Origin of the sequence: Streptomyces griseoviridis (assembly GCF_005222485.1) — a bacterium.
GTDB classification, from domain to species: domain Bacteria; phylum Actinomycetota; class Actinomycetes; order Streptomycetales; family Streptomycetaceae; genus Streptomyces; species Streptomyces hintoniae.
In genome coordinates, this window is the sequence record NZ_CP029078.1 from 8,453,705 (window position 1) to 8,680,207 (window position 226,503).

200 protein-coding genes and 3 pseudogenes (1 of these 203 running past the window's edge) are annotated in these 226,503 nt (G+C 73.4%); 90 read left to right on the forward strand and 113 right to left on the reverse strand.

Annotated elements, in window-relative coordinates:
* Window positions 1-117: 117 nt before the first annotated feature.
* From DDJ31_RS36455 to aceA, 4 genes are all read right to left on the reverse strand, one after another.
* Entirely contained in the window at window positions 118-609 is a 492-nt protein-coding gene (locus tag DDJ31_RS36455; RefSeq protein WP_127176150.1) for a hypothetical protein, read from the reverse strand.
* 58 nt (window positions 610-667) lie between these two features.
* On the reverse strand, window positions 668-1,084 hold the full coding sequence (locus DDJ31_RS36460) for a DUF1761 domain-containing protein (protein WP_127176149.1): 417 nt from the start codon (window positions 1,082-1,084) through the stop codon (window positions 668-670).
* Between the two features lie 199 nt (window positions 1,085-1,283).
* On the reverse strand, window positions 1,284-2,885 hold the full coding sequence (locus DDJ31_RS36465; protein ID WP_127176148.1) for a malate synthase: 1,602 nt from the start codon (window positions 2,883-2,885) through the stop codon (window positions 1,284-1,286).
* Between the two features lie 211 nt (window positions 2,886-3,096).
* Complete coding sequence (gene aceA, locus DDJ31_RS36470; RefSeq protein ID WP_127176147.1) at window positions 3,097-4,380, reverse strand: isocitrate lyase; 1,284 nt, start codon at window positions 4,378-4,380, stop codon at window positions 3,097-3,099.
* A gap of 570 nt (window positions 4,381-4,950) precedes the next feature.
* On the opposite strand from aceA, the gene DDJ31_RS36475 reads away from it, so the two are divergent.
* Window positions 4,951-6,363, forward strand: coding sequence for a short-chain fatty acyl-CoA regulator family protein (locus DDJ31_RS36475; RefSeq protein ID WP_127176146.1), 1,413 nt, complete (start codon window positions 4,951-4,953; stop codon window positions 6,361-6,363).
* 9 nt (window positions 6,364-6,372) lie between these two features.
* Here the strand turns inward: DDJ31_RS36475 and DDJ31_RS36480 are convergent, their stop codons facing one another.
* The 3 genes from DDJ31_RS36480 to DDJ31_RS36490 form a co-directional block, all read right to left on the reverse strand.
* Complete coding sequence (locus DDJ31_RS36480; RefSeq protein ID WP_127176145.1) at window positions 6,373-6,654, reverse strand: hypothetical protein; 282 nt, start codon at window positions 6,652-6,654, stop codon at window positions 6,373-6,375.
* 124 nt (window positions 6,655-6,778) lie between these two features.
* Entirely contained in the window at window positions 6,779-8,347 is a 1,569-nt protein-coding gene (locus DDJ31_RS36485; protein ID WP_127176144.1) for a glycerol-3-phosphate dehydrogenase/oxidase, read from the reverse strand.
* The gene (locus tag DDJ31_RS36490) at window positions 8,344-8,976 is read right to left on the reverse strand and encodes a TetR/AcrR family transcriptional regulator (protein ID WP_127176143.1); all 633 of its coding nucleotides are present in this window, start codon (window positions 8,974-8,976) and stop codon (window positions 8,344-8,346) included. The genes DDJ31_RS36485 and DDJ31_RS36490 overlap by 4 nt, the downstream gene beginning before the upstream one ends.
* A 72-nt stretch (window positions 8,977-9,048) precedes the next feature.
* Here DDJ31_RS36490 and DDJ31_RS36495 point away from each other — a divergent pair, with 72 nt between their 5' ends.
* The 7 genes from DDJ31_RS36495 to DDJ31_RS36525 all read left to right on the forward strand — a co-directional run bounded on the left by DDJ31_RS36495 (window position 9,049) and on the right by DDJ31_RS36525 (window position 17,798).
* Window positions 9,049-10,644 carry an FAD-binding oxidoreductase gene (locus DDJ31_RS36495; RefSeq protein ID WP_127182426.1) on the forward strand — a complete coding sequence of 532 codons (1,596 nt, stop codon included), beginning with the start codon at window positions 9,049-9,051 and terminating at the stop codon, window positions 10,642-10,644.
* Between the two features lie 53 nt (window positions 10,645-10,697).
* A complete protein-coding gene (locus DDJ31_RS36500) occupies window positions 10,698-11,630 on the forward strand; it encodes a YegS/Rv2252/BmrU family lipid kinase (protein ID WP_127176142.1) in 933 nt (310 codons plus the stop codon).
* A gap of 15 nt (window positions 11,631-11,645) precedes the next feature.
* Complete coding sequence (locus DDJ31_RS36505) at window positions 11,646-12,098, forward strand: flavodoxin family protein (protein ID WP_127176141.1); 453 nt, start codon at window positions 11,646-11,648, stop codon at window positions 12,096-12,098.
* 87 nt (window positions 12,099-12,185) lie between these two features.
* Entirely contained in the window at window positions 12,186-13,904 is a 1,719-nt protein-coding gene (locus tag DDJ31_RS36510) for a serine/threonine-protein kinase (protein WP_127176140.1), read from the forward strand.
* Between the two features lie 163 nt (window positions 13,905-14,067).
* The gene (pgm, locus tag DDJ31_RS36515; RefSeq protein WP_127176139.1) at window positions 14,068-15,708 is read left to right on the forward strand and encodes a phosphoglucomutase (alpha-D-glucose-1,6-bisphosphate-dependent); all 1,641 of its coding nucleotides are present in this window, start codon (window positions 14,068-14,070) and stop codon (window positions 15,706-15,708) included.
* 108 nt (window positions 15,709-15,816) lie between these two features.
* The gene (locus DDJ31_RS36520; RefSeq protein ID WP_127176138.1) at window positions 15,817-16,653 is read left to right on the forward strand and encodes a PP2C family protein-serine/threonine phosphatase; all 837 of its coding nucleotides are present in this window, start codon (window positions 15,817-15,819) and stop codon (window positions 16,651-16,653) included.
* A gap of 149 nt (window positions 16,654-16,802) precedes the next feature.
* On the forward strand, window positions 16,803-17,798 hold the full coding sequence (locus tag DDJ31_RS36525) for an MASE1 domain-containing protein (protein WP_171480950.1): 996 nt from the start codon (window positions 16,803-16,805) through the stop codon (window positions 17,796-17,798).
* 36 nt (window positions 17,799-17,834) lie between these two features.
* On the opposite strand, the gene DDJ31_RS36530 is transcribed toward DDJ31_RS36525, so the two are convergent.
* Window positions 17,835-18,296, reverse strand: coding sequence for a hypothetical protein (locus DDJ31_RS36530; RefSeq protein ID WP_346656263.1), 462 nt, complete (start codon window positions 18,294-18,296; stop codon window positions 17,835-17,837).
* Between the two features lie 409 nt (window positions 18,297-18,705).
* The gene (locus DDJ31_RS36535) at window positions 18,706-19,080 is read right to left on the reverse strand and encodes a hypothetical protein (protein ID WP_127176136.1); all 375 of its coding nucleotides are present in this window, start codon (window positions 19,078-19,080) and stop codon (window positions 18,706-18,708) included.
* 540 nt (window positions 19,081-19,620) lie between these two features.
* On the opposite strand from DDJ31_RS36535, the gene DDJ31_RS36540 reads away from it, so the two are divergent.
* Window positions 19,621-21,888 carry a M4 family metallopeptidase gene (locus DDJ31_RS36540; RefSeq protein WP_127176135.1) on the forward strand — a complete coding sequence of 756 codons (2,268 nt, stop codon included), beginning with the start codon at window positions 19,621-19,623 and terminating at the stop codon, window positions 21,886-21,888.
* 100 nt (window positions 21,889-21,988) lie between these two features.
* On the opposite strand, the gene DDJ31_RS36545 is transcribed toward DDJ31_RS36540, so the two are convergent.
* Genes DDJ31_RS36545 through DDJ31_RS36565 form a run of 5 tightly spaced genes read right to left on the reverse strand, consistent with a single transcriptional unit; the run spans window position 21,989 to window position 27,447 of the window.
* Complete coding sequence (locus DDJ31_RS36545) at window positions 21,989-23,458, reverse strand: HAD-IA family hydrolase (protein ID WP_127176134.1); 1,470 nt, start codon at window positions 23,456-23,458, stop codon at window positions 21,989-21,991.
* 58 nt (window positions 23,459-23,516) lie between these two features.
* Entirely contained in the window at window positions 23,517-24,593 is a 1,077-nt protein-coding gene (locus DDJ31_RS36550) for an ABC transporter ATP-binding protein (RefSeq protein ID WP_127176133.1), read from the reverse strand.
* Between the two features lie 6 nt (window positions 24,594-24,599).
* Window positions 24,600-25,415 (reverse strand): ABC transporter permease, encoded by an 816-nt coding sequence (locus DDJ31_RS36555; RefSeq protein WP_127176132.1) that lies wholly within the window; start codon window positions 25,413-25,415, stop codon window positions 24,600-24,602.
* On the reverse strand, window positions 25,400-26,299 hold the full coding sequence (locus DDJ31_RS36560; RefSeq protein WP_127176131.1) for an ABC transporter permease: 900 nt from the start codon (window positions 26,297-26,299) through the stop codon (window positions 25,400-25,402). The genes DDJ31_RS36555 and DDJ31_RS36560 overlap by 16 nt, the downstream gene beginning before the upstream one ends.
* Window positions 26,296-27,447, reverse strand: coding sequence for an ABC transporter substrate-binding protein (locus DDJ31_RS36565; protein WP_240677950.1), 1,152 nt, complete (start codon window positions 27,445-27,447; stop codon window positions 26,296-26,298). Before DDJ31_RS36565 ends, DDJ31_RS36560 begins: the two co-directional genes overlap by 4 nt.
* Before the next feature lie 242 nt (window positions 27,448-27,689).
* Here DDJ31_RS36565 and DDJ31_RS36570 point away from each other — a divergent pair, with 242 nt between their 5' ends.
* Window positions 27,690-28,430 carry a GntR family transcriptional regulator gene (locus DDJ31_RS36570; RefSeq protein ID WP_127176129.1) on the forward strand — a complete coding sequence of 247 codons (741 nt, stop codon included), beginning with the start codon at window positions 27,690-27,692 and terminating at the stop codon, window positions 28,428-28,430.
* Between the two features lie 30 nt (window positions 28,431-28,460).
* A complete protein-coding gene (locus DDJ31_RS36575) occupies window positions 28,461-28,991 on the forward strand; it encodes an adenylate kinase (RefSeq protein ID WP_127176128.1) in 531 nt (176 codons plus the stop codon).
* 66 nt (window positions 28,992-29,057) lie between these two features.
* Here the strand turns inward: DDJ31_RS36575 and DDJ31_RS36580 are convergent, their stop codons facing one another.
* The 3 genes from DDJ31_RS36580 to DDJ31_RS39945 all read right to left on the reverse strand — a co-directional run bounded on the left by DDJ31_RS36580 (window position 29,058) and on the right by DDJ31_RS39945 (window position 33,299).
* Window positions 29,058-31,502 (reverse strand): GH92 family glycosyl hydrolase, encoded by a 2,445-nt coding sequence (locus DDJ31_RS36580; RefSeq protein ID WP_127176127.1) that lies wholly within the window; start codon window positions 31,500-31,502, stop codon window positions 29,058-29,060.
* Window positions 31,503-31,584: 82 nt separating this feature from the next.
* Window positions 31,585-32,262: a hypothetical protein gene (locus DDJ31_RS36585; protein ID WP_240677949.1), complete on the reverse strand. Its 678-nt coding sequence runs from the start codon at window positions 32,260-32,262 to the stop codon at window positions 31,585-31,587.
* 155 nt (window positions 32,263-32,417) lie between these two features.
* A complete protein-coding gene (locus tag DDJ31_RS39945; protein ID WP_346656262.1) occupies window positions 32,418-33,299 on the reverse strand; it encodes a hypothetical protein in 882 nt (293 codons plus the stop codon).
* Window positions 33,300-33,584: 285 nt separating this feature from the next.
* On the opposite strand from DDJ31_RS39945, the gene DDJ31_RS36595 reads away from it, so the two are divergent.
* The 3 genes from DDJ31_RS36595 (at window position 33,585) to DDJ31_RS36605 (ending at window position 37,887) form a co-directional block, all read left to right on the forward strand.
* Entirely contained in the window at window positions 33,585-35,057 is a 1,473-nt protein-coding gene (locus DDJ31_RS36595; RefSeq protein ID WP_127176126.1) for a hypothetical protein, read from the forward strand.
* Window positions 35,058-35,140: 83 nt separating this feature from the next.
* Window positions 35,141-36,385 carry an AAA family ATPase gene (locus DDJ31_RS36600; RefSeq protein WP_127176125.1) on the forward strand — a complete coding sequence of 415 codons (1,245 nt, stop codon included), beginning with the start codon at window positions 35,141-35,143 and terminating at the stop codon, window positions 36,383-36,385.
* 221 nt (window positions 36,386-36,606) lie between these two features.
* Window positions 36,607-37,887 carry a vWA domain-containing protein gene (locus DDJ31_RS36605; protein WP_240677948.1) on the forward strand — a complete coding sequence of 427 codons (1,281 nt, stop codon included), beginning with the start codon at window positions 36,607-36,609 and terminating at the stop codon, window positions 37,885-37,887.
* Between the two features lie 77 nt (window positions 37,888-37,964).
* Here DDJ31_RS36605 and DDJ31_RS36610 read toward each other — a convergent pair whose 3' ends face one another.
* From DDJ31_RS36610 to DDJ31_RS36620, 3 genes and pseudogenes are all read right to left on the reverse strand, one after another.
* Window positions 37,965-38,306 carry a phosphotransferase gene (locus DDJ31_RS36610; RefSeq protein WP_240677947.1) on the reverse strand — a complete coding sequence of 114 codons (342 nt, stop codon included), beginning with the start codon at window positions 38,304-38,306 and terminating at the stop codon, window positions 37,965-37,967.
* A 113-nt stretch (window positions 38,307-38,419) separates the two neighbouring features.
* Window positions 38,420-38,761: pseudogene (locus tag DDJ31_RS36615) on the reverse strand (hypothetical protein); the annotation flags it as partial.
* 42 nt (window positions 38,762-38,803) lie between these two features.
* Window positions 38,804-39,553 (reverse strand): SDR family oxidoreductase, encoded by a 750-nt coding sequence (locus DDJ31_RS36620; protein ID WP_127176123.1) that lies wholly within the window; start codon window positions 39,551-39,553, stop codon window positions 38,804-38,806.
* A gap of 119 nt (window positions 39,554-39,672) precedes the next feature.
* On the opposite strand from DDJ31_RS36620, the gene DDJ31_RS36625 reads away from it, so the two are divergent.
* On the forward strand, window positions 39,673-40,437 hold the full coding sequence (locus tag DDJ31_RS36625) for a TetR/AcrR family transcriptional regulator (protein ID WP_127176122.1): 765 nt from the start codon (window positions 39,673-39,675) through the stop codon (window positions 40,435-40,437).
* Window positions 40,438-40,686: 249 nt separating this feature from the next.
* Here DDJ31_RS36625 and DDJ31_RS36630 read toward each other — a convergent pair whose 3' ends face one another.
* Window positions 40,687-42,156: an MFS transporter gene (locus DDJ31_RS36630; RefSeq protein WP_127176121.1), complete on the reverse strand. Its 1,470-nt coding sequence runs from the start codon at window positions 42,154-42,156 to the stop codon at window positions 40,687-40,689.
* Between the two features lie 348 nt (window positions 42,157-42,504).
* Between DDJ31_RS36630 and DDJ31_RS36635 the strand changes: the two genes are divergently transcribed.
* The 9 genes from DDJ31_RS36635 to DDJ31_RS36675 all read left to right on the forward strand — a co-directional run bounded on the left by DDJ31_RS36635 (window position 42,505) and on the right by DDJ31_RS36675 (window position 51,508).
* Window positions 42,505-43,227, forward strand: coding sequence for a TetR/AcrR family transcriptional regulator (locus DDJ31_RS36635; protein ID WP_127176120.1), 723 nt, complete (start codon window positions 42,505-42,507; stop codon window positions 43,225-43,227).
* A 380-nt stretch (window positions 43,228-43,607) separates the two neighbouring features.
* On the forward strand, window positions 43,608-44,360 hold the full coding sequence (locus DDJ31_RS36640; RefSeq protein ID WP_127176119.1) for a response regulator transcription factor: 753 nt from the start codon (window positions 43,608-43,610) through the stop codon (window positions 44,358-44,360).
* A 297-nt stretch (window positions 44,361-44,657) separates the two neighbouring features.
* Window positions 44,658-45,872: a cytochrome P450 gene (locus DDJ31_RS36645; protein ID WP_127176118.1), complete on the forward strand. Its 1,215-nt coding sequence runs from the start codon at window positions 44,658-44,660 to the stop codon at window positions 45,870-45,872.
* A gap of 73 nt (window positions 45,873-45,945) precedes the next feature.
* The gene (locus DDJ31_RS36650) at window positions 45,946-46,143 is read left to right on the forward strand and encodes a ferredoxin (protein ID WP_127176117.1); all 198 of its coding nucleotides are present in this window, start codon (window positions 45,946-45,948) and stop codon (window positions 46,141-46,143) included.
* A complete protein-coding gene (locus DDJ31_RS36655) occupies window positions 46,140-47,324 on the forward strand; it encodes an NAD(P)/FAD-dependent oxidoreductase (RefSeq protein WP_127176116.1) in 1,185 nt (394 codons plus the stop codon). Before DDJ31_RS36650 ends, DDJ31_RS36655 begins: the two co-directional genes overlap by 4 nt.
* A 333-nt stretch (window positions 47,325-47,657) precedes the next feature.
* Window positions 47,658-48,215, forward strand: coding sequence for a MarR family winged helix-turn-helix transcriptional regulator (locus DDJ31_RS36660; RefSeq protein WP_127176115.1), 558 nt, complete (start codon window positions 47,658-47,660; stop codon window positions 48,213-48,215).
* 31 nt (window positions 48,216-48,246) lie between these two features.
* Window positions 48,247-48,627, forward strand: a complete 381-nt coding sequence (locus tag DDJ31_RS36665; protein ID WP_127176114.1) for a DoxX family protein — start codon at window positions 48,247-48,249, stop codon at window positions 48,625-48,627.
* A complete protein-coding gene (locus DDJ31_RS36670) occupies window positions 48,624-49,091 on the forward strand; it encodes a peroxiredoxin (protein ID WP_127176113.1) in 468 nt (155 codons plus the stop codon). The genes DDJ31_RS36665 and DDJ31_RS36670 overlap by 4 nt, the downstream gene beginning before the upstream one ends.
* Window positions 49,092-49,168: 77 nt before the next feature.
* Window positions 49,169-51,508: a SpoIIE family protein phosphatase gene (locus tag DDJ31_RS36675; protein WP_127176112.1), complete on the forward strand. Its 2,340-nt coding sequence runs from the start codon at window positions 49,169-49,171 to the stop codon at window positions 51,506-51,508.
* Window positions 51,509-51,526: 18 nt separating this feature from the next.
* On the opposite strand, the gene DDJ31_RS36680 is transcribed toward DDJ31_RS36675, so the two are convergent.
* A complete protein-coding gene (locus DDJ31_RS36680; RefSeq protein WP_127176111.1) occupies window positions 51,527-52,357 on the reverse strand; it encodes an aldo/keto reductase in 831 nt (276 codons plus the stop codon).
* Between the two features lie 104 nt (window positions 52,358-52,461).
* Between DDJ31_RS36680 and DDJ31_RS36685 the strand changes: the two genes are divergently transcribed.
* The gene (locus tag DDJ31_RS36685) at window positions 52,462-53,427 is read left to right on the forward strand and encodes a TauD/TfdA dioxygenase family protein (RefSeq protein WP_127176110.1); all 966 of its coding nucleotides are present in this window, start codon (window positions 52,462-52,464) and stop codon (window positions 53,425-53,427) included.
* Between the two features lie 4 nt (window positions 53,428-53,431).
* On the opposite strand, the gene DDJ31_RS36690 is transcribed toward DDJ31_RS36685, so the two are convergent.
* Together DDJ31_RS36690 and DDJ31_RS36695 are read right to left on the reverse strand one after the other, a co-directional pair.
* Window positions 53,432-54,463 (reverse strand): LLM class flavin-dependent oxidoreductase, encoded by a 1,032-nt coding sequence (locus DDJ31_RS36690; protein WP_127176109.1) that lies wholly within the window; start codon window positions 54,461-54,463, stop codon window positions 53,432-53,434.
* Window positions 54,464-54,534: 71 nt separating this feature from the next.
* Window positions 54,535-56,046: a metallophosphoesterase family protein gene (locus DDJ31_RS36695; protein WP_127176108.1), complete on the reverse strand. Its 1,512-nt coding sequence runs from the start codon at window positions 56,044-56,046 to the stop codon at window positions 54,535-54,537.
* A gap of 272 nt (window positions 56,047-56,318) precedes the next feature.
* On the opposite strand from DDJ31_RS36695, the gene DDJ31_RS36700 reads away from it, so the two are divergent.
* The gene (locus DDJ31_RS36700; RefSeq protein ID WP_127176107.1) at window positions 56,319-58,715 is read left to right on the forward strand and encodes a M4 family metallopeptidase; all 2,397 of its coding nucleotides are present in this window, start codon (window positions 56,319-56,321) and stop codon (window positions 58,713-58,715) included.
* Window positions 58,716-58,783: 68 nt separating this feature from the next.
* Here the strand turns inward: DDJ31_RS36700 and DDJ31_RS36705 are convergent, their stop codons facing one another.
* From DDJ31_RS36705 to DDJ31_RS36715, 3 genes are all read right to left on the reverse strand, one after another.
* Window positions 58,784-59,983 carry a glycoside hydrolase family 64 protein gene (locus DDJ31_RS36705; protein ID WP_127176106.1) on the reverse strand — a complete coding sequence of 400 codons (1,200 nt, stop codon included), beginning with the start codon at window positions 59,981-59,983 and terminating at the stop codon, window positions 58,784-58,786.
* A 167-nt stretch (window positions 59,984-60,150) separates the two neighbouring features.
* Window positions 60,151-60,906, reverse strand: coding sequence for a dienelactone hydrolase family protein (locus DDJ31_RS36710; RefSeq protein ID WP_127176105.1), 756 nt, complete (start codon window positions 60,904-60,906; stop codon window positions 60,151-60,153).
* 127 nt (window positions 60,907-61,033) lie between these two features.
* Window positions 61,034-61,654, reverse strand: coding sequence for an L-threonylcarbamoyladenylate synthase (locus DDJ31_RS36715; RefSeq protein WP_164784819.1), 621 nt, complete (start codon window positions 61,652-61,654; stop codon window positions 61,034-61,036).
* Window positions 61,655-61,795: 141 nt separating this feature from the next.
* On the opposite strand from DDJ31_RS36715, the gene DDJ31_RS36720 reads away from it, so the two are divergent.
* Window positions 61,796-63,316: a helix-turn-helix domain-containing protein gene (locus tag DDJ31_RS36720; RefSeq protein WP_127176104.1), complete on the forward strand. Its 1,521-nt coding sequence runs from the start codon at window positions 61,796-61,798 to the stop codon at window positions 63,314-63,316.
* 112 nt (window positions 63,317-63,428) lie between these two features.
* Here the strand turns inward: DDJ31_RS36720 and DDJ31_RS36725 are convergent, their stop codons facing one another.
* The 9 genes from DDJ31_RS36725 to DDJ31_RS36765 form a co-directional block, all read right to left on the reverse strand.
* Window positions 63,429-64,661 carry a cytochrome P450 family protein gene (locus DDJ31_RS36725; protein ID WP_127176103.1) on the reverse strand — a complete coding sequence of 411 codons (1,233 nt, stop codon included), beginning with the start codon at window positions 64,659-64,661 and terminating at the stop codon, window positions 63,429-63,431.
* Entirely contained in the window at window positions 64,658-65,896 is a 1,239-nt protein-coding gene (locus DDJ31_RS36730) for a cytochrome P450 (protein ID WP_127176102.1), read from the reverse strand. The genes DDJ31_RS36725 and DDJ31_RS36730 overlap by 4 nt, the downstream gene beginning before the upstream one ends.
* On the reverse strand, window positions 65,893-66,498 hold the full coding sequence (locus DDJ31_RS36735; protein ID WP_127176101.1) for a GTP-binding protein: 606 nt from the start codon (window positions 66,496-66,498) through the stop codon (window positions 65,893-65,895). The genes DDJ31_RS36730 and DDJ31_RS36735 overlap by 4 nt, the downstream gene beginning before the upstream one ends.
* The gene (locus tag DDJ31_RS36740; RefSeq protein ID WP_127176100.1) at window positions 66,473-66,835 is read right to left on the reverse strand and encodes a DUF742 domain-containing protein; all 363 of its coding nucleotides are present in this window, start codon (window positions 66,833-66,835) and stop codon (window positions 66,473-66,475) included. Before DDJ31_RS36740 ends, DDJ31_RS36735 begins: the two co-directional genes overlap by 26 nt.
* Window positions 66,832-67,254 carry a roadblock/LC7 domain-containing protein gene (locus tag DDJ31_RS36745; RefSeq protein ID WP_127176099.1) on the reverse strand — a complete coding sequence of 141 codons (423 nt, stop codon included), beginning with the start codon at window positions 67,252-67,254 and terminating at the stop codon, window positions 66,832-66,834. Before DDJ31_RS36745 ends, DDJ31_RS36740 begins: the two co-directional genes overlap by 4 nt.
* Window positions 67,251-68,930, reverse strand: a complete 1,680-nt coding sequence (locus tag DDJ31_RS39545) for an ATP-binding protein (protein ID WP_240677946.1) — start codon at window positions 68,928-68,930, stop codon at window positions 67,251-67,253. The genes DDJ31_RS36745 and DDJ31_RS39545 overlap by 4 nt, the downstream gene beginning before the upstream one ends.
* 272 nt (window positions 68,931-69,202) lie before the next feature.
* Window positions 69,203-70,243, reverse strand: coding sequence for an NAD(P)-dependent alcohol dehydrogenase (locus DDJ31_RS36755; protein WP_127176098.1), 1,041 nt, complete (start codon window positions 70,241-70,243; stop codon window positions 69,203-69,205).
* 23 nt (window positions 70,244-70,266) lie between these two features.
* Window positions 70,267-71,049, reverse strand: a complete 783-nt coding sequence (locus DDJ31_RS36760) for an SDR family NAD(P)-dependent oxidoreductase (protein WP_127176097.1) — start codon at window positions 71,047-71,049, stop codon at window positions 70,267-70,269.
* 7 nt (window positions 71,050-71,056) lie between these two features.
* Window positions 71,057-71,725, reverse strand: a complete 669-nt coding sequence (locus DDJ31_RS36765) for a TetR family transcriptional regulator (protein WP_127176096.1) — start codon at window positions 71,723-71,725, stop codon at window positions 71,057-71,059.
* A gap of 182 nt (window positions 71,726-71,907) precedes the next feature.
* Between DDJ31_RS36765 and DDJ31_RS36770 the strand changes: the two genes are divergently transcribed.
* The 3 genes from DDJ31_RS36770 (at window position 71,908) to DDJ31_RS36780 (ending at window position 75,297) form a co-directional block, all read left to right on the forward strand.
* Window positions 71,908-73,257 carry a transaminase gene (locus DDJ31_RS36770; protein ID WP_127176095.1) on the forward strand — a complete coding sequence of 450 codons (1,350 nt, stop codon included), beginning with the start codon at window positions 71,908-71,910 and terminating at the stop codon, window positions 73,255-73,257.
* 50 nt (window positions 73,258-73,307) lie between these two features.
* Window positions 73,308-73,748 (forward strand): Lrp/AsnC family transcriptional regulator, encoded by a 441-nt coding sequence (locus DDJ31_RS36775; RefSeq protein WP_127176094.1) that lies wholly within the window; start codon window positions 73,308-73,310, stop codon window positions 73,746-73,748.
* A 298-nt stretch (window positions 73,749-74,046) separates the two neighbouring features.
* Window positions 74,047-75,297 (forward strand): cation:proton antiporter, encoded by a 1,251-nt coding sequence (locus tag DDJ31_RS36780; protein WP_240677945.1) that lies wholly within the window; start codon window positions 74,047-74,049, stop codon window positions 75,295-75,297.
* Window positions 75,298-75,351: 54 nt separating this feature from the next.
* Here DDJ31_RS36780 and DDJ31_RS36785 read toward each other — a convergent pair whose 3' ends face one another.
* Both DDJ31_RS36785 and DDJ31_RS36790 read right to left on the reverse strand, forming a co-directional pair.
* The gene (locus DDJ31_RS36785; protein WP_127176093.1) at window positions 75,352-76,011 is read right to left on the reverse strand and encodes a response regulator; all 660 of its coding nucleotides are present in this window, start codon (window positions 76,009-76,011) and stop codon (window positions 75,352-75,354) included.
* The gene (locus tag DDJ31_RS36790; protein WP_127176092.1) at window positions 75,971-76,966 is read right to left on the reverse strand and encodes a HAMP domain-containing sensor histidine kinase; all 996 of its coding nucleotides are present in this window, start codon (window positions 76,964-76,966) and stop codon (window positions 75,971-75,973) included. Before DDJ31_RS36790 ends, DDJ31_RS36785 begins: the two co-directional genes overlap by 41 nt.
* A gap of 221 nt (window positions 76,967-77,187) precedes the next feature.
* Here DDJ31_RS36790 and DDJ31_RS36795 point away from each other — a divergent pair, with 221 nt between their 5' ends.
* Window positions 77,188-77,457 carry a DUF3040 domain-containing protein gene (locus DDJ31_RS36795; RefSeq protein WP_240677944.1) on the forward strand — a complete coding sequence of 90 codons (270 nt, stop codon included), beginning with the start codon at window positions 77,188-77,190 and terminating at the stop codon, window positions 77,455-77,457.
* A 120-nt stretch (window positions 77,458-77,577) separates the two neighbouring features.
* Complete coding sequence (locus tag DDJ31_RS36800; protein ID WP_127176091.1) at window positions 77,578-78,021, forward strand: hypothetical protein; 444 nt, start codon at window positions 77,578-77,580, stop codon at window positions 78,019-78,021.
* Window positions 78,022-78,031: 10 nt separating this feature from the next.
* Here DDJ31_RS36800 and DDJ31_RS36805 read toward each other — a convergent pair whose 3' ends face one another.
* Window positions 78,032-79,468 carry a lamin tail domain-containing protein gene (locus DDJ31_RS36805; protein ID WP_127176090.1) on the reverse strand — a complete coding sequence of 479 codons (1,437 nt, stop codon included), beginning with the start codon at window positions 79,466-79,468 and terminating at the stop codon, window positions 78,032-78,034.
* Between the two features lie 131 nt (window positions 79,469-79,599).
* The gene (locus tag DDJ31_RS36810) at window positions 79,600-80,175 is read right to left on the reverse strand and encodes a MarR family winged helix-turn-helix transcriptional regulator (RefSeq protein ID WP_127176089.1); all 576 of its coding nucleotides are present in this window, start codon (window positions 80,173-80,175) and stop codon (window positions 79,600-79,602) included.
* 135 nt (window positions 80,176-80,310) lie between these two features.
* Between DDJ31_RS36810 and DDJ31_RS36815 the strand changes: the two genes are divergently transcribed.
* Window positions 80,311-81,516, forward strand: coding sequence for an FAD-dependent monooxygenase (locus DDJ31_RS36815; RefSeq protein WP_127176088.1), 1,206 nt, complete (start codon window positions 80,311-80,313; stop codon window positions 81,514-81,516).
* Between the two features lie 15 nt (window positions 81,517-81,531).
* Here the strand turns inward: DDJ31_RS36815 and DDJ31_RS36820 are convergent, their stop codons facing one another.
* Entirely contained in the window at window positions 81,532-82,530 is a 999-nt protein-coding gene (locus DDJ31_RS36820) for an aldo/keto reductase family protein (protein WP_127176087.1), read from the reverse strand.
* Window positions 82,531-82,925: 395 nt separating this feature from the next.
* Here DDJ31_RS36820 and DDJ31_RS36825 point away from each other — a divergent pair, with 395 nt between their 5' ends.
* Together DDJ31_RS36825 and DDJ31_RS36830 are read left to right on the forward strand one after the other, a co-directional pair.
* Entirely contained in the window at window positions 82,926-84,473 is a 1,548-nt protein-coding gene (locus tag DDJ31_RS36825) for an MFS transporter (protein WP_206280781.1), read from the forward strand.
* Window positions 84,474-84,571: 98 nt separating this feature from the next.
* Entirely contained in the window at window positions 84,572-85,552 is a 981-nt protein-coding gene (locus DDJ31_RS36830) for an Lrp/AsnC family transcriptional regulator (RefSeq protein WP_127176085.1), read from the forward strand.
* A gap of 40 nt (window positions 85,553-85,592) precedes the next feature.
* Here DDJ31_RS36830 and DDJ31_RS36835 read toward each other — a convergent pair whose 3' ends face one another.
* The 3 genes from DDJ31_RS36835 to DDJ31_RS36845 form a co-directional block, all read right to left on the reverse strand.
* A complete protein-coding gene (locus DDJ31_RS36835; RefSeq protein WP_093830152.1) occupies window positions 85,593-85,967 on the reverse strand; it encodes a roadblock/LC7 domain-containing protein in 375 nt (124 codons plus the stop codon).
* 159 nt (window positions 85,968-86,126) lie between these two features.
* Window positions 86,127-86,978, reverse strand: coding sequence for a hypothetical protein (locus tag DDJ31_RS36840; protein ID WP_127176084.1), 852 nt, complete (start codon window positions 86,976-86,978; stop codon window positions 86,127-86,129).
* The gene (locus DDJ31_RS36845) at window positions 86,975-87,325 is read right to left on the reverse strand and encodes a hypothetical protein (protein WP_127176083.1); all 351 of its coding nucleotides are present in this window, start codon (window positions 87,323-87,325) and stop codon (window positions 86,975-86,977) included. Before DDJ31_RS36845 ends, DDJ31_RS36840 begins: the two co-directional genes overlap by 4 nt.
* Before the next feature lie 162 nt (window positions 87,326-87,487).
* On the opposite strand from DDJ31_RS36845, the gene DDJ31_RS36850 reads away from it, so the two are divergent.
* From DDJ31_RS36850 to DDJ31_RS36860, 4 genes are all read left to right on the forward strand, one after another.
* Window positions 87,488-87,853, forward strand: a complete 366-nt coding sequence (locus DDJ31_RS36850; RefSeq protein WP_127176082.1) for a hypothetical protein — start codon at window positions 87,488-87,490, stop codon at window positions 87,851-87,853.
* Between the two features lie 149 nt (window positions 87,854-88,002).
* Window positions 88,003-88,926 (forward strand): SGNH/GDSL hydrolase family protein, encoded by a 924-nt coding sequence (locus DDJ31_RS36855; RefSeq protein ID WP_127176081.1) that lies wholly within the window; start codon window positions 88,003-88,005, stop codon window positions 88,924-88,926.
* A 191-nt stretch (window positions 88,927-89,117) separates the two neighbouring features.
* Entirely contained in the window at window positions 89,118-89,198 is an 81-nt protein-coding gene (locus DDJ31_RS39950) for a tryptorubin family RiPP precursor (protein ID WP_359624953.1), read from the forward strand.
* Window positions 89,199-89,349: 151 nt separating this feature from the next.
* Window positions 89,350-90,408: a cytochrome P450 gene (locus DDJ31_RS36860; RefSeq protein WP_127176079.1), complete on the forward strand. Its 1,059-nt coding sequence runs from the start codon at window positions 89,350-89,352 to the stop codon at window positions 90,406-90,408.
* Window positions 90,409-90,420: 12 nt separating this feature from the next.
* On the opposite strand, the gene DDJ31_RS36865 is transcribed toward DDJ31_RS36860, so the two are convergent.
* The gene (locus tag DDJ31_RS36865) at window positions 90,421-91,347 is read right to left on the reverse strand and encodes a PfkB family carbohydrate kinase (RefSeq protein ID WP_240677943.1); all 927 of its coding nucleotides are present in this window, start codon (window positions 91,345-91,347) and stop codon (window positions 90,421-90,423) included.
* A 78-nt stretch (window positions 91,348-91,425) separates the two neighbouring features.
* Window positions 91,426-91,827 (reverse strand): winged helix-turn-helix transcriptional regulator, encoded by a 402-nt coding sequence (locus DDJ31_RS36870; protein WP_240677942.1) that lies wholly within the window; start codon window positions 91,825-91,827, stop codon window positions 91,426-91,428.
* 82 nt (window positions 91,828-91,909) lie between these two features.
* Here DDJ31_RS36870 and DDJ31_RS36875 point away from each other — a divergent pair, with 82 nt between their 5' ends.
* The 7 genes from DDJ31_RS36875 to DDJ31_RS36905 all read left to right on the forward strand — a co-directional run bounded on the left by DDJ31_RS36875 (window position 91,910) and on the right by DDJ31_RS36905 (window position 97,400).
* Window positions 91,910-92,275: a DoxX family protein gene (locus tag DDJ31_RS36875; protein WP_127176078.1), complete on the forward strand. Its 366-nt coding sequence runs from the start codon at window positions 91,910-91,912 to the stop codon at window positions 92,273-92,275.
* Window positions 92,276-92,329: 54 nt separating this feature from the next.
* Window positions 92,330-92,488, forward strand: coding sequence for a hypothetical protein (locus DDJ31_RS36880; RefSeq protein WP_164784818.1), 159 nt, complete (start codon window positions 92,330-92,332; stop codon window positions 92,486-92,488).
* 371 nt (window positions 92,489-92,859) lie between these two features.
* Complete coding sequence (locus tag DDJ31_RS36885) at window positions 92,860-94,644, forward strand: sensor histidine kinase (protein WP_127176077.1); 1,785 nt, start codon at window positions 92,860-92,862, stop codon at window positions 94,642-94,644.
* Between the two features lie 123 nt (window positions 94,645-94,767).
* Complete coding sequence (locus tag DDJ31_RS36890; protein WP_127176076.1) at window positions 94,768-95,187, forward strand: roadblock/LC7 domain-containing protein; 420 nt, start codon at window positions 94,768-94,770, stop codon at window positions 95,185-95,187.
* The gene (locus tag DDJ31_RS36895) at window positions 95,184-95,540 is read left to right on the forward strand and encodes a DUF742 domain-containing protein (RefSeq protein ID WP_127176075.1); all 357 of its coding nucleotides are present in this window, start codon (window positions 95,184-95,186) and stop codon (window positions 95,538-95,540) included. Before DDJ31_RS36890 ends, DDJ31_RS36895 begins: the two co-directional genes overlap by 4 nt.
* Window positions 95,521-96,138, forward strand: a complete 618-nt coding sequence (locus tag DDJ31_RS36900) for a GTP-binding protein (RefSeq protein ID WP_127176074.1) — start codon at window positions 95,521-95,523, stop codon at window positions 96,136-96,138. Before DDJ31_RS36895 ends, DDJ31_RS36900 begins: the two co-directional genes overlap by 20 nt.
* Window positions 96,135-97,400: a cytochrome P450 gene (locus DDJ31_RS36905; protein WP_127176073.1), complete on the forward strand. Its 1,266-nt coding sequence runs from the start codon at window positions 96,135-96,137 to the stop codon at window positions 97,398-97,400. The genes DDJ31_RS36900 and DDJ31_RS36905 overlap by 4 nt, the downstream gene beginning before the upstream one ends.
* A gap of 84 nt (window positions 97,401-97,484) precedes the next feature.
* Here the strand turns inward: DDJ31_RS36905 and DDJ31_RS36910 are convergent, their stop codons facing one another.
* Window positions 97,485-98,711, reverse strand: a complete 1,227-nt coding sequence (locus DDJ31_RS36910) for a cytochrome P450 (RefSeq protein ID WP_127176072.1) — start codon at window positions 98,709-98,711, stop codon at window positions 97,485-97,487.
* 319 nt (window positions 98,712-99,030) lie between these two features.
* Between DDJ31_RS36910 and DDJ31_RS36915 the strand changes: the two genes are divergently transcribed.
* Window positions 99,031-100,167 (forward strand): sugar ABC transporter substrate-binding protein, encoded by a 1,137-nt coding sequence (locus DDJ31_RS36915; RefSeq protein ID WP_240677941.1) that lies wholly within the window; start codon window positions 99,031-99,033, stop codon window positions 100,165-100,167.
* A 115-nt stretch (window positions 100,168-100,282) separates the two neighbouring features.
* On the opposite strand, the gene DDJ31_RS36920 is transcribed toward DDJ31_RS36915, so the two are convergent.
* Complete coding sequence (locus tag DDJ31_RS36920; protein ID WP_127176070.1) at window positions 100,283-101,074, reverse strand: SAM-dependent methyltransferase; 792 nt, start codon at window positions 101,072-101,074, stop codon at window positions 100,283-100,285.
* A 226-nt stretch (window positions 101,075-101,300) separates the two neighbouring features.
* Window positions 101,301-101,894, reverse strand: coding sequence for a TetR/AcrR family transcriptional regulator (locus tag DDJ31_RS36925; protein WP_164784817.1), 594 nt, complete (start codon window positions 101,892-101,894; stop codon window positions 101,301-101,303).
* Here DDJ31_RS36925 and DDJ31_RS36930 point away from each other — a divergent pair, their 5' ends adjacent.
* Complete coding sequence (locus tag DDJ31_RS36930) at window positions 101,895-102,611, forward strand: hypothetical protein (protein WP_164784816.1); 717 nt, start codon at window positions 101,895-101,897, stop codon at window positions 102,609-102,611.
* A 194-nt stretch (window positions 102,612-102,805) separates the two neighbouring features.
* On the opposite strand, the gene DDJ31_RS36935 is transcribed toward DDJ31_RS36930, so the two are convergent.
* The 3 genes from DDJ31_RS36935 to DDJ31_RS36945 form a co-directional block, all read right to left on the reverse strand.
* Complete coding sequence (locus tag DDJ31_RS36935) at window positions 102,806-103,216, reverse strand: hypothetical protein (RefSeq protein WP_127176068.1); 411 nt, start codon at window positions 103,214-103,216, stop codon at window positions 102,806-102,808.
* Between the two features lie 410 nt (window positions 103,217-103,626).
* On the reverse strand, window positions 103,627-103,806 hold the full coding sequence (locus tag DDJ31_RS36940; protein ID WP_240677940.1) for a hypothetical protein: 180 nt from the start codon (window positions 103,804-103,806) through the stop codon (window positions 103,627-103,629).
* 366 nt (window positions 103,807-104,172) lie between these two features.
* Window positions 104,173-105,246, reverse strand: a complete 1,074-nt coding sequence (locus DDJ31_RS36945; protein ID WP_127176067.1) for a hypothetical protein — start codon at window positions 105,244-105,246, stop codon at window positions 104,173-104,175.
* Window positions 105,247-105,556: 310 nt separating this feature from the next.
* Here DDJ31_RS36945 and DDJ31_RS36950 point away from each other — a divergent pair, with 310 nt between their 5' ends.
* Window positions 105,557-106,030, forward strand: a complete 474-nt coding sequence (locus DDJ31_RS36950) for a carboxymuconolactone decarboxylase family protein (RefSeq protein ID WP_127176066.1) — start codon at window positions 105,557-105,559, stop codon at window positions 106,028-106,030.
* 107 nt (window positions 106,031-106,137) lie between these two features.
* Here the strand turns inward: DDJ31_RS36950 and DDJ31_RS36955 are convergent, their stop codons facing one another.
* Window positions 106,138-106,863 carry an alpha/beta fold hydrolase gene (locus DDJ31_RS36955; RefSeq protein WP_127176065.1) on the reverse strand — a complete coding sequence of 242 codons (726 nt, stop codon included), beginning with the start codon at window positions 106,861-106,863 and terminating at the stop codon, window positions 106,138-106,140.
* 17 nt (window positions 106,864-106,880) lie between these two features.
* Window positions 106,881-107,849 carry an alpha/beta hydrolase gene (locus DDJ31_RS36960; protein WP_127176064.1) on the reverse strand — a complete coding sequence of 323 codons (969 nt, stop codon included), beginning with the start codon at window positions 107,847-107,849 and terminating at the stop codon, window positions 106,881-106,883.
* Window positions 107,850-108,106: 257 nt separating this feature from the next.
* Between DDJ31_RS36960 and DDJ31_RS36965 the strand changes: the two genes are divergently transcribed.
* Window positions 108,107-110,404, forward strand: coding sequence for an ATP-binding protein (locus DDJ31_RS36965; RefSeq protein WP_164784815.1), 2,298 nt, complete (start codon window positions 108,107-108,109; stop codon window positions 110,402-110,404).
* A 185-nt stretch (window positions 110,405-110,589) separates the two neighbouring features.
* On the opposite strand, the gene DDJ31_RS36970 is transcribed toward DDJ31_RS36965, so the two are convergent.
* Complete coding sequence (locus tag DDJ31_RS36970; protein WP_164784814.1) at window positions 110,590-111,897, reverse strand: helix-turn-helix domain-containing protein; 1,308 nt, start codon at window positions 111,895-111,897, stop codon at window positions 110,590-110,592.
* A 377-nt stretch (window positions 111,898-112,274) separates the two neighbouring features.
* On the opposite strand from DDJ31_RS36970, the gene DDJ31_RS36975 reads away from it, so the two are divergent.
* Window positions 112,275-113,228, forward strand: coding sequence for a helix-turn-helix domain-containing protein (locus DDJ31_RS36975; protein ID WP_127176061.1), 954 nt, complete (start codon window positions 112,275-112,277; stop codon window positions 113,226-113,228).
* A gap of 211 nt (window positions 113,229-113,439) precedes the next feature.
* Here DDJ31_RS36975 and eno read toward each other — a convergent pair whose 3' ends face one another.
* Window positions 113,440-114,777: a phosphopyruvate hydratase gene (eno, locus tag DDJ31_RS36980; RefSeq protein ID WP_127176060.1), complete on the reverse strand. Its 1,338-nt coding sequence runs from the start codon at window positions 114,775-114,777 to the stop codon at window positions 113,440-113,442.
* A 73-nt stretch (window positions 114,778-114,850) separates the two neighbouring features.
* Here eno and DDJ31_RS36985 point away from each other — a divergent pair, with 73 nt between their 5' ends.
* The 3 genes from DDJ31_RS36985 (at window position 114,851) to DDJ31_RS36995 (ending at window position 118,128) form a co-directional block, all read left to right on the forward strand.
* Window positions 114,851-115,720, forward strand: coding sequence for a winged helix-turn-helix transcriptional regulator (locus DDJ31_RS36985; protein WP_127176059.1), 870 nt, complete (start codon window positions 114,851-114,853; stop codon window positions 115,718-115,720).
* A gap of 68 nt (window positions 115,721-115,788) precedes the next feature.
* Complete coding sequence (locus DDJ31_RS36990) at window positions 115,789-117,822, forward strand: ATP-binding protein (protein ID WP_206280608.1); 2,034 nt, start codon at window positions 115,789-115,791, stop codon at window positions 117,820-117,822.
* A 129-nt stretch (window positions 117,823-117,951) separates the two neighbouring features.
* A complete protein-coding gene (locus DDJ31_RS36995; protein WP_164784813.1) occupies window positions 117,952-118,128 on the forward strand; it encodes a hypothetical protein in 177 nt (58 codons plus the stop codon).
* A 41-nt stretch (window positions 118,129-118,169) separates the two neighbouring features.
* On the opposite strand, the gene DDJ31_RS37000 is transcribed toward DDJ31_RS36995, so the two are convergent.
* Window positions 118,170-118,862, reverse strand: a complete 693-nt coding sequence (locus DDJ31_RS37000) for a GAF and ANTAR domain-containing protein (RefSeq protein ID WP_127176058.1) — start codon at window positions 118,860-118,862, stop codon at window positions 118,170-118,172.
* A gap of 174 nt (window positions 118,863-119,036) precedes the next feature.
* Between DDJ31_RS37000 and DDJ31_RS37005 the strand changes: the two genes are divergently transcribed.
* The 5 genes from DDJ31_RS37005 to DDJ31_RS37025 all read left to right on the forward strand — a co-directional run bounded on the left by DDJ31_RS37005 (window position 119,037) and on the right by DDJ31_RS37025 (window position 124,006).
* Window positions 119,037-119,873: a SigB/SigF/SigG family RNA polymerase sigma factor gene (locus DDJ31_RS37005; RefSeq protein ID WP_127176057.1), complete on the forward strand. Its 837-nt coding sequence runs from the start codon at window positions 119,037-119,039 to the stop codon at window positions 119,871-119,873.
* Between the two features lie 210 nt (window positions 119,874-120,083).
* On the forward strand, window positions 120,084-121,322 hold the full coding sequence (locus tag DDJ31_RS37010) for a PP2C family protein-serine/threonine phosphatase (protein ID WP_127176056.1): 1,239 nt from the start codon (window positions 120,084-120,086) through the stop codon (window positions 121,320-121,322).
* Between the two features lie 98 nt (window positions 121,323-121,420).
* Window positions 121,421-123,001, forward strand: coding sequence for a sensor histidine kinase (locus tag DDJ31_RS37015; protein WP_240678361.1), 1,581 nt, complete (start codon window positions 121,421-121,423; stop codon window positions 122,999-123,001).
* Window positions 122,998-123,447, forward strand: coding sequence for a response regulator (locus tag DDJ31_RS37020; RefSeq protein ID WP_127176054.1), 450 nt, complete (start codon window positions 122,998-123,000; stop codon window positions 123,445-123,447). The genes DDJ31_RS37015 and DDJ31_RS37020 overlap by 4 nt, the downstream gene beginning before the upstream one ends.
* Before the next feature lie 169 nt (window positions 123,448-123,616).
* Window positions 123,617-124,006 (forward strand): ATP-binding protein, encoded by a 390-nt coding sequence (locus DDJ31_RS37025; protein ID WP_253302961.1) that lies wholly within the window; start codon window positions 123,617-123,619, stop codon window positions 124,004-124,006.
* A gap of 69 nt (window positions 124,007-124,075) precedes the next feature.
* On the opposite strand, the gene DDJ31_RS37030 is transcribed toward DDJ31_RS37025, so the two are convergent.
* The 9 genes from DDJ31_RS37030 to DDJ31_RS37070 all read right to left on the reverse strand — a co-directional run bounded on the left by DDJ31_RS37030 (window position 124,076) and on the right by DDJ31_RS37070 (window position 132,150).
* Complete coding sequence (locus DDJ31_RS37030) at window positions 124,076-125,140, reverse strand: LLM class flavin-dependent oxidoreductase (protein ID WP_127176053.1); 1,065 nt, start codon at window positions 125,138-125,140, stop codon at window positions 124,076-124,078.
* A 65-nt stretch (window positions 125,141-125,205) separates the two neighbouring features.
* On the reverse strand, window positions 125,206-125,718 hold the full coding sequence (locus tag DDJ31_RS37035; protein WP_127176052.1) for a GNAT family N-acetyltransferase: 513 nt from the start codon (window positions 125,716-125,718) through the stop codon (window positions 125,206-125,208).
* A 112-nt stretch (window positions 125,719-125,830) separates the two neighbouring features.
* Complete coding sequence (locus DDJ31_RS37040) at window positions 125,831-126,553, reverse strand: 3-keto-5-aminohexanoate cleavage protein (RefSeq protein ID WP_127176051.1); 723 nt, start codon at window positions 126,551-126,553, stop codon at window positions 125,831-125,833.
* A gap of 70 nt (window positions 126,554-126,623) precedes the next feature.
* Window positions 126,624-127,316, reverse strand: coding sequence for an RraA family protein (locus DDJ31_RS37045; RefSeq protein WP_127176050.1), 693 nt, complete (start codon window positions 127,314-127,316; stop codon window positions 126,624-126,626).
* A gap of 5 nt (window positions 127,317-127,321) precedes the next feature.
* Window positions 127,322-128,113 carry a carbon-nitrogen hydrolase family protein gene (locus DDJ31_RS37050; RefSeq protein WP_127176049.1) on the reverse strand — a complete coding sequence of 264 codons (792 nt, stop codon included), beginning with the start codon at window positions 128,111-128,113 and terminating at the stop codon, window positions 127,322-127,324.
* Between the two features lie 88 nt (window positions 128,114-128,201).
* Complete coding sequence (locus tag DDJ31_RS37055; protein ID WP_127176048.1) at window positions 128,202-129,278, reverse strand: ABC transporter ATP-binding protein; 1,077 nt, start codon at window positions 129,276-129,278, stop codon at window positions 128,202-128,204.
* Between the two features lies 1 nt (window position 129,279).
* On the reverse strand, window positions 129,280-130,365 hold the full coding sequence (locus DDJ31_RS37060) for an ABC transporter substrate-binding protein (protein ID WP_127176047.1): 1,086 nt from the start codon (window positions 130,363-130,365) through the stop codon (window positions 129,280-129,282).
* Window positions 130,366-130,423: 58 nt separating this feature from the next.
* A complete protein-coding gene (locus DDJ31_RS37065; RefSeq protein ID WP_127176046.1) occupies window positions 130,424-131,242 on the reverse strand; it encodes an ABC transporter permease in 819 nt (272 codons plus the stop codon).
* On the reverse strand, window positions 131,239-132,150 hold the full coding sequence (locus DDJ31_RS37070) for an ABC transporter permease (protein WP_127176045.1): 912 nt from the start codon (window positions 132,148-132,150) through the stop codon (window positions 131,239-131,241). Before DDJ31_RS37070 ends, DDJ31_RS37065 begins: the two co-directional genes overlap by 4 nt.
* A 246-nt stretch (window positions 132,151-132,396) precedes the next feature.
* Between DDJ31_RS37070 and DDJ31_RS37075 the strand changes: the two genes are divergently transcribed.
* The gene (locus tag DDJ31_RS37075) at window positions 132,397-132,882 is read left to right on the forward strand and encodes an Lrp/AsnC family transcriptional regulator (protein WP_171480951.1); all 486 of its coding nucleotides are present in this window, start codon (window positions 132,397-132,399) and stop codon (window positions 132,880-132,882) included.
* A gap of 21 nt (window positions 132,883-132,903) precedes the next feature.
* Here DDJ31_RS37075 and DDJ31_RS37080 read toward each other — a convergent pair whose 3' ends face one another.
* The 4 genes from DDJ31_RS37080 to DDJ31_RS37095 all read right to left on the reverse strand — a co-directional run bounded on the left by DDJ31_RS37080 (window position 132,904) and on the right by DDJ31_RS37095 (window position 136,151).
* Window positions 132,904-133,374: an Lrp/AsnC family transcriptional regulator gene (locus tag DDJ31_RS37080; protein ID WP_127176043.1), complete on the reverse strand. Its 471-nt coding sequence runs from the start codon at window positions 133,372-133,374 to the stop codon at window positions 132,904-132,906.
* Window positions 133,375-133,440: 66 nt separating this feature from the next.
* Window positions 133,441-134,565 carry a PP2C family protein-serine/threonine phosphatase gene (locus tag DDJ31_RS37085; RefSeq protein WP_127176042.1) on the reverse strand — a complete coding sequence of 375 codons (1,125 nt, stop codon included), beginning with the start codon at window positions 134,563-134,565 and terminating at the stop codon, window positions 133,441-133,443.
* 124 nt (window positions 134,566-134,689) lie between these two features.
* The gene (locus tag DDJ31_RS37090; protein WP_127176041.1) at window positions 134,690-134,887 is read right to left on the reverse strand and encodes a ferredoxin; all 198 of its coding nucleotides are present in this window, start codon (window positions 134,885-134,887) and stop codon (window positions 134,690-134,692) included.
* Between the two features lie 43 nt (window positions 134,888-134,930).
* Window positions 134,931-136,151, reverse strand: a complete 1,221-nt coding sequence (locus DDJ31_RS37095; protein WP_127176040.1) for a cytochrome P450 — start codon at window positions 136,149-136,151, stop codon at window positions 134,931-134,933.
* Between the two features lie 196 nt (window positions 136,152-136,347).
* Here DDJ31_RS37095 and DDJ31_RS37100 point away from each other — a divergent pair, with 196 nt between their 5' ends.
* The 3 genes from DDJ31_RS37100 (at window position 136,348) to DDJ31_RS37110 (ending at window position 139,012) form a co-directional block, all read left to right on the forward strand.
* On the forward strand, window positions 136,348-137,022 hold the full coding sequence (locus tag DDJ31_RS37100; protein ID WP_127176039.1) for a TetR/AcrR family transcriptional regulator: 675 nt from the start codon (window positions 136,348-136,350) through the stop codon (window positions 137,020-137,022).
* On the forward strand, window positions 137,015-138,079 hold the full coding sequence (locus tag DDJ31_RS37105; RefSeq protein ID WP_127176038.1) for a threonine aldolase family protein: 1,065 nt from the start codon (window positions 137,015-137,017) through the stop codon (window positions 138,077-138,079). The genes DDJ31_RS37100 and DDJ31_RS37105 overlap by 8 nt, the downstream gene beginning before the upstream one ends.
* A gap of 279 nt (window positions 138,080-138,358) precedes the next feature.
* Window positions 138,359-139,012, forward strand: coding sequence for a TetR/AcrR family transcriptional regulator (locus tag DDJ31_RS37110; RefSeq protein ID WP_127176037.1), 654 nt, complete (start codon window positions 138,359-138,361; stop codon window positions 139,010-139,012).
* A 23-nt stretch (window positions 139,013-139,035) separates the two neighbouring features.
* Here the strand turns inward: DDJ31_RS37110 and DDJ31_RS37115 are convergent, their stop codons facing one another.
* The 4 genes from DDJ31_RS37115 to DDJ31_RS40130 all read right to left on the reverse strand — a co-directional run bounded on the left by DDJ31_RS37115 (window position 139,036) and on the right by DDJ31_RS40130 (window position 142,843).
* On the reverse strand, window positions 139,036-139,935 hold the full coding sequence (locus DDJ31_RS37115; RefSeq protein WP_127176036.1) for an expansin EXLX1 family cellulose-binding protein: 900 nt from the start codon (window positions 139,933-139,935) through the stop codon (window positions 139,036-139,038).
* A 137-nt stretch (window positions 139,936-140,072) separates the two neighbouring features.
* A complete protein-coding gene (locus tag DDJ31_RS37120) occupies window positions 140,073-141,233 on the reverse strand; it encodes an oxygenase MpaB family protein (protein WP_127176035.1) in 1,161 nt (386 codons plus the stop codon).
* 118 nt (window positions 141,234-141,351) lie between these two features.
* A complete protein-coding gene (locus DDJ31_RS37125) occupies window positions 141,352-142,407 on the reverse strand; it encodes a polyprenyl synthetase family protein (RefSeq protein ID WP_127176034.1) in 1,056 nt (351 codons plus the stop codon).
* Window positions 142,397-142,843 carry a hypothetical protein gene (locus DDJ31_RS40130; protein WP_431026685.1) on the reverse strand — a complete coding sequence of 149 codons (447 nt, stop codon included), beginning with the start codon at window positions 142,841-142,843 and terminating at the stop codon, window positions 142,397-142,399. Before DDJ31_RS40130 ends, DDJ31_RS37125 begins: the two co-directional genes overlap by 11 nt.
* 291 nt (window positions 142,844-143,134) lie before the next feature.
* Here DDJ31_RS40130 and DDJ31_RS37135 point away from each other — a divergent pair, with 291 nt between their 5' ends.
* The 3 genes from DDJ31_RS37135 to DDJ31_RS37145 all read left to right on the forward strand — a co-directional run bounded on the left by DDJ31_RS37135 (window position 143,135) and on the right by DDJ31_RS37145 (window position 144,766).
* Window positions 143,135-143,398, forward strand: a complete 264-nt coding sequence (locus DDJ31_RS37135) for a DUF5133 domain-containing protein (RefSeq protein WP_127176033.1) — start codon at window positions 143,135-143,137, stop codon at window positions 143,396-143,398.
* A gap of 74 nt (window positions 143,399-143,472) precedes the next feature.
* Window positions 143,473-144,312, forward strand: coding sequence for a DUF1206 domain-containing protein (locus DDJ31_RS37140; RefSeq protein WP_127176032.1), 840 nt, complete (start codon window positions 143,473-143,475; stop codon window positions 144,310-144,312).
* 28 nt (window positions 144,313-144,340) lie between these two features.
* Complete coding sequence (locus DDJ31_RS37145; protein WP_127176031.1) at window positions 144,341-144,766, forward strand: hypothetical protein; 426 nt, start codon at window positions 144,341-144,343, stop codon at window positions 144,764-144,766.
* A gap of 248 nt (window positions 144,767-145,014) precedes the next feature.
* Here DDJ31_RS37145 and DDJ31_RS37150 read toward each other — a convergent pair whose 3' ends face one another.
* From DDJ31_RS37150 to DDJ31_RS37170, 5 genes are all read right to left on the reverse strand, one after another.
* The gene (locus DDJ31_RS37150) at window positions 145,015-147,006 is read right to left on the reverse strand and encodes a hypothetical protein (protein ID WP_127176030.1); all 1,992 of its coding nucleotides are present in this window, start codon (window positions 147,004-147,006) and stop codon (window positions 145,015-145,017) included.
* The gene (locus tag DDJ31_RS37155) at window positions 147,003-150,647 is read right to left on the reverse strand and encodes a vWA domain-containing protein (protein ID WP_127176029.1); all 3,645 of its coding nucleotides are present in this window, start codon (window positions 150,645-150,647) and stop codon (window positions 147,003-147,005) included. The genes DDJ31_RS37150 and DDJ31_RS37155 overlap by 4 nt, the downstream gene beginning before the upstream one ends.
* Window positions 150,644-151,804, reverse strand: coding sequence for an ATP-binding protein (locus DDJ31_RS37160; protein WP_127176028.1), 1,161 nt, complete (start codon window positions 151,802-151,804; stop codon window positions 150,644-150,646). The genes DDJ31_RS37155 and DDJ31_RS37160 overlap by 4 nt, the downstream gene beginning before the upstream one ends.
* A gap of 234 nt (window positions 151,805-152,038) precedes the next feature.
* Window positions 152,039-156,949 carry a DNA-binding protein gene (locus DDJ31_RS37165; RefSeq protein ID WP_171480952.1) on the reverse strand — a complete coding sequence of 1,637 codons (4,911 nt, stop codon included), beginning with the start codon at window positions 156,947-156,949 and terminating at the stop codon, window positions 152,039-152,041.
* Entirely contained in the window at window positions 156,946-157,812 is an 867-nt protein-coding gene (locus tag DDJ31_RS37170) for a DUF4132 domain-containing protein (protein ID WP_127176027.1), read from the reverse strand. The genes DDJ31_RS37165 and DDJ31_RS37170 overlap by 4 nt, the downstream gene beginning before the upstream one ends.
* Window positions 157,813-158,363: 551 nt before the next feature.
* Here DDJ31_RS37170 and DDJ31_RS37175 point away from each other — a divergent pair.
* Window positions 158,364-160,553 carry a CASTOR/POLLUX-related putative ion channel gene (locus tag DDJ31_RS37175; protein WP_240677938.1) on the forward strand — a complete coding sequence of 730 codons (2,190 nt, stop codon included), beginning with the start codon at window positions 158,364-158,366 and terminating at the stop codon, window positions 160,551-160,553.
* A gap of 109 nt (window positions 160,554-160,662) precedes the next feature.
* The gene (locus DDJ31_RS37180; RefSeq protein ID WP_127176026.1) at window positions 160,663-161,670 is read left to right on the forward strand and encodes an ABC transporter substrate-binding protein; all 1,008 of its coding nucleotides are present in this window, start codon (window positions 160,663-160,665) and stop codon (window positions 161,668-161,670) included.
* 235 nt (window positions 161,671-161,905) lie between these two features.
* On the opposite strand, the gene DDJ31_RS37185 is transcribed toward DDJ31_RS37180, so the two are convergent.
* A complete protein-coding gene (locus tag DDJ31_RS37185; RefSeq protein WP_127182415.1) occupies window positions 161,906-164,914 on the reverse strand; it encodes a glycoside hydrolase family 2 TIM barrel-domain containing protein in 3,009 nt (1,002 codons plus the stop codon).
* A 307-nt stretch (window positions 164,915-165,221) separates the two neighbouring features.
* Between DDJ31_RS37185 and DDJ31_RS37190 the strand changes: the two genes are divergently transcribed.
* Window positions 165,222-166,196 carry a right-handed parallel beta-helix repeat-containing protein gene (locus tag DDJ31_RS37190; RefSeq protein WP_127176025.1) on the forward strand — a complete coding sequence of 325 codons (975 nt, stop codon included), beginning with the start codon at window positions 165,222-165,224 and terminating at the stop codon, window positions 166,194-166,196.
* A 43-nt stretch (window positions 166,197-166,239) separates the two neighbouring features.
* Window positions 166,240-169,671, forward strand: coding sequence for a BTAD domain-containing putative transcriptional regulator (locus DDJ31_RS37195; RefSeq protein ID WP_127176024.1), 3,432 nt, complete (start codon window positions 166,240-166,242; stop codon window positions 169,669-169,671).
* Between the two features lie 103 nt (window positions 169,672-169,774).
* On the opposite strand, the gene DDJ31_RS37200 is transcribed toward DDJ31_RS37195, so the two are convergent.
* From DDJ31_RS37200 to DDJ31_RS37210, 3 genes are all read right to left on the reverse strand, one after another.
* Complete coding sequence (locus tag DDJ31_RS37200) at window positions 169,775-171,079, reverse strand: serine hydrolase domain-containing protein (protein ID WP_127176023.1); 1,305 nt, start codon at window positions 171,077-171,079, stop codon at window positions 169,775-169,777.
* A 74-nt stretch (window positions 171,080-171,153) separates the two neighbouring features.
* Window positions 171,154-171,717 (reverse strand): GNAT family N-acetyltransferase, encoded by a 564-nt coding sequence (locus DDJ31_RS37205; RefSeq protein WP_127176022.1) that lies wholly within the window; start codon window positions 171,715-171,717, stop codon window positions 171,154-171,156.
* A 164-nt stretch (window positions 171,718-171,881) separates the two neighbouring features.
* Window positions 171,882-172,481 carry a TetR/AcrR family transcriptional regulator gene (locus tag DDJ31_RS37210; protein ID WP_127182414.1) on the reverse strand — a complete coding sequence of 200 codons (600 nt, stop codon included), beginning with the start codon at window positions 172,479-172,481 and terminating at the stop codon, window positions 171,882-171,884.
* 169 nt (window positions 172,482-172,650) lie between these two features.
* Here DDJ31_RS37210 and DDJ31_RS37215 point away from each other — a divergent pair, with 169 nt between their 5' ends.
* Together DDJ31_RS37215 and DDJ31_RS37220 are read left to right on the forward strand one after the other, a co-directional pair.
* Entirely contained in the window at window positions 172,651-173,583 is a 933-nt protein-coding gene (locus DDJ31_RS37215) for an NAD(P)-dependent oxidoreductase (RefSeq protein WP_276319291.1), read from the forward strand.
* A 53-nt stretch (window positions 173,584-173,636) separates the two neighbouring features.
* Window positions 173,637-174,407, forward strand: a complete 771-nt coding sequence (locus tag DDJ31_RS37220) for a GNAT family N-acetyltransferase (RefSeq protein WP_127182413.1) — start codon at window positions 173,637-173,639, stop codon at window positions 174,405-174,407.
* 33 nt (window positions 174,408-174,440) lie between these two features.
* Here DDJ31_RS37220 and DDJ31_RS37225 read toward each other — a convergent pair whose 3' ends face one another.
* Both DDJ31_RS37225 and DDJ31_RS37230 read right to left on the reverse strand, forming a co-directional pair.
* Window positions 174,441-175,367 carry an ornithine cyclodeaminase family protein gene (locus DDJ31_RS37225; protein ID WP_127176020.1) on the reverse strand — a complete coding sequence of 309 codons (927 nt, stop codon included), beginning with the start codon at window positions 175,365-175,367 and terminating at the stop codon, window positions 174,441-174,443.
* Window positions 175,364-176,251, reverse strand: coding sequence for an IclR family transcriptional regulator (locus DDJ31_RS37230; RefSeq protein WP_127176019.1), 888 nt, complete (start codon window positions 176,249-176,251; stop codon window positions 175,364-175,366). Before DDJ31_RS37230 ends, DDJ31_RS37225 begins: the two co-directional genes overlap by 4 nt.
* 175 nt (window positions 176,252-176,426) lie before the next feature.
* Here DDJ31_RS37230 and DDJ31_RS37235 point away from each other — a divergent pair, with 175 nt between their 5' ends.
* The 3 genes from DDJ31_RS37235 (at window position 176,427) to asnB (ending at window position 180,971) form a co-directional block, all read left to right on the forward strand.
* Complete coding sequence (locus tag DDJ31_RS37235) at window positions 176,427-177,740, forward strand: amidohydrolase family protein (RefSeq protein ID WP_127176018.1); 1,314 nt, start codon at window positions 176,427-176,429, stop codon at window positions 177,738-177,740.
* Window positions 177,737-178,804 carry a dipeptidase gene (locus DDJ31_RS37240; RefSeq protein WP_127176017.1) on the forward strand — a complete coding sequence of 356 codons (1,068 nt, stop codon included), beginning with the start codon at window positions 177,737-177,739 and terminating at the stop codon, window positions 178,802-178,804. The genes DDJ31_RS37235 and DDJ31_RS37240 overlap by 4 nt, the downstream gene beginning before the upstream one ends.
* Before the next feature lie 325 nt (window positions 178,805-179,129).
* The gene (gene asnB / locus DDJ31_RS37245; protein ID WP_127176016.1) at window positions 179,130-180,971 is read left to right on the forward strand and encodes an asparagine synthase (glutamine-hydrolyzing); all 1,842 of its coding nucleotides are present in this window, start codon (window positions 179,130-179,132) and stop codon (window positions 180,969-180,971) included.
* A gap of 67 nt (window positions 180,972-181,038) precedes the next feature.
* Here asnB and DDJ31_RS37250 read toward each other — a convergent pair whose 3' ends face one another.
* The 6 genes from DDJ31_RS37250 to DDJ31_RS37275 form a co-directional block, all read right to left on the reverse strand.
* Window positions 181,039-182,664 (reverse strand): sodium/solute symporter, encoded by a 1,626-nt coding sequence (locus tag DDJ31_RS37250; RefSeq protein WP_127176015.1) that lies wholly within the window; start codon window positions 182,662-182,664, stop codon window positions 181,039-181,041.
* Window positions 182,661-183,116, reverse strand: a complete 456-nt coding sequence (locus DDJ31_RS37255) for a DUF485 domain-containing protein (RefSeq protein ID WP_127176014.1) — start codon at window positions 183,114-183,116, stop codon at window positions 182,661-182,663. Before DDJ31_RS37255 ends, DDJ31_RS37250 begins: the two co-directional genes overlap by 4 nt.
* Window positions 183,117-183,437: 321 nt before the next feature.
* Window positions 183,438-184,097 carry a fasciclin domain-containing protein gene (locus DDJ31_RS37260; RefSeq protein ID WP_127176013.1) on the reverse strand — a complete coding sequence of 220 codons (660 nt, stop codon included), beginning with the start codon at window positions 184,095-184,097 and terminating at the stop codon, window positions 183,438-183,440.
* 64 nt (window positions 184,098-184,161) lie between these two features.
* Window positions 184,162-185,796 carry a molybdopterin-dependent oxidoreductase gene (locus tag DDJ31_RS37265; protein WP_127176012.1) on the reverse strand — a complete coding sequence of 545 codons (1,635 nt, stop codon included), beginning with the start codon at window positions 185,794-185,796 and terminating at the stop codon, window positions 184,162-184,164.
* Between the two features lie 232 nt (window positions 185,797-186,028).
* The gene (locus tag DDJ31_RS37270) at window positions 186,029-186,853 is read right to left on the reverse strand and encodes a DUF1684 domain-containing protein (protein WP_127176011.1); all 825 of its coding nucleotides are present in this window, start codon (window positions 186,851-186,853) and stop codon (window positions 186,029-186,031) included.
* A gap of 80 nt (window positions 186,854-186,933) precedes the next feature.
* On the reverse strand, window positions 186,934-187,857 hold the full coding sequence (locus DDJ31_RS37275; RefSeq protein ID WP_127176010.1) for a TIGR03564 family F420-dependent LLM class oxidoreductase: 924 nt from the start codon (window positions 187,855-187,857) through the stop codon (window positions 186,934-186,936).
* A gap of 397 nt (window positions 187,858-188,254) precedes the next feature.
* On the opposite strand from DDJ31_RS37275, the gene DDJ31_RS37280 reads away from it, so the two are divergent.
* From DDJ31_RS37280 to proP, 9 genes and pseudogenes are all read left to right on the forward strand, one after another.
* Entirely contained in the window at window positions 188,255-189,130 is an 876-nt protein-coding gene (locus DDJ31_RS37280) for an ABC transporter permease (RefSeq protein ID WP_127176009.1), read from the forward strand.
* Between the two features lie 112 nt (window positions 189,131-189,242).
* Window positions 189,243-190,253 (forward strand): taurine ABC transporter substrate-binding protein, encoded by a 1,011-nt coding sequence (locus DDJ31_RS37285; protein WP_240678359.1) that lies wholly within the window; start codon window positions 189,243-189,245, stop codon window positions 190,251-190,253.
* Window positions 190,240-191,070 carry an ABC transporter ATP-binding protein gene (locus tag DDJ31_RS37290; RefSeq protein WP_127176007.1) on the forward strand — a complete coding sequence of 277 codons (831 nt, stop codon included), beginning with the start codon at window positions 190,240-190,242 and terminating at the stop codon, window positions 191,068-191,070. Before DDJ31_RS37285 ends, DDJ31_RS37290 begins: the two co-directional genes overlap by 14 nt.
* A gap of 180 nt (window positions 191,071-191,250) precedes the next feature.
* Window positions 191,251-192,168, forward strand: coding sequence for a TauD/TfdA dioxygenase family protein (locus DDJ31_RS37295; protein ID WP_127176006.1), 918 nt, complete (start codon window positions 191,251-191,253; stop codon window positions 192,166-192,168).
* A gap of 20 nt (window positions 192,169-192,188) precedes the next feature.
* Window positions 192,189-192,638, forward strand: a pseudogene (locus tag DDJ31_RS37300) (ATP-binding cassette domain-containing protein); the annotation flags it as partial.
* 244 nt (window positions 192,639-192,882) lie between these two features.
* A complete protein-coding gene (locus DDJ31_RS37310; RefSeq protein ID WP_127176005.1) occupies window positions 192,883-193,086 on the forward strand; it encodes a hypothetical protein in 204 nt (67 codons plus the stop codon).
* Between the two features lie 392 nt (window positions 193,087-193,478).
* Window positions 193,479-194,582: an LLM class flavin-dependent oxidoreductase gene (locus tag DDJ31_RS37315; RefSeq protein ID WP_127176004.1), complete on the forward strand. Its 1,104-nt coding sequence runs from the start codon at window positions 193,479-193,481 to the stop codon at window positions 194,580-194,582.
* A 382-nt stretch (window positions 194,583-194,964) separates the two neighbouring features.
* Window positions 194,965-195,888, forward strand: coding sequence for a DUF11 domain-containing protein (locus DDJ31_RS37320; RefSeq protein ID WP_127176003.1), 924 nt, complete (start codon window positions 194,965-194,967; stop codon window positions 195,886-195,888).
* Between the two features lie 182 nt (window positions 195,889-196,070).
* Complete coding sequence (gene proP, locus DDJ31_RS37325; protein ID WP_127176002.1) at window positions 196,071-197,576, forward strand: glycine betaine/L-proline transporter ProP; 1,506 nt, start codon at window positions 196,071-196,073, stop codon at window positions 197,574-197,576.
* A 30-nt stretch (window positions 197,577-197,606) separates the two neighbouring features.
* Here proP and DDJ31_RS37330 read toward each other — a convergent pair whose 3' ends face one another.
* Complete coding sequence (locus DDJ31_RS37330; RefSeq protein ID WP_171480953.1) at window positions 197,607-199,127, reverse strand: MFS transporter; 1,521 nt, start codon at window positions 199,125-199,127, stop codon at window positions 197,607-197,609.
* Between the two features lie 555 nt (window positions 199,128-199,682).
* Between DDJ31_RS37330 and DDJ31_RS37335 the strand changes: the two genes are divergently transcribed.
* Window positions 199,683-199,868, forward strand: coding sequence for a hypothetical protein (locus tag DDJ31_RS37335; protein ID WP_127176001.1), 186 nt, complete (start codon window positions 199,683-199,685; stop codon window positions 199,866-199,868).
* Window positions 199,869-200,200: 332 nt separating this feature from the next.
* Window positions 200,201-200,536 (forward strand): ANTAR domain-containing protein, encoded by a 336-nt coding sequence (locus DDJ31_RS37340; protein ID WP_127176000.1) that lies wholly within the window; start codon window positions 200,201-200,203, stop codon window positions 200,534-200,536.
* Window positions 200,537-200,543: 7 nt separating this feature from the next.
* Here the strand turns inward: DDJ31_RS37340 and DDJ31_RS37345 are convergent, their stop codons facing one another.
* Entirely contained in the window at window positions 200,544-201,497 is a 954-nt protein-coding gene (locus DDJ31_RS37345) for a helix-turn-helix transcriptional regulator (RefSeq protein WP_127175999.1), read from the reverse strand.
* Window positions 201,498-201,781: 284 nt separating this feature from the next.
* Between DDJ31_RS37345 and DDJ31_RS37350 the strand changes: the two genes are divergently transcribed.
* The 4 genes and pseudogenes from DDJ31_RS37350 to DDJ31_RS37365 all read left to right on the forward strand — a co-directional run bounded on the left by DDJ31_RS37350 (window position 201,782) and on the right by DDJ31_RS37365 (window position 206,401).
* Window positions 201,782-202,015: a hypothetical protein gene (locus DDJ31_RS37350; RefSeq protein ID WP_127175998.1), complete on the forward strand. Its 234-nt coding sequence runs from the start codon at window positions 201,782-201,784 to the stop codon at window positions 202,013-202,015.
* 540 nt (window positions 202,016-202,555) lie between these two features.
* Window positions 202,556-203,473, forward strand: a complete 918-nt coding sequence (locus DDJ31_RS37355) for a DUF2382 domain-containing protein (protein ID WP_127175997.1) — start codon at window positions 202,556-202,558, stop codon at window positions 203,471-203,473.
* Window positions 203,474-204,065: 592 nt separating this feature from the next.
* Window positions 204,066-205,853, forward strand: a pseudogene (locus tag DDJ31_RS37360) (acetolactate synthase large subunit); the annotation flags it as partial.
* Window positions 205,854-206,197: 344 nt separating this feature from the next.
* Window positions 206,198-206,401 carry a cold-shock protein gene (locus DDJ31_RS37365; protein WP_093833226.1) on the forward strand — a complete coding sequence of 68 codons (204 nt, stop codon included), beginning with the start codon at window positions 206,198-206,200 and terminating at the stop codon, window positions 206,399-206,401.
* Window positions 206,402-206,590: 189 nt separating this feature from the next.
* Here the strand turns inward: DDJ31_RS37365 and DDJ31_RS37370 are convergent, their stop codons facing one another.
* From DDJ31_RS37370 to DDJ31_RS37465, 20 genes are all read right to left on the reverse strand, one after another.
* Window positions 206,591-208,789: a M20/M25/M40 family metallo-hydrolase gene (locus DDJ31_RS37370; RefSeq protein ID WP_127175995.1), complete on the reverse strand. Its 2,199-nt coding sequence runs from the start codon at window positions 208,787-208,789 to the stop codon at window positions 206,591-206,593.
* Window positions 208,786-209,607 carry an SDR family NAD(P)-dependent oxidoreductase gene (locus DDJ31_RS37375; protein WP_127175994.1) on the reverse strand — a complete coding sequence of 274 codons (822 nt, stop codon included), beginning with the start codon at window positions 209,605-209,607 and terminating at the stop codon, window positions 208,786-208,788. Before DDJ31_RS37375 ends, DDJ31_RS37370 begins: the two co-directional genes overlap by 4 nt.
* Window positions 209,607-210,935, reverse strand: coding sequence for an MFS transporter (locus DDJ31_RS37380; RefSeq protein WP_127175993.1), 1,329 nt, complete (start codon window positions 210,933-210,935; stop codon window positions 209,607-209,609). Before DDJ31_RS37380 ends, DDJ31_RS37375 begins: the two co-directional genes overlap by 1 nt.
* On the reverse strand, window positions 210,932-211,981 hold the full coding sequence (locus DDJ31_RS37385; protein WP_240677937.1) for a polysaccharide deacetylase family protein: 1,050 nt from the start codon (window positions 211,979-211,981) through the stop codon (window positions 210,932-210,934). Before DDJ31_RS37385 ends, DDJ31_RS37380 begins: the two co-directional genes overlap by 4 nt.
* A gap of 93 nt (window positions 211,982-212,074) precedes the next feature.
* Window positions 212,075-213,082 (reverse strand): Lrp/AsnC family transcriptional regulator, encoded by a 1,008-nt coding sequence (locus tag DDJ31_RS37390; RefSeq protein ID WP_127175992.1) that lies wholly within the window; start codon window positions 213,080-213,082, stop codon window positions 212,075-212,077.
* Window positions 213,083-213,349: 267 nt separating this feature from the next.
* Window positions 213,350-213,820: a DUF4328 domain-containing protein gene (locus DDJ31_RS37395; RefSeq protein ID WP_164784812.1), complete on the reverse strand. Its 471-nt coding sequence runs from the start codon at window positions 213,818-213,820 to the stop codon at window positions 213,350-213,352.
* Window positions 213,766-213,990 (reverse strand): hypothetical protein, encoded by a 225-nt coding sequence (locus DDJ31_RS37400; protein WP_164784811.1) that lies wholly within the window; start codon window positions 213,988-213,990, stop codon window positions 213,766-213,768. Before DDJ31_RS37400 ends, DDJ31_RS37395 begins: the two co-directional genes overlap by 55 nt.
* A gap of 69 nt (window positions 213,991-214,059) precedes the next feature.
* Window positions 214,060-215,106, reverse strand: coding sequence for a homoserine dehydrogenase (locus DDJ31_RS39775; RefSeq protein ID WP_127175990.1), 1,047 nt, complete (start codon window positions 215,104-215,106; stop codon window positions 214,060-214,062).
* A 55-nt stretch (window positions 215,107-215,161) separates the two neighbouring features.
* Window positions 215,162-215,599, reverse strand: a complete 438-nt coding sequence (locus tag DDJ31_RS37410; RefSeq protein WP_127175989.1) for a RidA family protein — start codon at window positions 215,597-215,599, stop codon at window positions 215,162-215,164.
* Complete coding sequence (locus DDJ31_RS37415; protein ID WP_127175988.1) at window positions 215,596-216,744, reverse strand: M24 family metallopeptidase; 1,149 nt, start codon at window positions 216,742-216,744, stop codon at window positions 215,596-215,598. Before DDJ31_RS37415 ends, DDJ31_RS37410 begins: the two co-directional genes overlap by 4 nt.
* Window positions 216,719-217,663 (reverse strand): carbon-nitrogen hydrolase family protein, encoded by a 945-nt coding sequence (locus DDJ31_RS37420; RefSeq protein ID WP_127175987.1) that lies wholly within the window; start codon window positions 217,661-217,663, stop codon window positions 216,719-216,721. The genes DDJ31_RS37415 and DDJ31_RS37420 overlap by 26 nt, the downstream gene beginning before the upstream one ends.
* A complete protein-coding gene (locus DDJ31_RS37425) occupies window positions 217,654-218,847 on the reverse strand; it encodes a M20 family metallopeptidase (RefSeq protein ID WP_127175986.1) in 1,194 nt (397 codons plus the stop codon). Before DDJ31_RS37425 ends, DDJ31_RS37420 begins: the two co-directional genes overlap by 10 nt.
* A 76-nt stretch (window positions 218,848-218,923) precedes the next feature.
* Entirely contained in the window at window positions 218,924-220,069 is a 1,146-nt protein-coding gene (locus DDJ31_RS37430) for a mandelate racemase/muconate lactonizing enzyme family protein (RefSeq protein ID WP_240677936.1), read from the reverse strand.
* A 77-nt stretch (window positions 220,070-220,146) separates the two neighbouring features.
* Window positions 220,147-221,373: a pyridoxal phosphate-dependent aminotransferase gene (locus DDJ31_RS37435; RefSeq protein ID WP_127175984.1), complete on the reverse strand. Its 1,227-nt coding sequence runs from the start codon at window positions 221,371-221,373 to the stop codon at window positions 220,147-220,149.
* A gap of 13 nt (window positions 221,374-221,386) precedes the next feature.
* Window positions 221,387-222,166: a GntR family transcriptional regulator gene (locus tag DDJ31_RS37440; protein ID WP_127175983.1), complete on the reverse strand. Its 780-nt coding sequence runs from the start codon at window positions 222,164-222,166 to the stop codon at window positions 221,387-221,389.
* A gap of 4 nt (window positions 222,167-222,170) precedes the next feature.
* Window positions 222,171-222,881, reverse strand: coding sequence for an amino acid ABC transporter ATP-binding protein (locus tag DDJ31_RS37445; protein ID WP_346656260.1), 711 nt, complete (start codon window positions 222,879-222,881; stop codon window positions 222,171-222,173).
* A 258-nt stretch (window positions 222,882-223,139) separates the two neighbouring features.
* Window positions 223,140-223,862: an amino acid ABC transporter permease gene (locus DDJ31_RS37450; RefSeq protein ID WP_127175981.1), complete on the reverse strand. Its 723-nt coding sequence runs from the start codon at window positions 223,860-223,862 to the stop codon at window positions 223,140-223,142.
* Window positions 223,863-224,771 carry an ABC transporter substrate-binding protein gene (locus tag DDJ31_RS37455; protein WP_127175980.1) on the reverse strand — a complete coding sequence of 303 codons (909 nt, stop codon included), beginning with the start codon at window positions 224,769-224,771 and terminating at the stop codon, window positions 223,863-223,865. It lies immediately after the preceding gene.
* A 249-nt stretch (window positions 224,772-225,020) separates the two neighbouring features.
* A complete protein-coding gene (locus tag DDJ31_RS37460) occupies window positions 225,021-226,256 on the reverse strand; it encodes a cytochrome P450 (protein WP_127175979.1) in 1,236 nt (411 codons plus the stop codon).
* 53 nt (window positions 226,257-226,309) lie between these two features.
* A protein-coding gene (locus tag DDJ31_RS37465) for a ferredoxin (RefSeq protein WP_127175978.1) crosses the window boundary here: on the reverse strand, window positions 226,310-226,503 show its 3' portion. 7 nt of this gene lie beyond the right edge of the window; 194 of the gene's 201 nt are visible here — the last part of the coding sequence; its start codon lies off the right edge, out of view; the stop codon is at window positions 226,310-226,312.

Here is a 226,503-nt window from a genome sequence, read left to right on the forward strand (position 1 = left end):
GCAAGGCGGCCACGGCCCTCACGGCCGACGCGTCGCCCGTACGGCCGGTGTCCCCGCCCTCACGGCAGTGGTCTGGCACCTCACGCCGCCCCACCCTCACGGCAGTGGTCCCGCGCCTCACGCCGCGCCACCCTCACCGAGAACGCTCCGACGCTCCGACGCCGTGACGATCCCGTACGTGACCAGCCCGTACAGCAGATGCGGTACGACGTCCGACGTCCAGTCCTTCGCCGACCAGGTCCTCGGGTCGCTCACCCCGAGGCGTGCCATCGGCAGGTCGGTGGCGGCCATGGCCAGCACGCCGGTCGCCAGACCGCCAAGCCACCACGGCATCCGCGCGCCCGCCCGGCGCAGCACGGAGACGGCCATCCCCGTGCCGCAGCCGACGGCGATGCCAGAGAGGGCGCCGAGACCGGAGAGCCGGTTGTCGAGGTTGCCCTCCGGGTCCGGCACGGGGTATCCGATGTCCCTGGCGATCTGCTCCACGACCTGCGCCGGCGCGTCGCTGGAGGGTCTTCCCCGCCAGGCCATGTCGGCGTAGGTCACCGCGTTCAGTACGGTCGTGCCGGCCGCGCCGGCCATGCCACCACGCACGATGCTCTGGATCATGCCGGGCCGAGTGCCCATCCGGCCGGTTCCGAATCAGCGGGGCCAAGACCGCCGTCGCCTACCGCATGGCCACCAGCACGACGCTGCTGAGCACGCTGGTGATCACGAAGTACGGGGCGTTGAGGACGCCGTAGTAGAGCGGGCGCGGGAAGTTCGGGTTGATGGCGATCTGGAAGGTCATCGCGCCGAGGTAGCCGACCCCGACGACCAGCCCGAAGACGACGGCGTCGCCGATGCCGGTGATGTCCAGCGCCTCGACGAGAACGGCGCTGGTCAGCACGGTGGCGAGGGTGCACAGCAGCGGGCCGAGCACGGTGACAGGCGTCGATGCCGGAGCCGGCGCGCCCGCCCGCCCGAGGGCGACGGCGTACGGCTTGGCGATCACGACGGCGAACCAGACACCGGCGATCAGGAACGACGCGACCACCGCGATCGCGAGGGCGGCCCAGTTGATGTCGGCGAGGACGGAGAACACGCGAAGACCCCTTACAGGTGAGCGGCCCGTGCGGCCGCTGACAGCAGGAGTCTTCGCCAGGTACAGGACAGGTTGGGTCCTGTACCTGGCGCCTCACCGCGGCGGCCTGCCTTCGGCACGACCACCGCTCCCGGCACGACCACTCGTCCCGGCGCGACCCGCCCGTCCCTCCACCACGACCCCCGGGACGCTCCCGCGCTCACCCAGAGGCGACCGGCACGCTGACCAGGTGGCGGGTATAGGCGTCCGGTGTGAAGCAGAGGGGCGACTCGGACGTCAGCGCCGTGCGTTCCAGCAGGGCCCGTGCCTCGGTGACCGGTGCCGTCGGGGAGTCGGCGGCGAGCGCGGCGGCCTCCTCGTCGACGAGGGCGAGGACCGTCTCCCGGTCGAGCACCCGGTGCCGCAGCCACTGCCTGATCCGGGTGCGGGCCAGTTCGGCGGTCGCCGCGTCCGCCGTCCGGCCGGCCATTGTCACCGTGCCGTGGCCCGCCTGCCAGGCCGCGAAGTACCGCAGTGCGACGGCGACTTCGGCGCGCACACCCTGCGGGGTGGGCGGTCCGGCGATCCTGCGCACCGACAGCAGATGGGCGGCGGTGACCTCGATGTCGTCCCGGCTCCGGTCGAGTTGGTGCGGGCGGGCGCCGAGCACCTCGTCGAAGGCGGCCCGGCAGACCGGCACCAGGGCCGGGTGGGTGACCCGGGAGCCGTCGAAGCCGTTCTCGGCCTCCCGTTCCTTCTCCAGCCGGACGGCGGCCACCGTCGCCGCGCGGGCGGCCCGGTCCGCTTCCGGCACCCGAGCGGAGACGGCGCCGACGGCGTGCGCGCCGCGCCGGTGGCAGACGCGCACCACGAGTTCGGCGCGGGCGTGCAGGAAGGAGGCGGTGGCTGGGATTCTCGCGCGGTCGGGCAGCAGGAAGTCGCTGCGGTGGCCGAACGTCCTGATCAGGGAGGTCAGATACTCCTCGTGGCCGATACCGAGTCCGGAGCTGTGGGTACGCAGTTCGTGGAGGATCTCCTCCATCTCGAAGGCGGCCGTGACCGTCTCGATGGGCACGCACGCCCTGACCGTGCCCCGCGGGATGCCCAGCAGGCCCTGCGCGGTGTCGAAGACGTCGTTCCAGAGCCGGGCCTCGTACCGGTTCTCCAGCTTCGGGAGGGAGAAGTAAGGACCGTACCCGGCGTCGATCAGCGGCTGGGCGCAGTGGAAGAAGTACAGCCCGAAGTCGACGAGCGCGGCGGGCACCGGGCGGTCCTCGTACGCCAGGTGTTCCTCGTCGAGGTGCCAGCCGCGCGGCCGGACGACGACGGTGGCGGGCCGTCCGCCCCCGGCGGGCGCGGCGTCGACGCGCCCCTCGACGACATCGCGCAGCGTCAGCTGGCCGCCGATGACGTTCTCCCAGGTGGGCGAGGTCGCGTCGGAGAAGTCCGCGATCCACACCTGGGCGCCGGAGCGCAACGCCTCGACGGCCTCCGGGCGCCGGGGTGGCGCGGTGATCTCCACCCGGCGGTCGACGAGCCCCGGCGCGGGCGGTGCGACCCGCCAGCGGGGGTCGGCGCGGACGGCGGAGGTGACCATCGGGAAGTCCAGCGGGGAGCCGCCGGCCAGCCGCATGGCCTGCCGGCGCCGCTCCTTCAGCAGATCCCGCCGGCGTTCGCCGAACTCGGCGGCCAGCCGTCCGACGAAGTCGAGGGCGGCGGGCGTGACGATCTCGTCGTGCCGCTCGCCCGGGGACGCCAGGACCGCGACACGGCTGTCCGGCGCGGTGTCGTGGACGGGGTGGGGCAGTGCGGTGAGGGACATCGGTTTCTCCTGCGCGGAAGACGGGCGGGCGGGTAAGGACCTCCGGGACGCGCCCGCCCGCAGGACCGGGACACGCCACCTGCCGACCGTGCCCGCCGCTCGCACGACGGGCCGGACCTCTCCTGGTGGAACCGCTCGGCCTCGGCGGAACCGGGGACGGACCGGACCCTCTCCTGGTGGGACTTCTCGGCGGGGCCGGGCCGGACCTCTCCTAGTGGAACTGCTCGGCCTCGGTGGAACCGGCCAGGGCCGTGGTCGACGACGCGGGGTTGACGGCGGTGGAGACCAGGTCGAAGTAGCCGGTCCCGACCTCCCGTTGGTGGCGGACGGCGGTGAAGCCGTGCTCCTGCGCGGCGAACTCCCGCTCCTGGAGGTCGACATACGCGGTCATGCCGTGCTCGGCGTAGCCGCGCGCCAGGTCGAACATGCCGTGGTTGAGGGAGTGGAAGCCGGCCAGCGTGATGAACTGGAAGCGGTAGCCCATCGCGCCCAACTCCCGCTGGAACTTGGCGATCTGGTCGTCGTCCAGCGCGGCCTTCCAGTTGAACGAGGGTGAGCAGTTGTAGGCGAGCATCTGGTCCGGGTGGCGCGCGTGCACCGCCTCGGCGAACTCCCGGGCCTGCGCCAGGTCGGGCGTGCCGGTCTCCATCCACAGCAGGTCGGCGTAGGGCGCGTAGGCGAGGCCGCGGGCGATGACCGGCGCCATGCCGTTACGCACCCGGTAGAAGCCCTCGGCGGTCCGCTCCCCGGTCACGAACTCGGCGTCCCGCTCGTCGACGTCGCTGGTCAGCAGGGTGGCCGCGAGGGCGTCGGTGCGGGCGACGATCAGCGTCGGGACATCCGCGATGTCGGCCGCGAGGCGGGCCGCGTTGAGGGTGCGGATGTGCTGCGAGGTCGGGACCAGGACCTTGCCGCCGAGGTGGCCGCACTTCTTCTCGGAGGCGAGCTGGTCCTCGTAGTGGATGCCGGCCGCGCCCGCCTCGATCATCGCCTTGGTCAGTTCGAACGCGTTGAGCGGGCCGCCGAACCCGGCCTCCGCGTCGGCCACGATCGGCGCCAGCCAGTCGACGGTGTCGCCCGCGTCCTCGGCGGTGGCGATCTGGTCGGCGCGCAGCAGCGCGTTGTTGATCCGACGGACCACCTGGGGAACGGAGTTGACCGGGTAGAGGCTCTGGTCGGGGTAGGTGTGCCCGGCCTGATTGGCGTCGGCGGCGACCTGCCAGCCGGAGAGGTAGATGGCCTGGAGCCCGGCCCGCACCTGCTGCACGGCCTGGCCGCCGGTGAGCGCGCCGAGGGCGTGCACGTAGTCCCCCTCGCGCAGTTGGCGCCAGAGGCGCTCGGCGCCGCGCCTGGCCAGGGTGTGCTCCTCGCGGACGCTGCCGGCCAGCCGGACCACGTCCGCCGCGCCGTAGGTGCGCTCCACGCCCCGCCACCTGGGGTCGGTGGCCCAGCGTCGCGTCAGCTCGTCGGCCGCCTGAGTCCTCGCTTCTGCCATGACTGTCACCGTCTCCTCGTTCCGTGCCGGATGCCGGTCCCGCCGGCCTCGCGGCCATCGGGTGGCACTGTGTGTCGCGTTGCGGGGACGCGGCCCGCCGTTCCGCCTCGGTGCGGAGGTGAGCAACGCTGCCGGTACCTGACCTGGCCGGTGCCGGGGTCTCTGGCGTCAGGGCGGGGATCGAGCCCCGGCACCGGGTGCTGGTCGCCGGGGTCCGGCGGGCCGCACTAGAACGATGGCACTGGCACTGAGTGCCATCAAGCGGGTACGGTTGCCAAGTTCTGCGTATCTTCGCCCGGCGTTCTGCCAACTCTGCCAAGGGCGAGGGTCGTTGGGGGACGCGTACTGTGGCGCACAGCGGACAGCGCACGGCACTCAGCGGACATCGCGCAGCACGCAGCGGACCGGACATCGCACAGCACGCGGGGACAGGTGGCGACGGGCGGCCGACCGTTCACAAATGGTCTGCCACGGCGGGGAGTTCACCAAGGACGGGCGTGGGCGGAGAGATCAGGGCGGACAGGCGGCGCACCGGGGGAGCGGCCGCCCAGGGCCACGGAGGGCCACGGAGTGACCAAGACCTACGCGGGCGCGCGGCTGCGGCGGCTGCGCGAGGAACGCGGCATCAGCCAGGCCGAGTTGGCCCGGGTGCTGGCCATCTCGCCCAGCTATCTCAACCAGATGGAGCACGACTCCCGTCCGCTGACCGTGCCGGTCCTGCTGCGGCTGACCGAGGCGTTCGGTGTCGACCCCGGCTTCTTCTCCGAGCGCGACACCAGCCGTCTGGTGGCTGACCTGCGCGAGGCGCTCGCCGGTGAGCCGGCCGCCTCCCGGCTCTCCGCCGCCGACCTCGGTGAACTGGCAGGGAAGATGCCCGAGGTGGCCCGGGTGCTGCTGGACCTCGGGCGGCGCAACGCCCGGCTCGTCGAACGCCTCACCGCCGCCACCGACGGCCGGGGGACCGACCCCGACACCGAGGAGCCCCGCTCGCCGCACGAGGAGATCCGGGACTTCTTCTACCGGAGGCAGAACTACCTGCACGACACCGACGTCGCGGCGGAGGCTCTGGCGGCGGCGGTCGGCATCCGCCCCGGCGAGGTCGTCCCCGCGCTCGCCGCCCGGCTGGCCGACCGGCACGGGGTCCGGGTGCGCGTCGGCGGCGACGACCGCCTCCACCACTACGACGAGCCCACCCGCACCCTGCATGTCTCGGCCAGGCTGCGCCCGGGGCAGCGGGCGTTCCGGATGGCCACCCAGCTCGTGCTGCTGGAGTTCGGCGACGAACTCGACCGCAGGGCCGCCGAGGACTTCGCGCCGGGCTCGCCCGCCCACGCGCTGGCCCGGATCGGCGTCGCGCACTACTTCGCGGCGGCCCTGATCCTGCCGTACCGGGCCTTCCACGAGGCGGCCGAGACGGTGCGCTACGACATCGAGCGGCTCACCGACCGCTTCGGCCTCGGCCACGAGACCGTCTGCCACCGGCTGAGCACCCTCCAGCGCCCCCGGCTGCGCGGGGTGCCGTTCTCCTTCGTGCGCGTCGACCGGGCCGGGAACCTGTCGAAACGGCAGTCGGCGACCGGTTTCCACTTCTCCCGGGCGGGCGGCACCTGCCCGCTGTGGAACGTGTACGAGGCGTTCGCCGCGCCGGGCCGCATCCATGTGCAGATCGCCGAGATGCCGGACGGCGCCCGGTACCTGTGGACGGCGCGGGCGATCACCCGGCACCGCGGCGGCTGGGGCGAGCCGGGCAAGACGTTCGCCATCGGCCTCGGCTGCGAACTGCGCCACGCGCACCGGGTCGTCTACTCCGACGGACTCGACCTCACCAGCGGCTCGGCGGCCACCCCGATCGGGATGGGCTGCCGGGTCTGCGAGCGCCGCGACTGCCCGCAGCGGGCCGCCCCCGCGCTGGGGCACCCGCTGCGGATCGACCAGAACACCAGTACGTTCGTGCCGTTCCCGGTGGCGGACACCACCGGCTGACGGGACGGCTCACACCTCGGGCCGCGAGTGTCTGACGGCCTGCCTGACCTCGGACTCGACGGTGTCGCGCGGCCTGCCCTCGTCCTTCGCGTACTCGGCCACCGTGGACTGGACCTCACGGGCCAGATCGCGCCACGCCCGCCACGCGGTCTCGTAGGTGTCGGACTGCTGTCCGCTCCAGCCGCCCTGGTGCGTCGGCGGCCCGTAGGAGGCGCGCAGCTCCTCGACCCGGGTGTGGGCCTGGTCGGCCGCGCGCTGCTTCTCCACCAGTTCGTCGAAAGTGTGTGTCATATGTAATGACCATAAGGATGGTTTCGCCGTCCCGCGCGTCGAGCGGACCACTTTCGCCAGGCGCCCCGGCAGGCATGCCCCGGGCGCCTCAGCAGGCACGGCAGGCCCGCCCCGGCCGCCCCGCTCACCCTCCAAAGGCCGCCGCGCCGGCCAGCAGCGCGTCGACGGCGTCCAGCGCGGCGGCCCGGTCGGCGGGGACCAGGCCGATCCGGGTGCGCCGGTCGAGGAGGTCGCAGGCGTCGAGGGCGCCCTCGTGGCGCACCGCCCAGACGAGTTCGGCGGCCGTGACCGTGGCGCCGGGATGCACCGGCTCGGCGAGCCGGGGGTCGCCGTCGGCGAGCGCCAGCACGGCCGGTGCCTCGGTGCCGTACCGCTGGACCAGCCGCCGGGGTGCCCTGACCGCGGCGAGGACGGCCTGCGGGGCGGCGCCGACCAGCGGCAGCGCGGCGGTGCGGCAGCGGCCCGCGGCCAGGCCGTGGACGCGGACGGCGGTGTCGACGGCGTCCTGCGCCATCCGCCGGTAGGTGGTGAGCTTGCCGCCGACGACGGTGATCACGCCGTCGGGCGAGGTCAGCACGGCGTGCCTGCGGGAGATGTCGGAGGTCCTGGCCCGGCCGCCCGACGGGCTGTCGGGCGCGGTGTCGAGCAGGGGGCGCAGTCCGGCGAAGGCGCCCACCACGTCCGTGCGGTGGACCGGGACGTCGAGGACGGAGCCGAGGACGTCGAGCAGGAAGCCGATGTCCGTCTCCGGCACCTCGGGCACGTCCGGGATCGCGCCGGTCACGGGTTCGTCGGTGAGGCCGACGTAGACCCGGCCGTCGTCCTGCGGCAGCACCAGGACGAACCGGTTGCTCTCCCCGGGCACCGGGATGTGCAGACCGGCGGGGAGCGGGCCGAGCGGTGCGGCCCGCAGCACCAGATGGGTGCCGCGCGAGGGCCGGACCTGGATGCCGTCGACCAGGCCGCCCGCCCACACGCCGGTCGCGTTGACGACCGTGCGGGCGCGTATCTCGCCCTCCTCGCCGGTGAGTTCGTCGCGGACGCGGGCGCCGGTCGCCGTCAGTCCCAGGGCCCTGACCCTGGTCAGGACGCGGGCGCCGTGCGCGGCGGCGGTGCGGGCGAGGGCGGTCACCAGCCGGGCGTCGTCGGTGAGCCGGCCGTCCCAGGACAGCAGGCCGCCGCGCAGTCCCGCCGGGCGCAGGGCCGGGGCGAGGTGCCGGGTCTCCACCGGGGAGAGGCGGCGCGGCGGGGGCAGGGCGGCGCGCGCGGTGCGGGCCGCGAGCCGCAGTCCGTCACCGGCCCGGAAGCCGGCCGACGCCAGTGCCGCCTGGCCCCGGGAGACCAGCGGCGTCAGGGGCAGCACGAACGGCTGGGCGCGGACCAGGTGCGGTGCGGTCCGCTGCATCAGCACACCCCGCTCGACGGCGCTCTCGTGCGCCACGTCCAACTGGCCGGAGGCGAGGTAGCGCAGCCCGCCGTGGATCAGCTTGCTGCTCCAGCGCGAGGTGCCGAAGGCCAGGTCGTGGGCGTCGATCGCGGCGACGCTCAGACCCCGGGCGGCGGCGTCGAGGGCGGCCCCGGCGCCGGTCGCGCCGAGACCGACGACCAGGACGTCCACGGCGGGTCCGCCGACGGTGGCCGCCAGTTCACGGGAGCGCCGGGCGGCGGAGAGCGAGGAGTCGGGGTGGCTCATGGGGCGAGGGTCCTCTCCAGGATGCCGCGCAGCTCGGCGAGGAAGGCGGGGGAGGACAGCTCGGGGTCCGCCTCGTCGGTCATGGTGCGCAGCGACAGGGTGAACGACTGCACGGTCAACAGCAGGGCGCGGGCCTGCCGTTCGGCATGTCCGGCGCGCACCGAGCCGTCCGCGTGACCGTCCTTCAGGCCCCCGACGAGCAGCCCGAGCAGGGCTTCCTGGCTGGCGCCGCGCCGGTCGAGCACATAGGGGAGCAGCAGTTCGGGATCGACGTCGACGATCTTGCGGAACAGCGGGTGGGCGCGGAACGACTCCACGCCGGCCACCAGCCCTTCCACCAGCACGGTGCGCGCGGCGGTGCCGGGGGCGGGCTCGGGCAGGGCGCCGGTGGCGACGGCGATCCACTCGCGGGTCATCAGGTCGCCGACCAGGGAACGGACGTCGGGCCACCGCCGGTAGAGCGTCATCCGGGAGACGCCCGCGCGCCGGGCCACGTCGGTGAGCGTGGTGCGGCGCACCCCGACGGCGAGGACGCAGTCGCGGACCGCGTCGAGGATCGGGTCGCTGTCGGAGCCGCCGCCCGGGGGGTTCTCGGGGCCGTCCGGATGGTTGTGACGAATAGGCGTCATGTGTCACAGTGTAACGCCCGTGAGGCCGTCGCCGGACGGAATCGCTCGACACGACCGATGAGGACGACCCAGATGGACATGCTGTGGAGCGGCTGGGGCGACCCGGCCGAGGCGGCACCGCTCCCGGAGACGGTGACCGGACTCCTGCGCGACCTGCTCGGCGTCACCCCCCGCGCCACCGGACCCGTCGACCTCGCCGACCTCGACGTCCCCGAACCCGGCCTCCCGCCTGCCGTCCTCGACGACCTGGCCGGCGCGGTCGGCGGCGCCGCGCACCTGCGCACCGACGCCGAGACCCGCGTCCGGCACACCCGCGGCAAGTCCACCCCCGACCTGCTGCGCATCCGCGACGGCGACCTCGACGACGTCCCCGCCGCCGTCCTGCTGCCCGCCGGGCACGACGACGTCCTCGCCGTCCTGCGGGCCTGCGCCCGGCACGGTCTGCCGCTCGTGCCGTTCGGCGGCGGCACCTCCGTCGTCGGCGGCCTCGCCCCCGCCCGCCGCGGCCCCTTCGTCGCCCTCGACCTGCGCCGGATGGACCGCCTCCTCGCCGTCGACCCCCTCTCCCGCACCGCCACCCTCCACCCCGGCCTGCGCGCCCCGCACGCCGAAGCGCTGCTCGCCGCCCAGGGGTTCACCCTCGGCCACTTCCCGCAGTCCTACGAATGGGCCACCATCGGCGGCTTCGCCGCCACCCGCTCCAGCGGCCAGGCATCGGCCGGCTACGGACGCTTCGACGAGATGGTCCTCGGCCTCACCCTCGCCACCCCCGAGGGCACCCTCGACACCGGCCGCGCCCCGCGCTCGGCCGCGGGACCCGACCTGCGCCAACTCCTCCTCGGCTCCGAGGGCGCGTTCGGCGTGATCACCTCGGTGACCGTCCGGATCCGCCCGGTCCCCGCCGTCCGCCGCTACGAGGGGTGGCGCTTCGCCTCCTTCGAGGACGGCGCCACCGCCCTGCGCCATCTCGCCCAGGACGGCCCCCGCCCCACCGTGCTGCGCCTCTCCGACGAGACCGAGACCCTCGTCGGCCTCGCCCAGCCCGACGCCATCGGCGCCGCGGCACCGCCGCAGGCCGCCGGCTGCACCGCCGTCGCCGGGTACGAGGGCACCGCCGAGGAGGCCGCGTACCGGCAGGAGCGGGCCGCCGCCGTGCTGCGCGCCTGCGGCGGCACACCCCTGGGCGCGGAACCGGGGGAGCGCTGGGCCCACGGCCGCTACGCGGCCCCCTACCTGCGCGACGCGCTCCTCGACGCGGGCGCCTTCGCCGAGACCCTGGAGACGGCCGCCTTCTGGTCCCGCGTCCCCGAGCTGTACGCGTCCGTGCGCGCCGCGCTCACCGCCACGCTCACCGAGGCGGGCACCCCGCCCCTGGTCATGTGCCACATCTCGCACGTCTACGAGAACGGCGCCTCCCTCTACTTCACCGTCGTCAGCGCCCAGGGCGAGACCCCCCTCACCCACTGGGCGCGGGCCAAGCGGGCCGCGAACGAGGCGATCCTCGCCGCGGGCGGCACCATCAGCCACCACCACGGCGTCGGCACCGACCACCGGGACGCCTACCTCGAAGAGGCGGGCCCCCTCGGGATCGCCGCGCTGCGCGCCGTGAAACGGTGCCTCGACCCGGCGGGAGTCCTCAACCCGGGTGTCCTGCTGCCCCTCGACTGACGGCGCGAGCCGCCGCCCGCCCGCAAGCCACCGCCCGCCTTGGAGGCGCCCCGATGCGACAGTTCACCGCCGTCGTCAACCCCACCGCGGGCCGAGCCGCGGGCGCCGCCGCGCTGCTCGCCGTGGCCCGGCTGCTCCGGGAGGCGGGCGCCGAACTGGAGACCGCGTACAGCCGCAGCCTCCCCCACGCCCAGGAACTCGCCCGCGCCGCGGGGGACCGGGGCCGGGTGGTGCTCGCCGTCGGCGGCGACGGCATGGCGGGCTCCATCGGCGGCGCTCTCAGCGGCACCGGCACCGTCCTCGGCCTGGTCCCCGCCGGACGCGGCAACGACTTCGCGCGCGCTCTGCGACTGCCCACCGCGCCAAGGGAGTTGGCCGACCTGCTGCTGCACGGCACCCCGCGCCCCGTCGACACCGTCGAGGTCAGCTCCGCCGTCCACGACAGGACCGTCGTCCTCGGCAGCGTCTACGCCGGGGTCGACGCGCTCGCCAACCTGTACGCCAACCGGGCCGGACTGCTGCGCGGCGCCGCCTCCTACTACGCCGGCGGCCTGCGCGCGGTCACCACCTGGCGGGCCGCCCACTACCGGGTCACCGTCGACGGCACCGAGCACCGGCACACCGGCTACACCGTGGTCGCCGCCAACTCCGGCTACTACGGTTCGGGTCGGGCCATCGCGCCCGACGCCCGCGTCGACGACGGACTCCTCGACATCGTGCTGATCCGCGACGCGCCCCGCCGCCTCTTCTTCACCCTGATGAACGAACTGACCACAGGCGCCCACGTGCACAGGCCCGAGGTGCGGATCCTGCGCGGCCGGGAGATCCACATAGCCGCCGACCGGGAGATCCCCTACGGCGCCGACGGCGAGGTGGACGCCGCCCTGCCGGTGACGGCCAGGATCCTGCCGGGAGCGCTGCGCGTCCTGTACGCCGACCCGCACGCCGAGCTCCCGGGACAGCGCCCGGCCCCCGACCCGCGCTGAACTAGGGTGCACCGCGTGCCCACCCTGCTGATCGTCCATCACACCCCGTCCCCGAACTGCCAGTCGCTGCTGGAGGCCGTCGTCTCCGGGGCCACCGCGCCCGAGATCGAGGGCGTGGACGTCGTCCGCCGCCCCGCCCTGGCCGCCACCGCCTCCGACGTGCTGGCCGCCGACGCCTGCCTGCTGGGCACCCCGGCCAACATCGGCTACATGTCCGGCGCCCTCAAGCACTTCTTCGACCAGGTCTACTACCCCTGCCTCGACGCCACGCGCGGCCGGCCCTTCGGCTACTGGGTGCACGGCGGCAGCGACGTCACCGGCGCGGTACGGGCCATCGAGTCGATCACCAAGGGCCTCGGCTGGCGCGCGGCGGCCCAGCCGGTCACCGTCACCGGGACACCCTCCCCGCAGGACCTGGAAGCCTGCTGGGAACTGGGCGCCGCCCTCGCCGCGGGCCTGACGGACTGACCGGCCGACGGCCGCAGGCCACCGCCACCGCCCGCGCGGGCCGGGGCCCCGCCCCCGATGTCCGAGCGAGGCCCTAAGCTCCTCGCCATGAACGAGGGGGACACCGGCAGACGCGTGGTCGACGAGCGCTTCGCCCTGGAGGCGAGGCTCGGCGGCGGAGGCATGGGCACCGTGTGGCGCGCCCGCGACCTGCTGCTGCACCGCAGCGTCGCCGTCAAGGAGGTCAGGCCCGCCGACCCGGGCCTCGCCGAGTACGACCCGGCGTCCGCGCGGGCGTTGCGCGAACGCGTGCTGCGCGAGGCCCGCGCGCTCGCCCGGGTCCAGCACCCGAACGTCGTGACGATCCACCACATCGTCGACGGCGGTGAGGGCACCTACCCGTGGATCGTCATGGAACTGGTCGAGGGCGGCTCCCTCGCCGACCGGCTGGCCCGCGGACCCATGGCACCCGCCGAAGCAGCCCTGGTCGGCCGAGGCGTCCTCGACGCGCTGCGCGCCGCCCACGCCACCGGCGTCCAGCACCGCGACGTCAAACCGGCCAACGTCCTGCTGCGCCCCGACGGACGGCCCGTCCTCACCGACTTCGGCATCGCCGCGATCCGCGAGGCCACCGCGCTCACCGCCACCGGCTCCATCATCGGCACCCCCGACTACATGGCCCCCGAGCGGGTGACCGGTGAAGCCGGGGGACCGGCCGCCGACCTCTGGTCGCTGGCGATGATGCTGTACGAGGCCGTCGAGGGCCGGCACCCGCTGCGCCGCGCGACCACCCTGGCCACGCTCGCCGCCGTCATCCGCGAGGAGGTCCCGCCGCCCGCACGGGCGGGAGCCCTGGCGCCGGTCCTGCGGAGCCTGCTGGTGCGCGACCCGGCCGTCAGGCCGGACGCCGCGACCGTCGACCGGATGCTCGCCGAGGTCACCGACCCGGCGGCCGCACCCCCGCCACCCGCGAGCGGCCCGCAGTCGCCGGCCCCCGCGGACGCGATCCCCGCCACGGACCCCCACCAGCCGCAGACCTCCTACCCCCTCGCGCCCCCGGCGCAGCCGCCGGGCCCCGGCCCGGTACCGCTGGTCACCGTCGTCCCGCCGACCGGCGCCGGGCGGCCGGGGCGGGTGCGGCGCGCGCTGATCGCCACCGGGGCCGTCGGCGTCGTCGCGATCGGCGGGATCGTCTGGCAGGCACTGCCGGGCGACGACGGCAAGGACGCCTCCGCCTCCACCGGCACGGACGGCAGGACCTCGCAGCCGCGGCCCTCCACGAGCGCGACCCCGTCGGCCGGCTCGGACAAGGGCGGCGCGTCCGCGAGCCCGCGCGCGACGGCGTCACCCGCCGCGGGCAAGGGCAGGACCTACGGACTGCTCGGCCCCGACGGCATCAGGACCGCGCTCGACGCGGTCCGCGAGGAGACCGGCAGGACCCGGTTCACCGACCTCACCGTCTACCCCGAGTTCGTCTCCGTGCAGGCGATGGTCCCCGGCAGCAAGAACCGCTACGACACCTACACCTACCGCCCCGGGAGCGGCGTCACGAAGGGCATCATCAGCGGCAGCCTCTCCAGCGGCAAGAAGCCGAGCAGCCTTGAGGAGTACGACTGGGACGCGGTGCCCGCGCTGCTCGCCAAGGCCGAGAAGGACCTCAAGGTCAGCAAGCCGACCACCCGCTATCTGGTGCTCCGCGAGGCAGGCAACGTCTTCGGCACCCCCGCCGGGATGATGATCTACCTCACCAACGAGTACCAGGAGGTCGGCTACCTCTTCGCCGACACCAAGGGCAAGATCATCGACGAGCGGCCGTTCCAGGACTGACCCGCGGGCGACCGCCGTCGGGCCGGACACGGCAGCGGAACGGGCCGTCGCGGCGGCCCCGGGCGGCACCGCCGGGTACGGGGGGCCACTCGCGGCCGTCCGGGGTGACGGGAGAGGATGGAGCGGCAACCGATGTGATCGACCGACGTGGAGGAGCGGGCAGATGCAGCACGAGCGAGCGGGCGGTCCGGCGGGGCCCGAGGACCTCGTCGACGTGGCCCGGCTGGTCACCGCGTACTACGCACTGCGCCCCGACCCCGCCGACCCGGGCCAGCGCGTCGCGTTCGGCACCTCGGGACACCGCGGTTCGTCCCTGGCGACGGCGTTCAACGACGACCACATCGCCGCCACCAGCCAGGCCATCTGCGAGTACCGCGCCCGCCAGGGCACCGACGGGCCGCTCTTCCTCGGCGCCGACAGCCACGCCCTGTCCGAGCCCGCGCGGGTCACCGCCCTCGAGGTGTTCGCCGCCAACGGCGTCACCGTCCTCATCGACAGCGCGGACGGCTACACGCCCACCCCGGCGGTCTCGCACGCCATCCTCACCCACAACAGGGGCCGCACCTCGGGACGCGCGGACGGCGTCGTCGTCACCCCCTCGCACAACCCGCCGGGCGACGGCGGCTTCAAGTACAACCCGCCGAACGGCGGCCCGGCCGGGTCGGACGCCACCTCATGGATCCAGGACCGGGCCAACGACCTGATCGCCGCAGGGCTGAAGGACGTCCGCCGCATCCCGTACACCCGGGCCCTCGCCGCCCCCACCACGGGCCGCCACGACTTCCTCGGCGGCTACGTCGCCGACCTCCCGAACGTCCTCGACCTCGACGCGATCCGCGCCGCCGGGGTGCGCATCGGCGCCGACCCGCTCGGCGGCGCGTCCGTCGCCTACTGGGGCCGGATCGCCGAGGAGCACCGCCTCGACCTGACGGTGGTCAACCCGCTCACCGACCCGACCTGGCGGTTCATGACGCTCGACTGGGACGGCAAGATCCGCATGGACTGCTCGTCGCCGTACGCCATGGCCTCCCTCATCGAACAGCGCGACCGGTTCCAGATCGCCACCGGCAACGACGCCGACGCCGACCGGCACGGCATCGTCACCCCGGACGCCGGACTGATGAACCCCAACCACTACCTCGCCACCGCCATCGCCTACCTCTACCGCCACCGCGAGGAGTGGCCGGCCGGGACCGGCATCGGCAAGACCCTGGTGTCCTCCTCGATGATCGACCGCGTCGCGGCCGACCTGGGCCGCCCGCTCGTCGAGGTGCCCGTCGGCTTCAAGTGGTTCGTGGACGGACTGGTCGACGGCTCCCTCGGGTTCGGCGGCGAGGAGTCGGCCGGCGCGTCCTTCCTGCGCGGGGACGGCTCGGTGTGGACCACCGACAAGGACGGCATCATCCTCGCGCTGCTCGCCTCCGAGATCCTCGCGGTCACCGGGAAGACCCCGTCCGAGCAGTACACGACGCTCACCGCCCGCTTCGGCGACCCCGCCTACGCGCGCATCGACGCCCCCGCGACCCGCGAGGAGAAGGCGCTGCTCGGCACCTTGTCGCCCGCCCAGGTCGACGCCGGCACCCTCGCGGGGGAGGCCGTCACCGGAGTGCTCACCGAGGCGCCGGGCAACGGCGCCCCGATCGGCGGAATCAAGGTGACGACGGAGAACGCCTGGTTCGCGGCCCGGCCCTCGGGCACCGAGGACGTCTACAAGATCTACGCCGAGTCCTTCCACGGCCCCGACCACCTGCGCCAGGTCCAGGACGAGGCCAAAGAGGTGGTGCGGGCCGCGCTGGGCGGCTGACCGGGCGGCCGGGGCGGGTAAACGCGAGATTCATCTCCCTATGTCCCGCTTTTGTAGTAAATCGGATGATCTAACCTGAGAGGGCAACCGTCCCCGCCGGAGTGATCAATGTCCCGCAAGGGTCCAACGGACGACGGCGACGAGCTGCTGGCCAGACTCGGATCGCTGACCGCCCAGGCACGCGAACTCGCCGAGCTGCAACGCTCCCGGGTCGAGCTGGCCGTCGCCCTCCAGCGCGGCATGCTCCCCCGGGACCTGCCCGGCGTCCCCGGCGTGCGCCTGGCCGTCCGCTACGCCCCCGCCAACCACGGCCTCAACGTCGGCGGGGACTGGTACGACGCCTTCACCATGCCCGACGGACGGATCGGCCTCTCCATCGGCGACGTCCAGGGCCACAACATCGAGGCCGCCGCCTTCATGGGCCAGGTCAGGGTCGGCCTGCGCGCCCTGGCCTCGGTCACCAGCGAACCCGGCGAACTCCTCGCCCGCACCAACGACCTGCTGCTCTCCCTGGGCACCGACCTCTTCGCGACCTGCACCTTCATCCGGCTCGACCCGGCCACCGGCATCCTGGAGAGCGCCCGCGCCGGCCACATACCGCACATCTGGGCCACCGCCGACGGCCAGTCCGGCGTCGACGACGGCGAGGGCGGCCCGCCCCTCGGGGTCGGCCGGGGCATGGAGTACCCCGTCACCCGGCACCGCCTCACCACCGGCGGCGTCTTCGTGCTGCTCACCGACGGCGTGGTGGAGGGCCCCTCGCTCAGCCTCGACGAGGGCCTCGGCCAGGTGGTGCGGCTCGCCGGCATCGCCGCCGTCGCGGGCCTGGAGGCGGGCGCGCTCGCCTCCAGCGTGATCAAGATGGCCGAGACGGTGGGCCACGAGGACGACGCGGCTGTCCTGGTCGTCCGCCACGACGGCCCCACCACGGAACACCGCGTCTGACGGGCCCACCGCAAAGGCGCCGCGTCCGACCGGGTCCGGTACGGAACACGGCGCCCGACGGGCCCATCACCGGGCCGTACGTCCGGGGCGTCCCCCGGGTGGCCCAGCCCGCGCCGCTCGCGTGGCCGACCGGGCGCCGCCGGTGTCTGATGGCTGCTGTGGTGGGTACCCAGCAACTGCGGCGTCCGGTCGTGTTCGCCGTCCAGACGCTGACCGTCGCCGCCTGCTACTTCGCGGCCGGACGGCTCGGACTGCTGCGCCAGCTCGTCGTCGAGGGCGCCGTCGTCACCCCCCTCTACCCGCCCACCGGCGTCGCCGTCGCCTGCCTCCTCCTGTACGGGCTGCGCTGCTGGCTCGGCATCGCCATCGGCGCCCTGCTGGTCGTCTGGTCGATCACCACCCCCGGGCTCTCCGTGATCGGCACCGTGCTCGGCAACACCGTCGCGCCCGTCTGCGCCTGCCTGATGCTGCGCAGGGTCGGATTCCGGATCAGCCTCGCCCGGCTGCGCGACGGACTCGCCCTGGTCTTCCTCGGCGCGCTGGGCGCCATGCTGATCAGCTCCACGAGCGGCGCCGTGCTGCTCGTGGCCACCGGAAAGCTGGAAGTGAGCGCCTTCTGGCCGGTCTGGCTCGCCTGGTGGGTGGGCGACGCGATGGGCGTCCTGATCGTCACGCCGGTGCTGCTGCTGGCCCTCGGGGTCCGCCCCCGCCCGAACCTCGGCCGCTGGCGGGAGGCGCTCGGCCTCACCCTCATCGTCGTCGTCCTGGTCCCGGTGGCCACCCGGTCGACGTTGAGCGTGCTGTTCCTCATCTATCCGCTGCTGATCTGGGCGGCGCTGCGCTTCCAGCTCGTCGGCAGCATGCTCTGCGCCCTCTTCGCGTCCGTGATGACGACGATCGCGGCGACCGACGGGACAGGTCCGTTCGTGCACCTGTCCGACGTCGAGGTGATGATCAAACTCCAGGCGTTCAACGGTTCCATGGCCCTGACCGCGCTGCTGCTCTCCGCGCTCATCACCGAGCAGCGCAACACCCGCCGCTCGGTGGAGCTGGCCTGCGACGAGCTGATCGAGGTCCTCGACCATCTGACGGCGGGGGAGACACCGCAGGGACGGCCGCCACCGGCGCGCCGTCCCCTTGAGTGATCGTCCCGCTGTCGGCCGCCGGGCGGCGGCGTCGGGTCAGCCGCCGAGCGGCAGCGTCACCGACTGCTGGTAGATCGTGGGCCGCTCGCCCGGGTAGGTCAGGGTCAGTTGGGTGAAGCTCTGCACCTGCGGGTGCCTCTTCCACGGCTCGGTGTTCGCGAGGCTCACCACCACCGGGTACGAGTGGAAGGTGCCGGCCGCGCAGTAGGGCTTGCAGTCGTTGACCACGTTCACGCCCTCGCCGCTCGCTCCGTTCGGGCCCCACCGCGTCCAGTGCACCGACTCCAGGCGGCTGTTGCCGTCACCGCAGGCGATGATCAAGGCGGAGGGGCGGACGGTGGGATGCCTGAAGCAGTCCACGAGTACCGGGCCCCGGGACCGCTGCTGAGTGACCTGGACGGTGGACGGCGTCGCCGATGTGGCGGCGAAGGCCGGTGCCGCCGCGGCGGCGAGCGACGCGCCGCAGCAGAGGGCGACCGCCGTGGTGAGTGTGCGCATGACCATATCCGCTCCCGGCCCGTGCCTCGCGGCACCGGCGGTAGTCCGATCGTGGTTCCGACGCTAAGGCCGGGCGCGGTCGCGCACCACTCGGACGGAGCAGCCCGGACGGACGGCGGCGACGGCCGGCGCCCGTCCGCGCCCCGCCGGGAAAGGGAACCGGGCCGCCGGGGTGTCCTGAAGAAGTCTTCACACCGCGGACAACCGACCGACGACCGGGCCACGGGTCGACCGAACCACGGGTCGACCGCACCACGGGCCGACCGCACCACCGGGCGGCCGGACCACCGACCGATCGACCGGCCGCCGACTGGCCCCCCACCGACCGATCGGCCTACCCACCGAGCAACCGGTCACCGGCCGTGGCGCGGAAGGCGCCCGGTTCCCGCACCGCGACAGCCGTTCGGGTCTAGATCTCCAGTTCGGTCTCGACCCGGCGGAGCTGGTGGCGGGCCATCGCCAGGTTCGAGCGCGCCTTGTCCACCACCAGGTACAGGAACAGCCCGTTGCCGTCGCGTCCGGTCACCAGCCTGATCAGGTGGTACTGGGAGTCGAGGGTGATCACGATGTCCTCGATGCCGCTCGTGAGGCCGAGGTGCTGCATCGTGCGCACCTTGGCGCGGATCACGTCGGTGTTCCCGGCGGCGGCCATGGTCAGGTCCAGCTCCTTGCCGCCGCCCATGGTGCCCAGGGCCATCCCGCTGGTGTAGTCGACGACGGCCACCCCCAACGCCCCCTCGACGGCGGTCATCAGCTCCTTCATCGACACGTCCACGTTCGCCATGGAACCTCCCCTTGGTCGTCGAGCGCGGCGGCCCCGCGGTCACCGGGTCGCCTCCTGTCCGGACGGTAGGCATGCCGACCGGGCATATGCCGAACGTCTCCGGGACTGACGGAGGTTGGTCGGAACGCGGCGTCCTGTGACCGTTAAGAAGTCGTGAACTGACCTCATGGGAGCGGAAGTTGACGCCTGGTGGCCCTCGGCGTCCGAACCGCCGGTTCCGGTCACCGGAACGTCGAACGCGCAGCGCGGAAGCGCCAATTCCAGCCGTTATCTTGTCGCCTCCATGACAAGCCTGTGGGCGGGATGTCAGTCTTCTGTCCGCGAGTTCACCTCGCATACACAACCCCCACATCTCGCGCACCCCTCACACCCCCCACTTCCTCCCGTCCCCCACCTCCTTTTCGCTCGCGGCCGGCCGGCCACGTCCTCCTGACGTGCGCCCGTGCCGCGTGCCGCACCCGCGTGCCGTCGGACGGCCACCCCCGGCCGACCGCTCTCTACGGCCTCCACCCGAGGCCGATCGCACCGAAGGAGAACGCCTTGTCGCGGCAACACCGTTCCTCGCACCGCTCCAGATACGCGCTGACCCTCGCCCTCACGGCCGTCGGCACCCTGCTCGCCACCGGTGTCCAGACCGGCACCGCGGGCGCGGCCCCCGCCGCCCGCGACACGATCCACGCCACCCCCAGGGCGGGCGCGGCCCCGGCCGGACTCACCCCCGCCCGGCGCGCGGCCCTCCTGAAGGGCGCCACCGCCAAGGCCGCAGCCACCGCCGCCGGCCTCGGTCTCGGCGCCAAGGAGAAGCTGGTCGTCAAGGACGTCGCCCAGGACGCCGACGGCACCACCCACACCCGCTACGAGCGGACCTACGCCGGACTCCCGGTCCTCGGCGGCGACCTCGTCGTGCACGCCAAGGACGGCCGGATCACCACCTCCGAGGCCACCGACGCCACGGTCACCGTGCCGACCCTCACCCCGAAGGTCACCTCCGCCACCGCCCGCGGCAAGGCGCTCGCCGCCGCGAAGAAGGCCGACGCCAAGGGTGCCGCGATCGACACCGCGCCCCGCCTGGTGGTCTGGGCGGGCGACGCCGACCGGCCCACCCTCGCCTGGGAGTCCGTGGTCGGCGGCCTCCAGCACGACGACACCCCGAGCGAGCTGCACGTCGTCACCGACGCGGCCACCGGCAAGGAGCTGTTCCGCTTCGAGGGCGTCCAGACCGGCACCGGCACCGGACAGTTCAGCGGCACGGTCCCGCTGAGCACCACGCTCTCCGGCTCCACGTACCAACTGGTCGACGGCGACCGCGCCGGGCACCGGACGTACGACCTCAACCAGGGCACCTCGGGCACTGGCACCCTCTTCACCGATGACAACGATGTCTGGGGTGACGGCACCCAGAGCAACCGGCAGACCGCCGGGGTGGACGTCGCCTTCGGCGCCGCCGCCACCTGGGACTACTACAAGGACGTCTTCGGCCGCAACGGCATACGCAACGACGGCGTCGCCGCGTACAGCCGGGCCCACTACGGCAACAACTACGTCAACGCCTTCTGGTCCGACTCCTGCTTCTGCATGACCTACGGCGACGGCTCGGGCAACACCCACCCGCTGACCGCCCTGGACGTCGCCGCGCACGAGATGAGCCACGGCGTCACCAGCGCGACCGCGGGTCTCACCTACTCCGGCGAGTCCGGCGGCCTGAACGAGGCGACCTCGGACATCTTCGCCGCCGCTGTGGAGTTCCACGCCGACCTGCCCGCCGACGTCCCCGACTACTTCGTCGGCGAGAAGATCAATATCAATGGCAACGGCACCCCGCTGCGCTACATGGACAAGCCGTCGCGGGACGGCACCTCCCGCGACTCCTGGGACTCCTCGCTCGGCGGCATCGACGTGCACTACTCGTCCGGTCCCGCCAACCACTTCTTCTACCTCCTCTCGGAGGGCAGCGGCGCCAAGACCGTCAACGGGGTCGCGTACGACAGCCCGACCTCCGACGGCCTCCCGGTCACCGGCATCGGCATCGAGAACGCCCAGCAGATCTGGTACCGGGCGCTCACCACGTACATGACGTCGTCCACCAACTACGCGGGCGCCCGCACCGCCACCCTCCAGGCCGCGGCCGACCTGTTCGGCGCCTACACCCCGACCTACCTCGCGGTCTCCGACGCGTGGGCGGCGATCAACGTCGGCCAGCGGATCGCGCCCGGCGTCAACATCGCCGCGACGGCGAACCAGACGAGCGGTGTCGGTGACGCCGTCTCCCTCCAGGTCGAGGCCTACACCACCAACACCGGCTCCGCGCTGACCTATTCGGCCACCGGGCTGCCGGACGGGCTGACGATCGACGCGAGCGGTCTGATCACCGGCACCCCGACCACGGCCGCCACCAGCACCGTCGCGGTGACGGTCGCCGACGCCACCGGATCCACCGCGACCCGCACCTTCACCTGGCGGGTGGCCCACCTCTACGCCAACAGCACCCGGATCGACATCCCCGACGCGGGAGCGGCCGTGGAGTCCCCGGTCACCGTCTCCGGCAGGACCGGCAACGCCTCGGCGACCACCGAGGTCTACGTCAAGATCGTGCACACCTACCGGGGCGACCTGACCGTCGACCTGGTCGGTCCGAACGGCACGGTCTACTCCCTGCTCAACCGCAGCGGCGGCTCGGCCGACAACGTCGACCAGACCTTCACGGTCGACGCCTCCGCCCAGCCGGTCGAGGGCACCTGGAAGCTGCGGGTCCAGGACCGGGCGTCGATCGACGTCGGCTACCTGGAGAAGTGGTACCTGGCTCCCTGACCTGACCTGACCTGACCTGACCTGACCTGAACCGGGATCGGGTGATCCCGGTCCCGGTCCGTGGCCCGGCCCGCCTCGCGCGCGCCGGGCCACGGCCGTGTCACCGCGGGCCGGTCAGGGTGAACGTGGTGAGGACGGCCGCGTGGTCCGACGGCCAGTCGTTGCCGGCGACGTCGGGCCAGGCGCGCGGCACGCCGGTGACGACCGTGCGGGAGTCGGCCACGTCGAGGCCGGGCCCGCCGTACAGCACGTAGTCGATGCGGTCCTGCGGCTCGGGGCGGGACGGGTCGTCCTCGTGCACCGGGTGGAGGGGCGACCAGGTGGCGCCGGGGGAGCGGACCGGGTCGGGGTGCGCCCGCCGGTAGGAGTCGCGCAGGCCCGCCTCCTCGGCGGCCAGGGTCACCGGCCAGGGGACGTCAGGACGGTCCAGGTGCGAGGGGCAGTTGAAGTCCCCGGTCAGCACCACCGGCACGCCGGGCCGCCCCGACGCGGCGATCCGCCCGAGCGTCTCCCGCATCTGCCCGAGCCGCACCTCCTCGTGGGCGACCAGGTCGGCCGCCGGGAGCCCGTCGAGGTCCGCCTCGTAGGGGCCGTACGGCGCGCAGTGCAGATGCGCCGTCCAGACGTCGACCTCGTGGCTCCCCACCGCGATCCGCACCCCGGCGGCCCCGTAGAAGCCGACGTCGGGGTCGCCGAGCCGGGCGGTGATCGGGTGGCGGCTGAGGACGCCGAGGTTCTCGCCCGCCTGGTGGTGGTGCCAGCCCAGCGCGTCGGCGAGTTCCGCGGTGGCGGTGTGCGCCGTCTCCTGGAGTCCGACGACATCGGCTCCGGTGTCCAGGACGACCTTGAGCTGCTTGGCCCGGTGGTCGTCGACCGGCGCGCCGCCGAGCCAGAGGTTCCAGCTCAGCACCCGCAGCCGGGGCCCGACCAGAGCGCGCAGCCGGTCCGGGGTGACCTCTTCGAGGCTGGCGACGACGGTGCGGCCGGGCGCCGCGTCGATGGGCGCGAGGGACGGCACCGCGACGACGGCGCACCCGGCGGCCTCCGCCGAGGAGACCCCGGTGGCGGTGTCCTCGACGGCGACGCAGCGGGCCGGGTCGACACCGAGCGCGGCGCAGGCGGCCAGATAGGGGTCGGGGTCGGGCTTGGTGCGCGGGGTGTCGTCCGCGGTGACCGACACCCGGAACCGGTCGGCGCCGAGCGCCGCGAGGACGGTGTCGGCGACCGACCGGGGCGACGCGGTGACCAGGGCGGTCGGCACGTCGTCGCGGGCGAGGGCGTCGAGGAGTTCGAGGGCTCCCGGGCGCGGGACGACCCCGGTGCGCACCCGGTCGGTGAACTCGTCGTGCAGCCGCTCGCCGAGTCGGCCGGAGGGGGTCGCGGTGGTCCGCGCCAGCCAGTCCGCGGTGTGCTCGACGGGACGGCCGAGGACCTCCGGCTGGTCGGCCTCGGTCAGCGGTCTGCCGAGGCCGGTGGCGACGCACTGCACCGCCTCCCACCACAGCCGCTCGGTGTCGACGAGCGTGCCGTCCATGTCGAACAGGACGGCCTGGAGCGGGAATCGGGTCACGGTGTCAACTCTCGGGTGGTGGGGGGAAGGGTTCTGCGGGGGAGTGCCGGGGCGCCGTTCAGCCGACGCGTTCCGCGACCAGGACCGGCCGGTCGGGCAGCGAGACCCGGACGGCGGTCCCGGCGGACAGCGCGGCGGCCTCGTGGGTGGGCAGGTCGGCCTTGACCTCGGTGCCGTCGTCGAGCCGCACGGTGACCCGGGTGGCCGCGCCGAGGAACGCGGTGGCGACGACCCGCGCGCCCGCGTCGACCTCCGGTGTCAGCAGGACCGCCTCGGGGCGGACCAGGACGTCGACCTCGGAGGCGGCGGGCGGGGTGCCGTCGACGGGCAGCCGTCCGCCGAGCACCTCCACGGCGCCGCCGGACAGCCGGGCGGGCACCCGGCTCATGGTGCCGACGAACTCGGCGACGAAGGCGGTCGCCGGCCGGCCGTACAACTCGGCGGGTTCCGCGCACTGTTCGAGGCGTCCTTCGCGCATCACCGCGACCCGGTCGGCGACCGAGAGCGCCTCCTCCTGATCGTGCGTCACGAAGAGCGTGGTGATGCCGAGTTCCCGCTGGAGGCGGCGGATCTCCTCGCGCAGGGTGAGCCGCACCTTGGCGTCGAGGGCGGAGAGCGGCTCGTCGAGCAGCAGCACCCGGGGGCGCAGCGCGAGGGCGCGGGCCAGGGCGATGCGCTGCTGCTGGCCGCCGGAGAGCTGGTGCGGGAACCGGGCGCCCTTGTCGGCGAGCCCGACCAGATCAAGCAACTCGGCTGCCCTGCGCCGCCGTTCGGCCGGGCCCACCTTGCGCATCCGCAGCCCGAAGGCCACGTTGTCGACGGCGCTGAGGTGCGGGAAGAGGCTGTAGGACTGGAAGACCATGCCGGCGTCCCGGCGGTGCGCGGGGACCCGGGTGACGTCCGCGCCGTCCACCAGCACCTCACCGGCGTCGGGATGTTCGAAGCCGGCCAGCATGCGCAGCGCGGTGGTCTTGCCGCAGCCCGACGGGCCGAGCAGGGCGAGGAACTCGCCGGGGCGGACTGTCAGGTCCAGGCCGTCGAGGGCGACGGTCGGCCCGAACTCCCGGCGCAGTCCACGGAATTCGACCGTGGCGGCCTGCTCGGTCCTGACGTCTTCGAGTGCGGTGGCGGTCATCGGTCATCATCCCCGGGAGGCGGTCTTGGTACGTCCGCCGAATCCGGCGAGCGTGAGGAGCAGGGCCCAGGTGACGAGGAGGCTGAGCACGGAGACGGCGACGGACAGCTGGGCCTGCGAGCCGCCGATGCTGTAGATCCACACCGCGAACGGCGTGAATCCGAGGAGCTGGGCCACGGTGAACTCGCCGAGGACCAGCGCCAGGGTGAGGAACGACGCGTTCAGCAGCGCCCCGCGCAGATTGGGCAGCACCGCCCGCAGCAGCGCCTGCGGCCAGGCGGCACCGCAGCTGCGGGCGGCCTCGGCGAGGGTGCGCACGTCGATCGCGCGCAGCCCCGCGTCCAGCGCCCGGTACACGAACGGCAGCGCCATCACCACGTAGGCGAGGACGAGCACGAACGGGAAGTCGGGGTTCTGGACGGCCACGAACGTCTGGAACAGCGGGGTGCGGGAGAGGTGTTCGGGCCCCCACTTGAGGACCGTGGAGATCCCGGCGACGAACGCGATGGGCGGCACCACCAGCGGCAGCGAGCACACCACCTCGACGACCGGGCGCAGCCGGGGCGCCCCCAGCCGCAGCGCCACCACGGCCGGCACCATGAGCAGCAGCACCACGGCGATGGTCGCGAGCGCCAGTTCGAGGGAGAGCAGCAGACTGCTGGTGAACCCCTCGGTGGAGACGATGCGCCGGTAGGCGTCGAAGGTGACGCCCCGGCCGGGCACGTCCACCGTGAAGACCACCGAGGCGGCCAGCGGGACGAGGAAGTACAGGGCGGCGAGCCCGAGGACGGGCCACCGCCAGGTGTTCACGCGTCGAGCCATCGGGCGCTCCGTCGTTGCAGGGGCAGGTACACGGCCATGACGGCTCCGGCGACCAGGACCATGTCCAGGCTCAGCGCGAGCGCCACGTTCTCCTGCCCGACCAGGACGTTGCCTGAGATGGCGTCGGCGATCTGGAGGGTCACCAGCGGCACCGAACTGCCCACCATGGCCGCGGCGGTGGCGTACGCGGCGAACGCGCTGCCGAACAGCAGGACCAGGCCGCCGAGCAGGGACGGCGCGAGGACCGGCAGGGCCACGTGCCGCCAGTACTGGACGCCCGTCGCGCCGTTGTTGCGCGCGGCCTCCCGCCACTGGGTGCGCAGTCCTTCGAGGGCGGGTGTGATGGTGAGGACCATCAGCGGGATCAGGAAGTACAGATAGACGAGGACCAGACCCCCGAAGCTGTAGAGGTTCCAGCCCTTCTCGCCCAGGCCCAGACGGCGGGTGAGCACACCGGCGTTGCCGAGGGTGGCGACGAAGGCGAAGGCCAGCGGGACCCCGCCGAAGTTGGCGAGCACCCCGGACGCCGTCAGCACCGCCTCGCGCAGCGCGCGCGAGCGCGAGGAGACGACGGCCTGTGCGAGCGGCAGCCCCAGCAGGGCGCCCAGGAAGGCGCAGACCGCGGAGAGCTTGACGCTGCCCGCGAGCGCCGTCAGATAGGCGCCGTCGAGCGAGGCCGTCATGTTGGCGGTGCTGTACGAAGTGGCGCCGGTGGCCTGGTCCTTGACCGTGAAGGCGCCGTTCAGCATGGCGAGCGCGGGCACCCCGAACGCGACGGCGATGAAGGCGAGCAGCGGCACGACGGCCAGCCAGCCGGGGGCGCGGCGCCGCCGCTTCGGGGAAGCGGCGGACACCACGTCGGCCCGCGCGAGCGTGCCCGTCATCCGGAGACGGCCTTCGCCCAGCCCTGCGCGAGGACCTCCTTGGCCCTGCTCTGCTGGGCCTCGGTCGGGAAGGCCGGGGCGCCGGTCACCTGCGGGAGCTTGGCGGCGGCCGTCTTGTCGAGGGTGCCGGCCTTCTCCATGGCGGGCATCAGCGCCGGGCGCGCGTAGCCCGCGAGCCACAGGTTCTGGCCCTCGGCGCTGTACAGGTACTCCTGCCACAGCCGCGCGGCGGCGGGGTGCGGGGCGTCCTTGTTGACGGCCTGCGAGTAGTACTGGGAGAACTGGCCGTCGGTGGGGACCGCGACCTTCCAGTCCACGCCCTTGGACGTGAACTCGTCGGCGTACCCGGCGTTCAGGTAGTCCCAGTCGATGCTGATCGGCGTCTCGCCCTTCTCGACGGTCGCCGGGGTGGACTCGACGGGCGTGTAGTTGCCGTTCTTCTTCAGCTTGGCGAAGAAGTCGAGGCCGGGCTGGATGTCGTCGAAGGAGCCGCCGTTCGCGAGGGCCGCCGCGTAGACCCCGCCGAACGCCGAACCCGACTTGGTGGGGTTGCCGTTGAGGGCGACCTGCCTCTTGTACTCGGGCTTGAGCAGATCGGCGAACGTCGTCGGGCAGTTCTTCACGCGCTCGGCGTCGCAGCCGATGGAGACATAGCCGCCGTAGTCGTTGTACCAGCGGGCCTTCGCGTCCTTCTGGGAGGCCGGGATGTCGTCGTACCCGGCCACCTGGTAGGGCGCGAGCAGGCCCTGCTGGGCGGCGCTGAGCGCGAAGGAGCTGCCGAGGTCGAGGACGTCGGGCGCGCGGTCCTGGCCCTTGCGGGAGGTGACCGCGTTGATCTCGTCCTGGCTCGAACCGTCGGGGTTCTCGACCTCGATCTTGATGCCGTACTTCTTCTGGAAACCGTCGATCAGGGCGCCGTAGTTGGCCCAGTCGCGGGGCAGCGCGATGGCGTGCAGGGTGCCTTCCTTCTTGGCCGCCTTCACCAGGGCGTCCATGCCCCCGAAGTCGGCCGCGGAGGTGGCGGTCGCGGCGCTCTTGCCGTCGGTGGTGGCCGACGCGTTGTCGGGGGCGGCGCCGCAGGCGCTCAGGGCGAGCGCGGCGACGACGGCGAGGGAACCGGTCAGGACGGCGGTTCTCGGCTGGAACACGGTGACTCCAGAAAAAGGGGCGCGGGAACGCGGGAACGGCGGAAACTCAGGACAGGCGGAGAACTTGTCTGAACAAGTTGGCCTCAGTAAGTCCGGCTGTGGTGTCCTGTCCGTAAACACTGGTGAAACCCTGGTCCCCGGTTGCCTGCACATTCGCGGGCGAACCCGGCCGCGCCACGGCGCCGCCCGCCGTCGTTTACCCTGATCACGCTGTGCACAGCGGTAGACCCGGAGGGGGAACGGTGGCGACGCGACACGAGGAGATCGCCGACGAACTGCGGCGGGCGATCGACCGCGAGCAGTACACGGTCGGCAGCAGACTGCCCGCCGAGACGGACCTGGCCGCCCGGTACGCCGTCTCGCGCGGCACGATCCGCCAGGCGGTCGCCGCGCTGACCGCCGAGGGCCTGATCGGCTCCCGGCAGGGCGCCCGCCGGGTGGTGCTCGCCAGCCGCCGCAGCCAGAGCTTCGCCGAACTGCGCAGTTTCGCCCAGTGGGCGGCGGCGATGGGGCGCGAGGCGACCGGCCGGGTCGCCGCCCAGGAGTACCGGCCGGCCACGGCACAGGACGCGGCCCGCCTCCAACTCACCGAAGGCACCAGGGTGCTGCACGTCCTGCGGGTGCGCGGCCTGGACGGCGAACCGGTGCTCCTCGAACGCACCGTGTACGCCGACTGGATAGCGCCGGCCGTCGAGGGCATCGACCCGGACGCCCCCTCCGTCACCCAACTCCTCTTCGACACCACGGGACTTGTCTTCGCCTACGGCGAGCACGTCATCGACGCCGTCGCCGCGGGCGCCCGGGACGCCGAACTCCTCGACGTCCGCCGCAGCAGCCCGCTGCTGCGCGTCCGCCGGGTCACCACGACCCGCGAGGGGCGCCCGGTGGAGTGGTCGGACGACCGCTACCGCTCGGACGCCGTCAGCTTCAGCGTGCACAACTCCACGGCCAGCAACGCCCTCGCCCGCAAGACGGCCGAGTGAGACGCGGGGCGCGTGCGGTACGGTCCGGGGATGGAACGGATCTTGGTGGTGGGCAGCACGGGAGCGGGCAAGTCCACGCTGGCCCGCGCGCTGGGCCGCCGTCTCGACGTGCCGTACCACGAGATGGACGCCCTGTACTTTGCCGGGCCCGACTGGGCGGTCAACGAACGGCTCGCCGAGGACGTCGGCGAGATCGCCGCGCGACCCCGGTGGATCATCGACTCGCTCGGCTACCCGGACGTCCGCGACCTGCTCTGGGACCGCGCGGACACGGTGGTCTGGCTGGACTACGGGCGACACGTGATCATGCCCCGGGTGCTGCGGCGCTCGCTGCGGCGCACGGTCACCCGCGAGTCCCTCTTCGGCGGCAACCGCGAGCGGTGGCGCGACTGGCTCACCCGGGACCACCCCGCCTGGTGGGCCTGGTCCCGGTACCCGGTGCGGCGCCGCGAGATCGGGGAGCGGGTCGACGATCCCCGGTTCGCGCCGCTCACCGTGCACCGCCTTCGCACCCCCCGAACCACCGCCGCCTGGCTCGCGGGGCTGCCGTCCGGCGGCTGACCGCACGGCGCGGCGCGGCGCGGCCGGCACCCGACGGGGCCGGCCGCACCACCGCCCGCTCGGGCGCTACTTCGGCAGACCGGCCGGGTCCGTGGCCCACCCGGTGTTCGGCTGCTCGGCCAGACCGTAGGAGAGGGTGCCGCCCTTCAGGGTCAGCCCCGCGCCCACCCAGGAACGCCCGTGCGCCCGGCCGTCGAGACGGACGGAGCCGACGTACGCGTGGGTGGCGTCGGCCGCGGGCGCCTCGATCCGGATGTCACCGCGGCCCGACCGGTCGAGGACCGCCTTCGTGAACACCGGTGCCCCCAGCAGCAGATCGGCGCTGCCCGGCGCCTTCGGGTAGAGCCCGAGGCACGCGAACACGTACCAGGCCGACATCGTCCCGAGGTCGTCGTTGCCCGGCAGCCCCGAAGGCCCAATCCCGTAAACGGTGTCCACGATCTGACGGACCGTCGCCTGCGTCTGCCACGGCCTGCCCAGCGCGTTGTACAGCCAAGGGGCGTGGATACCCGGCTCGTTGGTCGGGTCGTAGCGCAGGGCGTCGCCGCCGCGCACCGACCAGGAGCCGTCCGCCTTGTGGAAGAAGCCGTCGAGGCGTGTCGCCGCCGTCGCACGGCCGCCCATCGCCTCGGCCAGCCCCGCCACGTCCTGCGGCACCATCCAGGTGTAGGTGGCGCTGGAGCCCTGCGCGAACCCGACGTCCGTGCTCGGCGAGAACGGCGTCACCCACGAGCCGTCGAGCCGACGGGCCTGCGCGTAGCCGCCGTCCGCGGTCGCCGCCGGGTTGAACACGTTCCGCCACCAGGTCCCCCGGTCCGCGAAGACCTCCGCCTCCTCGTCCCGGCCCAGCAGCCGCGCCCACTGGCCGAGCGCGGCGTCGGCCACCGCGTCCTCCAGCGTCTCGGCGGCGCCGCCCCAGCAGTGGCACACGTCCTGCGCCGCGTAGTGAGACGCCAAGTACTGCGCAAGGTTCGGGCGTTGGCCCACGCACTGGCCGGGGCAGCCCGCGTCCGACAGACCGTCGGGGTGCGGTTCGGTGGCCTGCCTGACCAGCGAGTCGAAGGCGCCCTCGTAGTCGAAGTTCCGCACGCCCATCGCGTAGAAGGTGGCGAGCGTCGCCGCCGTCGGGTCGCCGGTCATCACATGGGTGGCGCCGCTGACATGCACCCAGCGGTCCCAGACCCCGCCGTTCTGCCGGGCGAAGTTGTACAGCGACTGGGCGAAGTCCCCCGCCACCCGCGGCTTCAGGAGCGCGAGCAGCTGGATGTGCGCCCGGTACTGGTCCCAGCCGGAGAAGTTGCTGTACTGCCCGGCCTGGCCGCGCCCCACCCGGTGCACGGCCTGGTCCATGCCCCAGTAGCGGCCGTCCGTGTCACTGATCAGGTTCGGCTGCTGGAAGGAGTGGTACAGCGCCGTGTAGAAGGCCGTCCGGCGGTCTCCGGTGCCGCCCGCGACCCGCACCGACCGCAACTCCCTGTCCCACGCCCGGGATCCGGCCGCGGCCACCTGGCCGACGCTCGCCTTCCCGGGGATCTCCTCGCGCAGGTTCGTCTCGGCACCCGCGAGGCTCACGTAGGAGATGCCGATCCGCATCCGGACATCGTTGTCAGCGCTGGTGTCGAAGCCGACCCAGCCACCGGAACCACGCCCCGCGCGGTCGGCGCCCGTCGCGTAGCCCTCACCGCCCGACGCGGTGGTCGCGCCCGGCGCGAGCGTGCCGTCCCTCCAGGTGCCCGTGGTCGCGAACGCCCGGTCGAAGGAAGCGCTGAAGTACAGCTTGTAGTAACTCTTGCGGTTGTTGACGCCGCCGTTCGCGCGCCGCCCGCAGAACGCGCCGGTCAGCACCCAGCCGGTCACCTTGCGGTGCGCGGCGTCGATGTCGATGTGCGCGTCCTCGCTGCCGTTGAGGGAGTTGGAGACCCGGAACAGCAGATTCGCGGGCCGGTCGGCCGGGAACGTGAAGTCGGCGACACCCGCCCGCGCGCTCACCGCGAGGTCGGCACCGGCACCCGAGGCGAGGGCGACGGTGTACCTGCCGGGAACCGCCTTCTCGTCGGCGTGCGAGAAGTTCGACGCGTACACCGCGTCCCTGGTGTCCGCGGACGGCGACGACGTGACGTCACCGACGAACGGCATGATCGGCACGTCCCCCGCGGCCCCCGGGTTGCAGCCCGCGCCGTTGACATGGGTCAGGCTCAGGCCGCGCATCCGGGTGGCGCCGTACTCGTAGCCGTTGGCCGCGCCCGTGCTGGTCTGGTCGCCGGTCGTACTGGTGGGCGACCAGGCCATCATGCCGAACGGCAGCGTCGCCCCGGGGAAGGTGTTGCCGCCGTTCGACGAACCGATCAGCGGGTCCACGTACGACGTCGGCTCCGCCACCTCCCGGGGCGCGGCCTGCGCCGGGGCGGTGGAGCCGGTCGCGAGCGCTGTGGTCAGCAGGGCCGTCGCGACGACGGTGGTGGTGAGGCGTCTGGTGAAGTGCCCAGGCGTCCTGGGTCTGTTGAGGCGCATACGCCGGAAGGGTAGGAGCCGGGCGCCTGTGGGGGGAGAGGCTTCCTGGTCGTTTCGATGAAGGCGCGGTGAAGAACCGGCGTCACGGTCCCGGTACGCCGGCTTCGTCGCCCAGCCGGTGCAACGGCGTGCCACCGGCCCAACGCGCCAGCCGGGCACCGTCGATGAGGTGCACGTGACCCTGTCGGGCCGCCCAGCGCACGTCCCGCTCCGCGAACGTCCCCCGGTGCACGACCAGTCGCAGATCGGGCACGACCGGCCCGTGCCCCCGCGCACGGCGCCGCCAGGCGGGCTCCTCGTCCGGCAGCGGCTCGGCCACCGGCCGGAACGCCACCACCAGCAGCCGCCCCTGGGCGTCGCGCGCCGCGAGCCTGGGCCGGTCCTGCTCGGGCAGCGGCAGCACCCGCCACCCGTCCCTGCGCAGCATCCGCGCCACCGCGAGCACCAGCCCCGGCACGTCCAACTCCGCCAGTTCGTCCCGGGTGTAGAGACCGCGGCGCCGACGGGCCAGCGGCCTGCGCAGCAGACGTGCCGCCACCGCCCCGGTCACGAGCGCGGCGAGGACCGCGGCGGGTACGGCGGGCCCGTAGACACGGAACGCCAGCGCGAGCCCCACCACCCCCGCCGACCCGAGGAGCACCAGCAGGACGAGCGCGAACAGCACCTCGCGCAGCCTCGGCCCGTAACGCCCCCGCGCCCGCAGCTCCGACACGGCCTGGCGGCGCAGGACGCGCCGCGACCGCTCACCCGCCTCCGCCACCAGGGTCAGCTCCCCCCACCCCGCGAACCGGTCCGTGAGGGAGATGCGTACCCGCCAACCACCATGATCGCGCCACCAGTTGGGTACCGGCCACCGATGTGGCCGAGGGGCGGCAGGCCCGCGCGGCGGCTGAGGAGCCGGGGGCGCGCGGGACGTCAGGGGCTCGACGCCGCGCTCGGACCCACGCCCGAGTGGTGCACGATCGTCCCGCCGAGCGTGCCCCGGAACTCCTCGAGTGCCTTCGGCTGCGCGCTGACCACCCACCGGCTGCCCACCAGATAGGTGCCCTGGTACATGCTGATGGTGTCCAGCCAGGTCTCCTTGAACCGCTCCTCGGGGAACGTCGTGATCAGGTAGTCGCCGTCCCCGGTGTGGCAGACCCCCTCCCGCAACTCGGCGGCCTCCGTACGGATCTTCACCTCGCAGCCGGTGAGGCCGGCGATGACCTCCACCTTCGCGGGCGCCACCACCTGCGCCTCCAGCGCGGAGACCACGGGCGCCGCCGTCGCCGACTGCCGCCCCTTGCCCGCTGGTTCACTCCCACCGCCGTCGCAGCCCGCCGTCAGCGGCAGGACCACGAGCCCACCGGCGAACACCACGGAGCGGGCCAGCCGGGAGAGGGCGGGGGTGGGGCGGGAGACGGTCGGCTTGGGGAGGGAGGTGGCGTGGCTCGGGCGGGAGTCTGTCGGGGTGGGGTGAGGGGCGGATGTGGTGGGGCCGGGGGTGCGGGGGGTGACGTTGGGGAGGTGCGGGGTGGGGGTGTGCGGGGTGGGGGCGGGGGTGTCGGTGGTGAGGCGGAGGAGGTGCGGGGTGCGGCCGGGCGTGTCGGTGGTGAGGCGGAGGAGGTGCGGGGTGCGGCCGGGCGTGTCGGTGGTGAGGCGGAGGAGGTGCGGGGTGCGGCCGGGCGTGTCGGTGGTGAGGCGGAGGAGGTGCGGGGTGGGGCCGGGCGTGAGTGGGGTGATGTCGAGGAGGTGCGGGGCGAGGCGGGCCCGGGACGGGGTACGGCCGTTCGGTGACCGCGTCGGCTGCTGAAGCACGTAGCTGCTCCGAATTCGGGATCCAGGCGAACCTGCCCGCGCGCGACGGACAGGGGTACACCGACAGATACGGGCGGCACGGGACGGCTGTTCAGCGCCGTTTCGGAGCGCCCGGTGCCAAATCGGGCCGCTGAGGGCCGAATCGGACTGCTCCGCTCCGCCCCTCTGGCGCGGCAGGCGGTGGGAAAACCCGTGGACCGGTGCCGCGCCAGCCGTTACGATCACCGCGATGACGAACAACTCCCCAGGCAGATTGGGGGACCCGTCCGCGCAAGGTGAGTGCTGATGCGCTCCCGCGTCGCGAACGGCGACCTTCCCACGCCTCTCCCGCCCGTTCCAGTTCCGTCCTTCTGGCCGCGCGTGCGCCACTACGCCGTGCCGCCCGCCATGATCGAGACCGCGACCGCCCGCCGCCATGCCGGGGACTGGGCCGGCGCGTGTGCAGCCGCCGGTGTCGACGTCGACTTCACCCTGCGTGCCGTCGCCCGCCGCCACGGCACCGACCTGGCCGCCCGACTCCGCGCGGACCTCCGCCACTTGGCGCCTGACCTGCTGCGCTGGCACCTGCCGAGAATCGCCCCCGACGGACTGCTGCGCCCCGGCCTGACCGTCGCCCTGGCCCGCTACGACCTGCCGGGACGTGACCGGGCCGACGCGCCGCACCTGGTGGCGCGCACCCCGCCCGCCTGGGCGGACGCCGGACAGCGGATCGGCCTCGCCCTGTGGGACGGCTCCCGCGACGATCCGCTCACCCGGTGCCACCCGCACCCGCACCCGAGCCGCCGGTTCCGCCTCGACCTGCACCGCCACCTCTGGGACGCACGCCGGACCGACGAGCTACGGAGCAGGTCAGGCGCGGACGGCTTGGCGGGCGAGGCGCGTCCGCAGGGCGTTGCCGCCGCCCGGTCCGAGTGGACGACGGGTGCGCTCCCTTCCTCGCTCCCTTCCTGGGCCGATCCGCGGCTCCTGGACCGGATACCCCACGGCCGTCGGTGCGCCGTCGAGCGGTGGGCCGAGGAGGCGGCCGTCCTGCTCGACGCGGACCGACCCGGCACCACAACCGTCGCCGTCCGGGTCGGGGAACGGCGCCGACTCGCCCTGCACCTGAAGGGGGACGCCGGTCCCGTTCTCCGCCAGGCCCTGCCCGGCGAGGAGTTGCCCCTCCTGCCGGACGCGGCGACGTGGGAACCGCCCGACCTGGAACTGCTCCGGACCGGGACGCTCACACCCGAACAGCTCCACCCCCTGGTCGCGTCCGCCCTGGCGCCTGGCCGGACCCCGGGCACCGGCCCGAGCGGACCACTGCCCGCCGGGCAGCCACGCCACGTGGAGTGCAGGGGAGCCCGGCACCGCATCGGCCTGGTCGACGGCGTGCTGTCCCCCTTGGACCACGACCCCGCCGAAATCCGGCGGGAGGAACTCCTCGTCGCGCTCACCGGAACACCGCTGCCCTGTCTGCGCGCCATCGACGAGGCACACCGGCACCCCGAGTGGCTGACCGGCGTCCGCGAACGCCTGGACCACGGCGATCTCGCCGGCGCCCTGACCGTCGTCGAGGGTCTGCTCGGCCCCGACGCGGTCCTGCGCGACGGCGCCCTGCGCGACGAGTTGGAGACGGCGGCCCAACGCCGCATCTCCTACGGCCTGTTCAGGGCGGGACTGCCCGACGCGCCCTCCGCCCACCCGGACGGGCGTCGCGCCCGAGCGCGCCGGGGGCCTCGCCCCGGTCCCGCCTTCGGAACGAAGTCCCGAACCTGACACAGCGGTTGTCGACCGCCGCATCCCACTTCCTCTGTTCCGTCCACTGGCGTTCCGTCCTTCACATCACCAGGTGATCACTCATGCCCTCTGCCGTCCTGCCCGCCTCTGACGTCCCCCAACTCGACACCGCAGCAGACCTGTTGACCCTCCTGCGGGACACCACCACCGAGCCGCGCCCCGACAGCCAGCTGGAGGCCCTCGCTCTCGCCGTCGCCGCCGACCTGCCCGTCCTGCTGTGGGGCGAGCCGGGAATCGGCAAGACCGCCGCGCTGACCCAGCTGGCCGCTGAACTGGAGCTGCCGCTCACCACGGTCATCGCCAGCGTCCACGAGCCCTCCGACTTCGCCGGGCTGCCCGTGGTCGGCGACGACCCCGCCGAACAGGGCGTCCCGATGGCCCCGCCGGACTGGGCGGTGCGGCTCGTGCGGGCCGGCCGCGGACTGCTGTTCCTGGACGAGCTGTCCACCGCCCCGCCCGCCGTGCAGGCCGCTCTGCTGCGCCTCGTGCTGGAACGGAGGGTCGGCGCGCTGCGGCTGCCGCCTGGCATCCGGATCGTGGCCGCCGCCAACCCGCGCTCATCCGCCGCCGACGGCTGGGAGTTGAGCCCGCCGCTCGCCAACCGCTTCGTCCACCTCAAGTGGACCCACGACCACGAGGTCGTCGTCCGGGGCCTCGGCGGGACCTGGCCCCGCGCCACCCTGCCCCGACTCGACCCCCAACGGCTCGGCGACGCCGTGGACTTCGCCCGCCTGGCCGTGTGCGCGCTGCTCGCCGCCCGGCCCACCCTCGTCCACCGGCTGCCCGCCGACGAGACCCGGCGCGGCGGTGCCTGGCCCTCACCGCGCAGTTGGGACATGACCCTCACCTTGATCGCCTTCGCGACCGCGGCAAGCTCCTCACGCGACGTCCTCTCCCTTCTGGTCCGCGGCACCGTCGGGGACGGCCCAGGGCTCGAACTCCTCGCGAGCCTCGACCGGTTGGACCTGCCTGACCCCGAGGACGTGCTCGCCGACCCGGCCGGCGCCGAGCTGCCCGACCGCGGCGATCTGCGGCAGGCGGTCCTCGACGGCGTCGTCGCCGCCGTCCGCGAACGTCCGGACAGGGCCCGCTGGGACGCCGCGTGGACGCTCCTGGTGCGCGCGGCCGAGACCGGCCCGCGCGACCTGGTGGTCGTCCCGGCGACCACACTCGCCGCGCTGCGCCGCGAGGAGTGGGACGTCCCCGCGTCGATCGAACGCCTCGCGGGCGTGGTGTCCCTGTCGGCCCAAGCCGACCGGGTCGCGGACCGCACGGCGGCCCGCACGGCCGCGAGGACGGGCCGGTGAAGGGGGTGAGGGAGTTGGGGTCTGGTGATGACCCCTGCGGTGTGGGGGAGTTGGGGTCGGGTGGTGGCCGGAACGGCGTGAGGGAAGGGGAGCCGGGTGGTGGTCCGAACAGCGTGTCGGAGTTGGGGGCTCGCGGTGGCCCGAACGGTGTGAGGGAGGGGGAGCCGGGCGGTGGTCCGAACGGAGTTTCGGAGATGGGGCCTGGCGGTGGCCCGAACGGTGTGAGGGAGGGGGAGCCGGGCGGTGGCCCGTACGGCGCGGCGGCCGTGCTGGATCTCGACAAGCTCCTCGCCGCCCGGCTGTATGCCGCCCGGGTACGGCCCTACCTCGCGACCGCGCTGTTCGCGCTGCGTGTCGTCCCGTCGCGCCAGGTGCCGACCATGGGCGTCGACCGGCACTGGCGGTGCTACGTGTCACCCGCGTTCGTGGACCGCACCCCCGTTGAGGATCTGGCCGGCGTCTGGGTCCATGAGGTGTCCCACCTGCTGCGCGACCACCACGGCCGCAGCGACAGGTACGCCCGGCTGCACGGCCTGACCGGGCCCGCCGAACGGCTCCGCATGAACATCGCCGCCGACTGCGAGATCAACGACGACGTCTACGGCGACGGCCTCGTCACCCCGGAGGGAGCGGTGACACCGACGACTCTCGCCCTGCGGCCCGGTGAACTCATGGAGGACTATCTGCGCCAGTTCACGCTGGGCGCGCGGAGCCAGGACCTGGCCTGGCTCGACTGCGGCAGCGGCGCCGACGGACTCGACCGGGAGTGGGACCTCGGGGCCGACGGCGCCCGCGGGCTCAGCGAGCAGGAGCGGGACGCCGTCCGCTTCCGGGTCGCCCAGGGCATCAAGGGGAGGCCGGGAAGCGCGTCGCGGGGCTGGCGGCGGTGGGCCGAGGACGCGTTCCATCCGCCGCAGCGCTGGCGGGAGTTGCTCGGCGCGGCGATCAGGTCGGCCGTGTCGGGTCCTGGCGCGGGCGACGACTACACGTACGGCAGACCCGCCCGGCGCTCGGCCGGCCTGCCCGGCGTGGTCCTGCCGAGCCTGCGCCGCAGACCGCCCCGGGTGGCCGTCGTCATCGACACCTCGGGTTCGGTCAGCGACGCCGAACTGGGCAGCGCGCTGCTGGAGATCACCGCGATCGCCAAGGCGGTCGGCGGCCGCCGCGACCTGGTCACGGTCGTGCCGTGCGACGCGGCGGTCCGGGTCGTGCACGCGCTGTGCCGGGCGGAGGGCGTCGCGCTGCTCGGAGGCGGCGGTACGGACCTGCGCGCGGGGTTCGCCAAGGCGCTGCGCCTCAGGCCGCGGCCCGACGCCGTCGTCGTCCTGACCGACGGCCAGACCGCCTGGCCCGCGACCCGGCCGCCGTGCCGGACGGTGATCGGCCTCTTCCCGCGCCCGTCGGTGGGCCGGGCGTGGCACGAGCACGACCCCGACTACGTGCCGGACCGGCCACCGGACTGGGCGCGGCTCGTCGAGATCGGCCCGGACCAGGGCCGTTGAGGCCGGCGCTCACCGCAGGGAGCGTTCCAACGCCGCGCGGTGGTCGAGGACCCACTGACAGGCCGCCCTGACGTTTCTCACCGCTGCGGTGCCGCGGAGCCGGACCATGGCGGGGTCGCCGGCCTCGGCCTGGGCCTCGATGCCCGTCGGCACCGGTCCTGCCACCACAGCACCGTGGACACGAGGCTCTGCCGGTCGGCCAGCGCGTAGCTGTCCGCGACCAGCCTCATGCGGCGGGCCGCCTCCTCGACGTCGGTGATCGAAGGGCCCAGGCCGAGGTACTGCCAGCAGACGTGAGTGACGTCGTGGATCCGCGCGCCAGGCGCCGCGAGGTCCCAGTCGATGAACGCCACCGGGCGAAGCGCGCCGCCACGCGGCCGGTAGACGGTGTTCCTGGGCGACAAGTCGTTGTGGCACACGACCTGTTGATCTCCGGCCAGCGGGGTACCGGCCGTCGCACCCGCCCCTGAAGCGTCCCTTCGCGAGATCGCCGCTCACCGGCCGAGCGGATACCCGGATCCGGTGCCGACGCTCAGCCGCCGCGAAGCCCCCACGCGTCGAGACCGCCGTAGACCTGAGCCTCAAGGCACTGCGGGGCGTCAAGGCCCACGGCCTCGCCTCGGTACAGGGCGACGAGCGAGTCCTCGCCTCGCCACCAGGTGTCGGTCAGACCCCGTACTTCGGGTACCGGCTCGTAGCCGTCCAGGTCCACTGACTCGACGGCCCTGCCTCTGATCCTCGTGACGGTCCTGGCCCAGCGCCCGGCATGCGCGGCGAGCGCCAGGGACTCCACCCATCCGTCGATGCACTCGTGCAGGGGCGTCCAACGGTGGGCGTCGATCCCGAACGCCCCGTCGGGACCGATCAGCCCGCCGCCGGGCCATTGCCCTTGCCGCAGCTCACCTCGTCCGCCCCCTCACACGATCCCGCCGTTCGCCCGCAGCACCTGTCCGTTCACCCACCGTCCGTCCGGGCCCGCCAGGAAGGCCACGACGCTCGCGATGTCCCGCGGTGTGCCCAGGCGTTCCAGCGGGGGCTGGGCCGCCAGGCGGGCGACGGTCTCCTCGTCCTTGCCGTCGAGGAAGAGGTCGGTGGCGGTGGGGCCGGGGGCGACCGCGTTCACCGTCACGTCCCGGCCGCGCAGTTCCCGGGCGAGGATCAGGGTCAGCGCCTCGACCGCGCCCTTGCTGGCCGCGTAGGCGCCGTAGCCGGGGAAGGCCAGGCCGAGAATCGACGTCGAGAAGTTGACGATCGTGCCGCCGGGGCGCAGCCTGCGGGCGGCCTGCTGGTCGACGACGAACGTGCCGCGGATGTTGGTGCGGTACACCGCGTCGAGGTCGGCGAGGTCCAGGTCGACCACGGGGGACAGGGGCATCCGGCCGGCCGCGTGCACGACCACGTCGATCCCGCCGTACGTGGTCTCCGCGAGGTCGAAGAGGGCAGCGACCTCCGTCTCGTCGGCGACGTCCGCGCGGGCCGGGAACACCGTGCCGCCCGCTTCCTCGATGGTCCGTACGGCGTCCTGGGCCGCCTTCTCGTTGCCCGCGTAGCCGACGACGACCGCGAGTCCGTCCGCCGCGAGCCGCTGGGCGACCTCGCGTCCGATGCCGCGCGAGCCGCCGGTGACGATCGCGACCCGTCGGTCCGTCCTGGGGTGAGAGGTCATGACGGGGCCCTTCCTCTTGTTAGCGCTGCTACGGATTACCTGTATCGACGATAACACGGAATCGTAGCGATCGTAACGCCCATCTCGTATCAACGCTACGAATGGCGTACCGTGGTGCCATGGACGCGAGGGAGAAGATCCTGGACGCGGCGACCACCCTGCTGGCCGGCGCACCGGTCGCCGACGTCTCCACCCGTGCGGTGTGCGAGGCGGCCGGGGTGGGGGCGCCGATGCTCTACCGGCTGTTCGGCGACAAGGCGGGGCTGCTCGCGGCCGTCGTCGACCGGGGTTTCGAGGAGTACCTGAACTCCAAGAGGCAGGCGCGGCCCAGTGCCGACCCGGTCGCCGATCTCAGAGCCGGGTGGGACAACCACCTGCGGTTCGCGCTGGAGCACCCCCATCACTACCGGCTGATGTACTCGCCGGAGCTGACCGTGCCGCCCGCCGCCGTCGAGGAGGCGCACGCCCTGCTCGGCGCGATCCTGGAGCGCTGCGCGGTGGCGGGCCGGCTCACCGTGCCGCCCGCCCTCGCCACGCAGATGATCATGTCCGCCAATGTGGGCGCGGCCCTGTCGATACTGACCCGTCCCGAGCAGTACCCGGACCCCGCGTTCTCCGAGCGGCTGCGGGACGCCGTCCTCGACGCGGTCACCTGCCCGGCCGATCCCGGCAAGGTGCCCGGGGCCGAGCCGGATCACGCCGTCCCGGTCGCAGCCGCCACCCTGGCCGCCCGGCTGCGCGCCGAGCGCACCCCGGTCTTCACCACGGCCGAGTCGGCCCTCCTCGAACAGTGGCTCGACAAGCTGGGAAAGAGCGGAAGGAGCGCGGGAGGGGGAGGGGGAGAGGGAGAGACAGAGAGGGCGCGGGTAGTGGATGAGACCTGACCTTCAGTAACCCTGAGGAGGAGTCCGCGCCGGCCTGTACTGGTAGATGATGACGATGAGTTGCGGCTCGGGCGCCCCCTCGCCCCCGCGGCCCCTCGCCTCCGCGCCCCCGCGGCCCCTCGGCGACGATCTGGACGTCGAGCCCGCCGGGCGCGAACGCCGCCGTCAGTTCGGAGTGAGCGTGGCTGAGGCCGCCGTCCGTGCGGACGGCGGCCCCGGAACCTCAGCTCACCGAGAGCGTCTCAGTCCTCAGCTCACCGAAGACGTCTCCGTCGGCGCGGGGGAGACCGCGACCGGGGCCGCGGGGCGTCGGCGCGGGATGAACGACGCGACCACGAAGGCCAGCAGCGCGGCGCCCGCGCCGATCGACATGACGACCTTGAAGCCGTTCTCCGACGGCAGGGCGTAGCCACCGAGGCTGATCGTCATCTGCGACAGGATCACTCCGGCGATCGCGCTCGCGACCGACGTACCGATCGACCGCATCAGCGTGTTGAGGCTGTTGGCCGCTGCCGTCTCCGACGGGTCGACGGCGCCCATGATCAGGGCCGGCATCGCGCCGTACGTGAAGCCGATGCCGGCGCCGATCACACAGGACACCAGCACCAGGTGCCAGACCTCGGACATCAGCACGATGTTCAGGGCGTACCCGGAGGCCACGATCAGGGCGCCGATCATCAGCGTCACCTTCGGGCCCTTCGCCTTGGAGACGGCGGCCGACACCGGCGCGAACACCATCATCACGAGCCCGGAGGGCGCCATCACCAGACCGGCCGTCAGCAGCGACTTGCCCAGGCCGAAGCCGGTCTGGACGGGCAGCTGGAGCAGCTGCGGCAGCACCAGGGACATCGCGAACATCGAGAAGCCGATCGCGATCGAGGCGAGGTTGGTCACCAGCACCTGACGGCGGGCCGTGGTGCGCAGGTCGACCAAGGGCTCCGAGGTGCGCAGCTCGAAGAAGCCCCACGCCACCAGCACCAGCACGGCCACGGCGAACAGGCCGAGCGTCGTGGAGCTGGTCCAGCCCCAGTCGGCGCCCTTGGAGATCGCCAGCAGCAGCGAGATCAGGCCGGTCGCCATACCGATGCCGCCGACCAGGTCGAAGCGGCCGCCGGTGCGCACCGCGGACTCCGGCACGAACACCGCGACCAGCGCCAGGGCCACCACGCCGAGGCCGGCCGACGCCCAGAACAGGACGTGCCAGTCGAAGTGGTCGGCTATCAGGGCCGCCGTGGGCAGACCCAGCGCGCCGCCGACGCCCAGCGAGGCGCTCATCAGCGCGGTCGACCCGGCGAGCCGCTCCGCGGGCAGCTCGTCGCGCATGATGCTGATGCCCAGCGGCACGACCGCCGCCGCGAGGCCCTGCACCGCACGCCCGACGATCATCGGCACCAGGGTGTCGCTGAGCGCGCAGATCACCGACCCCGAGATCAGCAGCACCACGCTCACCAGCAGCATCCGCCGCTTGCCGAACATGTCCCCGAGCCTGCCCACCACCGGCGTGGCCACCGCGGCGGCCAGCAGCGTCGCGGTGACGGCCCAGGCGGTGTCGGAGGCCGGGGCGTCCAGCAGCTTCGGCAGCTGCGGCACGATCGGGATGACCAGGGTCTGCATCAGCGAGACGACGATCCCGGCGAAGGCCAGCACCGCCACCACGGCGCCCGGCCGCGGTACGGCCGGGCCGCCCGCGCCGGCGGGTCTGGGGAGAACGTCGGACATGTGGGTGCCTCCGAGCGAGGAAGGGGAGAGAAAGCAGGAAACGCGGTCGAAAATAAGTCAATCGCTTGACTTACTGTAACGGCGGCGGGGGGCGGCTTCGCACCGTGCCGGGTTCCACGGCGAGGCCTTCGCTGCCCGCCCCGCCGTGGCCGCCCGCGCCGCCGTGGCTGCCCGCCCCGTCGTGGCTGCCTGCCCCGCCCCACGCCGCCCGCGCCGCCCCACCCCGCTCCCCACGTGCGGTTGCGTAGGCTTTCCGTGGTGATCCCCGTCGCGTCGGCGGCGGAGTCCGCGACGATCCCAGGGACTGGTCGTCGCGGGGGCGCGGCAAGTCCCGGTGCGACGGTGAGCATGGCGGGCAGAACGGCACGGGCGGGACAGGTCGGCACGACCAGAGAGCTGATCCTGACGACGGCCGAACGGCTGTTCGCCGAGCGTGGTGTGAACGCGGTCTCCAACCGCCAGATCAGCGAGGCCGCCGGCCAGGGCAACAACACGGCCGTCGGCTACCACTTCGGCACCAAGGCCGACCTGGTCCGCGCCATCGTGCGCAGCCACTCGCAGCGCATCGAGGAGATCCGGGTCAGGCTGCTCGCCGGGATCGGCGACTCCACCGACCTGCGGGACTGGATCGACTGCCTGGTGCGGCCGATGCCCGAGCATCTCGCCGACCTGGGCGGCCCCACCTGGTACGCGCGGTTCTGCGCGCAGCTGATGACCGACCCGGCCCTGCACGACATCCTGGTGGAGGAGTCCCTCGCCTCCCCGTCGCTGCGCGCGATCATCGAGGGGCTGAACCGGTGTCTGACCGGGCTGCCGCCCGAAGTCCGGGCCGAGCGCGGTGAGATGGCCCGCCATCTCATCGTCACCATGCCCGCCGAGCGGGAGCGCGCCCTCGCCGAGGGCCGGCCCACGCCCCGCGCCGACTGGCACAGCGCCGGCAGCGGTCTCGCCGACGCGCTGATCGGCGTCTGGCTGGCCCCGATCACACCGATCACCCCAACCACACCGACCGCGCCGACCACACCAACTACACCGACCGCGCCGGACGTCCCCAGCACGCCGAGCGGCTGATCGGCTGACCGAGACGGACGCCCCGACCCGCGGGCGTCGCGCCCGCCGTACCCGCCGTACCCGCCGTACCCGTCGCGCCCGCCGTACCCGGCAGGCTCGCCGCGTCCGCCTAGGGTGGCCGCTCCGGGGCGCGCTGCCTCCGTGCGGTACCGCCGCATCGCGCTCGACGCCCTTCCCTCACTCTGGGATGTTCACTCAGGATCCGCTCCGGCGATCAGGAAACCGCTCCCGCACCGAGGAAACCGGTCGGGCACCCAGGCAGCCGTTCGGGTTGCTTGCTTCAGGCAAGCATAGATAGATTACTTGAGTCAAGCAATGGATGCGATGCGATGCGACGCGATCGATTCGCTCCGCTCGCGTGGAACGGAAGGGTGCGCCCCATGGAACCCTCGTCCTCGACCGGTCCCGCCGGTGGGTCCGTCGCCGAGCGGCCGACGCTCGCGCGCGGAGCCGGCCAGCAGGTCCTGATCGTTGCGGGAGAGCCGGAACTCGCCGAACTGCTCTCCACCACCCTGGAGTTGGCCGGATACCGGATCAGCCTGGCCGGCACCGGCGTCGAGGCGCTGGCCCGCGCCGCCGCGCACCGCTTCGACCTCGTCGTCATGGACTCCGCGCTGCCCGACATGGAGGGGCTCGGCCGCGGCCGCCCGCCGGCCGGCCTGCACCGGCCGCCGACCCTGCTGCTCGCCGACTGCGACTCCCTGGAGCGGCTCCAGCCCGTCCTCGGCCCCGGGCGACGGGACTATGTGACGAAGCCGTTCCGGGTCGCCGAGGTGCTCGCCCGGATGCAGGGGCTGCTGCGCGCCGCCCACCAGGGCCCGCGCGGCGACGGCTCGCCCGCCTACGGCGATCTGGCCCTGGACGACTCCCGCTGCCAGGCGCGGCGCGGCGACCGCGTCCTCGACCTCACCCCCGCCGAGTACCGGTTACTGCGCTATCTGCTGGTCAACGCGCACCGGGTGCTCTCCAAGGAGCAGATCGGCCGGTACGTCTGGGGCGACTTCCGCGGCGACAACGCGATCGAACAGCTCCTCTCCCGGCTGCGCCGCAAGGTGGACCGCGTCGAGCCCGCCCTGATCCACACCCGCCGCGGGTTCGGCTACTGGCTGGGAGAGGTCGGCCGGGAGGGGTGACCCACGCATGTGTAAACGGTCGGTGAGCGAGGGGGAGTGGCCCGGTCGCCTGGAGGGCGGCGGTGCGGCGAGCACGGGGAGCTCGGGGGCCGCCTCGGTGAGGTCGACGTCGACATGGCCGATTCTCGCGGGTGTTGGCCTGTCGCGCGCCCGGCGGCGGAGGATCGGCGGACCCTCAACTCCCGTTGTGATCCAGGTCACGTCAGCTGACTGTCAGGGAACTGACCGGAACGCGTCAGCCCCCTCTGTTCGCATGTGCTCATCGATGCCTCGCCCCCACCGCGACCGAGGAGAATCATGGCCGACACCCGCACCGGCAGCGCGCCGGTCCCGCACTTCCCGATGGCCCGCGCCGCGGGCTGTCCGTTCGACCCGCCACCGCGGCTCACGGCCCAGCAGGACGAGGGCCGCTTCGTCCGGGTCGAGCTGTGGGACGGCAGCAGGCCCTGGCTGATCACCCGGTACGCCGACCAGCGTGCCCTGCTGCTCGACCCCCGGGTCAGCGCCGACATCGGCACCCCCGGCTACCCGCTCCAGGCACCGGTCAGCGGCAGGAGCAACATCAGCTTCATCCTCATGGACGACCCGGAGCACGCCCAGCTGCGCCGCATGGTCACGGCGCCGTTCGCGGTCAAACGGGTCGAGGAGCTGCGGCCCGTCGTGCAGGGGATCGTGGACGACCTGATCGACGACATGCTGGCCCGCTCGGGCCCCGTCGACCTGGTCGAGGCGTTCGCGCTGCCGATGCCCTCCCTGGTCATCTGCCGGCTGCTCGGCGTGCCCTACGCCGACCACGACTTCTTCCAGGAGAACAGCAAGGTCCTCATCAAGCGGGACGCGCCCGTCGAGGACCGGACGGCCGCCCACGGCAGGCTGCTCGCCTACCTCGACGACCTGGTGGCCGAGAAGACCGAGAAGCCGGGGGACGACCTGCTCTCCGGTCTGGTCGGGCGGATCGGTGCGGGCGAACTGACCCGCGGGGACGCCGCCGAGATGGGCGTCCTGCTGCTCCTCGCGGGCCATGAGACCACCGCCAACATGATCGCCCTCGGCACCCTCGCGCTCCTCGAACACCCCGACCAGCTGGCCCGGTTGAGGGAGACGGACGACCCCGGACTGATCGCCTCCGCCGTGGAGGAACTGCTGCGCTACCTCAGCATCGTGCACGGCGGCCGGCGCCGGGCGGCGCTGGAGGACATCGAGATCGACGGCCATCTGATCAGGGCGGGCGAGGGCGTGATCATGCCCAACGACATCGCCAACCGCGACCCCGAGGCGTTCCCCGACCCCGACCGCCTCGACGTCACCCGCGACGCCCGCCGCCACGTCGCCTTCGGGTTCGGCGTGCACCAGTGCCTGGGCCAGCCGCTGGCCCGGATGGAGCTCCAGGTCGTCTACGGCACCCTCTACCGCCGCATCCCCACGCTGCGCCTGGCGGCGAACGCCCTGGAGCTTCCGTTCAAGCACGACGGCTCGGTCTACGGTGTCTACGAACTGCCCGTCACCTGGTGAACCCGGCTCCCACGGACCGCTGTACCCCCACGAACCGTACGACCCCCCACGGAAGTTGAGCGAGGAACCCGAGATGCGTGTAGAACTCGACGAACCGAAATGTGTCGCCTCCGGGCAGTGCGTGATGGTCGCCCCCGAGGTGTTCGACCAGCGGGACGAGGACGGCATCGCCTTCGTCCTGGACGAGCGGCCCCCGGCGGAGTCGGCCGACGGCGTGCACGAGGCCGTGGCGATCTGCCCCGCCGCCGCGATCCGCGTGGTGGAGCAGTGAGGCGGGTCGTCGTCGTCGGCGCCTCGGCCGCCGGCCTCGCCGCCGCCGAGACGCTGCGCCGCGGAGGCTTCGACGGCACCCTCACCCTCGTCGGCGACGAACCGCGGGCCCCCTACGACCGCCCGCCGCTGTCCAAGCAACTCCTCGCGGCGGAATGGGAGTCGGACCGGCTGACCCTGCGCGACCCCGCCGACCTGGCCGCCCTCGGCCTCGAACAGCGGCTCGGGGTCGCCGCCACCGGACTCCGACTGGCCGACAAGGTCGTCGAGTTGGCCGACGGCGCCGAACTCCCCTACGACGGGCTGATCGTGGCGACCGGCGTGCGGGCCCGCAGGCTGCCGGGCGAGGGCGCGCACGTGCTGCGGACCCTCGACGACGCGCTGGCGCTGCGGGAGCGGCTGGTGCCCGGGGTGCGGCTGGTGATCGTCGGCGCCGGGTTCCTCGGCGCCGAGGCCGCCGCCGTCGCCTGGCGGCTCGGCGCCCGGGTCACGCTGCTCGAACCGGCGCCCGTCCCGCTGGCGCACGCCGTCGGCACCGAGGTCGGCGCCGTCCTCACCCGGGCCCATCTGGACCGGGGCGTCGACCTGCGGTGCGGTGTCTCCGTCACCGAGGTGACCGAGGACGGCGTACGGCTGGCCGACGGCGAGGTGATCGACGCCGACGAGGTGCTGGTCGCCGTCGGCTCGGTCCCCAACACCGAGTGGCTCGAAGGCAGCGGCCTGACCCTCGGCGACGGCGTGGTCTGCGACGAGTACTGCGGGGCCGCCGAGGACGTCTACGCGGCCGGTGACGTGGCGCGCTGGTACAACCCGCTGTTCCGCACCTCGATGCGGATCGAGCACCGCACCAACGCGGCCGAACAGGGCATGGCCGCCGCCCGCAACCTGCTCGACCCGCAGGCCCGCAAGCCGTTCGCGCCGGTGCCGTACTTCTGGTCCGACCAGTACGACATGAAGGTGCAGGCGTACGGCTACCTGCGCGGCCACGACGAGGTCGCCGTCGTGGAGGGCGACCTGTCCGAACGCCGGTTCGTGGCCGCGTACCGCACCGGCGACCGGATGACCGGCGCGCTCGCGGTCGGCATGCCGCCCAAGGCGATCAGGACCTGGCGCCAGGCCATCGCGACGGGCACGTCCTGGACCGAGGCGCTCGGCACCGAGCCCGCGCCGACCGGGAGCTGACCGGCGCCCGCGGGAGGGCGACGGCGGCGCTGGGCCGGCGCGGAACCGCGCGCCGGCCCACCGCCACCGTGGTCGCGACCCCGTCCGCGCCCGGAGCGGCCCGTCCCCCCGCGGACCGGCAAGCGTTCCGTCCGCGCCCGGAGCGGGGAGCGGACCGTCCGCCCGGAGCGGGGGCGGACCGTCCGCGCGGACCGGGGAGCGAGCCGTCCGCGCGCGGAGCGGAAGGCGGCGGTCCGCCGTGCCCGGACCGAGGAGCGTTCCGTCCGCGGTACCCGGGCGGAACGGGCGCCGCATATTACTTGAGTTACGCAACGATATGGTAAAGTGGAACCCATGGCCCCACCACCGCTCCCCGAACTCCCCGCCGAGCCGTCCGCCGAGGTCGGCGAGATCGAGCGCGCGCTCTCCCGCGTCACCTACCTCAGCACCCGCGCCCGCCAGCACGAACGGCTCATGACGCTGGCCGGCGTGCCCCTCGACCGCGCCGCCGTCGCCCTGCTGCGCCAGGTCGCCGACTCCGAACCGCTGCGCCCCGGCGAGCTGGCCAACCGGCTCGGCGTGGAGGCGTCCCACGTCACCCGCACCGTCCAGCAGCTCCAGAAGTCCGGGTACGTCACCCGCGTCCCCGACCCCGACGACCGCCGCGCCCAGCGCATCCAGCTCACCGACACCGGACGCGAGGCCATCGCGCGGGTCCGTGACGCGGGCGCCCGCGGCATGCAGGTCGCCCTGGCCGACTGGGAGCCCGAGGAACTGCGCCGGCTCGCCACCCTCTTCCACCGCATGGTCGACGACTTCCTCGCCCACTCCGTCGACGACGAACCGGACGAGCCGCCCGCCCCCGCGGGCACCGCCGGGACTCCCGCCCGCAACGCCTCTACCCTCGGGTAACATCGCGCGGCAGGACGTCGGAGGAGGAACTGTGGCACGGTCCGAACGCTCGCCCCTGCTGCTCGCCGGCCTGCTGGCCGCCGCGGGCGTCGCCCACTTCACTCGGCCCGGCACGTTCGACGAGATCGTCCCCGCGTCGCTGCCCGGCCGGGCCAGGACCTGGACGTACGCCAGCGGAGCCGTCGAACTCGCGCTCGCCGCGGGCGTCGCCCTGCCCCGCACCCGCAGGACGGCGGCGCTCGCCACGGCCGCCTTCTTCGTCGGGGTGTTCCCCGCCAACGTCAAGATGGCGGTGGACTGGCGCGACCGGCCGGCCCCGCAGAGAACCGCGGCGATCGGACGGCTGCCGCTGCAGCTCCCGCTCGTCCTGTGGGCGCGCAACGTCGCCCGGAACGGAGAACGACAGCCATGACAGGACGCGTCGACGTCGGCGACATCATCGAGGACTTCACACTGCCGGACGAGACCGGCACCCCGCGCAGCCTGACCGAACTCCTCACCGAGGGCCCGGTCGTGCTGTTCTTCTACCCCGCCGCCCTCACCTCCGGCTGCACCGCGGAGGCCTGCCACTTCCGCGACCTGGCGGCCGAGTTCGCCGCCGTCGGCGCCCGCCCGGTGGGCATCAGCGGCGACACCGTCGACAAGCAGCAGGAGTTCGCCGGTACCCACACGCTCGGCATGCCGCTGCTCTCCGACCCCGACGGCACGGTCCGCGAGCGGTTCGGCGTCAAGCGCGGGTTCTCCCTGGCGCCCACCAAACGGGTCACCTTCGTCATCGGCACCGACCGCACCGTCCTGGAGGTCGTCCGCAGCGAACTGCGCATGAACTCCCACGCGGACCGGGCTCTCGCCGCGCTGCGCGCGCACGCCGGATGACGCGCGCCGGGACGGAGGGCCCCGGCGGCCCTCCGTCTCGGTTGTAGCGGTGCCCGCCGGCAACCATGCTGAAGGGCATGGAGCACGCGTCCGCCGCCGCGGCGATCGTCGACACCCAGGGCACCGTCACCGGGTGGAGCGAGGGTGCCCGGCAGCTGACCGGACGCCTCGCCGCCGAGGCCGTCGGCCGCCCGGCCCTCGACCTGCTCGCCGTACCCCCGCCGCCGGACGCCCTGGCCACGCTGGCCGGCACTGTCGTGCTGCGCCACCGCGACGGCTCCCCGGTGGCGATCCCCGTGCGGGCCTGCCCCCTCCTCGACGCCGACGGCGGCCTCACCGGCTACGCGGTCACCGCCGACACCACCGCGGGACCCGAACCGACCGTCGCGGGACGGGCCTTCCAGCAGTCCTCCATGTCGTTCTCCGTCTTCGACACCCACCAGCGCTACCTCCGCCTCAACACCGTCGCCTGCCAGGTGATGGGCGTGCCCGAGGAGGCCCTGCTGGGGCGGCACTTCGCCGAGACCGTCGAGGAGGCCGCACCCAGCCAGGGCTTCCTCGACCATCTGCGGCAGGTCACCGAGACCGGTCTGCCGGTGCGCTACGAGAGCTTCGCCGACGAACCCTCGGGCAACCGCGAACACGCCTGGAACATCGAGATGTGGCCGGTGCGCGACACCGCGGGCGAGCTGACCGGCGTCGCGCTCGCCGCCTTCGACTCCAGCGAGCAGTACCGGGCCAGGGAACGCCTCGCCGTCCTCAACGAGGCGGCCACCTCCATCGGCACCACCCTCGACGTCGTGCGCACCGCCGAGGAGTTCATCGACTTGCTGGTGCCCCGGTTCGCCGACTTCGCCAGCGTCGACCTCTTCGAATGGGTCCTCGGCGCCGAGGAACCCCCCGACGCCGCGCCCCACGAGATCACCCTGCGCCGGGTCGCCCACGGCTCCGCCACCGACGGCATCCCGGAGGCGGCCGTGCCGCTCGGCGCGACCGACGTCCACCCGGCGTACTCCCCGCCCGCCCAGGCGCTGCGGCAGGGCCGGGCGGTGGTCAGCCAGGCCGGCGACCCCGACTTCGCGCGCTGGGTCGAGGAACGCAACGCGCGCGGCCCCGAGGGCAGTGGCCACCGCGCCGGCGTCCACTCGGTCATCGCCGTGCCGCTGCGGGCGCGCGGCACCACCCTGGGCGTCGCCGTCGGCGTACGGATCGCCCAGCGGGACGACTACGCGGGCGACGACGCCGTCCTCGCCGAGGAGGTCGCCAGCCGGGCCGCCGTCTGCATCGACAACGCCCGCCGCTTCGCCCGCGAACGCTCCACCGCGCTGGCGATCCAGCACAGCCTGCTGCCCACGGGCCTCACCGGGCAGTCCGCCGTCGACGTCGCCCACCGCTATCTGCCGTCGGGCTCGCTCGCCGGGATCGGCGGCGACTGGTTCGACGTGATCCCGCTCTCCGGCAGCCGGGTCGCCCTGGTCGTCGGCGACGTCGTCGGCCACGGCATCACCTCATCGGCCACCATGGGCCGGCTCTGCACGGCCGTGCGCACCCTGGCCGACGTGGACCTGCCCCCGGACGAACTCCTCACCCACCTGGACGACCTGGTCGCCCACCTCGCCTCGGGCGAGAGCGCCGAGGACGTCGCCGAACTCGGCGCCACCTGCCTCTACGCCGTCTACGACCCGGTCTCCCGCCGCCTCACCCTCGCCTCGGCCGGCCACCCCGCGCCCGTCGTCGTCCGCCCCGACGGCACCGTGCAGATCGTGCCCGTCACGGCGGGGCCGCCGCTCGGCGTCGGCGGACTGCCCTTCGAGGCGGTCGAGTTGGAGCTGCCCGAGGGCTCCGTCGTCGCCCTCTACACGGACGGTCTGATCGAGGGCCGGGACCGCGACGTCGACGACACCACCGGCGCCCTGTGCCGCGCCCTCGCCACCCCCGCCGACAGCCTCGAGGACCTCTGCGACACCGTCCTCAAGGCCGTCCTGCCAGAGGAACCGGGCGACGACGTGGCCCTGTTGGCGGCCCGCACCCGGGCGCTCGGCGCCGACCGGATCGCCACCTGGGACATCGCGCCCGACCCCGCCCAGGTGGCCACGGTCCGGCAGTCCGTCGGCGAGCAACTCACCCGCTGGGGACTGGAGGAGACCGCCTTCGTCACCGAACTCGTCGTCAGCGAACTGGTCACCAACGCGATCCGCTACGGGGCCCCGCCCGTCCAGCTGCGGCTGATCCGCGACCGCACCCTCATCTGCGAGGTCTCCGACGGCAGTTCGACCTCCCCGCACCTGCGCCGCGCCCACGCCTTCGACGAGGGCGGCCGCGGACTGCTCCTGGTGGCCCAGCTCACCCAGCGCTGGGGCAGCAGGCAGACCGGCAGCGGCAAGACCATCTGGTGCGAGCAGCCGCTGCCCGACTGACCCTCGTCCAGGGCCCGTTCAGAACTCCTCGTGCGTCGCCGGGTCGCCGCCCAGCCGGCGCCGCGGCCGGTCGGCCACGGCCCGCAGCTGGGCCGGGGTCAGGTCGAAGCCGAACAGATCGAGATTGGCGCGCAGCCGCGCCGGGTCCGACGACTTCGGGATCGGCACCGCGCCCAGCTCCACGTGCCAGCGCAGCAGCACCTGAGCGGGCGTCACCCCGATCTCCTCGGCGACCGCGACGACCGCCGGATCGGTCAGCAGGCCCGAGCCCCGGCCCAGCGGGCTCCAACTCTCGGTCACGACGCCCTTCGTGGAGTGGAAGGACCGCAACTCCTCCTGCGGCAGCATCGGATGCAGCTCGATCTGGTTCACCGCGGGCAGCACACCCGTCTCCTTCTCCAGCCGCTCCAGGTGCTCCACGGTGAAGTTGGAGACGCCGATCGACCGCACCAGACCGTCGTCCCGCAGCCGGATCATGGCCCGCCACGCGTCCACGTACCGGTCGACGCGGGGGAGCGGCCAGTGGATCAGGTAGAGGTCCACGTAGTCCAGGCCGAGCCGCCGTCGCGACGCCTCGAAGGAGGCGAGGGCCTCCTCGTAGCCGTGGTCGCGGCCGGGCAGCTTGGTGGTCACCACCAGCTCCTCGCGGGCCAGCCCGGAGCGCTCGATGCCGCGTCCGACGCCGGACTCGTTGCGGTAGTTGGCGGCCGTGTCGACGAGTCGGTAGCCCGCGTCCAGGGCGTCCGCCACGGCGCGTTCCGCCTCGGCGTCGTCCATCGGCCAGGTGCCGAGGCCGACCGAGGGGATCGTGGTGCCGTCGTTGAGCTGGTGCGCAGGGATGTTGATCACGCTGGGGCCTTTCCCTCGACTCTGCACCGACGATGCTGACACGATCGCGGAGGATCCGGGAAGCCTGACACCCAGGTGACCGAAGGACGACCGACGGAGCGGGTATGACGACGGAGCGGGACGCGGCGGCCGGCGCGACGGGGATCGAGGTGCGGCCGGTCGCCGGACACATCGGGGCCGAGATCACCGGCGTCGACCTGGCCGGGGATCTCGACGCCCCGGTGGTCGAGGAGATCAGGGCGGCGCTGCGGCGCTGGAAGGTGCTCTTCTTCCGCGGCCAGCGCCTCGACCACGCCGGACATGTCGCCTTCGCCCGCCGGTTCGGCGAGCCGGTGGTGCTCGGCCGCCGCGGCGGCGCCTCACCGGCCGGCTTCCCCGAGGTGGAGACCACCGCCGACCGCCTGGAGCTGGGCGGCCGGTTCGGCATGGAGCACGACGAGTGGCTGGCCCGCCGCCGGCACACCCTGCTGCGCGGCTGGCACTGCGACCACGGCGCCCGCGTCGACCCGCCCGCGGCGACGATCCTGCGCGCCGAGACCGTACCCCCCTACGGCGGCGACACGACCTGGTCCAACCTGGCCGCCGCCTACGCCGGACTCTCCGCACCGGTACGGGAGTTCGTCGACGGACTGCGGGCCGAGCACCGGCTCGGCGTGGGGTACCAGCCGAGGCCGGGCGACGACGCCTATCTGCGCCATCTCCTCGACCACCAGGTGGCCTCCGTGCACCCGTTGGTGCGGGTGCACCCCGAGACCGGCGAGCGGATCCTCTCCGTGAACGGCTACTACCTGGAGCACATCCGGGACGTCTCACGCCCGGAGAGCGCCGCCCTCCTCGACCTGCTCCTGGAGCAGGCGACCCGCCCCGAGTACACGGTGCGCTTCCGCTGGGAGCCGGGCAGCGTCGCGTTCTGGGACAACCGGGCCACCATCCACCTCGCCCCCTCCGACAACGCCCACCTCGGCTTCCCCCGCACCATGCACCGGGTGATGCTCACCGGCGAGATCCCGGTCGGCGTCGACGGCAGGCCGTCCGAGCCGGTCACCGGCACCGCGCCGGGCCGCTGGTGACGCCTCAGCCCGCCGGGCTCCAGCCGAGCGCGGGTCCGAGCCGTCCGGCGATGTCGGTGAGGATCTGCACGTAGTCCTCGTGGCCGAAGGTGAACGGCAGCGCGAACGCCACCTCGTCCACCTCGCGGAACCCGGCGTGCGCGCGCAGCCGTTCGGCGATCTCCTCCGAGGTGCCCACCAGGTCCGGCGCGAACAGCAGCCGGGCCGGGCCCTGCGGGGTGGCGGTGCGCGGCAGCCGCTCGGCCGCGTACGCCTCGTACCGCGCGCGCTGCTCGGGCGTGGCGGAGTCGGTCGGGATGACGACCAGGCCCTGGGAGACCCGGGCGGCGTCGCCGTCGGGGTGCCGCTCGCGGAAGGCGCGGATCTGGGACGCCTGGATCGCGGCGAAGTCGTGCCCGCCCTCCTCCTCGCCCGCCGCCTTGACGACGCTGCTGGTCAGGAAGTTCATGCCGTGCTCGCCCGCCCAGCGGGCCGAACCGAGGCTGGCGCCGCCGTACCACAGGCGCCGGCCGAGACCGGGGGAGTGCGGCTGGACCCGGTGGGAGAACACCTCGAAGCCCTCGGTGCCGTCGAAGTCGCTGGCGCGCCCGCCCCGCACCAGGTCGAGCAGCCGCCGCACCCGCTCGTAGCTGAAGTCCTCGACGTCGGCGGTGTCCGGGTAGAGGGCCTCCTTGACGCGGTCGTAGTGCATCGGCGGGCCGACCGAGACGCCCGGGTTGATCCGCCCGCCGGACAGCACGTCGACCGTCGCCAGGTCCTCGGCGAGGCGCAGCGGGTTCTCCCAGCCGAGCGGGATGACGGCGGTGCCCAGCTCGATGCGGCGGGTGCGCTGCGAGGCCGCCGCCATCACGGCGACCGGCGAGGAGATGCCGTACTGGAGGTGGCGGTGGCGCAGCCAGGCGCTGTCGAAGCCGAGCCGCTCGCCCAGCTCGATGATCTCCAGAGTGGATTCGTGGCCCCGGCCGGGATCGTGCTCGTCGAACAGCCCGATGGTCAGGAATCCCAGCTTGCGCAGCGGTCGTGAGGTGAGCGGCACGGCGTCTCCATCGTCCACGGCCCCGCGGGGCCGTACACCAGTTCCCTCTCGATTGTCGCAGGTGGTGCCGGTCAGGGGGCGGGCGGCAGCGGAATGATGATCTCGTCCTCGACCGGCGGGCGCACCTCCTGGGCCCGGTTGCCGGTGGCCGCGTGGCAGCGCAGCGTGACCGCCTCCGGGGTGACGTCCAGGCGCAGGAAGGACTTGAAGAACGGCGGACGGTAGGTCACCGAGCCGGGCGAGAACAGCTGCGTGTAGATCTTGCGCACCGGGAGCCGGAAGCGGGCGGCGCGGTCCCGGCGTCCGCCGGCCCCCAGCAGGCTCGCCACCAGCCGCATCCGGCGCGTCACCCGTACCGGGCCGCCCGGGGCGCGGGTGGGCGTGATGCCGAGGCGTTCGGCGACGACGGCGGTGGCCTCGGCCTCGGTGAGCGCGAAGAAGCGGGGCATCCGCAGCCGGTGGCCGTAGAGCCGGGCGTAGAAGGCGAGGGAGTCGCCGCGCAGCGGGTAGCAGCGGAACTCCCGCTCGGTGACCGCCGCGACGTCCACGTGCGGGATGGTGTGGGTGGCGTGCATGAACGCGCCGCCGCCTCCGGAGACCACGTACTGGACGGTGCGTCCGTCCATGTCGACCGGGTAGCGCTGGTAGTTGTGGATGTCGCCGCCGATGGCCGCGACGTAGTGGTGGTCGGCGTCGCGGACGATGTCGTCGACGGTGCCGCCGCCGTCGATCGGGCACGGGTGGTGCTCGCCGTCGACGTACAGCGGTGAGCCGGTGATCAGGATCTTCGGGCGGGGTCCCTTGGACACCTCGCGCAGCCAGGCGCCCTGTTCGGCGTCGAGGGTGCCGAGGAGTCCGGTGTCGATGCCGACGAGGCGGACGGGGCCTGCGTCGATGGCCCAGTAGGGGCCGGGCTGGACGGTGCGCTGCGCGTCGTCGGAGCGCAACTTCCGTGCCGCGTCGAGGCGTTGGCCGTCGTCCTGGCGGGGCCTGTGCCACAGCAGGGAGCGCAGCCAGGCGCGGGTCGGCGGGCGCGGGGCGGGTTCGGGGCCGAGCGGTGGGGCGTCGTCGCAGAAGACGCGCATGAAGGCGCCGAGGTCCTCGTACCAGTCGTGGTTGCCGGGTATCGCGTACAGCGGCGCCGGGTAGTCCTGGTAGGGCCGGAAGAATTTGGTGTCGTAGTCGTCCGCGCTGCCGACCGGGTAGATGACGTCGCTGGCGATGACGGCGAACTCGGTGCCCCGGGAGACGTCGAGGAAGCCGGGCACCACCGCGTACTGGGAGTCGCCGCCCTCGCCGGTGTCGCCGATGACCATGAACGAGAAGCGGTCGGGGACCTCGTGTCTGATCACCTTGTCCGCGGGCGCCCCCGCGGCCTCCCGCTGCGCCACCCAGCGGGCCCTGGTGCGGCCGGTGGGGTCGCCGAACAGGGAGGCGAGGACGCCGTTGCGGGCGGCCCACAGGGTGCGGGGGGCGAACCAGGAGATCTTCTCGACCCGGGGAGGCAACAGCCGCTGGTAGTCGCCCGGTTCGGCGGTGCCCCAGCCGGCGCCCTCGGCGGTATCGCGTGAGGAGTCAGACACCGGTTCACCGTAACAACGGTCAACTCCCCTGCGGACAGCGGGGATCGGTGGTGACCGGGGGTGGGCGGCGGGTACAGAGGGATAACCCTCGATTCCCCGAACCGCAGTGACATGCCACGGTCAACTCTGTCATTCTCCCAACCACCGCCCCACCCCCCACGCTCACGGCACAGTTCCACGGCCCCCGCACAGCTCGGCTCGTCCCGGTCAGTACACCCGGCTGCCCGGTCTGTCACCGGCCGCCCCACGCGGTCGTCGCAGGAGGAGAACGAGTGAGACGCAACCCCCGCAAGCGGACCGCGGCCGGAGCCCTGCTCTCCGCCGCGGCCCTCCTCGCCGTAGGCGTCCAGGCGGCCCCGGCCCAGGCCGCGCCCGCCGCCCCCCACCCCAGCCCGCTGCGCACCGGGGGCCTGGAGGCGAAGCTCACCCCGGCGCAGCGCGCCACGCTGCTCAGCGGCGCGACGGACGGCACGGCCGCGACGGCCCGCGCCATCGGCCTCGGCAGCCAGGAGAAGCTGGTCGTCAAGGACGTCGTCAAGGACAACGACGGTACCCTGCACACCCGTTACGAGCGGACCTACGCCGGGCTGCCCGTCCTCGGCGGCGACCTCATCGTGCACACCCCGCCCGCCGCCGAGGCGACCGGCACGGTCGGCGCCACCTTCAACGGCAGGCGGACCGTCAAGGTCGCGTCCACCACGGCGACCTACACCAAGGCGTCCGCGGAGACCAAGGCGCTCAAGGCCGCCGCCTCGCTCGACGCCGACCGGGCCACCGCCGACAGCGCCCGCAAGGTCGTCTGGGCCGGCAGCGGCACCCCGAAGCTCGCCTGGGAGACCGTGGTCGGCGGCTTCCAGGACGACGGCACCCCCAGTCAGCTGCACGTCGTCACGGACGCCACCAGCGGCGCGGAGCTGTACCGCTACCAGGCCGTCAAGTCGGGCACGGGCAACACCCAGTACAGCGGGACGGTCACCCTCAACACCACGCTCTCGGGCTCGACCTACCAGCTGTACGACACCACGCGCGGCGGCCACAAGACGTACAGCCTCAACAACGGCACCTCGGGCACCGGCACCCTGATGACGGACGCCGACGACGTCTGGGGCACCGGAGCGGGCTCCAACACCCAGACCGCGGGCGCGGACGCGGCCTACGGCGCCCAGACGACCTGGGACTTCTACAAGAACACCTTCGGGCGCAACGGCATCAAGAACAACGGTGTCGCCGCCTACTCCCGGGTCCATTACAGCAGCAGCTACGTCAACGCCTTCTGGGACGACTCCTGCTTCTGCATGACCTACGGCGACGGCTCGGGCGGCACCCACGCGCTGACCTCGCTCGACGTGGCAGGCCACGAGATGAGCCACGGCGTCACCTCCAACACCGCCGGGCTCAACTACACAGGTGAGTCGGGCGGGTTGAACGAGGCGACCTCCGACATCTTCGGCACCGGCGTCGAGTTCTACGCCAACAACTCCTCCGACGTCGGCGACTACCTCATCGGCGAGAAGATCAACATCAACGGCGACGGCACGCCGCTGCGTTACATGGACAAGCCGAGCAAGGACGGCGCCTCGGCGGACAGTTGGTACTCGGGCGTCGGCAACCTCGACGTGCACTACTCATCGGGCCCGGCCAACCACATGTTCTATCTGCTCTCCGAGGGCAGCGGCACCAAGACCATCAACGGCGTCACCTACACCAGCAGCACCTCCGACGGTGTCGCGGTCGCCGGGATCGGCCGGGACGCGGCCCTGCAGATCTGGTACAAGGCGCTGACGTCGTACATGACGTCCAGCACCACCTACGCCGGGGCCCGCACCGCCGCCCTGAACGCCGCCGCCGCGCTGTACGGCACCGGCTCCACGCAGTACGCGGGGGTCGGCAACGCGTTCGCCGGCATCAACGTCGGCAGCCACATCACCGTGCCGACCACCGGCGTCACGGTCACCAACCCGGGCAGCCAGTCCTCCACCGTCGGCACCGCGGTGAGCCTCCAGATCACGGCGAGCAGCAGCAACAGCGGTTCCCTGACCTACGCGGCGAGCGGCCTGCCGACCGGTCTGTCGATCAGCTCCGCCACCGGCGCGATCTCCGGCACCCCGACCACCGCGGGCACCTACAGCAGCACCGTCACGGTGACCGACAGCACCGGCGCCACCGGCACCGCGTCCTTCACCTGGACGGTCTCGTCGAGCGGCGGCGGAGGCACCTGCACCTCGACGCAGCTCCTCGGCAACCAGGGCTTCGAGTCGGGCAACACCACCTGGACCGCCTCCAGCGGGGTCGTCACCAACTCCACCGGGCAGAGCGCGCACGGCGGTTCGTACTACGCCTGGCTCGACGGGTACGGCTCGACGCACACCGACACGCTCTCCCAGTCGGTGACCGTCCCGAGCGGCTGCAAGGCCACCTTCACCTTCTACCTGCACATCGACACCTCGGAGACCACCACGAGCACCGCGTACGACAAGCTGACGGTCACCGCCGGTTCGACCACCCTGGCGACGTACTCGAACCTCAACGCCGCCTCCGGGTACACCCAGAAGTCCTTCGACCTGTCGTCCTTCGCGGGCTCGACCGTCGCCCTCAAGTTCTCGGGCGTCGAGGACTCCTCCCTCCAGACCAGCTTCGTCGTGGACGACACCGCCGTGACGACCAGCTGACCCACCGCATGACGAAGGGCCGCACCCCGTGTCGGACGGGGTGCGGCCCTGCCGCCGTGCCGGGCCCGTCAGTTGAACGGGTCGAGGGTGAGCGTCGCGGACTGCGGGTTGCCGTCGTTCACCAGCGACTCGTGGTTGCCGACGTCGTCGAAGGCGAAGGCGTACGCCTTGCCGTCCGCCATCCGGGCGTGGATGGCGCGGGCGTACTGGTTGGTCACGCCGTCCTGGTAGAAACCGGTCGCCGAGGAGTCCGGCTGGCTCGCGTTGGTGAGCAGCGTGGTGCGGTTGTACCCGGCGCACAGGGTCCGTGAGATCGGGCCGCGCACCTGGTCGTTGGGGGCGTCGAGCAGCTTGTGGCAGCCGAAGACGCTGTCCGCGTCGGGCTTCTGGAAACTGGTGACGACCGCGCCCGAACTGTTGGTGAAGTTCATGGTGTTGCCCGACACCTTGCCGAAGTACTTGGTGTTGGGCTGGTCGCCGAAGGGCGTGACGGTCAGCGTCGACGACGCGTACTTCTGCCAGACCCGGTTGATGTAGTCGTCCATCACGGAGGCGGGCAGCGCGCCCGACTCCAGGCCGTGGCCCGGCGCCAGCGCCCGCAGCACCGTGCCGTCGGACCGCGTCTGCACCAGTTGCGCCCAGCCGCCCGAGCGGCCGCGCAGGTCGCTCAGCACCCCGTTGTAGCCGCCCGACTTGAGGTGGCCGGTGGTGACCGTGGAGCCGTCGGCCCGCTGCACGCCGACCGCGTAGGGCGCCGAGAACATGTCGACCTGCGTGCTGTTGAGCCAGATGCCGGCGTCGTTGAGCGTGTACTCGGACCAGTTGAAGAGGATGTCGTGGTTGGGGTCGGTCGGGTTCTGCACGGCGGGCTGGACCAGTCCGCCGGTCGTCAGCTTGAACACCAGCTTCTGGCCGTAGGAGAAGTAGACCCGGCCGGAGAACTTCGGGAGCCTGACGGTCTTGGACTGGCCGCTCGCCGGACCGGCGATGGACGCGTCCGGCGCGGGGGTCGGCGGGTTGCCGCCGGCCGGCCAGGCGTGGAAGGTGCCGTTCGCGTCCGCCCAGCCCTGCTGCCCGGTGGAGAGCTGGGTGCCGATGATGTAGACGTAGACCGCGTCGCCGCGACCGGAGTTGTTGACGAGCTTGAGCGGAATGGTCGCGGGCACCGCGGCGTCCGCGGACGACGGTGCCTGCACCGAGAGAACCGCGGTGAGCAGCGCCGCCGCCGCGGCCGGTGCCAGCAGACGGCGCGTGAGCTTTCGTCGCACGCTCCACCTCCGTGTGTGTGGGGGGATCACCCGAGGGGATTGGTCCGTACCTCGCTCTGAGAGCGCTCTCAAAGTCGCACCGGAGTTGCGTGCATGTCAATAAGCGGAACGTGCGCGCACCGGAGGAAGCCCACGGGAGATCACCCGTGGGCGCCCTCGGCGGAAGATCAGAAGGTGCGGGCCAGCAGGTCCAGCAGCGCGGCCCAGTGCCGCTCCGTGGCCTTCTCGTCGTAGGCGTCCGTGTCCGCCTGGGTGTAGCCGTGGTGGGCTCCCGGATACACCTCGCACCGGTGCCGCACACCGGCCGCGGTGAGCGTCTCCTCCAGCAGCCGCTGCTGCTCGGGCGGCATCGAGGAGTCCTCGTCGGCGTGGCCGAAGTACAGCTCGGCCGTGATGTTCCCGGCCACCAGATGCGGGCTGTCCGGCTGGTCCGTCGCCAGCCTGCCGCCGTGGAAACCGGCGGCGGCCGCGACCCGGGCCGGGTAGGTGCCCGCGGTCAGCAGCGCCAGCCTGGCCCCCATGCAGTAACCGGTCAGCGCGACCGGACCGTCCGCCACCAGCGGCGACTCGGCCAGCCACTGGAGGTAGGAGCCCGCGTCCCGCACGGACATCTCGGCGGTCAGCGCCCCCATCACCGGGCCGATCTGCCCGAAGATCTCCGGCCGGGCCGACAGATCGATGAACTCCGGCAGATCGAACAGCGGGGTGCGCCCGCTGCGGTAGAAGACGTTCGGCACCAGGACCGTGTACCCGGCCGCGGCGAGCCGGTCGGCCATCGACCTCAGCTGCGGGCGCAGACCGAAGGCGTCCTGGTAGAGCAGCACACCGGGGTGCGGGAGCCCGTCGTCGGGATGCGCCAGATACGCGTCGGCGACGCCGTCCTCGGTCGTGATGTCAACGGCGGTTCCCTGTACGGAGGTCATGGCGAAAGGTGCCTCTCAGCGCGGTCGGCGGCGAGCGGGTCGCCGGCCCGTGGGGGGTCGGGCCGCGCACATCGTTGCACGGACCACCCACCGGGCCGGGACCACCCCCGCCGCCACCCGGCGAGCCTCACTCGAACCGCGTCGGGTCCCCCGCGCCGACCCGCACGATCTCCGCCTCGCCGCTGGAGAAGTCGATGACCGTGGTCGGCTCCGTGCCGCACTCCCCGCTGTCGACGACCGCGTCGAGGACATGGTCGAGCCGGTCCTTGATCTCCCAGCCCTGGGTCAGCGGCTCCTCCTCGTCGGGCAGCAGCAGCGTGCTGGACAGCAGCGGCTCACCCAGCTCCGTCAGGAGCGCCTGGGTGACGACATGGTCCGGGATGCGCACCCCCACCGTCTTCTTCTTCGGGTGCTGGAGCATCCGCGGCACCTCACGGGTCGCCGGCAGGATGAACGTGTAGCTGCCCGGCGTGGACGCCTTGATCGCCCGGAACACGTCGTTGTCGATCCGCACGAACTGGCCCAGCTGGGCGAAGTCCTGGCACACCAGCGTGAAGTGGTGCCGGTCGTCGAGCCGCCGGATCGCGCGGATCCGGTCGATGCCGTCCCGGCTGCCGAGACGGCAGCCCAGCGCGTAGCAGGAGTCCGTCGGGTACGCGACGAGCGCGTCCGCGCGGATGAGGTCCGCGACCTGGTTGATGGTGCGCGCCTGGGGGTTGTCCGGGTGCACGTCGAAGTACTTGGCCATCCACCGAGCCTATTGCGTCGGCCGGACACCGCCACGCGGGAGACTCCCCGCCCCCCGGCGCCCCGGTCACGGCGCGGGCCCGGTGGGGTAACGTCCCCGAGCGCACGCCGCGCCCGATCCGACCCACGGGAGGAAGCCGACATGGCCGGCCGACAGGACGGGGGCCGGCGGGCGCCGGGCCCTGAAGCCGACCCCTGGGCCAGGGAACTCCTCGACCAGCTGCGGCCCGGCGGCCGGGACCCGCGCAAGGTCGTCGCCTGGCTGGCCGACGCGGTCACCGGCACGGCCGGCCTGCTGGACGGCTCAGGCGCGCTCCTCGCCGGCTCACCCGCCCCCGTGGACCGCGCCCTCCTCGCCGACCTCGCCTCCGGCCGGATCGCGTCCGCCTCCTGCCAGGAGGCCGGCCGCCACCAGCGTCTGGTCCGCGTCGCCCACCCCGACCACCCCGCCGTCGCCGTCCTCGCCGTCGACCGCGCCGACCCCTTCGACCGGCGCGGCGCCGACATCGTCAGCCGCACCGCGCAGGTCCTCGAACTGCTGCTCGCCGCACGGGGGACCGCCACCGCCGGACGGCGGCTGCGCCGCGCCACCGCCGACCTGCGGCTCGCCATCCTGCAACTGCTGATGGTCGAGGACACCGTCTCCGCCCGCCGGGTCGCCGCCGGATTCTGGCCAGGACTCCTCGACACCGACACCGCGCGCGTCTACGTCCTGGAGGCGTACGCGCGGGAACGCGACCGGATCGCCGAGGAGTGCCTCGACGCCACCCGCGAACGCGCCCTCGTCGTGCGCTGCCCGGCCGTCGACCGGCACGTCATCGTCCTCACCCCGCACGACACCGCGGCCGACCAACTGCGCTCCGTGGCCGGACGACGGCCGGGCACCTTCCTCGGCGGCAGCACCCCGCAGCGCCTCGCCCGCACCGCCACCGCCTACGGCCAGGCCGTCAGCGCCCTCGCCGTCGCCCGGTTCAGCCCCGACCACCAAGCCGTCTACGCCGAACGCACCCACCCCGAACGCCTCATGGACCCGGCCGCCCTGCACCACTGGGCCACCCGCCTGCTGCGCCCCCTCGACCGCCTCGCCCACCACACCCGCGCCGAACTCCTCGCCACCACCCGGCTCGGCCTGGAGTTCACCGCCGTCAGCGCCGCCAAGATCATGGGCGTCAGCCGCAACACCGTGCGCGCCCGCATGGAACGCCTGGAGACGCTCCTCGACGCGGACCTCTCCGACCTCACCGTCCGCGCCGTCGTCCACCTGGCCCTCAACGCGGAGGCCGGCGGGGACGACCGGGACCGGGCCGACGAGAGGCCCGACGTCGCCGGTCTCGCCGACCTGCTCGGCGGCGGCGCCCTGCGGGGCTGGGCGAGCGGACTGCTCGGCAGGCTCGACCCGGACGCCCGCGACCTGCGGCGCACCCTGCGCGCCTGGATCGCGGAGGGCGGCAACGCCGAACGGGCCGCGCAGCGCCTCGGGTTCCACCCGCAGACCGTCCGTGAGCACGTCCGGGCCGCCGAACCCGTCCTGGAACGCCAGCTCCTGGCCGGCGGCAGCGACCTGTACGAGGCCGTCCTCGCCCATCTCGCCCTCGGCACCCTCGACGCGCCCGCGCTGCCCAGGACAGACCCGGGCCCACCGGACGCACCTGTGCACGGGTGAGCCCTCCAGGCCCTCCGGCGGGCACCGGTGCGCTACCCGCGCCGCGGCCCTGGACGTAAGTTCGACGAACGCGGGGGAACGACCGGAACGGGGGGCCGGTCGACCCCCGCGCTCAGCCCTCGAGCAGCACCGGTATCTCCTGCCAGCCGTACGCGATGAACGACGGCGTCTGCCGCAGCTCCCCGGCGCCGACCGCCAGCCGCATCCCCGGGAAGCGCTCGAACAGCGCGGGCAGCGCCGTCAGCGCCTCCAGCCGGGCGAGCGGGGCACCCACGCACCGGTGCACCCCGATCCCGAACGACAGATGGTCGTCCGCACCGCGCGCCGCGTCGAAGACGCCCGCGCCCTGCCCGTAGCGCGCCGGGTCGAGCCCCGCCGCCGCGTACGTGGTGATGATGGCGTCGCCCGCCGGGACCGTCACCCCCGCGACCTCGATGTCCCGCACCGCGAACCGCAGCGGCAGCGCCGCGATCGACGGATGCACCCGCAGCGTCTCCTCCACCACGGCGTCCCAACCGGTCCTCCCCGCCCGGACGGCGGCCGACTGGTCCGGGTCGCGCAGCAGCGCCGCGACCGCGTTGCCGATCAGGTTCACGGTCGTCTCGAACCCGGCGCCGATCACCAGCAGCAGCGTGTACAGGAGTTCGTCGTCGCTGAGCCGGTCGCCGTCCTCGTCCCGCACCCGGATCAGCTCGGTCGTCAGATCGTCCCCGGGGTGCGCGACCCGGTACGCGATCAGCGCGGGCAGCACCGTGGCGATCTGCCGCTGCACGGACGCCCCGTGCTCGGGACTGGGATCGGAGGTGTCCATGATGTCCGCGATCAGCCGCCCGGTGTCCGCCGCCAACGCGTCCGGCACACCGAACAGTTCGCAGATGATCCGCATCGGCAGCGGGTGCGCGAACCCCGCCCTGACGTCCACCACCGCGCCGTCCGCGCCGGCCGCCGCGAGACCGTCGAGCAGCTCCGCGGTGATCGCCTCCACCCGGGCCCGCATCGCCTCGGTGCGCCGGAGCGTGAAACTCGGCGCCACCAGCTTGCGCAGCCTGGCGTGGTCGGGCCCGTACGTGGAGAGCATGTTGACGACCCCGACCCAGCCGAGGATCCAGGCCCACGAGGGATGGTCGCCGACCTCGGGCCACAGCCGCCAGTGCAGCCGCGGGTCCCTGCTGACCCGCGGGTCCAGGAGCAGCTCCTTGAGCGTGTCGTACCCGGTCGGCGCCCACGCCGGTATGCCGCCGGGCAGCTCCACCGGGACGATCGGCCCCAGGGCGCGCAGCCGGGCGCACTCGGCGGCGATGTCGGCGCCGAACGGGTCGAGGGCGATGCGGTCGGTGACGGTCACGACGGGTCTCCGGGCTGGTCGGGGGAGCGGGGGGTGAACCGGACGGGCAGGGCGGTGAGCGACCGGTGGAAGGGGCCCGGCCGCCAGCCCAGGCGCTCACGGGGCAGGACGGGGTCGAGATCGGGCAGCCACTGGGTGAGCCGCTCGATCGCCTCCGTCGCGATGAGCAGCGTGTGCTGCCGCACCGGGCACGCGTGCGGGCCCGCCGACCAGGACAGATGCGAGGCGTCCTTGGGATGCCTGCCGGAGGTGACCTCGCGTTCGGCGAAGTGCGCCATCGCCCCGTAGGAGACCACCACCGGGACCGCCGCCCTGATCCACGCCCCGTGGAACGTCACCGGGCGGCGCGCGTAGTGGATGCCGTAGTTGGCGAGCGGCGTCTCGTGGTGCAGCACCTCGACGACGGCGTCCATCACCGGGCGGGCGCCCGAGGTGAGCGTCGAGTAGTACAGCGCGTTGCCGAGGATCCTGGACAGCGCGTTCGACACCAGGTTCGCGGTCGGCTCGTGCCCCGCGCCGAGCGTGAGGAACACCTGCCAGGTGACCTCCTCCGGGGTCAGCGCGGCCGGATGGTCGAGCAGCCAGCTCGGCAGGTCGTCGCCGCGCGACTGCGACTTGGCCGCGATCAGCTCCAGCACATATCCGCCGAACTCCGCCTCGCCCGCGGCGGCCTGGGCACCGCCCTCCATCATTTTGCCGAGCGCCGCGTCGAGCCGGCCGCTGTGGCTGTCCGGCAGCCCGAAGAGGCTGTTGAAGACCAGGGCCATCAGCGGCCTGGCGAAGTCGGCCACCAGATCGGCCTCGCCGCGCGGCCCGAACCGGCCCACCAGGACCCGCACCGCCCGGTGCACCCTGGCCCGCAGGTCGTGCGGCTCGATCCGGGCGAAGGTGTCGATCAGGGAGTTGCGGTAGCGGAGGTGGTCGACCCCGTCCGAGAACAGCGAGTTGGGCCGCCAGCGCATCATCCCGAGCACCGGCGAGTCGTCGGGGACCGTCGACTCCCAGGGCCGCGGATCGTGCGAGAACGCCTCGTCGTCGCCGAGCAGATCGAGGGCGGCCCGCCGGTCCGTGACCACATAGGCGGGCACACCGGGCGCCAACTCCGCCCACCCGACCGGGCCTTGCGAGCGCAGCGCGGTGTAGTAGCGGGACGGGTCGCGGGCGAAGCCGTCCTCCCACAGCCGTACGGGCACCGAACGGGAGAAGTCCTGCCGGGCGGCGGGATAGGTGGTCACCTGGGCTCCGAGGGGTGGCGGTCGACGAGGCGCTGCACCAGGGCGAGCAGCGCGTCGAGCGAGGATCCGGCGTCACGCGCGTCACAGGTGACCATCGGCGTCGCCGGTTCCAGGTCGAGGGCGGCGCGCAGCTGTTCGGGGGTGTGGTGGCGGGGCGCGTCCGGGAAGGCGTTGAAGGCGACCGCGTACGGCAGACCCGTCTCCTCCACCAGCCCGAGCACGTCGAAGGAGGCGTCGATCCTGCGGCTGTCCACCAGGACGAGCGCCCCCAGCGCCCCGTACGCGATGTCGTCCCACAACTGCCGGAACCGCTGCTGCCCGGGGGTGCCGAACAGGTACAGCACGACGCCGTCCGGCAGGCTGATCCGGCCGAAGTCGACGGCGACGGTCGTGGTGGTCTTCTCCCGCACCCCGTCCAGGTCGTCGATGCCCGCCGACGCCTCGGTGAGCCGCTCCTCGGTGTGCAGCGGCCTGATCTCCGACACCGAGTCGATCAGGGTCGTCTTGCCCACCCCGAACGGGCCCGCGACCAGGATCTTCACCAGGTCGGCCGCGGTGTCGGGGAGGTGGATGCCGCTAGTGCTTGAGGGAGCGGAGGCCATCGGCGACTCTCTTCAGCAGGTCGGGGTCGAACCGTTCGGCGGGCGGCACCGGAGGGCGGGCCAGCAGCAGTTCGCGGTCGAGGAGCGCGGCGGCGAGCACCTGGAGCGCCGACACCGGCAGCCGCAGCAGCGCCGCCGCCTCCACCACCGTCAGCGATCCGCCGTCCAGGACGTCCAGGAGGGCGAGTTGGGCCGCGGGCAGACCGGCCCCCGACGGTGGTGCGCCGACGGCGGTGAGGACCGACAGGCGGTCGAGGCGGGCCCGGCCGGAACCGGCCAGACCGCCGGTCGACAGATACGCGGGGACCAGGGGACGGCCGCCACGGCGGCCGGTCATGCCGACGCGCCGCCGTCGCCGCCCCGGGGCGCCGCGCTCATCGCCTTCTCGCCCAGCCGCGCCACCTGGGAGTGCACCCGGTGCGCCAGCAGATCGAGCCGGACCTCGTTCGAGCCGTAGGCCGCCACACAGGTGCCGTGGTCGGTCGGCACGATCAGCACATAGCCGTGGTCCGACTCGATCACCACCTGACGGACCTCGGCGTCGTCGCGGTCGGCGAACGCCGCCGCCGCGGTGCGGGCCGCGCCCTGCACGGTGCTGGTGATCGCGGCGACCCGTTCCGCGGTCGGCCGCGACAGCGCGTCCGTGTACCCGGTGACGAGGCCGTCCCTGGTCAGCAGGGCGGCGGCCACCACGTGCGGTACCTGGAGTATCGGATCGAGCACCCATGCCGTGTCGCCCGTCTGGCGGCTGGTCATCGAGCCGCTCCCCCCTCGAAGTCGCTCTGGTCATCGTTCGGTTCGGTGGATTCCTGGCGGGCCGCCGCGGTGCCGGACTGCAACGCGCCGAGCGCGAGAGCGGCGTCCTCGGGCCGCCGCACGGCCCGCTTCGCGACCGACGGAGCCTCGCCGGCCGCGCCGCGTGCGCGGCGCCGCCGCTGCGGCAACGCCTCGTTCTCCAGCGGGCGTTGCCGCTCCACCGGGTCGGCGGCGGGACGGGCGTCGGAGGTGTCGGACTCCGCGCCGTAGCCGTGCGCGGCGGCGAACGGGTCCTGGGCGCCGGGGAAGGACTCCGGTGGCGTGGCGAACGGCCCGTGCGCCGTGGGGGAGGAGTCCTGTGCCGCGGGGAAGGGGTCCTGGGCGGCGGCGAACGGCTGCCGGGGCGCGGCGAATCCGTTCGGCTCGGCGGAGGGCGTCTCCCGTTCGGCGCGGGGGATGTCCGGCGTCGCGGAGGACGCCCCGTGCCGGGTGCGCGGCTCGTCCCGCCCGGCGTGGAACGGCTCGCGGCCCGCGGAGGGTCCGTCGGGGCCCGCGTCGTGCGGCGGCTCTCGCCGGGCGGCGGTCGGCGGCCGTCCCGCGGCGCCCCGGGTCGAGCGCGCGGCGCCGGCCGCGGGCGGGTGCTCCACCGGGTCGATCGCGCTGAGCAGATGGCTGTCGATGCGCAGCACCGCCCGCACGCCACCGTAGGGCGACGGCGAGGAGACGTCGACGCCGAGGTCGAACTGCCGGGTCAGCTGCCCGATCGCGGCGAGCCCCATCCGCGGCGGATCGCCCAGCTCGGTCAGCAGGATCGGCTCCGAGCCCGCCACCAGCCGCTGCGCGCGGGCCCGTTCGTCGCGGGTCATGCCGAGACCCGCGTCGTCGACGGTCACGCACACCCCGTGGTGCACCTGCTCCAGGTCGACCACCACATCGGTGTCGGGCGCCGAGTGCCGCAGCGCGTTGTCCAGCAGCTCGGCGACGATGATGGCGACCGGCTCGACGGCGTGCGACACCAGGCCGGTGCCGGGCTCCAGATGGTTGTTCACCCGCACCCGGTGGTACCCGGCGAGCCGGGCCTGCCCGCCGGTCACCGCGTCCACCAGATGCGACTCCTCACGGGCCAGGCCCACCCAGGCCCCGCACACCACGGCCGCGACCTGCGCGCGCCGCAGCGACTGCTCGTTCTCGTGGTCGAGCCGGAACAGGATCTGCGCCAACTCGGGATCGTCGTAGTCCTGTTGGAGTCCGCGCAGGGCGTCCTGGAGGCGGTAGAGGGCGGCCTGGATCTCCCGGGTGGCGCCGCGCATCCCGGCCTGGGCCGCCGCGTCGATCCGGGTGCGCTGCGCGGCCAGCTCGGTGCGCAGCTCCTGGAGCACGTGCTCCAGCGCGACACCGAGCGGGGAGGTGCCGATGAGCGGCTGGGTGGGTCCGGGCACCACGACGTGAGGATGCGTCAACTGCCGTGCGGCGGCGGGCACCCGCTCGGTGGCGAGGTGCTCGACCTCGGCGGTGAATCCCTCGATGGCGCCTTCGAGCCTGCCGCGCAGGGCGGCCGTCTCGGCGCGCTGCCGGGCGAGCTGGCGTCTGGACCGCACCAGGCCGCCGCCCAGGACGAGCGCCGACAGCGTTCCCACGGCGAGACCGCCGGCGGCCAGCTCCGGTAGTTCGATCATCGAATCGGTTCCAAGCGGGTCGCGGGCGAAAGGAGGCACGGCGCAGACACCGGCCGGGAGTCGCTCCGCGTCCCCCGGGCGCCGCTCGCAGCACAGTACACACCGTCATCGTTCGATTTCGCACGGTCGGGAAAGACCGGTTCGGAAATCTGACCGAGGACCGTTCGGTTCTTCCTCAACTGTCGGAAATGCCGTACGGGCAGGGCGAGTTGGGATCGCCCTGCCCGTACGGCAGATCTGTGGAAGAGAAGCGGGGGCCGCCCGGGGACGGCTCAGCCGTTCGGGAGGATGACCGCCCTGCCGTTGATCTTCCCGTCGTGCAGCCGCTCGTAGGCGAGCGGAGCGTCGTCGAGCGAGTAGGTCTCGGTGTGCACGGAGACGGCACCGGAGCGGGCCAGTGCCAGCACCTCGTCCAGCTCGCCGCGGCTGCCCCAGTACGGGGCCGACACCGACACCTCGAAGGCCAGGTGACCGAAGCCGACCGGCAGGGTGCCGCCGCCGATGCCGACGATCGTGACATCGCCCTCGACGGCCGCCATCGCGCCCGCCGAGGCGACGGTGGGCGCGGCCCCGACGAAGTCGAAGACGGCCTCGGCGCCCACGCCGCCGGTCAGTTCGCGCACCGCGGCGGACGCCCGCGCGTCGGACAGCACCACCTCGTGCGCGCCGACCTTCTTCGCGAGCTCCAGCTTCTCCGCGCTCACGTCGAGGGCGACCACCCGGGCGGGCGAGAGGGCGCGCAGCAGCTGGATCGCGACGTGCCCGAGGCCGCCGGTGCCGATGACGACCGCCGTCGAGCCGGGCACCAGCTTGGGCAGCGACCGCTTGATCGCGTGGTACGGGGTGAGCCCGGCGTCGGTCAGCGGCACCGCGGCGACCGGGTCGAGGCCGCCCAGCGGAACCAGGTGCCTGGCGTCGTCGACGAGCAGGTACTCGGCCATCGAGCCCGGCGCGCCGAGCCCCGGCGGGTTGATGCCCAACTCACCCGCGCGCAGGCAGTAGTTCTCCTTGCCCTGCGCGCACTTGGCGCAACTGCCGCAGCCCCAGGGCCCGTAGACGGCGACCGCGTCGCCCTCGCGCACCCCGGTGACACCGGCGCCGAGCGCGGCGACCGTGCCGACCCCCTCGTGGCCGAGGGTCAGCGGCAGCGGGTAGGGGAAGCCCTCGGCGGGCCAGCTCATCACGGCGATGTCGGAGTGGCAGACACCGGCGGCGGTGACCTTCAACAGGACCTGTCCCGGCCCGGGTTCGGGGTCGGGGACGGTCACCACCTCGGGTGCCGCTCCGATCTCGCGGTACTGCAGTGCCTTCATGGCGGGACTCCTCTCCCTGCGGCTCAGACGGCGGTGTAGGCGCCGTCGACGAGGTGGTAGCTGCCCGCCACGAACGAGGCGCGGTCCGACAGCAGGAAGGCGATCAGCTCGGCGACCTCCTCGGGGGTGCCGAGCCGGCCGGCCGGGTGCAGGCCCACCAGACCGTCGTAGGCGGCCTGGTCCATCGTGCGCAGCAGGGGCGTCTCGATGAAGCCGGGGCCGACGGCGTTGATCCGGATGCCCTCGGCGGCGTACTCGGCGGCGGCGGACTTGGTCAGGCCGACCACGCCGTGCTTGGCGGCCACGTAGGCGGGGGAGCCCGCGAAGGCGACCGTGCCGAGGATGGAGGCCACGTTGACGATGGCGCCGCCCTTGCCCGACGCCTGGATCGCCGGGATCTCGTGGCGCAGGGAGTAGAAGACGCCGTCGAGGTTGGTGCGCACGACCCGGTCGTAGGCGTCGATGTCGTACGCGCCGGTGGGCGCGCTGGGGCCGCCGATGCCCGCGTTGTTGACGGCCAGGTCGAGACCGCCGAAGGTGTCGACGGCGAAGGCGACGGCGGCGGCCACGGACGCCGGAACGGTCACGTCCAGCTCGACGGCGGCGGCCTTGATGCCCTCGGCCCTGAGGCCGGCGGCGGCCTGCTCGGCGCCCTCGGCGTTGTGGTCCGCGATGACGACGGCGGCCCCGCCCGCGCCGAGGCGGCGGGCGGTGGCGAGCCCGATGCCGGAGGCGGAGCCGGTGACCAGCGCGGTCCTGCCGGCGAACTCGGTGGCGTAGTCGGGGGTGTGCGGGGTGGTGCTCATGGTGCCTTCACTCTTCGGTAGTGCCATCGGTGACCGCGGCCGCGGCCTCCGAGATCAGGGCGTCGTAGGCCCGCTCCACCAGGGCGGCGAGGTCTGCGGCTCCCGAGTCGTGGTCCGATCCGGCGCGCGCCCAGGCGCGCAGCGCGGCGGTGAGGACGCCGGCGGCGGCGTCGACCACGACGGCCGGGCGCAGGTCCCGGACGTCGTCGGTGCCGAGCCGGTCGGCGATGATGCGGATCGACTCCTCCTGGGCGTCGACCCGGATGCGTTCGTACGCGGCGAACAGCGCGGGCTCGCCGTCCACCACCGCCAGCAGCCTGCGCATCCTGGGCCTGACGTGCCAGGCCGGGTTCTCCCGGTCGGCCAGCCAGCCGCGCACGGCCCGCCGGTAGGCGAGGAGCGGGGGTTCGGCGGCGGGCCGCGCGCGCAGCAGGGCGTTGATGCGGTCGCCGTCGCCGCGGACGAAGTCGAGGGCCGCGTCCTCCTTGCCGGTGAAGTACCGGCTGAAGGTGCGGCGGGTGACGTCGGCGTGCTCCGCGATCGCCTCGACGGTGGTGGCGGCCAGGCCGCGGTCGAGGATCAGGCCGACGGCGGCGGCGGCCATCGCGTCGCGCGTCTGCCGCGCCTTGCGGGCCCGCCGGTCCTCCGTCGTGCTGTTCGGCTCCGTTGCCTTCATGCCCCTGAGCGTACTCCTCGATGTCCCCTCGGGACATCTTGCCCGATGGGACATCTGTCCCACCGGGACAACACGCATGATCCGTGTGTCCTGACAACGGAATCCTTCGTCGAGCCTTGAGGTCATCGCGGTATCCGTCGTAGCCTCCTGCTGTTCGAACGGCCCCAGACGCAGAGGTGACCATGGACCGCGCCCGCCTTCAGGATCTACTCGACCGCGAAACCGCGGAGGCCGCACGTCGGGGACCCCGCTCCCGCGGCGCCTACGGACGGGCCGAGCACCTCTTCGGCCGGGTGCCGATGACCTGGATGAACAAGACCGCAGGCCCCTTCCCGCGCTACCTGGCGACGGCCCGCGGCGCCCGGGTCACCGACATCGACGGGCAGGAGTACATCGACTTCTGCCTCGGCGACACCGGCGCGATGGCGGGACACTCGCCCGCGCCGGTGGCCGAGGCCGTCCAGCGCCGCTTCACCGACCTCGGCGGCGCCACCGCGATGCTCCCCACCGAGGACGCGGAATGGGTCGGCGCCGAGCTGACCCGCCGCTTCGGACTCGCCCGCTGGAGCTTCTCGCTGACCGCCACCGACGCCAACCGCTGGGCCATCAGGCTCGCCCGCGCCGTCACCGGCCGCCCCAAGATCCTGGTCAACAGCTACAGCTACCACGGCAGCGTCGACGAGTCCCTCATCGTCGTCGGCGAGGACGGCGCGGGAGCGCCCCGCCCCGGCAACGTCGGCGCCCCCTGCGACGTCACCCTCACCAGCCGGGTCGCCGAGTTCAACGACCTGGCGCAGCTGGAGCGGGCCCTCGCCCACGGCGACGTCGCCGCCGTCCTGATGGAACCCGCGCTCACCAACATCGGCATCGTGCTGCCCGAGCCCGGCTATCTGGCCGGCGTGCGCGAACTGACGCGCGCCCACGGCACGTTGCTCATCAACGACGAGACCCACACCTTCTCTGCGGGACCCGGCGGCTGCACCGCGGCCTGGGGCCTGGAACCCGATCTGCTCACCATCGGCAAGGCCATCGGCGGCGGCGTCCCGGCCGGCGCCTACGGGCTCAGCGCCGACCTCGCCGACCGGCTGCTGGGCCGCGCCGACCTCGACCTGGTCGACATGGGAGGCGTCGGCGGCACCCTGGCGGGCAACGCGCTCTCGGTCGCCGCCACCCGCGCCACCCTCGAACACGTCCTGACCGACGCGGCGTTCGCCCGGATGACGGCCCTCTCCGAGCGGTTCGCGGCCGGCGTCCGCGCGGGCATCGAGGCGCACGCCCTGCCCTGGTCGGTCAGCCTGCTCGGGGCCCGCAGCGAGTACCGCTTCGCCGACCCGGCGCCCCGCACCGGCACCGCGTCGGCGGCGGCCGCCGACCCCGCCCTCGAGGACTACCTGCACCTCTACCTGGCCAACCGGGGCATCCTCCTCACCCCGTTCCACAACATGGCCCTGATGTGCCCGGACACCACCGCGCGCGACGTCGACACGCACACCGAGGTGTTCGCCGCGGCCCTGACCGAACTCACCGCCTGAGCAGCGCCGATAGGCTCACCGCAGCCGAACCGAGAGGGAGGAAGCCGACCGTGGACGAGATCGACCGGGCCATCCTGCGCGAGCTGCAGAGCGACGGCCGCATCGCCTACGCCGACCTCGGACCCAGGGTCGGCCTGTCCGCGTCCGCCGCCCGGCAGCGGCTGCAACGCCTGCTGGACTCCAAGGCCGTCCAGGTCGTCGGCGTCACCGACCCGATGGCCATGGGCGGCCAGGCCATGGCCCTGCTCGGCATCACCGTCGACGGCGACCCGCGCGCCGTCGCCGACGAACTTGCCGCCCGCGCCGAGGTCGTCTACGCGGTCCTCACCTCGGGCGGCTTCGACCTGTTCGCCGAGGTCGTCACACCGGGCCCGCGCGAACTGCTCGACTTCGTCAACGACGTCGTCCGCCCGGTCGAGGGCGTCAGCGGCGTCCAGTCGTTCCCGTACTTCGGCATCCACACCCACCGGTTCCTGTGGGACGTCGGCTGAGCGAAGCGCACGGGGCGAACCCGGTCCGATGCCGATATGGGTGACGCAACGGATGGTGACCGGTACACCCGATCGACGAGGGTGGGAGAAGGCTGAGGCTGCCTGCCGATGAGGGCGCCGCGGTGCGGTCGTCGACGACCGGCCGACGGTGATTTCGGAGATCCGGCAGCCCGCCGCGCGACCGGCGCTGACCATGCGTCCGGCCACGAGTACGACGACTCCCAGGGAAGGGGACTCCTCATCCACCCCCGTCAGTTGAAGCCATCCAGCCCCCGCGACCGCGCGAAGGCGGTGACCCGTGGGACACGCTGACACCCTCCTCGCCATGGGCGGCGCCTTCCTGGCCGCCGCGCTCCTCGCGCGTCTGGGCGGCAGGATCGGACTTCCGACGATTCCGCTGTTCATGCTCGCCGGGATCCTGCTGGGCCCGCACACCCCGGGCCTGGTCCTGGTCGAGGACGCGCACGACTTCGAGATGCTCTCCGCGCTCGGCCTGGTGCTGCTCCTGTTCTACCTGGGCCTCGAGTTCCACCTCGACGACCTCAAGAGCGGAGGACGGCGGCTGCTGGCCGCCGGGGGCGTCTATCTGCTCCTGAACGTGGGCGCCGGCCTCGGATTCGGCTTCGCCCTCGGCTGGGGCACCCGGGAGGCGCTGGTCCTCGCCGGTGTCCTCGGCATCTCCTCGTCGGCGATCGTCACCAAGATCCTCATCGATCTGGGCCGCCTCGGCCGCCCCGAGACCCGGCTGATCCTCGGCGTCATCGTCGTCGAGGACATCTTCCTCGCCCTCTACCTCGCCGCGCTCCAGCCGGTCATCAGCGGCGCCGAGGGCGTCACCGAGACGGTCCTGCAGAGCGCGAAGGCGTTCGGCTTCCTGCTGGTGCTCGCCGCCGCCGCCCGCTACGGCACCCGCCTGGTCGGCCGGCTGATCGCCACCCGCGACAACGAACTCCTCGTGATCAGCTTCCTCGGCGCCGCCGTGCTGGTCGCCGGGGTCTCCGAGGTGCTCGGGGTCGCCGACGCCATCGGCGCGTTCATGGTCGGCCTGATCCTCGCCGGGACGCCGTCGGCGCCCCGCATACGCGAACTGGTCCACCCGCTGCGGGACGCCTTCGCCGCCATCTTCTTCTTCGCCTTCGGACTGGCCATCGACCCGGGCGACTTCGCGTCCGTGGCCGTCCCGGTCGCCGCGGCGGCCGGCCTGACCCTGGTGATGAACATCCTCGCCGGACTGCTCGTCGCCCGCCTCTACCGCTACGGCCCCGACATCGCCGCCGAGATCGCCACCACCCTCGTCGCGCGCGGCGAGTTCGCGCTGATCCTGGCCGCCATGGCGGCGAGCGCCGGACTCGATCCCAGGCTCGCCCCGTTCATCGCCGGCTACGTGCTCGTCCTCGCGGTCCTCGGACCCATCCTCGCGGGCCGCGCCGATCTCTTCGCCCGGCTGCTCAAGACCGTCCTGCGCACCCCGGCCGCGCCCGCCGCCACCGGCGGCCCGCGGCCCGACACCGTCCCCGAACCCGCCCTCGCGGGCGAGTCGGAACGCTGACGCACCGTCAACTCATATCGCCCCGGGCCGGATTCGGCCCGGGGCGAGGCGCGTTCAGGGCTCGATCAGCCCCACCCGCACCGCGTACCGGGTGAGTTCCAGACGGTCCTTCAACCCCAGCTTCTGCAGCAGGTTGGCGCGGTGCCGCTCCACCGTGCGGTGGCTGATGACGAGCAACTCGGCGATCTGAACCGACGAATGGCCCTCCGCGACCAGCTTGAGGATCTCCTCCTCCCGGTCGGTGATGGTCCGGGCGGCGAGCGAGTCCCCGCCCCTGACCCGGCTCAGATAGTCCCGGATCAGCGCGTCCACCGCCCCCGGGTACAGGAACGGCTCACCGCGCAGGGTGGCCCGGCAGGCCGCGATCAGATCACGGTCCGCGACCGACTTCAGCACGTACCCGGCCGCGCCCGCCGCCAGCGCCTGGAAGAAGAACTGGTCGTTGTCGTACATCGTCAGCATCAGGATCGGCAGGTCAGGGCGGGTGCGGGACAGCTCGCGCGCGGCCTGGAGCCCGGTCAGCCGCGGCATCGCGATGTCGAGGATCGCCAGATCGGGCCGGTGCGCGTGCGCCTGGGCGACGGCATCGGCGCCGTCGTCGGCCTCGGCGACCACGGTCAGGTCGGGCTCGGTGTCGAGGATCAGCCGGACACCCCGTCTGACCAGGGCGTGGTCATCGGCGAGCAGGATGCGGGCGGGGGCCGGTTCGTGCATGGTCACGGCTCCGGTCGGGGGTCGGTACGGGAACGGTCAGACGTACTTCGGTGCCGCCGCGCGGTCCTGGACCAAGCACCAGGTCGGCGCCGACGAACAGGGCCCGCTCGCGCATCCCGCGCAGACCGGCGCCCTCGACGGCGTCGCCCAGCCCGACGCCGTCGTCGCACAGCCGCAGCCGCACGCCCTCCGGCGAGCGGGCGAGGGTCAGTTCGGCCTCCCGCGCGCGGGCGTGCCGTGCCGTGTTGGTGAGCCCCTCCTGCGCGACCCGGTACAGGACCAGCTCCGACTCCTGGTCGAGCGGCGGGAGTCCGCCCTCCAGGTGGAGCCTGACCGTGCAGGCGGAGCTGCTGAAGTCGGCGGCCAGCTCCTTGAGGGCGCTCGTCAGGCCGAGTTCCTCCAGGACACCAGGGCGCAGCCTGCGGGCGATGCGCCGGATCTCGTCGAGCCCGGAACGGGTGGTCTCCTGCACCTGCCGCAACTGCGCGCCCAGTTCGGGCGGCGCCTGGTCGGCGGTCCGCTTCAGCTCCAGCAGCACGGCGGTGAGGGTCTGGCCCACCTCGTCGTGCAACTCCTGCGCGATGCGCTGGCGTTCGGCCTCCTGCGCGGAGAGCGCGCGGGCACTGCTGGTGGCCCGCTCGTCCTCCAGCCGGTCGAGCATGGTGTGGTAGGCCGCGATCAGCTCCGCGACCTCGCCGTGCCCGGCCACCGCGGGCCGCCGGCCAGGACGCAGCAGGTCGATGGTGTTCATCGCCCGGGACAGCCGTTGCAGCGGCGCCAGGCCCACCCGCACCAGCAGCGCGTTCGCCACCAGCATCGCCGCGAGCCCGACGCTGAGGACCGCGGCCTCCGTGAGCAGCACCGGCGTCGAGACGGTGACCGGTCCGAGGAGCAGACCGGTGGCCACGATCAGGACGACGGCGTTCAGCAGGAAGATCCGCCAGAACAGGGGCACCGCGCTCCGCCTTCCGGGTTCGATTCACGGCATCCGCGGCGTGACGGGATGCCGACCTTGCCCCCAGCGTGCGGGCCGGGCACGATGGCGGCCATCCGTGACGTCCCTCATCTTCGAGGATGGGGGTCGACCACCCCGGCTGTTGAGCGGTGGACCCGATGGTCGCGGGGTGCCGAGGCGGGAGAGACTCCGAGCACCGCCCGCCCTGGAGAGGAGCAGCCGTGCCCCGCTACGACGCAGGAAGCCTGGCCGATCTCGAAGCCCGACTGGAACGCGACGATCCACGCTTCGCCCGCTCCCTCGCCACCGGACGCCCCATCCGGCCGCGCGAGTACCGGCGGGCGGGCACCTGGGCCGCGCTCGCCGTCAGCACCGTCGTCCTGCTGGTCGGGGTCGTGGTCGCGCACGGCCTGCTCATCGCGGCCGGCCTGGTCTTCATGGGGGTCGCCGCCCAGCTCCTCGACCCGACCCGTTCGAGGACCGGCCGCTGAGGGACCAGTACGCGGCTGCCGGCCGTCTTGACCCGTCCCGTAGGCTGGTCGCCCCGCTCGACCGTTTCTTCAGAGCGCTGTCACGGGGATCGGTGGCCAGGACAAGGAGGACCGGCCGGCATGATCGAGCGAATGACGTTGCGCGTGGCGGCCAGACCGGTGCCGCAGCCGGTCGCCGCGCCCCTGGTGTGGTTCGGGGCGTTCGGCGGTGCCGCGCTCCTGGTGGCCCTCCTCAACTCCACCGCGGGGCCCGGCCGTCCGCTGCTCGTCCTGGTGGCGCTGTCGGTGTTCGCGATCGTGCTCGGGCTCTGCGCGAGCTTCGCCGCGGCGCCGGGCACCGCCGTCCTGTGCTGGCTGTTCCTGAACGGCTTCGGGATACCGCCCGCGGGCACCCTCACCTGGGTCGCCCAGCGCGACGCCCGCTGGATAGCGTGCCTGCTCGGCGCGACCCTCGTCGGCACCCTGGTGGCCCGCGTGGTCAACGCCCGCGCCGCCTACCGCCACCTCACCCCGGCGGTCTTCACCGAGCCGCCGGAGACGGAGTCACCGCCTCCGGCGCGTTAGCGTCGACGCGTCAGCAGGCCAGGGTTCCCCTGCGCAGCGCGTGCGAGCCGGTGTTGCCGTCGTCGGACCAGTAGACCGGCTTGACGCCGCCGGCGCACTCACCCGCACCGGCCACCGCGAACCCCTCGTTGTTGAGATCGGGCATGCCACCGGGACGGTTGTACACGGCCGCGGTGGCGAAGGCGCCGTCCTGGCCGACCCGCATCGTGCGGTGCTGCCCGCCGCAGGTGTCGTCGCACACCACCCACAATCGCGCCGCCTGCGGCTCCCACTGGAGCTCCATCACGCCGGCCATGCCGCTGCCGAAGGACGCGACGCGGGTGAACGCGCCGGAATCGGCGAGGACATAGCCGTGGATCAGGCCGGTGCCCTCGACGCCGACGAAGAACACCCCGCCGGAGTGCGCCGGATAGCGGCCCGGGTCGTACGCGGCGCCCGTCGAGGCGTCCTTGAACCCGGCGCCGGTCAGGGTGGCGTCCGGTACCCAGGTGACGGCTTCGAGACCGAGGTTGGAGCCCACCGACGGCAGGTCGGGGGTGAGGTTCCACTCCTTGGCCGCGGTCAGCGTGGAGCCGGTGCCGCCGACGTCGTAGCGGAGCACGGAGAGCCTGCTGGTGCCGGACGCGTCGGCGTTCCGCTCGCTCGACACGAAGACCCCGGCCGAGGAGCCGGCGCCGGTGACGGTCACGCCCTCGCTGTCGGGGGCGCCCGACCCGCTCGGGAAGCGCAGCTTGCGGCCCGTGCCCCAGCCGCCCGCGCTGTCCGGCTTCCAGCCGCCCCCGCCGTCGGAGACCAGCCGCCACAGCGTGCCGTTGTTCTGCGCGGCCCACATCACGGCGCCCTCCTGGTAGAGGCCGCTGAGGTCCGAGCCGAAGACCCCGGAGGCGTCCGCGGTCGTCACCGCACTCCCGCCGGGCCAGGCCGCGGGGGTGCTTCCGCCGCCCGTGCCGCAGGAGTTGGCGGCGCCGAGGGTGAGCGCGGGGGCCTGGGTGAAGGCGCCGGTGCCGTCGGGGCAGCGGGACCACGACGGGTCGGAGTGCTTGTCCCAGCCGAAGCTGTCGACCAGCGTGCTGCCGTCGGCGAGGTACAGGCGTGCCTGGTCGGAGGAGCCGAGCCCGAACGCGGCGCGCACGTCGAAGGCGACGAACCCGCCGGCCGCGAGCGTCGTCCCGGCCGCGATCCGGTACTGGTTGCTCTTGTTGTCGTCCTTGAGGATCCAGCCGGAGAGATCGACGCTCGCCGCGCCCTTGTTGTACAGCTCTATCGAGTCGTCGACGTCTCCCGTCGTCACCACCTCGTTGATCCGGATGTCGTCGGCCGCGGCGGCTCGGGCGGGCGTGGGAGCCACCGCGGTCGCGCCGAGGGCCAGCGCCGTCGCGGCGACGGTGAGGAGGCTGAGCCGCAGACGCGGGGCGCCGGGCCGGCGGGGAGCGCGTGATCGGGTCACGGATTCCGTCCAGGGGTAGTTCTGACAGGCCGCCAGGACCCTCCCTGCCCAGGCCGAACGGCCGTACTCCCCAAAATGAGTTCGGGATGAACGGCACGAGAAGCGGCCGGGCGCCGGGGAGCCGCCCCGGTCTACCCGGCGGGCGGGTCGGGCGTCTCCTCCAGGGCCGCGAGACGGGCCGTGACGTCGTCGGTGAACCGGCCGAGCAGCCGGCCGAGGTCGGCGCGGTCCCGCTCCGACCAGTGGCCGATGGCGTCCGTGAACCAGCCGATCAGGGCGCTCGCGTATCGGTTCACGGCCGCGGCGCCCTCGGCGGTGGGCTCGATCAGGCTGGCCCGCCGGTCGTGCGGATCGGCCACCCGGCGCACCAGGCCGCGCCGCTCGAGGGCCTGCACCTGACGGGTGACGTGCGGGCCGACGACCTGCATCCGGTCGGCGATCTCTCCGACCCGCAGCGCCCGGTCGGCCGTGTGCAGCGTCATGAGCACGCCCGTCGCGGGCCGGTCGAGGGCGAGCCCGGCGGCCTCGGCCGCGCGCTCCGGGAGCCGCCCCCGGGTGACGGCGTTGCTCAGCTGCGCCAGCCGGGGGAGGACGGCGAGGGCGGTGGAGTCGGACGGGTCGGATGCGGATGCGGCCGGGTCGGCAGGGGCCGGCGCGGCGGGGTCGGGCGTGGCGGGGTCGGGCGCGGCCGGGGACGTAGGACTCATCGCGTCTCCACTTGCATACCTAAGTTAGGTATCTATATTGTCGAGGGTGTCATCGCGCCACCGGGCAGTGGCGCTTTCGGTCGAATTGCTTGACTAAGGTACGCATCTTTGGTGCGGACCGCCGGAAGGACCTCCATGAACCACTCCGCACACCGCACCGTCCTCATCTCGGGCGCGAGCATCGCGGGACCCGCCCTCGCCTACTGGCTCGACCGCTACGGCTTCGAGGTCACCGTCGTCGAGAAGGCGTCCGCCGTCAGGGGCGGCGGGTACGCCGTCGACATCCGGGGCACGGCCCGCGAAGCCGTCCGCCTGATGGGACTGCTCCCGCCCCTGCGCGCGGCGCACGTCGACACCGAGCGGCTCACCTTCGTGGACGCCGGCGGCGAGGTCATCGGCGTGGTCCGCCCCGAGGACATCACCGGCGGCGAGGAGGGCCAGGACCTGGAGGTGCGGCGCGGCGACCTCGCCGACGCCCTCTACGGCGCCGTCCGCGACCGCGTCGAGTTCCTCTTCGACGACTCCATCGCCACCCTGCGCGACACGGGCGACCGCGTCGACGTCACCTTCGAGGGCGGCGCCCGCCGCTCCTTCGACCTGGTCATCGGCGCCGACGGACTGCACTCGCACACCCGCGGCCTGGTCCTCGGCCCCGAGGACCCCTTCCACCGCTACCTCGGGTACACCTTCGCCGGCTTCACCCTCCCCAACGACCTCGGCCTCGCCCACGAAGGCGTCGCCTGGAACACCCCGGGCCGGGCCGCCATCCTCTACGCCCACGAGCCCGCCGAGCGGATGCACGGATTCCTCACCTTCGCCCGCGAGACCCCGCCCCTCGACGCCTTCCGCGACCCCGACGCGCAGCGCGACCTGGTCGCGGCCACCTTCCCCGAGCGCACCTGGCTGATCCCGCGCATGGTGGACGCCCTGCGCGCCGCCGACGACCTCTTCTTCGACGTCGTCAGCCAGATACACCTGCCCACCTGGTCGCACGGCCGGGTCGCGCTGGCGGGCGACGCCGCGCACGCCACCTCGTTCCTGTCGGGACAGGGTTCCAGCGTCTCCCTCGTCGGCGCCTACGTACTGGCGGGCGAACTGGCCACGCACGCCGGCCACACCGAGGCGTTCGCCGCCTACGAGCGGATCATGCGGCCCTTCGCCGAGCGCAACCAGGCCCTCGCGGGACCCGGCGGCACCTTCGTCACCCCGCGCACCCAGGAGATGCTCGACGCCCGCAACCGGGCGCTGCGCGAGGGGGTGCGCGGCGACGGACTGCCGGGCGACGAGCAGCACGCCGCCCACCGGGCCCTGCGGCTGCCCGACTACCGGCACGCCGAGTGAGCCCCGGCCGCCCGGTCAGCGGTGCTTGACGCCCGACTGCGCCAGGGCGGCGAGCTTCGGCCCGGAGACCGGCGCGTCGCCGAGCGCCTCGTCGACGGCGGCCAGCACGTCGTCCGTCAGCTCGACCCCGGAGGCGGCCGCGTTGGCGTGCACCTGCTCAGGGCGGGAGGCGCCGGTGATCGCGGACGCCACCTCACCCCGGCGCAGCACCCAGGCCAGCGCCAGGGTGGCCATGCTCAGCCCGGCCCCCTCGGCGATCGGCACCAGCCGCTGGACCGCCTCCAGAGCGGCGTCGTAGTAGACGATCTCGCGGGCGACGCCCATCGACTCGCTGGCGAACCTGCTGCCCTCGGGGACCGGCTCGCCCGGCCGGTACTTGCCGGTCAGCACGCCCTGCGCCAGCGGCGACCAGACGACCTGCGAGATGCCGTTGTCCGCGCAGAGGCCGAAGACCTCCGCCTCGGGCGCCTGCCACAGCATGGAGTACTGCGGCTGCGAGGAGACGAACAGCTCGGGCCCGGCGAAGTCGATCGCCGCCCTGATCTGCTCGGGCGTCCACTCGCTGAAGCCCAGATAACGCGCCTTGCCCTGCTCCACGACCTTCTGCAACGCCTCGACGGTGTCCTCGATCGGCACCTCGGGATCGAACCGGTGCGCCTGGTAGAGGTCGACATGGTCGGTCCGCAGGCGGGTCAGGGACGCGTCGATCTGCCGGGCGATCTGCGCGGGTGCCAGACCCCGGTCGGCGGGATCGTCGGACATCTGGCCCCAGACCTTGGTGGCCAGCACGTAGGAGTCGCGCGGGTGGGCGGAGAGGATCTCGCCCCAGGCGGACTCGGCGGCGCCCCGGCCGTAGACGTTGGCGGTGTCGAAGAAGGTGATCCCGGCGTCGAAGGCGGCCTCCGTGCACGCGCGGGTGCGGTCGGCCTCGATGCCGCCCGAGTAGGTCAGCCACGATCCGAGCGAGATCTCCGAGACCTCCAGGTCCGAGCTGCCGAGCTTGCGGTACCGCATGGATGCTCCTGTCGTCGGGGGACACCTGGGCTGTCTGGTCCCTCGGGAATTCTCGCCGTCGGCGGCGCGGTCTGCCAGAGATCGGCGGGCCGGGCGGGCGCGGTGCGGGCGGTCCGGCCTGATCCCGGCGGCCGCGACGGCGGCCCTGGCGCGGGCGGCTCGCCACTCGGCCGCCGCCGCACCGGGGACTGTCGAAAATCCTGTGATCATCGGGTCCCGATGTCGGATATCCGCGCTCCGGCGCCGGTGGCTGGATCTGAGCGGGTGCGCGACGGAAGGTGTGGGGCGTCGGCGGGCCCCGAGGCCCGCCGACATCCATGTCGCAAGGGAGAGTTTCCGTGAATGCCACGACCACGCCGGACACGCCACAGGAACGGCGGGCCGCCACCCTCGTCATGGCGTGTGTCGGCGTCTTCGTCGCCTACCTGCCGGTGACCACCGTCTCGGTGAGCCTGCCGGCCATCCAGCGCGCCCTGAACGCGTCGACCTCCCAACTGTCCTGGGTCTCCGACGCGTTCGTCCTGCCCATGGCCGCCCTCATCCTCACCGCGGGCGTCTTCGGCGAGGCGCACGGCCGCAAGAAGGTCTACCAGGCGGGCCTCGCCCTCAGCGGCCTCGGCGCCCTGGTCGCGCTCTGCGCGCCCACCGTCCAGGTGCTCTGGATCGGGCAGGCCCTGGCGGGCCTCGGCTCGGCCGCGCTGCTGCCCACCACCCTCGCCCTGATCAGCCACGCCGTGCCCGACCCCCGCGAGCGCGGCAAGTTCATCGGCCTCTGGGCCACCGCGCTCAGCGCGGCCCTGGCGCTCGGCCCCGTCCTCGCCGGCCTGGTCCTCGAACACGCCGCCTGGCGCTGGATCTACCTGTACGTGGTGCCCGCGTCCCTGCTCGCGATGGCGTTCGCCGCGAAGCTCCTGACCGACTCGCGGGCCCCCGGCGCCCGGCGCCTCGACTGGCCGGGCCAGATCACCGCCGCGCTGACGATCACCGCACTCGTCTACGGCATCATCGAGGGCGGCGCCGGGTCCTTCACCGACGCCAAGGTCCTGGTGGCGCTCTGCGTCGCCGCGGTCAGCGCCGTCGGATTCGTCCTGGCGGAGCTGCGCTCCACCGACCCGATGCTGGACCTGACGCTGTTCCGCAGCCCGGCCTTCACCGCGACCACCCTGATCGCCATGATCAGCTTCCTGGGTCTGATCGGCTTCTTCTTCACGCTCAGCCTCTACTTCGGACTCGTCCAGCGGCTCTCCACCCTGGACGCGGCCTGGCGGCTGCTGATCGTGACGGCGGTGCCGCTGCTGCTCGGCGCCCCCGTCGGCCGGCTCGTCCACCGGGTCTCGCCGCGCCTGCTCATCCCGGGCGGCCTGCTCGTCACCACCGCGGCCCTGCTCACCCTCACCGGCATCGACGCCGACACCTCGTTCGCGTCGCTGTCCTGGCGGCTCGCGCTGCTCGGCCTCGGCATGGCCTTCGTCATCACCCCCATGACCGCCACCGCCGTCAGCGCGGTGCCCTTCCGGCAGGCGGGCATGGCCGCCGCGGGCAACAACGCCTTCCGGCAGGTCGGCGGAGCGCTCGGACCCGCGGTGCTCGGCGCGCTGCTCTCCACCGAGGCGGTCGGCGCCCTGCCGGGCCACCTCACCGACGCGGGCCTCGGCGCCCAGGCGGTCGGCCAGGTCACCGCGGTCGCGGAGAGCGGCGGGATCGGCGCGGTGGGCGCGGTGGACCTCGGCGCGGACACCCCTCGGATGCTGGCCGCCCTCTCCGAGTCCTTCCTCGACGGCCTCCAGCTCTGCCTGCTGGTCGCCGCCGCCCTCACCCTGCTCGCCGCGGTGGTCGGCGCGGCCCTGCTGCGCGGCCCGAGCGCCCCGCCCCGCACCACGGCGGGCGGCCCTGGGCAGGCCCGCCCGAGCGAGGCCGAGGCGACCGCGCCCGCGCGGGTCTGACCCGCGGCCGGATCGCGGGTGTGCCACGGTGGGAGTCCCCGCCGTGGCACACCCGCGACGGCGCGACCCCCACTCCGCCGAACGGAGCGGCCCCCGGCATGACGGCACCACCCCCGCCCCTTGACACCCTGGACCTGGCGCTGATCCAGGCGCTCCAGTTCGACGGCCGCGCCCCCTTCAGCCGGATCGGCGCGGTCCTCGGCGTCTCCGACCAGACGGTCGCCCGGCGCTACCGGCGGCTGCGCTCCACCGCGGGGCTGCGGGTCGTCGGCGCGATCGACGAGAGCAGGCTCGGGCTCACCACCTGGATCCTGCGCCTCGGCTGCACCCCCGACGCGGCCGAGCAGCTCGCCGCCGCACTGGCCAGGCGCCCCGACACCGCCTACATCGACCTCGTCGCGGGCGGCACCGAGGTCATGTGCGCGATGCGCCCGCGCAGCCGACGCGACCGCGACGAACTCCTCCTCGGCAAGCTCAGGCGGACGCCCCGCGTCGTCTCCGTCGCCGCCCACTGCCTGCTGCACCTCTTCTACGGCGGCGCGCTCGCCAGGCTCGACAAGATCCACGCCCTGACGGCGGAGCAGCAGGCGGCGCTGCGCCCGGCACCGGTCGAGGCCGGCTCACGGCCCGTCACCCTCGACCCGGACGACGAGGCGCTCATGGCACTGCTGCGCCGCGACGGACGGACCCCGCTCGGTGAACTCCGGCTCGCCACCGGGCAGTCGGAGTCCGCGGTCAGGCGCCGCCTGGAGCGGCTGCGCTCCTCGGGCGTCCTCTACTTCGAGGCGCAGCACGATCACGCCTCCCTCGGCCAGGGCATCGGCGCCATGCTCTGGCTGACCGTCGCGCCGTCCGCGCTCGCCGACGTCGGTGAGGCGCTCGCCTCCCACTGGGAGGTGCGGTTCGCCGCCGCCACCACGGGCCCGGCCAACCTCGTCGCCTCCGTCGGATGCGCCGACACCGGCGCGTTCTACCGGTACCTGAGCCAAACGGTCGGCGCGCTGCCCGGGGTCAGGACCGTCGAGACGGCCCTGACCCTGCGGACGGTCAAGCAGCTCACGTACGAACCGGCGCGCTGACCGGCCCGCAGCGGGCCCGGGTTCAGCAGCGGGCCCCGGTTCAGGAGGCGACGTCCTTGTCCAGGTGACGGCGCAGCTCCGTCACCGTCGCCGGGATCTCACGGCGGAACGCGGCCTGGTCGAGCCCGTCGTCCGCGACGACGGCCAGCAGCGCGCGGTTGCCGACGGCCGTCACGATCACGTGCCCGGTGCTGCACTGCGCGCTGATCTCGCGGAGCGTGCCGGTGGACCCCTGGTCGGCGAGCCGGTTGCCGAGCGAGAGGGTGGCGGCGGCCACGGCCGCCATGGACTCCGCGTGCGTCTTGCTGACGTCACTGGTGACGACCAGGCCGTCCGAGGTGGCCAGGACGCTTTCGTTGACACCCATCACCTTGTCCCGCAGAGAGACGAGGAGGTCGTTCACAGGGTCGCTCATGGCGTCCTCTTTCATGTCGAGCGCGTGCGTGAGGGAGTGGGACGGGGTGCGGTCGCGGCATCCCGGGACGCGGCACCGCCGCGCGGGTGTGACCTGGCTAATCGGCGTGCCGGCATCCGTGCGCCACGACATCGTGATGAGGGCGGCGCGCTGGACATGTCAGGGTGCCCCGGTCGCGGGAGGGGCCGGCGCCGGCGTCGGGGCGTTGCGGCCGGGGAGTCTGCGGGGCAGTGGCACCGCGGCGGGCGGCGCGGGCACCGGGGCCGACGGCGTACGGGTCGCCGTGCTCGGCCGCTGGGGTGTGAGGGGCGCCGTCGGCTGCACCAGCCCGAGCGCGAGCAGCCTGCGCAGGTCGAGCATGACGGCGAAGAGACCGCGCCCGAGGGCGAAGGCGATGTCCCTCGGGGTCCTGCGGCCGTCCGTGTTGGCCAGCACGTCCTGGTGCCGGGCGGGCAACGCGCCGACGGCTCCCGGCAGTTGGGCGGGGGCCGCCAACTGCATGCGGGTGCGGGCGAATTCGGCGACCGAGCCGGGCCCGCCCGCCAGCAGTCCGGTGCGCCGGGAGATCTCCGTGACGAGCCGCTCGGGGGTGATGCCCGCGTTGCGGTACAGCACCGGGACGGGCTCGGTGACCTCCCAGCCCTCGGGACGGCTGAGGGAGAGCGCGAACGCGGCATCGAACAGCGCGCTCAGGCTGATGATCTCCAACTCGCCCGCGCCGACCAGCTCCTGGGCGACCAGTTCCTCGGCGAGACGGCCGTGGGTGGTGTCCGCGGCGCAGACCGCCGACCAGGCTTCCTCGGTGATCCGCCCCGACCTCAGCAGCAGGCTCTCGACGTTCGGGGCGGCGGGTGTCTCCATCGCCACCACGAGGCCGTCGCGGAGGTGGAGGGTGCCGCCGGGGGAGCCGGTCAGCCGGACGGTGCGGGACTGCTTGCGGGACCGCAGATCCGCGAGCAGCGCGGGGATGTTGCGGGAGCCGGCGGCCGGCTCGGTGGTGTCGTCGATCATCGCAGCAGGTCGTCCGCGTGCTGTGCCAGGTCGCGCAGCGCCCAGGTGATGTTGGTCCGGTCCCGGTCGACGGTCGCGCACAGCAGCAGCGGGTCACCGGTCCGCTCCACCTGGAGCGTCACCAGGTGCCGGGTGGCGGTCGTCACGATCACGCTCTCCAAGTCGCCCTCGGCGCCGGCCTGATGGAGCCGGGTGCGGGCGATGTCGGCTATGTCACAGGCGTCCTGGCTGCCGCTGACGTCGCCGAGTTCTCCGTAGGAGAGGCCGGTCACCGCGTCCAGGAGCGCGGCTCCGCCGATGCCCTGTGTTTTCAGGGTGTCCCCGAGTGCGACATCGAGCGATGACAACACTTCCCCCTTAGGTCGCTCCGTCTGCACAGTACTTTATTTGCCAACTATTGCAACACTGGCCAAAGATGGCATTGTCTGAACGCGCGCGGTACATAAAGAGACCGTTCTTGCGCCACGACTGCTCGTCTTGAGGGTCGTCAAGGAATCGAGGGCACCACCGTGAACATTGAGACCACGCTCAAGGAAGCCATGGCCATCGAAGGGGCCGTCGGCGTGGCCCTGGTCGACTACGAGAGCGGCATGTCACTGGGCACGCTCGGCGGCGGCCCGCACCTCGACCTGGAGGTCGCGGCGGCCGGCAACACCGAGGTCCTGCGCGCCAAGCAGCGCACCCTGAAGTCCATCGAGATGGACGACCAGATCGAGGACATCCTCATCACCCTCGGCCAGCAGTACCACCTGATCCGGCCACTGGTGAGCACGCGGGGCTCCCTCTTCCTCTACCTGGCGCTCGACCGCTCCCGCAGCAACCTCGCCCTCGCCCGCCACAGCCTCAAGCGCCTCGAAGCCGGCCTGGAGGTCTGACCGCGAGCCCCCGGAGCGCGGCGCCACCGACCTCCCGGCCGGTCCGCGCCGACCGGTCCTGAATTCGCCGCACGGCCCTGGCCCGGGTGCTCCGCCCGCCGGTATACAAAGCCAGTCGAACCGGCAGCCGCGCACCCGGGAGGTCCTCCATGAACCGAGCCCCGCACCCGACCCCGTCGGCGCCAGGCCCGCGCCGCGCCAGAACCGCCGCCGCGGCGGCCGCGGGCTGCGCCCTCGTCATGGGGCTCGCCGCCCCGGCCGCGGCGCACGGCCACGGCGCCACCCACCACGACCGCACCACCCGGTACGTGGCCCTCGGCGACTCCTACACCTCAGGACCGTTGATACCGCGCCAGGTCGACGCCGCCTGCGCCCGCTCCGACCGCAACTACCCCTCACTGGTGACGGCGGCCGGCCGCGCGGCCACGCTCGACGACGTCAGCTGCTCCGGCGCCACCACCGCCGAGATGTGGAAGGCCCAGGGCACCAACGGGCCCCAACTGGACGCCCTGAACCGGGACACCGACCTCGTCACCCTCCAGATCGGCGGCAACGACATCGGGTTCGGGTCCATCATCGGGACCTGCGCCCGGCTCGGCGCCACGGACCTGGCGGGCGACCCCTGCCGGCGGTACTACACCTCCGGTGGCGTCGACCGGCTGGCGCTGACCGTCCTGCGGACGGCGCCGAGGATCGCCCGGGTGCTGAAGGACGTCCGCGCGCGGGCACCGCACGCCCGGGTCCTGGTCGTCGGCTACCCCGACCTGCTGCCCGACGACGGCAGCGGTTGCCATCCGACGGTGCCGTTCGCCGCCAAGGACTTCCCGTACCTGCGGGACACCGAGAAGCGGCTCAACCTGATGCTGCGGCTGGTGGCCGCGCTGCACCACGCCGACTACGTCGACACCTACGGCCCGACGGTCGGCCGCGACATGTGCAAGGCGCCCGCCGACCGCTGGATCGAGCCCCTCCAGCCCACCTCACCGGCCGCGCCCGCCCACCCCAACGCCCTGGGCGAGCAGGCCATGGCGCGCGCGGTGCTCGCCCGGCTCGACCGGGGACACCGGCGCTGACCCGCGCTCACGCTCGATCGGCGGACATGCCTGAGCGGACGTCAATTCTATGTACTTGAAGAGGATTTGACGTTCGCGATGATTAACCGCCGTTGCCAAGAGGAAGGTTCACGGGGCCACCGGCGTGTGATCGTCCCGGGCCCGCCCGGAAAGACCGCACGTCACGCCCGTTCCGAACAGGAGGTGCAGTGATGAAGCTTCTCTTCGCCATGCGCAACAAGGTCGCCGCCCGCAAGAGCCTGAAGGCGAGCGCCTGGTACATCTGGTACTGACCTGCACCAGCCACCGATCCCGCTCCGGCCGCTGCCGGGCGGGTCGTCGGCACCGTCGTCCCGTGCGGCCACCCGCACGGGACGACGCTGTCCCGCGCGCACCGCGGGGACGCCCGGCACCGGCGACCCCACCCACCGCTCCGGAGGGCCGATGTCCCCGCTGTCCCCGTCGTCCGCCGCCTCGGCCCACCGCACCACCGTGTTCGCACCGCGGCTCGCCGCCCTGCTCCGCGACCACCTCGGCGAGGACGTGTTCCGGCTCGAACCCGACACCGTGGGCGTCGCCGGCCCCGAGGTCGCCGACCGGATCCTCGCGGCCCGCCGGGCCACCGAGACCGAGCGGCCCACCTTCAAGCCCCTGCAAGGACGCTCCATCTCCCGTACCGAGGCGTCCGCCGTCACCCGCACCATCGGCACCGACGTCCGGGACGCGCTGGCCGGCCCGCTGCCCGAGAACGTCGACCTCTCCGGAGCCTGGCCGCTGACCGGACACCTCTTCCTGCGGGACCTGATCCTCGGCCGGGACCCCGCGCGGCTGCGGATGCTGATGAGCAGGACCCTCGAACTGACCCCCAAACTCACCTGGTCGGTGATCGCCGTCGGCGCGGCCCTGCCCGGCTGGCCCCGGCCGGGGGACCACCTCACCAGCCTCGGCGACCGGGCCGCCCGCGCGGTCGGCTACCAGGACCGCCGCTACGCGATGGGCGTCTACCGCAGGGCCGCGGCCCCGGTCTGCTTCACCGTCTCCACGCTGGTCTCCAACGCCCTCTGGCTCGGCGCACCCTTCGCCGACGACATGCCGAACCGGCACATCATCCACGAGTCCCTGCGCCTGCTGCCGCCCTCCTGGAACATCCTGCGCAACGCGTCACCTGAGTACGGCGCCATCGACGACCGGATCGGCGAGGGCGACGACGTCCTGGTGCTGCCGCTGCTCTCGCACCGCGACCCGGCGCTGTGGGAGGACCCCGACAGCTTCCGGCCCGAGCGGTGGGAGCACCTCGACCCCGACCGCACCCCCGGCTACCTGCCCTTCGGCCACTCCTCGGAACGCTGCTGGGGACGGCACATGGTGATGCCGCTCGCCGAACTCCTGCTGGACCTCGTCCGCGAGGCGGGCCTTGCGGTGGACCGGGACCAGAGCGTCGGGAAGGTGCCGCTCCTCGGGCTGCTCGGCGTGGAGGAAGTCCGCCTGCGCAAGGGAAATTGACGGCCTGTCAGCTCACTGGGGCGGTGGCGTTCCCTGGTCCGTCGGCCGGGCGCGCATCCACTCCCGGGTCCCGAACGACGCGCACGCCCGTGACGCCACCCGCGCCGACCGGCGCAGCGCCGCCGCGAACCCCGCCGTCGTCAACCCGCCCTGGAGCGCCAGGTGATGGGCGAGGGCTCCGTGCAGCACGTCCCCCGCGCCCAGAGTGTCCACGACCCGCACCGGGGGCACCTCCACCGCGCCGTCACCGTCGGGGCCCGCCCACAGCAGGGGCCGGCCGCCCCGGCTGACCGCCGCGAAGCCCACCCCGCGCTCCCGCAGGAACCGCAGGGTGTCGGCCGGGGTGCGGGTGCCGGGCGGCCGGAAGTCGGCCGAGCAGACCGCGACATCGACGAACGGCAGCAGCTCCTCACTGCCGTCCTTCCAACTGCCCCCGTCCAGCAGGGTCGTTCGGCCCGCGGCCCGGCCCGCGCGGGCGGCGGCGACGGCCAGCTCCCGGTGGTGGCCGTCGAGTTCGACGAGGTCGCAGGCCGCCACCGACCGGTCGAGGTCCGCGGGCGGTGCGAGCCGGTGGGCGCCCGCGTTGGTGGAGGCGACGGCTCTCTCTCCGGTGGCCTGTGTCACCAGGATCGACGACACGGCGGGCGGGCCGGCCGCGTCGGGGGCGAGGTCGGTGACGGTCACGCCGAGCCGGGTCAGGTCCGCGGCGGCAGCGACACCCAGCGGATGCGCGCCGATCGCGGTCAGCAAGGTCGCCGCGCCGCCGAGATGCGCGAAGACCGCGGCAGCGCCCGCGGCCGGACCGCCCGCGGCGACGGTCTGGTCGAGCGCCGTCAGCTTCTCGTCGGAGCCCGGCACCCGCTCCACCAGATGGACCACGTCAAGGGTGCACAGCCCGACGAACAGACCGCGCGGGCGCCGGGTCCTTTCGGTCACCACGTCACCGACCACCTTCCCGAGCCTCGGGGCGTCGTCGGAAGTACACCAGAAGAAGCCGCCCGCCGCCCGGGAGCGGGCTCAGCCCGACCGGTCGTCGTAGCTCTTCCTGCTCGTCTCGATCTCCCCGATGTGCTCGGTGGCCCAGTCGGCGAGCGCGAGCGCGGGCGGGATCAGGCTCCTGCCGTTCGCGGTCAGCTCGTACTCGACCCGGGGCGGCACCTGCGCGTACACGGTCCGTGAGACCAGGCCGTCGCGCTCCAGATGGCGGAGGTTCAGCGTCAGCATCCGCTGCGAGATCCCCGGGATCATCCGCTGCAGGTCGGTGAAGCGCAGCCGACCCTCGTCGAGGGTGGCCACGATCAGCAGCGTCCACTTGTCGCCGATCCGGTCCATCACGGACCGGAGCGTGCGCCCGCCGTCGCCCCGGATCGCGCAGGTGTGGCGGTACTTCGGCATGGCGTCCCCCTGTTCGTCACGCACACGCGTGTGCCTTTTGTGAGCCTCTCGCCCGTCACTCATCATGAGGCAACTCACATCGGGTAACCGTCGACTTGGGGTCACTGTGCACATCGCCTACTGGATCGTCGCCGCGCTGCTCGCGGTCTTCTACGTCTACGGGGGAGGGAAGAAGCTCCTCCAGAGCCAGGAGGAGCTGCGGCCCATGATGGGCTGGGTCGACCAGGTGCCCATGCCCGCCGTCCGGGCCATCGGAGCGCTCGAGGTGCTCGGCGCCGCCGGGCTCGTACTGCCTCCGCTCACGGGCATCGCCGTCGGCTGCGCGGTGGCCGCCGCCGTCGGCCTGGCGCTGATCCAGGTCGGGGGCATCGTCGTGCACGTCTCGCGCGGCGAGAGCAAGGTCATAGCCCTGAACATCGCCCTGCTGGTGGCCGCGGGCGCCGCAGCCTGGCTGGCGACCGACTGGCTCTGACCGTCCGGCCCAGCGACCGCCGGCGCGCGGATCGAGGCCCCGGCGCTGGGCACGGTGTCCCTCCCGGGCTGTCCGGCCGAACTCCCGTCCCTGGTAAGGGAGATCGGCGACGGCGGTCTCGTCGTCGCCGTGCGCGAGGCGCCGCTCGCCGACGCGGAGAGCGCCTGGACGGCCCCCGAGGAGCCCGGAGTCCGCACCGTCCTCGTCCCGTGACCCCCTCCAGCCCCTCCCGCACCACGCGGACTTGGCCGAAAATAGACGCCCAGGGGCCGGACCTGACGGGATCGGACCCCGGTTCGGCACCGGCCGACCCCGCAGGGTGCTGGTGACTTGGCACCAGATGTCCGAGGAACCCGACCAGCCTCAACTACCACACCTGTTCGCCACGATGGCCGTTTCTCGACGAAGTGAACTCTTGTGAGCGCTGGGGCCCTTGTTGGGGTACTCAAGGTCGACACCATGACTAGCATGAGCGGCGTGCTTGATCCGGAACAGTCACGGCCCTGGCGGGCCGTTCTCCGGATCGTCGGCGACCTCACAGCCGCCCACCCCACTCCTGCTCACACGGACCGAGGGACCGCGGAATGCCAGTGCCTGCTCGCCCCCGCCAGCGCCGATCCGCGAAAGGGGCGCGTTCCTCGCCCGTGCTGTCCCCCGTCTTCACGGCTCTCCTCCTCGTGACGGCCGCCGCCGGCGCCGCCACCACCGTCGTCGCACCCGACAACGCCCGGACCTGGGTGCTCGGCACCGCCGTCGCCGCCTGGTGCTGCGTCGCCGTCGCCGTGGCCGTCGCCTCCAGCCAGCTCCGCAGGGCCCGCCGTGACGCGGCGGCCCGCGGCGGCGAACTGGAGATGACCAAGAACAACTGGATGCAGCAGAGCGCCGAGGCGTCCCAGCTGGTCAGCGTCACCCTGCCGGAGATCGCCAAGCGCGTGAAGAACGGCGCGAGCGCCGCCGAGGCACTGCCCGGCGTCCCCGCCCCCTCCGACCCGCACCAGCGACAGATGCTGCACCTCTTCGCCGCCGAACTCGCGGAATCGGTTCGGCGCCGTGACGACGCGCAGGCCGAACTGCGCGCCCTCCGCGGCGAACTGGCCCGCGGCACCGAGGAGATGGAGCGCCTCACCAAGGAGATCCTGCCCAGCGCCGTGGCCATGCTGCGCGAAGGCAGCTCGGCCAACACCGTGCTCGCCAGGTTCGACTGGCCGCAGAGCACCCTGCTGCGCGACTCCTCGGAGACGTTCGTCCGCGAACTCGCCTACAGCGAACGCCGGTCCGCCGCCGCCCAGGCCGCCTCGGCGAAGGCGCTCAGCCGGGTCCAGGCCAAGACCGTCAGCATGCTCGCCGACCTGCGCGACATGCAGGACCGGCACGGCGGCGAGGTCTTCGGCGACCTGCTCCGCCTCGACCACAGCACCTCCCAGCTCGGCCTGATGACCGACCGCCTCGCCCTGCTCATGGGCGGCCGCTCCAGCAGGGTCTGGAACAAGCCGATCGTCGTGGAGAGCATCCTGCGCGGCGCCGTCGGCCGGATCGCGGCCTACCGCCGGGTGCGGCTGCACTCGTCGAGCAAGGCGGCCATCGCCGGCTTCGCGGCCGAGGGCGTCATGCACCTCCTCGCCGAACTCATGGACAACGCCGCCAACTTCTCGCCGCCCATCGACGAGGTGCACGTCTACGTCGAGGAACGCAGCGCCGGCCTCGTCGTCACCATCGAGGACAGCGGCCTGAAGATGGCCGCGGCCGCCATGCGACGGGCCGAGGAGTCCGTCTCGGGACAGGTCGTCGACCTCGCCTCCCTCCAGGGCACCCGGCTCGGCCTCGGCGTCGTCGGACGGCTCGCCGTCAAGTACGGCATCAGCGTCAACTACCGGCCCTCCTCACGCGGCGGCACCGGCGTCGTCGTCCTCCTCCCGCCCCAGCTGGTCGCCCAGCAGCGGGACGCGGTCACCCACCACGAGCAGCGCCCCCGGCACGCCGCGCCGTCGGCGCCCGCCGCCCCGGCCGCTCCCGCCCCCCGCGCCGTCGAGGACTCACTGCCGATGCGCCACCAGCAGGACGCCCTGCCCGAGGAACCCGCCCGCCGCGCCGACATCCCGCGCACCCGCGGCGCCGAGGCCACCCCCGGCGGACTGCCCGTGCGCGCCCCCGGACGCACCATGGCCGAAGCGGACCGCGACCGCCAGCGGTCCGCCCCCGAGCCGCCCGCCACCGCGCACGGCGAACCCGGCCCGGCCCGGGACGCGGGCACCCGCTTCGGTGCCTTCCACCGAGGCCGCCAGCAGGGCGCCGGCGGCACCGCACGCCCCGGCGGCGACGACACCGCGCTCCCCGGCGACGACGGGCACGAGGCCGTGGCCGACGACTAGCTTGCCGGGCCCCGCGCACCGCCCCGGGCCCCGCACCCACCATTCCCGCAGATCGCCGTACTTCGCTTGATTGGAGGAACGGGCCGGGTGACCCTCGACCGGTCAGCGCCCGCCCCACCCACCATGGAGACCACTGACAACAGCCTCACCTGGCTCCTCAAGAACCTCTTGGAGCGCACGCCTGGCACCCGCCATGCGGTCGTTCTGTCGCGGGACGGCCTCAAACTGTGCTGGACGGAGCACCTGACGCTCGATCAGGCCGACCAGCTCGCGGCCATCTGCTCCGGCATCCAGGCCCTCGCCCAGGGCGCCTCCGTGGAGTTCGGCGACGGCTCGGGCGGCGTCCGGCACTCCATGACGGAGTTCCACGGCGGCCTGCTGTTCATCGTGGAGGCCGGTGAGGGCGCGCACCTCGCGGTCGTCGCCCAGGAGAGCGCCGACCCGGGCGTCGTCGGCCACCAGATGACCGAGCTGGTCGAACAGATCGGCGACCATCTCCGTGCCGAACCGCGCACGCCGGCCGTCCGGGGTGCCGCCAGGTGACCAACAAACCCGTGGACGTCGGTGACCCGGACCGCCTGTACACGGTCACGGGCGGACGCAGCGAGGCCGACGACACGTTCGACCTGGTGACCCTCATCGTCAGCGAGTGCGAGCCGACGGCCGGGATGCAGTCCGAGCACGTGCGGATCCTCGAACTGTGCCGTCACCCGACGGCACTCGTCGAGGTGTCCGCCGAGCTGAAGATGCCGATCACCGTCGTCCGCATCCTCCTCGGCGACCTCCACGACATGGGCCGGATCAGCGCCCGCCACCCCCGTGCGGCCGCGTCCCTCGCGTCCCTCCCCGAAACCGCCCTGCTCCAGGAGGTGCTCCATGGGCTCCGCAACCTCTGAGCTGCCCTCCCAGCGCACGCCGCTGGCCGACGACGCCGAGACCGGACTGAAGATCGTCGTCGTGGGCGGGTTCGGCGTCGGCAAGACCACCCTGGTCCGCTCGGTGAGCGAGATCAGACCGCTCAACACCGAAGAGGTGATGACCCAGGCGGGCCAGGGCGTCGACGAGACGGTCGGCGTGGAGCGCAAGACCACCACGACCGTCGCCTTCGACTTCGGCCGCATCAGCCTCAACCAGCGCATGGTGCTCTACCTGTTCGGCGCCCCCGGCCAGGAGCGCTTCTGGTTCCTCTGGGACCGCCTCTTCTCCGGCACGCTCGGCGCCGTCGTCCTCGTCGACACCCGGCGCATGCAGGACTCCTGGTACGCGATAGACCGGCTCGAACACCACAAGACCCCGTTCGTGGTGGCCGTCAACCGCTTCGACGAGGACGAGAGCCGGTTCTCGCTCCAGGAGATCCGCCAGGCCCTCGCCCTGGGCGACCACGTGCCGATGGTCGACTGCGACGCACGCGTACGGGCCTCGGGCAAAGAGGTCCTCATCACTCTGGTGGACCACCTCTACGCAATGGCACTGTCCCAGGAGACGACACCGTGAGCGACACACCCGGCTCCCCGACCGCGACCACGCCGCCACCCGGCTGCCCGGCCCACGCCGACGCCGTGCACATGGGCGGCCTGGAGTACCAGCAGACGCCGTCGCAGATGTACCGCACCATGCGCCGCGAGCACGGCGCGGTCGCCCCGGTGCTGCTCGACGGCGGGGTACCGGCCTGGCTGGTCCTCGGATACCCCGAGGTGTCCTACGTGACCAGCCACGACGAGCTGTTCGCGCGGGACTCCCGGCGCTGGAACCAGTGGCCGAACATCCCGCCGGACTGGCCGCTGATGCCGTACGTCGGCTACCAGCCGTCCGTGCTGTTCGCCGAGCGCGAGGAGCACCAGCGGCGGGCCGGTGTCATCACCCAGGCCCTCGAGGGCGTCGACCAGTTCGAGCTGGCCCGCGAGTGCCAGCTGATCGCCGAGCGGCTGATCAGCGCGTTCTCCGGCAGCGGCCAGGCCGAGCTGATGAGCATGTACGCGCACGCCCTGCCGGCCCGCGGGGTGCTGTGGATGTGCGGCATGCCGCCCGGCACCGTCGACACCGAACAGCTCGTCGACGACCTGCGGATCTCCCTCGACGCCTCCGAGGGCGACGACCCGGTGGCCGCCTACGGCCGGGTCGGCGAGCGGATCATGCGGCTGGTGCGGGAGAAGCGGGAACGCCCGGGACCCGACGTCACCTCCCGGATGATCCAGGACCCCGCCGGGCTCACCGACGAGGAGATCGTGCAGGACCTGATCTCCGTCATCGCCGCGGCCCAGCAGCCCACCGCCAACTGGATCTGCAACACCCTGCGGCTGCTGCTCACCGACGAACGGTTCGCGGTCAACGTGTCGGGCGGCCGGGTCAGCGTCGGCGACGCGCTCAACGAGGTGCTCTGGCTCGACACCCCGACCCAGAACTTCATCGGGCGGTGGGCCGTGCGCGACATCCAGCTCGGCGGGCGCCTGATCCGCGAGGGCGACTGCCTCGTCCTCGGCCTCGCGGCGGCCAACACCGACCCGCAGATCTGGCCCGAGTCCCATGTCGGCGCCGAGAACTCCGCGCACCTCTCCTTCAGCAACGGCGAACACCGCTGCCCCTACCCGGCACCGCTCCTCGCGGACGTCATGGCGCGCACGGCGGTGGAGACGCTCCTCGAGCACCTGCCCGACATAGTGCTGGGTGTCAAGCCCGCCGAGCTGACCTGGCGGCCGTCCATCTGGATGCGCGGACTGACCGCGCTCCCCGTGCGGTTCACGCCCTCCGCGCGCTGATGGCCCACCCCTCCGCGTACCCGGTCGGCCGGGTACGCGGAGGAGACAGATCGACGACCGGGCCGGCCGCGCCGATGGGGCGGATCAGGCCGACGTCGGCGTGAAGCGCACCGGGAGCGCCTGCGGGCCGCGCGTGAACACGCCCAGCTCGACCGGGTCGAAGCCGTCCGCGAGCCGCAGATCCGGCATCGCGTCGAGCAGCTGGTTGACCCCGATCTCCACCTCCGCCTTGGCGAGCAGCGCGCCGACACAGAAGTGCCGGCCGAGCGCGAACGCCAGATGGTCGGCCGCCGCCGAGAACGCCGACGTCGTGGTCAGGTCGTCACGGAAGATGTCGAAGCTGTCCGGCTCCCGGTAACGGCTCCCGTCCCGGTTCGCCGAGCCGATCAGGCAGGTCACGGTGGCGCCCGCGGGTATGGTGCCTCCGCTGACCTCGACGTCCGTGGCCGTCTGCCGCATGATCATGTGCACCGGCGGGGTGTACCGCAGGGTCTCCGCGAACGCCGCGGGGATGAGGCTCCGGTCCGCCTGGACGGCCGCCAACTGGTCCGGGTGGAGCAGCAGGTTGGCGATGATGCTGGCGATCGCCTTGTCGGTCGTCTCACCGCCCGCGGCGAGCAGCAGGCTGCAGAACGCCTTGATGTCCTCGTCGCTCATCCGGACACCGTCGACCTCGGCGGCGCAGAGCGTGGAGAGCAGGTCGTCGCCCAGGTTGTCGCGCCGGTTCCTGATGATCGGGATCATGTACTCGGCGAACTCGATCCGGGTGCGCTCGCCCGCCGCCGTGACCTCCGCGTCCCCGGACAGGTTGCCGAGGAACGCGATGACGGCCGTGTACCAGCCGTGGAACCGGGCGTGATCGGCCTTGTCGAGTCCGAGCATGTCCGCGATCACGTTGACCGGGAATCTGGTCGCGTAGTCGCTCACGATGTCGGCCGAGCCCGACTGCCGGAAGCTGTCGATGAGTTCGCGTGAGTTGCGCTCGATGACCGGCAGGAACTTCTCCTGGAGGTCGCTGCCCCGGAAGGCGGGGGCCACGAGCGCCCGCCGCACCGCGTGCTCGCGTCCGCTCATCTGGAGGATCGTCTTGCCGTGGACCGGCTCGATCTGCCAGTTGTAGTTGTCGGTCGTGAACTCCGACTTCTTGTCCTTGAAGACCCGCTCGACGTCCTCGTAGCGGGAGATGATCCAGCTCTGGGTGGGCTCGTGCCAGATCAGGGGTTCTTTCTCCCGCATGACCGCGTAGGCGGGGTAGGGGTTCTCGGCGAACTCCGACGAGAGGATGTCGGGCACCTGCTGTGCAGTGGACACGGAACTCCTCGAGATAGACAAGTGGCCTTCGACGAGTAGGTTATTGATCTTGCGGTGGCTCAAACAGCTCAGTCCTGGCCGAAGTTGAGCACTTCTCAACCTTGCGGTACGAGGGCCCCGTCCGTACACCCGTGGTGTCTGTTCTGTTGCGGAAGCTGCGGGTCTTCAACGGTTCCTGGGGAAACCGGAATTGCGGATGTGTCGTGGGGGTTTCCCGGCAACGGCGAACAGACGTGCGGGCTGTGCTTTCCTGACGACGTCGGTTGTGCCGTCGCCTGGTCACCAGGCCGCACACTCCTGCCCGAAAGGCCACCCCCACGTGAACTCCCGCACCACCCGTAGAACCAGCACGCCCCGTATCGCCGTCGCGCTGACCGCGTCCACGTCGGCCTTCCTGCTCACGGCCTGCGGAGCGCTCGACTCGGTCGCGGGGAGCGACACCGCGGCGACCCCGGAGAAGACGAACGACATCACCCTCGGGCTGCTGCTGCCCGACCGGGACACGGCGCGCTTCGAGAAGTTCGACCACCCGCTGATCGAGAAGCACGTCGCCTCCCTGACCGAGGGGAAGGGCAAGGTCGTCTACGCCAACGCCGGTGCGAGCGCGGCCAAGCAGAGCGAGCAGATGGAGAAGATGATCGCCGACGAGGCGGACGTCATCCTCGTCGACGCGGTCGACGCGAAGGCGATCGCGCCGGCCGTCCGGAAGGCCAAGGACGCGGGCATCCCCGTCATCGCCTACGACCGGCTCGCCGAAGGGCCCATCTCCGGGTACGTGTCGCACGACAACGAACTGGTCGGCGAGGTGCAGGGCCGCGCCCTCGTGGACGCCCTCGGCGCCTCCGCCGAGTCCAGCAAGGTCGTGATGCTCAACGGCTCACCCGCGGACCCCAACACCGCGCGGTTCAAGGCGGGAGCGCTCGGCGAGCTGACCCACCGGGTCGACATCGCCAAGGCGTACGACACCAAGGAGTGGCTGCCCCAGGTCGCCGAGGCCAACATGAAGAAGGCCATCGCGGCCCTCGGCGCCGACCGGATCGACGCCGTCTACGCCGCCAACGACGGCATGGCGGGCGCCGCGATCGCAGCGCTGAAGGGCGCGGGCGTCAAGAAGCTGCCGCCGGTGACCGGGCAGGACGCAGATCTGCCGGCCGTCCAGCGGATCGTGGCCGGCGAGCAGTACATGACCGTATACAAGCCGTTCCTCCAAGAGGCGACCGACGCCGCCGAGTTGGCCGTCGCCAAGGTGCGCGGCAGCGAGCTGCGGTTCGACGCGCTCGCCCAGGACTCCGTGGACAGCCCCACCGACAAGGACATCCCGGCGAGGCTGGTGCCCGTGGTCGCGCTCACCAAGGACAACATCAAGGAGACGGTCGTCCAGGACGGTGTCTACACCGTCCGGGAGATCTGCACCGCCGCCTACGCGGACGACTGCGCGACAATCGGCTTGAATTAGCCGGTCCCGAGGGGTGGCGCCGGGCGGCGACCTGTGATGGGCCCGGTCGGCGCGTCCGGAGCCGACCCGTGCCGGACCCGGTCGCCGCCTCCGCGCGGCCGCCGCCCTCCGCCGCTCAGGAGCGGACGCGGGCCACTCCGGCGTAGATGCCGCTGGGCTCGGGGGCCGCTCCGGTGGCCTCGGCGTCCCACTCGGTCGCCGTCACCAGACCGGGCGCGACGAGGTCGAGGCCGTCGAAGAAGCGGTTCACCTCGGGCCGGGTACGGAAACCGAGGGTGATGCCGCCGCGCGCGTACTCGGCGGTGACCTGCTCGGCGAGTTCCGGGAACAGGTCGGACGCGGCGTGCGACATCACCAGGTAGCTGCCCGCGGGCAGGGTGGCGACCAGGTCGCGGACGATGCCGTGGGCGTCCTGCTCGTCCGGGATGAAGTGGATCAGCGCGATCAGGGACAGCGCGATCGGCCGGTCGAAGTCCAGTATGTGCCGGGCGTGTTCGACGATCCGCAGCGGCTGCCTGACGTCCGCCTCGATGTAGTCCGTGACGCCCTCGGTGCCGCTGACGAGCAGCGCCTCCGCGTGCCGCAGGACGATCGGGTCGTTGTCCGCGTACACGACCTTCGCCGTCGGCACGATCTTCTGCACGACCTGGTGGAGGTTGGGTTCGGTGGGGATGCCGGTGCCGATGTCCAGGAACTGGTCGACGCCCCGCGCGGCGAGCCAGGCCGCGGCCCGGTGCATGAACTGGCGGTTCTGCCGCGCCGCGTCCCTCGCCTCGGGCGGCAGCTTCTCGGCGACGGCCTCGTCGATCGGGTAGTTGTCCTTGCCGCCGAGCAGCCAGTCGTAGACCCGTGCGGGGTGGGCCTTGCTGGTGTCGATCGCCGGGGGCGACTGCGGGTCCGTCGTCATCTCATCAACTCCATCGCACCGTCGACCTCGGGGCGGGCCGGGGCGCCGGTCATCCTACGCCTGAGCTGCCACGGGAGCTTCGGCGGTGGGGAGTTGAGCGCCGCCGGGGGATGGGCCCCGAGCGGCCACGACCGCCGTCGGCCACGACCGCCGCCGGGCGCGGTCGGCGCGGTGCGTCGTGGCGCGCGTGCGGGGTGCGCGTGCGGGGGTGCGGCTCCGACGCCGTTCACCCGGTCCCGGCGGCGAGGCTGTCGGTGAACAGGCCCAGCAGGCGTCCGGCGCGTTCGCCCGAGTCGTCGGGCCCGGTGGTGCCGAGCAGGGCGCAGATCGCGACGGTCACGTCCATGGCGTCGAGGCCGTCCCGCATGCCGCGGTCCGCCACGCCGTCGGCGAGATACCCGGCGACCACCTCGGTGACCCCGTCGGCGGCGGGGGAGGCGAACGGGGTCGCGGACCGGCCGGCCGCGCGCAGGGTGTCCATCATGCCGCGGGTGGCGAGCGTGAACGCGGCGAACTCCGTGATCCAGGCCCGGAGCGACGCGTGCGCGCTCCGGCCCCGGGTGCGTTCGCGCACCCGCGCGGTGACCTCGTCGAGCTTGCTCCGGTGGACGGCGAGCGCCAACTCGTCCCGGGACGGGAAGTGCCGGTAGAGCGTGGCGACGCCGACCCCGGCCGAGCGGGCGACCTGGTTCATGGAGACGGTCTCGCCCGCGGCGTCGGCCCGCGCGAACGCCTCCCGGGCCGCGGCCACGATCACCTCGCGATTGCGTCTGCGGTCGGCTCGCCCGAGAACATCGCCCTCGACGATCCGGGCCACCACGTGGTGCTCGCCTGCCGGAACCCGGCACGGGGCGAGGCCGCGGCCGAGGCGCTGCGGACGGAGACGGGCAATCCGCACATCACCGCCATGGAACTCGACCTGGCCTCGCTGGACTCGGTCCGCGCGTTCTGCGACACCTTCGCGCGGGTGGGCCTGCCGCCGCTGTACGGCGTGGTCTGCAACGCCGGCGTCAGCGCGGGCGGAATGCCCGGCGGGCCGCCCTTCTTCCCCGTGAGGGTGGCCCACAGCGACGCGAGGGCGCTCGCCACCGGCCCGGGACCGGGAATGCGGGCCCACTGCATGTCGAAACTGTGCAACCTCTACTGCGCGTACGAGATGGCCGAGCTGCTGGCCGACCGGCCCGTCACCGTCAACGCCTTCAACCCCGGCGCCATGTCCGACACCGGCTTCGCCGCACCCGCTGGGAACGCCCTCGTGCGCGGCGCGACGAGGGTCCTCGGCGCGGTCATGGGCAGGCTGATCGGGAAACAGGGCACCGCCACGGCGTCCGGCGCCGCCCTCGCGAGACTCGTCACCGATCCCGCCCTGGCCACCACGACCGGCACCTACATCGACCAAGAAGCGCCGGCGTCGTCGTCACCGCTCTCCCACGACCGCGCCAACGCGCGGGAGCTCTGGCGGGCCAGCATGGCCATGACCAACCTGAGCGAGTCCGACACCGCCCTCCACCGACCGGGTGGGACGGCTACCGACTGAACGGTCTTCCGCGCGACGGCCAGGAGCGCGGGGACCGGGTGACGTGGTGGCCGGGAGTTGCCGTCGTCGGAGCGGGGTCGGCGGCCCCGGTGGGCCCGCGGGCGACCGCCGCGGGCCCACCGGGTGGGTTCTCAGCTGACGCCGGGGCCTCGCCCGCACCCCTGCCGCGCCCCGAACCGACCCGGCGTTGTCGGTCAGGCCACGGCGCAGGCGGTGACGGCGGCCTGGGCGGCGGTGGCGGCCGTGGTGGTGGCGGCGGCACTGGCGTCGGCGGAGGTGACCGCCGCCGCGGCGGCCGCGGTGGCGGTCGCGGCGGCTTCACCGAGGGCCGTGGCGGGCTGTCCCGCGGCGATGGCGGCGGCGACGGCCTTGGCCGCCGCGGCGGAGGTCGCGGCGTCGCTCTTGGCCACGTCGGCGGCGGCTGCCGCGTTGGCCACCGCGGTGGCGGCAGCGGTGGTGGACGCCGCGCAGGTGACCGGATCGGCGGCGGCCCGGTGCGCGGTGGAGGCGGTGCGGGCGCCGGAGTCGGCGGACGCCACGCAGGTGCCGGTGAGGACCAAGGCGCCGGTACCGAGGAGGACGACGGCGGTGCGGTGAAGCTTCATGGAGAACCCCTGTCGGGTGGGACGGCGGAGCCGGCGGACCTCGGGCGTCCATGCCCTGGGCCCGCCGCATCGCTCATGAGTGGGGAGCCGGAGGTGGCCCCACGACCACCGGAACACCGGACGCCTCCCGCGGCGCCCCGGCATCCGGCCCAACTGCCGGGCCAGGTGGCGGACGACCGCATCCCCCGGCGTGCGCTCGAACGCCTGCTCGATGCTGCTGGGGAGCTATCGCCTCGCTCCGTCCGACCGCGCCACGCAAGGACCACCGCATCCCTCTTACGGGTTCGACGGGCCTCGGCGGGCTCTACTCCAAGCGGTCCAGGCGATCCGCCCGAGTCCGGGGGCCGTCACCTGTGTCAGCTGTCCGCCGGCCGCAGCCGCTCCCGCCGGGACACCCGGGCGGCGTCACGTCACGCGGCGTGCGAACTGCGCCGGGTCGCGTGGTACCGCTTCTTGAAGGCGCGGACGAAGTGGCTGCTGTCGGTGAAGGCGGGTTCGCGGTCGTCGAAAGAGGCGAGGACCAGCCCCTTGGCCCGTGCGAGCAGCGCGTCGCGGGACGAGTGCGCCCCCGCCGGGCCGAGGTCGCCCATGGTCCGCCGCACCATGCTGGTGTGGGCCAGGAGGATCCGCGCCGCGGACGAGGCGGACCGGCCGGTCCGCGGATTCCCGGCGACCAGGTGAACCCCACGGTCTCCACCCGTCAAGCAGAGGAGTCCCCGATGATCCCCGACGACGATCCGTCCCGCTCGCTGACCGTGGAGATGTCGTCGCGGGCAAGGACGCGCCGCCGTCGCGGCTGCCGGGGAGCGAGTCGGCCGAACGCCGTGGCCGGGCAGCCGAGTTGGCCCCGACCTACCGACGCCGGTTCCTCCGACCCGCAGGCACCGCAACCCCGGTACCGGTCCGCCGGGGGCGAATCCCCCCTGAACGCGCACCGGTCACCGGGGACGGTCGGGCTAGCTGATCCGCTTGCCGACGGCCGCGTGGTCGGGGAACAGGGTGCTCCGCGAACCGTTCCACGAGATGGTGAGGGTCCACGAGGTCCCGCTGGGGCTGATCGCCGGGGTGGTGGTGGACGGCGCGAGGGCGCCCGAAGGGCGGCTGAAGTTGCCGAAGGTGATGCCGCCGTCGGAGGACTGGCTCGTCCAGACGTTGCCGTCGGTCCCGATGCAGGCGAGGAGCACGCGCTGCTGATCGGCGAAGCCCGGCTGGCCCGGTGTGGCCACGGTGGTCTGGTTGCCGAGGCGCGCCGCCGCCACCCCGCTGTCGCAGACGGCCGTCTCGCTGATCCGCCGCACGCTCGCGGGCGCACCGTCCGAGTACTCCGTCACCTCCCAGATGTGGCCGTCGGTGCCGACGTAGAAGTCGGAGATCATGGTGCGGCCGTAGCCGGTGTTGTAGACGACCAGGGAGCTGTCCCCCTCGATGTCCGCGTTGTCGCTCGAGAGCCTCGCGTACTCCGACACCCGCCACCCCGAGGAGCTCTGCGACAGGACGCCGTCGAAGGAGTACAGGCCGGTGTAGCTGACGAACCGGCCGTCGTTCGGGACGTCGATGTGCAGCACGTTCGGCGTGATCAGGACGGCCAGCGGGCTGCCGATGGCGCGGGCGCCGGAACCGATGCGGGTCCACGGGGCCCAGAAGTTGGCCGGTCCGTTGGTCGCCCTGCTGTACCAGATCTCCCCGTCGAGCCCTCTGAGCAGGGCCATCACCTGACCGGGCGGGAACTCGACGATCCGCGGCGGCGACACGGTCCTGGCGGAGTTGTCACCGCCGAGCGGATGCCAACTCCCGTTGTTGTAACGGAACCAGACGTTGTTGTCGGTGCCCCGGGCGACCTCGTAGGTCGCGCCGCCGACCGTCACGGAGTAGACGCCGGACAGCACTCGTGCGCCGTTGCCGACGTCCGCCCACGACGTCTCGGCGGCCTGGGCGGGGGCTGAGACGCCGATCAGCAGGACGAGGCTGCTGACCAGGGCGGCCACCGCCGCGGGCCATCTGCGGATGTTCGGTCTGGTAGTGGATCTCACCACAGTCCCTTTCTGTGCTCTCGCGAGTCGGGTACCGCCTGAGCGGTCCCCTGGGGGTTCGTTCCGCAAGGCTAGGGACGCGACGGTGACCCCAACGGACCGACAGCGCACGGCTGTTGGTCCCACAGCGCACGGAAGGGGAAGCGGGGCGCCGGCCGGCGCGCCACTCCGTGGGCAGCGCCGGGGCGACGGTCCGGGGAGCGGGCGTGGCATGAGACGCGCGTCACATCCGGGGCTGTCACACACGGCGGCCCTGTCCGGTCTGAGCTGGAGAACCTCATCGAACCGGCACGCCAACGGGAGAACCGACATGGACGCTCGTCTCAACCTCTTCGACAACCAGATCGCGATGAAGGCCGGGAAGCACCTCGCGGGGGCCGACCGGGCCCTCGCGGGCGCGGCGCTGCCGGCCGCGACCCAGGAACTGGTGAAGATCCGCGCCAGCCAGATCAACGGCTGCGGCTTCTGCACCGACATGCATGTCAAGGAGGCCCTCCACGCCGGCGAGGGCGACCAGCGGCTGCATCTCGTCGCCACCTGGCGCGAGGCCACCGTCTTCACCGAGGCGGAGCGGGCCGCGCTGGAGCTAGCCGAGCAGGGCACCCGGATCGCCGACGCGGCGGGCGGTGTCCCGGACGACGTGTGGGACAACGCCGCCCGGCACTTCGACGAGGACCAGCTCGCGGCCCTCGTCGTCCTCATCGCGCTGATCAACGCCTTCAACCGGTTGAACGTCATCGTGCGCCAGCCGGCCGGCTCCTACCAGGTGGGCCAGCACCTCTGAGCCGGTCGACCCGGCACGACGCACCGGGCCCGGCCGCGCGGACCCACCCGAACGGGGTCCGCGCGGCCGGGCTGCGTGCCGTCAACGCGTGCCGTCAGCGCGTGCCGTCAGCGCGTGGCGCGCACCGCGTCGAGGACCAGGGCCGCGACCTCGGCGGGCCGCGACACGGCCACCGCGTGCGAGGCGCCCTCGACCTCCACGGTCGTCGCACCCGCGCGCCGCGCGCCGAACCGCTCCACCTCGGGGTTGACGGCACGGTCGGCGCCCGCCACCAGCGCCCACGACGGCCTGGTCCGCCAGGCGGCCGCGGCGGCGGTCTCGGTGAAGGCCGACGCGGCCAGCGGACGCTGCGTCGCCGCCAGCACCCTCGTGACGTCCGCGGGGACGTCCGCCGCGAACACCGAAGGGAAGGCGTCCACCGCGACGCTGACCTCGACCGCGGTGCCGCCCTCAGGCAGCGGGTACGCCCACTGGACGAGACTCGCGCCGAGCGGCGACTCGGGGAACCGCCCCTGGAGTTCGCCGACGCTCTCGCCCTCCGCCAGGACGTAGGCGGCGACGTAGACGAGGCCGACGACGTTCTCGGCGGCACCGGCCACCGTGATCACCGCGCCCCCGTAGGAGTGGCCGACGAGCACCACGGGGCCGTCGATCTGCTCGGCGACGGACGCCACATAGGCGGCGTCGCAGGCGAGCCCGCGCAGCGGGTTGGGCGGCGCGACGACGGGCACACCGCGGCCCTGCAACTCGGCGACGACACCGGACCAGGAGGCCGCGTCGGTGAACGCGCCGTGCACGAGGACGACCGTCGGGGTGACAGGGGACGTGGACATGGCGGGAACTCCCCGGGTCAGGCCGTGCCGAGGGCGTCGCGCAGCACGGTGACGGCCTGGGTGATCGCGGCCTGCGCGGCGTGGGTCCCGCGCAGCGCGTTGAGCATCACGAAGTCGTGGATGACGCCCTGGTAGCGGACGGCGGTGACGGCGACGCCCGCGGCGCGGAGCTTGGCCGCGTACGCCTCGCCCTCGTCGCGCAGCACGTCGGCCTCGCCCGTGATGACCAGGGCGGGCGGCAGGCCGGTGAGCTGCTCGGTGGTGGCGCGCAGCGGGGACGCGGTGATCAGGGCGCGCTCGCCCTCGTCGGTCGTGTACTGGTCCCAGAACCACTGCATGCCGTCGCGGCGCAGGAAGTAGCCCTCGGCGAACTGCTCGTAGGACGCGGTGTCGAAGCGCGCGTCGGTGACCGGGTAGAACAGCACCTGCTGGACCAGCGGCACATCGCCGCGCTCCTTGGCCATCAGGGTGAGGGCGGCGCTCATGTTGCCGCCGACGGAGTCCCCGGCGACGGCGAGGCGCCCGGCGTCCAGGCCCTTCGAGGCGCCCTCGGTGACGATCCAGCGGGCCACCGCGTAGTTCTGCTCGATGGCGACCGGGTAGCGGGCCTCGGGGGAGAGGTCGTACTCGGGGAAGACGACGGCGGCCCGCGCGCCGGTGGCGAGTTCGCGGACGAGACGGTCGTGGGTGTGGGCGTTGCCGAAGACCCAGCCGGCGCCGTGGATGTAGAGGATGACGGGCAGGGTGCCGGTGGCGCCCGCGGGCTTGACCACGCGGGCACGGACCTGGCCGGTGGGTCCGCCCTCGACGGTGATCCACTCCTCGTCGACGTCGGGCGCGGCGATGTCGCCCGACTGGACCTCGTCGACAGCCTTGCGGCCCTCGGCCGGGGCGAGGTCGAAGAGGTAGGGCGGGTTCGCGGTCGCCTCGACGAAGGCCTGGGCGGCGGGTTCGAGGACCGGCTTGACCGGTGTGGCGTCGTGCACGGGGTTCTCCTGGGTGGGGTGTGTGGGGTGTTGGCAGTGGCATCGAGCGGCGGGTGCGGGTGCGGGTGCGGGTGCGGGTGTGGATGCGGCGTCCGGCGCCTCCCGGCTCGGCCACGTCGAACGCTAGGTCCGTTCCTGGCCCCTTCTCGTCCCGCAGCGCACCGGTGTGCGACCGAGAGCGCACGGACCTGGTCGGAGACCGCTCCCTACCTGCCAGTAGGGTGAAGGGGCCGTACCGCCGGAGAGGACAGAGAACCGTGGGCCAGTCACCCCCGCGCCCCTTCGGCCCGCTGCTGCGGGCCCACCGGCACACCGCGGGACTCACGCTCGACGAACTCGCCGCCGCCTCCAAGGTCACCGCCCGCGCCATCGGCGACATGGAACGCGGCCACAGCCGCGGCCCGCAGTCCCGCACCGTCCAGGCCCTCGCCGACGCGCTCGGCCTGGCCCGCGCCGACACCGACGCGCTCCTCACCGCCGCCCGCGCGGGCCGCCGCCGTCACACCGCGCCCCCCGGACTGTGCGAACTCCCGTCTGGCACACCGGACTTCGCGGGCCGCGCGGAGGAGCTGCGCAGGCTGGGCGAGGAGAGCGCGGGAGCGGACGGCGGGTCCGTCGTGATCGTCCACGGCGCCCCCGGGCTCGGCAAGACGGCGCTCGTCGCGCAGGCGGCCAGGGAGAGGTCCGTCCGGCACGCGGGCGGCTGCCTCTTCGTCGACCTGCGCGGTCTGGACGCCCAGCCCCTCACCCCCTACGACGCGCAGGCCCGGCTCCTCAGAGCCCTGGGCGTCGCCGACGGCGACCTGCCGACCGGCGCCGACGACCGCGCGGCGCTCTACCTGCGCACCATCAGGGACGCCGATGTGCTGCTGGTGCTCGACAACGCGGCCGGGGAGTCCCAGGTGCTCCCGCTGCTGCCCGGACCAGGCGCCGGCCCCGCCTGGGTGACCAGCCGCCGCGCCCTGACCGGCCTCCCGGACGCCCACAGGATCGCCCTCACCCCGCTCCCGGAGAGCGCCGCGACCAGTCTCCTGGCCGCGATCACCGCCCGCCGGACGGCTGCGGTGAACGCCGGGGCCGGGACCCACTCGACGGACCCCGCGGCCCGGCAGGAGCGCGACGCCCTCACCCGGATCGCGGAGTTGTGCGGTGGCCTGCCCCTGGCGTTGCGCATCGCGGGGAACCGCCTTGTCACCCGGCCGGGCTGGACCGCGTCCGCGCTCGCCGACCGGCTCGCCGCCGAGGACCACCGGCTGACCGGGCTCACCGCGGGCGACCTCGCCGTACGGTCCGCCTTCACCCTCTCCTACGAGCAACTCACCGACCCCGCACGGGCCTTGTTCCGCCGGCTCGCCCTGGTGACAGGACCCGACTTCGCGCCCGTCCTCGGCGCCGTACTGACCGGCTCGCCGCTCGAGCGCGTCGAGGACCTCACCGACGAACTCGTCGAACTCGGCCTGCTCGGCCAGGACTCGGCGGGCCGCGCCTCCTTCCACGACCTGATCCGCCTCTACGCGCGCCACCGGCTGGACGCCGAGGAGTCACCCGAGGCCCGGCAGGCGGCCGGTACCGCGCTGCGCACCTGGCTGCTGCGGACCGCGCGCGCTGCCGGCAGCCGCTTCGAACCGGGTGAGGCCCCGGCCGCCGACCCGGCTCCGCCGGCCGACGTCGGCGACCAGCAGACGGCCCAGCAGTGGCTGCGCACCGAGCACGCGCACTGGCTGACCGCGCTGCGCGAGGCCGCCGCCGCCGGGGACCACGCCACCGTGGTGGACGTCGCCGAGTCGATGCACTGGTTCTCCGACCGGTGGCCGTTCTGGGGCCACTGGCACGAGGTGTTCGCGCTCTCCCGGGACGCGGCCCACGCGCTCGGCGACCTCACGGCGGAGGCGACGCAGGCCAACTACCTCTCCTGGGCCTACTTCCACTGCCGCCACGACCCGGACACGGGCTCCCGGCTCGCCCTGGAGGCCGCCGAACTGGCCCGGCGCGCGGGCGACACCGTGCAGGAGGCGTGGGCGTACACCTACGCGGCCCACACCGCCGTCACCCGCGAACTGTTCGAACCGGCGGTGACGTACGCCCGCAGGGCGGAGGCCCTGTTCGCGGCGGCGGGCAACCGCGAGGGACACCCCACGGCCCTCGTGGTGCTGGCCAGGAGCCTGCGCTCGATCGGCCGGTTCGAGGACGCCGTCGACACCCTGGACCGGCTCCTCGCGCTGCTCGCCGACCCGGCCACCGCGCCCGCCGAGCACATCGCCGACTACTCGACGATGAACGCGCTGTGCGGCAAGGCGCGGGCGCTGATCGGGCTCGGCCGCTGGGCGGACGCCCGGCTGGCGGCGCAGCGCGCGCTGGAGGTGGACGTCCGCGTCGACGTGCCGGTACTGCGCGGGCAGGCGCTGCTGTGCGCGGCGCGGGCGCTGGCGGGACTGGGGGAGCGGGCGTCCGCGCTCACCACCGCGCACGAGGCGCTCGCCGCCGCCCAGCTCTCGGGCGACGCGACCCAGCGGGAGGAGGCCGAGGAACTCATCACGCTCTGGACGACAGCCTGACCGTGGGCCGTGGGCCGTGGGCCGTGGGCCGTGAGCCGTGAGCCGTCAGCCGTCATGCGTTGTGCGTCGTGTGCCGTGTGCCGTGCGTCAGGCTGCCATCCGTGAGTCGACGGCCCCCGCCGACGGCCACCGCAGAGGCTCACCGTCGTCACCTGGGACCCCCGTGGTCCCCGGCCCCGCACGCCTCAGCCGCCTTGCTCGCGCCCCGAGTTGAGCAGCCACCTGCTGAGCCGGTCCCCGACGGCCCGTGTCTCCTCCGGGCTCTCCTCCTCGCGCAGTCGGCGCGCGGCGAACAGCCGGATCAGGTCGTGGAAGGCGGCCCGGTCGCCCTCCACCGGTACGAGCAGGCCGAGTTCGACGAGGTCGTCGAGGAACTGGTCGGCGAGATGGGCCGGGAAGCCGGTGAGGACGGCCGCGAGATCCCCGCCGAAGTCCGTTCCCGGCACCAGCGCGAGCCGCCGGAACAGCAGCCGCTGCTCCCGGTTGAGCTGCGCGTGCGACAGCGCGAACGCCGACTCGATGTGCAGGTCACCGACGGCGAGCCCGTCGAGCCGCCGCTCCTGCGCGGCCAGCCGGTCGGCGAGGTCGCGCGCGGTCCACCCGGGGCGGCTGAGCAGCCGGGTCCCGGCGATCCGCAGCGCGAGCGGCAGACGACCGCAGTGCCCGGCGATCTCGGCGAGGGCGCCCGCGTCGGCGGCCGTCGTCCTGGCGCCGAGGAGCGAGCCCAGCATGGCGGTGGCCGCGCCGGCGGGCAGCGGCCCGAGCGGCAGCCGGCGGGCGTGTTCGAGGCCGGTCAGCGCCCGGCGCGCGGTGACCCAGACGGCGCCCAGGCCCGCCACCGGCAGGAGTGGTCTGACCTGCGCCTCACGCGCCGCGTTGTCGAGGACCACCAGCGCCCGCCGGTCCCGCAGGAGCGCCCGGTGCAGGGCCGCCCGCTCCTCGGTGTCGGCGGGGATGTCCCGGCCGCGCACGCCCAGCGCCTTGAGCAGTCTGAGCAGCGCCTCGCCGGCCGGCAGCGGCTCGGCGTCAAGACCCCGCAGATCGAGGAAGAAGCAGCCGTCGCGGTAGCGGTCCGCGGCCTGCCGGGCGGCGTGCACGGCGAGCGCGCTCTTGCCGGTGCCGGGCGCCCCCGACACCACGGTCAGCGGTGTGTCCTGCCCGCCCTGGAGCAGCCACGCGGTCTCGGGGTCACGCCCGGTGAAGTCCGGGACGTCAGGCGGCAGCGGGCACCATCCGGCGGCGGGTTCCTCGGGGCGGCGGCGACCGGCGCGGGCCGCCTCCGTGAACGCGGCCCGGTCGGTGGCCTCCAGCCGCAGGGCGCCGGCCAGGGCGGTCACGGTGCGGGCCTGCGGGCTGCGGCTGCGACCGCGCTCCATGTCGCCGATGGCACGGACGCTGACGCCCGCCCGCTCGGCGAGTTCCTCCAGGGTCAGCCCCGCCGACCGCCGGTGCAGCCGCAGCAGCGGCCCGAAGCCGGACTCTTCCGGTGTCACGCGTGAGCAGCTCGTTTCCGTGATCGTCGACGGGGTCGTCCCGTCGTTCGATCTTATGCAGAACGCCGCCAGGCTCACGCGGAACGCCGTCAGGCTCATGCCCAACGCCGTCGGGCGGCGGGCCGCGCGGACGGCCCGGTGGGCGGACGGCCCGGTGCGGGGGCGGCCCAGGGTGGGGGCGGCCCAGTGTGGAGGGCGGCGGATCCAGGACGGGCGGCGCAGCCCACTTCTTCCTGCGGTTCTTCCTGGAGCGGTCCGGCCGTGCGCCCTTGAATGGAGAAGTCCCCCCCCCGCACGGACCCACTCCCACTCCCACCACCGCTCCCACCCCAGCCTCCACCTCTCCGCAGCCATCACTCCACGAAGGGAGAAGACCGGTGCCCGTCGTCCGCTCCACCGCCGCCCTGGTCCCCGCCGAGCGGCACGCCTACTGGCACGACGTGGTGTCGAACACCTTCATCCCGCTCGACGTCGCCCTGCACGAGCGTGAACCGGCCGAGGGCGTGATCGCGAGCCGTCGTGTCGGCTTCCTCCAGATCGCCGAGGTCGGCGCGGGGCCCCAGACCGTGACGCGGCGCCGTCGGGACATCGCGCGGGACGGCGAGGAATGGCTGACGCTCACCGTCCAGCAGCGCGGCAGGGCGCTGTTGGAGCAGGACGGCAGGAACGTCGTCGTCGGGCCGGGGGAGTTCGCCCTCTCCGATTCGGGGCGGGTCTTCCGGAAGGTGCTGCCGGAGGACTTCTCCTTCCTGGCGTTCCATCTGCCGCGCGCCCGACTGCCCCTTCCCGAGCGGGAGTTACGGGAACTCGTGGCCACCGTCTTCCCCGCGGAGCACGGCGTCGCCGCCCTCGTCTTCGGCTATCTCACCCGACTGGCTCGGCAGGCCGACGAGTTGGACGACGACACCGCCAGGCCGCTCGCCGACGTCGCCGTGGATCTGCTCGCCGTCCTCGCCCGTGAGCACGCCGGTCGGTCGGGTTGCGAGGCGCCCGAGTCGCCGCACGCGGTGCTCGCGCTCGCGCAGGAATACATCCTCGGCCATCTGCACGATCCCCGGCTGTCGCCGGAGAGCATCGCCGCGGCGCAGCGCGTCTCGGTGCGCTATCTGCACAAGGTCTTCGAGCGCGAGGGGACGACCGTCGGCCGCTGGATCCTGCGGCAACGGCTGGAGCGCTGCCGCCGGGACCTCACGCGGGAGCCCGCCGTCCGGACCGTCGCCGCGGTCGCCAGGCGCTGGGGGTTCGTCAGCCCCAGCCACTTCAGCCGGGCCTTCCGCACGGCCTACGGCATGGCGCCCCGCGAGTGGCGCGCGACCCGCGCGGACGCCTGACCCCGCGAGGCCCCGGCAACGCGGCGGACACCTGCGCCCTGCGGGGCACACCGTCCCACGAGCCGACGGCCCTCGTCTCTCAAGCGCCCCGCGCCCCTGCGCGCCCGCGCCCCCACCGCCCGCCGTCTCCGGACCGCCCCGCGCCCCCGCCGACCGCCGACCACCGTCTCCGGATCGCCCCGCGCCCCCGCGCCCCCCACCGCCCACCGTCTCAGCCGCGCAGCCGCAGCGTGTCCCGGCCCGCGTACCGCGCCTGGCTTCCCAACTCCTCCTCGATGCGCACCAGTTGGTTGTACTTGGCGGTGCGGTCGGCGCGGGAGAGGGAGCCGGTCTTGATCTGGCCGCATCCGGTGGCGACCGCCAGGTCGGCGATCGTGGTGTCCTCGGTCTCGCCCGAGCGGTGCGACATGACGACGGTGTAGCCGGCCCGGTGCGCGGTGGCGACGGTCGCCAACGTCTCGGTGAGCGTGCCGATCTGATTGACCTTCACCAGGATCGCGTTGGCGATGCCGTCGCTGATGCCGGCGCGCAGCAGGGACTCGTTGGTGCAGAACACGTCGTCGCCGGTGAGCTGGCAGCGGTCGCCGAGCCGGGCGGTCAGGTCCCGCCAGCCCTCGTGGTCGTCCTCGGCCATCGGGTCCTCGACCGAGGCGACCGGGTAGCGCTCCACCAACTCGGCCAGGAAGTCGGCGTGTTCGGCGGGGGAGCGGCGGACGCCCTCGCCGGTGTAGTGGTAGGCGCCGTCCCGGAAGAACTCCGAGGACGCCGGGTCCATGACGATCGTGATGTCGGTGCCCGCCTTGTAGCCGCTCCGCTCGACGGCGCCCACCACAAACTCCAGGGCCTCGTCGGCGGTGCGCAGGTCGGGGGCGAAGCCGCCCTCGTCACCGACGTTCACGCTGTGCCCGGCGGCCAGCAGGGTGCCGCGCAGGGTGTGGAAGACCTCCGAGCCCATCCGGACGGCCTCGGCGAAAGTGGCCGCGCCGACCGGGGCGATCATGAACTCCTGGAAGTCGAGCGGATTGTCGGCGTGCGCACCGCCGTTGACGATGTTCATCATCGGCACCGGGAGCAGCCGTGCGTCCACTCCGCCGATGTAGCGGTACAGCGGCAGCCGGTGGGAGGCCGCGGCGGCCTTGGCGGTGGCCAGGGAGACGCCGAGGAGCGCGTTCGCGCCCAGGCGTGCCTTGTCGGGGGTGCCGTCGAGGTCGATCAGGGCCGCGTCGACGCTCGCCTGGTCGTCGGCTGACAGTCCGACCACGGTGTCGCAGATCGCGTCGTTGACCGCGTCGACGGCCCGCCGCACCCCCTTGCCGTGGAAGCGGGCCGGGTCGCCGTCGCGGAGTTCGACGGCCTCCCGGGCGCCGGTCGAGGCACCGGACGGGACGGCCGCCCGGCCGAGCGATCCGTCCGAGAGTTCGACGTCGACCTCGACCGTGGGGTTTCCCCTGCTGTCGATGATCTCGCGTCCGATGACCCTGCTGATGACGACAGGCACGCTGCGACTCCTCGGGTGCGGGGCGTCGGTCCGGTGGGACGGCGCCCTCATGTTCCGCTGGGATACAAAGTGAGTCCCGAAAGGGAACCCTGGTGGGTCCCGAAAAGGAACCTACTATGGGCGCATGAAGATGCACAACGCCGACGAGACCTGCGGGATCGCCCAGGCCGCGATGGTCCTCGGAGACTGGTGGAACGTGCTCGTGCTGCGCGAAGTCGCCCGCGGACACGTACGGTTCGACGCCCTCGCCGCCGAGATCGGCCTCTCCCGCAAGGTCCTCAGCGAACGGCTCGGACGGCTGGTCGCCCACGGGGTGCTCAGCCGGAGCCTGTACCAACGCAGGCCGGTGCGCTACGAGTACCTCTTCACCGACGCGGGGCGCGCGCTGCTCCCGCTGCTGGCCGCGATGCAGGACTGGGGCGACCGCTGGGTGCTCGGCGACGGCGCCCCCACCGCGTCGGCCGCGGCCGAAGGCGCCCCGCACGCGCGCGTCCACGCCCTGACCGGCACCCGGGTGCCCGAAGGGCTCGCCCTGCCCGGCGGCCCCGACGGCGAGCCGCTGCCCGTCGTCGCGCCGGACGCCGCGGCCACCGTCCTGTTCACCTTCCCGGGACCCGGCGCCGCCCGCGACGAGCCCGTGCCGGGAGCGGCCGGCTGCACACGGGAGAACCGCCTCTTCGCCGACGCCTGGCCCGAAGCCCGCCGCAAGGGCCTCGACATACGCGGGGTCAGTACCCAGCTTCCGCACCAGCAGCAGGAGTTCGCCCGCACCGAGGAACTGCCGCACCCGCTGCTCTCCGACGCGGGGCACACCCTCACCACCGCGCTGCGGCTGCCCACCTTCCGCAGCGCGGGACGGCTGCGCCTCACCCGGCTGATCCTGGTCGTCGACGCCGCACGGACCGTCCGGCACGTCCTGTTCCCGGGCGACGACATCGCGGGCGCGGTGGCCACGAGCCTGCGCCTGGCCGAGGCGTGCGCGCGCCCGGTGTGAACCGGCGGGCGCCGCCGAGGAGGCGAATCGGCCCCCGCCTGCCGGCGGAGCGCGAAAGACTGTCCCCCGTGTCGAGTCATCTACCGCCCGTTCCCCCGGGGTTCGTCGGACGCCTGGACGAGCTGCGCGACCTCGCCGCCGCCCTGCGCGCGCACCGGCTGGTCACCCTGACCGGTGCCGGAGGCGTCGGCAAGAGCCGCCTCGCCCTGCACGCGGCCGAGGAGACGGTCCGCTCCAGTCACCGCGCCGCCGCCTGGGCCGACCTGTGGCAACTGCGGGACGACCGGCTCCTGGTGGCCACCGTCGCCGACGCCCTCGGCTTCGCCGACCACACCCCCGCGCTGCCCCTCGACGCGCTCGCCGAGTGGCTCGCGGCCGCCGACGACGACCTGCTGCTCGTCCTCGACTCCTGCGAACACGTGTCGGCCGCCTGCGCCGCCCTCGTCGCCCGCCTGCTGCCCGCCTGCCCCCGGCTCACCGTCCTGGCGACCGGCAGACAGCCCCTCGGCCTGCCGGACGAACGGCGGTTCGTGGTGGAACCGCTGCCCGTCGACACCGACGCGCCCGCCCTCCTCGGCCGGCTCGCCGACGACGCGGGCCGGCCCCTCACCGGCACCGCCGACGCCGTCGTCGCCGCCCGCTTGTGCGCCCGCCTCCAGGGCATCCCGCTCGCCCTCGAACTCGCCGCGGGACAACTCGCCGACCGGGACGTCCAGGACGTCGACCGCCAACTCGCCCTGCTGCTCGACCTCTCCGCCACCGGGCACCGCACGGGACCGCCCCGCCACCGGGCCCTGCGCACCACCATCGGCTGGAGCCACGAACTGTGCGCACCCGCCGAACGCCTGCTGTGGGCCCGCCTTTCGGTGTTCCGCGGCCCCATGGACACCGAGGCCGCCGTCGCGGTCTGCGCCGGCGGGCCGCTCGCCCCCGCCGACGTCGAACAGGCGCTGGCCGGCCTCGTCCGCGCCTCCGTGATCAGCCTCGACGGCGACCGCTACCGGATGCTGGACACCGTCCGCGAGTACGGCCTGACGTGGCTCGACGCCCTGGGGGAGACCACCCGGGTCGCCGACCGGCACGCCCGCCACCACGCGCGTGCGGTGCGCCGCGCCGACCGGGCCTGGTACGGCGCCGACCAGATCCGCTGGTACCGGTGGATCGCCGCAGCCCACGCCGACCTGTGCGCCGCGCTCGACCACCTCCTCCTCACCCGCCCCGACGAAGCCGTCGGCATGGCGGGACACCTCGGCTTCTTCTGGAGCTGCTGCGGACACCTCCCCGAAGCCGCCCGCTACCTCGACGAGGCCCTCGCCCTCGGCACCGGCCCAGGCCCCGCCCGGGGCAGGGCGCTGTGGGCGCTCGGCGTCGTGCGAGTGCTGCGCGGCGAGTACGAGACCGGCCGCGAACTGGCCCAGGCCGCCCGCGCGCAGGCCGAGAGCGCCGGGGACACCGACGCCGTCCTCAGAGCGGCCTATCTGCTGGCCCTGACCCATCTGCTCGGCGGACGCCCGCTGGCCGCCGAGTACGTCGTCGACTCCGCGCTCGCCCAGACCGAAGGGCCCGCCACCGGCGGCGCCGGCCGGGTGCTGTGCCGGCTCGCCCGGGTCTTCGCCCTCACCGCCAGAGGACTCCTCGACCAGGCCGGGGAGAGCGCCGCGGAGCTGCGCCGCGACTCCCTCGCCCGCGACGAGTGGTGGACCCGCTCCTACGCCGACTACCAACTCGCCCTGATCGCCCTGAACGAGGACCGCGCCGCCACCGCCACCGCCCACGCCCTGTCCATGCTGGAGGGCAAGCTGCTCATCGGCGACCACTTCGGGCTCGCCCTCGGCCTCGACGTCCTCGCCTCCGCGCTCGCCGCCCAGGGCTCGGGCGAACGCGCGGTCGCCGCCCACACCGCCGCCGAACGGTACTGGAGCGCCGTCGGCCACCCCCAGCGCGGCACCCCCGAACTGGCCCCGCTGCGGGTCCGCTACGAGGAGACGGCGCGCTCCCTGCTCGGCGACGACGGCTACGACCAGGCCGCCGCCCGCGCCATGCTGCGCGCGGCCGGCTCGATCACCAGGGAGCTGCTGGGCCGCACCCCGCCGGGCGGCTGAGGCCCGGGGCCGCGCGGAGCGCGCGACGAGTCGAGCTTGGTGCCAGATCGGCCGTATGGGAGCGCGAGGAGCGGGCATCCGGTGTGCACAGTGCGACGGAGACACCGTCGACCGAAAGGACCCACCACCATGCTGGCGATCATCTCCGCGGTTCTGTTCTTCATCTCCTTCCTGATCAACGCGGCGGACATCTCCACCAACGACGCCCTCTCCTCGACCAATGTGATGCTGCTCGGCCTCACCGTGCTGGCCCTGCATCTGGCGGGCGTCGGAGCCGGCTGGTCCGCGCGGGGTCGCAGAAGGTGACCCGCGGCCACCGTCCCGCACACGCCGGGACGGTGGCCGGCTCACGGCTCCCGGGGCCGGTCCTCCCGCACCCGCCGGGCGACGTCACGGAGTTTGACGTTGTGGTGCTGGGAGATGCTGCGCAGCACGTTGAACGCGTCGTCCTCGCTCATCCGGTGGCGCTCCATGAGGATGCCGATGGCCTCCCCGATGGCGTGCCTGGTCTCCATCGCGTGCTCGAGCTGGTCGATGGTGCGGGCGCTGGAGAGCGCCACGGCGGCGTGCGACGCCAGGAGCCAGCCCGCCGTCTCGAACTCGTGGGTGAAGGCGCCGGGGTGTTCGCTGTACAGGTTCAGCGCCCCGAAGTCCTCCCGGTCCGTGTACAGCAGCACCCCGGTCATGCTGCCGATGCCGAGGCCGTGCGCCGCCCGCGCGAACCGCGGCCAGTCCGTCCGGGGCGCGCTCATGTCCTCGATCCGGTAGGCGCGTTCGTCCGCCCGGCCGCGCGCCAGATCGAAACAGGGCCCCTCGCCCAGCTCGCCCTGGAGCCGGTCGCTCTCGCGCACCACGTCCCCGTGCGCGGCCAGCGTCACGGCACGGCCCCCGCGCACCGCGAGGATGCCCGCCGCGTCACAGCCCCGCACCAGATCCACCGCGGCCACCGCGATCGCGTCCAGGGTGTCCTGCACCGACTCCTTGGCCAGCAGCTCCCGGGCCAGCTCCGCCATCCGCTCGGCGAACTCGCGCCAGTCCATCCGTCTCCCCTGTCTGGTACGTCCTGGTCTGTCAGGTCTTGTCGGCCCGTTGTCCGGTGGCGGGCGACCGTCCACCGCATTCAACACGGTGAAGAGGGATGAGAGCGCGAACCCTGGGTACCCGCCACCTCGACCGGCCGACCGGCCGGGTGAAGGGCCAGGGGAGGACGCGGAATGACGGCGACGAAGACGGGGACCGGTGTACGGCAGATCGAGGAGATCGCCAACCCCTCCCAGATCGCTCCGAAGGACGCGCGCGAGCTGACCCGCCACTTCCTCGGGCGGCTCGCGCACCTGGAGGAGGGCACCCCCGACCACCAGTACGCGCGCAACACCCTGATCGAGATGAACATCTCACTGGTGCGCTACGCGGCCTCCCGGTTCCGCAGCCGCGGCCCGGAGGAGATGGAGGACATCGTCCAGGTCGGCGTCATCGGCCTGATCAAGGCGATCGACCGCTTCGAGGTCTCGCGCGAGGTGGAGTTCACCTCCTTCTCCATCCCCTACATCGTGGGCGAGATCAAGCGCTTCTTCCGCGACACCTCCTGGGCCGTGCACGTGCCGCGCCGCCTCCAGGAGGCCCGCGTCCAGCTGGCCCGCGCCACCGAGGAGCTGAGCACCCGCCTCGGCCGCACCCCCACGGTCGCCGAACTCTCCCAGCTGATGAGCCTGACCGAGAACGAGGTCGTCGAGGCCCGCCTCGCCTCCAACGGCTACAACTCCTCCTCCCTCGACGCCGCGATCTCCGCGGGCGACGAGGGCGAGAGCGTGCTCGCCGACTTCATCGGCTGCGAGGACGGGGCCCTCGAACTGGTCGAGGACTTCCACGCGCTGGCCCCCCTGCTCGCCGAACTGGACGAGCGCGAGCGCCTGATCATCCACCTGCGCTTCGTCGAGGAGCGCACCCAGGCCGAGATAGGGGAGCGGCTCGGCGTCTCCCAGATGCACGTCTCGCGGCTGCTGAGCCGTCTGCTGGCCCGGCTGCGCGAGGGCCTGCTCACCACCGGCTGATCCCGGGCCCGCCGCACGGCGGGCCCGATCCCTTCCCCCTGGCCCCCGCGGTGTGGTCGGGGTCCGGGCCGCTGCTGTAGATTGCGGCGGCCCGGACCCGTCCTCACGACGGAGGCGTGCGGTACCGGGCCGAGCGCGCGAGTATGCTCACCACAGTTGTCGAACGACAACTGATCACGAGGTGGGTGCGCAGGTGGGGAAGGCGGAACAATGGTGACGTCGCAGCCGAGGGCTGCCGATTCGACCTCACCCGCGCACGGCTACCCGGGCGAGGTGTGGCACTGGCGCGAACCGTCCGTCCTGCTCGTCGAGGACGACCCGGGCGACGCCCTCCTGGTGGAGGAACTGGTCGCCGACAGCACTCTCAAGATGCGGCTGCGCTGGGTGCGCTCCATGGCCGACGCCCGCGCCGTCCTCGCCCAGGAGACCCCCGACTGCGTCCTGCTCGACCTGCACCTGCCCGACGCCCAGGGCCTCGAGGCCGTCTCCCAGATCCAGCTCCACGCCGACCAGGTCGCCGTCGTCGTCCTCACCGGCCTCGCCGAGGAGGAGACCGGCCTCTCCGCCGTCGCGGCCGGCGCCCAGGACTACCTCGTCAAGGGCCGCGTCGCACCCGACCTCTTCGGCCGGGCCGTGCGCTACGCGATCCAGCGCAAGCAGGCCGAACAGGCCGCCGTCGCCCTCCAGGCCAGCCAGATGCACGCCCAGGAGAACGCCCGCCTGGAACGCGGACTGCTGCCCAGGCCGCTGCTGCGCGGCGACGCCACGGACGCCGACATCGACATAGTCACCCGCTACCGGCCCGGACGCTCCCAGGCCCTCCTCGGCGGCGACTTCTACGACATCGTGCAGAGCACCGAGGGCACCGTCGCCGCGCTGATCGGAGACGTCTCGGGACACGGCCCCGACGAGGCCGCCCTCGGCGTCGCCCTGCGCATCGCCTGGCGCACCCTCGTGCTCAGCGGCGTACCCGCGGACGAACAGGTGGCACGCCTGGAGGAGATACTCGTCGCCGAACGCGCCCGCACCGAGGTCTTCGCCACCCTCACCAGCCTCACCTTCACCCCCACCCAGCGCCGGGTGCGCATCACCCGCGCCGGACACCCGGGGATGCTGCTGCGCACCCCGGACCGCCGGGTGCGCTGGGTCGAGGTGCCCGCGGGCCCCGCGCTCGGCGTCGTCCCCGGTCTGGCCAGCTGGCCGATCGAGGAGTTCGACATGCCGGTCGGCGCGGGCATGGTGCTGTTCACCGACGGGCTCTTCGAGGGGTACGTCGGCCGGGGCCGCGAGCGCCTCGGTGAGGAGGGCCTGCTGCGGCTCGCCGAGGAGATGCCCGAACTGGCCCCCGAGAACTTCGTCGACCGACTGATCGAACGCGCGGAGCACCTGGCCGAGAGCCAGGGCGGCCTGGACGACGATGTGGCCGTACTCCACCTGAGCTGGAACTGACGATGTCGGAGGACGACGTGACCACCGCTGGAACCGGCCCGCCCGCCAAGGGCCACCGGCTGACCGTGCAGGGCTGGTTCTACCTGGCCGTGTCCCTCATGATGCTGCTGGTGATCGGCGGCAGCGTGATCGGCGCCAACCTCCTCGCGCAGACCGCCGAGGCCACCGACCGGCTCACCTCCCGGGTGCTGCCGGCCCGCACCGAGGCGGCCCGCCTCCAGGCGAGCCTGGTCAACCAGGAGACCGGGGTGCGCGGCTACGCGATAGCCGCCGACCGGCAGTTCCTCACCCCCTACACCGAGGGCCTGAAGGACGAGCAGCGCGCCGCCGACCGGCTGCGCGACCTCATCGGCGACCAGCCCAGGCTGCTGGCCGACCTGGAGGCCGTCGAGAAGCAGGCCGCCGAGTGGCGCCGCACCTTCGCCGAACCGCTGGTCGCCGGGGTCACCGTCGGAGATCCGCAGCGCATCGACAAGGCGACCGCCGAGCGCAGCAGGGAGGCCTTCGACGGACTGCGCACCCGCTGGGCCACCCAGAACACCGACCTGGCCCGCGCCGTCCACGAGGGCAAGCAGCGCGTCGAGCACGAGCGGGCCGTGCGCACCTACATCCTGGGCGCGCTGGTCGTGACGTTCCTGCTGACCGCGCTGGTGCTGACCGTGCTGATCCGGGTGCTGGTGGCCCGCCCGCTCGACGCCCTGCGGGACTCCTCGAGGAAGGTCGCGGGCGGTGACTTCGGACACGTCATCACCGTCACGGGCCCCAGGGACCTGACCGCGGTCGCCCAGGACGTCGAGTACATGCGCCAGCAGATCGTCGCGGAGCTGGAGGCGTCCCGCGCCCAGCAGGAGGTCCTCCTCAAGCAGGCCGCCGACCTCGACGCCCAGGCGGTCGAACTGCGCAGGTCAAACGCCGAGCTTGAGCAGTTCGCGTACGTCGCCTCGCACGACCTCCAGGAGCCGCTGCGCAAGGTCGCCTCGTTCTGCCAGCTCCTGGAGAAACGGTACGGCGAGAAGCTGGACGACCGCGGCCGCCAGTACATCGACTTCGCCGTTGACGGCGCCAAACGCATGCAGGTGCTCATCAACGACCTGCTCACCTTCTCCCGGGTCGGCCGGGTCAACGACGCCCGGATGCCCGTCGAACTCGACCAGGCCCTCGACCGGGCGCTCGCCAACGTGGAGACGGCGATCGCCGAGACCGGCGCCGTCGTCGAACGCCCGGAGAAGCTGCCGCAGGTCGTCGGCGACCCCATGCTGCTGGCCATGCTCTGGCAGAACCTCGTCGGCAACGCCGTCAAGTTCCGCCATCCCGACCGCACCCCGCACGTCCGCGTCACCTGCGAGGAGGACCCCGAGCACCCCGGCGAGTGGCTGTTCGGCGTCACGGACAACGGCATCGGCATCCCCGCCGAGTTCACCGAGAAGGTCTTCGTGATCTTCCAGCGGCTGCACAGCAGGGACAGCTACGGCGGCACCGGCATCGGGCTCGCCCTCTGCAAGAAGATCGTCGAGAACCACGGCGGCCGGATCTGGGTCGACCAGGCACCCGAGGAGGGCACCCGGCTGCGCCTCACGCTGCCGGTCGCCCCCGAGGCCCCAGAGGCGCCGGAGGCCCCCGAGGCGCCCGAGGCCGCCGCGCACGACACCGAGCTTTCCGAGGAAGAGGCACTGACATGACCGTTCCCGCCGCCACCCCCATCGACGTCCTGCTCGTCGAGGACGACCCGGGCGACGAGCTGATGACGCGCGAGGCGTTCGAGGACAACAAGATCGGCAACACGCTGCACGTGGTGCGCGACGGCGAGGAGGCCCTCGACTTCCTCTACCGCCGCGGCGCGCACCCCGGCGCCCCGCGCCCCGATCTGATCCTGCTCGACCTGAACCTGCCCAAGTACGACGGCCGCCAGGTGCTGGAGCAGATCAAGTCCGACCCCGACCTCGCCCACATCCCCGTCGTGGTGCTCACCACCTCCGCCGCGGAGGAGGACATCCTGCGCAGCTACAAGCTCCACGCCAACGCGTACGTCACCAAGCCGGTCGACCTCGACCAGTTCATCGCGGCGGTCCGCCAGATCGACGACTTCTTCGTCCAGGTGGTCCGGCTGCCCCGTCCGCACCGCTGATTCGGTCTCCGCGCACCCAATCCGCACCCAATCCGGTCACGGGCGGCATGGGACGGCACAAGCGGGTAGAAGTCTGTGCGTGACCGCGGTGAAGGCGAGACGTATGGACGCGAAGTGTCCGGACCACAACGGGAGTGCCCCGGGCTCCGAGCAGACGTATATACAGGCGATGGCGGCTTTCGAGGGCGACGGCGGCTGCATAGCCGAGGCGCGCCGCACGGCGACCGCGTTCCTGGGCAGGGCCCGCTCGGGACACGGGGTGCCGGTGTCGGTGCGGGCGGTGGACGTGACGCAGCTGGTGGTGAGCGAGCTGGTCACCAACGCCCGCAAGTACGCGCCGGGCCCGGTGCTGATGGACCTGCGGATCGTCGGCGACACCCTGGAGATCGCGATCTGGGACTCGGGCCCGCACCTGCCCGTCGTGCACAGCGCCGACCCGGAACGCCTCGGCCGCCACGGTCTGGAGATCGTGACGGCCCTCGTGGAGTCCTACCGGGTGTCGACGGAGCCGGTCGGCAAGCGCGTCACCGTCCGCATCCCCCTGCGGGACGCGCACTGAACGATCGCCGCCGCGCCCCGCGCCCACCCCGGCGGGCCGACCGGCAACCGGCCCCTCGCCGCGCCCCGGTCAGCCGGCCGCCGCCGCGTCCCGCGACCGCAGTTCGGGCAGGACCGTCTCACCGAACAGCAGCAGATCCCGGTCGTACTCCGGGAAGATCAGCATGAGCCCGTCCAGGTCGGCCTCGCGCACGATGTACTCGATGTGGTCGGTGATCGTCCGCGCGGACCCGGCCACGTACGGCGTCTGGAACGCGGCCTCCCCGTCCGCGCCCTCGGCCCACGCGCGGGCCTGCTCCGCCGGGATGCCCCAGGTGGACCGCATCAGCGCGAGCGCCTCCCGGTCAAGGCCCGCACCCCACGCCCGCACCTTCGCCTCGGCCAGCTCGTCCGTCTCGTCCTGGACGACGGTGAGCATCGAGTACGTCCGGCAGACCCGCCCGGCCGCCCGTGCCCGCCGGTGCACGTCAGCCGACAGCTCCCGCATCTCGTCGAGGCTGTCGGCGGCCAGGAACGCGCCGTCCGCGTACCGCGCCTGGAAGCGCCTGGCGTCCTCGGAGCGGCCCGCGTTGATGAGCGTCGGACGGACGGCGGGACGCGGCCGTGACGCGCAGTCCACGAGGTCGAAGTACGGGGTGCGCAGGGTGACGGAGTCCTCGGTCCACAGCCGGGTGACCGCCTCCGTCCACAGCTCCGTCATCCGGTAGCGGTCCGCGTGGCAGAGGTCCGGGTCCCACTCCCCGAACTGCTCGAACTCGCCCGCGTAGGAGCCGTTGACGATGTTCAGGCCGGCCCGGCCGCCTGAGATGTCCTGGAGGGTGGCGACCATCTTCGCGGCGACGGCCGGGTTGTGGACGTTGGCATGCAGCGTCGCCCAGATCCTGACCCGGCTGGTCGCCTCGGCCAGCGCCGCCATCATCGTCATCGACTCCAGCGAGCGGCCCCAGTGGTCGGTGCTGCCGCCGAAGCCGCGCCACTTCGCCATCGACATGACGAAGTCGAGGCCGACGCGCTCCGCGTGCACGGCGGCCCGCCGGTTCCAGGCGTACGTCGCCTCGGGGTGCGGCGCCGTACTCGACAGCATCCAGCCGCCGTTGCCGATGGGGAGGAAGATTCCGTACTCTTTCGCGGTCATGCGGCGGGCCTTTCGGTGAGGGGGCGCGAGACGGCGGGCGGCTCGGTGCTCCGCGCGGCAGTCGATCAGAGGCCGAAGGGCGCCGGGTAGCTGACCGTCCCGCCGGGCAGCGGCCGGCCGGCGTCGAGACCGAGGACCATCAGCGCCTCGTCCGGCACGTCGAAAGCGACCCCGATGCCGTGCCCGGAGGCGCGGGTGAACCCGAACCGCGGGTAGTAGGCGGGGTGTCCGAGCACGACGACGGCATGCTCGCCGAGGCCGGCCGCGGCCCGCAGCGCGGCGCGGATCGCGGCGGACCCGGCGCCGGTGCGCTGCCGCTCGGGCAGCACCGCGCACGGCGCCAGACAGAGGGCCGGGGCCGCACCGATGCGGCAGCGGGTCAGCAGCGCGTGTCCCGCCGGGCGCCCCGACCCGTCCACGGAGAGGACGGAGAGCCCTTCGATCCAGGCGTCGGGGTCGGCCCGCAGGGCGTCGACGAGGTCGGCCTCGGCGGGCGTCGGGAACGCGGCGAGGACGATTCCACGGACGGCGGCGCGGTCGCCGCCGCTCTCGGCACGGGTGCTCCAGGTACGGGACATGATGGAACGGCACTGTACCGACGCCGTCCGGGCGGCGGGACAGCGCGTCGGCGGGCCCGTCGGATCCCGGGGCGGGCACGGCCGCGCGCCCCCGCGCGGCCGTGCCGGACCGTCACCCCCGGGCGGCCAGCGCCCGCACCGCCCGCACCAGTTCGGCGTTGTCCCGGGCCGTGGTGCCGTCCGGGAGGTCGACGCCGTCCTCGAAGCCGATCCTGGTCTGATGGCCGTCGGCCAGCGCGGCCCGCAGCACCGGCCAGGTGGTGGCACCCTCACCGTGGTACAGCAGCGGCGCGGTGACCCCGGCGGCCCGGATCAGCGCGGCCATCTCCCGGGCGTGCGCCACAGCCGTCTCCGGGTCCTCGTCCATCGGCTCGATGAGGACGCGCACATTGTCCGCGAGCGTCGGCGAGGCCAGCAGGGCGGGGACGTCGTCGACGCTCCACACCGCGCTCTCCAGCGTCATGCCGCGGGCGACGACCAGCGACGCGGTCTCCGCCGCGCCCTCCTCGCAGAAGGCGACCGACGCGAAGTCCGGCAGCACCTCCCACGCCTTGACCAGGTCGTAGCGTTCCTCGGGGCCCGAGCAGGTCCACAGACCCGTGGTCGTCCCGACGATCGCGCCCGGCGCCGTCGACCGCACCGCGCGCAGCACCTCGGCCAGCGCGTCGGGCGCGATGGTCTGCCCGCCGTCGGGGGTACGGACATGGAGGTGGACGACGTCGGCGCCGGCGGCGACGACGGCCGCGGTGTCGGTGGCGAGCTGCGCCGGGGTCACCGGGACCGCGGGGTGTTCGGCGCGGGTCCGGCCGCCGTTGATGGCTGCCTTGAGCAACATGGGTGTTTCCTTGCGGGTTTCGGTGCGCGGGGCCCCAGGGCCTGTCGGACAGGCCCTGGCGGGCCCGGGTTCACGCGCTGGTGGGGGAGGGGGTGCGGAGTCCCGCGACGGTGCGCGAGGCGCCGGTGAGCGTGCCCAGGGGATGGCCCCGGTGCAGCTCGGCGAGGAGGTCGGGCTCCTCGGCGTCGTCGGCCAGCGCCTCGTCGACGACCGCGGCCAACCGCGCGGCAGGGGCGATGAGCAGGCCGTTCTCGTCGCCGAGCACGAGGTCGCCGGCCCGTACCGGGACGCCCCCGCAGACGACGGGCGCGTTGAGGGAGCCGTCGGCGATGCCGTGCAGCTTGGTGGTGAGCAGCGAGGTGCCGTACGCGTACACCGGCAGTCCGACGTCCCGCAGGGCGCCGATGTCGGTGCAGACGCCGTCGACGATCGCGCCGGCCGCGCCCCGGGAGGCGAGGGCGTGCACGACGACCTCGCCGAGCGGCGCGTGCCTGCGGTCGCCGCCGCAGTCGACGACCACCACGTCACCGGGGCCGACGAGTCCGGCCAGATGGTGCAGGAGCGTCGAGTCGGTCGGGGTGATGCGGACGGTGACGGCCCGGCCGACCAGCTTTCCGCCGCCGGCCTGGCGGCGCAGCGCCGGGTCGCAGAACCCCTCCTCCAGGTGGTGGCCCAGGGTGGGGAAGTCCACGCGGCCGAGCCGCTCGGCCAACTCCTCGTCGAGGGGCGGCACTTCGGTCAGGTCATGGATGTTCAGCGGCATGGAGGTCACCTCGGCCCGATGATGATGCGGCGGTTGCGGAGCACGGGAAGGATGGTGCGGGCGCGGTCGATGCGCTGCTTGTCCGCCTCGACGACGAGCAGCGACCGCTCCTCCTCGCCGAGCGCCGCCCGCACCACGCCCAGCGGGTCGACGGCCATGCTCATCCCGATGCAGTCGGGTGTGGTCAGCGACGACGCCACCACCCAGCAGGTGTTCTCGATCGCCCGGGTGCGCAGCAGCGTCGTCCAGTGGTCCTCCTTGAGCGGGCCGCGCACCCAGGCCGCCGACACCGACAGCAGGTCGGCGCCCATCTCGACGAGGGTCCTGGTGAACTCGGGGAAGCGCAGGTCGTAGCAGTTGACCAGGCCGACGTTGAACTCGCCGATCCGTACCACCACCGGGCCCTCGTCACCGCGCTGCACCTCGCTCGACTCGCGGTAGTCGAAGGCGTCGTAGAGGTGCATCTTGCGGTAGCGGCCGAGGAGTTCGCCGTCGGCGGAGACGGCCGCGATGGTGTTGTAGGGCAGCGAGTCGCCGCTCGGCTCGTAGCCGCCGGCGATGACGGCGACGCCGTGCGCGACGGCGAGCCTGGACAACTCGGTGAGGAATCCGGGCCAGTTGGCCTCGGCGGTGGCGTGCAGGGGCTTCCCGGCCGCCTCGGCCGGGATCATCGCCTCCTCGGGGAAGACGACGAGTTCGGCGCCCGCGGCCGCCGCCTCGGCGGTCATGGACGCGATGACCGCGAGGTTGGCGCCGATGTCGGCGGTGGGGGCGTACTGGGCAGCGGCGACCTTCACGGCCGTATCTCCTTGCTGGGGTTGTTCGGTGCGGGATGCGGGTGCCCGGCGGGCGTCGGGGCGGACGCCCGCCGGTGGTGCGGGGCGCTCACTCGGCGAGCACCCGGGAGGTCTCCGGGCGCCAGTGGGCCCAGGCCGGGCCGCCCGCGGTGAGACCCGCAGTGTCGGCGGAGGACGTCTCGGCGACGAAGGTGGTGCCGTCGCCGAGGGCGAGGTGGTGCCGGACGGCGCTGCCGAGGTACACGGACTGCTGGAGGGTGCCGCGCAGGGCCGCGTGCCCGGCGGGCACCAGGTCCTCCCGGCCGCAGACGCCGACGTTCTCGGGGCGCACCGCGAGATGGGCCGCGCCGACGATCTCGCTCCGCGGGACCGGCAGCGCCCCCAGTCCCGCGACGGCGACGACCCGGCCGTCCGACGTCCCGGTGAGGAAGTTGGAGGTGCCGATGAAGGACGCGACGAACCGGCTGGCGGGCCGCTCGTAGACGCCCTCGGGGGTGTCGATCTGCACGACCCGGCCGCCGTTCATGACGGCGATCCGGTCGGACATGGTCAGCGCTTCCTCCTGGTCGTGGGTGACCGTCACGAACGTCACCCCGACCTCGCGCTGGATCTTCTTCAGCTCCAGCTGCATCTCGGCGCGCAGCTTCTTGTCCAGGGCACCCAGCGGCTCGTCGAGCAGCAGCAGCGAGGGCCGGGCGATCAGCGCGCGGGCGATGGCCACCCGCTGCCGCTGGCCGCCGGAGAGCTGGGCGACGGACCGGTCGCCGAAGTCGTCGAGCCTGACCAGGGCCAGCGCCTCGCGCACCGCGTCCCTGATCTCCGAGCGGGGCCGCAGCTTGCGGACCTTCAGCTCGAAGGCGACGTTGTCGGCGACGCTCAGGTGCGGGAAGAGGGCGTAGCTCTGGAAGAGCATGTTCAGGTCCCGCTTGTGGGCCGGGACCCCGGTGGCCCGGACCCCGCTCAGCTCGACCGTGCCCTCGGACGGCTCCTCGAAGCCGGTGATCATCCGCATCAGGGTGGTCTTGCCGCAGCCCGACGGGCCGAGGATCGAGAAGAACTCGTTCTGCCGGATGTCGAGGGTGACGTCACGCACCGCGTACTGGCCGCCGAAGACCTTGCCGACACCGGAGAGACGGACGGCCGGAGCCGTGGGATCGGTGCTCATCTCAAGACGCCTTCACCTTGGTCCAGCCCTGCTGGAAGTACTGCATCGCGGTGCCCGGGTCGAGCAGGAAGTCGGCCTTGGCGATGGCCGAGTCCGGCGCGTAGATCGCGGGGTTGTCCAGCGCGGCCTTGTCCTTGATGTGCTCGCGGGCCGCCTGGTTGGCGCTGGCGGACGAGCCGTCGTCGGTGGCCTGCGCGGCGACCTCGGGACGGAGCAGGTAGTTGATGAACGCGTACGCCGACGTCACGTTCTTGGCGCCCTTGGGGACGGCGAGGCCGTCGGTCCAGATGGAGCCGCCCTCGGACGGGATGACGTAGTGGACGTTCTTGTTGGACTGCACGACCTTCGCCATCGCCGTGCCGCTCCACGCCTCGGCCGCGCACGCCTGCCCGCTGGACAGCAGCTGCGGGTAGTTCGTGGAGTTGTAGCCGGCCAGGATCTTCTTCTGCTCCTCCAGGGCCGCGGTCGCCTCGGCGATCTCGCCCTTGTCCGTGCTGGTGGCGCGGTGCCCGGTGACCTGGAGGCCCGCGATGTAGGCGGCCAGCATGTTGTCGAGCATGTACAGCTTGCCCTTGTGCGCGCTGTCGAACAGGGTCTTCCAGCTCGTCGCCGACTTGATGCAGGTGTCGTTGTAGGCGAACCCGGTGGTGCCCCAGATCCACGGCACGCTGTACTTGTTGCCCTTGTCGTACGACGGGTCGCGGAATTTCGCCGCCAGGTTGTCCAGGCCCTCGATCTTCGCGTGGTCGAGCGGCTGGATGAGCTGCTGCCCGATCAGCTGCTGCACGGTGTACTGGCTGGGCTCGACCAGGTCGTAGCCGGACGCGCCGGTGCTGAGCTTGGCCGTCATGGTCTCGTTGCTGTCGAACGTGTCGACCGTGACCTTGATGCCGGTCTCCTTCTCGAACCCCTTGATCACCGTGTCCGGGATCTCGCCGGCCCAGGCGTAGACGTGCAGGTTCTTGCCGCCGCCCGAGGAGGTGGCCGCGGTGGTGGATCCTGAGCCGCCGCAGGCGGTGGCGAGCAGTGCGGTCACGGTCAGGACCGAGGTGGCCAGAAGCGTTCTCGAAACGGTGGTACGGGACATGGCGAGGCCTTTCAGGGACGTACCGGGGAGTGCGGAACGGGCGGGGAAGGCGGGTGGGTCAGTCGGTGCCGTCACCGATCAGGACGCGGCGCATCTGCCGCAGCCCCGCGCCCAGGATGATCACGAAGGTGAACAGCACGAGCAGCGTGCCCAGGGCGTTGATCTCGGGCGTCAGCCCGGTCTTGAGGAGCGAGTACACCCGCAGCGGCAGCGTGGTGGTGCCCACGCCGCTGGTGAAGGTGGACATCACGATGTTGCCGAAGGAGATCGTGAAGCAGAGCAGCCAGGAGGCGAGCAGCGCCTGCTTCAGCAGCGGCACGGTCACCAGACGGAACCGCTGCCAGGCCCCGCAGCCCAGGTCGGCGGCGGCCTCGTCGAGCGCGGGGTCGAGCGCCCGGTGCGCGCCCAGCACGATCAGCGCCGCGTACGGCAGCGTCACGACCAGGTGGCCGAGGACCAGCGTGGTCAGGCCGAGGCTCGCCTTCAGGGTGCCGAACACCGACAGCAGCGCCACACCGAGCACGATCTCGGGGATCACCAGCGGCAGGAACAGGCTGCCGGAGAACACGGCCCGGCCGCGCGGACCGAGCCGGCCCATGCCCATCGCGGCGAAGAGTCCGCCCGCGGTGGCCAGCGTCGCCGAGATCAGGCCGACCTCGGCGCTCACCCGCAGCGCGGCCAGCAGATCGGTGTCCTGGGCGAGCACCCCGTACCAGCGGGTGCTGAACCCCGCCCACTTGTAGGTGACGTCGGAGTCGTTGAACGACAGCACCACCACGACCACGATCGGCACGTAGAGGAAGACGATCACACCCCGGGCGAGCCACGCGGTGACGGTGTCGGGCAGCCGCCCGGGAAGCCGGGTACGTCCCCTCATGACGTCCTCCTCCTCAGCCGGCCGGCCGCGGTGCCGAGCACCGCCACCGACGCGATCATCAGCACCAGCAGGACGACGGAGGCCGCCGCGCCCATCGGCTGGTTGCGGAACTCGGTGTAGAGCGTGACGATCAGGTTCCCGACCAGCTGGTTCTTGCCGCCGCCGAGCAGCACCGGGATCACGAACACACCGAGGGTGGGGATGAAGGTCAGCAGCGCGGCGGCCAGCAGCCCCGGCCGCACCAGCGGCAGCAGCACCCGGGTGTGCACCCGCCACCAGCCGCAGCCGAGGTCACGGGCCGCCTCACCGAGGGAGGGGTCCACCCCGCGCAGCGTCGCGTAGATCGGGAAGATCGCCGTCGGCAGGAACGCGTAGACCAGGCCCACGAAGGAGGCGCCCTGGCTGGGGATCCACTGCGCGGGGCCGTGGGTGACGCCCAGCGCGTCGGTGAGGCCGTTGACCGGGCCGCCGGGGCTGAGCAGGTTGATCCAGGCGAAGGTGCGCACCAGGAAGTCCGTCCAGAACGGCACGATGATCAGGAGCAGCAGCAGCCCCTGACGCCGCGGCGGCCGGCCCGCGAGCCAGTACGAGACGACGTACCCGAGCAGCAGGCAGACGGCGGTGTTCAGGGCCGCCATGCCCAGGCTGTAGCCGAACACCTTCAGATACACCGGGTCGAACAGCTCGGTGTAGTTGGCGAGGGTGAAGCCGCCCTTGATGCCGCCGTAGGCGTCCGGCAGCGCGAAGCTGTTGCGCACCACCAGGACCAGCGGCACCAGCACCAGCGCCAGGACGGTGAGTCCCGCGGGGGCCAGCAGGGCGAAGGTGACCGCGCGGTGCCGTGCCCGGCCGGCGCGCGGCGCGGGCGGCCCGGAGACGGGTGCCGGCGGCGCCGCGGTGACGGTCACCGCTGCCTACGGTCGGCGGACGATGGTGCTGCCTGCATGTGCGGGGCCTTTCTCGGGATCGTTCGCGCACGTCCGGATGATCGTCCGGTCGCGCCGTGGCCCTTAGCTTCCGCCCGGGTCCGACCCTCTGAACAGAGCCGTCGAAATCGAATCCAGTGGAAACGCGGACCGAATTCCACGCATCTCGCAACGGCCGTGTCATGGCGTGGGGTGAAGATGGTGGGGAGAACAGAGGGAGGTGCCGGTGTGATCGACGACCTGGACCGGCAGATCATCGACCAGCTGCGGGTGGACGGACGGAAGTCCTTCGGCGAGATCGGCCGCTCCATCGGCCTCTCGGAGGCATCCGTGCGCGCCCGCTTCCAGCGGCTCAAGCGGCGGGGCGCGATCCAGGTGGTCGGGATGACCGACGCCGTGCGGCTCGGCGAGATGGAGGTGCACCTCGCCGTGCGCGTCCACCACATCCCGGTGGCGCTCGTCGCCCGGGAGCTGTCGCGGATGCCGGAGATCCGGTACGTGGCGTCCTGCGTCGGCCCCTACGACCTGATCCTGGACGTCCGCTGCCGTGACCTCGGACACCTGTCCGAGCTGCTCACCGAGCGCGTCCGCCGGGTCAACGGCGTCGCGCACGCCGAGGCGCTCACCGTCCTCGACGTCGTCAAGGACAGCTATCTGTGGGCGGGGTTCCGGGAGGTGCCTGCCGACCCCGGCCGGCGCATCCTGCCCCAGTAGCCGGTGGCGGGCGGCCGGTGGTCAGCGGTCGGTGACGGCCTGCCCGACCGCGCTGTCGAGGCCGTCCCACGAGTAGTCCTTGAACAGTTCGAGCAGCAGCAGCACCTGCACCCGCGAGACGCCCGGCAGCATCCGGATCTCGTCGAGCAGCTGCACGAGCTGCGGCTGGTCCCGGCAGGTGCCCTCCAGGAAGATGTCCTGGCCGCCGGCGCAGAGCGCCACATGGTTGATCATCGGCATGTCCGCGAGGCTCTTGGCGACCGCGCGCGGGGTGAGGTCCCGCACCCGGATCATCAGCCGCACCGACTGGTGGCCCAGGGTCAGCGGATTGCACAGGGCGACGATCCGCAGCGCGCCGCTCTCCTGCAGCCGCGCCACCCGCTGCCGCACGGTCGCCTCCGACACCGCCAGCTCACGGGCGAGCGTGGTGTACGGGGTGCGCCCGTCCCGGGTGAGGGACTGCATGATGCCGCGGTCCAGATCGTCGATCACCGGCCACCTCCCTCGGTGCCGACCGTACGTGACCTGGGCACACCGGCACAATCCCGGACGGTGTGCTCAGGTGCGCGGGAATCTGCGGACGCTCAGCACGGCGACGTCGTCGTGCCGGCCCTCCCGCCCGGCGAACGCGCGGGCGTCGTCGTACAGGGCGCTCGGCAGCTCGGTGGGGGAGAGGCCGAGGTGCTTGGCCACCCGCTCCTCGACCGGGTAGAACGTGCCGTCGACGCCGCGGGTCTCGGTCAGGCCGTCGGTGGACAGCAGCAGCGTCGCCCCCTCGGGGAAGGCGAACCAGCCGACGGTGACCGGCTCGGCGGAGAGTTCGGCCAGGCCCAGCGGGACGCCCGAGTCGAGTTCCGGCGTGCTGACGACGCCGCCGTCCAGCAGCAGGGGCGGCACATGCCCGCAGTTGACGGCCTGCGCCTCGGCGCCCCGGTCGACCCCGATCACCAGCGCGGTCACGAACCGCTCGTCGTCACCGGTGTGTTCGGCGTACGAGTTGTGCCGGACGACGGCCGCGTCCAGCGCGTCGGCCAGCGCGGTGAGGGTCGGCTCCCGGTGCGCCGCCTCGCGGAACGCGCCGATCACCGCGAACGCGGCGCCGACGGCGGCGAGCCCCTTGCCCTGCACGTCCCCGATGAGGATGCGGGTGCCCCAGGGCGAGGCGACCACGTCGTAGATGTCACCGCCGACCAGACGGTCCTCCTGGAGGGGTTCGTAGACGCCGTTGACCAGCACGTCGTCGGTGACCATCGGCAGCGGGTGGAGGATGTGGCGCTGCATGGCGGCGGCGGTGGAGCGCAGCCGCACCATCTCGTGCTCCCGTCTGATCCGGCGCCCGCAGCCGTAGACGGAGGTCGCGCCGAGGGCGAGCGTCAGCAGCACCAGCAGCAGCCGGTCGAGCCAGTGCGCCCGGTCGCCCGCGGCCCGCGCCAGCACGGTCGCGGTGACCACGAGGGTGGTCCACCCGGCGACGAACGTGGTCTGCCGGACCGTGCAGAGCGCGGACGCCGCACCCGGCAGGAACACCAGCAGCCCCAGCAGCCACACCTCCGACCCCGACAGCACGCCCAGCACCTCGACCGAGAGCGTCACCGCGACCACGGCCGCCACCAGCTCGCCGTTGCCCGGCGGATCGATGGCCTCGAAGACGGTGTCGGGGGTCGGCGGGAGACGACGGGGCATGGTCACTCCTGGGCAGGTGATGATCTCCTCGTACGGTATGCGGACCGACTTCCCGCTCAAAAGAACCGCACCGCTCACCCCCGTGCCCAGTACGGGGATGAGCGGTGCGCGTCGGTCGGAGGGGTCAGGACTCGCGGACGGTGATCGCCGACGCCGGGCAGATCGCGGCCGCTTCCCGGACGGCCGGCTGCCGCCCGGCGGCGGGCTCCGCGTCGAGCAGGACGACGACGCCGTCCTCGTCGCGCTGGTCGAAGACCTCGGGCGCCGCCAGCACGCAGCTTCCGGCGCCGCAGCACTTGTCCTCGTCCACGGTCACCTTCACGGTCGCCTCCCGCCGGCGGGCGCGCCGCGGCGCGCGGATCGGGTCACCATCGCACCGGCACCTCCCGCAGCCCGCCCACGGCGAGCCCCGCCAGCGGCTTCAACTCCGTGACCGGCACGGCCAGTTCGAGGCTCGGCAGGGTGCGCAGCAGCACCTCAAGGACGACCTGGAGCTCGGTGCGGGCCAGCGCCTGGCCGAGGCAGGAGTGGGGTCCCGCGCCGAAGGTGAGGTGCGGGTTGGGGCTGCGGCCGAGGTCCAGCTCATCGGCGTCGGCGAAGGCCCGTTCGTCGCGGTTGGCGGCGGAGAGGCCGCAGAAGACGGTGGTGCCGGTCGGCACCACCGTGCCGTCGATCTCGAAGTCCTCGGTGAGGAAGCGCCGGACGCCGAAGCCGCCCAGGTTGGCGTCGGCGCGCAGCACCTCGTCGACGGCGGTGCGCACCAGCGACGGATCGGCCACCAGGCGCTCCCAGCGGCTGCGGTCCGCGAGCAGCATGGCGATCATCTTGCCGATCATGTTCGCCGTCGTCTCGTGCCCGGCGACCAGCAGCGAGATGCCGGTGTCGCGCAGCTCCGGGTCGGTCAGCCCCTCGCCCTCCGCGCGGCTCTCCTCGATCAGGGTGCTGATCAGGTCCTCGCCCGGCGCGGCCCGCTTCGCGGCGATCAGCTCGGTCATGTAGGCGGCGAACTCGGCCTCCGCCGCCTCCGTCTCCTTGCGGGTGTAGCGGTCGATGTTGAGGAACGCGTCGGACCAGTAGGAGAAGCGGTCGCGGTCCTCGACGGGGGCGCCGAGCAACTGGCAGATCACCGAGACCGGGAGCGGGAACCCGAGCGCCGCCTTGAGATCGGCGGGCGCGCCCCCTGCCACCATGGCCTCGATCAGCGTCTCGGCGGTCCTGGTCATGCCGGGACGCAGGGCCGTCATCCGTTTCGCGGTGAAGTACCGGCCCACGTGCCGCCGCCACCGCTGGTGCTCGGCGCCCTTGAAGGCGATGGAGAGCGCGGTGTCGTTGCGGGTCGCCACCCCGCCGCCGTCCTCGGGGGCGACGCGGGCGCTGTCGTCACCGGGCAGCGGGCGGGAGAAGCGGGTGTCGGACAGGAGCGCTTTGACGTGGTCGTAGCGGGTCAGGAGGGCGCCGGTGTCACCGCTCGGCAGCTCGATGGTGGCCACCGGGCACCGGGCGCGCAGCCGCTCCCATTCGGCGGGCGGCTCCAACGGGCTCTCGGTGGGCAGCGGCAGACGGACGACTGGGTCGTTCTGGCTCATCTGGCCTCTCCGTGCGTGGGGGACCTGACCGTCATTTAAATCAACGGGTTTATTCAACGTAGGCTCCGGCACGGACGGCGGCAAGGGGGCGCGGGCGGGTGTGGCCTGATGTGATCGACGGCGGGCGTGATCGCCGGCCGGCAGCGCCCTGCCCCGTGATCCGGCCACCGATACGTCGTACCGTACGATGACCCGCATGCCTCGACGCTCCGCATCGCTCGACCGCGCCACCCCGGACCGCATCGCCGAGGCCGCCCTGCTCCTGGTCGACGAGGGCGGACCCGAGGCGCTGACCTTCCGCGCCCTGGCCGCCCGCCTGGAGATCTCCCTCGCCTCCCTCCAGCGCCGCTGCACCGACCTCGCCGGACTGCTCGACCTGTGCACCGACCATCTGGCCGCCCGGCTGCCCGACGTGCCACCCGGCACCGACTGGGCCACCGCGACCGAGACCCGGTTCACCGCCCTGTACCGGCTGCTGACCGCCCACCCCGGCCTGCTCGCCCTGCGCGGCACCCGCCCCTGGCTCGGCCCGCACCTCCTCGCCCGCCTGGCCGAACCCCAGATCGCCGCCAACCTCGCCGCCGGCCTGGAACCCGAGCGGGCCGTCACCGCCTACCGGCGGATGTACCTGCTCACCCTGGGCAGCGCCGGCTTCGTCGACCACCGCGACCCCCGCGCCACCCGGGCCGCCACCCGCGCCGCGCTCGCCGCCCTCGACCCCGCCGACTTCCCCGCCCTGACCGGCCATCAGCACGCGATCGTGGCCGCGATGACCGACCACGACGTCTACCACGGCGCCCTGCGCCAGCTCATCGACGCGGCGGATCCGGCCGCGCCCACCGCCACCCCGAGGAACCCGGCCCATGACTGACACCCGCCCCCTGCCCCGCGTCTTCAGCAGCGACAACACCGCGGGCACCTCACCCGAGATAGCCGACGCGGTCGCCCGCGCCGTCACCGGACCCGCCCTGCCCTACGGCGCCGACGCCGTCACCGGGCGCGTCCGCGACCGGCTCCGCGAGATCTTCGAGACCGACGTCGACGTCCTGATCGTCTCCACCGGCACCGCCGCCAACGTCCTCAGCCTGGCGGCCCTCACCCCGCCCTGGGGCAGCGTCCTGTGCCACCGTGACAGCCACATCAACAACGACGAGTGCGGGGCGCCCGAGTTCTACACCGCGGGCGCCAAACTGGTCCCGCTCGACGGCAGGGACGCGAAGATCGACCCGGATCTGCTGCGCACCGCCGTCCGCCACAAGACCGGTGACGTGCACAGCGTCGAACCGTCCGTGGTCAGCGTCACCCAGGCGACCGAGACCGGCGCCGTCCTCACCCCCGACGAACTCGGCACCCTCGCCACCATCACCCGCGACGCCGGGCTGCGCCTGCACATGGACGGCGCCCGGTTCGCCGGAGCCGTCGCCGCCCTCGGCCGCACCCCCGCCGACCTCACCTGGCGGGCCGGCGTCGACCTGCTGTCCTTCGGCGCCACCAAGAACGGCACGATGACCGCCGACGCGATCGTCGTCTTCGACCGCGCCCTCACCCCCGAACTCTCCTTCCGCGCCAAGCGCGCGGGCCAGATCGCCGCCAAGAACCGCTTCCACGCGGCCCAGTTGGACGCCTACCTCACCGACGGACTCTGGCTGCGCAACGCCGCCCACGCCAACTCCATGGCCGCCAGGCTCCGGCACGGCCTGAACGCGGTCCCCGGCGTCGAACCGCTCGGCACGACCGACGCCAACATCCTCTTCTGCCGGCTGCCGCAGCCGGTGATCGAGAAGCTCCTCGCGGACGGCTTCGTCTTCTACCACGACCGCTGGGAGCCGGGCGTCGTCCGCCTCGTCACCTCGTTCGCGACGACCGAGGACGACGTCGACGACCTGCTGCGGGCCGTCGGCGACGCGACGGCGACCGGAAGCCGTTGACCCCGGGAGGCGGAAGGCGGGAGGCGGGCGCGGCGGAAGGTGGGCGGCGGGAGGCGGGAAGGCGGAAGGAGGGAGGCGCAAGGCGAAGGCGGACGGCGGACGGCGCCAGGCCCGGCCCTCGGCGGAATCCGCGGGCCCGCCGCGGTCGCGGCGATCATGCCGGGCGGCGAGTGCGTAGGCTTCCGTCGTCCGCTCTCGCCGACCCGGCCGAGAACTCGCGGCGGCCTGGGGGACGGGCCGCCCCGAGCTGAGACGACCTGTCCCGAGGCGGTGGTCGTGATGCCCCAGAGATCCAGACGGGACGAGCAGGTCAGCGCGACGCGCGAGGCGCTCCTCGACGCGGCCGAGCGCCTGTTCGCCGAGCACGGCGTGCACGCCGTCGCCAACCGCCAGATCAGCCTCGCCGCGGGTCAGGGCAACAACGCGGCGGTCAGCTACCACTTCGGCACCAAGACCGACCTGGTGCGCGCCGTGGCCCGCAGACACGCCGAACGCATAGAGGTCGGCAGACAGCGCATGATGGCGCAGGTCGGCGACTCCGCCGACCTGCGCGACTGGCTGGCCTGCGCGGTACGGCCGGTCACCGAGCACCTGGAGCACCTCGGCACCCCCAGCTGGTACGCCCGCTTCATGGCCCAGGTCATGTCCGACCCGGCGCTGCGCGCCGACATGAACGAGGCCTTCATGGACGCGTCCCCCTCGATGCGGCTGCTCCAGGAGAACCTCAACCGCTGCCTGCCCGACCTGCCGGCCGGTGTGCACGCCGAGCGCGGCGCGATGACCCGTCACCTCATCACCCAGATGACCGCCGAACGCGAACGCTCCCTCGCCGACAACACCCCGACCTCGCGCGCGAGTTGGCGCGAGACGGCGGACGGTCTGATCGACGTGATCGTCGCCCTGTGGCAGGCTCCGGTCACCCCGGGGCGCTGAACACTCGCCTGTGCGGCGGTCGTTCAGTGCCGGGTGAACTGGACCCCGGTCGGCTGCACGGTGTCGGGGCGTACCGCGATCCCGTCCAGCGTGAGCCGCTCGCCGTAGATGTCGGTGACCCGGATCGAGCCGCCGCAGCCGCCGCCGTCCTCCGCGAGGAAGTAGTTGTAGTCGGCGCGCGGCAGCGCCCGCCACCCGCCACCGGTCCGCACCTCCAGGCGGGCCAGGGGATTGCGGTGGCCGATCAGCTGGATGCCGCACCACCACCGCGTCGACCCGGTCTTGTAGCGCACCGAGACAGTGCCGGTGTCGCTCGGGCTCACCAGCGTCCAGGAGATCGGCACCCGGCCCGCCGACGGCGCGGCCAGCCGGGCGAACGCCTCCGCGCTCAGGTCGATCTGGCCGGGCGCGCAGTCGCCGGGACACTCGTTGGTGATCCGTACGGTGACGGAGCCGCCGCCCGCGTCGACGCGCACGAACGCGCCACAGGCGCGGGCGGATTCGTAGTCGGCGGAGTTCATCGCGCCGGTCAGCACATCGCCGCCCGGGTCGTACATGCAGGCGCCGCCGCCGTCGGCGTCGTAGAAGGTGGCGACGCCCCGGTAGGTCACCCCCGGCTTGATCCGCCCGGCCAGGGGCGCGCTCGCGGTCACCGCACGGGTGCTGCGCTCCGCGGGCCGGGTGGCCGAGACCGTCGGGGACGGGGCGTGCACCGACGCTCCGGGGCTCTCGGCGGCCGTCGGCGACGCGGACGGCGAGCCCGGCGTGCTCCCGGTCGGGGAGGCGCCGCTCGCTCGGGCGCCGGCCACGGACCCGGCGTCACGGCTGCCCGGGTCGAAGCCGTCACCCTGGAGCAGGACGATCACCAGGGAGACGACGACGAGCGCCGACGCCGCCGACAGGAACAGCCAACGCCTGGGCAACCGACCCGACCTCCTCGGTGCCGCCGCGCGCGGACGCGGGCGACGGAAGGTGCGATCGTGCCAGAGACAAGTACGGCCGTTCAAGGCGGAGTTCGGCCGCCGAGCATCCCGCTCGGTGCGGCGCTGGTGGTGCGCCGTCAGGAGACGGTGGCGGCCGGTGGTGTCCAACGCCGGTTGCGCGGCGGGGCGGTGGAGACACCGTAGTCGTCCTTGAGGTGCTCGGGGATGGCGTAGTGCATCACCCGGCCCCGGGTCAGCGACGACAGTTCGAGGACGGTCGTGAGGTGACCGAGCCGGTCGAGGGCCCAGGCGCCGAGCGGCGAGCGGTCCTCGATCGTCTCCAGGACGCCCAGCAGCCGGGGCGCGGCCTTGACGAGGGTGTCCCACGAGGTGCGCGGCACCTGGAGCCAGTCGGCGCAGAGGTCACCGATCAGATAGCGGATGAGGGCGGCGACGACCGGATCGAGGAGCGTGCCCGGCACCACCTCCTCGTACAGGTCGATGAGTTGGCGGGTCAGCAGGGCGCCCTCGGGCGACGGGCCCATGTGCCGGGTCATGTAGAGGTCCAGGAAGTGTCGGGCCTCGTCGAGGGACGTCGGGACGGCGTCCTGGTCGACGCCGAGCATGGCGCCGACCACCCGCCAGGCGTACAGATACGCGTCGGCGCCCTCCGTGGACATGTGGATGCCGAGCCGGTGCAGACTGTCGAGGACCAGCATCGAGAAGAACATCTGCCCCCCGATCATGTCCTCCTGGCAGATCGGGGTCCCCGACTCCGCCTCGTCCCAGCGGTTCTCGCGCCGCAGGTGGTGACGGATCGAGGCGTGCAGGAGCCGCACCTTCTGCGCCGCCGGGATGAACCTGCTGCCCGCCTCGAACGCGCCGGGCTGCATCAGGTAGACCGTGAACTGGCCGGTCTCCGCCATCCGTTTGGACGGGTACTTCAGTCCGTGCGTCGCCGCCAGGAGCCTCGCCACGGGCGGGACGAGATAGCAGGCGGGCATGGCAGCGAAGGACAGCGCGGTGGAGATGTGCACGTTGTTGTCGATGAAGAACAGACGCGCCTTCTCCATCTGCGACCAGTCCACCCAGGACGGCGGGGCACTGGTCGCGGCCAGATACTCCCGGGCCACCTCGGGCAGCCCGTCGGGCAGCGGGGAGCCGACGGTGGAGACGTACCGCATCAGCGTGTTGAACTTCCCCACCTCCCCGCGGTCGAAGAGGGCGGCGACGGTGGCGTCGGCGAGTTCGTCACCGACCTGCCGCAGCGCGTCCGCCGACGCCTCGGTGTGCATCATCGGGACCTGACTCCTGTCGGGGAGGGGACGGGGAGGTGAGGGGGAAGTGGAAGGGGAGTTGCTGGGTGCGGTCGGCGGGTGCGCGCGCCGTCCCATGCGGGCCTGGGGCGGGCCGAGTTCAGGTCGCGCGGTCGGCCGCCGAGTGGGCGAGGGCGGTCAGGGCCGCCTCGGCGTGCGCGGGGACGTCAAGGCCGTGCAGCGCGTCCAGAGCCTCCCGGACCCGCGCCAGGATCATGCCCTCCACCCGCTCGGGCGCCCTCAGCCGCACCATCATCTCGCGCACCGACTCCAGCGTGTCACCCGTAGGCGCGCCCCGGCCGAGGAGGCGGTGGAGCCGGGCCCGGTCCTCGGTGTCCGCCATCCGCCAGGTCTCCGCCAGCAGCACGGTGGGCCGACGGCCGCGTACGTCGTCCGAGTTGGCCTTCCCGGTGTGCGCAGGGTCCCCGAACAGGCCGAGCAGATCGTCCCGCAGCTGGAACGCCTCTCCCAGCGGCAGCCCGTAGGCGGAGTACCCGTCCAGCAGCGCGCCGCCCGCTCCCGCCAGGGTGCCGCCGATCAACAGGGGCTGCTCGACGGTGTACTTGGCCGTCTTGTAGCGGATCACCTTCAACGACTGGCCGGTGTCCGGAGCGGTTCCGGTCCGCAGGATCTCCAGGCACTCGCCCGCGATCAACTCCCGTGCCAGCGCCGACCACAGCGGGCGGGCCCGTGCCAGGTACGCGGCGGGCAGACCGCACGTCGCGAACAACTGCCCGGCCAGCGCCATCAGGAGATCACCCACCAGCAGGGCCAGCGACCGCGCCGCGCCGACACTGCGCGGGTGGGGTCCCGCCGCGTCCCGCAGGGCGACCTGCGCGGTGGGCCGGCCGTGCCGCATCGGACTGTCGTCGATGAGGTCGTCGTGCACGACCGCGGCGGCGTGCACCAGCTCCATGGACGCCACCGCCCGCAGCAGCGCGTGGTTGTCCGGCTGGCCCACCGCCCGCCAGCCCCAGTAGCAGAACGCGGCCCGCAGCCGTTTGCCGTCGCTGACCGCCGCTTCGAGCTGCGCGGCCACCGGCTCCAACGACCCGTCGATCGCGATGAGATGGTCGGCCTCCTCGGCGACGAAGCGCCGCAGCACCTCGTCCACCCGTGACTTGAAGTCGGCCGACGCCCACCGGTCACTCGCCATCGCGGACCCGCGGTTGGTCCGGGCGCGGCTGGTGCGGCGGATTCGGCGATTCCTGAGGGGCCTGCGAATCCTGAGGGGTCTGTGGGTCCTGTGGGTCCCGAGGGTTCTGCGGGTCCTGTGGGGAGTGTCGCCGGTCCTGCGGGTTCGGCCGGGCCTGCTGATTCCGGTGGGTCTGCTGAGACTGTCGGGCCAGCACGTGCCGGGCGAGGATCTCCAGGTGGGCCGGGGGCACGGTCGCGTACCGGTCGAGGAACAGGCGGCCACGCGCCGTCAGTTCGTCCGACGCCTGCGACGCCAGCTCCGTGGCGTCGGAACGGCGCAGCAGGGCCCGTGCCGTGCCCAGCGCCGACCCCGCCGTGTCCACTGCCAGATCGGCCAGCCCGGCCGCCAGCAGCACCGCCCGCCCGCCGCCACGACGTCCCACGTCACGGATCATGCCGTCTCCCCACTCCCGAACCCCGCCCAGATTCAGGCCCCGTAGCGCCCGGCGGAGCCGGAACTCACCATCGAGTGAACGACTCGTTCGCCCGTGCTGGGTTTGGCCGGGGGATCGCCGGGCACACGGAGGTTCGCGCTTCGGACCCGAGGCGAGGCCGACAAAGGCGTTCGGCCGTGGGGTTCAGGCGCATTTTCCATGCCCGGAAGGCACGTCGGCGAGCGCTGCCGGGACCCCGCTCGGGCCATGAAGCGACTTGCTGTTGCCAGGTGAACCAGAGGAGCGTGTCAGATGCTGATCCCTCACCCCGTCGTCCTGTGGAACCTCCTCGACGAGTACGAGGCCGCGCGTACCGCCGAGGCGGCGAGCCCGGCGACCACCCAGGGACCGGGACGGCGTGTGCAGGACATCGCCTACACGCTCTGCGTGCTGACCAGCACCCGGGACGTCACGCTGGCCCTCGAGGCCGCCCACCGGCTGCTCGGCACCGGGAAGGCCGCCGCGCCCGACGGGTCCTCGCGCTCCCTCACGGCCTCCTCGGACGTCTACGCCTGACCTGAGCAAGTCCGACAGCCGCCCCGGCGTGTGCGCGTCCGCGCCGGGGGCATCCGCACCCGCAGGAGGTCCACATGAACTCGACAGCCATGGCCCGTTCGGGCCGCACGCACGCCGAGCGGGCCGCACGCGGTTCGGCGACCGAGGGTGCGGCCCGCGCCGGACTCACCGCGCGGGGCGTCATCTATCTGCTCGTCGGCATCCTGGCGATCCAGGTGGCCTTCGGCGACAGCAGCCGCCAGGCCGACCGCGGCGGCGCCCTTGAGGAGATAGCCCAGCACAGCTTCGGCGTGGTGGTGCTCTGGGCGCTCGCCGCGGGACTCGTCGGGATGGCGCTGTGGCGGCTCTCGGAAGTCGTCTTCGGCGCGGCGGGACAGGACGGGCGCAAGGCCCGCAAACGCGCGATGTCGGCGGTCCGTTGCGTCTTCTACTCGTTCGTCGCCTACTCCGTCATCATGTTCGCCGCCTCCCCGGGCGGCGGCGGTGGCGGATCGAGCGACAAGCAGTCCCGTGACGTCACCGCCAGGGCGCTGGGACTGCCCGGCGGCCAGTGGATCGTCGGCCTCGCGGGCGTCGGTGTCGTCGCGGCCGGCGTCTGGATCGGCGTCCGCGCGGTGCGGCGCAAGTACCACGACAAGCTGAAGCTCGGCGAGATGTCCCGCAGGACCCGCCAGCTGGTCGACGTGACCGGCGTCGGCGGCGGCGCGGCACGCGGCCTGGTCTTCGCCACCGCGGGCGTCTTCGCCGTCCGGGCCGCCATCGACTACGAACCCGACCGCGCGAAGGGCCTGGACGACACGCTCCGCAGCCTCGCCCACACCCCGCTCGGACCGTGGCTGCTGGTCTGCGTGGCGCTCGGATTCATGCTGTTCGGTCTCTTCTCCTTCGCCCTCGCCCGGTGGCGGAAGGTCTGACAACCGGCGGACGGGGAAGGCGGACCTGATGAACGAGCCCGAACTGCCGGAGAACAGCCCCGTCGACATCTACCTCGATCTGCTGCGCGCCCGGATGGACTCCGAGGACTACCGACTGCTGATCGAAGCGGTCGAGCCCGCCCTCCGCGCGATCGAGGAGCACCGCCTGCCCGAGATGGAGTTCGCCATCGACGACCGGCCCGAGAGCCTGCCCCCGAAAATCCGCGACGAGGCCGTCCTCGTCATCGCGGCCGCCGTCACCGGACGGCTGGACAACGAGGTCGTCGAGATCAGCCTCGGCGACGAGAGCCCGGTCCGCCTGGTCACCGACGCGGACACCGCCACCGACCCGGAACGGCTCGGCGAGATCGCCACGTATCTGCGCGAGCGCCGCCAGCAGGACGAGGTGTTGCGAGGCATCGCGGAGGCCAGCGATCTGCCCACCGATCTCTGACCTCCCGTCTCGGGTCTCTGACCTGCGGCCATGGGGCTCTGACCTCCGGCCATGGGTCTCTGACCTGTGGCCATGGGTCTCTGGCCTCCGGTCTCTGAGGCGATCGTCGCGCCGGGCGTCCGGCCTGGCGTGGGTCTGCGAGGCGGAGGCGGGCCGTCAGCCGCCGGGCTGACGGCCCGCCTCCGTGCTTTCCCCCTCCCTCATCGCACCAGCCCGTCATTCCGCCGGTCTGTCATCGCACTGGCCCGTCATCCCACCGGTTCGGCTGTCGGCCGTGCGTCCGTGGCCGGCCTCGGTCGCCAGGTGGCCTGTATCAGGGCGCGTTCCGCTCCCGTCAGGTAGACGGCCGCCGCGAGCCAGGCCCGCGCGTAGGCGTCCGGGTCGGCCTCCCCGGTCCGCCCGAAGACGTCACGGGAGCGCCGGTCCGCCTCGGCCGCCAGACCGGTCGCGAGGTCCGCGGCCGTCCGGAACCCGGCGCGCCGCAGGGCGGCCCCGGCTCCGCCCCGGTCGCCGTCCCTGGCCGGCTCTGCCGCGGCCCGTCGGCCGCCGGACACGGCGACCTCGACCAGTCTGCGCAGCCGCCACAGCGGGGCCTCCGCCAGCGGGTCGGGCGGCGGCTCCGTCAGCGCGGTGACGGCGGGCAGCTCCTCGGACGGCGGGAAATGCGCGCCCTCCAGACGGTCGTAGCCCAGATCGGCGTGACCGCCCCACCCGGCCGGCAGTCGAAGCGTCGCCCCGGTGTCCGGGAGCGGCGCCACCGCGAGGGGACGCAAGGTCGCCGCCCGTTCGGGCTCCAGCCGGCCGATCACGCGCAGCCGCAGCCCCGGACGGGCCGCCAGCTGGCGGAAGTTGGCCGTGTGCGCGAGGTCGGGATGACCATTGGCCGGGGCCAACCGGATCAGGACGCCCTCGTCGTCAGGCCGTCCGGCGCGGATCTCGCGGGCGATCAGCTGACCGTCGGCCGTCCCGGCGACGACCAGATCGCAGCCGACCAGCTCACGCGCCCGCTGCTCAGCCCGCTCCGGATCCACCCCGGGTGCCCCGCCGAGCCGCTCGGCGACGATCTCCTCCAACGGCCGCGCGAACAGCGCCCCGAGCGGACCCGACGCCCACGGCAGACCGGCCACCGGAGTGGCCCTGACGCCCTTGCCCGCGCCCAGCCGGCCTTCGGGGGAGAGCGTCGCGCCCGCGATCAGCAGCCCGCCCCTGGCGAGTTGGGCGTGGTCGAGGCCGCCCGAGCCGATCATCACGGTCGCGGTGCCCGCGCCCCGGGCCCGCGCCACCCCGCCGGGCTTGACGTCGGCCACCGAGAACCAGCGTCCGTCGTCGCCGACGACATGGGTGACGACACCCCCGTACCCGGTGGCCGAGAGCACCGGCTCCCGGCACACCCCGCGCACCCGCAGACTGCCGCCCGGCCGGTAGGCGCGGCGGGCGGTGCCGAGCAGCGACCCGTCCGGCTCCGCCCGCGCCAACAGGCCACTGGTGAGCAGCAGTTCGCTCAGGGCGGCGACGAGGTCGGCCAGCCGGTGCCCGTCGTGACGGGCGCGCGCGCCGCGCAGCCCGCGCACCACCCGCAGCGCGGCGGCCTCGGCGCGGTGCAGCCCCGCGAGCCGCGCGGTGTGCGCGGCCCTCAACAGCTCCGCCTGCGGCACCGCGCCCGCGGCGGGCACCCCGGCGCCGAGCACCGCCGCGGCCGCCGTCCACAACCCGCGCGCGGCGGCGATCTGGGCACCGGTCGGCGGCGACGGCTCGCTCTCCGCCCGCCCGGACGAGGGATCTCCCTCAGCGGGCGGGACGACCGACTCCGACGACACCGGTACGGCACCTTCGGCGACGGCGTTGCCCGCGTTGGCGTTGGCGTTGGCGTTGGCGTTGGCGTTGGCGTTGGCGTTGGTGTCGTCGGCGTCGGTGGCGGCACCGGTCTCCGTCTCGACCAGGGTCTCCGCGTCCGCCACCGGGCAGGCACCGAGCACCGCGGCGCGATGCAGGCACCGGGGTGCGAGCAGGCAACTGCACACCGCCTGATCGGCGTCCGTGACCGTGCCCGAAGGTCCGGGCGTCAGCACGACCTCGGCGTCCTCACCGCAACGCACCCGTCGCACGGCCCCCTCGGTGCCGACCGGGAGCGCCGCGTACCCCTCGATCGCGGCGTCGAGCTTCTTGCGCAGCCGGGAGGTCAGACTCTCGACGGCGGCGGCGACCACATCGGGCGCCACCGGGGGCAGTTCGGCGTTCATCGGGACTCTCCGCGGAGGCGGTCGCCCACCCAGCGGGCGAGGGCGAGGGGACTGAGGGCGGCCACGGGCATGCCGGCCGCGACGAGCTGCTGGGCGATCGGCACCGAGTAGCGCGGGGTGCCGGTGTCGTCCAGCGCGGCGCAGCCCATCAGATGGGCACCGGAGGTCGCGAGGGCCCGCACCTCGCCGAGGAGTCCGCCCAGCGGATAGCCCTCCTCGAAGTCGCTCACCACCACCACGAGGGTCCGGCTCGGCACGGTCATCAGCGAACGGGCGTGCGCCAGCCCGGCCGCGATGTGCGTACCGCCGCCGACCCGCACCTCAAGGAGGAGCGACAGCGGATCGTCGACCCGGTCGGTCAGATCGATCACCTCGGTGGAGAACGCCAGGAAGTGCGTCGACAGCGTCGGCACCCCGCCCAGCACGGCCGCGGTCAGCGCCGACCAGATGACGGACGCCTCCATCGACCCCGACACGTCGACGACGAGGATCAGCCGCCAGTCCGCCTCCCTGCGCGAGCGCGTACTGAACACCGGCCGCTCCGGGACGACCAGGGTGCGGCCGTCCTCGGTCCTGCGGGCGTGCGCCAGATTGGCCCGCAGGGTACTCGGCAGATCGATGCGGCCACCCGGTCGCCGGGTCGGCCGGGGCGTCGCCAGGCCCGTCAGCGCCGGACGCATCCTCGTGGCCAGCTCCTTCGCCAGCTCCTCGACCAGCCTGCGCACCAACGGGCGCAGCCGGGCGAGCTGCTGCTCGGGCATGCCCCCGGCGAGGGAGAGCACGGAGGTCAGCAGGTCGACCGAGGGGCGGACCGTCGTCGGATCGATCTCCGCCAGCACATCGGTACGGCCCTGGTCGGCGGCGCGGGCGAGGACCTCCTCGCGGACCTCCGCGCCGAACAGGGCGTCCAGCTCCTCGGCCCACTCCCGGGCGGTGGGGAAGGACCCCTCCTGGCCGCCGCCCTGCCCCGGGAGATCCGTCGCGCCCTCGCCGCGTCCGCCGCCGTACAGCTCGTCGAGCGCGTGCGCGTACCGGCGCGCGTGCGACGGCAGCTTCTCGCTCTCCCGCCCGAGCAGCAGCCGCCAACGGTCGGCGACGGAGAGCTGGAGCCCCGGCGCGACGACGCGCGGAACGGGGGCGGAGACCTGGCCGGGGCGGGGTCCGTCAGCACCGAACTCCGCTGTCACCACGGGAACGCCGGGTGTCCGCCGGGACCGCGGCGTCTCCGCCTCGACGGCGGGCGTCGGCGCGGGTTCGCCGTCCGCCGCCCCCGTCCCGGCCGTGAGCCGCAGGGCGTCGACGGCCGTGCGTCCCGCCGCGTCCGCCGCCGTCCACAGGGCGAGCAACTGGGGCGAGGCGGCGAGCGACAGGTCGAGGCGGTCGCCCAGCCGCTCGGTGACGGTGTCCAGGAGACGGTTCCGGCCGGCCGGGCTGAGCGTGTCGAACCCGCCGCGCAGAGCCGGCAACCGGTCCAGGAAGTCCTGGTCGGCGAGGGTGTCGATCCGGTCAAGCACCGGATCGAACGCGGTCGGCGCCGACTGGAACAGGGACGCCGCCGCGCCGAGCAGCCCGGTGAGCCGGCGGGCCAGCGCACGGCGCCCGTCCGCACCGGTCGCCATGTCGATCCAGCCGGCCGCCCGGGTGCCGAGGACGTCGGCGCCGTCGAGGTCGAGCAGCACCCGCGCGGCGAGAGCGGCGCCCTGCACGAGCGGTGTGCCGGTGCGCGCCAGAGCGGCCAGGGCGTCGTCCATCCGCAGCCCGAGACGGTGCTCACCGGCCCGGGAGGCCAGCGCCACCAGCGCCCCGGCGTCCTCGGGCTGGTCGCTGCCGGCCAGGCCGGGCAGCGCCCGCACCGCCGACTCCACCAGCTCCGCGGCCAGGTCACCCGCCGCCGCGCGCCCCTCGGAAGTCGTGCCGGGCAGATGGCCGCGGCGCAACGCCTCCAACAGGTCGAGCGCCGTGAGGATCTCCGGGAGCGTCGCGGTGGCCGGGAGCACCTCGGCGGCGTCGGCGAGACGCTCCGCGACCAGCCCCGGCAGATCACAACGGGCCGCCGCCCGCAGCCCGTCGAGGACCAGCGCGCAGGTGGCCCCGCCCTCCGTGGACTCCCTGCGGAACGTCTCCCGCAGCGTGCCCTCGGCGGCCAGGGCGGCGGTCACCCCCCTGACCCCGGCCAGGTCGAGCCTGACCGGCACGGCCGGGGTCCACGACAGCCGCCACCGGGTGGTGAGCGCCGACGCGTCCCCGGTGCCCGCCACCGCCACCGACTCGCCGTACCCCGCGCCGCACACCGCGAGCCGCTGGAGCAGGACCTCCCGGCGGCCGTCGAGGTCGGAGCGGAGCGGATCGAGGCGCACCTCGCGCTCGTCGGGCTCGGCCGGCCGGGGCAGCCGGAGCGTCTCCAACTCCGCCTCCACACACGGTCCGAGCCCGGAACGCGGGGTGCCGGGCGCGGTCCTGCCACGGGTGGTGCCGACCAGCACCACCTCCAGCGCCCGCGCCAACGCCCGTCCCCTGCCGAGCGGTTCGCCCTGGCCCATGACCGTCGTCAGCGCCTCGAGCACCTCACCGCGCCCAGGCGCCGCGAGCCCGCGCAGCCTGGCCAGGTCGCACGCCACCCGCAGGGTCTCGGCGGCCTCACCGCTGCCCGCGGTGTGCCCCGCCGCGCGCAACTCCCGGCACACATCGGTGATCGCCCGTGCCGCCGCCGCGTGCAGCGCCTCGGGATCACCGCCCGCCGTGAACACCGCCTGCTGCCACCGGGGGTCCCGGATCCCGGCCGGGTAACCGGAACGGGCGTCCAGCAGATCGAAGGCGTACGGCACGAGCGAGGTGACGACCGCCGGCCGCCCCTCCTCGGCGGGAGCGGGAGCCCCGTGGTCCGCCCCGCCACCCCCGCCCGCCACCAACGCCGGTGCGTGGAAAGCCCCGACGACCGCCGCGACCCGCTGTCCCTGAGTGCCGGCCTCGGCGATCGTCCGGCGCATGTGCGCCTCACGCGCCAGGTCGAGGGCCGGTACCCGGCCGGCCGACTCGGCGTCGCGGCGCAGCGCCCAGCCGACGCCCAGCGCGGCCCTGCGGATCGCCTCGGCGGCGCAGCCGGGGGCGAGGACCTCCACACACCTGTCCCACAGGTCGTCGCCCGCGCGTCCGGTGCCCGCGGCGGTGAGGGCGTCCGCGAAGGCGGTGGGCACCGTCGCTCCGGCGAGCGCCGTACGGACGTCGTCCCCGGCGCCGTCGGGGACAAGGCCCTCGCCCGCCGGGACCGGTAGCTGTCCGTTCCACCGCGGATCGGACATCGGCAGGTCGCAGCAGACGACCCGGGCGCCGCGCTCCCGCGCCCAGCGCACCGCGGCGAGTTCGGGGGAGAAGTCGGCGAACGGATAGAACCCGAGCCGTCCGCCCTCGCCCGCCCCGGCCAGCGCGACCGGCGCGAGCGTGCCGGGCGCGGCCAGATGCACGATCCACGACTGGAAGTCGGCGGGCAGTTCCACACAGACGACCTCGGCGCCCGAGGCGTCGAGCAGCGCGGGCACGGCCGACGCCAGCGCCGGGCTGTGGTGCCGGACGCCCAGCAGATACGGCGTCCCGCTGTCGGCGAGGGCGGTGACGGCCGCCCTCGGCTCCTGGACGCCCGTCACCGCAGGTTCTCCCGCAGGTCCCAGAGGCGGCGCCAGACGGCGGAGCCGTCCTCCGCGCGCCGGCGCACCGGGCCGTCCCAGTAGCCGAGCAGCCGCGCGTGGTCGGCCGGGTCGTCCTTGCGGACCACGCCCAGCAGATGGCCGGGGACCAGGTCGAGGGAGTCACCGCCGGGCAGATAGGCGGCGGACACACCGAGGGACACGGCGACCTGCACCGCCTCGGCGGTGGACATCACCGTCCCCGGCTTCTCCACGTCCCAGCCCTCGGCCGACCGACCGGCCCGCAGATCACGGAAGACCGTGACCAGCACGTCGAGCACCGTGTCGTCGACGGCGAAGGCCGCGCCCGCCCGCTCCACGGCCGCCACCGCCTGCCGCCGCACCAGGGCCGTCTCCGCCTCGACGTCCGCGATCGGGTGCACCGTCTCGAAGTTGAAGCGCCGCTTGAGGGCGGCGGACATCTCCGACACACCGCGGTCGCGGAGGTTGGCGGTGGCGATGACGGTGAAGCCGGGGGCCGCCGCCACCTGGGCGTCGTCCGTCCCCGACAGCTCAGGCACGCTCATCCGCCGGTCGGACAGGATCGACACCAGGGCGTCCTGCACCTCGGGCAGGCAGCGGGTGATCTCCTCGACGCGCGTCACCCGCCCCGCGCGCATCGCGGCGAGCACGGGGGAGTCGACGAGGGCCTGCGGGGTGGGACCCTGGGCGAGCAGCAGCGCGTAGTTCCAGCCGTAGCGCAGCGCGTCCTCGGTGGTGCCCGCCGTGCCCTGCACGGTCAGCGCGCTGGTGCCGCAGACCGCCGCCGCCAGCAGTTCGGAGAGCATCGACTTGGCGGTGCCCGGCTCGCCGACGAGCAGCAGACCCCGCTCCCCGGCGAGGGTGACCACGCACCGCTCCACCAGCGCCCGTTCACCGACGAACTTGGGCGCTATCACGAGCCGGTCGGGCAGCGACCCGTGCGGCTCGGGGAGCTTGAGCTGCTCGCCGCCGCTGCCGCACACGAAGGTGATCACGGCGCGCGGGGTCAGCCGCCAGCCCGGCGGGCGCGGGCCCTCGTCATGGGCGGCGAGGAAGGTGAGTTCGGTGGCGTGGCGCTCCTCGGCGGGCAGGGTCTGCCGGGCCGGGAGGGCCGTCGCCGGGTCGATCGTGGTCATGGAGTTCCTTGGTCTGTGTGTCTGGGTTTGTGTCTGCGTGTCTTTGTGTCTGCGTGTCAGATGTCTGTGGGGCGTCGTGTTCTCGGGGGCGGGGGAGTGGCCCGTGCCGGGCCACTCCGCCCGCCCTCCCGGCGAAGGCGTCTCCTCCAGGGACGTGAGGCGTCCTCCTGGTGACGGCGTGCGGCCGTCGAGGCGTCCGCGCACCGCCGGGACCGACGCGACGCTTGGATCAGCTCAACGGCGGCGGCCGCGCCGTACCTTCAGCTCCTCGAACCGGGGCGCGTCACCGTCCTTGATCCGCTGCCAGGCCCGCCGGTACAGGTCCGCGACCGGTTCCAACGGCACGACCGCGCCGAACGGCGTGTCCTCGGTCTCCGGCTCCTGGGTGAACATCGGCAGCTTCCACCGCTCCAGCGGAACGGACGGCGCCGACAGCTCGACCCAGCCTCCGGGGAGGAACAGCGAGCGCCCGGCCCTGGCCCTGCTGGCCTCGACCACCAGGTCCGTCGCCGCCAGTTCGGCGCGGGCCGCCTTCATCCGGGCCGGCTTCCAGCCCGTCCAGCGGGCCGTCGCCCTGTCGGTCGGATCGGGCATCGCCAGCAGCATCAGATGGACGGTGGCGGCGTCCTCACCGAGGCCGTACTCCTTCGCCACCTCCGTGACCAGCTCGGGCACGGAGCGGCCCGGGTCCTGCGGCCACCAGGTGCCGTCCGCGTCCGGCTCGCCCGCCGCCGGTTCCCCGGGCGCCGCGATCAGCGCCGTGAACCGGGGGTCGCGGACCAGCCGCAGCGCCGACTCGGCCGGGTAGGGCCGCTGGTCGTCGACGCGCAGCGCGGGCAGGTACGGGTCCCGGCCCGACTCGTCGAGGAGGGCGACCCGGATGCCGGGCGACGGCTGGTCGTCGTGCGTGGGCAGGATCACCGCGCCGTACCGCACGAACCCCTCACCCACCTCGGTCGGTGTCCCCGCGGTCTTCCGGAACGCGGTGAGGCCGATGTACCTGCCGAGGTCGAGCACGAGACCGGGGTGGTCGAGCCGGTCCCGCACGGCGCCCAGCGCGGCCGGCAGCGCGGCCCTGACCGGGTCGCCGGCCGGCATCCGGTGGGCGAGCCAGGCGCAGAGCGCGACCGTGTCGACCAGGGTCTCCGCGGTGAAACCGACCCCGTCGTCACCGACCGGCCGGACCCGGTCGCCGTTGACCGCCCACTCCAGGTCCCGGGAGAGCCGGGGTTCGTCCCTGGGGCTCAGCAGCGCGGGCAGCGACTCCCGCACCGGCCAGCGCGCGTGCCGGAACGCGCGGACGGCGTCGGCCAGCACCGCCTCGGGCACGGCGGCCCGACGGCCCACCTTCTCGTTCCAGACCGCCGCGGCGGCGGCCACATCGGGCCCCTCGGTCCACAGCAGGGCCGGTTCAGCGGGCAGCAGCGCGCCGACCACGGCGGCCCGGACGCCGCCGTCGAGACGGCTCAGCTCGTCCTTGGCCAGCGCCGCGGGAGCGGCCTTCACCCCGATGAGGGCACGCGCCTCGGCGCTGAGGAAAGCCCGCTGATGGGCGTCGATCCCCGGCAGTCCGGCCACGACCAGCCGGGCCGTCGTCCCGGTGACGCCGGTGAGCCGCGCGAACTCCTCGGCCGCCGAGGGGAACCAGGGTGCGGGCCCGCGCGCGGCCAGCTCCGCGAGGAAGACGCCGAGCCGTCCCGTGTACTCCTCGCCGAGCGGGCCCGACGACTGGAGCGTGTAGGGCTCGGGTGTCTCGAACCGCCCCGCCGGATCGTGGAAGAACCCGGTGAAGGCACAGCCGTCGGCGGTCAGGTTCTTGTCGCCTGCGAGCGCCAGGAAGGCGCCGCCGCCCAGCGGCAGCAGTCCGCTCCAGGAGCCGTCCCGCCAGACGCCCGACGGGCTCCGCAGCAGCCCCCCGTCGAGGCGCACCGTCACCGTGCGCCACCGCGAGGACTCGGGACCGCCGGAGGGTTCCAGGGCGTCCAGCCGGGTGAGCAGGGTGCGCAGCACCTCGCGGTGCTCCTCGGACGTGGTGCCGGCCGCCGCGCGGAACGCCAGGGCGGTGCCCCGCGCGATCAGGCTCTCCAGGTCGGTGCGCCCGACGGGCAGGTCGGTGCCGTCGAGGTGCAGCCGCGCGGTCCGCTCCGCCGGGACGGCGGTGTCCGTGAGCCCGGCGGCGCGCTCCAGCGTCCGCAGGGTGCGGAAGACGGTGTCGGCCTCCTCGTCACGGTGCCACCAGCGGTTGCCCGAGCCGCCGAGCCCGCTCATCGCGTCGATCAGCACGATGTCCCGGGGGCCGGCCGGACCCTCGTCGTCGACGCCGCCTTCGAGGGCCCTGGTGAGCCGGGCCGCCGCCGCGTCGAGGACGGTCCGCTGGCCCGCCGCGTGGCGCACGACCCCGGCGATGCCCTCGACGAGCGCCGGGTGGGTGACCGGGAGCAGGTTCCGGATCACGCGGAGCAGCGCCTCCTTGTCGTCCCGGCCCGCGGCGGCCAGCAGCGCGGCGACCGTGTCCAGGTCGACACCGCGCAGTCCCGCCGAGCCCGCCGGATCGCGGGGCGTCAGGAACTCCCAGTACTGCTCGGGCGGCAGCAGCAGCGTGCCCTCGCCGAACTCACCGGGTGTCCGGTCGGTCTTGGCGACCGAGGTGACCACGCCGTCCTGGTCGACCAGTTCCAGCTGCCAGCCGTTGCGTACGACGGCACACGCGCGGTCGCCACCGGGGAACACCACCAGGGCGCACGGCCTGCCCGCCCGCGAGGGCAGGGTGACGGTGTGTCCGGCGAGGTCCTCCACCCGCCGGGTGCCGTCGGGCAGGTTCACGACCCGCAGCCCGACCAGACCGCCCACCGGGGCGGACGCGGGCGCCGGGCCCGCCGTCGGGGAGGGAAGCAGTCGGCCCTCGCTGAAGGTGCTGCCCTCGGGGGCGTCACGCGTCGCGTCGGCTAGGAACGCGGGAGCGCTCATCCGGCCCAGCTCACCGGTGGCCGGGTCGTACTCGTACCAGCCGTGCGCCGCACGGTCCTCCGGGTCCGTGTTCCACACCCAGTACGAGGAGCCGTCGTGGAGCAGCCGCCGGTCCCGGGGCAGGGTGGTGTCCCCGACGTGCAGCACGCCGCCGCCGGTGCTCCGGCCGCCGCCGGGCAGCGGCAGACTGTGCGGGAAGTTGCCCCGATACCAGTCCATCTGCGTGCCCCGGGGAGAGCTCTGGCCCTCCAGCGTCTCCAAGCGGCCGGCACGGGTGTGCCAGTAGCCGCGCAGCCCGTCCGTGCGGCTGCGCCAGTGGACGAGGAGTTCGCCGTCGACGTGGTGGAAGCCGGGATCCCCCGACAGGTCGCCCGCCGGGATCCGCAGGTCATGGGTGAGGACGGTGCCCTCGGGGCCGATCACCCGGGCCTGCGCGGAGCCCGCCACCACCAGGTGCGGCCAGGCGTCGGCGACGACCAGATCCTCGACGTTCCGCCGCGGGACGAGGTCGGCGGTGGCCTCCTCCCAGGCGGGCCAGCCCAGTTCGTCGAAGAGTCCGGCGCGCAGGGTGCGCATCAGGATCGGTGCCAGGTCGGTGGCGACGGCCGCCCGCACCTCGGGTTCGGCCAGCGCGAGCGCCTCGGCCGGCAGCCACTTCAGGCGGCCGAGCGCCTCCGGCAGTTCGGGCAGCCCGACCGCCGTGAACCGCTGGACGACGCCCCGCACCCACCGCGCCAGCAGCGGGCGCCCGCCCGGCGACGCGGCCAGCACCCGGATCGCCCGCAGCCCGCTCTCGTTGCCGGCGAACCGGTCCGCGCCCCGCAGGAACGCGCCGTGGAAGCGGCTGTCCCCGGCCAGCGCCAGCAGATCCCGCTGCCCCGTACCCTCCGCCCACTGCGTCAGCAGCAGCGCCCCGCCGGCGTCCTTGGGCCCGGCCACCGGAATGTCCAGGGTCAGCAGCAGGTCGAGCAGATCGAGGTCGAACGGCACGCCCAACGAACCACCGGAGGCGCGCAGTTCACCGCGCAGGACGTCCGCGATGCGCTCCACCAGCGGATACAGCTCGGGCAACCGCAGCGAGCCGTTCCAGGACCTGGCCCGCTCCCGGAAGGCGAGGAAGCGCTCAAGCCACCCCGCCACGCCGTCCTGCGGCCGCTGCTCGGCGGGCAGCCCGGTGTCCCACAGCCCCGCCGTGGCGCCGGACGCCTCCAGGATGTCCAGCCACATCGCGGGCATCTCCTCATCCCGGACCGCCGGGACCATGCCCAGCAGCGCGCCCCGGACCCGAGGTTCCCGCACGGCCAGCGCGATCAGCGCCGTACGGTGGCCGCGCCACCAGCCGACCGCCGCGCGCTGCGTGGCCGGAAGCTCCAACAGCTCGGCCAGATAGTCCTGTTCGGCCTGCTCGGCGTCGCGCTTCGCCGCACGGGCGAGGCGGCGCAGGTCGTTGGCCATCTGCGCCGACGGCGGCAGCCCGCCCGCGGTGCGGCGCAGACAGAGCCGGGTGAAGCGCCGCAGCGCCTCCTCGGGCGTGACCCGCGCGGCCAGCTCCTTGCCGTACGCCGAAAGCACCTTCACCGGGAGCGCCCCGGCCAGCGCGAACTCCAGGAACACGGCGTCCAGCCGCTCCTCCTCGACGACCAGCCCGTGCTGCGCCTCGGCCTTGCGGGCCCGGGTGAACAGTTGCGAGGCGTACGTCGCGTTCTCCTCGGCGAGGAACACCCGCCCGGCCTGCTCGTAGAACGTCGGCAGGAAGTGCGGCACCGAGGCCGCGAGCCGCTCGCCGAGCGCCAGGTAGGCGTCCAGCGCCGCCTTCGGCTTGGACCTCACCTGCCGGGCCGCCCGCTCCAGGTCCGGTACGACACCCAGTGCGTGGTGCCCGTCCTGCGGGTGGTGCACCAGCACCCACTCGGGGAAACCGAGCGACTGGCGCAGCCCGAGCCCCACCACGGCCGGCTCCGCGTCCGGCGCGAGGCCGAGGAAGCCCGCGGCCAGATCCTCCGCCGCGCCCAGCTCCCCGGCGACCAGCCGCACCACGACCCGGTCGTCAAGTCCCGGATGACGGTAGGCGCGTGCCGTCAACGGCACCGCCCGCTCGCCCGCCCCCTCGGTGTCGGCCGGCAGCACCGCGCCCGCCGTCAGCATCTCCTCGTACGACACCCGCGTCCCCCCGCTCATGCGTTCTTGCCTTCCTCGATCACGCGTCCCGCGTACAGTGCCGCGGCCATCCGCATTCCCTCCGACCAGGCCACCGGTCCCACCGCACGCAGCGGCAGCGCGCGGCCCTCCGCGTCCTGCCAGGTCAGTCCGCCGGTCTCCACCGCCTCGTCCCAGTACGGCTCCCCGATCCACACGCACGCCTCGACGGTGCGCGCGCCGTCCCGCACCCGGGCCGTGGCGTAGCCGCCCGACACCCGGTACCCCAGCGAACTGGCCCGCCCGGCGAGGGCGAACCGCGACCTGAACGAGCCGCCGGCGAACTCCTTCACCTCGGTCGCCTTGGCGTCGAGGCCGTCCGGCCGCCGCCAGGTCGCCCGGTGTATCTGCTCGACGCCCTGCGTGATGCCCAGCTCCGCAGCGAACTCCCGGATGTCGTCCAGGTCGGGCAGCAGCACCGGGTGCGGGAGCGTCACCGTCGTCGGGGACAGCCGTACCGTCTCGCCGTCCAGATTCACCACCCGCAGCTCGCCCGACTCGGTGGCGCCGCGCAGGAAGCCGACCTCGTCCGGGTCGTCGCCGACCACCGCGAGGTCCAGCAGCGCCGCCTGCCACGCCGTGTCGGGCCAGACCCGGGCCAGCAGCGTGGTGGGCACCGGCAGCGACGACACCATCCACGCGTCGACCTGGGCCACGCAGCCCGCGGCGTGCCGATCCAGCCACTCCGCGAACCTCCGCAGCCGGTCCACCTCCGGGTGGTCCTTGAGCGTGCGCGGCAGTGTCTTCAACTGCCGTCCCGCTGACCGGCCCGAGGTGGCGCGCGCCGCCACCCGCCCTTCCACCAGGGCGACTTCGTATCCGTCACCCGCCGAAAGCCAACCCACGAGCCCCCGCCTTTCGAGTCAAGACAACCTGAAGAAAGCACAGTTCAGCCGGGACATCCCGACGTCAGTGCGACGACGGGACAAACGCTAGCGGCGATCACTGACAATCGACCCTGAGCCCGGTGGGCGACGGCCGTCCGGCAGCCCTTCCGACGCCGACGAGCACCGACGAATGCCGACGAGCGCCGACGAGCGCCGACGCGTGCCGACGGACACCGACCGCGCGAACCGCCCCACGGGGACCCGGAGGCCGTGCGGGGACCGCGCGATATCGGCCAGTATCCGCACCCGGCCGATCGGAGGGGGCCGGTTGTCCACAACCCCGGTCTGATGATCGCAACATCGGCCCGGACCGCGCGGCCCGCAGCGCCGGCCCGCCCGGACCGCGCGGCCCGCAGCGCCGGCCACACCGCTGTCCCGTCGCCCGCTCTCCCGGCCCGCGAACCGCCGTTGCCTAAAAGAGTGAAAGACCCGGTCGCACGGCGTGTCGCGGACGGCGGAGCAGCACCCTTCGACACCAAGAACGACCCGAGGGATCGCAGGGGGCGCATGTGGCAGGACGCCGACGGCCGACACCGTTACGGGACCGGGCTCGCTACCGGTTCGACAGCACCCTGGCCCGCAGCACCGGCGTCCTGCTGGGCTGGCTCTCCGCCTGCTGCCTCTGTGTCGTCGTGCCGGTCAGCGCCCTCCTGGTGTGGACCGACCCCAGCTCCCCGCACACCTTCACGGGCCGGCTGGTGATCGTCTGGCGCACCAGCGCGGAGACCCTCCGGCTGAACGGCGTCACCGGCGCCCCGCTGCGCATGCTGCTGTCCGCCCTGCTCGGCGTGATCGCCCTGCTCTGCGTCTCGACCCTGATCGGCGTCATCACCACCGGCCTCGGCGACCGCCTCACGGAGCTGCGCCGAGGCCGCTCCACGGTCCTGGAGCGGCAGCACGCGGTCGTGCTCGGCTGGTCGGACCAGGTGTTTACGGTGGTCGGCGAACTCCTCGCCGCCCGCACCGGCCGATCCCGCGAGGTGGTCGCCGTCCTCGCCCACCGCGACCCGGCGGAGATGGACGAGTCGCTCAGGGCCGCCCTCGCCCTCCCGGGCGGCGCCCGCCTGGTGTGCAGAACCGGATCTCCTTCCGACCCCCGGGCCCTCGAAGTGGTCGCCCCGCACGCGGCCGGCTCCGTTCTCGTCCTGCCGGTCGAGGACCCCGACGCCGACCCGCAGGTCGTCCGCGCTCTGCTCGCGCTCAGGGCCCTGCTGGGCCGTCAGCCGGGCCCGCCCGTGGTGGCCGCCGTGCGGGACGCCCGCTATCTGCCCGCCGCCCGCCTCGCTGCCGGACCGCGGGGCACCGTCCTGGAGACGGAGCTGACGACCGCGCGCCTGCTCGTCCAGTCGGCCAGGCGCCCCGGACTGCCGGCCGCGCTGCGCGACCTCCTCGACTTCGCCGGCGCCGAGTTCCATGTCCGCGACGCCACCGCACTCGCGGGCCTGACCTTCAAGGACGCGGCCCTGCACCTCGACGACGCTGCCGTCGTCGGCCTCCTGCCACCCGAAGGACGGCCCACGCTCACCCCACCTGCGGAGACCGTCGTCACCGCCACGGACCGGCTCATCGTCGTGGCCCACGACGACTCCGCGGCGGCGTCGGCCGACCTGCGCGCGCACGTCGATCCGACGGCCGTCGCGCCGCCCGTACCGCGCACCGAGGGCCCGGTACGGACACTTCTCCTCGGCTGGAACCGTCGCGCGCCGCTGATCGTTCACATCCTGCGGGCCACCGCACGGACAGGCTCCACCCTCGACATCCTCACCGGCCCGCACCCCGACCCCGAACCGATTCCGCCCAGCGAGTCCCTGTCCTCAGGGCGCCTCGACACCACCTTCCACCCCGGCGACCCGGTCAGGCCCGAAGTGCTCCGCGCCCTCGACCTGTTCGGCTACGACAGCGTCCTCGTCCTCGGACCCGACGCGCACACCGGCCCCGAACAGCCCGACGACCGCACCCTGCTGACCCTCCTCATGCTGCGGTCGATCGAGGAGGAACACGGCCGGGCCCTGCCGGTGGTGGCCGAGCTGTCCGACCCCCGCAGCCGGCCGCTCGCCCCGCTGGGCCCGGCCGCCGACGTCGTAGTGAGAGGAGAACTGACCGCGCTGCTCATGACCCAGATCTCGCACAACCCGCCACTGGCCCCGGTGTTCGAGGAGGTCTTCGCCACCCGGGGTGGCGCACTCGCCCTGTACCCGGTGGGCGACTACCTGCGGCCCGGCCGGGAGGCGTCCTTCGCGACCGTCGTCGCGGCGGCGCTGGCGCGCGGCGAGTGCGCCATCGGTTACCGGCCGGGCAGCGCCGATCCCGTCCTCCGCGACCACGGCGTCCGGCTCGCTCCCCGCACGAGCGAACGGCGCACCTGGAACGCGGCGGACGAGATCCTGGTCCTGACCCGCCCCGAACCTCCGTCGGAACCCGGGGGCGGATCCGAGATCTCGGCCAGGACGGAGACCGGAGCCGAGAGCTTGACCGGTTCCGAGACCGGACCTGAGAGCTTGACCGGGACGGAGATCGGATCAGAGACCTCGACCGTAACCGGCACCGGGACCGAACCCCGACCCGCGCCCCAATCGGCCTCCGCAGCCGAGCCGTTCGCGGGGACCGACGCCCCGAACCCTCTCCCCGGCATGCGGCGCGGGCAGGACGGAGGCGGCTCGCCCGCCGTCACCCCCGAGGACGACCGCCGCACGCCTTGAGGGCGCGGATGGCGGATCGGCGATACCGCGTGGCGTGCCACCGACTTGTGTCGGCCATGGCTGGATTCATAGCGTTATTAGGTAAGGCTAATCTAAGTATTGGAACGCCGTGACCCTCGTAACCCCGCCCGCCCATGACGTGTCCCCGTCCCCTCGGGGCTCCGCGCCCCGCCGTCTGCTGACCGCTCTCGCCGTCGCCGTGACGGCGGTGACCCTCGCCGCCTGCGGAGCCGGCAGCGCGGGCGGCGACGCCGAAGCGGCCAAGACCCGGGTGGTCGCCACCGCGCACGGCAAGGTGACCGTGCCCGCCCGTCCGCTGCGGATCGTGTCGGTGCACGCCTGGTCCACGGAGTCGCTGTTCGACCTCGGCGTCAAGCCCGTCGGCATCGAGAACAGCGGCGCCACCTATGTGCCGCCGCGCTATCTGAAGCGCTGGAAGGCCACCGCCAAGGTGACGTCGGGCGCGGACATCGACTACGAGAAGATCGCGTCTCTCAAGCCTGACCTGATCGTCGGCGTCGACGTGCCCTACCTCTCCAAGGCGTACAAGAGCCTGTCGGCCATCGCGCCGACCACGTTCGCGGCGTTCGACGACACCTCCACCTGGGCCGAGTACCCGGACGCCACGGCCCGCTTCGTCGACCGAGGCACCCAACTGGCCGCGCTGAAGCGGACGTACGAGGACCGGATCGCGGCCGTGCGCAAGGAGTACCGGGCGAAGCTGGCGGACGCCCGCTGGGACGTGATCCAGGGCGGCTTCGACAGCGGCAACTACTGGATCTACGGACCCGGTTCACCCGTGGGGGACATCCTCGACCAGATCGGTGTGCGGTTCGCGTCGGCCTCGGCCGCCGTCCCCAAGGGCGACAACAAGTCCGTCTCCTACGAGCGCGCGGACCTGCTCAAGGACGCCGACTACGTCATCTACTACACGAACAACGACGGCTCGCCCGCCAACCACATCCAGAAGCTGTTCGATCTGGAGGCGTTCAAGCGGCTGCCCGTGGCGAAGGACAACCACCTGGTCGGCACCTCCGACTTCCTGCCCGGCTCCTACTCGGACGCGACGGGCGTCGTCGACAGCGTGGCGAAGATGCTGGACGCGACGGCGTCCTGACGACCGTCCCGCGACCTGGAACCGGAGGCACCCCCGGCGTGGACTGCACGCCGGGGGCGCCCTGCTCCCCGGAGTTCCCGCGGACGTCAGCCTGCCCCATCCGCCCCTGACCGTGGCGGACGTCAACACGCCGCCATCCGCCCCCTGACCGCGGCGGACGTCAACCCACCCCCACCCGCCCCTGACCATGGCGGAGGTCGGCCCGCCGCGCTCCGCGCCCCGCCCGTCGCGGACGTCAGCCCGCCGCGATCCGCAGCCTGATCGTCCTGGCCTCCGGGCGCAGCGCGAACTCCGGCCGCACGTCGGGTCCGCAGGAGCGTGAACCCAGCCCGTGCTGCGCCGCGTCGACGATCAACTGCGTCGTCGTCGTGACGGGAAGCTCGTGCGGGTGCGCGGCCCGGTCGAGCTGCTGCGGGGTGTGCCGGCTGAGCGTGAAGCCCGGACGGCGTCCTCGGGTGTCCGGGACCGCGGTGATCCGCAGCACTTCGGCCGCCCCGGCCGCCAGCGACAGCCGGCGCAGCCCGGAGCGGTGCCCGGTCTCCTGCGGGCGCGCGTAGCCGACCGAGAGATCCGCGACGGAGGAGGAGAACCGGCCCGTGCGGGCCGCCCGCAGACTGTCGGGGTACGACTCGAACGGCCCCAGCCCGAACCACTCGGCGCGGTCGACGGGCGCGTCCCCGTCGGGCAGTTCGAACCGGATGCCGATGCGCGGCCACACCGTCCGCCAGCCGGTCGACGGCGTGATCTCGACGCGCAGCTCCAGCTCACCGCCGTCCGCGCCGGTGCCGTCGAGCGACCAGACGGACTCCACCGTCACCGCCCGCCCGGAGTCCGCGGCCGACACCTTGTCGACCGTGCGCAGCGCGGACGGGCCGTGCTCCACGGAGACCCGCCGGGTGACGAGCCGGTCGAGGCCCTCCCGGCGCCACAGCTCGGCGTGGGAGACCCCGGCGACACTGGCGTCGCTGCCCTCGACCCCGTCGGAGGGGCTCTCGTCGTTGTCGGTCGGCGCGCGGAACAGTTCGAGGCGCGGACCGGACACCTCCCGGCCCGCGAGACGCACCAGCGACCCGTCGACGAAGTCGGCGATCCCCAGGGCCTGCGCCCCGCTCCCCGGCCGCCACCCCGTGCGCGGGCGCACGCCGGGAACGGGACGGCGCACCGAGCGGTCCGACTGCGCCGTCGCGACCACATGGCCCGCCGGGGCCCAGGCCGTCGCCTCCGCCAGCACCGCGTCGACGGTCAACCACGTCTCGGCGTCGGGCGACACGGTGATCGGCGGCAACGGCACGTGCTCCGTCCCGCCCGCCGCGAGGACCGGCACCTCCAGGACCCCGTCGGCCACCCGCGTCCCGTCGTGCTCGACCCGCCAGACGAAGCGGAGGTCGCAGCTGTCCGCCGAGTGGCGCAGGTTGGTGACGGTGAGCCGGTCGCCGTCGAAGGCGAGAGCGAACGGCTGCACCACCGCCCGGTACTCGTGGAGGCTCGGCGTGGGGACGTCGTCGCTCAGCAGCATGCCGTCCATCACGAAGTTGCCGTCGTGGACGACCTCCCCGAAGTCACCGCCGTAGGCGTGGTACGGGGTTCCGTCCGGGGTCGTGGTCAGAATGCCGTGGTCGCGCCACTCCCAGACGAAACCGCCGTGCAACCGCGGGTACCTGTGCACGAGTTCCTCGTACTGGTCGAACCCGCCGGGGCCGTTGCCCATCGCGTGGGCGTACTCGCAGAGCAGGAACGGCCGGGTGCGCTGCCGCGCGCTCTGCGCGGGCGTGCAGTTCAGCAGCGTCGAACCGGAGCCGTCGGAGTTGCAGGAGTTGTCGGACCCGATGCGCTCGGTCTCCGACACGCTCGCGTACATGCGGGAGTAGACGTCCGTGTACTCGCCGGTGTAGTCGCCCTCGTAGTGGACGGGGCGTTCCGGATCGCGGGCGTGCACCCAGGCGGACATCGCGGCGAGGTTGCCCCCGGTGCCCGCCTCGTTGCCGAGCGACCACATCACGACGCTGGGATGGTTCTTGTCCCGCTCGACGGTGCGTTCGATCCGGTCGAGGAACGCCGCCCGCCACGCCGGGTCGTCGCTCGGGTTGCCGACCCAGCCGACCTTCCCGAACCCGTGCGTCTCCAGGTCGCATTCGAGGACGACCCAGAAGCCGAGTTCGTCCGCGAGGTCGAGGAGCCGGGGGTGCGGCGGGTAGTGGCTGGTGCGGATGGCGTTCACGTTGAACCGCTTCATCCTGGCCAGGTCCTCGCGGGCGTGCTCCTCGTCGAAGACGCGTCCGCGTTCGGGGTGCGCCTCGTGCCGGTTCACGCCGTGGAAGACGACCCGGCGGCCGTTGACCAGGAAGCAGTCACCGCGGATCTCGACGGTGCGGAACCCCACCCGCAGCGCGATGGTCTCGGCGGCCGTCGACACGGTGACGTCGTACAGCCGGGGCCGCTCCGCCGACCAGGGGTGCACGTCGGCGAGCGGGAACGCCCGCACCTCGGCGGGCGTCGACCAGACACGTTCGACGCCGAGTTCGGGGATGCGCAGGGTCACCGGGAACGCCGTCGCGTCGGCCGTGATCTCCGGGTCGACGGTGCCGCGCCCGTCGTCGAACCCGGTGCGCAGCCAGACGTCGTCGAGGCCGCCCGCGGGCCGGGCGATCAGGGTGACGTCACGGAAGATGCCCGGCAGCCACCACTGGTCCTGGTCCTCGACATAGCTGGCGGCCGACCACTGGTGGACCCGGACGGCGACGACGTTCCCACCCGGCCGCACCGACGACGTCACGTCGAACTCGTGCGCGAGGCGGCTGCCGGCGGCGCTGCCGATCTCGACGCCGTTCACCCACACCTTGAAGACCGACTCGACGCCGTCGAAGCGCAGCACCACACGTTCCGCGCCCGACCAGTCGGCGGGCAGCTCGACCTGGCGGCGGTAGTCGCCGGTGGGGTTCTCGTCCGGGACGTGCGGCGGATCGATCGGGAACGGGAACTGGATGTTCGTGTAGATCGGCCTGCCGTACGCGCCGTCGCCCTCAAGCACCCAGTGGGCGGGCACGGGGAGGGTGTCCCAGCCGGCGTCGTCGAAGTCGTCGGCCGCGAACTCCTCCGTCACCGAGGCCGTGGGCGACAGCCGGAAACGCCATGATCCGTTCAAGGAGATCGCGGGCGCGTCCGAGCGCAGCCACGAACGGGCCGGACGCAGCGCGCCGCGTCCTGGAGCCGGGTCCGAGAGGTAGGCGGAATGCTCGGAGGACAACTGGGTTCTCAACTCTCTTCCGTACCGCCGCCAGGTCTCCGTCACCGCTCCCGGCAACGCTCCCGTGAACGTTCACGGGAGCGGTAACGGGATCGTTCACGGGCGGTGGCGACGGGGGTCGGGCGGGGTGGTTCGGAGTCTGCGCTCCGGTATTGAGGGGTGTCAAGGCTGCCGGCGAGCGGCGTCGGCGCGCGCACCTTCTTGACGGGGTCCCGTCACCCTTCTACCTTCACGACAACGAGTGTTCACGCATGGACACCTTGTTCATGTCCATGAATATCGACGAGATCACAGGAAGGCCACCCCCATGCGCACGCGTACCCGCACGCTGCTCACCTCCCTGCTCACCGTCGCGGCCGTCACCGGCGGTCCTGCCCTGCTGCCGGGACCTGCCTCGGCGACGACGCAGGCGGCCACCATCGAGGTCTCCACCGCCGCCCAGCTCAAGTCGGCGCTGGCCTCGGCGGCTCCCGGCGACACGATCCACCTGGCCGACGGCACCTACACCGGTAACTTCAAGACGACCAAGGCGGCCACCCCCGGTGCCCGCATCACGCTCACCGGATCGGCCGGCGCCGTCCTCACCGCGAGCGGCGGCTACGGCCTCCACCTCAACGGAGCGGCATTCTGGACGGTCAAGGGGCTGACCGTCACCGGCGGTCAGAAAGGCATCATGATCGACTCCGCGGTCGGTGTCGTCCTGGACGGCGTCACCGTCCACGATCTCGACATGGAGGGCGTGCACTTCCGCAACTCCAGCTCCGACGGCGTGATCAGGAACTCCCGGATCTACGACACCGGCACCGGCGGCAGCGGCATGGGCGAGGGTGTCTACGTGGGAACCGCGGGCGCGCTCTCCGACCGGAGCGACAACGTCCAGATCCTCAACAACACCATCGGCCCCGGTGTCGGCGGCGAGAACATTGACATCAAGGAGGGCACCACGGGCGCCCGGATCGTCGGCAACACCTTCGACGGCAGCGGCCTGACCGGCGCCAACTACGACGACTCCTGGGTCGATGTGAAGGGGAACGCCGTGCTGGTGGAGAACAACACCGGCACCCGCACCACCAACGACGGCTACCAGACCCACACCCAGCAGTCGGGGTGGGGCTGCGGCACGGTGTTCCGCAACAACCGGTCGACGCTGACCGGCGCGAGCGGCTCGACGCGCCTCGCCATCGACGTCACCAACTTCGGCTCCGGCTGCCCGACCACCGTCCACGGCGACAACACGGTGACCGGCGGCAAGGGGCTGACCAACATCGCGGTGACGCCGTAGGCAGCCGTCCAGGTCGCACCCCGAATCCTGTGACAATAGGACCATGCGTGTGAGTCTGCTCGGACCCGTGACACTGCGCCTGGAAGCCGGCGACCGGCCGGTCGCCGGGGCGCTGCTGCGGGGTCTGCTCGCCCGGCTGGCGCTCAGCGCCGGCCGGGCCGTGCGCACCGAGACCCTCGTCGACGCGCTGTGGGGGACACAGCCGCCCGCCGACCCGGCCAACGCCCTCCAGACCCTGGTGTCCCGGCTGCGGCGCGCGGTCGACGACCCGGCACTGATCGAACACGGATCGGCCGGGTACCGGCTCGTGCTCGACCCCGGGGCGGTGGACGCCGTCCGCTTCGAGGAACTGGCCAGGTCGGGCCGCCGTCTGCTGACCCGGGAGCAACACGCCGAAGCCGCCGCCACCCTGCGGGACGCGCTGGCCCTGTGGCGCGGGCCCGCCCTCGCGGACGTACGCGGCACCCCGTTCGCCGGGGCCGAGGCCGACCGTCTCGAACAGGGCAGGCTCGGCGCCCTCGAAGACCGGATCGAGGCCGAACTCGCCCTCGACGTCGACCCGTCGGACCTCGTGGCCGAACTCCGGTCCCTGACCGCGGAACACCTCCTCCGCGAGCGGTCGCACGCCCAGTTGATGCGGGCCCTCACCGCCGACGGGCGTCCCGCCGAGGCCCTGGCCGTCTACCAGGAACTGCGCGACCGGCTCGCCGACGCGTTCGGGAGCGACCCGGGGCCCGAACCGCAGGCCGCGCATCTCGCGATCCTGCGCGGAGGGGCACGCGGACCCGAACTCCGGCCGCCCGCGAGGCGATCCGAGCCGCCAGGCAATCTCCACGCCCCCACGAACCGGCTCGTGGGCCGCGACGACGACCTGCGCCGCCTCGCCGAACTCCTCGACCACGCACGGCTGGTCACGCTCGTCGGCCCGGGAGGCGTCGGCAAGACCCGCCTCGCCACGGCGATCGGGCGACGACTCATCCCGCGCGGCGGAGTCTGGCTCGCCGCACTGGCCCCGGTGGACGCCGACGGAGTGCCGAGCGCCGTTCTGGACGTGCTCCGACTGCGGGAGGGCCGACCGGCCGAGGGGGCAGGTCGTGCGGCGGAGGGGGCGGACGGCCCGGGGGAGCGGGAGGACGGATCCGCGGAGCGGGAGCACCGTTCGGCGGCGCGGGAGGATGGTGCGGCGGCGCGGGAGGGCCAGCGCGGCCCGGGTGCCGACGCCGTACCCGCCAGCCCTCAAGCCGTCGGCGTAATGGACCAGTTGGCCGAAGCCGTCGCGGACGACGATCTCGTCCTCGTCCTCGACAACTGCGAGCATGTGGTGGACGCCGTCGCGCGGCTCGCCGAGGCGCTGCTCGGCCGGTGCCCCCGGCTGCGGGTGCTGGCCACCAGCCGTGAACCCCTGCGTGCGGACGGCGAGTTCCTGCACCCCGTCCACCCGCTGGACGTCCCCGAACCGGGCGCCGCCCTCCAGCGGGTCCTCGGCTGTTCGGCCGCCCGGCTCCTTGCGGAACGGGCCGCCGCCGCCAGTCCGGGGTTCACCGTGGACGACGACTCCCTGGCCTCGGTGACGGAGATCTGCCGTCGCCTGGACGGTCTGCCGCTGGCGATCGAACTCGCCGCCGCCCGGCTGCGCACCCTGCCGCTCGCCGCGGTCGCCGCCCGCCTCGACGACCGCTTCCGGCTGCTGTCCCGGGGCAACCGCACCGCCCTGCCCCGCCATCGGACCCTGAGCGCCGTGGTGGAGTGGAGCTGGGACCTGCTGACCCCCGCCGAACGGACCCTGCTGGAACGGCTGTCGGCGGTGCCCGCGACCTTCACCGAGGACGCGGCGCGAGCCGTCGCCGCACCCGAACGCTCCGCCCACGACGTGGAAGACCTGCTGACGTCGCTGGCGGAGAAGTCCCTCCTCCAGCCGGCCGCCCGCCCCGACGCGACCGAGCCGCGCTACGGCCTCCAGGAGACGATCCGCGCCTACGGCCTCGACCGGCTCGCGGACCGCCAGGAGATCGACGAAGTCCGCGACCGTCACACCGCCTACTTCCTCCGACTGGCCGAGACCACTGACCCGTTGCTCCGTACGCGGGACCAAGTGGCAGCACTGGGACGGCTCTCGGCCGAACGGGACAACGTGCTCGCCGCCGTCCGCAGAGCCATCGACGTCAAGGACACGGACACGGCCCAGCGGTTCGGGGCCGCACTGGGCTGGTACTGGAACCTCCGGGGCGGTCCGCCCGAGTCGGCCGACCTGCTCACCCTGATCGTCGCACTCCCCGGCGAGTCCGCCGTCCACGCCCGGACGGTCGCCGCCCACGCGCTCGCCGTCCAGGCCACCGACGAACCGCACCAGGTGGAGACGGCGTTCGCCCGGCTGCGCGCCCTGCTCCCGCGACTCGCTGCGGACCCGCACCCGGTACCGGCTCTCGCCCGGCTGGCCCTCGCCGTCTCGGCGCCTCCCGACGAGGGCGCCCCCGCTGAGTTCCTGCTCACGCCCGGGAGTTCAGGCACCGAGGACGCCGCCGATCTCCTGGACGACCCGTGGTCCTCGTCGTTCCGGCTCCTCACCGGCGGTCTGCTCGCCCTGCACACCGGTGACGTCGACCGAGCCCGCGACGACCTCACCCGTGCCCTGCGCGGCTTCGAACGGGTCGGGGAGCGGTGGGGTCTCGGCATCACCCTGTCCACCCTCGCCTCGATCCTGCGGCTCGCCGGTGAGCTCGACGACGTCCCCGGAATGATCGCGCGGGCCAACCAATGCTTCGCCGAACTCGGCATGGGGGAGCACAGCATCGAGAACGAGGCCCAGGGCGCGCTGATCCGCGCGCGGACCGGCGATGTCGACGGCGCCAGAGGGGAGTTGACCGAGCTGCTCGACCGGGTCACGGACCTGGACGCCGCCGAGCCGCGCGCGCAAGTCCGGCTCGCGCTGGCCCAGTTGGAGTGGTGGGCGGGGAATGCCGAGCGGGCGCGGGAGCACGGTGAGGCCGGGCTCGCCGAGGGGCCGCCCGGCCGGTTCCCGCCCGCGCATCTCGTCGCCCTGCTGCTGGTGGTGCTCGCCCAGGTCGACGCCGGACGCGGACTCCCCGACGACGGCCTGCGCCGGCTCGACCATCCGGCGGTGCACCAACTGCTGGGCTGGGACACGCCGGTGGCGTCCCGGATCGCGGTCGCCGTCGCAGCCGTCGAACTCGCCCGGGGACGAGGGCAGAGCGCCGGGCAACTCCTGGGGATCGGGGCCCGGTTGCGTGGCGCCGAGGACCCCACCGACCCCGAGGTCGCCCAGGTCACCCGGGCGGCCACCGAGTTGTTGGGCGAGGCGGGGTTCGCGGCGGCCTACCGCGTCGGCCTGACGGCACCGCGCGGCCGGGCCAGGGAGCGGGTCGCCGAGATCGTCACCACACGGGGGCGCCTCCCGACGGAACCGGTCCCGCCGCCGCGCGTGAGCCTCGCGGAGGACCCTGGCCGTTCGGTCTGAGCCTGTCCCCAGACAGAGACTGGCTGAGCCGGTAACGCACAAGGCGCCCGCAGCAGGCGCCCGCACAAGGCACCCACACAGAGCACCTTGTGCTGGACCCCGGTCAATCCGTCCGCGTCGGCGCCTGCTTCCCGAACATCGCGCAGATCGCGGCCGTCTGGAGCGCCTCGTTCGCCGCGACCATTTTCGGGTCGGCCGCGAACTCGAAGGCGAACTCCGTCGACACCAGGACGGAGGCCGTACGACTGCCCTTGACGTCCGTGTAGTTGGTGCTGGAGTAGCCGGTCATCCCGCCGTCGTGCGCCCAGATGGTGCCGCACGGCGTCGACCCCGTCTCGATGCCGAGGCCCGAACCCGGTCCCTTCTCCGGGTTGTCCGGGTCCATCGGGACGGTGCGGCGCAACTCCTCTACCTGCGCCGCGGGCAGCAGCTTCCCCGACATCAGCGCGGTGTAGAACCGTGACCAGTCGCGGGTGTTCGACACCACGGCACCGGCCGCCCCGCCCCAGCTCACATCGTTGCCCGACACGTCGACGTGGCCCTGGACGGGGTTGCCCGCCACGTCCTTGAACGCGTCGGGGACATCGGACGGCATATGGGCGGCGTCCGGCTCGTAGCCGCGCGCGTACGGGCCACGCCAGCTCGCGTCGGTGGCGTAGTAGGTGTGGTCAAGACCCAGCGGGCGGGCGATCCGGTCCCGGATCAGGGCGGCCGGGGTGCTGCCGGTGACCCGTTCGAGGACCGAACCGATCGCTATGTAGTCGGTGTTGCTGTAGGACCACCGGGTGCCCGGCGGGAACAGCACGTCGTGCCGGGCGGCGACCGCGAGCAACTGCGCCGACGTCCAACGGCGTTGGCTCTTGCCGAGGATGGAGTCGAGCAGTTCGGGATCCCCGGTGTAGTCGTACAGGCCGCTCGTGTGGTTGAGGAGCATCCGCAGGGTGATCCGGTCGCCGCCCGGGACTTTCCCCGGCAGCCACTTCTCCACCGGGTCGGCCAGCGAGAGGTCGCCGTCCGCCGCCAGCATCAGCACGAGGGTGGCCATCATGGTCTTGGTGTTGGAGCCCATCCTGAACTCGTCGTCCTGCGTGAGCCGGTGGACCCGCTTCGCCCAGGGCGCCTGCCGGACGACCTCCACGGGCCGGCTCCGTCCGTCGTCCACGCGCACGGTCACACCGGGCGCCCCGGCGTCGACCAACTCCTGTGCGAGACGCGCCAACGCGTCGTGCTGGGCGCGGTCCACGGTGAGTCGGGCGGGCGCCGACGGCGCGGTGGACACCGTCTGTCCCGTCCCGGCGCACGCCGTGCAGGTCACCAGGGCGACGACCGGCCCCCACACGAGCGCCGACGTCCGCCGCAGACGACGTGACCACGACCGACGATTCGACGAACTGACAACTGGAGCCATCGCGCTGCATCCTTCGAACGAGTTCCTGCCTTGACGCCCCCAATCTGCGACCCGGCGCTGACAGCACACCTGCATCACGCCGGCAGCGCCGTACCAGGGCCCGTGAGTCGCTGCCAGCGGTCTGCCAGCAGGCCGAACAGGAGGTCGTCGGTCCACTCGCCCTTGAGCCAGGTGAACGCGGGACGCCGCCCCTCCAGCTCGAAACCCACCCGTTCGAGCAGTCGTGCGGAACGGGTGTTGCGGGCGTCGCACTCGGCGGAGACGCGCCGCAGTCCACGGCTGCCGAACAGGTCGTCGAGGACCGCCCGCACCGCCTCCGAGGCGTACCCCCGGCCCTGCCGGTCCCCGGCCAGGGTGAAGCCCAAGTCGGCCTGCATCAGGTTCTCGTGCAGGCGCACCCCCAAGTCGCCGACCAGGCGGCCTTCGGCCTTCTCCTCGATCGCGTACTGGAACCAGCCGGGCCGGTCGGGGTCGCCCGCGGCGAACTCCTCGACGAGAGCGGCGGCGGAGTCGAGGGAGACAGGAGCGGTCCAGCCCTGGAAGCGGGCGACGGCCGGGTCCGAGCGGTAGGCGGAGAGTGCGGGCGCGTCGTCCGGTCGGAAACGGCGCAGGACAAGTCGGGAAGTTTCGAGCAGCACGGACAGATGATCTCAGTCCCGGGAGGGCGACGGGACCTCGGGCCCCGGTTCGGCCGCCGGAAGGCGGCAGGACCCGACCCGCTTCATCTCCCGCACCGGAATCCGCCCCCGGCCAGGTCCTACCGGCGGCGGGAGGCCCGACCCCGGTCCTCTCCAGCCGCAGGTCAGGCCGGACTCGGGGTTGCCGCGCCGTCCAGCAGCGGGCCGAGTTCCCGGGCCACCGTCGTCAGGGCGCGCGGGTCGCGTTCCGCGCGGGCGATCAGGACGGCGCCCTCCAGGGCGCTGATCATCACCGTCGCCAGCGCCACCGCCCGTGCCTCGGGGACGTCCATCCCGGTGAGCGCCCGTGCCACCGGCTCCCGCCAGCACGCGAACGCGTGCGCCGCCGCCTCCCGGGTGGAGTCGACGGTGTCGGCGCTGTCCACGGTGGCGGCCGCGACCGGGCAGCCCGCCAGGGAACCCGTCGCCGTCAACTCGGCGGTCCACTGCGCCACCATCGCGGCGAACAGCCCGCTCGGCGTGGGCGTCCCGAGCCCGGCCAGGAACCGGTCGACGCGCCGGGCCGCGTACCGTCCCGCCCAGGCGACGGCCTCGTTCACCAACTGCTCCTTCCCGCCGGGGAAGTAGTGCTGGAGGGACCCGCGCGGCGCCTGCGCGTGGGCCGCGACCTCGCGCATCCCGGTCGCGGCGACACCGTCGCGGCGCAGCAGTTGGGCCGCGCTGAACACCATCCGCTCGCGGGGTCCCCGCTCGCCGTCGGCCATCGTCGCTCTCCGTCCGCCACGGGCCGCCCGGTCACCGGCCCCTGTCTCGATTATGACGGTGGTCATAGGCGTCGGCTACCATGACGGCCGTCATAACGGTGGGACGGGCCGGCGAGGGCGGTGCGCGGTGGAGAGAGACGTCAGGGAACCGGTGGAAGTACCGGTGGAAGTGCCGACGAAAGGTGTGGCGGACGAGCCGGCGACGGAACCGGACCAGGGACGCGTCGGATTCATCGGTCTGGGGGTGATGGGCGGCCCGATGGCGCTCAACCTCGTCCGGGCGGGCACGCCGCTCGTCGTCTGGAACCGGACCGGGGCCGCCACCGACCCGCTGCGCGCGGCGGGCGCCGCCGTGGCCAGAACGCCCGCCGAGGTTTTCCGGCGGGCCGGGACCGTCCTGCTCATGCTGGCCGACGACACCGCGATCGACGCCGTACTGGCGCGTGGCACACCGGAGTTCGCCGCCCTGGTCGCCGACCGGACGGTCGTGCACATGGGAACCACCTCGCCCGGTTACTCGCGCGCGCTGGCGGCCGACGTGCGGGAAGCGGGCGGCCGGTACGTCGAGGCGCCCGTCTCCGGTTCGCGTGAACCCGCCCGCGCGGGACGCCTGGTGGGCATGCTCGCCGGGGACGACGACGCCGTCGCCGAGGTGCGTCCGCTGCTCGCCCCGCTCTGCCACCAGACGTTCGTGTGCGGCGCCGTCCCGGACGCGCTGCTGATGAAGCTCTCCGTGAACCTGTTCCTGATCACCCAAGTCACCGGTCTGGCCGAGGCGTTCCACTTCGCCGACCGGCACGGGCTCGACCAGCGGCGCCTCGCCGACATCCTCGCCGCCGGGCCGATGGCGAGCACCGTCTCCCGGGGGAAGGCGGCGAGTCTGCTCGCCCGCGACTTCACCGTGCAGGCCGCGATCCTCGACGTCCTCAAGAACAACCGCCTGATCGCCCAGCAGGCCAGGGCCTCGGGGGTGGCCTCACCGTTGCTCGACGCCTGCCACGCCCTGTACGGCGAGACGGCCCGACTCGGCCACGGCGCCGCCGACATGGCGGCCGTCGTGTACGCCCTGGAGGCCCGCACGGACCAGGAGTCCGCCTCGTGACCGCGGCACCCGCACCCCGACTCCCTTACGACGAGGGCGACTTGCTCGCCCGTATGGAGCGCAACCTCGCCGACCACGCCTGCCATCTGCACCGGGGCCTCACCGGCGCGCGGGTCGTCGAGACGGACGATCTGCTGATCGCCGACAGCGGGCTCGACGACGACACCTTCAACATCGTCGCCGCCGCCCGCTTCACCCGGCGGGACGCCGACACCCGGATCGCCGACACCCTTCGGGAGGTGGGGAGTTGGCGGCGGCCCTTCTCCTGGTGGGTCGGCCCGGCCAGCGCTTCGCCGGACCTCTCCGCCCGCCTGACCGCCGCGGGCGTCCCGGGCGGTGAGCGTGAGGCCGCGATGGCGGCGCCGCTCGACGACCTGCCACCCCGCCCCAAGATCGACGGGCTCGACATCAGGCCCGTCACCACGCCCGCCCTACTGGCCGACTGGGCGGGCGTCCTGGCCGCGAACTGGGACCCGCCCGCCGCGACCGTCCGCCGGTTCTTCGACCTGACGGCGACCCGGGCGACGGCGCCGGACAGCCCGGCCCGCTACCTCCTCGGCACGGTCCGTGGCGTGCCGGTCTGCACGGCCGAGGTGTTCCGGCACGCCGGGGTCGCGGGCCTCTACAACATCAGCACCCTCGCCGCCCACCGAGGACGCGGCTACGGCGGCGCCCTCACCCTCGCCGCCCTCCACACGGCCCGCGCCGAGGGCCTCCGGTGCGCAGTCCTCCAGGCGTCCTCCGACGGCGAACCCGTCTACCGGCGGCTGGGATTCAGCACCCACGGCCACTTCACCGAGCACCCCGTCGACCCACCGGCCTGAACCAGCGCTCCCGCCTGATCCCCCCGACACCCCCTAGCCGAACCGTCCCGTCGCCGTCCCGTGCGCCACGTACGCCGCCGCCACGTCCAGGGCCGCGTGGCCGGTGGACTTGAAGACGGTGAGCAGGTCGGGGGAGTGGCTGCCGGAGGCCGCTCCCGCGAGGACCGACCCCAGCAGGGTGACCTCGCGGTCCGGCGGCAGCCCCTGCAACTCGTGGGCGCCGGACGGTGGTTGGGTCGCGGCGGCACCCGGCCACTCGGTGAAAAGGGCCGCGTCCCGGATCGTCGCCGCGTCGAGTTCGTGCCCGTGCGAGCCGCCGACCGAGCTGACGTGGGTGCCGGGGGCGAGCCACCCGCGCTCCAGGACGGGCCGGGTCGCGCCGGTGCAGCAGTACACGGTGGCCGCCGCGCGCACGGCCGCCTCGATGCCGTCGGCCGGCCGGCCCGCCGGATGCAGGGCGGCCGTCGCGCGGACCGCGGCCGGGTCCCGGCCGGCGACCGTGACGGGCGCGTCCGGCCCGAGCGCGGCCAGCAGAGCGACCTGGGCGCGCGCCTGCGCGCCGGTGCCGACGACCACGACGGGGCCGGGCCCGGCCAGCGCGAGGGCGCTGTGCGTGGCGGACGCCGCGGTGCGCCAGGCCGTCACCGGTTCGGCGTCGAGGATCGCGAGGGGGCGTCCGTCCCCGGCGTCGAAGAGGACGACGACGCCCCGGTGACTGCTGCGGCCGGGGTGGCCGGGGTCGCCGAACACCGACACCAGCTTCGCCGCGAGGCCCAGGCCAGGCACGTAGCCGGGCATCGCGCCGAGCAGGCCGTCCGGCGCGAAGGCGGCGATCCGCGGCGGCGCGGACGCCGTGCCGTCCGCGACCGCGACGAGGGCCTCGGCGACGGCGGCCATCAGGCGCCGCGGGTCGAGGGCGGCCAGGGTGGCGGCCCGGTCGAGGACGAGGAGGTCGCTCACGCGGCGGCCTCCGGGCCCGCTCCTGACAGCAGGGAGGTGAGCGTGTCGACGGCCGAGGCGAGGTCGTCGCGCAGCCGCCGCAGCCGGGCCGCGTCGATCTCAGCGTCCGGTCCGACGATCGTCACCGCGCACACCGGCGCCCCCGCGACCGGCACCACGGCCCGGCTGACGGAGGCGACGAACCGGTCGTTGCGCCCGTGCTCCACGGCGAAGCCGTCCGCCTCGACGCGCCCCAGGTCGGCCAGCAGCCCTCCGTCACCGTCCAGCGGATGCCCCGCCTCCCGGGCGGCGTCGAGATAGGGGCCGCGGGCCTCCGGCGGCAGCGCGGCCACCAGGGCGAGCGGACCCGCGAACCGGTGCACGGGCAGCGCCTCGCCGAGCAGGGTGCTGATCATCGCGAGCCGGTCGGGCCGGATCACGTCCACCACCCGGGAACCGGCGCGCTCCAGGACCTGGAGGTTGACCATCAGACCGGTGTGCCCCGACAGCTCCGTCAGCACCGGACGGGCCAGCGAGGCAAGCGAGTTGTGCGTGGCCCGCGCCGACAGGAGCAGGACGGCGGTGCCGGGCAGATAGCGGTCGTCGGCGCGCAGCACCCAGCCCCTGCGGACCAGGTCGAGGAGGATGCGGTAGGCGGTGGCCCGGTGCAGCCCGACCTCGTCGGCGAGATCGGTGAGCCGGGGCGGCCGTGCCGCCCTGCCGACCGCCTCCACCAGATCGAGCGCCTTGTCGACGGCCGTACGCGCGGCCCGCGGCGGCTCCTCGACGGCGGTGCGCGCCGCCCGGGACCCGCTGTCCGCGGCGGTGCCTGGCACCGGGGACTCCTTGTTCTCGGCGTTCTCGGCGTTCTCGGCGTTCTCGGCCGTGCGGAGCGCCTGCGGCATCGCAACCCTTCCCAAGCTGTGCGCGGAGCGTCCCGACGGGGCTCACGGCGGGGCGTTCCGCAGGTCGGGATCCGAGGGTAGGGTACCGCTTGTTTCGCAGAACGAGAGTGTTGTTACCCACAGTGCAACAGATCGCGTCTCTGCCTCCTGCCCGCCGCGCGACACCTCCGGAGTGGTGACCTTGACGACCGACAGTGCCGGGGCGGCGACCCCGTACGCGCCAGGCGAGAGGGGAGCGGTGGTGGTCTACCGGGGAGCCACCCTCTTCGACGGGACCGGCGCCCCGCCCCGCCCCGCGACCTCGATCGTCGTCGACGGACCGGTGATCCGCGCCGTCGTGCCCGACGGCGACCCGGCCGCCGCCGTCGACGGCGCCGAAGTCGTCGATCTCACCGGCCGGTTCGTCACCCCCGGGCTGATCGACGCCCACCAGCACCTCGCCACGCCGCCCGACCGGCCGGCCGCCGAGGCCGTGCTGCGCCGCCTCGCGCACAGCGGAGTCACCGGCGTACGGGACATGGCCGACGACCTCAGGCAGATCGGCGACCTCGCGCGCGCCGCGCTGGTGGGGGAGATCGCCGCCCCCGACATCCACTACGCGGCGCTCATGGCGGGCCCCGGATTCTTCGACGACCCCCGCACCCACCAGGTCACCCGGGGCGCGGTGCCCGGCGAGGTCCCGTGGATGCAGGCCGTCACCGACACGACCGACCTGCCGATCGCGGTGGCCCTGGCCCGCGGCACCCACGCGGCGGCCATCAAGGTGTACGCCGACCTGGAGGCGCCCCTCGTCGCCGCCGTCACCGCCGAGGCGCACCGGCAGTCCATCCCGGTCTGGGCGCACGCCGCGGTCTTCCCCGCCACCCCGGGACAGGTCGTCGCGGCCGGCGTGGACACCGTCTCGCACGTCACCCTGCTCGCCCACGAGACGGCGACCCGCCCGCTGACCAGCTACCGGGACAAGCCGCCCGTCGACCACGCGAGCCTGGTCACCGGCGCCGACGGACGGCTCGACGCGCTGTTCGCCCGGATGCGGGAACAGGGCGTCGTCCTGGACGCCACCGCCTCGCTCTGGTCGTCCGCCGAACTCGCCGGGGACGAACGGGCCGACGCCAACACCGAGTTGGCCGTCGCCCTCACCGCGCAGGCGCACCGCGCGGGGGTGGAGCTGGCCACCGGCACCGACTACGAGACGCCGCCGGGCGACCCGTTCCCGGCCCTCTACGACGAACTCGCCTTCCTGGTGCGGCGATGCGGCATCCCGGAACGGGACGTGCTGCGGTCCGCGACCCTCGTCGGCGCCCGCAGCGCGGGCGTCGGCCACCTCACCGGCAGCGTCGAACCCGGCAAACTGGCCGACCTCGCGGTCTTCACGCGCGACCCGCTCGCCGACATCGGCCACCTGCGCACCATCACCCTGACCGTCAAGCGTGGCCGTCGCCTGGCGCGCGCCGACTACTCCACCGACCTTCCCCGGGAGACCCGTTGACCGGCACGCCTCTGATCGTCAACGCCCTCGGGCAGCTCGACAACCCCAACTCCGCGCGCTCCGAGGCCGCCGCGGGCGACCTGAACCCGAGCGGCGAGCAGATCACCGTCGACGCGCGGACCCTGGCCGAGGCCCGCGCCTCCGGTCTCACCGCCGTCAACATCACCCTCGGCTATGTGATGGGCGACCTGGAGCCCTACGAGCACACCCTGCACGAGATCGACGTCTGGGACGACGTCGTCGCCCGCCACCCGGACGACCTCCTGAAGGTCACCACCGTCGAGGACATCCGCACGGCGGCCCGGGACGGGCGCGTCGGCGTCATCTACGGCTTCCAGAACGCGGAGGCCGTCGGGGACGACGCGGGCCGCGTCGCCACCTTCGCCGAACGCGGCGTGCGCGTCGTGCAGTTGACGTACAACCAGGCCAACCGGCTGGGCGGCGGCTCGATGGCGCCGGGTGACACCCCGCTCACCGCGTTCGGGCGCGAGGTGGTCGAGGCGCTCAACGACCGGCACCTCATGGTCGATCTCTCGCACAGCGGCGAACGGACCTGCCTCGACGCGGCCGTCCACTCCCGCGCGCCGATCTCCGTCAACCACACCGGGTGCCGCGCGCTCACCGACCTGCCGCGCAACAAGACCGACGAGGAGCTGCGCCTGGTCGCCTCCCGGGGCGGGTTCGTCGGCGTCTACTTCATGCCGTTCCTCAACCCCACCGGGCACGCGCGCGCCGCCGACGTGGTCGAGCACCTCGCGCACGCCGTGAACGTCTGCGGGGAGGACCACGTCGGCATCGGCACCGACGGCCCGGTCACCGCCATCGACGATCTCGACGCCTACCGGGAGCGGCTCGCCGAGCATGTGGCGAAGCGGCGGGAGGCCGGGGTGTCGGCGGCCGGTGAGCGGGCGGACACCTTCCCCTTCGTCGTCGATCTGCGGGGCGTGGACCAGTTCCGCGAGCTGATCCGGCTGCTGGAGCGGCGCGGCTTCTCGTCCGGGCGGATCGAGAAGATCATGGGCCGCAACTTCGTCGACTACGCGGCCCGCGTCTGGGAGGCGTAGCCACCCCCGGGGCCGCCCTCGCCCTCGCCCGCCCCCGCATGCCCCCGAACGGCTCCGAGGTGGGGAAGATTTTGCCGTGGCCTGTTCCCGCCGACGCGCGCATGGTGGGAAGGGTGCGGCGGGTTTCGCGTAGACCAAATGAGGCCGGAAAAGGCGGTCGCGGCGGCCCGGTCGTGTTACGTCCGTGTTGACCGGCCCGAGCGGCGGGCGCATCCTCGCATGTAGTTGGCAGTTACACCTTGTTTGTTCGCGAGATCCGTCTCACGCAGGAGAAACAGCAGGTGGGAGCGGTGACCGCGGGCAGACCTGGCGCGGGAGGCAATGCATGTGCGGCATCACCGGCTGGATCTCCTTCGACCGCGACCTGCGCTCCGAGGCCGCCACATTGGATGCGATGACCGAGACGATGTCCTGCCGGGGCCCCGACGACCGCGGCACCTGGGTCCAGGGCCACGCCGCCCTCGGGCACCGCAGGCTCGCGATCATCGACCTGCCCGGCGGCCGGCAGCCGATGAGCGCCGAGACGCCGCACGGGACCGTCGCCCTCGTCTACTCGGGGGAGACCTACAACTTCGGTGAGCTGCGCCGCGAACTCAGCGGCCGTGGCCACCGGTTCACCACCGACTCCGACACCGAGGTGGTCCTGCGCGGCTACCTCGAATGGGGCGACCGGATCGCCGAACGCCTCAACGGCATGTACGCGTTCGCCGTCTGGGACGGCCGCCGCGACCAACTCGTCATGATCCGCGACCGGATGGGCATCAAGCCCTTCTACTACCGCCCCACCGCCGACGGCGTCCTCTTCGGCTCCGAACCCAAGGCGATCCTCGCCAACCCGCTGGCCCCCGCCCGGATCACCGCGGACGGCCTGCGCGAACTGTTCACCATGGTCAAAACCCCCGGCCACGCCGTCTGGGACGGCATCGCCGAGGTCGAACCCGGCACCGTCGTCACCGTCGACCGCGCCGGAACGCACCGGCGTGTCTACTGGCAGCTGGAGACCCGGCCGCACACCGACGACCGCGACACCACCATCGCCACCGTCCGCTCCCTCCTCGACGACATCGTGCGCCGCCAACTGATCGCCGACGTCCCCCGCTGCACCCTGCTCTCCGGCGGCCTCGACTCCTCCGCCATGACCGCCATCGCCGCCCGCCAACTCGGCGCGCACGGCGAGAAGGTGCGCAGCTTCGCCGTCGACTTCGTCGGCCAGACCGACCGGTTCGTCGCCGACGAACTGCGCGGCACCCCCGACACCCCGTTCGTCCACGACGTCGCCCGCACCGCGCACACCGACCACCAGGACATCGTCCTGGACGCCCAGGCCCTCGCCGACCCCGACATCCGCGCCAAGGTGATCAGGGCCCGCGACCTGCCCACCGGGTTCGGCGACATGGACGCCTCGCTGTACCTGCTGTTCCGGGCCATCCGGGACCAATCCACCGTCGCCCTGTCCGGCGAGTCGGCCGACGAGGTCTTCGGCGGCTACCTCCAGTTCTTCGACGAGGAGGCCCGCCGCGGCGAGACCTTCCCCTGGCTCGTCCACTTCGGCCGCCACTTCGGCGACGACGCCGAGGTGCTGCGCCCCGACCTGCTCACCACCCTCGACCTGGACGGCTACGTCGCCGACAGCTACCGCTCCGCCATTGCCCCGATCCGCCGCCTCGACGGCGAGAGCGACTTCGAGTACCGGATGCGGCGCATCTGCAACCTGCACCTCACCCGGTTCGTGCGGGTGCTGCTCGACCGCAAGGACCGCGCGAGCATGGCCGTCGGCCTTGAGGTCCGGGTGCCGTTCTGCGACCACCGGCTCGTCGAGTACGTCTACAACACCCCGTGGGCGCTGAAGTCCTTCGACGGCCGGGAGAAGAGCCTGCTCAGGGAGGCGACCGCCGACGTGCTCCCGCGGTCCGTCTACGACCGGGTCAAGAGCCCCTACCCCTCCACCCAGGACCCCAAGTACGCGGCGGCGCTCCAGGACCAGGCGCGGGAGCTGCTCGCGAACCCCTCCCACCCGGTCTTCGACCTCGTCGACCGGGACCGGCTGCACCGCTTCGCCCACCGCGAGCTGCCCGTGCACACCCAGGCCGACCGGCGCGGCCTGGAACGCGCGCTCGACCTCGCGGTCTGGCTCGACCTGTACCGCCCGGAGATACAACTCGCCTGAGCGGCAGCGGAGTTCGGGGCGCGGGCCGGTGAACCCGCCGTCTCCCGCGCCCTGTCGGCCGGTCCGATCACCTCGTCGGGCCCTTGGGCGCCGGTTTGGCGGGCCCCGCGAGCAGCAGGTGCTCCAGCGCCTCGAAGCGCCCGTCGGCCCGGTCGCCCGAGCGGCGCGCGGTGAACAGGGTGGTGAGCCAGCCGGCCAGGAACCCCGCGGGCACGGAGGCGAGGGCGGTGGTGTTGAAGGGGAACCAGTCGAAGTGGGCGTCGGGGAACGCGGAGAGCGGGCTGCCGGAGACGAGGCTCGTCCCCGTCATCAGGACCAGCACGCTGAGGGTGCCGACGACGAGGGTGGCCAGCAGTCCGGCGCGGGTGTAGCGGCGCCAGAAGAGGCTGTAGAGGAGCGCGGGCGCGATCGCGGAGGCGCCCAGGCAGAAGGAGACGGTGGCCAGCGGTTGCAGGCTGCGGTGCTGGGCGAGGACCGCGAGCAGGATGACGGGGACCCCGACCGCCAGGGCGCAGACCCGGGCCAGGGTGAGTTCGCGGGCCGGCGCGAGCGGGGTGCGGCGGCCCGCGGTGAGATCGTGGGCGAGGGTGTTGGCGCAGGCCAGTGTCATGCTGGCGACGGAGGCCAGCAGGGTGAGGAAGACCGCGGTGGTGACCGTCGCGAACAGCAGGCTCTCCGCGCGGGACATGTCGCCGCCGAACGCGGCCCGCGCGCCCAGGAGATAGGCGGTGCTGCCGTGCGGGTCGGCGCCCGCGATCCGCTCCCGGCCCAGGAGCGCCATGGCGCCCGTGCACACGAGGGTCAGCAGCAGGACGAACAGCGCGACGGACGAGACGGCCCAGGACATCGCCCGGCGCACCTGCCGGGGTGTGCCGGCCGTGTACATGCGCATCGTGACGTGCGGGAGGCAGGCGCCGCCGAGCACGATGGCGAGTTGGGTGCTCGCCATGTCGAGCGCCGGGTACGGCCCGCGCGCGTACTGAAGGCCCCAGGTGAGATAGCCGGGCCCGGCGCCGCTCTGCCGGGCGGCGGTGTGGAAGAGGGCCTGCGGGCTCCAGCCGAAGGAGTGCAGGACCAGGACGGTGACGACGAGCCCCGAGCCCAGCAGCACCACGGTCTTGATGATCTGGATGAGCGCCGTGCCGCGCATGCCGCCCAGGGCCGCGTAGCTGATCATCAGGGCTCCCGCGCCGACCACGCAGCCGTTCTTCATCGTGCTGTCGGAGAACCCCAGTACGAACGCGAGGAGTTGGCCGACTCCGGCGAGCTGCACGACCATCATCGGCACGAGCGAGGCGAGCGTGACGAGGCAGGCGGTGATCCGCACCGCGCGTCCCGGCCTGCGCCGGGCGAGGACGTCCCCCATGGTGAACTTGCCGGTGTTGTGCAGGGGTTCGGCCAGCACGAACATCAGCAGCATCAGCGAGAGCAGGGTGCTCAGGGCGAGCACGATGCCGTCGTAGCCGCAGAGCGCGATGATCCCGCCGACGGTCAGGACGGTGGCGGCCGATATGTAGTCCCCGGCCACGGCGAGCCCGTTGCGCAGCGGCGACAGCGTCCGGTAGCCGGTGTAGAAGTCGTCGAGGTCGTCGCCCGCGGGCCCGGTCAGCACGCACAGCAGCAGGGTGACGGCGACGACGGAGCAGAACGCGACGAGGGACCAGGACTGGGCGGCCGGGCTGAACCCGGTCACGACGGGCGCCCCGCGGCCTGGGTGTCATGGGCGTCCTGGCGGTCGTACCCGCGGGCTCGACGCGCCAGCGGGTCCACGTAGCGGCGCGCGGTCCACTCGTAGAGGAGCACGGCCAGCCAGGTCACGGGCAGTTGGACCAGGGCGAGCAGCAGGCCGGTGGGCAGCCCGCCGGGCGCGGGCCTGGTCATCAGCGAGGGGACCTCGACGGTCAGCACCAGGAAGAGGGCGAACGGTGCCACCGCGATGAAGGCGGCCACCCGGCGCTGGCGCCGCCCGGCCCGCCGCAGCAGCCGCAGCGTGCGGTGCGGCCCGTCGTGCACGGCGGCCGTCCGCGGCGCGGGTTCCGCCTGGCCGTCGGACGACCAGGCGGGCGTGCGGCGGGCCGGTACGGGGGAGAGGGGATGCCCCTGCTCGGGGAGGACGGGGGGTAAGTCGGAGCTGTCGTGGGGCATCCCGGAATCTCCTGGCGGGACATGGGCCCGGAGTGACGACGGACCGCGTGACGACGGGGGAGCGGTTCGGCTGATCGCACGCTATGCGGCCCGAGCGCCGCGCGCAGCGAGTTCCGCGAACTCCCTGGTCGAAACCTTTTACCGCCCTGACCTCGGATGTTGTTTCTGTGACCGACGGTAACCGGACGCACGGGAGAGACGCGTGGGACCGGATTCCCGTACTCCGCGCCCCGATCGGGCGACCGGATCAGGACAGCGGGAAACGGTGCGGGGGGTGGGCGATCCGCCCCACCCCCCGCACCGTTCCCCCGTCACGCTCCGTCAGCTGGCGGGCATCAGGACGCTGTCGATGATGTAGACGTTGGCGTTGGCGGTCTTGACGTTGCCGCAGACCACCTTCGCCGAGCCGTTGACGGTGTAGGACTCACCGGAGCCGGCCGTGGTCAGCTTGCCCTTCTCCAGCGTGGTGAAGGAGCCCTTCTCCAGCTCCTTCGGGGTCAGCTTCTGGCCGACGACGTGGTACGTGAGGATCTTGGTCAGCTCGGCCTTGTCGTTGAGGACCTTGTCGAGGGTGGCCTTCGGGATCTTCGCGAACGCCTCGTTGGTCGGCGCGAACACCGTGATGTTCTGCGCGTTGTTCAGGGTGTCGACCAGACCGGCCTTCTTCACTGCGGAGACCAGCGTCGACAGCGCGGGGTTGTTGGAGGCGGCCGTCGCGACCGGGTCCTTGGCCATGCCGTCGAAGGAACCGGCACCGCTCTTGGGCACCGACCCACAGGCGGTGCCGAACGGCTCGTCCACCGAGGCGGTGCTGCCCGAGCCGGTCATGCCCTCTTCCGACGCGGTGGCCGACGCCGACGCCTTCGACGAGGAGTCCGACGACGCGGAGTCGCTGCTCTGGCCCGAGCAGGCGCTGAGCGCCAGCGGGAGCACGGCCGCGGCGGCCAGGGTGACAGCGGTGCGACGGATACGGGTGTTCATTGTTTCTCCTGGTGATAGACGCGGCCGAGCCGCATTACATGGGGGAGGGAAGAGGTCTGTGGGGTCAGTCCACGGTCACGACCACTGAGTGCCATCCGCTGGCGCCGTTGGGGATGGTCTGGGTCCGCCGCTGGGTCTGGGTGCGGCCGGTGCCGTCGGTGGCGCGCACGGTGAGGGTGTGGCCGCCCTTGTCCGCCCGCCACGGGTAGGACCACTGGCGCCAGGTGTCACGGGTGTCCTGGGCGGCGAGCCGGGCCTGCTCCCAGGGACCGTCGTCGACCCGGACCTCGACCTTCTCGATGCCCCTGTGCTGCGCCCAGGCCACCCCGGCGATCATGACGGTGCCGGCCTTGGGACGGGCGAACGGCTTGGGCGTGTCGATGCGCGACTCGGTCTTGATGGGCCCGAGGCGCGACCAGCCGCGCTGCACCCAGTACGGGTCGTAGGCGTCGAAGGTGGTCAGTTCGAGGTCGGTGATCCACTTGCAGGCCGAGACATAGCCGTACAGGCCGGGCACGAGCATGCGGACGGGGAAGCCGTGGGTGAAGGGCAGCGGCTGGCCGTTCATGCCGACGGCGAGCAGGGAGTCGCGGCCGTCCATCACCTCCTCGACCGGGCTGCCGATGGTCATGCCGTCCACGGAGCGGGCGACCAGCTGGGTGGCGGGACCGCCCTTCGACGGCGGCTTGACGCCGCACTCGGCGAGCAGGTCGGCGAGGCGGGCGCCGATCCAGCGGGCGTTGCCCACGTACGGGCCGCCGACCTCGTTGGAGACGCAGGTGAGGGTGATGTCCCGCTCGATCAGCTCCCGGCCGAGGAGGTCGGCGAAGGAGAGGTCGAGGGGGCGGCGCACCCCCATGCCGTGGACCCGCAGCCGCCAGGTGGTGGCGTCCACCTTCGGGACGACCAGCGCGGTGTCGACGCGGTAGAAGGAACCGTTCGGCGTGGTGAAGGGGCTGATGCCGGGGATCCGCAACTGGGCCCCGCGCGGCACGGGCCGGGCCGGGGACTGCGGCCGGGGCAGGACCACCTTGTCGCGTGAGGCGACCGCGCTCTGCCCGCTGGCCGCGTTCACGGAGCGGCCGATCACGACGGCTCCCGCCGACGCGGCGGCCGCGGCGCTCGCCGCGATCACGAACCCCCGCCGGTCCCAGCCGCCCCCGGTGCCGGTGGCGGTCTCCTCGGCCTGGTCGTCGGGGCGTTCGGTGGCCGGGCCCGGCGCGGCGGCGGGGGAGCCGAGGCGCCCGATGAGGAAGTAGAGCAGCACCGCTCCGACGACCGCGCCGACGATCGACGGCAGCGCGTCCGTCAGCCCCTCGGAGTCCGGCCGGCTGAGGGCGGCGACCGCCCCCACCACGCCGAAGACCAGCACACCGGCGGCGCCGGTCCGCCGGAAACGCAGGGCGACGATTCCGATGGCGAGCGCGAAAAGCGCGAGCACCACCAGAATTCCGGACTGGAGCACCAGTTTGTCGTTGGTGCCGAAATGCTGGATCGCCCAGTCCTTCACGGCGGGGGGCGTGCGGTCGATCGCCGCACCACCGACCGCCACGATCGGATCGGACTGCGGCCGTACGGCCGCTGACACCAGCTCAGCGGTGGCGAGCGCTGCGAACCCGGCCAGCAGTCCACTGCCCGCGGCGAGCGCGCGCTGTGTCCATCTGCCCGGGGTCGGCGGCTTCTTCCTGTCGTCGGTCACGTGGGGAATCCGGCCCTGAATGGCCGCCGGATTGGTCGTATCCACGATCGGATGAAGTTTTTTCCTGGACCAATCCGCGAGGTCCAGGGCTACGGATGCTACGGGTGCTTACCTCGAAATCGCCCCCGTATTCTTTGTGTTCTTCGTATTATCAAATTCCCGTGGGGGAGCGGACCGTGCGCGGAAGGGCGGAGCCGGTCCGCGGCTCCGCCGTCCTCGACCTGCTCCGCGCTCACGCCCCGCCGCGCTCGCGCGGGATCTTCTGGCCCGCCTCGACCGCGACCGGCAGCCGGTTCTCGGCCGGCGGCAGCGGGCAGGTCGCCAGATCGGTATACGCGCACGGCAGGTTCGCCGCACGGTTGAAGTCCAGGACGACCGTGCCGTCGGCGCCGGGCTCCTCCACCCCGAGGACACGGTTCGCCGCGTACGTGGTCACCCCGGAGGTCGCGTCGGTGAACAGGACCGTCAGCCGGCCGGGTACGTGCCCGGGGAACGCGGTCAGCGACAGCTCCCGCCCCTCAAGTGAGAACGCGATCCGGCCCGGCGCGTCGTACACGTGCTCGAGACCCTCGACGGCGGCGCCGACGGTGGTCGGGCGCGGCGTCTCGAACGGCAGCCAGCGGCCGGTCACCACCCAGCGCGGGTCGGGCGCGTAGGCGGGCGTCCCGGTGAAGGCGGTGCGCAGCGGGGCGTCCGGATGACGGGGGCGGACGATGTCGTTGCCGCCGCGCCTGGCCACCTCGATCACCGCGTCGCCCCACACGGCGTCGACACCGCCGCGCTCGGGCAGCACACCGAAGTGGTGCGTGCCGCGCACCGGCGCCCCGCCGACGGTCAGTTCCTCGCCGTCGTCGAGACGCACATGGACGCCCTCGCCGTCGGTCCACCAGGAGCCGGGGGCGTCGGGGAACCGCTGCGGGCCGTCGTGCAGCCAGTGCAGTCCGGTGATCGCGAGGAAGCCGTGCGGGTCGGCGAGGCGCTCCTCCTGTGCGCGGTACCAGTCGAGCCAGTCCCGGGTGAAGGCCTGGAGGTCCGTCGTGGTGGCCTCGGTGGTCATGGGTGCTCCTTCGTCGTCGTGCGAGGTGTGGTCCTCGCGGTCTGCTGCGGTGCCGGCCGACGTGACGTCGACCGGCCTTGTCATGACGCCAGTTCGCCCAGGAGCGCCCAGGTGCGCCTGCGGTCGGCGGTGCCGGCGATCTCGGTGGTGGAGAAGACCACCTCGGTCGCGCCGGCGTCCCGGTAGCGGCGCACCTCGGCGGCGACCGTCCGCTCGTCGCCGACCACCGCGAGATCGGACGCCCGGCTGCCGCCGGAGAGTCCGATGACCCGCGCGTAGGACGGGAACTGCTCGTAGAACGCGAGCTGTTCGGTGAACTTCGCCCGGACGGCGTCGACGTCGTCGGTGACCACCCCGGGCACCATGGCCACGATCCGGGGCGCCGGACGCCCGGCGGCGCGGGCCGCGGCGGTGACCGCCGGGACGATGTGCTCCGCCAGGGCCCGCGGACCCGCCAGGTACGGCAGGATGCCGTCCGCCAGCTCGCCGCTGACCCGCAGCGCCTGCGGGCCCATCGCGGCGACCAGCAACGGGACGCCGCCCTCGGCGCCCGGCACCCGCGCCGGGAGCGGAGTGACGGCCGTGAGCAGTTCACCGTGGAAGTCGGCGGTGCCGTCCCTCGTCAACTGCCGTAGCGCGGTGAGGAATTCACGGAGCCGGCCGATCGGCCGCTCGAAGGGCAGCCCGAAACCGGTCTCCGTCAGCAGCCGGGTGCCGAGGGCGAGCCCGAGGTGGTAGCGGCCGTGCGTGGCCGCCTGCGCGGTCTGCGCCTGGCTGGAGACGACGAGCGGATGCCGCCCGAAGACGGGGATCGCGGACGTGCCCACGTGCAGTCCCGGCACCTCGCGCCCGACGAGCGCCGCGAGCTGGGGCGAGTCGGCGCCGAAGGTCTGCCCGAACCACGCCGAGCGCAGCCCGGCCGCCGCCGCCTCGCGGGCCAGCTCCACGGAAGCGTCGATCTGGTTCTTCGCGTCGGACGCGTTGAGCGCTACTCCTACAGTCATGTCTGTCGCAACGGCCGCCGCGCGAGAGCGCATTCCGGCCGGGTGTGACAGCTTCTTGTCAGTCGTGTGAACCGCCACCGGCCCGCGCCACCGACGGCGGGCGGAGCGGAGGCGAGCGGTCCGCGCCGTTCCACAGCGTGGACTGCGGCTGGTGCGCCGCCGCCCGCTGCGGTACAACTTCCCCCATGATCCGCGAAGCCCTGGTACGCCGCCTGGTCGTCGACCTGTGCCGCCGTACGGCCGCGTGTTGTTGATCCTGCCTCGCTGACCCGCCGCGTCCCGTGGCCCCTCGGGCCCGACCGCCGTCGCGTCGCCCCTTTTCCCGGTTCCCGCCCGGTGCCCTCGCGCGCGCCGGTGTCCGCTCGCCGTTCCCCTCCGAGGCCCGTGGAGGTCCTCCGTGCCCACAGCATCCGCCGCGCCCGCGGCGCTGCGCGATCCCGCGGACGAGGCGGAGCCCGCGCCCCGCCGCCGGGCCCGCTCCCGGCTCGCGGGCGTGTCCCGGCGGCTGGCGCTGCCGCTCGGCTCGCTCCTGCTGTTCCTCGCCGTCTGGCAGTCGGTGGCCGCCGCCGGCACCTGGAGCGAGACCCTCGTGCCGCCCCCGGCCAAGGTGTGGGGCGCCTTCGTCGACGTCTCCACCACCCATGACGGGGTGCGCGGCTACAACGGCACCTACCTCGTGGAGCACCTCGGCATCAGCCTGCGCCGCATCGCGTTCGGAGCCGGCCTCGGCATCGTCATCGGAGTGGCGTTCGGCCTGGTCATGGGCACCGTCGGCTGGGTGCGGTCGCTGTTCGAACCGTGGATCACCTTTCTGCGGACGCTGCCGCCGCTCGCGTACTTCTCCCTCCTGATCGTCTGGCTCGGCATCGACGAGGAACCGAAGATCACCCTGCTGGCGGTGGCGGCGTTCCCGCCGGTCGCGGTCGCCACCGCCGCCGCCGTCGCCGCGGCACCCCGCCACCTCCAGGAGGCGGCCCGCGCGCTCGGCGGCTCCCGCCGCGACGTCGTCCGGGACGTCGTGCTGCCGTCCGCGCTCCCGGAGATCTTCACCGGCGTCCGGCTGGCCGTCGGGGTCGCCTACTCCTCGCTCGTCGCCGCCGAACTCGTCAACGGCCTGCCCGGCATCGGCGGCATGGTCAAGGACGCGGCCAACTACAACAACACCCCGGTGGTGCTCGTCGGGATCGCCGCCATCGGCATCTCGGGGCTCCTCATCGACGGGCTCCTGCTCCGCCTCGAACGCGCCGTCGTGCCCTGGCGCGGCCACACCTGACCCGCCCCGCCCGACCGCCCGCGCACCGCCCCGACAGAACAGGCTTCCCATGACCACTCAGGAGACCGGCGCCCGCACCGGATTGCCCCCGAGCCGCCCGACCCGCCGCGCCCTGCTCGCCGCCGCGCTCGGCGCCGCGTCCGTCGCCGTCACCGGCTGCTCCTCGGACGGCGGCGGATCCGGCGGCGGCAAGCGGCTGCGCGTCGGCTACTTCGCCTTCCCCAGCGGCGACCTGCTGGTGAAGAACCGCAAGCTGCTGGAGAAGGCGCTGCCCGACCACACGATCTCCTGGATCAAGTTCGACTCGGGCGCCAGCGTCAACCAGGCGTTCATCGGCGGCTCCCTCGACATCGCGGCCCTGGGATCGAGCCCGTTCGCGCGGGGCATCGCGGGCTCCTCGCCGATCCCCTACAAGGTCGCCTTCGTCCTCGACGTCGCGGGCGAGAACGAGGCCCTGGTGGCGCGCAAGTCCACCGGCGTCACCGACGTGGCGGGGCTCAAGGGCAGAACGGTCGCCACCCCCTTCGCGTCCACCTCGCACTACAGCCTCCTCGCGGCCCTCGAACAGGCCGGACTCAGCGCCTCCGACGTCAAGTTGATCGACCTCCAGCCGCAGCCGATCCTCGCCGCCTGGCAGCGCGGCGACATCGACGCGGCCTATGTGTGGCTGCCCGCCCTCGACGAACTCCGCGCCGACGGAACGCAGTTGACCAGCAGCAAGGAGATAGGCGCGCAGGGCAAGCCGACCCTGGACCTGGCCGTGGTCTCCGACGCGCTGATCGCCGAGGACCCCGGGACCATCGCGACCTGGCGCAAGGTCGAGGCCGAAGGGCTGCGCCGGCTCGCCTCCGACCCGGAGGGCTCGGCGCGGGCCATCGCCGCCGAACTCGGCATCAGCCTCGCCGACGCCAAGGCCCAGCTCTCCCAGGGCGTCTTCCTCACCCCGCGCCAGATCGCCTCGGCCGACTGGCTCGGCACCGAGGGCAGCCCAGGACGGCTCGCCTCCTATCTGACCGACACCGGGGCGTTCCTCGCGGGCCAGAAACAGATCGAGGCCGCGCCGTCCGAGGAGACCGTCCGCAAGGCGCTCTATCTGAAGGGGCTGCCCGATGGTCTCGCGTGAGACGGGAGGCCCCCGGCCGACCACCGGCGCCGCACTCCCTGGCGCCGAACTCCCCGGCGCCGTGCGCCTGGACGACGTCATCCACCGCTACGGCCGGGGCGACGACGCCGTCACCGCCGTCGGCCCGGTCCGACTCGACGTCGAGCCGGGCGAGTTCGTCGTGCTGGTCGGCGCGTCCGGCTGCGGCAAGAGCACCCTGCTGCGGCTGCTCGCCGGGTTCGAACAGCCCACCCACGGCACCGTGCGGGTCTCCGGCGCCGCACCCCGGCCGGGGCACGCCGCGGGCGTGGTGTTCCAGCAGCCGCGCCTCATGCCATGGCGCACCGTCGGCGGCAACGTCGATCTGGCGCTGCGCTACGCGGGCGTCCCCAAGGACCGGTGGGCCGGGCGGCGGGCCGAACTCCTCGACCGCGTCGGCCTCGACGGCACCGAACGGCGGCGGGTCTGGGAGATCTCCGGCGGCCAGCAGCAACGCGTCGCCATCGCCCGCACGTTGGCCGCCGAGAACCCCGTCCTGCTCCTCGACGAACCGTTCGCCGCGCTCGACGCCCTGACCCGCGAGCGGCTCCAGGAGGACGTGCGCCAGGTCGCCGCGCGGACCGGCCGCACCACCGTGTTCGTCACCCACTCCGCGGACGAGGCGGTCTTCCTCGGCTCCCGGGTGGTGGTGCTGAGCAGACGTCCGGGGACCGTCGTCCTCGACCTGCCCGTCGACCTCCCGCGCGACGGCGTCGACGCCGAAGAACTGCGCGGCAGCGCGGAGTTCGCGGAACTCCGGGCGCGCGTCGGCCACGAGGTGAAGGCCGCCGCGGCCTGAACGACGCGCCGGCCGAACCGACATGAGGACCAAGCACCGGCACCGGTCGCGAGGACCGCTCGCGTCAACGCTCAAGGCCCGCTCGCAGGAACCGCTTTCAGGAATCACTCAAGGACCGCTCACAAGGACCGCTCACAAGGACCGGCCCCAGGACCGCACACCAACGGAAAGGGAATCAGCATGACCGTCATCACCGCACCGTCCCACCACCCCGAGGCGACCCGCCCGACAGGTCCCGGCTCCGCCGGCCTGCTGATCGACCCGCTCGGCCCGAGCTTCGGCGCCGAGGTGCGCGGCATCGACCTCGGCCACCTCGACGACGACCAGGTGGCCGCCCTGCGCACGGCGCTTGTCACCCACAAGGTGATCTTCCTGCCCGGCCAGGACATCGACGACCACGCGCAGATCGACCTCGGCCGCCGGCTGGGCGAGGTCACCGCGGGCCACCCGGTCCACGACTCGGGGGACGTCCCCGACGAGGTCTACTCCCTCGACAGCCAGGACAACGGGTTCGCCGACGTCTGGCACACCGACGTGACGTTCGTCCGCAGGCCGCCCGCGATCTCCGTGCTGCGCGCCGTGGTCCTGCCACCGCACGGTGGCGACACCTCCTGGGCCGACAGCCAGCTCGCCTACGAGTCGCTGACCCCGGGGCTGCGCGCCCTCATCGACCCGCTGACCGCCGTGCACGACGGCAGCCGCGAGTTCGGCTACTACCTCGCCCAGCGGCGCGAGGGACGCGGGAACCTCTGGGACGGCGAGGTCTTCACCGACCTCGTCCCGGTGGAGCACCCCGTGGTGCGCGTCCACCCCGAGACCGGCCGCAAGGGCCTGTTCGTGAACCCCGGTTTCACCTCGCACATCACCGGCGTCTCCGAGCACGAGAGCCGGGGCATCCTCGACATTCTCTACGCCCACCTCACCAAGCCCGAACACACCGTCAGGCACCGCTGGCAGTCGGGCGACATCGCGATCTGGGACAACCGCGCCACCTCCCACTACGCCAACCGCGACTACGGCGACCAGCACCGCGTCATGCACCGGATCACACTGCGCGGGGACATCCCGGTCGGCCCCGTCCCGGCAACGGGACTGTAGGAAGGCGCGGTTGCGCTCCGGTGGTCCGAACACGGCGGCGGACGGGACGGGTTCACGGGGCACGTCACGTCCGGCCGCGATCCCGTGTCGTAGCCTGGTTCGGGCTGCGGCTCACCTCGCTGCCCGCTGCCGAACGCAGGCTGCGCGCCGACCGCGCCATCGACCTCGTCGGCCTCACCGACTTCGCCGACGCGCTGCCCAAGACGCTGGCGGGCGGCATGAAGCAGCGCTGCGCCATCGCCCGCGCCTACGCCGTCGACCCCGAAGTCCTGCTGATGGACGGGCCGTTCGGCGCCCTCGACGCGCTGACCCGGGTCCGGCTCCAGGACCAGTTGCTCGCCACCTGGAGCCGCGAACGCCGGCCGGTCGTCTTCGTCCCCCATGACGTCGACGAGGCCGTCTGTCTGGCGCGGCGCGTCGTCGTGATGGCCGCGCGGCCCGGCCGCGTCCACCGGATCGTGGACGTCGATCCCGGTCCCTGGTGGTGGACGGCCTGCCACACCTCGTTGCGGATGCGGGTGAACTCCGTTGACAGCCGCAGCTCCTCGGTCCTCGGGCAGGGCACGTGTTCGCGTCCCTCTCCGCCACCGCCCTCGGCCTCTCCGCGGCCGGCTGCTCCTCGGGCCCGGACGACGGCACCACCCGGATCAGATTCGGCTACATTGCCGACTACAACGGCGCCGGCCTGCTGGCCGTCGCCGACCGGCAGGGCGGATGCGCCTGTTCCACCACGCGGACGAGGGCGACGGCACCCACCAGGTGCGGGCGGCCACCAGCACGGACGGCATCCACTGGACCAGGACCGGCACCTGGGCCCTGCCCTTGTTGGAGACACCGCGCATCGGCCTGGTCTCCCTCAACACCGCTGGTGCGACAGCCCACTTCGACTATCTGCGGACCTACGGCCCGGCCGACTGAACCGCACCCGCGGCCGGTGACGGCGTCCGTCGGCACCGCACCGGTCGCGGCGGCCGAGTCGCGGGGGAGGGGGCGGCGGAGGGGTGGTGGACGCTCGTCGAACCGTGTGCTTTGATCCGGGCATGGAGACCGCAGGCCAGGCACGCACCGTGCTGCTCGACCCGTTCTGGGTGGGCCGCCGCGCCGATCAGTTCGACCAGACCTGTCGCTGACCGCTGCCTCTCCGCTCCCCACCTCCGCCCCTCGGCGCCCGCCCGCGTCCACCCCTGCCCGCCGACGGCCGCGACCCACCCACGAATGACGTCCGCCGCGCGAGGCCCCGCCGGGGCGGTGGCCTCCGTCGCGCCCGCCCGTGTCCCGCACCGCCCGGACCGAACACCGGAGGAACCCCCATGACCGCACCCGCCGCAGGACTGCCCGGCCTGTACCTCGCCCTGGAGGCCGACGGGGACGGCGCCCACCCGGCCGCGCCGCGCCACCCGGGCCGTCCGGCCGACGCGGCTCTCACCCCCGGGGCGCTGCGAGAGACGGCCGCGGCCGTCGAGAACGCCGGCTTCACCCTCGTCACCTTCGCGGACTCGCCGCTGCCGCCCGAGGCCGCCGGGCAACCCGTGGCACGGATCGAGGCCGGCGTCCGCGCCGCGTACCTGTCGGCTCTCACCGACCGGATCGGGCTCGCGCCCACCCTGCACGTCACGACCACCGAACCCTTCCACCTCGCCACCCAGCTCGCGGGTCTCGACCACGCGTCCCACGGACGGGCCGGCTGGGTCGTCGGCGCCGCGTCGACGGCGGCCGAACTCGCCACCGTGGGACGGGATTTCCTCTCCGCCGAGGCGCTGGCCGCCGAGACCGCCGATGTCATCGACACCGCGCGCGCCCTCTGGGACTCGTGGGAGGACGACGCGATCGTCAAGGACTCCGCCACCGGCCGCTTCCTGGACGCCGACCGGGTGCACCACATCGACTTCGAGGGCGCTACCTTCACCGTCAAGGGGCCCCTGATCACCCCGAGGCCGCCGCAGGGCCAGGTCGTCGTCCTCGCCCCGGACGCGCTGGACGTCGACGCCCGCGCCGATCTCGTCCTGGTGGCACGCGACACCGTCCCCGCGATCGCCGCCCGCGCCGCCACCGCCAGGGAGAACGGCGCACCGCTCGTCCTCGCGGAGGTGGAGGTCGTCCTCGACGCGCGGGCCCCGGCCGCCGACCGGCTCGCGGAGCTGGACGCGGACGCCCCCTGGCCACCGACCGGGCGGCTGCGGCACGTCGGATCGGCCGAGGCCCTCACCGAACTGCTGCGCGCGCTCGCCGAGTTCGTGGACGGCGTCAGACTGCACCCCGCCGTCCTCGCCGTCGACCTGCCGGTCCTGACCGAGCGGGTGCTGCCGGCCCTCGCCGCCGAGGGACTGCACCGCGCGCCCCGACCGGGCGCCACCCTGCGGGAGTCGCTGGGGCTGCCCCGCCCCGCCAACCGCTTCGCCACCGCACGCGCCTGACCCGACTCCCGGTACCGCCCTCAACTCCCGTCCCTTTCGACCCGGATGAGATCCACCCCCGCTTCGGCCACTCCCGCCGCAATCCCGGCCCGCCACGCGTACGAGGTCAGTCCGCCCCCGCCCAGGCCAGCGCCGAACCTGCCATCAGGCCCCCTCCTCACCGCCGAGGACCTGCTCCTGCTCCTCGCGGCCCTCGGGCGGACGGTGCCCGCGCTGACGACGGTCGTGCCCGACGTCTGGCGCGGCCACCCGGCGACGCTCCTCGCGGGTCTGCGACCGCCCGCCGCTACAACCTCCCGGTGCCTTCGCGGGTCCAGCAGGTGTCCCGGCGGACGGTCCAAGTGCCGTCCGCCGCACTCCACTTGAACCGAGGAGACCTACCGTGCGGATACCTCTGCGGGGCACCGTCGGGTCCCTGGCCGCCGCTCTGATCGGGGTCGCCGTGCCACAGGCCGCCGTGCCCGCCGCCCACGCCGGCACCGCCGGGCCCGACCTGGTGGTCTCGGCGCTGCCGACCGCCACGCCGAAGCCGGGCGAGAGCTACGACAGGGCCGTCACCGTCACCAACCGGGGCCCGGCTCCCGCCACCGACGTCACCTTCCGGATCCGGCTGACCCGGGGCCTCGCCTTCACGGACACCGCGGCGGACTGCGCCTACACGACCCTCCCCGGCGAGGTGCGGCAGGCGCGCTGCCGGCTGGGGACCGCCGTCGCGCCCGGAGCCTCCGTCACCACCCCGGTCCGCTTCACCGTGCTGCCCAAGGGACTGCTGGAGGTCGTCGAGTACGGCACCGGAGCCGACGGCACGCCACCCGAGACGGCGGGCTACGACGACGCCTACCGCCGCCTCGCCCTCTCCGTGGACAGCACCGCGGACCTGGCCGCCGTCGGGGACCGGGTCGACGTGGCGCCGGGCCGGGTGGTGAAGGCCACGGTCAGACTGCGCGACAACGGTCCCGGCTGGGTCCACAACCAGGAGAGCGACGACCAGCCGGGGCTGCTGGTGCGCATCCCGCCGGGCACCACCGCCGTCACCGTGCCCAAGGAGTGCGCCCCGTTCGCCGTCGACGGTCCCGCCGGTCCCTCCGAGCCGGGCCACCGCACCTATGTGTGCTGGCGGGCCGACAACCTCGTCGAGGTCGGGCAGTCCATCAGCCACACCTTCGGCCTGAAGGCCCCGAAGAAGGCCCGTCCCGGTGTCACACGCGGCACCGCGACCGCCACCTCCGTCTACGGGATCCACCCCGACTTCGACCACAACCCAAGGAACGACACCGCCCTCCTCACCGTCCGGGTGACGCGGTGACGAGCGGCCGGACACCCGGCGCGGACACCCGGACCGCCCGACCTTCCGACCGCCGCCGCCCCTGACCCGCCGGACGTCACGCTCGGTGGCCGCCCGGACGCCGCACGAAGCGGGTCGTTTGCGGGCGGCCAAAGCGCGCAGGTGTTCTGCTTGGCAACACGTCCGGCGAAAGGAACACCGTCATGGCGGCGACCGACAACGACAAGTCGGTGGACCCCGCCGCGGTCAGGCGCCACAGGGTGCTCTTCCGCGCGATCGAGAAACGACGCCACCCGAGGCTGCGGCGTACCGACATCACGGTGACCGACGAGGCGGCGGTCAAGCGCGCCACCAAGGCCGCCGCCCTCGGTAACGCCATGGAGTGGTACGACTTCGGCATCTACAGCTACCTCGCCGCGACCATCGGCAAGGTCTTCTTCCCCTCGGGCAACGACACCGCGCAACTGCTCAGCTCCTTCGCCACCTTCGCGGTGGCCTTCCTGGTGCGCCCCCTCGGAGGCATGGTCTTCGGACCGCTCGGTGACAAGGTCGGCCGCAAGCGGATCCTCTCCATCACCATGATCATGATGGCGGTGGGCACCTTCGCGATCGGCCTCATCCCGCCGCACGCCAGCATCGGCTTCTGGGCCCCGGTCCTGCTGATCTTCTTCCGGATGGTGCAGGGCTTCTCCACCGGCGGCGAGTACGGGGGCGCCTCCACCTTCATCGCGGAGTACGCGCCCGACAAGCGGCGCGGGTTCTTCGGCAGCTTCCTCGAGGTCGGCACGCTCGCCGGGTACGTCGCGGCCTCAGGGCTCGTCGTGATCCTCACCAGCGTCTTCAGCGAGAGCCAGATGGTCGACTGGGGGTGGCGCATCCCCTTCCTGGTCGCGGCCCCGCTCGGATTCATCGGCCTCTACCTGCGGCTCAAGCTGGACGAGACGCCCGCGTTCCAGAAGCTGGAGGACGCCCAGGCCGGCCACGCCAAGGCGGGTGAGGCGGCCGGCACCGTGGAGCCCTCCGCCGTCGCCGACCTCCGTGAGATCTTCACCCGGCACTGGAGGTCGCTGCTGCTCTGCCTCGCGCTCGTCGCGGCGTACAACATCAACGACTACATGGTGCTCTCGTACATGCCGACCTACCTCTCCGACGAACTCGGCTACGGCACCAACCACGGGCTGCTCATCCTGCTCCTCGTGATGGTCCTCCAGATGTGCGTGATCAACCGGGTCGGACGGCTCTCGGACCGGTTCGGGCGCAGGCCGGTGCTGATGGCGGGGATGCTCGGCTTCCTCTTCCTCTCCGTGCCGTCCTTCCTGCTCATCCGGCAGGGCAACGTCGTCCTCATCACCCTGGGACTGCTCCTGCTGGGGCTCTCCCTGGTCACGATGCTCGGCACCATGTCCTCCGCGCTCCCGGCGATGTTCCCCACCCAGGTGCGCTACGGCTCCCTGTCGGTCTCCTACAACGTCGCCACCTCGCTCTTCGGCGGCACCACGCCCCTGGTGATCACCGCGCTGATCAGCGTCTTCGGCACCAATCTCATGCCGGCCTACTACGCCATGGCCGCGGCGGTCATCGGCGTCGTCGCCGTCCTGTGCATGAAGGAGACGGCCAACGCGCCCCTGGAGGGCTCCCCGCCGTCGGTCGAGACGCGGGAGGAGGCGGCGGAACTCGTCCAGGCGCAGACACCCGACCCCAGGTTCTGAGCCCGCGCCCCCGGGCCGGTCCGGGGCGGGTCAGGTCTGGCGGGAGTGGACCGGGTCGTTGGCCACCTCGTCCGGGCAGCGGCGGTGCGCGGTGCGGGCCCGCCGGTCGCGCCGCCAGTCGAAGGTCGCGAGCGCCAGTGACGCCGCCATCCCGATCAGGGCCGCGACCAGCGCGGTGACCACGGCGGAACGGTAGTCCTCGCCCCTGCTGAGCATCAGGTAGAAGAGGCCGGGCAGCGCGGCGGTGCCCACCGCCGCGCCCAGCCGCTGGCCGGTCTGGAGGGCGCCGCCCGCCGCGCCCGCCATGCGCACGGGGACGTCCCGCAGCGTCATGGTGATGTTCGGCGACACCACGAAGCCACCGCCGACGCCGCCGATGAACAGCACCGGCGCCGCGACCCAGGGCGCGGTGTCGAGCGGCAGCAGCCACAGCAGCAGCGCTGTACCGCCCAGACCGATGATCACGCCCGTGAGGCCGCCCACCGTGAGCAGGCGGCCGAAACGCTCCACCATGCGCCCCGCGACGACCGCGGCACATGCCGTGCCCAGCGCGAAGGGGGTCACGGCGAGACCGGAGCGGAGCGGACTGAACCCCAGTCCGTGCTGGTAGAAGAGGGCGAAGACCAGCCAGACGCCGCTGAAGCCGATGAAGTACAGGGTGCCGACGCCCGCGCCGACGGCGTATCCGCGCACGGTGGTGAACAGCCGCGGGTCGAGCAGCGGCACGCCGCCCCGGGCGACGAGCCGACGCTGGCGCACCACGAAGAGGCCGAGGACGGCGGCGCCGGCGAGGAACAGCCACCACAGGTCGGTGATGCCGCCCGAGTCCGCCTGGACCAGCGGCCACATCAGCGCGAGCACCCCGACGCCCAGGAGCAGCACGCCGGGCACGTCCACCTGACCGCGTCCGGTCGCCGGGGTGCGGGGCAGCAGCCGGCGGCCCAGCAGGACGGCGAGGACGCCGATCGGGACGTTCACGTAGAAGATCCACCGCCAGCCGTCGGGCCCGGAGGCCAGCGCGAGGATGGCGCCGCCGGTGAGCGGTCCCGCGGCGGACGAGATGCCGACGATCGAGCCGAAGAACCCGAAGGCGCGGCCGCGTTCGGCGCCGCGGAACATCTGCTGGATGAGCGCGGAGTTCTGGGGCGCCATGAAACCGGCCGCGAGGCCCTGGGCGAGCCGGGCCACCACCAGCAGGGTGATGTCGGGGGCCGCTCCGCAGGCCGCGCTGAAGAGCACGAAGCCGCTGAGCGCCAGCAGGAAGATGAGGCGCCGGTCCAGGGCGTCGCCGAGGCGTCCGGCGGTGACCAGGGCGAGCGCGAAGGTCAGGGCGTATCCGGAGACCACCCACTGCACCTGTGCGGGTGAGGCGTGCAGATCGCGCTGGATGGTGGGGAGGGCGACCGCGACGATCGTCACGTCGAGCAGGGTCATGAAACCGGCCACCAGGGTGACCCACAGGGCCCGCCAGCGCCGTGGGTCCGGCTCGTACCCCGCGTCCTGCCGATCTGCTGGGCCGCTGTCACCCGGCGGCGACGCCGACGCTGTCACATGGGCTCCTCCCACCAGGGCCGCACCCGGGCGATCCGCCGTCCATGACCTGCCCCGGCTTTCGACGAGCCTACGGTCAGGTGGGGGGCACCCGCCTGTCGACGACGGCGCCCACGGGCCCGCGCGTACACCCCCCGGGCGCGGCATCCGACCGGTGACCGGACGCGATCGGACGCGATCGGATGACATCCGACGCGACCGGACGAGCCATGACGAGCGCTATGACGAGCGGGATGACGAGCGCCAGGACGAGATCGTCGCGGCGATCAACTTCCCGGCGTCCCGGCGCGTCCTCCCTGTCGCCCCCGGAGCCGCCCGTCGCCGAGAGACGGCGGGCGAGGTGGCCCGGCCGGTGGACGCGAGCCCTCGTGGGGACGGCGGACTCGCGCCCGGCCGGGCCGCCGACATCGCGAGGTCTCCGCGCCGTGGCGGGTTTTCGCACAGAGGATCGGGCTACCCGAGGGGGAGACGTCGCGCGTCGGCGACGACGCGCAACCGACAGGCGACACCAGGCAACGACCGTTACGCCAGGGACCACGGAGACGGAGAGGACAGATGACGACCGTGACCAGAGGCACCGCACGGACACCGTCCATACGCATCGCCCGTACCGGCTGGGCGCTGGCCCGCCGCCCCCGCGACGGGGGCGTGCGCACCTGCGTTCCGGCGGTCGTGGACCGCGACGTCACGGCGGTCGCGCCCACCGGCGGGGAGCAGAACATCGTCAGAGGCGCGGACTGAACGTCCGGCGCGCCACGGAACGCCGGGCGCGCCACGGAACGTCCGACGCGGACCGGACAGCCGACGCGGACCGGAGGTCCGGCGCCGCCGGGCCGGTTCCGCCGGATCAGCACAGAGAGGGCCGGAGGACGGCGATCGTCCTCCGGCCTTCGTGCGCCCGCCCGCGGCCCTGCCCCGCGCCCGCCCGTGATCCGTGGGCGGGCTCGCGGGCCCGTTTCGTGTTCTGGACGGCCGGCGCGGCAACTCTTCGTTTTCCGGCCCGCTGTTCCCGCTTTCCGGGGGCACCGTGACAGTGAGCCCGTCGCCGTGCCCGGAGGGAAACAGCCCGCACGATGTCAGAACACGAACACGACAGCAGAATCTCCGCCCTGCGGGAGGAGGTCACGCAGCTGCACCGGGCCGTCGCCTCGCACGCCGTCGTCGACCAGGCGATCGGGGTCGTGGTGGCCTACGCGGGGCTGCGCCCCGACACCGCCTGGGAGGTGCTCAGGGAGATCTCGCAGCACTGCAACATCAAGCTGCGGGAGGTCGCCGAGCACCTCGTGCGCTGGCCCCGGCTCGGTGAGCTGCCCGCGCGGCTCCGCGACGCCCTCGACACGGCCCTGACGGGGCGCGGCGCCACCCCCGTGAGCGTCGTCGCGCCGCCGCCGGGCGCCGCCCGTGAGTGAGCCGCCGTCAGCCGCGCAGGGTGTCGGAGGGGCCGACGCCGTAGGCGGCGCGGTAGAGCGTCGCGAACCGGCCGGGATGGTGGAAGCCCCAGCGCGCGGCGACGGCGGCGACCGTGGTGTCGTCCGCGGCCTTGGCCCGCAGTTCGCGGTGGGCGTGGGCGAGCCGCACCTCACGCAGCCGGGCCAGCGGGGTGGTGTCGAGGTGGCGTCTGAAGGCGTACTGGAGGGCGCGGACGGTGACATGGGCCGCGGCGGCGATCTCGGCGACCGTGACGGGCTGGTCGGCGTGGTCGTCGATGTAGGCGACGGCCCGCCGCACGGTGGCCGAGTGGGCGTCCGTGCGGTCCTGCGCGCTCGGGTCGGTGCGCGCGGTGTTGGGGAACGTCGCGAGGACGCTCGCCGCGAGCAACTGGCCGCTGGTGGAGGCGATCAGCGGCTCCCCGGCGATCGTCGGATCGGCGAGGACGTGGTCGCGCAGATAGGTGATGGTGCTCCCGAGCCGGCGCGCGGCGGCCTCGGAGTGGGGGCGGTGCCCGGTCAGCCGCACCGGCTGGAGAGGTGACGACGCGTCGGTGGCGGCCACCTGGTCGAGGAGGGCGGGGTCCAGCATCGTGATGTTGTAGCGGGCGCTGCACACGCGCCCCGCGTACGGCAGGTCGGGCGGCGCGAAGGAGACGAGGTCGCCGGGTCCGAAGGTGTCCCGCACCCCCTGGAAGACGTGGTCCTCGATGGTGCCGTCGCGCATCAGGCAGAGGCAGATCTTCCCCAGCGGGTTCACCGAGTAGCTCATGTCGAAGTCGAGGTCGAGTTCGTCGATGCTCACCGAGGGCATGGTGTCGCGCCGGACCTTGGCCCGGCCCGCGCCCGGCCTGCTGCTGCCGATGGTCATCCTGGCGTAGGCGTGGCTGAGGAACTCCTCCGTCACCTGAAGGTCGTCACTGTCGAAGACGAGCGATTCCATGAGCTCACCACCCTGTCGAGAACCGGACTGTCCCACGGCCGCACCGGTCTTCCCGGCCGGTGCGGCACCTGACTCTGTTCGAACACGCGTGTCCCTATGGCGCTCCTTCCCTCTGGTGGGCAGGTAATCGCGCACTCCTCGCCGGGCCGCGCCCCGTTGGCGGGTACCGGTGGGTGCCGGACGGGCGCCGGTCCGCCGACTTCGGGCGGAGAACCGTTTCGCCTGGCGGAGTCGAGGTATGCGTGACCGTGGCCGATGCCGAACAGGGAGAAAGGGAGCACGCCATGACCGATCGTCGACTCGAAGGCCCCGGAGAGCACGGGGCGCCCATCCCGAGGGACATGCCCGACCAGCAGGCGGGAGCCGCGGACGGCGGCTGGGGCGGTACCCGCCCCCAGGGCTCCGGTGACGACGACAACCTGCCCAGCCCGGACGAGGCGGGAGCGCGCAGGCAGGGGGAGGAGCGCTCGGACACGGTCCACCCCGAGCATCCCGATCCACAGGAATCGACGGACTGAATCCGCCGGGCGCGCGGGCGCGGCGGCGTGCGGGGGTGCGGGGGCGTGCGGGTGTGCGGGCACGGGCGTGATCGGTACATCCTGTGCCGACGCGCGCCTGTGCGCCCGCCCGCGCATTCGTGCCACCGCCCACGCCCGTCCGCCTGCCCACCGCCCGCGCTCACCCGCGCGTCCGCTCACCGCCCGCGCCCGCCCGCCCGCGCGTTCGCCCACGCGCCCACGCGCCCGCGCGCGCCCGCGCTCACCCGCGCGTCCGCTCACCGCCCGCGCCCGCCCGCCCGCGCGTTCGCCCACGCGCCCACGCGCCCGCGCGCGCTCGCGCCCGTTCATCCGTCCGGCGCTGCCGGGCAGCCGTCGCGCCCCCCACATGCGCTCGTGCCGCGTGTTCTCTCATGTTCTCTGACATGTTCTCTGAAATATGCCCGGATTCAACCTTTTGCTCCCCGTTTGCGCGGTCGCGCGCGACGTGTGTAGCTGGAAGGGCGCGTATGTCCGCATAAGGGTCCATCCTTTTGCCGCGCGCTTCGGAGGAGAGGGCTCATGACAGAGGATGCGTACCTCAGCACCCGCGACCTGCGCGACCTGACGGCCTACGACCCGGACGGCGAGAAGGTCGGCAAGATCTCCCAGGTGTGGCTCGACGACAGGAGCGGGCGGCCGGAGTGGGTGTCGATCTCGACGGGTCTCTTCGGCACGAAGGAGTCCTTCGTGCCGCTGCTCGGCGCCCGCCGCAACGAGCAGGGACTCCAGGTCGCCTACCGCAAGGATCTCGTGAAGGAAGCCCCCCGTGTGGAGGCGGACGGACACCTCGACCAGGACGAGGAGCAGGCCCTCTACCGCCACTACTCGCTGCACGGCTCCAAGGGCGGCGACTCGCTGCGCAGCGACAAGGGCACGGCGGGCACGGCCGGTACCGCGGGCACGGCCGGAACGGCCGGCGCCGCCGGTGCTGTCGGGGGCGCGGCCTCGCAGCGCAGGACGGGCGACGCCTCGACGTCCGGCATGGCCGGCGCGGGACGCTCCGCCGACGGCATGGAGCACGGCGACATGATCCGCTCCGAGGAGCGGCTGAGGGTGGGCAAGACCGAGAGCGAGGTCGGGCACGCCCGGCTGCGCAAGGTCGTCGTGACGGAGAACGTCACCACCACCATCCCGATCAGCCACGAGGAGGTCCGCGTGGTCCGGGAGCCCATCAGAGAGGGTGAGACGGGCGTCAGCGCCCGCATCCACGAGGAGGAGCGCGAGGTGATCCTGCACGCCGAACGCCCGGTCGTCCGCAAGGAGGCCGTCGCGGTCGAGCGGGTCCACCTGGAGACCGACAAGGTCACCGAGCAGCAGGAGATCAGCGACACGGTCCGCAAGGAGCAGATCGAGTTCGACGAGCCCGGCGGCGGCCGTAGCCAGGACCGCCAGGACCGTCAGGACCGCCGTGGCGGCGGCCGGGGCCCCAGTCACTGACCCGGACCGCGGGTCCGGGCGGCCGACCCCCGCGTGACGTCGTCGAGCCGCTCTGACCCGGCCACGCGCGGCCGGGCCCCGCAGACCGGCCCGACGAGCCCGCACACCCGCCCGACGAGCCCGTACAACGGCCCGACGAGCCCGAACACCGGCCCGGACCACTCAGGAACCGGGCCGGCGGCGCGCGACCACTCCGCGCCCGCCCGCCGCCGTCGCCCGCCCGCGCCTTCGCCCACTCGCCCGCGCGTTCGCCCGCTCGGAGCCGGCGGCCGCTACCGCGGCATGGTGCTCACCCGCCGCCGCGCGCCCGCGTGCCGGAACGCGGCAGGCCGCCGCGGGAGCCGGCTCACCCGCCCGGTCCCGCGACCTCCGTCCGGGTGACGTGTTCGCTCCCGCCGCCGCGTCCCGGCGCCTACACTGGTCACCACATGTCTGCGGAGACGTCGGCAGACCCCGGTATCACGGGGTGTCCGCGCCCGCTTTCTCACGGCCGAGTCGATCCTCGTGCGCATCCTTTACGGCTCTCCGCCGTGTCGCCGATCCGCACGCGACGCGCGCGTCCCAGCTCGCGGAGAGCCCCCACCGACACGCGAGGCGACGCCGTCGCGTTCGCGCACACCGCATGGGGAACCTTTCTGTGACAGAGACGATGACGGGCGCCCAGCTCCTGGTCCGGGCGCTCGAAGAGGCAGGCGTGGACGTCCTGTTCGGGCTGCCGGGCGGGATGATCCTGCCCGCCTACGACCCGCTCCTCGACTCCACCCGGCTGCGCCACATCCTGGTGCGGCACGAACAGGACGCGGGACACGCCGCCGCCGGGTACGCGACGGCCACGGGCCGACCCGGCGTCTGCATGGCCACCTCGGGCCCCGGCGCGACCAACCTGGTGACGGCGCTCGCCGACGCCGCGATGGACTCGGTCCCGGTCGTCGCGGTGACCGGACAGGTCACCCGGGGCCTGCTGGGCACCGACGCCTTCCAGGAGGCCGACATCTGCGGCATCACCCAGGGCATCACCAAGCACAACTGGCTGGTGCGCGCCGCCGAGGACATCCCGGGCGTCATCGCGCGGGCCTTCCACCTCGCCACCACGGGACGCCCGGGACCCGTCCTGGTCGACATCCCCAAGGACGTCCTCCAGGAGCGGGCGCCGTACGTGCGGCCCGCCCGCGTCGACCTGCCCGGCGTGCCGTCCACGCCCCGGCCGCACCCGCGCAGCCTCGAACAGGCCGCGTCCCTGCTGCGGGCGTCCCGGCGGCCGGTCCTCTACGCGGGCGGCGGGATCATCAAGGCGGACGCCGCCCCCGAACTGCTGCGCTTCGCGGAACTCACCGGCGTCCCGGTGGTCACCACCCTGATGGCGCGCGGCGCGTTCCCCGGCAGCCACCGGCAGCACCTCGGGATGCCGGGCATGCACGGCACGGTGGCGGCGGTCGCCGCGCTCCAGCACGCCGACCTGGTGCTCGCCGTCGGGGCCAGGTTCGACGACCGGGTCACCGGCGACCCCACGACGTTCGCCCGGCACGCCAAGATCGTGCACGCGGACATCGACGCGGCGGAGATCGGCAAGAACCGGGCGGTCGACGTGCCGATCGTGGGCGACGCCAAGGACGTCCTGGCCGCGCTCACGCAGGCGGTCCGCGGCCTCGACGACGGCGCGCACCGCACGCCGCTGGACGGCTGGTGGGACCGTCTCGACGCCTGGCGCACGGCCGCGCCCCTGACCTACCGGACCCCGCCCGACGGCTCGCTCTCCCCGCAGCAGGTCATCGAACGCATCGGCCTGCTGACCGGACCCGACGCCGTGTACGCGTCGGGGGTCGGCCAGCACCAGATGTGGGCCAGCCACTACCTCCCGCTGGAGCGCCCCCGCTCCTTCCTCAACTCCGGTGGCCTGGGCACCATGGGGTACGCGCTGCCCGCCGCGATGGGCGCCAAACTGGCCCTGCCCGACACCACCGTCTGGGCCGTCGACGGCGACGGCTGCTTCCAGATGACCTGCCGCACCCTGGCCACCTGCGCCATCGAGAACATCCCCATCAAGGTCGCCGTCATCAACAACGCGGGCCTCGGCATGGTCCGTCAGCTCCAGTCCCTCTTCTTCGACGACCGCCACTTCGGCATCGACTCCGCCACCCGCCGGATCCCCGACTTCGCCGCGATGGGCGAGGCGTACGGCGGAGTGGGCCTGCGCTGCGACCGGGCCGAGGACCTCGACGCGACCATCCGGAAGGCCCTGGAGATCGACGACGCCCCCGTCGTCGTCGATTTCGCCGTCAGCGATGAGGAGATGGTCTGGCCGATGATCGCGGCGGGAGCGTCCAACGACGACATCCGGACGGCCCGCGCCTCGGCCCCGATCTGGGACACGAACGACTGACGCGGACGGGCGCCACCGGCCCCGGACACCGGTTCACGGGGGCGCGATCGCGCCCCCGCGACCGCCCGCGCGCCGGTCCTGACCGCCCCGTACAACCGCTGGTCGCGGGCGTTTGCCGGGCGTGTCGCGGGGGTCAGGAGGGGGTGATGCTTCGTTCCTCGCACAGGAACAGGCAATTTCTCTCTGGTGGGGACCCGTTCCGGCGTGTAGCGTCGCTGCTAGATGTCGTTGCCCGCAGTGACTGCCCGCGCTCTGGCGCGGGCGCTTTGTTGTGCTGCGCGCGGCAGGGACATCGTTTTCGGGCCCGCGAGGTGCGGGTTCGACATCGGACTGGAAGGCTCAGCATGGCCAGCGGAACCGTCAAGTGGTTCAACGCCGAAAAGGGTTTCGGCTTCATCGAGCAGGACGGCGGCGGGCCGGACGTCTTCGCGCACTACTCGAACATCAACGCCTCCGGCTTCCGTGAGCTGCAGGAGGGTCAGAAGGTGACCTTCGACGTGGCTCAGGGTCAGAAGGGCCCGCAGGCGGAGAACATCACCCCCGCCTGATCACCCTTTTCCGTCAGGTCCCGGAGCAGCGGCTCCGGGACCTGACGCGTTCTCGGCCACCGTCCGGCGCGGGCACGACGCCCGCCCGGTTGACGAGGCGGCGCGGCTCCGGGACCAGGACGGCCGTCCGACGCCCCCGGGGGCGGACCCCGGGGGCGTCGGACGGCCGGTGGGCGGGTCCGTGCCGGGTCAGTCGGCGGCCAGTGCCACCAGCACGGTGGCCGCCAGCGCCGAGCGGCCGACCAGGCCGGAGACCGACGTGTTCTCCGAGCGGGCGTGCGCGCCCGAGCCGAGCGCCCCGATGCCGTCGAGGACCGGGGTGCCCGCCGCGGCGACGAAGTTGCCGTCGCTCGCCCCGCCGACCGACGCCTCCGCCAGCTCCTCGCCGAGCAGCCCCGCGCACCGGCGGGCCAGCCCGGCGAGCGCGGCCACCTGCTCGGTCCGCTCGAAGACCGGGCGGTTCCAGTCCCCGGTGATCTCGACCCGGGTGCGCGCGTCGACGGGCGTCAGGGCGGCCAGGGCCCGGCTGATCCGCTCGCGTTCGGCCGCCGAGGCGACCCGGACGTCGATCCTGGCGACCGCGCGGCCCGCCGTCACGTTGCTGCGGGTGCCGCCCTCCACCACGCCCACGTTGAGGGACGTGCCGGCCTCGTGGTCGCGCAGTCCAGCCAGCCGCAGGATCTGGTGGGCGAGTTCGTCGACCGCGCTGGCCCCGGCGGCCGGGTCGAGCCCCGCGTGGGCCTCACGGCCGGTGACGGTGAGGGTGAAGAGGCCGACCCCCTTGCGGGCGGTCTTGATGGCGCCGTCCGCCGCGGCCTCGAAGACCATCGCGAGCCTGCTGCCCCGGGCCTCCTCGACGATGGCCTCGTGGGAGGCGAGGCTGCCGGTCTCCTCGTCGCCGTTCAGCATCAGGGTGCAGGCCGGGCGGGGCAGCCCGAGCGCGTCGAGCGCGCGCAGCGCCCAGACCGCCTGGACCAGCCCGGCCTTCATGTCGAACACGCCGGGGCCGGTGACGCGGTCGCCGTCGCGCGTGAACGGCCAGTCGTCGAGGGTGCCGGTGGGCCAGACGGTGTCGTAGTGCCCGAGCAGCAGCACCGGGCGGCCGTCGCCGGCGGCGCTGTCCCGGCCGGGGTAGCGGCGCACCAGGACGTCCCCGGCGTCCGCGCGCGGCAGGATCTCCTCGGCGTCCGGGGTGCCGAGGCGCCGGTCGAGCCAGTCGCGCAGCCAGCCGAGGCAGGCGTCGAGGGCGTCCGGGTCGTCGCTCGCGCTGCCCTGGGCGGTGCAGTCGGCCAGGTCGGTGACCAGTTCCTCGCGGTGCCCTTCGAGCCACTCCCGCACGGCGGCGGCCCGGGACGCGTCGACGGCGAGCCGGTCGAGGGCGTCGAGGCGTGACTCCGCCATCTCCTGCGGGGCGCCCTCCAGCAGCAGCAGCCCGTCGACGACCGTGCGCAGCAGCGTCGTCGGCAGCCCCTCGCGGGCCGCGTGCGCGAAGACGTCGGCGTAGTGGGTGGTCACCTCGACGGGACGGCGGCGCACCGCGAGGTCGCGCCAGATGCCGCTGCGGTCCTTGGACTGGGTGCGCAGCCAGGCGGTGAGCCGGTCGAACCCGGCGTCGCGGTCCGCCGGGTCGGCCGCCCGCCGCAGCGGCAGCGGGTCGAAGGCGTCGAAGGGCTCGAGGGTGACGCCCAGCCGGTCGGCCACGGCGAAGATCTCGCCGGTCAGGGCCGCCATCGCGGGCCGGTGCCGGTCGATGAGGTCGGCCATCGGGGCGTCCGCGAGCGCGGTCGCGGCGAGCATCGCGCCGAACCCCGCCTTCGCCCACAGGTACCCCTCGACGTTGTCGCTGGCCACCGCCGGACCCCAGCTCTGCAGGTCGGCCACCAGGTCGCGGACACGCTCGCTGACCGGCGCCCCCTCGGGCTCCCCGACGACCAGCGCGCCGGCCCCGCCGTCGAGCACGACGCCCGGCTCGACGACGTCCGCGAAGATGTTGACGAACGCGGCGACCGTGCGCCCGGCGCCGACCCGTTCGGCGATCAGCGCCTCGTTGAAGCCGTTCTGGAGCGAGACCACATATCCGTCCGGGGCGAGGCGCGGCGCGATCCAGTCGACGGCGGTTCCGGTGGCCTGCGCCTTCACGGCGAGCAGGACCCGCCCGAGGGTGCCGTCGAACTCGTCGGGGGTGACGGCCGTGACGGCCACGCTCGACCGCGTGTCGCCGCGGGCCACGACGAGCCCCTCGGCGCGGATCGCCGCCACGTGGTCGCGGTCGGCGTCGACGACGGTGACCGGGTGGCCGGCCCGTGCGAGGGCGAAGGCGAGGGTGCCGCCGATCGCCCCGGCGCCGACGACCGTGTAGGCGGCCCGCTGCGCGGTGGTGTCGTTCATCGGATGGATCCTTCCGTGGCGCCGGCCACCGGTTCGGCGCCGGGTGCGACGGCGCGGGTGTCGTCGGGCTGCCAGATGCGCGGCAGATGCAGGGCGCCGGTGCTCGACCCGCCGTCCACCCGCAGGATCTCGCCGGTGATCCAGGAGGCGTCGGACCCGGCGAGCCAGCACACCGCGCGGGCGATGTCCTGCGGGGTTCCCGGGCGCCCCAGCGGGTTGGCGCCGATGGCTGCCGCGTACCGCTCGGAGACGGGGTTGCAGTCGCTGGAGACCGGCACGAACCCGGGGCTGACGGCGTTGACGCGGATGCCGTGGGCGCCGAACTCCAGGGCGGCGGCGCGGGTGGCCATCTCCAGGGCCGCCTTGGAACTCGCGTAGGGGCCGCCGCCCGGACGGGCCCGCAGCGCGGAGCCCGAGGAGATGTTGACGACCGAGCCCGGCCGGCCCGCGGCGACGGCGAGCCGCGCGTACGCGGCCGTCGCCAGGACCGGCGCGCGCAGGTTCACGGCGAACAGCCGGTCCCAGTCGGCGGCCCGCACCTCGGCCATGTCGAGCGAGGGGTAGACGCCCGCCGCGTTGACCAGGACGTCCACCGGGCCGTGCGCGGCCCAGGCCGCCTCCACCAGCGCGCCGGGCGCCTCCGGGTCGGTCAGATCGGCGCCGCGGGTCGCGACCCGGGAGCCGAGCCGGGCGGCGGTGGCGTCGAGGGCGTCGGGGGAGCGGTCGGCGAGCGTCAGGAAGGCGCCCCGGGCCGCGAACGCCTCCGCGATGGCCCCGCCGATGCCGCCCGCGGCACCGGTGACGAGGACGTGCGTCATCAGTGGAACTCCTTGTCCTTGGTCTCCGGCATCGTCAGATAGACGGCCAGGGAGATCAGCGACGCGACCGACACGTAGATCCACAGCAGATCGCTGTGCCCGCTCTCGTGCATCCAGGTGGTGAGGTAGGGGGCCGTGCCGCCGAAGACCGCGACGGCCAGCGCGTAGGGCAGGGCGATGCCGGTGGCGCGCACCTCCGCGGGGAACTGCTCGGCCATGATGACCGCGCAGTTCGCCGAGTAGCCGAGGATCAGCAGCATGCCGATCAGCTGGACCAGGAACAGGCTGAGGAAACTGTCGTTCAGCAGGTGCAGCAGCGGCCACGCCAGCACCACGAACCCGCCGGCGAACGCCGCCATGGTGGGCTTGCGCCCGAGCCGGTCCGAGAGCAGCCCCGCGAACGGCAGCGCGATCACGAACACGACCAGGCAGAGCGTCTGCGACAGCAGCGCCTTCTTCAGCGGGATGCCGGTGGTCAGATTGGCGTACGTGGGCAGGTAGTTGACCCAGATGTAGTAGGTGAGGGTGCCCGCGATCGTGATGCCGACGACCCGCAGGGTGGCCGCCGGATGCTCGACGAACATCGCCTTCACCGGGTTGACGCGGGTGCGGCCCGCGTCCTGCGCCTGGGTGAAGGAGTGGGTGTCCTCGACGGAGACCCGCAGCCAGAGGCCGACCAGGCCCAGCAGGCCGCCGAGCACGAACGCGAGGCGCCAGCCCCACGAGTGCAGGGCGTCGTCGCTGAGCACCGAGGTGGTGAGGGTGCCCAGGAGCGACGCGATCAGGACACCGCCGGCCACCGACACCTGCTGCCAGGACCCGGCGAACGCGCGCCGGCCGCGGGCCGCCGACTCGACCAGGAAGGCCGACGAGGAACCGAACTCGCCACCGGCGGAGAAGCCCTGCACCAGCCGGGCCACCAGCAGGAGCAGCGGCGACAGCACCCCGATGGCGTCGTACGAGGGCGTGATCGCGATGGCGAAACCGGCGCCCGCCATCAGCGCGACCGTGAGGGTCATGCCCTTCTTGCGGCCGTGCCGGTCCGCGTAGGCGCCGAGGACGGCGGCGCCGACCGGGCGCATCACGAACCCGACGGCGAAGACCGCGAGCGTGGACAGCAGGGCCACCCCGCTGTCGCCCTTCGGGAAGAACTCGTCGGCGATGACCTTCGCGAAGATCGAGTAGAGCGCCCAGTCGACCCATTCGACGGTGTTGCCGATGGTTCCGGCGACGATGGCCTTGCGCTGGGCGCCGTTCAGTCTGCCGGGGGCGGGGAGGCCGCCCTCCTGCCGGCGGGGGCCTGCCGGTGTGGCGGATCCGGTGTTCATGGCGTGTGCTCCGGGGCGTCGGGGACGGAACGGACGGGAGAGGCATGAGGCGTGGGGGAGGCGGGAGGAACAGGTGGGACGGGAGGGGTGGGGGAGACCGCGGAAGCGGGTGGGACAGGAGAACCGGGGACGCCGGTGGGGTGCGGCACCGCGCGCGCCGCGTCGGCGAGCTGGGCGTGCGTGGCGTACCAGACACCCGGGTGGGCGGCGATGTGGTCGAGCAGCTCCCGCAGCACCACCAGCCGCGAGCGGTGGCCGATGACATGCGGGTGCAGGGTGAGCTGGAAGACCCCGCCGTCCCGGTAGGCCGCGTCGAACTCGTCCCGCCAGATCTCCCCGACGTCCCGCGGCCGGCTGTGCGGGCGCACCGAGCCGTAGCGGTCCATCGTGAAGTAGGGGGCGTCGTCGCGGATCCAGTCGACCGGGATCTCCACCAGACCCGTGGGCCGGCCCGCCGCGACGATCTCGTACGGTTCGTCGTCCGCCATCAGCGACGAGTCGTAGCCGAAGCCGAGCTCCAGCATGATCGCGAGGGTCGACGGCGAGAAGTCCCAGGACGGGGTGCGGATGCCGACGGGCCGCCGCCCGGTCACCGAGGTGAGCGTGTCGAGGGCGCGGGCGGTCAGCTCCCGCTCGTCGGCGTGGCCGAGCAGCATGTTCCGCTCGTGGATCCAGCCGTGCACGGCCAGCTCGTGCCCGTCCCCGGTGTAGGCGCGGGCCTCCTCAGGGTGCAGCAGCGCGGAGACCGCCGGCATGAAGAACGTCGCCGGGACGCCGTAGCGGGCCAGCAGCTCAAGGACCCGCCCGGCGCCGACCCGGGCGCCGTACTCGCCCTGGGCGAGCCGCCCGGGGCTGGTCTCGCCGTCGCGCAGCGGGATCGTCTCGTGGTCGGAGTCGAAGGACAGGGCGACGGCGACCCGGGCGCCGCCCGGCCAGCGGTCGGGGACCAGCCTGCGGCCGGCCCGGACGGCGTCGACCTGACCGCGCCAGGTCTCTTCGGGCCAGCGCCAGCTCTCCGCGGGCAGGCCGGAGTCTTCGGTGGGCATGGGGTCTCCACGGGGGTCGGGAACGGAAGCGGGCGGGCACGGGAGGGTGGCGCGGACACTGGACGGCGGCCGCGGGGCCTTCGGCGGGGGCGCTCAGGCGGTGCGGGTCATCCGGTGCCAGGAGTACTTCATGGTGACGAGATGCAGCGTCACGTCGGAGGCGATCAGCCCCGGCAGCGCCCCGATGACGTCACTGGTGTAGCGGAACAGGTCGGTGCGCCTGGGCAGCACCATGTGGCCGACGAGGTTGAAGCGGCCGGTCGCCGCGCCCAGGAACTTGGTGCCCGAGTGCCGGGCGAGCTGGCGCCCCGCCGCGTCGAGCCGGTCCGGCTCGATCGACAGCCACACCATGAACTCGGCGTCGTAGCCGAGCAGCGCCGGTTCGACCAGGGTGCGGAACTGGAGGATGCCGCGCGCGATGAGCCGGTCCATGGCCCGCGCGACACCGGACTCGGTGTGCCCGAGGCTCCTGGCCAGCGCGCTGACCTGGGTCCTGCCGTCCTGCTTCAGGGCCGCGACGACGTCCTGCTCCAGGCTGTTGAGCGCTTGTGGCGCCTCGTCCCAGTCGGCGCGGTCGCACGACGACGCCAGGGTGGCCGGCCGCAGGTCCGCCGCCGCCTCGGGCGGCAGCAGCCCGGTGTCCCACATCGACGCCGAGGTGAACGCGCGGATCACCGGGACCGCCTCGGTGCTGGTGATGAGGTCGGCCGCGGGCAGGTCGGTGAACAGCATCCGCATCATCTCGTCGTTGTCCCGCGCGACGAAGTCGACGATGAGGTCGGCGGCGCCGGTGACGACGGCCACGAACCGGACGTCCGGGCTGGCGGTGAGCCGGTCGGCGACCTCGAGGCCGCGCCCCGGCCTGGCCTGCACCCGGACCAGCATGGAGGATCCCTCCCGCGTCCGGTCCAGCTCCAGGGTGCCGACGACGCGCAGCACGCCCCGCTCGCGCAGCGCCCGGTAGCGCCGCTGGGCGGTCGTCTCACTGGCGTCCACCCAGCGGGCCACCGCGCTCCACGGGGCGCGGCCGTTGAGCTGGAGCGCGGCGATGATGCGGCGGTCCAGCTCGTCGACGGTGTCCCCGGGGGCTCGGCAGGTCATGGCGCTGACGCTAATCAGCACCAATCCGCCCGTCAATGAAGGAATCCTGCATCCACGCTGGTCAGGACCCTGCCATCCGGCGGGTCACGCGTTACGGAGCGGTAAAGGCCGCAGATCCGGGACGCGGGCGCGGGTCCGGGGAACATGACGGATTACGCCACCCGCGTGTCCGAAAAAAGTTGCCGGGAGGCGGTCTGCCGGCTGCCCGGCCTTGACCGTGCGTGCACCCGGCCGTCACCGCGGGGCGGTTGCCGCGGGCGGCGTGCGCTACGGCTGGGGTAGGGCGCCCGGCACCGGCGGGTGGGGCACCGGCGCCTGCCGGGCGACGCGTCCGTACCGGGCCGTCAGCCGGGTCGCGAAGTACACCGCCGCGGCGGCGGCCACCAGGTCGAGGACGTCGGCGGCCAGCAGCTGTCCCAGGGCGCCGCGGACCTCGTGGCGGTCGTCGGCGGCGTCGAGCCGCAGGGCGGCGAACCGGTCGAGGAACACGCTCGCGACGAACAGCGCCCACCACAGGTGCACCGGCCATCTCCGGGCGCGGCCGACCCCGCCGTCGGCGGAGGCCGGGGTGGCGGCGCTCCACATCTCCAGGGCGACGCGGTACGGCAGCCAGAGCGCGCCGACGGGAATCAGCCAGGAGCCGATGGCCCAGCCGGGGCCGTCACCGAACCGGTCGGGGGCCGTCAGGCCGATCTGGCGCGCAGCTGGTGGAACCAGGACACGAAGACGACCGCGCACGGCAGGTGGGCGACCAACGGGAGCGTCGCGGCCGTCCCGTAACGGGTGTACGCGGCGTCGAACGCGTCGACGAGGGTGAAGGAGAAGCCCCGGTCGCCCTCGATCATCGTGCAGATCCTGGCCCCCGTGTACACGGAGTACAGATCGCAGAGGGCGACCAGCCCGCGCATCGCCGTCGCGGCGATCAGCAGCCCCCGCAGCAGGGGCGCAGCGCCCCCGGGGGGCCGCGCCCCGCCCCGCTACCCGAACCCGTACCGTCGCCGCTCCGCGACCTCGAGGGTGTCCTTGAACAGGGCGAGCGCGGCGCCCAGCGGGCTGGAGCGGCCCCCGCTCACCGTGATGTCACCGGCCTCGGGACACCCGTAGACGACGGCCTTCTCCGGACCCGCGAGCGCGTGCATCGGATCGCCCGCCGGAGTCTCCTCCAGACGGACCCGCACCTCGTGCGGAACGCCGGCCGCGGCCGACGCCACCGCGCGCAGCCGCCGCCCCCGGCCGGCCGCCGCGCACGCCGCCACCGCCGTGGACTCCTCGATCGGCTCGGTGCGCCACCGCACGGCCGCCGCGTCCCAGCCCCACAGCAGGGCGGCCAGCAGCACGACCTTGGTGGCCGCGTCCCGGCCGGACAGATCGGCCGACGGATCGCCCTCCGCGATGCCCAGACGCCGCGCCTCCGCCAGCGCCTCGGCCAGCGTCCCGCCCCGCGCCATCACGTCGAGGACGAACGTGGAGGTGCCGTTCGGGCAGGCCCGCACCGAGCGGCAGCCGAGCCCGCGGACCCCGGAGCGGGCCAGGTCGCCCGCGGGCAGCGCGGCCCCGGTCGCCGCCGAGAGCCGGATCAGCGCGCCGCCCTCCCGCGCGGCCTCCTCCAACTCCCGCCAGCCGCTGAGCAGATGGGCCTTGGCCGCGGTCACCACATGGACGCCTGACCGCAGCGCGGTGACCGCCTCAGCGGTCGCCGTCGCACGCGCCCGGGGCGTGGAGGGCAGCGCCTGCACCAGCACCGCCGCCCGGGTCAGCGCCAGGGTCGCGGCGAGGCCGGCCGGCGGTCCCGTGAACGGCGGTGACGGCGGTGGCGCGTCGGTGCCCGACGGCGCCAGCCACTCGCCCGAGCCGGTCCGGACGGCCGCCAGCCGCAGCCCCGACCCCTCGCGGCTGGCCTGGGCGAGCCGGTCGGCGTAGGCCCGGCCGACCCGCCCGAAACCGGACAGGACCACGGGTATGACGGCCCTGCCCGCAACCGCGGCACCCTCCCGCGCTGTCGGCCGCCGTTCTCCCTCGCTCACGTGCCTCTTCCTCTCCACCGACCCGCCCCGACGTGCGCGGCCACCGTATCCGCCGTCACCCGGAGCCGGTCGTCGCGAGGACCAGGGAGACCTCCACCGGAGCGCCGGACGGCAGGCCGGTGACGCCCACCGCGGCCCGGACCGGAGCCGGTCCGCCCAGCAGCTCGCGCACCGCCTCACTGGCGCCGTCGGCGACCCGGCTGTGGTCCGTGAAGTCCGCCGTGGCCGCCACGTACACCGTCATCGACACGGCGGACGCCAGCCGCAGCCCCGCCTCCTCGGCCGCCCGCCGCCCCGCCTCCACCGCGCGCCGGGCGGCCAGCGCCGCCAGCGGCCTGGCCTCGGCCACCTCCAGGTCCACCCCGAGTGCACCGGTCGCCGCCATGGCGCCGCCCGCGCGCGGGGTCATGCCCGCCGTGTGCACGAGCCCCGCCGCGACCCGGGCACTGGCGTAGTCGCCCCGCGGCACCGGCGCGTCGTCGGCGGCGCTCACCGCTGCGGCCCCACCGGGCAGGACGTCAGGACCTCATGGCCGTCGTCGGTGATCAGGACGGTCGCCGACAGGCCGATCCCCGCCGTGCCCGCGATCCGCAGCGTCGGCACCACGTGCACCACCATGTTCGCCGCGAACCGCTTCTCCTCCGTCTCGCCCAGGGAGAGCAGATGCCCCTCGCCCCAGTCGGGCGCGAACGCGATGCCCACCGAGTAGCCGCTGCGCTTGCGGTAGGTGTGGGCGAGCCCGGCGTCCGAGATGGCCGCCTTGCACGCCGCGTGCGCCTCGGCGGGGGAGCCGCCCGGCCTGACATGGGCCAGCGCCGCGTCCCGGGCGGCGGCGCAGGCGACGGCCATCTCGGCGGCCTCACCGCTCAGCGCGCCGCTCCACACCGTGTGCATCAGCGGCGCGTTGTAGCGGCCCACGGTGGCCGACATCTCCAGCAGCACCGGCTCGTCGGCGCCGATCACCCGGTCCGACCAGCTCGCGTGAATGGTGCCGGCCCGGGGACCCGACGCGACGAACGGCTCCATGCCGAAGTACTCCGAACCGGAGGCGATCATGCCCTGGAACGCGGCGGCGGCCACGGCCCGTTCGCTCGCGCCGGGCACCGCGGCCTCGGCGGCGGCCAGCATCCCCGCGTCGGTGCTCCGGGCCGCCGCCCTGATCTGCTCGATCTCCGCGGGCGACTTGATCAGCCGGGCGGCGGCCAGCGCGCCGTCGATGGACCGCACCCGCGCCCCGCCCGCCGTCAGCAGACCGCTCAGCCGCTCGTACGACTCAGGCGGCAGGAACCACGAACGGGTCTCCAGGCCGACGGCGGTGGCGCCCGGGGCGAGCCTGGCCAGCAGCCCGGCGGTGGCGCGCAGCGGATCGGCGCTGTCCGCGAACCCCTCGACGCGGTCCAGGTGGGTGGTCTCGCGGGCGTTGACGGTCTCGGTCTGCCGGGACAGCACGGCGGCCTCGCCGTCGGCGGTGACGATCAGACACTGGTAGGTGTAGTAGCCGGGCGTGGCGTGCCCGGACAGGTAGCAGACGTTCTCGGGCGTGTGGACGACGACCGCGTCCAGCTTCTCGGACTTCAGCGTGGCACGCAGCGCGGCCAGCCTGCGGTCGTACTCAGCGGCGGGGAAGACGGGCGGCATGAGGGGCTCCTGTCGGACGGTTGACGGGGGTGGCGGGTGCTGCGGAGCGCCGCAGCAGGGTGAGGGGCGGGGGCGCGGGAACGTCCCCGAGCAGGTCGCGGCGCAGCTCCGCGAGATAGGGCAACTCGGCTTGCACCCGGGTGGGTTCGTCCGGTTCGAGGGTCACGACCAGGACGCCTTCCTCGGCGCCGAGGGCGGCGAGGGGACGGCCGTCGGGGTGCCAGGCGCCGCTGCGGCCGAAGTACCGCTCGCCCGCGAGGTCGCCGACGGCGTTGCAGACGAGGGTGTAGACGCCGTTCTCCACGGCGCGCGCCGGATGGTAGACGCCGTACCGGTGCTCGGTGTCGCCCTCGGCGAACGCCGAGCAGTACAGCACCGCGTGCGCGCCGGCCCGCCGGTGGGCCCGGGTGAACTCCGGGAACCCGGCGTCGTAGCAGACCCCGAGTCCGACCCGCACCCCGTCGGCCTGAACGGCGACCAACTCCCCACCGGCCGCGAAGACATCGCGCTCGGGCCCCCAGAGATGGACCTTGGCGTACTGCCCGGCCACCACGCCTGCGGGATCGACGACGAGCACCGCGTTGACGGGCCGTCGGGCGGGAGCGTCCCCGTCCCGCGGCCCGGCGAGCACCGCGCCCAGCACCACCCACACCCCGCTCTCGGCCGCCGCCCGTGCCAGCGGGGCCAGCGGGCTGTCCTCGGCGGGGGCGGTGCCGGGGGCCGGCGCGGCCAGGGTCAGCTCCCGGCCCGCCGCCGCGACGGCCGCCGGGTCGTAGCCGCAGCTGAACAGCTCGGGCAGGGCCAGCAGCCGGGCGCCCGCCCCGGCCGCCTCGCGCACCAGGCGCACGGCGGTGGCGAGGTTGGCCGCGAGGTCGCCGGGGACCGAACGCGCCTGGCCGAGGGCGACGGTCAGGCCCATGCCGGTCCCCGTCCGGAGAGCGCCTCGGTGAGGATCGCGCGGAACAGGCCGACGGACTCCTCCAGTTCGGCGACGACGATGTGCTCGTCGACGGCGTGCATCACGTCGAGCCGGCCGGGCCCGCAGACCAGCGCGGGCACCCCGGCCGCACGGAAGTGCGTCATGTCGCAGTTGACGGTGAGCCCGCCGAGGCTGTCGTCCGCGCCCTCGGCCGCCAGCGCCCGCCGGCACAGCGCGACGAACGGGTGGTCGGACGGCGTCTCCGAGGGGCCGCCGGTGCTGGGCGCGCACTCCGCGACGGCCGCCCGCGCGCCGTGCCCGCCGGCGTTGAACACCGCGAGCACCGCGTCCACCTCCGCGAGCACCGACTCCTGCGTCTCACCCGGCAGCAGCCGCCGGTCGAGGGTGACCCGGCACCGCTCCGGCACGGCGTTGGGCGCCTCGCCGCCGCTGACCAGGACCGGCGTGCAGGTCGGCGGGCCGAGCAGCGGGTGCCCCGGGCCCGCGAGGGAGGCCGCGTACTCCTCGAACAGCGCGATCAGGGCGGCGGCCCCGGTGATGGCGTTGACCCCGGCGTGCGGGGTGGCGGCGTGCGCGGAGACACCGGTGACTTCGACGACCGGGCGCACCGAGCCCTTGTGCGCGGTCAGCAGCCGCATCCCGGTCGGCTCACCGACGATCACCGCGTCGGGCAGCAGGCCCCGGCCTTCGAGGTCCGCCACCAGTCGGCGGGCGCCCATCGAGTCGCCCTCCTCCTGCGACACCCCGGAGAAGACCAGCTCGCCGTGCAGGTCGAGCAGCCCGGCGTCGACGGCGCGGGCCACCTCGACGGCCGCGCACGCCATCGCGGCCAGCGGGCCCTTCGCGTCGGCGGAGCCGCGCCCGTACAGACGCCCGTCGCGCACGGCCGGTTCGAACGGCGGACTGCTCCAGCCGCCGCCTGCGGGCACCACGTCCAGATGCGAGTTGAGCATCAGCACAGGCCCGCCGTCTCCGAGGACCCGGCGCGCGGTGAGGTTGACGCGGCCGGGGGCGAGCCGTTCGGTGCTGGTCGTGAAACCGCCGGCCGCGAGGTGCGCGGCGAGCAGGGCGGCGGTGCTCTCCTCCTCGCCGGTGGGGGTGGTGGAGTCCCGCGCGACGAGCGCGGTGAGCAGGGTGAGGACGTCGGAGGGGGAAGAGGTCATCGGGTCGGGTCCTTGCGTCGTGCGGGGCGGGCGGCGGCCTCGGCGGGCGGGCCGCCGCCCGCGGGTTCGGTACGGGTCAGGGCAGCGGGACGGACACCGACTCCGGGGAGCCGGGGCGGCCGACCGGGGTCAGCAGGGCGGGATCGAGGAGCACCTCCACGCCGAGCCCAGGCGCCGCGGGCAGCGACACCGCGCCCTCGCGCAGGTCGAGTCCGGCGGCCAGATCCCGGTCGACGTTGGCGCAGCCCCACAACTCGGCGACGGCCAGGCCGAGTCCGGCGGCGAGGTGGGCGGTGGTCGCGCAGCCGAGGCGTCCGCAGTCCATCTGCCCCAGCGCGACGTCGAGTCCGCGCCCGCGCGCCACCGCGACGGCCTCGGCGAGCGCGGCGACCGTACCGGCCTTCTCCAGCTTGAGATGGACCCCGTCCGCCGCGCCGAGGTCGGCGACCTTCCGTACGTCGGCCGCGTCGCGCACGTCCTCGTCGGCCCAGACCGGTACGGGGGACTCGGCGCGCACCCGGGCCATCGCCGTCAGGTCGCCGGGCGCGGTGGGCTGTTCGAGCCAGGCGACGCCGTACCTGGCGAGCCAGGGTGTGGCGGCCAGCGCGGTCTCCTGGTCCCAGCCGCCGTTGGCGTCGGCGGCCAGCACGACCGCGCCGGGGCCCGCCGTCCGGTCGGCCGCGGTGCGCGCGGCGGCGATCCTGGCGGAGTCCTGGAGGGGGTCGCCGCCGACCCGGATCTTGACCCGGCGAAACCCCGAACCGGCGGCCAGCGCGGTCAGTTCGGCGGCTTCCCCGGGGGTGCCGAACGGGATCGCGGCATGCGTCGGCAGCGGCCCGTCCACCCGGTCGGGCACCCCGGACCCGGCGCGCAGCGCGGACGCCAGCGTGACCCCACGGGCGCGGGCGGCGGCGTCGCGGTACGCGACGTCGAGGAGCATCGCGGCCGGCGGGCAGTGCCGCGCCACCGACGCGGCGAGCGCGGCCGGGTCCCGCCAGGCGGGACGGGTGACGGCGGGCAGCGCGGCCAGCGCGGCGACGATGGAGCGGGTGGTGTGGTGGGTGGCGTAGGCGCCGTTGCCGCGGGTCTCGGCCCAGCCCTCCTGGCCGTCGGCCAGCACCAGCCGCAGCACGACCTGCTCGAGTTCACCGGTGTCGACGGACGTGTGGGTCAGCCGTCGCCGCAGCGGCAGCGCGACCACCCCGTACGATGCCTCCCGCACCGCGCCCGCCCTCGGGTCAGGCACCTGTGCCGGGCTCACCGGCGGCTCGGCCCACGTGGCCGCGCGCCCGCCGCCGCTCATGCCGGCTTCACCGACGACACGACGTCCAGGACGCGGTCGAGCGCGGCGTCCCAGACGGCCTCGTCCTGCGCGAAGCACAGCCGCATCCGGCCGGTGCCGGCCGCGCCGAACTGGTACCCCGGGTTGACGATCACCCCGGCGTGCTCCTTCAGCGCCAGCGCCACCGCCTGGTCGGATGCGCCCGTCAGCACCTCGGGGAAGAGGTAGGCGGTGCCGTAACTGGCGTTGACCCGCATCACCGACGACGCGTTCAGCTTCCGCACGGTCGTGTCCCGCAGCGCCTGGTACTCCACCAGCCGCTCCTTCAGGAAGTCCTGGTCGTCGGCGATCCACCGGGCGAGCAGGTGCTGGGCGTAGGAGGGTGCCCGCAGCGCGGTGCAGGACTGGACGTCCTCCATCGCGTCGACCAGCGCGGTGGGCGCGACGGCGACCCCGAGCCGGTAGCCGGACAGCGACTCCGTCTTGGACGGGCCGAGCAGCGTCACCGTCCGCTCCGCCATGCCCTCGCGGGCGGCCAGGTGGAAGAACTCCTCGCCGTCGTAGACGAGTCGGCAGTACAGCTCGTCGGCGATGACCTGGAAGTCGTGGCGGCGCGCGGCGTCCGCTATCGCCTCGACCGTCGCCTCGTCGTAGACGGCGCCGGTCGGGTTGTTCGGGTGGGAGAAGACCATCAGCCGGGGCTTCAGGGCGGCGGCCCGCTCCAGTTCCTCCAGGTCGAGGGTGGGGCGCGCGCCCCGGCCCGCCGCGCCCTCGTGCGGCCAGACCATCGGGATCCGGCGGACCTCGGCGCCGAAGTAGCGCAGCATCCGCTCGGTCGACAGGTAGTCCGGGTCGGGCAGCAGCACCAGGTCGCCGGGGGAGAGGATCGCGGCCAGCGCCGTGAACAGGGCGCCCTGGGTGCCGGGGGTGAGGATCACGTCGGCCGGCCCGGTGGCCGGGACGCCGAGGACGGTGGACACGTTCTCGGCGACGGCCCCGCGCACCCCGCGGTCACCCCGGTAGGGCGTGTAGGTCATGCCCTGCCCCGAGGCCGCCTCGGCGAAGGTGGGCAGCGCCCAGGCGGGCGGCGGGAAGCGGTGGGTGTCGGCGTAGGTGGCGTCCAGCGGCCGGGCGGGTCCTGGCGCGTTCTCCAGCTCGCGTTCGGCGTCCCGCAGCGACTGGCCTATCTGGCCGGTGAGTTCGGGCATGGACAGGCGCTGGAGGGCCTGGGGGAGGTGCTGCACGGTGGGTGGTTCCTCACGTGTCGTGGTGGGGCGGTGCCTGGGGGCTGTCGGGTTCGGGGGTGGCGGCTCCGGCGGGCTGACGGCGGCCGATGCCGCCGGCCAGGGCGGTCAGACCGCCGAGCACGTGGTCGCGGGTGAGCAGCGACGACCGGGGGGCGTCGCCGTCCTTGAGGGCGTCGAGGATGCGGGTGTGCTCCTCGACGGAGGTCTGCGCGTGGCAGGTGTCCGCCAGGTACAGCGCGATGTAGCGGTCGCTGCGGGCGCGCAGCTGATCCAGCGCGCCGAGGGACGCCGGCATGGCGGCGAGCCCGTAGACGGTGTCGTGGAAGCGGCGGTCGAGCAGGCGAAGGAGCGTCAGGTCGCCTCCGCGCGCCGCCTCGTCCTGGCGGGCCAGCAGTTCGTCGAGGTCGGCGCAGCGGGCGGCCCGCTCAGGGGCGGCGGCCTGGGCGGCGGCAGCGGCGAGCATGCCCTCCAGGGCGGCGCGGCCGTTGTAGACGTCACGGGCGTCGGCGACCGACACCTCGGCGACGATCCACTTCTGGTGCGGCCGGTCCACCACCAGGTGCTCGGTGGCGAGCCGGGACAGCGCGTCACGCAACGGGCCGCGGCTGATGCCCAGTTCACCGGCGAGACGCTCCTGGCTCAGCCGCTCGCCCGGGGCGAGCCTGCCGCTGAGGATCCACTCGCGCAACTGCTGGTAGGCCCAGTCCGTCTTGCGCAGGTTCCACGGGGCGGGGGCGACTGCCGGTGCCGGGCTCTTGGGTCCGGTCCCGCCGGGGGTGATGGTCGTCATGTCCTCACTCGCTGAGTATCTGGTCGAGGAAGCGCCGGGTGCGTTCCTTGGCCGGCGCGGTGAGGACATCCTCCGCCGGGCCGTCCTCCACGATCCGGCCGTCCGCCATGAACACCACGCGGTCCGCGCCGCGCCGGGCGAAGTCCATCTCGTGGGTGACGACCACGATGGTCATCCCGCTGTCCGCCAGGTCCCGCATCACCGCGAGGACTTCGCGGGTGAACTCCGGGTCGAGGGCCGAGGTCGGCTCGTCGAACAGCATCAGCTCCGGGTCCATGGCGAGCGCGCGGGCGATGGCCACCCGCTGCTGCTGTCCGCCGGACAACTCGTAGGGATAGTGGTCGACATGCTCGGCGAGGCCGACCCTGGCCAGCAGATCCCTGGCGCGGGCGTCGGCCTGCGCGGTGCGCACCCCGCGGGCCTTGCGCGGTGCCAGCGACACGTTCTGAGCGGCCGTCAGATGCGGGAAGAGGTTGAACTGCTGGAAGACCATGCCGATCCGGCCGCCCGCCGGGCGGGGCGCCGAGCCCGCCTTGGAGAGCAGCGCGCCCTGGAAGGCGACCGTGCCCTCCTGGAGGGGTTCGAGACCGGCGAGGCAGCGCAGCAGCGTCGACTTGCCCGCGCCCGAGGGGCCCAGGATCGCCACGGTCTGGCCGTGCGGGACCGTCAGGTCCACCTGGTGGAGCACGCTGCGGTCGTGGTAGGCGCGGGTCAAGCCCTGGCCGAGCAGGACCGTACCGGGTCGGGCGGTCGTGGCCGGGGCGGCGGGATCAAAGGGGCCTGAGGGGCCCGAGGGGCGGGAGGGGCGGGAGGGGGTAGCGGCTGGGGCCGGGGTTCCACGGGGGGCACGGTTCATGTCACTGTCCTGTCGTGCTCGTGCTCGTGCTGTGCTCGCGGTCGGCCGTACCCACGTCCGTGCTCGGACAGGGGAGGTGGCGGGCCGACGGTGACCTGGTGGTGCCGGAAGGAGAGGTCAGCGGGCTGTCGGGTCGAGAGCGGCCGTGCCCGGATGCGGGACGGCGGGCTGCCGTCCGCGTCGCGCCGCAGCCCGCCGGGTGACGTCGAGGCGCCGCTCGATCCGCCGCAGGACGAAGGTGAGCAGGCTCGTCAGCACCAGGTAGTGGACGGCGGCCGCGCAGAGCGCGCCGACGTAGTCGAAGTCGGCGGCGGCCTGCCGCTGCGCCGTGAGCATCAGGTCCTGCACGCTCACCACCGAGGCGAGCGCCGAGGTCTTCAGCATGCCGATGAACTGGTTGCCGGTGGGCGGCAGGACCAGCCGGGCCGCCTGCGGCAGCACCACCCAGCGCAGGATCTTCACCTCGGACAGGCCCAGCATGTGGGCCGCCGTGCGCTGCCCGCGGTCGACGCCCAGCAGGCCGCCGCGCACGATCTCGGCCATGTAGGCGATCTCGTTGAGACTCAGGGCGACCACCGCGCAGGTGAACGGCGAGAGGTTGAGGCCCCACAGCGGCAGGACGTTGAACACGAAGATCAGCTGGAGCAGCACCGGGGTGCCGCGAAAGAGCCAGACGTACCCGTCCACCAGCCAACCCAGCGGGCGCGGGCCGCCCTTGGCGAGGGCGAGCAGCACGCCGCCCGCCACCCCGATCAGCATGGACAGCACGGTGAGTTCGAAGGTCAGCAGCGTCGCGGAGAGGAAGTCGGAGGAGACGACCTTGTCGAGGAAGCCGCCCATTCACGAACCCGCCGATGCGCTCGCGGAGCCGGCCGCCGACGGTGACGCGGTGGACGCGGCGCCGAAGTAGTCGGTCTCGGCGGGCAGTCGGTACTTCTTGAGCAGCTTCGCGTACTCCCCGGAGCGCACGAACAGGTCGAGGGCCTCGCGCAGCGCCTTCGCCATCGCGGTGTCGCCCTTGCGGACCGCGATGCCGATCTTCGTGTCGTTCTTGAAGGTCGCCGCCACGGTGTAGTCGTCGCTCTGGGCGAGCGTGGTCGCCGCGCCGGGCGTGGAGGTGTCGAAGGCGTCCGCGCGCCCCGACCTGACCGCCAGCATCGCGTCCTGGTTGCTCGGCAGCGACATGATCTTCATGGACGCGAGGCCCTTCCGCTTCAGCTCCTTGTTGTAGTCCTCCATGTAGGTCTCGCCGATGGCCCCGCGGGTGACCGCGACGGTCCGTCCCGCCAGATCCTCGGGGACCCGGCTGATCTTCTTCGGGTTGCCGCGCGGGGTCAGCAGCGTCTCGCCGATGACCAGATAGGGCACGAAGTCCACCTGAGCGGCGCGCTTGTCGGTGATGTACATCGCGGAGTTGACGACGTCGGTGCGCCGTCCGGCCAGCGCCGGGATCAGCCCGTCGAAGTCGGTGTCGAGCGCTTTCGTCCTGAGGCCCATCGACGAGGCGAGCGAGTCGATCATGTCGATGTCGAAGCCTTCGAGATCGCCGCCCGACGACTTGGACTCGAAGGGCGGGAAGGTGGCGGCGGTGCCGTAGGTCAGCGTGCCGGACGCGACCAGGTTCCCGGGCGGGGTGACCTCGGCGGTGCCGGTGGTGGCCGTCGTGCCGGAGCCCGCACACGCCGACAGCCCGGCCGTCATGGTGACGGTGAGACAGGCCGCCGCCATGCGGGTCTTGAGTAGTCTCACAAGGCGCTCCTAATGGCGTTTCAGCAGCTCAAGAAGAACTGTAAACAGTTGCCAGTGACCTTCACCGGGCCATGTGTGACGGTCGTTGCCGCTCGGTTAAAGCTGTGTTGCGCCACCGTCGGTGGAAATCCGGTCACGCACCGCAGGCGCCGCACGCATCGCAGCGGTCGGGGAGCACGAGAGCGGGGCACCTCGCGCAGGTGCGCGAGGTGCCCCGGTGGGTGGTCCGGCAGGGCCGGGCGGGCCGGTCTACCAGGTGACGGGCAACTCGTGGACGCCGTAGATGACGGCGTCGTACTTGAACGGGATCCGGTCGGTGCCGGTCGCCGCCCGCAGCGTCGGGATGCGGCGGAACAGAGTCGGGTAGATGACCTGGAGTTCCATCCGGGCCAGCGGCTGGCCCACGCAGTGGTGGGTGCCCGCGCCGAACGCCTGGTGGTGGCGGGCGTCGCGGGTGATGTCGAAGGTGTCGGGGGAGGGGAAGACCTCGGGGTCGCGGTTGGCGAGTTCGCCGAGCAGGATGACGCCGTCGCCCGCGCGGATGGTCTTCCCGGCGATCTCGATGTCCTCGACGGCGGTCCTGCGGCGGCCGAGGTGGACGATCGAGAGGTAGCGCAGCAGCTCCTCGACGGCACCGGCGACCACCGCCGGGTCGTCGGTGTCCCGGACGACGGCGAGCTGCTCGGGGTGCTCCAGGAGCAGTAGCGTCCCCAGCGTGATCATGTTGGCGGTGGTCTCGTGCCCGCCGAGCAGCAACAGCACGCCCATGGCGGCGGCCTGACCGCGCGTCAGCTCACCGGTGCCGACCCGCTCGGCGAGTTTGGAGAGCAGGTCGTCCGCCGGTGCGCCGATCTTCTTGCCGACCAGGTCGTCCAGATACGCGGAGAGCTGCGTGTACGCCTCCTGCCGCTGCCCGGCGTCGGCGACCGTCGAGACGATCGTCTTGCTGTTGACCTGGAAGAACTCATGGTCCTCGTACGGGACTCCGAGGAGTTCCGAGATGACGAGCGAGGGGATCGGCAGCGCGAACGACTTGACGAGGTCGGCGGGGTTCGGTCCTGCCAGCATCCGGTCGAGGAAGTCGTCCACGATCCGCTGGACCACCGGCCGCATCGCCTCGATGCGCTTGACGGTGAAGACCCCGCTGACCATCCGGCGCAGCCGGGCGTGGTCGGGGTCGTCCATCGCGACGAAGCTCATGTCGGGCCTGACCCCGCCGGCGTGCCGGGGGTCCACGGGGGAGGGGTAGTTGGGGTGGGTGAACTGCGCGCTGAGCCGCGGGTCGGAGAGCAGGGTCTTCTGCTCGGCGTGGCTGGTGACCACCCACGGGGTGCTCTCGCCCCAGGACCTCACCCGGGAGACGGGCCCGAGCCTGGCCAGGTCGCGCAGCTCGGGAGAGGGGTCGAAGGGGCAGACCGCGGAGCGCGGGTCGGGGAACGCGGGAGCCTCGGCGGCTTCGGTGTCGAGCGCGGGCGAGGGGGTCATGTTCGTCCTTCAGGTGGGGGGAGGGGCTGGTGGACCGGTGGTCGGCGCTGCGGTCAGGCCCGCGCGCCGATGCGGATGGCGGCGGCCGGGCACACGTCGGCCGACTCCTGGACCGCCTGGTGCTGGTCGGCGGGGGGTTCGGCGTCGAGCAGGATGACGATGCCGTCGTCGTCCCGCTGGTCGAAGACCTCGGGCGCGATCATCACGCACTGTCCGGCGCCGCAGCACTTCTCTTCGTCGACGGTGA

What these genes read in the sequence shown, in the direction of transcription:
- DDJ31_RS37420 (WP_127175987.1), bottom strand. Translation starts at nt 217,663, where the DNA reads ATGGGCCTGACCGTCGCCCTCGGCCAGGCGCGTTCGGTCCCCGGCGAC.
- DDJ31_RS36480 (WP_127176145.1), bottom strand. Translation starts at nt 6,654, where the DNA reads ATGACACACACTTTCGACGAACTGGTGGAGAAGCAGCGCGCGGCCGAC.
- DDJ31_RS36855 (WP_127176081.1), top strand. Translation starts at nt 88,003, where the DNA reads ATGAACCGAGCCCCGCACCCGACCCCGTCGGCGCCAGGCCCGCGCCGC.
- DDJ31_RS36580 (WP_127176127.1), bottom strand. Translation starts at nt 31,502, where the DNA reads ATGCGCCTCAACAGACCCAGGACGCCTGGGCACTTCACCAGACGCCTC.
- DDJ31_RS36625 (WP_127176122.1), top strand. Translation starts at nt 39,673, where the DNA reads ATGGACGCGAGGGAGAAGATCCTGGACGCGGCGACCACCCTGCTGGCC.
- DDJ31_RS36455 (WP_127176150.1), bottom strand. Translation starts at nt 609, where the DNA reads ATGATCCAGAGCATCGTGCGTGGTGGCATGGCCGGCGCGGCCGGCACG.
- DDJ31_RS36530 (WP_346656263.1), bottom strand. Translation starts at nt 18,296, where the DNA reads ATGCGCACACTCACCACGGCGGTCGCCCTCTGCTGCGGCGCGTCGCTC.
- DDJ31_RS37345 (WP_127175999.1), bottom strand. Translation starts at nt 201,497, where the DNA reads ATGGAATCGCTCGTCTTCGACAGTGACGACCTTCAGGTGACGGAGGAG.
- DDJ31_RS36950 (WP_127176066.1), top strand. Translation starts at nt 105,557, where the DNA reads ATGGACGCTCGTCTCAACCTCTTCGACAACCAGATCGCGATGAAGGCC.
- DDJ31_RS37450 (WP_127175981.1), bottom strand. Translation starts at nt 223,862, where the DNA reads ATGGGCGGCTTCCTCGACAAGGTCGTCTCCTCCGACTTCCTCTCCGCG.
- DDJ31_RS36935 (WP_127176068.1), bottom strand. Translation starts at nt 103,216, where the DNA reads ATGAAGCTTCACCGCACCGCCGTCGTCCTCCTCGGTACCGGCGCCTTG.
- DDJ31_RS39545 (WP_240677946.1), bottom strand. Translation starts at nt 68,930, where the DNA reads ATGATCGAACTACCGGAGCTGGCCGCCGGCGGTCTCGCCGTGGGAACG.
- DDJ31_RS36885 (WP_127176077.1), top strand. Translation starts at nt 92,860, where the DNA reads ATGCCAGTGCCTGCTCGCCCCCGCCAGCGCCGATCCGCGAAAGGGGCG.
- DDJ31_RS37340 (WP_127176000.1), top strand. Translation starts at nt 200,201, where the DNA reads ATGTCAGAACACGAACACGACAGCAGAATCTCCGCCCTGCGGGAGGAG.
- DDJ31_RS37295 (WP_127176006.1), top strand. Translation starts at nt 191,251, where the DNA reads ATGACCGTCATCACCGCACCGTCCCACCACCCCGAGGCGACCCGCCCG.
- DDJ31_RS36800 (WP_127176091.1), top strand. Translation starts at nt 77,578, where the DNA reads ATGATCGAGCGAATGACGTTGCGCGTGGCGGCCAGACCGGTGCCGCAG.
- DDJ31_RS37140 (WP_127176032.1), top strand. Translation starts at nt 143,473, where the DNA reads ATGAACTCGACAGCCATGGCCCGTTCGGGCCGCACGCACGCCGAGCGG.
- DDJ31_RS36735 (WP_127176101.1), bottom strand. Translation starts at nt 66,498, where the DNA reads ATGGCCTCCGCTCCCTCAAGCACTAGCGGCATCCACCTCCCCGACACC.
- DDJ31_RS37135 (WP_127176033.1), top strand. Translation starts at nt 143,135, where the DNA reads ATGCTGATCCCTCACCCCGTCGTCCTGTGGAACCTCCTCGACGAGTAC.
- DDJ31_RS37365 (WP_093833226.1), top strand. Translation starts at nt 206,198, where the DNA reads ATGGCCAGCGGAACCGTCAAGTGGTTCAACGCCGAAAAGGGTTTCGGC.
- DDJ31_RS36620 (WP_127176123.1), bottom strand. Translation starts at nt 39,553, where the DNA reads ATGACCTCTCACCCCAGGACGGACCGACGGGTCGCGATCGTCACCGGC.
- DDJ31_RS36810 (WP_127176089.1), bottom strand. Translation starts at nt 80,175, where the DNA reads ATGAGTCCTACGTCCCCGGCCGCGCCCGACCCCGCCACGCCCGACCCC.
- DDJ31_RS36465 (WP_127176148.1), bottom strand. Translation starts at nt 2,885, where the DNA reads ATGTCCCTCACCGCACTGCCCCACCCCGTCCACGACACCGCGCCGGAC.
- DDJ31_RS36485 (WP_127176144.1), bottom strand. Translation starts at nt 8,347, where the DNA reads ATGAGCCACCCCGACTCCTCGCTCTCCGCCGCCCGGCGCTCCCGTGAA.
- DDJ31_RS36710 (WP_127176105.1), bottom strand. Translation starts at nt 60,906, where the DNA reads ATGACCTCCGTACAGGGAACCGCCGTTGACATCACGACCGAGGACGGC.
- DDJ31_RS37355 (WP_127175997.1), top strand. Translation starts at nt 202,556, where the DNA reads ATGACAGAGGATGCGTACCTCAGCACCCGCGACCTGCGCGACCTGACG.
- aceA (WP_127176147.1), bottom strand. Translation starts at nt 4,380, where the DNA reads ATGGCAGAAGCGAGGACTCAGGCGGCCGACGAGCTGACGCGACGCTGG.
- DDJ31_RS37085 (WP_127176042.1), bottom strand. Translation starts at nt 134,565, where the DNA reads ATGCCCCGTCGTCTCCCGCCGACCCCCGACACCGTCTTCGAGGCCATC.
- DDJ31_RS36760 (WP_127176097.1), bottom strand. Translation starts at nt 71,049, where the DNA reads ATGAGCACCACCCCGCACACCCCCGACTACGCCACCGAGTTCGCCGGC.
- DDJ31_RS37350 (WP_127175998.1), top strand. Translation starts at nt 201,782, where the DNA reads ATGACCGATCGTCGACTCGAAGGCCCCGGAGAGCACGGGGCGCCCATC.
- DDJ31_RS36835 (WP_093830152.1), bottom strand. Translation starts at nt 85,967, where the DNA reads ATGAGCGACCCTGTGAACGACCTCCTCGTCTCTCTGCGGGACAAGGTG.
- DDJ31_RS37015 (WP_240678361.1), top strand. Translation starts at nt 121,421, where the DNA reads ATGATGCTGCTGGTGATCGGCGGCAGCGTGATCGGCGCCAACCTCCTC.
- DDJ31_RS36685 (WP_127176110.1), top strand. Translation starts at nt 52,462, where the DNA reads ATGACGACGGAGCGGGACGCGGCGGCCGGCGCGACGGGGATCGAGGTG.
- DDJ31_RS37105 (WP_127176038.1), top strand. Translation starts at nt 137,015, where the DNA reads ATGACTGACACCCGCCCCCTGCCCCGCGTCTTCAGCAGCGACAACACC.
- DDJ31_RS37005 (WP_127176057.1), top strand. Translation starts at nt 119,037, where the DNA reads ATGACGGCGACGAAGACGGGGACCGGTGTACGGCAGATCGAGGAGATC.
- DDJ31_RS36940 (WP_240677940.1), bottom strand. Translation starts at nt 103,806, where the DNA reads ATGGGCGACCTCGGCCCGGCGGGGGCGCACTCGTCCCGCGACGCGCTG.
- DDJ31_RS37200 (WP_127176023.1), bottom strand. Translation starts at nt 171,079, where the DNA reads ATGGCTCCAGTTGTCAGTTCGTCGAATCGTCGGTCGTGGTCACGTCGT.
- DDJ31_RS36825 (WP_206280781.1), top strand. Translation starts at nt 82,926, where the DNA reads ATGGCGTGTGTCGGCGTCTTCGTCGCCTACCTGCCGGTGACCACCGTC.
- DDJ31_RS36555 (WP_127176132.1), bottom strand. Translation starts at nt 25,415, where the DNA reads ATGGCTCGACGCGTGAACACCTGGCGGTGGCCCGTCCTCGGGCTCGCC.
- DDJ31_RS37335 (WP_127176001.1), top strand. Translation starts at nt 199,683, where the DNA reads ATGACGACCGTGACCAGAGGCACCGCACGGACACCGTCCATACGCATC.
- DDJ31_RS37065 (WP_127176046.1), bottom strand. Translation starts at nt 131,242, where the DNA reads ATGAGGGGACGTACCCGGCTTCCCGGGCGGCTGCCCGACACCGTCACC.
- DDJ31_RS37030 (WP_127176053.1), bottom strand. Translation starts at nt 125,140, where the DNA reads ATGACCGCGAAAGAGTACGGAATCTTCCTCCCCATCGGCAACGGCGGC.
- DDJ31_RS37275 (WP_127176010.1), bottom strand. Translation starts at nt 187,857, where the DNA reads ATGACTGTAGGAGTAGCGCTCAACGCGTCCGACGCGAAGAACCAGATC.
- DDJ31_RS37230 (WP_127176019.1), bottom strand. Translation starts at nt 176,251, where the DNA reads ATGCCGCAGGCGCTCCGCACGGCCGAGAACGCCGAGAACGCCGAGAAC.
- DDJ31_RS37120 (WP_127176035.1), bottom strand. Translation starts at nt 141,233, where the DNA reads ATGATGCACACCGAGGCGTCGGCGGACGCGCTGCGGCAGGTCGGTGAC.
- DDJ31_RS36630 (WP_127176121.1), bottom strand. Translation starts at nt 42,156, where the DNA reads ATGTCCGACGTTCTCCCCAGACCCGCCGGCGCGGGCGGCCCGGCCGTA.
- DDJ31_RS36890 (WP_127176076.1), top strand. Translation starts at nt 94,768, where the DNA reads ATGGAGACCACTGACAACAGCCTCACCTGGCTCCTCAAGAACCTCTTG.
- DDJ31_RS37045 (WP_127176050.1), bottom strand. Translation starts at nt 127,316, where the DNA reads ATGCCGCTGAACATCCATGACCTGACCGAAGTGCCGCCCCTCGACGAG.
- DDJ31_RS37380 (WP_127175993.1), bottom strand. Translation starts at nt 210,935, where the DNA reads ATGAACACCGGATCCGCCACACCGGCAGGCCCCCGCCGGCAGGAGGGC.
- asnB (WP_127176016.1), top strand. Translation starts at nt 179,130, where the DNA reads ATGTGCGGCATCACCGGCTGGATCTCCTTCGACCGCGACCTGCGCTCC.
- DDJ31_RS37165 (WP_171480952.1), bottom strand. Translation starts at nt 156,949, where the DNA reads ATGAGCGGGGGGACGCGGGTGTCGTACGAGGAGATGCTGACGGCGGGC.
- DDJ31_RS37210 (WP_127182414.1), bottom strand. Translation starts at nt 172,481, where the DNA reads ATGGCCGACGGCGAGCGGGGACCCCGCGAGCGGATGGTGTTCAGCGCG.
- DDJ31_RS37270 (WP_127176011.1), bottom strand. Translation starts at nt 186,853, where the DNA reads ATGACCACCGAGGCCACCACGACGGACCTCCAGGCCTTCACCCGGGAC.
- DDJ31_RS36535 (WP_127176136.1), bottom strand. Translation starts at nt 19,080, where the DNA reads ATGGCGAACGTGGACGTGTCGATGAAGGAGCTGATGACCGCCGTCGAG.
- DDJ31_RS37190 (WP_127176025.1), top strand. Translation starts at nt 165,222, where the DNA reads ATGCGCACGCGTACCCGCACGCTGCTCACCTCCCTGCTCACCGTCGCG.
- DDJ31_RS39950 (WP_359624953.1), top strand. Translation starts at nt 89,118, where the DNA reads ATGAAGCTTCTCTTCGCCATGCGCAACAAGGTCGCCGCCCGCAAGAGC.
- DDJ31_RS37040 (WP_127176051.1), bottom strand. Translation starts at nt 126,553, where the DNA reads ATGTTGCTCAAGGCAGCCATCAACGGCGGCCGGACCCGCGCCGAACAC.
- DDJ31_RS36820 (WP_127176087.1), bottom strand. Translation starts at nt 82,530, where the DNA reads ATGCGGTACCGCAAGCTCGGCAGCTCGGACCTGGAGGTCTCGGAGATC.
- DDJ31_RS37315 (WP_127176004.1), top strand. Translation starts at nt 193,479, where the DNA reads ATGACCGCACCCGCCGCAGGACTGCCCGGCCTGTACCTCGCCCTGGAG.
- DDJ31_RS36560 (WP_127176131.1), bottom strand. Translation starts at nt 26,299, where the DNA reads ATGACGGGCACGCTCGCGCGGGCCGACGTGGTGTCCGCCGCTTCCCCG.
- DDJ31_RS37145 (WP_127176031.1), top strand. Translation starts at nt 144,341, where the DNA reads ATGAACGAGCCCGAACTGCCGGAGAACAGCCCCGTCGACATCTACCTC.
- DDJ31_RS37125 (WP_127176034.1), bottom strand. Translation starts at nt 142,407, where the DNA reads ATGGCGAGTGACCGGTGGGCGTCGGCCGACTTCAAGTCACGGGTGGAC.
- DDJ31_RS36720 (WP_127176104.1), top strand. Translation starts at nt 61,796, where the DNA reads ATGGCCGGCCGACAGGACGGGGGCCGGCGGGCGCCGGGCCCTGAAGCC.
- DDJ31_RS36525 (WP_171480950.1), top strand. Translation starts at nt 16,803, where the DNA reads ATGGCTGCTGTGGTGGGTACCCAGCAACTGCGGCGTCCGGTCGTGTTC.
- DDJ31_RS37160 (WP_127176028.1), bottom strand. Translation starts at nt 151,804, where the DNA reads ATGACCACGATCGACCCGGCGACGGCCCTCCCGGCCCGGCAGACCCTG.
- DDJ31_RS37255 (WP_127176014.1), bottom strand. Translation starts at nt 183,116, where the DNA reads ATGCCCCACGACAGCTCCGACTTACCCCCCGTCCTCCCCGAGCAGGGG.
- DDJ31_RS37025 (WP_253302961.1), top strand. Translation starts at nt 123,617, where the DNA reads ATGGCGGCTTTCGAGGGCGACGGCGGCTGCATAGCCGAGGCGCGCCGC.
- DDJ31_RS36550 (WP_127176133.1), bottom strand. Translation starts at nt 24,593, where the DNA reads ATGACCGCCACCGCACTCGAAGACGTCAGGACCGAGCAGGCCGCCACG.
- DDJ31_RS36675 (WP_127176112.1), top strand. Translation starts at nt 49,169, where the DNA reads ATGGAGCACGCGTCCGCCGCCGCGGCGATCGTCGACACCCAGGGCACC.
- DDJ31_RS36660 (WP_127176115.1), top strand. Translation starts at nt 47,658, where the DNA reads ATGGCCCCACCACCGCTCCCCGAACTCCCCGCCGAGCCGTCCGCCGAG.
- DDJ31_RS36520 (WP_127176138.1), top strand. Translation starts at nt 15,817, where the DNA reads ATGTCCCGCAAGGGTCCAACGGACGACGGCGACGAGCTGCTGGCCAGA.
- DDJ31_RS37390 (WP_127175992.1), bottom strand. Translation starts at nt 213,082, where the DNA reads ATGACCTGCCGAGCCCCCGGGGACACCGTCGACGAGCTGGACCGCCGC.
- DDJ31_RS37400 (WP_164784811.1), bottom strand. Translation starts at nt 213,990, where the DNA reads ATGCGCGGGCTGGTCGCCCTCTGCGATCTGTACTCCGTGTACACGGGG.
- DDJ31_RS37415 (WP_127175988.1), bottom strand. Translation starts at nt 216,744, where the DNA reads ATGCCGCCCGTCTTCCCCGCCGCTGAGTACGACCGCAGGCTGGCCGCG.
- DDJ31_RS37010 (WP_127176056.1), top strand. Translation starts at nt 120,084, where the DNA reads ATGGTGACGTCGCAGCCGAGGGCTGCCGATTCGACCTCACCCGCGCAC.
- DDJ31_RS36575 (WP_127176128.1), top strand. Translation starts at nt 28,461, where the DNA reads ATGGAACGGATCTTGGTGGTGGGCAGCACGGGAGCGGGCAAGTCCACG.
- DDJ31_RS37385 (WP_240677937.1), bottom strand. Translation starts at nt 211,981, where the DNA reads ATGCCCACCGAAGACTCCGGCCTGCCCGCGGAGAGCTGGCGCTGGCCC.
- DDJ31_RS36840 (WP_127176084.1), bottom strand. Translation starts at nt 86,978, where the DNA reads ATGATCGACGACACCACCGAGCCGGCCGCCGGCTCCCGCAACATCCCC.
- DDJ31_RS37425 (WP_127175986.1), bottom strand. Translation starts at nt 218,847, where the DNA reads ATGACCTCTTCCCCCTCCGACGTCCTCACCCTGCTCACCGCGCTCGTC.
- DDJ31_RS36740 (WP_127176100.1), bottom strand. Translation starts at nt 66,835, where the DNA reads ATGACCGGCCGCCGTGGCGGCCGTCCCCTGGTCCCCGCGTATCTGTCG.
- eno (WP_127176060.1), bottom strand. Translation starts at nt 114,777, where the DNA reads ATGAGGGCGCCGTCCCACCGGACCGACGCCCCGCACCCGAGGAGTCGC.
- DDJ31_RS36490 (WP_127176143.1), bottom strand. Translation starts at nt 8,976, where the DNA reads ATGACGCCTATTCGTCACAACCATCCGGACGGCCCCGAGAACCCCCCG.
- DDJ31_RS37310 (WP_127176005.1), top strand. Translation starts at nt 192,883, where the DNA reads ATGCGCCTGTTCCACCACGCGGACGAGGGCGACGGCACCCACCAGGTG.
- DDJ31_RS36595 (WP_127176126.1), top strand. Translation starts at nt 33,585, where the DNA reads ATGCGCTCCCGCGTCGCGAACGGCGACCTTCCCACGCCTCTCCCGCCC.
- DDJ31_RS36715 (WP_164784819.1), bottom strand. Translation starts at nt 61,654, where the DNA reads ATGGCCAAGTACTTCGACGTGCACCCGGACAACCCCCAGGCGCGCACC.
- DDJ31_RS36650 (WP_127176117.1), top strand. Translation starts at nt 45,946, where the DNA reads ATGCGTGTAGAACTCGACGAACCGAAATGTGTCGCCTCCGGGCAGTGC.
- DDJ31_RS36495 (WP_127182426.1), top strand. Translation starts at nt 9,049, where the DNA reads ATGGACATGCTGTGGAGCGGCTGGGGCGACCCGGCCGAGGCGGCACCG.
- DDJ31_RS37150 (WP_127176030.1), bottom strand. Translation starts at nt 147,006, where the DNA reads ATGAACGCCGAACTGCCCCCGGTGGCGCCCGATGTGGTCGCCGCCGCC.
- DDJ31_RS36765 (WP_127176096.1), bottom strand. Translation starts at nt 71,725, where the DNA reads ATGAAGGCAACGGAGCCGAACAGCACGACGGAGGACCGGCGGGCCCGC.
- DDJ31_RS40130 (WP_431026685.1), bottom strand. Translation starts at nt 142,843, where the DNA reads ATGATCCGTGACGTGGGACGTCGTGGCGGCGGGCGGGCGGTGCTGCTG.
- DDJ31_RS37375 (WP_127175994.1), bottom strand. Translation starts at nt 209,607, where the DNA reads ATGACGCACGTCCTCGTCACCGGTGCCGCGGGCGGCATCGGCGGGGCC.
- DDJ31_RS37055 (WP_127176048.1), bottom strand. Translation starts at nt 129,278, where the DNA reads ATGAGCACCGATCCCACGGCTCCGGCCGTCCGTCTCTCCGGTGTCGGC.
- DDJ31_RS37195 (WP_127176024.1), top strand. Translation starts at nt 166,240, where the DNA reads ATGCGTGTGAGTCTGCTCGGACCCGTGACACTGCGCCTGGAAGCCGGC.
- DDJ31_RS36830 (WP_127176085.1), top strand. Translation starts at nt 84,572, where the DNA reads ATGACGGCACCACCCCCGCCCCTTGACACCCTGGACCTGGCGCTGATC.
- DDJ31_RS36985 (WP_127176059.1), top strand. Translation starts at nt 114,851, where the DNA reads ATGAAGATGCACAACGCCGACGAGACCTGCGGGATCGCCCAGGCCGCG.
- DDJ31_RS36600 (WP_127176125.1), top strand. Translation starts at nt 35,141, where the DNA reads ATGCCCTCTGCCGTCCTGCCCGCCTCTGACGTCCCCCAACTCGACACC.
- DDJ31_RS37290 (WP_127176007.1), top strand. Translation starts at nt 190,240, where the DNA reads ATGGTCTCGCGTGAGACGGGAGGCCCCCGGCCGACCACCGGCGCCGCA.
- DDJ31_RS36900 (WP_127176074.1), top strand. Translation starts at nt 95,521, where the DNA reads ATGGGCTCCGCAACCTCTGAGCTGCCCTCCCAGCGCACGCCGCTGGCC.
- DDJ31_RS36745 (WP_127176099.1), bottom strand. Translation starts at nt 67,254, where the DNA reads ATGACCAGCCGCCAGACGGGCGACACGGCATGGGTGCTCGATCCGATA.
- DDJ31_RS36510 (WP_127176140.1), top strand. Translation starts at nt 12,186, where the DNA reads ATGAACGAGGGGGACACCGGCAGACGCGTGGTCGACGAGCGCTTCGCC.
- DDJ31_RS37035 (WP_127176052.1), bottom strand. Translation starts at nt 125,718, where the DNA reads ATGTCCCGTACCTGGAGCACCCGTGCCGAGAGCGGCGGCGACCGCGCC.
- proP (WP_127176002.1), top strand. Translation starts at nt 196,071, where the DNA reads ATGGCGGCGACCGACAACGACAAGTCGGTGGACCCCGCCGCGGTCAGG.
- DDJ31_RS36995 (WP_164784813.1), top strand. Translation starts at nt 117,952, where the DNA reads ATGCTGGCGATCATCTCCGCGGTTCTGTTCTTCATCTCCTTCCTGATC.
- DDJ31_RS37260 (WP_127176013.1), bottom strand. Translation starts at nt 184,097, where the DNA reads ATGAACACCCGTATCCGTCGCACCGCTGTCACCCTGGCCGCCGCGGCC.
- DDJ31_RS37095 (WP_127176040.1), bottom strand. Translation starts at nt 136,151, where the DNA reads ATGAGCCAGAACGACCCAGTCGTCCGTCTGCCGCTGCCCACCGAGAGC.
- DDJ31_RS36500 (WP_127176142.1), top strand. Translation starts at nt 10,698, where the DNA reads ATGCGACAGTTCACCGCCGTCGTCAACCCCACCGCGGGCCGAGCCGCG.
- DDJ31_RS36815 (WP_127176088.1), top strand. Translation starts at nt 80,311, where the DNA reads ATGAACCACTCCGCACACCGCACCGTCCTCATCTCGGGCGCGAGCATC.
- DDJ31_RS36920 (WP_127176070.1), bottom strand. Translation starts at nt 101,074, where the DNA reads ATGACGACGGACCCGCAGTCGCCCCCGGCGATCGACACCAGCAAGGCC.
- DDJ31_RS36860 (WP_127176079.1), top strand. Translation starts at nt 89,350, where the DNA reads ATGTCCCCGCTGTCCCCGTCGTCCGCCGCCTCGGCCCACCGCACCACC.
- DDJ31_RS37220 (WP_127182413.1), top strand. Translation starts at nt 173,637, where the DNA reads ATGGAGCGCAACCTCGCCGACCACGCCTGCCATCTGCACCGGGGCCTC.
- DDJ31_RS36670 (WP_127176113.1), top strand. Translation starts at nt 48,624, where the DNA reads ATGACAGGACGCGTCGACGTCGGCGACATCATCGAGGACTTCACACTG.
- DDJ31_RS36955 (WP_127176065.1), bottom strand. Translation starts at nt 106,863, where the DNA reads ATGTCCACGTCCCCTGTCACCCCGACGGTCGTCCTCGTGCACGGCGCG.
- DDJ31_RS37370 (WP_127175995.1), bottom strand. Translation starts at nt 208,789, where the DNA reads ATGAACGACACCACCGCGCAGCGGGCCGCCTACACGGTCGTCGGCGCC.
- DDJ31_RS36645 (WP_127176118.1), top strand. Translation starts at nt 44,658, where the DNA reads ATGGCCGACACCCGCACCGGCAGCGCGCCGGTCCCGCACTTCCCGATG.
- DDJ31_RS37460 (WP_127175979.1), bottom strand. Translation starts at nt 226,256, where the DNA reads ATGACCCCCTCGCCCGCGCTCGACACCGAAGCCGCCGAGGCTCCCGCG.
- DDJ31_RS37110 (WP_127176037.1), top strand. Translation starts at nt 138,359, where the DNA reads ATGCCCCAGAGATCCAGACGGGACGAGCAGGTCAGCGCGACGCGCGAG.
- DDJ31_RS36785 (WP_127176093.1), bottom strand. Translation starts at nt 76,011, where the DNA reads ATGCACGAACCGGCCCCCGCCCGCATCCTGCTCGCCGATGACCACGCC.
- DDJ31_RS37440 (WP_127175983.1), bottom strand. Translation starts at nt 222,166, where the DNA reads ATGACGACCATCACCCCCGGCGGGACCGGACCCAAGAGCCCGGCACCG.
- pgm (WP_127176139.1), top strand. Translation starts at nt 14,068, where the DNA reads ATGCAGCACGAGCGAGCGGGCGGTCCGGCGGGGCCCGAGGACCTCGTC.
- DDJ31_RS37020 (WP_127176054.1), top strand. Translation starts at nt 122,998, where the DNA reads ATGACCGTTCCCGCCGCCACCCCCATCGACGTCCTGCTCGTCGAGGAC.
- DDJ31_RS36635 (WP_127176120.1), top strand. Translation starts at nt 42,505, where the DNA reads ATGGCGGGCAGAACGGCACGGGCGGGACAGGTCGGCACGACCAGAGAG.
- DDJ31_RS37060 (WP_127176047.1), bottom strand. Translation starts at nt 130,365, where the DNA reads ATGTCCCGTACCACCGTTTCGAGAACGCTTCTGGCCACCTCGGTCCTG.
- DDJ31_RS36755 (WP_127176098.1), bottom strand. Translation starts at nt 70,243, where the DNA reads ATGAAGGCACTGCAGTACCGCGAGATCGGAGCGGCACCCGAGGTGGTG.
- DDJ31_RS36770 (WP_127176095.1), top strand. Translation starts at nt 71,908, where the DNA reads ATGGACCGCGCCCGCCTTCAGGATCTACTCGACCGCGAAACCGCGGAG.
- DDJ31_RS37100 (WP_127176039.1), top strand. Translation starts at nt 136,348, where the DNA reads ATGCCTCGACGCTCCGCATCGCTCGACCGCGCCACCCCGGACCGCATC.
- DDJ31_RS36640 (WP_127176119.1), top strand. Translation starts at nt 43,608, where the DNA reads ATGGAACCCTCGTCCTCGACCGGTCCCGCCGGTGGGTCCGTCGCCGAG.
- DDJ31_RS37000 (WP_127176058.1), bottom strand. Translation starts at nt 118,862, where the DNA reads ATGGACTGGCGCGAGTTCGCCGAGCGGATGGCGGAGCTGGCCCGGGAG.